Here is a 230686-nt window from a genome sequence, read left to right on the forward strand (position 1 = left end):
TACTCTTCTGGAACTACTTCTTCTGCTATTAATTCTTGCTTCACTTTATCTAAATTAGACGATTGTTTATCCGATTTAGTTAATGCAACAATCATAGGAAGAGATGCTGATTTAACATGACTGATAGCTTCTTTTGTTTGAGGCATAACACCATCGTCTGCAGCTACTACCAATACAACAATATCTGTGGCTTTTGCGCCTCTAGCTCGCATGGCAGCAAATGCCTCATGCCCAGGAGTGTCTAAAAAAGTTATAGAACCAAAAGATGTATTAACATTATAAGCTCCAATATGCTGAGTTATACCACCTGCTTCTGACCCAGCAATATTAGCCTTACGTATATAGTCCAACAAAGACGTTTTACCGTGATCAACATGTCCCATAACTGTTACAACTGGAGCTCGTGGTACAGAATTCTCGTTAGAAATAACATCTGAATCATCTAGAAATGTTTCTGGATCATCTAACTTTGCAGCAATAGCAATATGACCTAATTCTTCCACTACTATCATTGCTGTTTCTTGATCCAACACCTGATTAATAGTTACCATTTGACCAAGCTTCATAAGATGCTTTATTATTTCTCCTGCCTTAAGAGATACTTTATGAGCTAAATCAGCCACAGTAATAGTCTCAGGTATATTAATCTTACGAACAATAAACTCTTGCTGTTGATTTATGTTGTCCTTGTTTAAATTATTTTTGTTGTTTCTAGATGATCTATTAGTTTTTACTCCCGAAACCTTCCACCCATCAACTTCACCTAACAAAGTAGAACGTTTTTCTCTATCTAGATTCTTTTTTCGTGAAACTTCCTCATTCCAACCAGAAGAATTTTCTGATAATTTATTATTTTTTTTAGAAATAGAAGATTTGCTATCTTTTTTAACAGACGAGCTTACCTTCTTATTAAGATTTTTAGTGTTTCCAACAGAATCATTAGATTTTAATACTTTACGTGGACGATTCAACATATCCTGCAAAGCAGCTGCTTCTGCTTCTGAAGATTTTTTCGCAGCTTCTCTACCAATAGTATTTTTTTCAGGTTTTTTATTTGCATTTGTATTTGAACTTGTATTTATTCCATTCTTGTAATTTTTCATATTTGGGGATTTAGAAGAAAGTGCCATCTTATTTGAATTTTGATTAAAAGATTTTAAAATATCATCAGTACTACTGTCAGATTTTTCTAGAAATATACTAGATACACTATTTAAGTCATTATTAATATCGGTTGATTCTATATAATCAACATTTGACTTTAAACTTAAATGGCTATCTAGTATTTGTATACTATTATCATCAACATTTAAATTAACATCAGCAGTGTTTTCTTTTGATAAATCATTTTTCAAATTTGTCAAATTATCAGATGTTGAATTTATATTTATAGGAAGATTAATATCATTATTTTTATCTTCTAATTTATCATTAGAAGATAAGTTAATATTTTTTTTTACAAAGGTACGTTTCTTTAAAACCTCAACCTGAATAGTTCTAGACCTACCCTTAGCATCAGCTTGGTATATTTCGCTTGTTTCTCTTTTTGTTAAAACAATTTTTTTATCATTATTATTAACACCATGAGCTTTACGTAAAGATTCTAATAATTTAATCTTATCATGATCCATAACACAATCTTTAACTGATTTAACACTAACACCAGCTGATTTTAATTGATCTAACAATACATCGGCAGACATATTAAGCTCAATAGCAAACTGAGCCACAGTTGTAATCGACATTAAAATATCTTCCCTGTATAGCTAAAAATAATAAAAAAATAATATATAAGCGAATAACTTTCTGAAATAACACTACTATATATACTATTCAAACCAATGAGCCCTAGCTAACATTATTAAATCACTAGACTTCTCTAAACTTAATCCTGATATTTCGGATAATTCTTCAGAATCTAATTCAGCTAAATCATCCTTTGTAAAAATACCATGTGCTGTTAATTTTGTTAACAACTCCTGATCAACTCCATCGATTTTCAATAAATCAGAGTCTGACTCAATATTTTCTTCTTGAACAAGAGCTTCTGTTAACAAAGCATTTCTAGCACGTGATCTTAGTTTATTTACAAATTCTTCATCAAAATACTTAATTTCCAATAACTCTTGTAAAGGAACATAAGCTATTTCTTCGATACCAGAAAAACCATTATCTACAAGCAAATTAGCTTCATCTGTATTGATACTCAATTTTTTTACAAAATAAGAAACTATCCTTAAACGCTCAGTTTCTTGACGTTTAATACTTTCCTCAGATGTCATTATATTAATTTTCCAACCAGTTAATTCTGAAGCCAATCTAACGTTCTGCCCTTTTACTCCAATAGCTTTGGGCAAATTTTCATCATCAACAACAACATCCATAGAATGATTATTTTCATCAACAACTATAGATTCAACATTAGCCGGAGCCAAAGCCCCAATAACAAATTGAGCTGGATCATTTGACCACAAAACTATATCAATCTGTTCTCCCCCTAACTCATTGCGAACAGCGCTAACTCTTAAACCACGAACACCAACACAGGTACCTATTGGATCTATACGTTTATCATTTGACACTACTGCTATTTTAGCTCTTATACCAGGGTCATGAGCAGCTGCCTTAATTTCTAATAGACCCTGTTCTATTTCAGGAACTTCATTTTCAAATAAATAAATTATAAAATGTGGAGAAACTCTAGACAATATAACTTGTTGACCACGAACATTGCGATCAACTTTAAGAACCATAGCCCTTACCCTATCTCCCATTCTGAGATTCTCTCTAGGAATCATTTCAGATCGAGGTAATCTAGCTTCTATTCTGCCTATATCTACTATAGCATCTCCCTTATCTATTCTTTTAATAGATCCTGAAATGATATTTTCACCACGACTCAAGAAATCATTTAATATTTGTTCTTTTTCAGCATCTCTAATACGTTGAAGAATAGCTTGTTTAGCAACCTGAGCACTTATTCTTCCAAAATCTTCTGGGTCCAATGATTCTTCTATATAATCACCAACACGTATATCAGGATTTGTTTCTCTTGCATCAGATAACATTTCTTGTTTATCAGGATCTTGCAATCCATCCTCATCAGGCACAACTAGCCAGCGACGAACAGCTTCATGCTTACCAGTTTCCTTGCTTATAAAAACCTTAATATCTATATCTTCTTTAAATCTTTTTTTAATAGCATAGGCGAGAGCTTCCTCTAAAGCTCCAAAAATTATTTCGTGAGCAACATTTTTTTCACGCGCCAATGCATCGACCAACATAAGAATTTCACGACTCATTGCCTTTTGCCCTTGAAATCGAGAACTGGATCTAATTTTGCACGATCTACATCATTAAGAACAAAATTAATAATTTGCGGATCATTTTTATCTCCCAAATTATCAACTTTAATTCCAAATTTCATATCATACGAATCTAATCTACTTGTCTCATCATAATTAGATGTTGAAGTTTCTTCTAAAAATAAAATACCACGGAATATTTTTTTATTGTTAAATGCATTATAAAATTTTATCTCTATTCGTTCTCCAACAAAACGCACAAAATCAGATTCTTTTCGCAAAGGTCTATCTATACCTGGTGAACTAACCTCAAGATTTTTATAATCAATATTTTCCACTGCAAAAACATGAGATAAGTGATGAGAGACATTTTCACAATCCTCTATATACACACCACCAATCTTATCAATTATTATACGCAACAGACCTGAAGAAGATCTTTCTATATCAACAAGTTCAATATCTTTTGACAAGACCTGCAAAGCACTCTCTGTAACGGAAAACAAATCAATCATATAAATTAATAGATAAAAAAATTAATATATAACCTTTACAAGATTATAAAAACAATTAAGGCAATATTTGGAGAAATAATTAACAACAAAATACATCATGGAAATTAAAATCTCACTAAGTCAAAGATTTTAACAGACATTTAGATAAAATTATACTATAACTGTCAGTGTATTCAAAAAAATCAGTGAAAATTTCTCTTCTTACTTTTTATAATTCCTAAATTAGATTCATGAGCACTTGGATTAATAGGCTGTTCATCTTCATTGGATACAAAAGAGTGACTGTTCTTTTTACCATAAAAGACTCTAGTTTTTTTTGTGAATTTATCATGTTTGGGTTTAGATAATTTTAAATAATTACTAGAATTGTTTTTAATATAATTTCCCTGACTTTCATTTTTTAAATGATTAACATCTTTATCTACAAGAACTTTCTTATTATCATAATGATGATTATCATTCTTAGTTAAAACTTCTGAAGTATGAAAAATTAACTGATCATCATGGCTTTTATTTTGTTTCTTGTTTTTATATCCCATGTTATGATTAGAACGTTGAGGAGTGTTTTTTATACAAGAATTCTTATTATAAGAAAAATTATTTTTAACATTACTATTGACAATATCATTGTTGGCTTTTAAAAAACCAATCTTCATCATAAGAGCAATTACTACAGATTCATCGAATTCATAATACTTACCACGACGTAAATTACGTGGTAGTGTAACATCATCATATCTTATTCTTATAAGTCTACTAACTGTTATTCCTAAAAATTCAAACATTCTTCTAACTTCTCTGTTTCTTCCTTCTTTTAAAACAACTTTATACCAACGATTTACACCTTCTCCACCTATTGCTTTTAAAGATTCAAAACGAGCAAGCCCATCCTGTAAATTAACACCATCAATAAGAGATTTTTTTTGAGACTCGCTAAGATCACCAATAATTCTAACAGCATATTCACGTTCAAACCCATACTTTGGATGCATAAAATAATTAGCTAGTTCGCCAGAATTAGTGAAAATCAGCAATCCCTCTGTATTTATATCTAGTCTACCTATGGACACCCATCTGCCTGAACCTATTTTGGGTAAATTGGCAAATACATTCTCTCTACCTTGAGGGTCTTTATTGCTTACTATTTCTCCAGATGGTTTATGATACACTAAGATTCTAGGTGTTCTATTTTTACTAATTCTACGAATTAATTTACCATTTAACCTAATTAAGTCATTAGGTTTTACTCTTTGACCAACATGAGCTGGAGCTCCATTAACAGATATTCTACCTGCTATTATAAGATCTTCCATTTCTCTTCTGGACCCAACACCTAGTTCAGCAAGAACTTTATGCAATTTAGGAAAAATATCATCATTATGTGTTGATGAAAGTTTTAACCTATTTTCAATATGATCTGATCTTTCTAAAAAAGAAAGTTCGAAATTATTTTTTTTAATTTTAGAAACCTCAAGATTATTCTGTTTAGATAATAAAAATTTATTTCCAGTTTTTAGATTATTCTGAAAATTAGAATTATCCTGATTACATGATAATTCACTAACATCCCCCCTGCGACGTCTAAAAGGAGTGCGTAATTTACGTAATTTACTTCGTGAACAAGAAAGATTGTCTTTGGACTCAGAAGAATGTTCTAAACAATCATTATGAATCAATGCACTATTTTGTATATTTTTATTATTTGTCACCGAGACAACCCCAAACTATAAAATTTTGGAAGACACAACTGAAGGAAAAAAAATTATAAATAGATCTTATTTTTAATAATAAAGATTTAGATAACTTCAGAGTCAAATAAAAAAAAGAAGAAAAAAACAAATAACATAGAATTATTACGAAATTATTTTAATAGTTTAAATTTTAAAAACAACAACAGTTAACCTATATTAAATAAAAATAAAAAATTTCAATTAACAAACGTAATAACAAATAATCATTATCTGCATTATAGCTTGAAAATATAAAAATATATAATGTTAATTATTATATTATTTAAAACAACTTGCTATCTATAATATTTATGCTATATAGTCTAGTCGTTCGTAATTATATTATTTGTAATAAGCCGGTATAGCTCAGAAGGTAGAGCAGCGCATTCGTAATGCGAAGGTCGGTGGTTCGATTCCTCTTGCCGGCACCATAAATATCAATTTATTCTCTTCTTAAAAAATAAAAGCAAATAAATTATTATTAAATTTAAATAAAAAATATATTTACATGAGGAACTATAAATATACTATAACTACTACATTTCATAAAAAATTCACTCTAAAATTATTAGTTTTTTAGTTACAAAAAAAAAACAATATAGATGTATATTTACACATTAATGGTTCTTTCTTATCTTTCTATTAAAAAATTAAAGATAGTTTTTAAAATTGTAATAGCTAGCATTGAAAAATCAACTGCTTTACAATATCATATTTCATTGCAAAACAGTTATTGGAATTTATCTATGAAACAAAATATTCATCCTCAATATCGTGAAGTAGTATTTCTAGACACACAAACTAGTCATAAATTCATAATTAGATCAACAGTTAATACTAAAGATTCTATTAAATTTGATGGGAAGGATTACCCACTATTTAAATGTGATGTTACATCTAAATCTCACCCGTTTTACACTGGAGCACAAACTAGGATTATTGAAACAGGTAGAGTTGAAAAATTCCGTGCTCGCTTCTCTCATACTCCTGGTTCTAGCAACAAGTAAGACTTATAAAACATAAAACCTTTTAATTAGTAGTAACAATAAATATATTTATTTTAGTTTCTACTAATTAAAATACAATTTTAATTAGTTACAAAAAATATAAAACACCTATTTCCATATAACATGGAACCTGTTTATCCTTACATATTAAAATAAAACCACACAATAATACTGTGTAACAGCTATTATATTCAAATACAATAAGAATTAATGTTGAGTTTGCAAAATTGCTAATTTTACTTCATTACTTCATATATAATTTGAAAATAGATTACACATCTCAAATTTGAAAATCTAAATAAGATTTACTATTGAATTATGTTAAAATAAATTCTTTGGTAATGAAAAATACTTTATATAAAAAACTTCTTTATATAATTCATTTGCAATCAAGCCGTTAATATAAGTTTAGTATGATAATAAAAGAATCAAAAATATTAAAAAATATATTAAATCAATCTTGGCCTATATTAATTAGTCAAATAGCCGGAATATCATATGGCTTACTTGATACAATTATGAGTGGACATACTAGCAAAAAAGATTTAGCAGTTGTTGCTTTATCAACGTCAATATACATTACTATTTTTGTAAGCCTTCTAGGCGTAATCAATTCATTAATACCTATTATTGCTAACAACTATGGTAGAAAAAATTTCCATGAAGTAGGACGATATTGGTCTCAAGGAGTATGGTTATCAATTGCACTTTCTATTTTTGGGTCGATTTTACTATACTATCCAAATGTATGGTTTGTGTTCTTTAAAAATATGGAAAATGAAATCTATGAAAGAGTATCTATATATTTAAAAATATTAATATTTGCATTACCTGCCTCATTGATTTTTCGCACTATTTATAATTTATGTGCAGCATTATCTAAATCTAGAATGATGGTAATTGTAAGTATATTATCTATAATTTTTAAAGCTTTTTTAAATCTAATTCTAATATTTGGCTATAAATTAATACCTGCAATGGGAGCAACTGGAGCAGCAATATCGACAACAATTGTCTCTTGGATTACACTTTCAACTGGGTTTTACATTATTAAGAAAGATAAATTTTATAAAAAATTTAAACTATCTATATACAAACCACAATGGCATAAAATCAAAGAACTACTAAAAATAGGATTACCTATGGGTGGATCTTATCTAGTAGAAGTATTAACCTTTACTTCAATGGCAATATTGATAGCTAATGAAGGTCTAATAGCCATTGGTGGTCACCAAATTATTGCAAACATAGCTGGAGTTTGCTATATATTTCCTATATCACTTGGGATAGCAACATCATCAATAACAGCCCAAGCAATAGGATCAGGAGATTATATAACAGCTAAAAAATCAGGCTCTATAGGATTATGGATAACTATAATATTGTCTTTTATAGTAGCCATTATTATTTACTCAAATACAAATTATATAATGAATATATATACTAATGATGAGGCAATAAAATATACTATATACAACTTAATGATATTATTACCTTTTTTTCATATCGTTGATTCTATCCAATGTTTTAACTCCTACTTGCTAAGAGCTTACAAAATTAGCACACTACCTTTTATTACACAAACAATTGCTCTTGGAGTTATTGGCTTAGGAGGTGGATGGTGGTTTGGATTTGGGAAAGGTATTGAACACTTTAAAACAGTACATTTTATCATAGCTCCAAATTCTTATATTGGAGCTAGCAGCTTATGGATAATGTCTACCATAGGTCTCAGTATATCTTCTTTTTTTCTATATATTTTATATAAGAAACATATCACAAAATTTACATAAAACTAAAAAGATAAAAAATATTTTTTATAATATCTAAGCTCTTCTATTGACTCATGAATATCAGCTAAAGCTTCATGTTTATTTTGCTTAACAAAACCTTTATAAATATTATAATTCCATCTTTTAGCAAGTTCTTTTATTGTACTAATGTCTAAATTTCTATAATGAAAAAATTTCTCTAAAGTAGGCATATACATTCTCATAAAATTACGATCTTGATGGATGGTATTACCGCATAAAGGAGATCTGCCTGGTAATATATACATTTTCAAGAAATTCAGAAGAATTTCTTCAGCAGTTTTTTCTATTAAAGATGAATTTTTTACTTTTTCAACTAACCCACTTTTAGTATGTACAGAAGTATTCCATTTATCCATTGAGTCTAGTAATTTTTTGTCTTGGTGTAAAACTAATACTGGACCTTCAGCAACAATCTCTAAATTAGAATCTGTTACTATAACAGCTATCTCTAGAATTCTCTCCTTATAAAAATCTAAACCACTCATTTCCATATCAACCCAAACTAATCTATCATCATTAAAACTATTCATATAATTTTCCATAGCACACATAAAATGCTAAAATAACATAAATTCAACATAAAAATATTATATCTATTCTAATAAAACATAGATTTATTTCTAATAAATTACATATAAACTAATATATTCTTATTTATAAAACATATGAGTAGTTATATCCTTGGTCGTATTATTGAATCTCATAAACAACAATACATAGTAAAACATGAGAACAATATATATAACTGTTATATAAAAGGTAAAAAAAATCATGCGGCTGTAGGAGACTGGGTTTATATAAATAAAGAAATATATGGCAAAAACTCTATAGAAAAAATACAAGAACGCAAGAATATATTTTATAGATCAGACAATAATAAAAGAAAATATTTAGCTGCTAATATTGATCATATAATAATTATTGTTGCTACTGAACCATCATTTTCTACAGATATTATTGGCAATCTAATATTAGAAGCAATGAGATGTAATATAGATATAACAATTATTCTAAATAAAGATGATATTAAAGAACAAGTGTTATTATCGCTTGATAGAATTAAATCAATTACACCTGAAAATATACCAATAATAAATTTAAGCGCTAAAAACTTAACTAACAAAGAAATTATTTTTAAAATGTATAATTTGTTAATTAACAAGACCAATTTATTAGTTGGACAGAGCGGCATGGGGAAATCAACCATTTTGAACAAATTAGTACCATCCGCACATGCAAATACCCAAGAATACTCTAAATACTTAGGAACAGGAAAGCATACAACAAGCCATGTAAAATTATATGATTTAAATATAGGAAATAGTTTTATTATAGACTCTCCTGGCTTTCAGGAATTTTCTATAAAACATATTAATATCAATGATATTAATAAAGGATTTCCAGAATTTAGTAAATTTATAAAAGAGTGTCAATTTTATAATTGCTCTCATCATCACGAACCAGGATGCGCTATTATAAATGCTGTTTTAAGAGGAGACATTAAGAAAGGCAGATATTCTTTATATAAAAAAATAATAAAAGAATATCAAGCCAATAAAAAATATTTACGTTTATAGTGTAAAACTATATTTTTTTTGAGATAAGTTTTTCTTTAATACGAGCTGATCTACCTGACCTTGAACGTAAGTAATATAACTTAGCTCTACGAACACTACCAAATCTTTTTATTTCTATACTTTCAATCTGAGGAGAATACAACTGAAATGTTCTTTCCACAGATTCACCAGAAGATATTTTACGAACAATAAAAGAAGAATTTAGGCCTCTATTACGTTTCGCTATAACAACACCTTCGTAAATCTGAACTCTTTTTCTAGCACCTTCAACCACGTTTACACTAACAGCAACTGTATCTCCTGGAGAAAACTCCATATTCTTTTTTTCATTATACAAACGTATAATTTCTTCTTTTTCTAAAATAGAAATTAAATTCATAAATACACTCCTAAACCATCATTAGCTCTATACTATTAAAATAAATATTTTATTCTTTCTGAACTCAAGAGCCAGAGGATGACAATATTAAAATATACCACCACATTAGATTATACTTTAAATACAATGAATAAATCTAGAAATATTAAAGAGATTTTATCAATTGGGGCACAATCTTAAAAAGATCACCAACTATCCCATAATCAGCAAAATTAAAAATAGGAGCATCTATATCATTATTAATAGCAACTACTATCTCTGAATTAACCATTCCTGCCACATGCTGAGCAGCACCAGAAATGCCTATAGCAAAATATAATCTAGGAGAAACACTTTTACCAGTTTGTCCAATTTGCAATTCGTTAGAAGCATAACCAGCATCAACAGCAGCACGAGAAGCTCCCAATGCTGCTCCCATTTTATCAGCCAATACTCCTAGTAAATTCTCAAAATTTTCCTTGCTAGCAATAGCACGACCACCTGCCACTATAATTCTAGCTTTTGATAAATCAGGTCTATTACCTAATAAATCATTTCTAGTTATATATTTAGATAACTTGTTACTATCTATGCTTTCGAGTGTTTCAATTACACTAGGAATAATTTTACAATTATCATATTTAGGCAAAAAAGAAGAAGTTCTTATTGTTATAATATTTATGCGATCTTTAACCTCTATAGTACTAATAATACTACCAGCATAATTAGTTCGTATGAATATATTATTAGAAATAACTTTTATTATTTCCGAGATTGGCGCTATATCAAGAATAGCAGCCACTCTCGGAGCTATACTTTTAGAAATTAAAGAATCAGAAAAGATCAAATGAGTATATCTATTTGCAACAGAAGAAATTTGCAAAGAAATATCCTCAGATAGAAAATCTTTAAAACATTCAGCATCAGAAACAAGAACTCTAGATACATGAGGAATAAGAGAAGCCTTCATAACAACATTATCAACTTTATAACCAACTATTAATACATGGATTTCTAATTCAAACTCTAAAGATGCTGAAATAAGATTATATATAGAATCATTAAGCGACTCATTGTCATGATCAGGAATAATTAATATCATATTACTTTAGCTTCATTTCTAAGTTTATTTATAAGTAGATCAACATCATTTAATAAAACAACCTTTTTGTTTTTTTTCAGTTCCTCTACTCTCAATACTTTAAATCTAGGACTTATATCACGACAAATTTCTTCTGCTTTAATATGATCTATATTTTTTTTCTTTGATTTTATTATATTCTGCAAAGAAATGTATCTAGGACTATTAAGAGATAAATCTACTGTAATTACAGTAGGTAATTTAACAGAAATCGTTATATTGCCAGAATCAGCTTCACTTGTCACAAACAATTCTTCATCGACAAACTCTAATTTACTAGCAAATGTTGCCTGAGAATAATTTAAAATACCTGATAAAATTTGCCCTGTTTGTGCTGCATCATTATCTATGGACTGTTTTCCTAAGAATACCATTTGAGGTTCTTCACTTTCCACTATAACTTTCAAAATTTTAGCAATCGCTAAAGGTTGTATATCTATAGTTGATTCGCACCAAATAGCTCTATCAGCACCCATTGCTAAAGAATATTGCAAAATATTCTTACTGCTAATATCACCACAAGAAACAACTATAATTTCAGAAACAATTCCCTGCTCTTTCAATCTAATAGCCTCTTCTAATGCAACTTCATCAAATGGATTAATCGACATTTTAAGATTATCTAACTGAACAGCAGAATTATCAGATTTAACATGTACTTTTATATTATAATCAACAACGCTTTTTACTGCTACTAATACCTTCATTAATAAAATCCTGAATTAATTTAAAATATCAAAGTTTAGCCAAAGATCTAATATGTGCCACAACGCTTCTACTTAAAGAAGAAAAATTGTAACCACCCTCTAACATGCTAACAATTCTACCTTCTGAATATTGCTCAGATAAATCTACTATTTTATCAGTAATCCAAGCATAATCACTTTCTGTAAGAAATAGCTGACCCATGTCATCTTCTCTATGAGCATCAAACCCAGCTGATATTAATATAATTTCAGGTTTATGTTTATGAATTTCTGGAATCCAATATTCAGAAACAATTTCTCTAATTTTAGAAGGTTTACTATAAGCATCAACTGGAATATTACACATATTAGTTTTTTTATAATTAAGCAACTTAGAATAAGGATAAAAAGGATGTTGAAAAAAACTACACATTAACACTCTATCATCATTAAAAAATATCTCTTCTGTTCCATTTCCATGGTGAACATCAAAATCTATAATAGCCAATTTAGATATTTTATATTGCTCAAATGCATACTTGGCAGCTATAGCTATATTATTAAAAAAACAAGATCCCATGGCTTTATTACTACAAGCATGATGCCCAGGAGGACGAACTGAACAAAATACATTTTTTACATAATTACTAAAAACAGCATTCACTCCAAAAATACCAGATCCAGCCGCGTATAAAGCAGAATTAAAAGTATAATGATTCATCATTGTATCATTATCTATAAAATAATATTTACCTTGCTCGGGAATATTAGTAAGTAAACTATTAAAATAATCAGAAGTATGTACTCTTAAAACATCATGTTTCAAAGCCTTAAAAGGATAGCCAGTAGTAATAAAAGGCATCAGGCCACTCATTAACAATTGATCTGATATAACATCTAATCTTCGTGGAGTATCTGGATGAAAAGAACCCATTTCATGTATAAAACTAGTTGGATGAGTAATATACATAGTCTCCATAAATAACCTATTTAAATTCCATTAATTAGCAAAATTAATATTTTATAACTATTATCCTAAAACTATCCTTAAGAATTATTAAACAATAGATAATTATCTAAAATCATATTTTTTTACTTTTGTTATTATTTGTTTTTTTGAAAAAAATGGATGATAAACCTAACAAAAAACCAATAAATATTGATATAAATATAATAAATATTAATGGCACATCACTAATAGTAAAACTTTCATAAAGATTAATACTAACAGGTTGAATATTATTTAGAGATACTATTAACAACAACATAAAGAGAATAAATTTAAAAAATAAATACATCTTATTCTACATTTTTCTGAACTAATAAAGAATTAGAAACACAAAATATAAACTTTGTGTTTCTAATTTCCGCAATGTTAAGCTATCGTATGTATAGAATTATTTTGATACATTAACACGTTCTCTTAATTCCTTACCTGCTCTAAAAACCGGAACCTTTCTATCTGATAAAGATACTACATCACCAGATTTAGGATTACGAGCAGTTCTAGATTTTCTTTGAGAAACTGAAAAACTACCGAATCCGCGAATTTCTACTCTTCTATCTAGAAGAATAGAATCCTCTAATGAAGAAAAGATGGTTCTTATAACACTTTCGATATCCTTTAAAGTGAAATCAGGAAAACGAGCAGCTAACCTATCTATCAAATCCAATCTAGTCACAATAACTAACCATCATTACGTTGTTGATCCAATTTTTCTTTCAATAAAGCACCAAGATTTGTTGTTCCTGATGAAGCACTAGCATCAGACATTCTTTGTATAGTCTCAGCCGCTTCAACATTATCACGTGCTTTAATAGACAATTGAATAGAACGAGATTTTCTATCTATATTTAAAATCATGACTTCAATATTGTCAGAAACTTTTAAAACACTAGTAGCATCCTCAACTTTTCCAGATGATATTTCTGAAGCTCTTAAATAACCCTCAACATCAGAATCCAGAACAACTACAGCGCCTTTAGGCTCAACTGATTTTACAATACCATTAATAGATGATCCTTTATCATGAGACGAAATGAAATTCTGAAATGGATCATTCTCTAATTGTTTAACACCTAAAGAAATACGTTCCTTAGCTGTATCTATTCCTAGAACAATAGCTTCTATTTCATCATTCTTCTTAAGAGAACGTACGATTTCTTCTCCAGTATCAGTCCAAGAAAGATCTGAAAGATGAACTAAACCGTCAATTCCACCAGGCAAACCAACAAAAACACCAAAATCTGTAATAGACTTGATAGCTCCTTTGACTTTATCACCCTTCTTGAAATTTATAGCAAATTCTTCCCATGGATTAACTTTACACTGCTTCATACCTAGAGAAATACGACGACGATCCTCATCTATTTCCAACACCATTATCTCTACTTCATCTCCTAAAGTTACTACTTTACGAGGATCTACATTCTTATTAGTCCAATCCATTTCTGAAACATGAACCAATCCTTCTATTCCAGATTCAACCTCTACAAAAGCACCGTAATCTGTCAAGTTAGTAACCTTACCAAATAATCTAGTTCCATGAGGATAACGACGGGCAAGATCTACCCATGGATCTTCTCCTAACTGTTTAACACCCAAAGAAACTCTATTTTTTTCTTGATCAAACTTCAATACTTTAGCTTCTATTTCTTGACAAACTTGTAATACTTCAGATGGATGTCTAACACGACGCCAAGCCATATCTGTTATATGCAACAAACCATCAACACCACCAAGATCTATAAAAGCACCATAATCTGTAATGTTTTTTACAACTCCCTTGACAACTGCACCTTCATATAAATTATCTAATAATTTTTGGCGCTCTTCACCCATACTTGCTTCAAGAACTTGTCTTCTAGATAAGACTACATTATTTCTCTTTCTATCAAGCTTTATAACTTTAAACTCCATAGTTTTACCTTCATATGGAGTAGTATCCTTAACAGGACGCAAATCAACCAAAGATCCAGGAAGAAAAGCTCTAATACCATTAGTCATTACAGTTAGACCACCTTTAACCTTTCCTGTAATAGTTCCAGTAATTAATTCACCGCTTTCTAAAGCTTGTTCCAATTTTAACCAAGCTGATAGTCTTTTTGCTCTATCTCTTGATAAAATAGTATCACCATAACCATTTTCTAAAGAATCTATGGCTACAGATACAAAATCTCCTTTATTAACTTCTATATTACCCTGATCATCTAAAAACTCTTCTAAAGGAATTAATGCTTCTGACTTAAGACCAGCATTAACAACAACAAAATTATGATCTATTTTTACAACTTCAGCACTAATTACTTCTCCAGACTTCATGTCTTGTTTTTTTAGACTTTCTGCAAACAAATCTGCAAAACTTTCTCCGCTATTAGCGTTCGATGAAAATAATGACATAGGAGTATTAATCCATTTGGTTTAAAAACCACAATACACACCAATAATTAATATTGGTGGAGTTAAAAAACTACCGAATATATAAATATATAATCAGCAGAGCCTATTTTTCCATAAATTCAATATCACATTAACTGTTTCATTATCTGTTATATAAGAATTATCTAAAATATAAGCATCTGAATCAGGAATAAGAGGTGATACTAAACGCTCGGAATCTCTTAAATCTCTCTCAAGTATAGCACATCTGAGGTTGCCCATATTAACAGAGACTTTATCATCTATCAACTGTTTATAACGTCTTTCCACTCTAATATCAATATTTGCTGTTAAAAAAATTTTTAAACTAGCAAAAGGAAAAACTACAGCCCCCATATCTCTACCATCTGCAATTAAACCAGGCGGTTCTAAAAAACTTCTCTGAATATCAAGTAGTGCATGACGAACATCTTTATTAGCAGATATAATAGAAGCAGTATGTCCTACTTCCTCACTTCTAATATCATGACTTACATCTACACCATCAATAAAAATCTTCTTATTAATAAATGAAAATTCTATTTCTCTTGCTATATCTACTATTGAATTAATATCAACCAAAGAAACTTTTCTGAGAATAATATAAAAAGCCAATGATCTATATATAGCACCAGAATCTAAAATTGACCAACCAAGAACATCTGACAACTTTCTAGCAATAGTACCTTTACCAGATGCTGTAGGACCGTCAATGGTTATTACAGGGACATTTTTCTTAATACTCAAAATACACCAATACTATTCATGAAAGATAAAATCATTTTATATAAGCAATCTTATTAAAAACATCAAAATAATCAGGAAATGTTTTATTTATGCAAGAAGGATCCATAATACGAACATCTGTTTTCCCAAAAGATGATAAAGAAAAACACATTGCCATTCTATGATCATTCCATGTGTCTATAGAGACTTGTCTTGGCCAAAGATTATATTCTATTGGATCAATAGATAACCAATCATCACCAGATTCAACCTGAACTCCAAACTTAGAAAGTTCAGTTTTCATAGCTAATATTCTATCAGTTTCTTTTACTCTCCAACTAGCTATATTGCGCAAATAACATTTATTATCAGCATACAAAGCTAAAACAGCTGCTGTCATTGCGGCATCAGGTATTGTATTAAAATCTATATCAAATGCTTTTAATTTTTCTCCATTTTGAACACAAATTCCGCTAGATTCAATTTTATTGCTAAAAATATTAATTTTAGCTCCCATTAATTGCAAAATCTTAGTAAAATTTACATCACCTTGAATACTATCTAAACCTACACCGTTTACAGTTAATGGACCACCAGCAATAGCACCTAATCCCAAAAAATAAGAAGCTGAAGAAGCATCTCCTTCAATAAATATTTCTTTAGGACTCTTATAAAAATCTTTAGAATCTATAAAGAATTTATTATCACTCAATTTCTTTACAGAGACACCAAATTTTTTCATAAGATTTAATGTAATATCTATATAAGGTTTGGAAATTAAATTTCCTTCAACTTCTATAGTCAAAGATTGATTAATCTTCCTAGTAAAAACAGGAGCTGCCATCAGTAAAGAAGTTAAGAATTGACTAGAAACAGAACCTTTTATGGAAACTAAATTTATATTATTTGTTTGAAAAGCTCCGATGCTTACAGGTGGGTAACCTATATCTCCAAGATAATTTATATTACAACCTAACTGTCTTAAAGCATCTACTAAGTCACCAATTGGACGTTCATGCATTCTTTGAATGCCTGATAAATTATAAGTTCCATCCATAAAAGATAAAGCAGCTAATAATGGACGAAAAGCAGTTCCAGCATTACCTAAAAATAAATTTAAATTCCTATTATTTAAATTTCCTTCACTTATAATCTCTACAACATTATCTGATGTATTATTAATCTGAATTCCTAACTTATTTAAGGAATCTATCATAACACTAGTATCATCAGAATTTAATAATCCGTTAATTTTAGTAACACCTGGTGATAAAGCAGCTAATAATAGAACTCTATTGGAAATACTTTTAGACCCAGGAAGCGTTATACTTCCATGGGCCTTGCAATATTTAGGCAAATCTAGATAAGCTATTTTTTCATTCATAAAATTTATTCCTTAAACCAAGCAAGACGAGCAGAAGAAGATTTTTCTAAAATTGTTTGTATAGTTTCTTGATCATCTTTATCTAGAGCTTCCTTAGCTCTTAAAATCATTTCTAAAACTCCATCCAATTCATCATTTATAAATTTTTTGTTTGCAAAAAATATATCTTTCCACATACCAGGAGATCCAGCAGAAATTCTAGTAAAATCTCTAAAACCAGAACCAGCTAGAGATAATTTAAGATCAACGTTATCAGAAGATGCAATATATGACATATACATAAACGATAAGAAATGAGGCAAATGACTAACAGATGCAAAAATACAATCATGATCAGTAGGACTCATGCTAATAACATTAGCTCCACAAGCGACCCAAAAAGAATTAATGATATCAAGATTTTCTTTAGAATTTTCTTTCAATGGAGTAAGAATAACATTTTGCTTATTAAATAAGTCTGGTATAGCTGACTCTGGACCAGCTTTCTCTAAACCAGCTATAGGATGACCAGGAATAAATTGACTAACTCTATCACCCAAAACTGAATAAGCGGCATTAACAATATCCAATTTTGTACTACCTACATCTGTAATAATAGTATTATTCAGAAGATAAGGTTCTATAGAACAAAGAATATCATATGTATAACTAACAGGAGTGGATAAAAATATAAGATTAGATTTCTTAGTTGCGCTCTCAATAGAATCATACTCATCAATTAAACCTAATCTTTTAGCCATTTTTAAATTGTCAATTTTACTATCAATACCTATTATAATACCTTTATATCCAGATTTCTTTAATGCCAAGGCAAAAGATCCGCCTATTAAACCAACACCAACAATTGTTACAACTGAAACATTATGAAAATTAAAACCAGGAGAATTTATAAGCATAAAAATGTTCTATATTAATCTAACAATATCACTCAATGAATCAAAAAATAAAGAATTTTCTAAAGAATTTCCTATACTTATTCTTAACCATCCTGATAAATTATAATTATCAACAGGACGAACAATAATTCCTCTTTTTAATAATTCAAAATTAACTTTATTAGAGTCACCCACGTTAACCAAAATAAAATTACCAAAACTAGGAATATATTTAAAACCTAGAGAGTCAAAAAAATTATAAAATCTTTCTTTCTCCTTTTTGTTTAAATAACAACTCTTATCTAAAAAATCTTGATCTTTTAATGCTTCAATTGCAGCCAATTGCGCAAAACAATTAACATTGAAAGGCTGTCTGACTCTATTAATAAAATTAGCTATATTAGGATTTGAAACAGAAAATCCAACACGTAAGCCTGCAAGACCATAAGCTTTTGAAAAAGTACGAGTTACTATCAAATTAGGATATTTTTCTATCAATGAAAAACTGTTAAACTTATCACACTCATCTAAATATTCTGTATAAGCTTCATCTAATACTACAATCAATTTGCTGCCATAGTTATTATAAACACTATCTAAAAAAACTATAAGATCAGACTTTTTTATAAAAGTACCTGTAGGATTATTAGGATTAGCAATAAAAATTAATCTAGAGTTATCGGTGATAGATTTATAAAATAAATTCAAATCATGCCCATAATTACTCGATGGAACTTCAATATGACTAGCCCCTCTAGCTTGAGTAGCAATTTTATACACAGCAAATGAATATTCTGAATATATGGCAGATGAATTACCATCCAAGAATGTCATAGCAATAAGTTCTAAGATATCATTTGATCCATTACCTAATACTATACTCTCTACAGGAATAGAGTATTTTTCTGATAAAACAAGTTTTAAATCAAACCCATTAGCATCTGGATATCTATATATGATATCCTTTGCCTTAGATAAAGCACTCACAACTCTTTCAGAGACACCAAGAGAGTTTTCATTAGATGCAAGTTTTACTATAGAAGCAGACTCTATACCAAACTCTCTTGCTAATTCATTTATTGGTTTACCTGATTGATATGGAGAAATTTTCTTTATATACTCAGGCAATAATAATTGATTATTAATATCCATAATTTACTCACTGTGCAGGATAAGAACCTAAATTTTTAAAAAATGCTACCTGAGTTTTTATTAACTCTAGAGCTCTTGAAACATTAGTTTCTTTTTGATGTCCAATAATATCAACATAAAAATAATATTCCCACTGTCCAGTTCTAGCTGGTCTAGATTCAAATCTAGTCATAGAAACTTTATGTATAGCAAAAGGTTTTAACATCTCATAAACAGCGCAAGCTTTGTTAGGAACCGCTAAAATCAAACTAGTTTTATCATTACCACTAGGTGATGATTCTATATTACCAATAGCAAGAAAACGAGTTCTATTATTAATATCATCCTGTATATTAGAATATACAGGCCTTAATCCCCAAGATTCAGCGGCAATCATACCTGCTATTGCAGCAAAATCTTCACTTTTAGAAGCGATATGAGCTGCTTCTGAATTACTAGAAGTAGAAACTCTCTCAAGATTAGGATAATGTTTATTTAACCATTCTTGACATTGGGCCAAGGCTTGAGGATGAGCTGTAATTTTTTTAATTCCATTCATATTCCCACTTTTAGTTAACAAACAATGCTTTATAATTAAGGATCTTTCCCCTATTATTTTCAAATTAGAATTAAGAAAAAGATCAAGACTCCTATTAACTGCACCTTCAATTGAGTTTTCTATAGGAACCATGCCTACATCAGCCCTGCCAGACTCAATCGCATGAAACACCTCATCGAAAGATGTACATTGGACATTATTAACTGATCTACCAAAATGTTCAAAAGCAGCTTGTTCAGAAAAAGAACCTTTAGGACCTAAATAAGCTACTTGCATAGAACGTTCCAAATCCCTGCAAGCTGATATTATTTCTTTCCAAACATGTTCTATAGCAGAAGTCTGAAAAGGACCAGTATTAATTCTTTGCAATTTTTCTATAATCTGTGATTCTCTTTCCGGCTTAATAACTGAATCATCAAGATTGACAGAATGTTTTATTTTGCCTATTTCAACTACTATTTCAGACCTTCTATTTAATGTTTCTAAAATCTTCCTATCTAATTCATCTATCAAATTTCTTAAAGGCAATAATTTAGAATATAATTCATCATCCATAAACACGCTCAAATTCTCTCATATAGTTAATCAAAGACTGGACAGCAGACATAGGCATAGAATTATAAATAGAAGCTCTCATTCCTCCTACACTTCTATGCCCATTTAAATTTATAAAACCAGATTCTTCTGCTTCAGATAAAAAAATATCATTTAAACATGCATCATGTAATACGAAGGGAATATTTACCTTAGACCTTACACTAGTTTCAACATTATTATTATAAAAATCAGTAGAGTCTATGTAATTGTAAATAGTTTCTGATTTTTGATAATTTTCTTCAGCTACAGATTGTAATCCTCCTTTAAATTTTAACCATTTAAACATTAAACCAGCAACATAAATAGCAAAAATAGGAGGTGTACTATATAAAGAATTTGTTTTTGCAAGATTTGTATAATTAAAAGAAGAAGGACATATAGAAGAATAAAAACCCAACAAATCTTTTTTTATAATTACTAAGGTCAAACCAGCTATTCCTAAGTTTTTTTGAGCACAAGCAAATATTATTCCAACTTTTTCTATAAACATAGGTCTAGTTAATAAATTAGAAGAAGCATCTACAACTAACTCAGAATCCACAGAGTAATCTAATAAATTCGGCCACTCACAAAATTCAATACCATCTATAGTTTCATTACTGCATAAATACACATAAGACGATACCTTACTAAAATCCCAAGTTTCTAAAGAAGGCATCCATCTACGTGGATTATAAAGATTACCATTTTTACTGTATAAACTATTATTATCAGCAATTACACGAACATTTCCATATTTTTTAGATTCTCGGAAAGATACATCAGACCAATGTCCTGATACTATAAAATCAGCGTTTCTCTTGCTTGTTCTTTCTATAAGATTCATTGGAATAAAAGAATTAGCTGCATGACCACCAGCATGTGAAAATATAACTGCATAATCAGAAGACAAATTCAACAAATCACGCAGGTCTTTCTCTGCTTCATAACAAATATCAGCAAAATAATTGCTGCGATGACTCATCTCTAATACTGATATGCCTTTATTATCCCAACTCATTAACTCAGAAGAAATTTTCTCCAGCACCATTCTAGGCAAGGTTGCAGGACCAGAGGAAAAATTCCAAATTTGAGACATATTATTTAACCATTAACATGATCTTCATCAGATACATCCAAATCAGACTCTATAACTTTTCTAATTTTAGATAGGTAACTACCACTATTAATATTTATTAATGTAACTCCCTGAGTAACTCTACCCATTTTTCTTATTTCAGACACTCGAGTTCTAACTAAAACCCCAGATGTAGTAATCAACATTATTTCATCACTTAGATCAACTAAAACAGCACCGACCACCTTACCATTACGCTTACTGTTTTGTATTGCTATCATACCTTTAGTACTACGATTATGAACAGTATAATGTTTAATAGAAGTTCTTTTACCAAAGCCATTCTCAGTAGCTATTAAAACACTTTTTTCTTCACTGTTTGAAACAAGTAAAGAAACAACACGTTGATTCTTACCTAATACCATACCTCGTACACCACGAGCGCTTCGGCTAACAGAACGAACATCTTTTTCGCTAAATCTTACAGCCTTTCCTGAATCAGAAAACAGCATTATATCATAATCACCATTTGTTAATTCTGCTCCAATTAAATAATCTCCATCATCTAATCCGACAGCTATTATCCCATTTTTTCTTGGATTGGAAAAATCTGATAAAGATGTTTTTTTAACTACACCATTAGCTGTTGCCATAAAAACATATAAATTCTCGCTGAACTCTTTTACGGGAAGAACAACAGTAATCTTTTCATTTTTTGATAATGGAAACATATTAACTATTGGTTTACCTTTGGATCCTCTGGTTCCTTGAGGAACTTCCCATACTTTTAACCAATAAACTCTCCCCAAATCTGAAAAGAAAAGCAAGAAATCATGAGAATTGGCTATAAATAAATGCTCAACCCAATCATTTTCTTTTATAGAAGTAGCTTGCTTCCCATGACCACCCCTTTTCTGCAAGCGGTACTCAGACAATGGTTGACTTTTTAAGTAACCATTATAAGACAAAGTAACTACCATATCAGTTGGTACAATCAAATCTTCTGTATATAATTCAGTAGCATTATGTTCTATATAAGATCTTCGAGGATCAGAATCTTCACTAGAAAATTCTTCTTTTACTTCATTTAACTCATTAACAATAATTTCAGTTATTCGTTCTGATTTGGATAAAATATCTAATAAATCAGCTATTACAGACATTATATCTTTATACTCTTCTATAACTTTATTTTGCTCTAATCCAGTTAAACGCTGCAAACGCATATTCAAAATTTCCTGAGCTTGCCATTCACTAAGTTTATAAAGACCTATGCTATTAATACCAAAAATAGTATTCACATCAGAAGGTCTATATACATCCTTATCTATACCAGAATTCTCGAATCTAACAAGCATGTCTCTTACTAAATCTGATGGCCAATCCCTATTCATCAAATTCTGACGTGCTATCGAAGGACTAGAAGCTGCTTTTATAATTAATATGAAATCATCTATGTTAGCTAATGCTACTGCCAACCCCTCCAGTATATGAGCACGATTTTTAGCTTTATTTAATTTAAATATGGTTCTTCTTGTAATAACTTCTCGACGATGTTCTAAAAAATAACCAATTATTTGTTTTAAATTCAATAACTTTGGTTGCCCTTCTACTAAAGCAACCAAATTCATACCTAAAGTATCTTGTAACTGAGTATTCTTATATAAGTTATTAAGAATTATTTCTGGAGACTCTCCTCTTTTTAGTTCTATAACCAGTCTCATTCCATCTTTATCTGACTCATCTCTTATATCAGATATTCCTTCAATTTTCTTGGAATTAACTAATTCTGCTATTCTTTCTTGAAGAGTTTTTTTATTAACCTGATAAGGAAGCTCATCTACAATAATAGCAGATTTATGATCCTTCTTATAATCCTCAAAATGAGTTTTGGCTCGCATTAAAACTCGCCCACGACCTGTTTTATAACCCTCTCTAACACCAGAAATGCCATAAATTATACCTCCAGTAGGAAAGTCTGGAGCTGGGATAAAATCAATTAACTCATCGATAGTACAATCTGGTTTTGTCAAATAAAACAAACAACCAGAAATAACTTCTCTTAAATTATGAGGTGGAATATTAGTAGCCATACCAACAGCTATTCCAGAACCTCCATTTATTAAAAGATTAGGAATTTTAGAAGGTAGAACTAACGGCTCTTTTTCACTACCATCATAGTTCAGACCAAAATCTACTGTTTCATTTTCAATATCAGATAATAATTCATGAGAAATTTTTGCCAATCTAACTTCTGTATATCGCATAGCAGCAGCACTATCACCATCGATAGAACCAAAATTCCCCTGACCGTCTATTAACATATATCTCATAGAAAAATCTTGGGCCAACCTTACGATAGTATCATAGACAGACTGATCTCCATGTGGATGATATTTACCAATGACATCACCTACAATACGAGCTGATTTTTTATAAGCACGATTCCAATCATTATGTAACTCATGCATTGCAAAAAGAACTCTTCTGTGAACAGGCTTTAAACCATCTCTAACATCCGGTAAGGCACGACCAACAATTACACTCATAGCATAGTCTAAATAGCTACGACGCATTTCCTCTTCCAGAGATACTGGAAGCATTTCCATAGCAAAGGAATCCATAGATACAATCACATTATCCAATTTCTTAATTTATACAAAACGAAACAAATATAATCTCTAACAAAAAAATAATTGATAAAAATTACATTCCACCATATACATTATTAATAATTATATAACTCATTATTAATAATAGATTACTTGTAAAACCATAATATTTAATATTATTGTCTATCTAAAACAACACCCAAATATTTACTAATGTTATAAACGATTAGCTTAACATACTAAAACAACTTAGGATTATTTAAACATGTTATTTTATTATCTTAATTGAGTTTGATTATTAATTTATAGTGTAGAATCCAAAATGTAGTAGAATAAATTATTAATCCTTTAAACAAAAGAGGAGAAACATGAGCGTATCATCTAAATTAGCTATTGCCCTTACATTCACTGCTATTTCAGCAACAAGCAGTGTTTTGGCAAACGAAACAAATCATTTAAAAGGATCTTTCGGACATCCTTTAAAAAATGGAACTAATGAATTAGTATGGCGTCTTAATAATTACAATGAGAATTCAAACAAAATCTCATCAGTTAAAGCACCTATAAGCAAAAATATAATCTCAGAAAGAACTTTTTTTGATTTTGATAAACATAGTCTAAAAGAGTCAAATAATGAACAATTAGATAAAATATTATTAAAATTAAAACAAACAAATTTAGAAAAAATTGTTGCTTACGGTTATACAGACTCCAAAGGAAATCCTAACTACAACAAAAAACTTTCTGGTCTCAGAGCTGAATCAGTAAAAAAATACTTCATTAGCAAAGGAATAGACTCTAAATATATTGTTATAGAGTCGAAAGGTTCTGATAATCCTATCGCAACAAATAATAATGAAGAAGGAAGAGCTCAAAATAGAAGAGTAGAAATTAAAGTATTTGCCAAAAATTAGCGCGCTAATTTATAAAATAGCTTTTTATTTTTATTAAGTAGAAAGCTATTTTTATTCTACTAACTATTAGAAACTTTTATAAAACATGAATTCAAAATTGAAATTATATTAATCGCACAAACATAAAAATAGATATATTTATAAATTATAAATTCCAATTATGAATTATATTCAGCAATATATTAACATTTAAAATTTCATTAAGAATACTTACAATAGAAAATTATATGATATGATAAGAAAAATTATTTAAATTAATAATTTTGGGGCCGAGTTGGTTTCGACGTTGGTCAAAAAGTAGATTGTTGCATGTCGAGCACCAGTAAGCTCGATAAAACACTGGAAAAAATATAAACGCCAACGATACGCGTTTCAAGCTAGCAGCTTAACTCTAGCCGTTGCACTAATCTTTCCTTGGATTAGACAGTAAAAAGTATATTATTTATATGCTAATATCTGTAGCAACGTCATATACAAGGAATCAGTTTGTTTTGCTTTCACTCAAAACAAACCTAATATTATGTGAATCGTTTATATATGGCCTGTTAGTTGGCATGTATATAAATTAAAACAATAAACTAACTAAACATGTAGAAATGACTATGGCAGACTAGCGGACGGGGGTTCGATTCCCCCCGGCTCCACCATTAAGCAATCCATTTTATTTTATCTAATACCTTATGCATATCTGATGGTATAGGACTTGAAAAAGTATATTTATTACCTTTTTCATTAACAAAACTTAGAATTTCTGAATGAAGCATTGGTCGATCACAAATAGATAAAAATTGACCATTGTAAACTGAATCTCCTAATAATGGATGACCTATACTAGAAAGATGCACTCTGATTTGATGAGTGCGACCAGTATCTAAAATACACTTTATTTTGGTAACATTACGTTGACAAGGAGTTAAACCATGTACAATAGATCTAAAATGAGTTACAGCTTCTTTAGGTGATATAACTTTATTTGCTGCGCTCATTTTTATAGGATTATTTATATCTCTACCTATTGTTTTATTAATAGTTCCTTCTTTTAGCAAACTTCCTTGAACTATAGCTATATATTCTCTAGATATAAATCTAAGCTGTAATTGTCTTACTAAATAAATTTGTGATTTTAATGTACGAGCAACAATCATAATACCAGAAGTATTCTTATCTAATCTATGTACTATACCTGCTCTTGGAACTATAAAAAGTTCAGGATATCTATATAAAAGACCATTTAAAAGAGTACCACTCCAATTGCCTGATCCAGGGTGAGTTACTAAACCAGCAGGCTTATTCACTATAAGCCAATCACTATTTTCCTCTAGGACTTCAAAAGCAACATCTTCGGCAGTAAAAGATAATGATTCTGGTAAGGGTTGTTCATAAACAGTAATTACATCGCCATATTTAACATTATGTCGATTCTTTATATAACAACCATTAACAAGAACATTATTATCTATAATCCATTTTTTTATTACCTCTCTAGAATAATCTGGCATTAAAATAGCAAGAGTTTTATCTACCCTACCACTAAAACCCTCAGGAACAATAATTTTTTTAGGATTCATACTAAGTTAGAAAATTTATATTTATAAAATGTAATAAATTGTATAATATAATACTTTTATTTGCATAATCACTGATAACGAATAATTTGATGTTTAATATTTCTCGAAAAAAAATAATTTTTTATATTATTAAATACATATTTATACTATCTTTAACACTTACCATATCCTCATGTACTTACAATAATCATAATAGTATTAACATACTAAATGAATCAGAAGAACTTTTATACAAAGAATTAAAAAAAGAAATTAGCCATAAAAACTGGGAAAAAGCTAAAGCCTTAGGAAAAATAATTAAAAGAAATTATCCATCTGGCAATATATACCAAAACACCCTCATAGATATGATATATATATATTGGCAAGAAGGCTCTATAGAAGATTCTCTAAATAATATAAGAAAATTCCAAGAAAGATATCCAAATCATCCAAAAACAGACTATATTTTGTATCTAAAAGGTAGAATCAATTTCACTCCCACACAATCTTTATTTTCTAAAATAACTAAACAAAAATTGTTTGAAACAGACTCTCAAAAAATGCAAATAGCATATGAATGCTATAAAGAACTTATAAAGAAATTTCCTACAAGCATTTACGCTAAAGAAGCGAAAAAATTAATTCAATATACAATTGATAACATAGCAAGAAACGAACTATATATAGCAAAATATTATTATTACAAAAAAGCATACTTAGCATCTATTAACCGAGCCAACGAAATTGCTCATAATAATAACTATGATAATAAATATAAAAAAGAAGCTATAGAAATAATTACTAAATCACGTAAAAATTTGGGAATAAATCAAGTTATACAATAATAAATTATAATTCTATTAATCCATAGAATTAATAGAATCTCTTAACTCTGATATATGTAATTTATTAGAATAGTCAATCTCCACAGATATTTTATTATTATCTAGTATAGAAATATAATCTGATTCTTTTACTTGTTCATCTCTGATTTTTTTAAAAACCAATTTAATTTTTTCATTAATAAAACAGCATCATCAGCATTTGAAAAAGAATCTTTTATAGTTAATAACTCTTTCCCAGTCGTAGATAGCAAACGAATTCTAAATTTATTCAAATCATCTCTATAACAAATAAGACGAGCTTTTTTCTTGTTTTTAGAGTTGTTAATCTTGCTATCATAATTTATTCCTTTCCCTAGATTATTTTTTTTATAATCTATTAAACTACGTATGCCTATTAAATCTCTAACTTCCTCAATACATTTTTTTGACAAAACACGAGCCTTTTGTGCCCCAAATTGCAAGATTTTTTCTATTAAATCAGGTTGGGTTATTAATTTAGAATATTTCTCACGCATAGGAAAAATTTCATACTCTATTTTCTCGTATAAACTTTTTTTTGCTTCTGACCAAGACATACCAAGAGCTAATTTTTTTCTAAATTCTTCAGATTCTGTTTCATTAGAAAAAGCTTTATATAAAATATATAAATGTGAATTATATGCATCTTTATACTCACCTGGTTCTTTAGAATCAGTTATTATATGCATAATAGATGATTTTAAATCTTTTGCACTTCCTTCAAAAAGAGGTATCGTGTTATTATAACTTTTAGACATTTTACGGCCATCTAAACCAGGCAATGTACCAACTGAACTAGCAACCAAAGCCTCAGGCAAAACAAAAAAATCATTATTATATTTACGATTAAATTTTTGAGCTATATCCCTTGCCATCTCTAAATGTTGAACTTGATCTTTTCCTACAGGGACTTTATTAGCTTTAAACATTAAAATATCAGCAGCCATAAGAATAGGATAAGAAAACAAACCCATACTTACAGTGTCATCTTGATCCAAACCTTTAGATAAATTATTGCTTACACATGCTTTATAAGCATGTGCTCTATTCATCAACCCCTTTGCTGTAGAGCAAGTTAGTATCCATGATAATTCTACTATTTCAGGTATATCTGATTGTCTATAAAAAACAACTCTATCTATATCCAAACCAACAGCTAACCAAGTTGCAGCTATCTCTAACCTAGAACGATATAATTTATTAGGATCATGACATTTTATCAAAGCGTGATAATCTGCTAAGAAAAAAAATGACTCAACATTTGGCTTAACACTAGCTATTATAGCTGGCTTTATAGCACCAGCATAATTCCCTAAATGAGGAGTGCCTGAAGTTGTAATCCCAGTAACAACACGGATATTCATGAAACAATTTATATGAAAATAATATTTATCTTAAAAATGCCTAGTAGAGTAAAAAATAAAAAACTACCTAGCATATAATTATATACTAGGTAGAATATAATTAAAATTTATTTAAAAATTTAATGATCTTTTATCAACTGCTAGCGCCGCCTCTTTTAATGACTCAGAAAGAGTTGGATGAGCATGGCAGATTCTTGCTATATCTTCAGAAGAACCTTTAAATTCCATAATTGTAACAGCCTCTGAAATAAGTTCAGAAGCCATTGGTCCTATAATATGGACTCCTAAAACTTCATCAGTATTTGAATCTGCTATAACTTTTACAAAACCAGTCGTATCCCCTAATGCTCTAGCTCTGCCATTTGCTAAAAATGGGAAAGTACCAACTTTATAAGAATGTCCTTCTTTTTTTAATTCCTGTTCGTTCTTTCCAACCCAAGCTATCTCTGGTGAGGTATATATTACAGAAGGTATAGTATCAAAATTAACATGTCCATGTTGCCCAACTATACGTTCAGCCACTGCAACACCTTCCTCTTCAGCCTTATGTGCTAACATTGGACCTCTTACCACATCACCGATAGCCCAAACATTTGATAAATTTGTTTTACAATGACTATCTACAACGACAAAACCACGATCATCTAATAACAAACCAACAGATGATGAATTCAAACCTTTAGTATGTGGAACTCTACCAATAGAAACTATTAATTTATCTACTAATAAGTCTGTTGTAGATCCTGATTGATCTTTATACTTAACGGTAACAGATTTATCACTTACCTTAACATCAGTAATGCTCACTCCAACTTTGATATTTAAACCTTGTTTTGTAAAAACTTTTAATGCTTCTTTGGAAACTTGAAAGTCTGCTGACATAAGAAATTCCGGCATGGCTTCTAGTATCGTAACATTAGAACCTAATCTACGCCAAACACTTCCCATTTCAAGACCTATTACTCCACCTCCTATAACACCAATAGTTTTAGGAACATCTTTTATATTTAAGGCCCCATCATTAGACAAGACAATCTTTTCATCAAATTTAACACCAGGAAATTCCCTAGGTGAAGAACCAGTAGCTACTATAACATTTTTAGCATGTAAATCTTCTTTCAAAGAAGAAACTTTTATAGACCAACCATTCTCGGTTTTAGCTGAAAAAGAACCTGTTCCATGAAAAAACGACACTTTATTCTTTTTAAAAAGATATAAAATACCATCATTATTCTGTTTTACTATTGAGTTTTTTCTAGAAATTAAATTATTAAGATTTAATGATACATTAGAAACCTCAATTCCATGTTCCTTAAAATGATGATTAGCTTGATCAAAATGTTCAGATGACTGTAACAAAGCTTTAGAAGGAATACAGCCAACATTTGTGCATGTTCCTCCAGGAGCTGGAGTTCCATCAATATTTTTCCACTCATCTATACATGCTACATTTAGCCCAAGTTGAGAAGCACGAATTGCAGCTATGTAGCCTCCTGGACCAGCTCCTATTACTATAAGGTCAAATTGTTTAGACATATCTTTATATTATAATAGAAAATACAAGTTATATAAATTGACTCCTATAAATAGCATTTGTTATATAGGAGTCAACCACCTTAAAAACTTCAACTAGATAAAAAATAACGCTTGTATGTGGTTATCTTAATTTACACATCTAGCAAAAGACTTTGTGGATCTTCTAAAGCCTCTTTAATAGCAACCAAACCTAGAACTGCTTCTCTACCATCAATAATTCTATGATCATAAGATAAAGCTAAATAATTCATAGGACGTATTACTATCTGACCATTCTCCACAACAGCACGATCTTTAGTAGCATGAATACCTAAAATAGCAGATTGTGGTGGATTTATTATTGGAGTTGATAACATGGATCCAAAAACACCACCATTAGAAATAGAAAAAGTACCGCCAATCATCTCTTCTAAACCAAGTTTACCATCAGCTGCCCTTTTACCAAAATCAACAATAGATTTTTCTATATCAGCAATAGATAATTGATCAGCATTCCTAAGTATAGGGACAACAAGACCTCTTGAACTACCAACAGCAATCCCAATATCGAAATAACCATGATAAATAATATCTTTACCATCTATAGATGCATTAATTAGAGGAAATTTTTTTAAGGCAGAAACAGCTGCTTTAACAAAAAAAGACATAAAGCCAAGCTTGACACCATGCTCTTTTTCAAATTTATCCTTGTATTTACGTCTAATATCAATAACAGCTTGCATATTAACTTCATTAAAAGTAGTCAATATAGCATTTTCTTGCTGTGATTGTATTAAACGCTCAGCAATTCTAGCTCTCAAACGACTCATAGGAACACGTTGCTCAGGTCTACCATCTAACGATAATGTAGAAGAAGTTAATGTTTCAACTTTTGGTAAAGATTGTTTTACAGATAATGCATCATTCTTAGTGACTCTACCATCTCTTCCTGTACCTGAAATGGAAGAAGCATCAATACCTTTTTCAGATAAAATCTTTGAAGCAGCAGGTGATGAAACACCTTTCATATCTTTTGAACTAGAACTTTCCGAAGATGATACCGATGATGTTAATACTTCTTTAGATGGTTCAATAACCACAGAAGGTTTAGCACTTGTATCTATTTTAGCAATCAATTCTCCTGAAACAACAGTGCTATTGTCTCCTCTAATAATCTCAACCAAAACACCAGAAGATGGCGCTGGAACTTCTAATACAACTTTATCTGTTTCAATTTCAATTAATATCTCATCTGATTCAACAAAAGAACCAGCATGTTTTTTCCAAGATAACATCGTAGCTTCTGAAATAGATTCAGACAACTGCGGAACAACAACTTCTATAATAGCCATAATGATAAATCCTTTAGTTTATTAAAAGCTCTTCAAGAGTATTCTATTTAGCAAGTATGACCTTAAATTTCTGAGCAAAAGCCTGATCTACTAAAGCTTTTTGTTGCTCTTGATGTTTAGCTAAATAACCAACTGCTGGTGAAGCAGATGCATTGCGTCCAGCATAACCAAGTTTCTGACCATCAATCATATTTTCATACAAATGATGCTGTATATAGTACCAAGGTCCTTGATTTTGTGGTTCATCTTGCACCCATATAATCTCTGTTAAATTAGGATATTTTGATAACTCAAATTCAAATGCCTTATGTGCAAAAGGATACAATTGCTCTACTCTAATAATAGCAACATTATCTATAGATCTATCTCTACGAGCATTAGCCAAATCATAATATACTTTACCTGAACAAACCAATAGCCTTTTAACTGACTTTTGATTGATATTTTTATCCACTTCAGGAATGATAGTTTTAAAAGATCCTTCTGATATGTCTGACAGAGGAGAACTAGCATCTTTATTACGCAATAAAGATTTAGGAGTAAATAAAACCAATGGTTTACGAAAAGGACGAATCATTTGTCTACGTAAAACATGAAAAATCTGAGAAGCATCAGTAGGCTGAACAACTTGCATATTATTATCAGCACACAATTGTAAAAATCTTTCAATTCTAGCAGAAGAATGCTCTGGTCCTTGTCCTTCATACCCGTGAGGTAACATCATAGTTAAACCAGATTGACGACCCCACTTAGACTCTCCGGAAGATATAAATTGATCTATAACTACCTGAGCTCCATTCACAAAATCACCAAACTGAGCTTCCCATATTGTAAGAGTATTAGGTTCAGAACAAGCATATCCATATTCAAACCCTAAAACAGCCTCTTCTGATAGAACAGAATCAATAACTACAAATGGAGCTTGTGTATCTGAAAGATTTTGAAGAGGAATATAAGTTCCATCATCCCATCTTTCTCTATTTTGATCATGCAAGACAGCATGTCTATGAGTAAAAGTTCCTCTACCAGAATCTTGACCTGTGATACGAACACCATATCCAGAAAGAAGCAAACTGGCAAAAGCTAAGTGCTCTCCCATACCATAATCAAGATTAATTTCACCTTGAGACATCTTTCGGCGATCATTTAACAATTTAGCTACTAAAGAATGAGTATTAAATCCATCTGGAACTTTAGTTATTAGCTCACCTATACGTTTTAATTCAGAAATAGGGAGAGCTGTATCTGCATGATCAGTCCATTTAGAATTTAAAAACGGAACCCAATCTATAGCATATTTACTCTTATAATCAGTTAATATAGGCTCTATAGTACGATGACCATCCTCCATAACTTGGCGATAATCTTTTACTAAACTATCAGCTTCTTCAGTTGTTATAACCTGCTGAGCAATCAACTTATCAGCATAAAGTTTACGAGTACCTGGATGCTTTACAATACGTTTATACATTAAAGGTTGAGTTAATGCCGGAGTATCTTGTTCGTTATGTCCAAGTTTACGGAAACAGACAATATCAACAACAACATCACGACCAAACTGCATTCTATAATCTACAGCCAGTCTGGTAGCAAAAACAACAGCTTCTGGGTCGTCACCGTTAACATGAAATACTGGAGCTTCAATCATCTTAACAACATCTGTACAATATATGGTTGATCTAGAATCTCTAGGATCAGATGTTGTAAAACCTATCTGATTATTTATAACAAGATGTATTGTACCACCAGTACCATATCCTCTAGTTTGAGCTAAATTCAAGGTTTCCATAACAACACCTTGACCAGAAAATGCAGAATCACCATGGACAAGAACAGGTAAAACTTGCTTTCCTTTATAATCAGCTCTTCTTTCTTGGCGAGCTCTAGCACTACCTTCAACCACAGGATTTACAATTTCCAAGTGTGAAGGATTGAAAGACAATGACAAATGAACTGGACCACTTCTCGTAGCTAAATCACTGGAAAAACCATTATGGTATTTAACATCACCATCTGCAAGAGACTGGGAATGCTTACCTTCAAACTCAGCAAACAAATCACCAGGCATCTTGCCCATAATATTAACCAGCATGTTTAAACGACCTCTATGAGCCATTCCAACTATAATTTCCTGAACACCTAAATCAGCAGAATGATTTACAACCTCATCCATAGAAGCTATAAAACTTTCTCCACCTTCAAGAGAAAAACGTTTCTGACCAACATACTTGGTATGCAAAAATCTTTCTAAACCTTCTGCTTCAGTCAACTGTTGCAGTATATGACGTTTACTATCAGAATTTATATTTATATCAACTCCATGAGTTGACTCCATACGCTCCTGAATCCATCTTTTAATTGAAGGATCAGAAACATGCATAAACTCAACGCCAATAGAACGACAATAAGTATCTCTTAAAGCTTTTAAAATATCTCGCAAAGTCATAGTACTAGACTTTGTAAAATAAGTATTACTACAAGAATAAACTTGATCTAAATCAGCCTCTGTAAATCCATAAAAAGAAGGCTCTAATTCTTTTATCTCAACACGTTCTTTTCTTTTTAATGGATCTAAATCAGCCCAATGGATACCTAAAGAACGATAAGCAGCTATTAATGATTGAACAAAAACTTGTTTAGAAGCTACAGACAAATCTTGATTTGTAGAAGATTTAGAAACAAATGAATTTGATTTTGCACGCTGTGCAAAAGACTCCACTATAGGAGAATGAATCTGATCTCTTGTTGCTTCACTTCCATCTGTGGCTGGAGAATTTTGCAAATTATCAAAATACTGTCGCCAATGCTCAGCTACAGCACCTGGGTTATCGAGATAAATCTCGTATAATTCTTCTACGTATGGCGCATTCCCGCCAAACAAGTATGATGTGGATAATGATTCTTTATTTGAAGACATAATTCGCTTCACCTTTCCGAGCGTTTCACTCGACACGATGCAGGGGATAAAACCTTCCGCGACACGGACTTCCCGTTCAGCGGATAGCAATGGGCAGAAGGCGTGTACGAAAACCTAAAATTATTAAAAGTTATGATAGTAACATTAGTAACCATGACAACTTATAAACATTATAACTCTTTGCTATAGTATTGTCTTATATAAATACAAAAAAATAAAGCTTAATTTTTATTAATATAAATAAACCTGGTTAATATATAGAATATATAGAAATGTAAATTATAACAATAAGACTAAATTTAAGACTAAATTAATACTTATTAAAAATAACTAATTTCGATAAAAAACCATGAAACAACAATAAAAAGATGACTATTGTTAATAATTATTGAAATATTCATTCATTAAGTGATATCTTAGTTTTTTTACTAATAATATTATATTACAATTAAGATTATCTTTTTAAATCCTAACAACTTACTAAATTAATCATAAAGAACCATGGACGATAATAATTTAAACCAAAGAGCTCTTGATTACCACCAATATCCTACACCAGGAAAGATTTCTGTAACACCAACTAAGGCTTTAGCAAATCAAAACGATCTATCTTTAGCTTACTCTCCTGGTGTTGCTTCTGCTTGTATGGAAATCTTTAAATCTGGTGATATCGCAGCAGACAAGTATACATCTAGATCAAATCTAGTTGGAGTTATAACAAATGGAACAGCAGTGCTTGGTCTAGGAAATATAGGACCGCTAGCATCTAAACCTGTAATGGAAGGAAAAGGATGTTTATTTAAAAAATTTGCTGGAATTGATGTTTTCGATATTGAACTTGCAGAAAATGATCCTGATAAATTAGTTGATATTATATCTGCTTTAGAGCCAACTTTAGGTGGTGTAAATCTTGAGGATATTAAAGCTCCAGAATGCTTTTATATCGAACAAAAACTTAAAGAAAAAATGAAAATTCCTGTTTTCCATGATGATCAACATGGAACAGCTATAATATCATCTGCTGCAATACTCAATGGCCTCAAAGTAGTAGGAAAAGAATTAGGAAATGTAAAAATAGCCTGTTCTGGAGCTGGAGCTGCTGCAATTTCTTGTTTAGATCTTTTAGTAAGATTAGGAGCAAAAGTAGAAAATATACATGTTGTTGATTCTCGTGGTGTAATATGGAAAGGTCGAGATGAAAACATGGAGCCAACTAAACTGAAATATGCAAAAGTAACTAACGCAAGAACTTTATCTGACGTAGTCAAAAATGCTGATGTTTTCCTAGGGTGTTCAACTGCAAAAGTTTTAACTCCTGAAATGGTTAAATCAATGGCAGATAAACCACTAATATTAGCTTTAGCAAACCCAGAACCTGAAATACTTCCTGGACTAGCTAAGGCTGCCAGACCTGACTGCATAATAGCCACAGGAAGATCTGATTACCCAAATCAAGTAAATAACGTTTTGTGTTTTCCGTTTATTTTTAGGGGTGCTTTAGATTCTGGAGCATCAAGAATTACAGAAGAAATGAAAATGGCTACTGTTAAAGCTATATCTGAACTAGCACAAGCAGAACAAAGCGATGAAGTAGCAAATGCCTATGCTGATCAAAATTTATCTTTTGGTCCAGACTATATAATTCCTAAACCATTCGATCCTAGATTAATAGTACATATAGCACCAGCAGTTGCAAAAGCAGCTGAAGAATCAGGTGTGGCTAGAAGACCAATAAAAGATCTTGAGGCTTATAAAAAGAAATTAGCAGCATATGTATATCATTCTGGCCAACTAATGCTGCCTTTATTTGAAAAAGCAAAAAAAGACATTAAAAAAGTAATTTATGCAGATGGAGAAGATGAAAAAGTTTTAAGAGCCTTACAAACAATAATAGATGAAAAACTAGCATCTCCTATTTTAATTGGAAGATCTTCTGTTATAGAAATGAGAATTAAAAAACTTGGACTTCGTATTGATATAAAGAATGATTTAGAAATAGTAAATCCAGAAGATGATGTGAGATTTAAAGACTTATGGACTAGCTATTATAAACTAAAATGTAGAAATGGTATTACCACTACAATTGCAAAGTCGATGATTAGAAAACATAATACTTTAATAGGAGCAATGCTATTAGAAAGAGGTGATGCTGATGCCCTTCTTTGTGGCATTACTAGCAACTACCATAATCAATTAGAATATATAGACGATGTTCTTGGTAGCAAAGAAGAAAAGACTACTTATGCTGCTCTTAATATACTACTATTGCCTAATCAAACTATATTTATAGCTGATACCCAAGTTAACGAAGATCCTAGCGCGCAAGAAATTGCTAATATAGCAATACAAGCAGCGAAAAAAATGGTTAATTTCGGTTTTTCTCCTAAAATAGCTTTATTATCTCACTCTAATTTTGGTAGCCATATTACTAAGTCTTCAAAGAAGATGTCTGAAGCTTTGAAAATTGTTAAGTCACTATCTCCGGAATTAGAAATAGAAGGAGAAATGCATGCTGATGCAGCATTATCAGAAAATATAAGAAATAATGTATTCCCTGATAACAATCTTAAGGGGAATGCTAATCTTCTTATTATGCCTAATTTAGACGCAGGAAATATAGCTCACAATTTACTAAAAACAACTGGTGGAAACGGAATCACCATAGGACCAATATTATTAGGAGCATCTCGCCCAGTACATATACTAACTAATACTTCTACAGTAAGACGTATTATAAATATGACGGTACTATCAGCTATTGAAGCTCAAGAAGAAGGTAAGTTATAGAACTTATCCTTTAAACAAAGAAAATACTAGCATTATACAGAAATCTAATATAATTAGATTTCTGTATATAAGGTATTTTCTTTGTTTTTTACATAGATAAACTTTGCATATAAAATATCAATATGAAAATTTTTGTAATTACTCACATGGTAATAGCCATATCGTGGTTTGCTGGTATATTTTACTTGCCACGTATATATGTAAACATAGCACAACAAAATGATACACATATAAAAAATATTCTTATAGGAATGGCTCAACGTTTACTAAATTTCATGAGAATATTATCTATAGGAACGCTTTTTTCAGGAATAGCAATATATTTATCTCACGATAAAAACATAGATGATCTTAATCATAACTGGATATATATAAAATTAATTGCAGTATTTTTATTATTTATTTATCAATCAATATGTTCTCAGATGCTCTTAAAATTTGAGAAAAACACCAATGTGAAATCTCATAATTTCTATAGAGTTTTTAACGAAATACCTCTTATATTACTCATAATAATAGTGTCCATGGTAATTCTAAAACCATTCTAATCAATGATTATATCTTAGATAAATTTTTAACTATGACAGACAATTATACTAACGAATATAATAATCAATATATTCACAAATTAGACCATAAAAAAATAGATACTGGAAATATTTTTAATGCTTTTGCCGTAGCTCCTTATGGACTAGAAGAAGAATTATTATATGAACTTCAAAGTATTGGATTCAAAAATATTATAGTAGAAAAATCTGGATGTTCATTCCAAGCAAATATGTTAGGAATACAATATGCAAACTTGCACCTAAGAATAGCATCAAGAATATTAATACAACTAAAAGAACAAGAAATCAATACAGAAAAAGATATCTTGGAATTAACATATAATATTAATTGGCAGAAATGGTTTAGCCATAAAGAATCTATAAAAATAAAAACATTTGCAATAAATAGTGATCTAACTAGTCTTCAATATTGTAATTTACTGGTAAAAGATGGAATATGTGATTACTTCAGAGATAAAGAAAATGAAAGACCTAGTGTTAATAAAATTAATCCTGATATCAGAATATACTCTTTCATAAAGAAAAAAAAATTAACTTTATACTTAGACACATCTGGAGAATCTTTATTTAAAAGAGGATGGAGACTTAATAAAGGAGAAACTCCAATAAAAGAAAATTTAGCTTCTGGAATATTATCATTATCAAAATGGGAACCAAATAAAACTTTATTAGACCCATTTTGTGGAAGTGGAACTATTCTGATAGAGGCTTATTGTATAGCTGCATCGATACCTTCAGGAATTAATAGGAAATTTGCTTTTGAGAATTTTAAGACACATGATGTTAATCAATGGAATAATTTAATAAAAGAAAGCAAAGAAAATATAAAAAACAACATTGAAACAGAAATTATTGGATGTGATATAGACAAAAACTCAATAGAATACGCAAAACAAAACTTAGTTAGATCTGGTATAGAAACTAATAAAATAAGATTTATAAATGCTAATGCATGTGATTTGAAAATCAATCATTCTAATGGATTTATAGTAACTAATCCTCCTTATGGAATAAGAACACCTAGCGATGACATATGGTCTTCATGGGCACATAATTTAAAACAAAATTACTTCAACTGGAATGTAAATATTATATCTAGTGATTTACTTTTACCTAAGAAGATGCGTCTAAAGCCTATAAGAAAAATCCCAATATTTAATGGAAAATTAGAATGCCGTCTTTTTAAATTCGAGATAGTAAAAGACAGCTATAGAAAAATAAAAAACACCGTTTGAATGTCCTTTATAGGCCGCTCTTAAACGGCCATATAAAGCTAAGAAATATTGTAGAAGGCATTCATTCCTGGATAAGACACAATACCTGATAACTCTTCGTTAATTCTCAATAATTGATTATATTTAGCTATTCTATCTGATCTTGATAGAGAACCTGTTTTAATTTGCATAGAATTAGTTGCAACTGCAATATCAGCAATAGTAGAATCTTCTGTTTCTCCAGAACGATGTGAAATAACAGAAGTATAACCAGCTCTCTTTGCCATTTCTATAGCAGCAAAAGCTTCTGTGAGAGTACCTATTTGATTTACTTTTATTAAAATAGAATTAGCTATACCTCTTTTAATACCTTCTTTTAAAATTTTAGTGTTAGTAACAAATAAATCATCACCAACTAATTGTATACGATCACCTAACTGATTAGTTAAAATCTCCCAACCATCCCAATCACTTTCAGACATACCATCTTCAATAGAAATTATTGGATATTTATCACATAAGTTACACAAGAAATCAGAAAACTCTTTAGAGTTTAAAATAGTATTATTTTCTGCAGAAAGTGTATATTTACCATCATGATAAAATTCAGAACTAGCACAATCTAAAGCTAAACAAATTTGCTTTCCTGGATCATATCCTGCTTCAGTTATGGCTTTTAGAATTAATTTAATCGCTTCCTCATGACTGCCTACATTAGGCGCAAAACCACCTTCATCTCCCACTGCTATAGACATTCCATTTTTACTAATAATGGTTTTTAGAGTGTGAAATACCTCTGCTCCCCAACGTAAAGCTTCACGAAAATTATTAGCTCCAATTGGCAAAATCATAAATTCTTGTATATCTAAATTATTATTTGCATGAGCCCCTCCATTAATAACATTCATCATTGGAACAGGCATGCTCATTGAAGCACTACCACCTAAATAACGATATAATGGTAACCCAGACTCATCAGCTGATGCATAAGCAACAGCCATACTTACAGCTAGAATAGAATTAGCCCCTAATCTACTCTTATCATCTGTTCCATCTAAATCAATCATAGTTTTATCTATAAAAGATTGTTCATAAGAATCTATACCAATTATTGCTTCAGCAATATCATTATTTATATTTTCAACTGCTTTTAAAACACCTCTACCAAAATACCTATTTGGATCACAATCTCTAAGCTCTATAGCTTCTCTAGTGCCCTTTGATGCTCCAGATGGAACAGATGCCCTACCTACAGAACCGCTTTCCAATATAACATCACATTCAACCGTAGGATTACCACGAGAATCTAGAATTTCTCTGCCAATAATATCAATAATTGCACTCATAATAACACCCTCTAACCAATATACAATTTACAAAAACAATAAAAAATTCAGAAAATAACTTCAAATTTCTAAAAACAAAATTAAACCACCAATAAAACATATTTTTGTGAATTCAAAATACACTATTTGTCAGTTTTATTAGAAATATTCTAGATTAGTAAATCTACATAATTATTTAATTTAACAACCTCATTTTATCTATCAAACAATAAATTTCTTATCTATTACAGATTTTATATAATTGATAAATAAAGGGTGACTATTACGAGGGTTAGAATTAAATTCTGGATGAAACTGAACAGCAACAAACCAGTAATGATTAGGTAACTCTATAATTTCTGCTAAATTTTCCATAGGATTATAGCCACTAAAAACCAAACCACTTTTTTCTAAAATAGGTACATATGAACTATTAATCTCATAACGATGCCTGTGACGTTCATGAGCCTCTGATCCATAAATATCATATGCTTTTGTATTGTTTTTTATTGATATATACTGAGACCCTTTTCGCATTGTTCCACCCATATCGGATGACATATGACTTACTGGAAGTCCATCTTCATTAATCCATTCTTCTACCAAGGCCACAACAGGATAGGAAGTATTTTTATCAAACTCTGTACTATTGGCATTAGAAAGACCTACCACATTACGAGCATACTCTATCACTGCCACTTGCATTCCAAGACAGATCCCTAAAAATGGGATATTATTCTCTCTAGCATATTTAACAGCTAATATTTTACCTTCTATACCTCTATTACCAAACCCACCTGGAACCAAGATAGCGTCAACACTCTTAAGAACATCTAAACCTTTTGATTCGAGATCTTCTGAATCAATATATTTAATATTTATTTTAGAATTAGTATGTATACCAGCATGAGCTAGAGCCTCTATTAAAGATTTATATGACTCTGTAAAATCCACATATTTACCAACCAAACCAAGGTTAATATTATATTTTGGATTTTCCATGGCTTTTATAAGATTACGCCAAATCTCTAAATCAGCAACTCCTGGATTTAAAGACAAAACCTTACAAATAATATTATCAACACCTTGCTCATGCAACATCAAAGGTATTCTATAAATAGAATCTACATTACGAACAGAAATGACAGAATCCATGAAAACATTAGAAAACATTGATATTTTAGATCTCTCTTCTTCTGGAATATCTCTATCAGATCTACACAAAAGTAAATCAGGATGTATGCCAATCTCACGAAGTTTCTGAACAGAGTGCTGAGTAGGTTTTGTTTTTAATTCTCCACCTGGGAAAACAGATGGTACTAATGTCAAATGGACAAAAGCAGATTGATTTTTACCTAACAACAAACTCATTTGTCGTACTGCTTCCAAGAATGGTAATGACTCTATATCTCCTACAGTACCACCTATTTCGACAATCGCAATATCAGCATTACCATCAAAACTCGACTTAACTCCAGAATATATAAACTCTTGTATCTCATTTGTAATATGTGGAATAACTTGTACAGTTTTACCTAAATAATCTCCACGGCGCTCTTTCTTTAAAACAGATTCATATATTCTACCTGTTGTAAAGTTATTTAATTTAGTCATTCTTGTAGATATGAACCTCTCATAATGACCTAAATCCAAATCAGTTTCTGCTCCATCCTCTGTTACAAATACCTCACCATGTTGAAATGGACTCATAGTACCAGGATCAACATTAATATACGGATCCAACTTAAGCATGGTGACATTTAAACCTCTAGACTCTAAAATAGCTGCTAAAGAAGCTGCCGCTATTCCTTTACCAAGTGAAGAGACTACTCCACCAGTTATAAAAACATACTTAGTCATTATATAGCCAACAAAAAACAAGTATAAAATAAGTATATTTAATGTTTTTTTAGAACACTCAATAAAAACAAAAAATACAAGAAATTAAAAACATATATTATACACTAGAGAATACTATCAATGTCCAATCATAAGAAATTAATAAAAATCATAAGTAAAAACACAATCAGAAATAAAAATATCAAAAATATATATAATAATTAAGAATATTATTCTATAAATAAGATATTTCTAGGAAATTTATAATGCATGATAAAGAAGATATTAATTACGATGTATTAATTATAGGTGGTGGACCGTCTGGAATATCAGCAGCCATTCACCTTAAACAACTATCGATAAAAAACAATATAGATATCAATATTTGTGTTATCGAAAAATCACCAGAAATAGGTCGTCATATTATATCAGGAGCAATTTTAGATATAAGAGCACTATCAGAATTAATTCCTAATTGGGAATTAGAAATTAAAGATTTACTTATTCCAGTAAAACAAGAAAATTTCTTTTATTTAACAAATAATCATGAAATAAAAATACCTAACTACCTTCTTCCTATGGGACTTACAAACAAGAATAATTACATAGTAAGATTAGGATATTTAATAAAACGACTAGCAGACAAGGCAGAATTATTAGGCGTTGACATACTGACAGGATATGTAGCAAAAACCATCCTATACAACAAAGAAAATGAAGTTTGTGGAGTATGTACTGGTGATTTTGGCATCAATAGAGACAATAATAAAAAAAGTAATTTCGAACCAGGAGTGAAAATAAATGCAACATACACAATACTAGCCGAAGGTTCTAGAGGTCATTTAGGAAAAGAAATAATTAAGAGATTTAATTTAGATATAGGAAAAAATGCACAAACTTATTCTTTGGGAATTAAAGAAATTTGGGAAATCGATAATAAAAATCACTCTCCTGGTTTAATACAACACACCATAGGATGGCCTCTAAATAGAAAAGCTAGAGGAGGAGGTTTTATATATCATTTAAACAATAATTTAATATCAGTAGGAATAATTATAGATTTAGACTATGAGAATCCATGGATATCACCATTTAATGAATTCCAGAACTACAAATTACACCCTCTAATATCAAAAACTCTTAAAAATAGTAAAAGAATATCCTATGGAGCACGTACTATTACAACAGGTGGTTTATTATCATTACCAAAAACCACTTTCCCTGGAGGTATCCTAATAGGATGTGAGGCTGGGTTTTTAAACTCATCTCGTTTAAAAGGAATTCACTCTTCAATGAAAAGTGGTATGTTATCAGCAGAATCAATCATAGAAAACATAATCTCAAGGGACAAATTACAAAATAAGAAAGAATTAAAATTTGAATATTTATTTAAAAAATCATGGTTATATAAAGAACTTTACTTATCAAGAAATTTCAAGCTATGGAATAAGAAAATAAAATTTATAGGTAATTTAGGTAATTATTTAGAACAAAAAATATTAAAAGAAAATTTTACATACAATATTAAAAATAACATAAATGACCATGATTGTTTAAAAAATGCATACTCTAGCAACTATATACAATACCCCAAACCAGATAATATATTAACTTTTGATAAAGAAACATCAATAATGCTTTCAAATATTCATCATACAAAAGACCAACCAAACCATTTAAAGCTTCATAATAAGAATATACCAATAGAAATAAATTTGAAACAATATGGTGGACCTGAATCTAGATACTGTCCAGCTGGAGTATATAAATACTGTAAAGATAAAAATGATAATTTCAATTTAATAATAGAAGCAGAAAACTGTATTCATTGTAAAACTTGTGATATAAAAGATCCGAAACAAAACATAGAATGGACTCCACCTCAAGGAGGAGAAGGCCCATTGTATAATGGAATGTAATAGCAAAAAGTAACACAAAATAATTTAAACATTATTCTCAAAAAGAAATAGAAATCTTTTCTATTGATGAAATGTTATCTACAGTAGATACATCTTGTGTTATTGATTGACCACTAGCTTTCAAACGCAATAAACGTCTAACAATTTTTCCAGAACGTGTTTTAGGTAAATTCTCTAAAAACACTATATCTTTTGGTTTGGCTATTGGACCAATTTCTTGAGAAACCCAATTTCTTAATTCTTTAGCTATTTCCAGATCTTCATGTTTCTCTGGATATTTGCCTTTTAATACAATAAATGCTACAACAGCTTCGCCTGTAGTAGCATCAGGCCTACCAACAACTGCAGCTTCAGAAACAAGTTTATGAGCTACTAAAGCAGCTTCTATTTCCATAGTACCAAGACGATGTCCGGATACATTTAAAACATCATCTATACGACCTAATATCCAAAAATAATTATCAGAATCTATTTGAGCTCCATCTCCAGCTAAGTAATAACCTTTTAACTCATCAGGGAAATAACTATTTTTAAAACGCTCAGAATCATTCCAAATATTTCTAATCATACCAGGCCAAGGTTTCTTAATTACTAAAAAACCACCCTTACCTGGTGAAACCTCATCACCTAATTCATCTACGACAGATGCCTGTATTCCTGGCAATGGAAAAGAGCAAGAACCAGGTTTTAATGGTGTTACCCCAGGTATTGGAGTTATCATATGACCACCAGTTTCTGTCTGCCACCATGTGTCAACTAAAGAACATTTATTCTTACCTACGTTAGTATAATACCACAACCAAGTTTCAGGACTAATAGGCTCACCAACAGATCCTATTATTCTTAAACTATGAAGATCAAAATTATTAGGATGAACCTCTTTATTAAGATCTGATGATTTCACTAATGATCTTATTGCGGTAGGAGCAGTATAAAAAATAGTTACCTTATGGCTATCAATCATTTCCCAGAAACGCCCAGAATTTGGATATGTTGGTATACCTTCAAATATAACTTGAGTCATTCCAAGAGATAAAGGAGCGTATGCTATATATGAATGTCCTGTAATCCAACCAACATCAGCTGTACACCAAAACACATCAGTAGGATTGGCATTAAAAGTCCAATTCATAGTCATTTTTGCCCACAACAAATAACCAGCAGAGGAATGTTGTATGCCTTTTGGTTTGCCTGTAGAGCCAGATGTATATAAAATAAAAAGAGGATGTTCAGAATTTACAAAGACAGGATCAATATACTCATCTTGATTGCTCTCTAAATCAAACATCCAAATATCACGTGACGAAAACCAATTAATATCTTTATCAGTGCGTTTGTATACAATAACATTCCTAATTTTATTAGATGTGTCTATTGAAAGAGCCTCATCAACAGCATCTTTCAGCGGTATAATTTTTCCACCACGTTTTTGATAATCAGCTGTTATAATTAAAGAAGCATCAATATCTGTAATTCTTTCTTGTAAACTTTTTGAAGAAAAACCACCAAAAACAACAGATATAATTATACCCAGTCTAGCGCATGCCTGCATAGCAATAATAACTTCTATAGACATAGGCATATAAATAATACACTTATCACCAGTTTTGTATCCTAATTTGCTAATACCATTAGCAAATTTACAAACACGCACAAATAATTCACGATAACTTATTTTCTCTATTTGCCCATCATCAGATTCAAAAATTATAGCAACCTTATTAGCATTACCATTTGTTAAATTCACATCAAGGCAATTAACAGAAACATTTAACTCGCCATCTGAAAACCACTTATAAAAAGGAGGATTGGATTCATCTAAGACTTTAGTAAATAATTTATGCCATGTTAAAAAACCTATAGCATACTTCTTCCAAAATTCTTCAGGATCAAGCTTTGATTCTAAACACAATGACTCATAGGCGTGTAAATCTTTTATAAAATAATTATTCTTTTTTATATTATAATCAGGCTGGAAAATTTTATCCCCCAACAAATAAGATTGGATATCTTTAGACATAGTAATGATCCGATTAACAGTTTTTAATTTTTTAAGATAACCTAACAACAATAAATGTAGTTAAATTTTAAATTAATGCCAAAATACCAGATCTAGCTACTTCAACATCTTCTTCTGATTTTGCTCCAGATACTCCAACAGCACCAATAACTTGTCCTTCGAATATAATTGGCAAACCACCAGCTAACATACCTTCCAAGAATGGAGCTGAAAGAAAAGCATAAAAACCAGAATTTATAATATCTTCATATATTTTTGATTCACGTTTACCTATGGCTGATGTTTTTGCTTTTGCTGGAGCAATATAAGCAGATATTGGAGGAGCTCCATCCATACGCAACAAACTTAATAAGTGACCACCATCATCTACAATTGCAATAGTCACCTTTAAAGATTTTTGAATAGCATACTCTTCTGATGCATTTAGAATTTTTTTTATATCAGTAATGTTTAAAACAGGCTTAGTATTCATACTTTTATATACTTTATGAGAATTAATTGAATATATTTATAAACAATGGAAATGATACCAGTATTGTTTCTATAAACAAAATAGATTTGATTGATGTTAAGAGATATTCATATAATAAAAATGTTTTTAAGCTATCTATAGTACAAAACACTAATTAAAAAAACAAAAAACTTTAGATATTTTATTCTGTTATGAAAAAAAATATATTATTGACAATATTTGTTCTAATAAACATTGCTTCTTGCTGTATACATGAAAAACCAACAAGTTTTAAACAAAATTTTCAACAAATAGACCTAAGACAAAAAATAAAAAAAATAAACTCAAATAACAAAAACAAAAGATCTATATTATTTGTTATGGAAGCATTGAAACAATTAAATCGACCTTACAAACATGGAGGACACTCACCACAAACAGGATTTGATTGTAGTGGTTTAATTGTTTATTGTGCTAAAAATTCTTTAAATATCTCAATACCAAGAGTGACAAAAGATATTATCAAACTAGGAAAAAATATAAATCGCAAAAAACTACAACCAGGAGATTTAATATTTTTTCAAATAAATTCAAAGAATCAAATACATGTTGGAATATATTTTATAGACGAATTATTTATTCATGCTCCTACTACTGGTAAAAAAGTAAGAATAGATAACATAAATAATCCTTATTGGAAAAAACATTACAAAACAGCAAAAAGAATTATTTATTAATAATAAATAATTTTTGCTAAAAAAGATTAGAAATCCTTATGTTTTTTCTAATAAATATATTGATTAAAAAAATAATAAATGAGGATAAATTAAAGATTCGTATATATCTAACTGTTCTTTAATAACCAAAGATTGACATAAACCTATCATATTTATATAAAACAAACCAAGTAACATAGATATTAAAATATAATTAAATTTACCATCATATTTAGTACATAAAACACCTAATGATATACCCAAAAAAGCTAAATTTAATGTTGCTATAGGAATAGAAATACGCCATATAATATAAGACCAAGAAACTCTATCTCCATTAGAAAACAATGAACTAGTAGAATATCCTTTTAATACCTTTTTATTAATAAAATTCTCATTTCTAGTTCTCACACTATTTAAATGGTCCAAATATAAAATGCATTTCTCAGAACTAAATGATTTCATGACTAAATTATTAATACTAAAATCATTTCTACTAACATGATTCATCACTATAACCTGTTCATTATCTGATGACGTCGTTAATTCTAAAGATTCTGCTGTTATAATAGTCAATTCATTATCATTTATTAAAAAATTAATAAAAACATTATTAAATGTTTTATTAATCTGATTATTACTATCAGAATAAAATGTTAATTTGTTATTATAATATGGTTCTATAAAATGACCTTTGGAAAGATTATATGAATTAAAATTACGCAAATACGAATCACGACTATTATCTATAATATTAGATGCTATTGGAGATAAGAAAAAAGAAAAAACCAACACAATTATAGATATAGGAAATGAAATCTGGAAAACCGGACTAAACCAATCTTTTAATGATAAACCACTAGAAAACCAAATAATCATCTCTAAATCTTTAAAACAACGCGCTATAGTACTCACAATAGCCATAAATAAAGAAATAGATAAAAGAACTGGTAATGATGTTATAACAGACAGTATCGATATTAGACAAACAACATTTATAGGAAAATTTCTCAAAAAAGAGTCTCCTAAAATCCTTACAACAATTATGCTAAACCAGACCATAACTAGAACAAATAAGACAAGTACAAAACGCTTATAAATTTCACTAATAATTGATTTTTGAAATATTGACATGTGAATATAAAAATAATATATGATAAATTTATTCTTATCTTAAAACTATTACGGAATCATTATGGAATTTTTTATAGAAAAAAAGAAGTTAACCTTTCTACTATAAATGTTGATGTTATAGGATTGGGAGTGTATAGCAATGGAATTCTTAGTCCTTCAACTGAAAAAATTAATAACATAAGTGGTAATTTTTTAAAAAACGTATTAAATGAATTTAAAGCTAAAACAGGAGATTCTATAGTTCTATACAATGTCCCTAATATCAAAGCAAAGAAAATTATTTTAATAGGCCTAGGCGAAACTAATGATCAAACGATTGAAACACATATAAAAGCAGAAGAATCTTTTATTTCAAGTTGTATAAAATTACAAGCCAAAGAATGTATATCTACTCTTACAGAAAACAACATAAAAAATATTGATAATCTTTTGTTAATAAAAAATGCAATAATTGCAGCCAATAATTCCTTATACAAGTATACTTTAACTCTAAAAGATCATAAAGAAATATCAAATATAAAAAAAATAATATTTACAACTCAAATACAAAATGAAAATAGTATTCAAAGAACATTGTTAGAAGCTACAGCAATATCATCTGGAATAAATCTAGCAAAAGAATTAGGAAATTTACCTAGCAATATATGCACCCCAACATATTTAGCAAATGAAGCAATCAAATTAGAAAAAGAATTTAAAAACATAAAAGTTAACGTATTAAATATAGAAGAAGTACAAAAACTAGGCATGAGATCATTTATCTCTGTATCAAAAGGATCTGATGAACCATTAAAATTTATAGAAATAGCACATACTTATAATGGTGTACAAACAGAACCAGAGCAAAAAACAATTGTAATTATTGGTAAAGGTATAACTTTTGATTCTGGAGGAATCTCTCTAAAACCTTCATCTTCTATGGAAGAAATGAAATATGATATGTGCGGAGCCGCAGCCACATTAGGAATAATGAAATCTATAGCGAAATTAAACCTAAAGCAAAAAATTATAGCTTTAATACCTGCTTGCGAAAATATGCCTAGTGGGAAAGCAAACAAACCCGGTGATGTAATAGAAAGTATGTCTGGGAAAACCATAGAAATATTAAATACAGATGCGGAAGGTAGACTTATACTATGTGATGCTTTAACTTATGCAGAAAAAGAAGACCCATATCTAGTAATAGACCTAGCCACATTAACTGGAGCCTGTGTAGTAGCTTTAGGAGATTATAGAACTGCTCTTTTCTCTAATGATGAAAAAATATCTAACCTGTTCAATATGGCCAGTGAAAAAATATTAGATTACGTTTGGAAAATGCCTTTAGATGATCATTATAAAAAACAATTAAAATCTAATTTTGCAGATATTGCTAATACAGGAGGATCATCAGCTGGTTCAATAACAGCCGCTTGTTTCTTATCAGAATTTATTGGAAAATACAAATGGGTTCATTTAGATATAGCTGGAACAGCATGGAACAAAGGAATAATTAAAGGAGCAACTGGTAGACCAGTAGCTCTAGTCAGTCAGTTTTTAATAGATCAAGAAAATGAAAGTTAGTTTTGTTTTTGGAGTAAAAGACAAATTAATAAGTGCATGCCATATAGTCCATAAGAATTTTATGACAAACAAAATAATCTTGATTATTTGTGATGATAATAATATTTCTAAGTTAGATAAATTATTATGGACTTTTAATGATGTTTCTTTCATACCACATAATATTTTAGAATATGAGAAACCAAATAAAACCCCTGTAATTCTTGCAAAGCAAAGCATACTAAGTGTAGAATATATTGACAAAGAGTTTTCTGATAAAATATCATTAGTAATAAATTTATCAAATAATTACACACCTAATTGTGACAAAATCAATCATGTGATAGAAATAGTTTCAGAAGATGAAAAAGATCGCTTAGAAGCTCGTAATAGATGGCGTTTCTATAAACAAATAGGCTATCAAGTAGCTGGGATACCATCAAAAATTTCTATTGCGTGATTTTAAATTCAGAATATAGATAAATTTATGAATTTTAGAAATTATTAGAATTAAAACTATATAAATAATATAACTACTAACTATTAGGAGTTACGTATGAATGATTACCAATACTCTAGATTTGATAACAATGATAATATCGCAATAAAAAGGAAACTATCAGTAAGAAATAAAGTATTAAGAAATACTTATTTTCTCTTAGCTATCTCTTTAATCCCAACTGTATTAGGGGCAACATTTGGAATAGTATCTGGATTAAATTATGGAATGTTATCTAATCCTGGATTATCAGCTATAATTTTTTTTATAGGATCATTTTCCCTAATGTTTTCTATAGAAAAAAATAAAAATAATAGTTTTGGCGTATTATTCTTATTATTATTCACGTTCTTTATGGGTATAATGCTATCAAGATTGCTAGGAATAATAATAGGAATGCATAATGGATCTCAAATAATATCTTTAGCTTTTGGTGGAACAGCTGCTGTTTTTGGCTTCATGAATATAATAGCCTCAACTATAAAAAGAGATTTATCTAATGTAGAAAAGTTTATGTCTATTGGATCTATTGTTTTATTATTTGCTATAGTGGCAAATATGTTTATACAAATGAGCTCACTTACATTAACTATATGTATGCTTTCCATAGTTATATTTTCTTCTTTTATGTTAATAGACATACATCGCATCATTAATAATGGCGAAACAAATTATATATCAGCAACATTAGCGTTATATTTGGACATATATAACGTATTTAGCAATCTTCTCGTTATCTTAGGTTTATTTAATAATAATAGAGATTAATTAAATTCTTAACAAGAATCCTTTAACCGGGTTCTTGTTAATATATAAAGTAACGCAAATCTTTTAAAATTTTCTTAGTATATAAAATCTTACCATATAAATTATTATCTATCCTCTTACTAAGGATTTGTCTAATAATAGGTTCTTGCTGTTTGTTTTCAAAATCTGGTTCTTGTCCATCAATTCCATAGCCTATTTCTTTAAGTAAAAACCACTCAAAACGCCTCAAAATACTAGATACAATAACATTGTTAATATTACACTTGCTTAAACCAAACAAAGCATTATCATATGCATCAAACAAATTAGCATGAGGATCCTCTTTTGGTAAGAAAGATAGTATCAATTCATTTAAATACCAAGATGGCATTAAAAATTCACTAGGCATTGATATTATTTGACTTATTTCAGCTTTAACTAAATTTTTCATTTCAGTATTACCACTCCATGTCAATACTAATGGACTAAATTTAGAAAGCACTGGACGAAGTTGAGAATATGGTCTTTTAGCTCCTTTAGCAACCATACTTAAACAACCAAAATTACGCGAAAAAACCTTAACTATTAAAGAAGTTTCTTTCCACGAAAAACTATGCAATATATAACAAATATCTTCTTTGAAGCGAGAATTCTTATTACTCATAACCTAAATTAGTTAATAAAGATCTATCATTGATCCATTTCTTTTTAACTTTTATATATACTTCTAAATAAATCTTCTTATTTAAAAAATTCTCAATGTCTTGTCTTGATTCAGTTGCAATACGTTTCATCTTTTCTCCCTTATGACCTAAGAGAATTGCTTTATGTGTATTACTTCTTACAAAAACACAAATAGATAAATAACAACTATTATTCTTTTCTTCCCATTTCTCTACAAGAGTAGTACATTCATATGGAATCTCATTACCAGTAAGTCTAAAAATTTTTTCTCTTAGAATCTCTGAAACAAAAAAAGAACTAGATCTATCTGTAAGATAGTCATCATTAAATATTTTATTTCTTATAGGCAAATAAGAAGATATTTCATTTAATAAATAATCTATTTGATTGTTCCTTAACGCACTAATAGGAACAAATGCTTTATAATTATAAATTTTCATTAAATTAGAAATAAAAGGCAATAAAGAATTTTTATCTTTTATTAAATCTATCTTATTCAGTACAAGAATTACTATTTTAGAATCAGGTATTATTTCTAATAATTTAGAATCATCTTCTATCCATTTACCAGCTTCAATAACATGCAATATTATATCTACATCAAGAAGCTCTTGAGAAACTACTCTATTCATCATTCGGTTTAAAGTACTTAGATATTTCAATTGAAACCCTGGAGTATCTATAAAAACAAACTGTCTATTCTCTTGTGTTAATACACCTTTTATTCTATGTCTAGTAGTTTGAGATTTTCTGGAAACGATAGATAACTTCTCTCCTATTAAAGAATTACTTAAGGTTGATTTACCAACATTAGGACGACCAACAATAGCAATAAACCCTGCTCGATAATTATGATTATTCATTTTTAAGAAATTTGAATGTGTTTATTTTTTTAAATTAGTAAAATCTAATTTAAAAAGTAGTTCTAAAGCCTTCTTTGCTGCTGATTGCTCAGCAGAACGTCTTGTTTCCCCAAAAGATTTGGTTTTTATATTTAAATCTGGTATACAACAATCTATTTCAAAAGTTTGGCTATGAGCAAGACCATTAGTGCGCACAATTATATACGAAGGAAGACACATGTGTTTAGATTGCAAGAATTCTTGCAATAAACTTTTAGAATCCTTTCCCATAGTACCTAAATCTAAATTATCTATTAAACTAGAATAATGGTAATCAATTATATTCTTGCAAACATCAAAACCAGAATCTTGGAAAATGGCACCAAATATTGCTTCAATACAATCTGCTAAAATAGAAGGACGGTTAGAACCACCACTTTTTATTTCACCATCTCCTAATCTTAAATATCTTGATATATCTAATTTAATAGCAATTTTTGCTAAAGAATTTTGCTGTACTAAAGAAGCTCTTAATCTAGAAAGACCTCCTTCATCTATATGAGAAAATCTTTCAAACAATATGATCGTTATCGAAGAATTTAGAATTGAATCACCGAGAAATTCTAACCTCTCATTATGATTGGCGCTATAACTACGATGAGTTAGCGCTAATTCCAATAAAGAGATATTATTAAAAGAATATTTTAAACTATTTTCTAGCTTGAAAAATGACATAATAACTAATTTAAAAAGCCTATTCTACTAATCTCGCTAAAATTCATCCATATAAAAAAAGCTTTACCAACAATATTTTTTTCTGGAACAAATCCCCAATATCTACTATCAAAGCTATTATCTCTATTATCACCCATTACAAAATAATAACCAGAAGGAACTTTACAAATTAATCCTATACCATCATTATAATATTTGAAATTATTAAAATTAGGAAAAATATAAGAAGGTTTAAAATTATTAATAACACCATTATAAAATAAAATATCATGTTCTTTATTATTAATAATTTCTTTATATAAAGTTCCTATCAACATAGAATCATAATCATAGTAAATAGATTTCTTTTCATTAACTACCTCTATATCATTTATAATTAATTTTTTATTATAGTAGGTTATAACATCACCAGGTTTCCCTATTATACGTTTTATATAATCAATTCTATATGAAACTGGATCATGGAATACTATTACATCACCTCTTTGGGGATCTTTAAATTTAATTAAGCTATAATCTATAATTGGCAACTTTAAACCATAAGTAAATTTATTTACCAATATAAAATCACCAGACTTTAGAGTTGGTAACATAGATCCGGAAGGTATTCTAAATGGCTCTAAAAAGAAAGATCTTAATAAAAAAACCAATAAAATAACTGGGAAGAAAGTAAAAGCAATATCTACTAACCATGGCCTGTTATTACTAATAACTCTTGAGTGTTTTGATAAAGATTCTGAATCTGAAACATATAATCTATCACGATTCTTACGTAGAAATATTATTTCCAACAAACATATAAATCCAGCAATTAATAATATAGAAAACAAAACAATAGAAAAATATCTACTCATAAATTATTATTTATCTTCCACTTTTAGAATAGCTAAAAAAGCCTCTTGTGGTATTTCCACGCTACCAATATTTTTCATTCTTTTTTTGCCTGTTTTTTGTTTTTCCAATAGCTTTTTTTTCCTACTTATATCCCCACCATAACATTTTGCTAAAACATTCTTTCTTAAAGCTTTCACATTTTCACGTGCTATTATTTCTGAACCTATAGCTGCTTGAATAACAACATCATACATTTGCCTAGGAATAATTTCTCTCATCTTGGAAACAATACCCCTAGCTTTATGTCTTGATGTAGATCTATGAACTATCATTGACAAAGCGTCAATACAATCACCATTGATCATAATATCAACTTTTACAACATCAGCTGCTTTATAATCTAATAATTCGTAATCCATAGAGGCATAACCACGAGAAATAGATTTTAAACGATCAAAAAAATCTAAAACAATTTCAGCAAGAGGAATTTCATAAATTAAATTAACTTGTCTGCCATGATAACTCATATCAAGCTGAATTCCTCTTTTATCATTGCATAATGTCATAACAGGACCGACGTAATTATTAGGTAAAAATAAACTAACTTTTACTATAGGCTCACGAATTTCCATCAATAAATTCATAGTAGGAATACGAGAAGGACTGTCTATTAAATCTACACTACCATCTTTCTTCTGAACTTCATATATAACAGAAGGAGCAGTAGTAATAATATTCATAGCAAATTCTCTTTCTAGTCTTTCTTGGACTATTTCCATATGAAGCAAACCTAAAAAACCACACCTAAAGCCAAAACCCAAAGCTTGAGAAACTTCAGGTTCAAATACCAAAGAAGCATCATTTAATTTAAGTTTTTCTAATGAAACCCGTAAATGTTCATAATCAGAACTTTCAATAGGATATAGTCCTGCAAAAACTTGAGGTTGCACTATCTTAAATCCTGGTAAAGATGTAGAACAAGGAAAATCTGATCTAGTTATTGTATCTCCAACTTTAGCATGCTTCAGATCTTTAATACCAGCAACTACAAATCCTACTTCTCCAGCTGATAAAAATTTTTTTAGTTCAAATTTAGGAGTAAAAATACCTACCTGATCACAAATATAATTTGTTTGTGTGGACATAAATGTAATTTTATCTTTTGGTTTCAAAATACCATTAAATATTCTTACTAAAATTACTACACCTATATAATTATCAAACCAAGAATCTATAATTAATGCTTGCAGTGGATCATCAATACTACCTTTAGGTGAAGGAATTTTATTTACTATCAACTCTAAAATTTCTTCTATTCCTATGCCATTTTTTGCACTAGCTAAAACAACGTTACTAGAATCAATACCAATAAAATCCTCAACTTCTTTTATAACAGTCTCTGGATCAGACTGAGGAAGATCAATTTTATTCAATACAGGTAGAACCTCAACCCCCAAATCAATTGCAGTATAACAATTAGCAACAGTCTGTGCCTCTACTCCCTGAGATGCGTCCACAACAAGCAAAGCACCTTCACATGCAGATAAGGAACGACTAACCTCATAAGAAAAATCAACATGACCAGGAGTATCAATCATATTTAAATTATATATAAATCCATCGTTAGCTTTATACTGCAGAGCAACTGTTTGCGCCTTAATAGTAATACCACGTTCTTTCTCTATATCCATAGAATCAAGAACTTGTTCAGACATTTCTCGGTCCAGAAGAGCACCACACTTCTGTATTAAACGATCAGCTAATGTCGACTTCCCATGATCTATGTGAGCAATAATAGAAAAATTACGTATAAACTTCATAAAAAACAACTAAAATAAAAAATAAAATTAATCAAATCTATATAAATATAAACAAACTTATATTAATCAATCAGATAACTTAATTGGTAACCATTGAGTCTGATCAGCACGTCTCACTAACAACAGAACTATCTTAGATGATCCAATAGAATCTATTATTTTGTTAAAATGATCAGCATTCATTATGTTTTCATCATTAATTGCAATAATGATATCATTAATCCTTAAACCAGCTTTTGCTGATGGGCCTGTAACATTTTTAACTAAAACACCATTAGAAATATGCAAATTAGAACGCATCTCATTAGAAATATCATCAGCATATATGCCTAACTTATTTTTTACAGAACCAATTTCATTTTTACTCAATTTCTTACTATCAGAAACTATCTCCCCAACCTTCAGTTTTAAGTTAAGATATTTCCCCCTTCTTAAAACTTCTACATTTACAACTTTTCCAGGTTTAGTTTGACCAACTATTCTCGGTAAGTCAGACCATTTCTTTATTTCTTCACTATCAAATTTCAATATCACATCGCCGGCTTGAATACCTGCCTTATCTGCAGGACCAGAAAATTCAACATTGCTAATTAATGCTCCCTGTATCTTAGGTAAACCCAATCCATCTGCAACTTGCTTGCTTACTTCAGATATTTGTACTCCTATACGTCCTCTTATTACTCTACCTGAATGTTTTAATGATTTAACTACTCTCATAGCTTCATCTATAGGTATAGAAAGTGATATGCCCATAAAACCACCACTTCTAGAAATAATTTGAGAATTAATACCTATAACCTCACCCATTAAATTCAGAAGAGGACCACCAGAATTTCCAGGATTCACAGCCACATCAGTCTGTATAAATGGTAAATAATCCCCAGTATCACGACCTATAGCACTAATAATTCCAGCAGTAACAGTTGAGTCCAAACCAAATGGAGATCCTATAGCCAATACCCATTGACCTTTCTTTATGCTAGATACATCACCTATTGGAATAGGAATCATATTTTTAGCATTGATTTTTAACAATGCAATATCAGTTCTATCATCACAACCAACTATATCAGCAGAAAATTCTCTACCATCAGCTAGTGTTACAATAATATCCGTAGATTCTGATATTACATGATTATTAGTTAAAATAAATCCATCATCTGATATAAAAAAACCAGATCCTAATCCTTTAGGTATTTTTTCATCTAATTGATGTTGATTATTAGGAGGAATAGAAGGTAAATATGGACCAAAAAACCACCTAAATAACTCATAAGTATCGTTATTACCATTAAGATTAAAATCATTATAACCAATGTTAGTCATAGTACGTATGTTAACTACAGATGAGTCAAGCCCTTCTACAATTTTAACAAAATCTGGTAATACTATTCCAGTTTGATTATTATGATATTGAATATTCTTAGCCTCAATAGAGTAACTATTAATTATAAAAAATAATAGTACAAACAATAGAATAAATATTCTCTTGCGAAATAATAAAACAGTTATGTTATTCATAAAAATCTCCAAGAGAATAAAAATACTATACAGATAATATCAAACATAAATAAATTCTAGAACTATATCTTGCCAATAATTATTGTTCCATTTGTTCCACCAAACCCAAAAGAATTAGACATAGCAAAATTAATATCTAATTCCCTTGCTTCATTAGCGCAATAATCAAGATCACACTCTGGATCTTGATTAAAAATATTCATAGTAGGTGGAGAAATATTTTTATATAAAGCCATAGCACTAAAAACAGCCTCAATTCCACCTGCAGCTCCCAATAAATGACCTGTCATAGATTTAGTAGAATTTACAACTATTTTATAAGAATGATCACCAAATACTGATTTCAAAGCATCTGTCTCATTTTTATCACCTAATAATGTTGACGTCCCATGGGCATTAATATAATTAATGTCATCATAATTAATAGATGCATTCCTTAATGCATTGATCATTCCTCTACTTGGACCATGTTTATCTGGCGCTGTAACATGAAAAGCATCAGAACTCATACCATAACCAATAAGCTCACCATAAATACGAGCATTACGTCTTCTAGCATGCTCATATTCCTCTAAAACTAAAACCCCGGCTCCTTCTCCTAATACAAATCCATCTCTATCAATATCCCATGGTCTAGAAGCAGTTTCTGGAGAATCATTCCGAGTAGACAAAGCTCTCATAGCAGCAAAACCGCCTATTCCTAACGGAGAAACAGTAGACTCAGCACCTCCAGCCAACATAACATCTGCATCTCCATACTCTATCAAACGAGCTGCATCTCCTATACAATGCAATCCAGTAGTACAAGCTGAAACAACAGCATAACTAGGACCTTTAAATCCATATAAAATAGAAACCTGCCCAGAAATTAAATTAATCAAAGAACCAGGAACAAAATAAGGAGAGATTCTTTTAGCACCTCTATTTAAAACATCAATTTGTGTTTCTTCTATTCTATGTAAACCACCTATACCAGAACCTATAACAACACCCACTCTTTCTTCATTTATCTCACTAACATTTATACCACAATCAGACCATGCCTGTTGACTAGCTGCAATACCATAATGAATAAACAAATCCATATGACGAGCATCTTTTAAAGGAATGAACTGCTCAATATGAAAATCTCGCACCTCAGCAGCTATTTGACAAGAAAGACCTGAAGCATCAAATCTAGTTATTTTACCAACTCCTGAAACCCCATTAACAATATTATTCCATGCTGTAGTCAAATCATTACCTACTGGCGAAACAATACCAAGACCAGTTATAACAACACGTCTTTTCAAGCATAACTCCTTATTTAGATAGAAAGATCACAAAAATAGATTTCATAAATTATTGCGAAATCAAAACAAATCGCAGTAATTTATGAATTTCAAAGTATGATAATTTAGAATACTATTGTTTATGACTAAGTATATAATCAACTGCATGTTGTACAGTGCTAATATTCTCAGCTTCTTCATCTGGTATTTCAGTCTCAAACTCATCCTCAAGAGCCATAACTAATTCCACCATATCTAACGAATCAGCTCCTAAATCTTCTACAAATGATGAGCTATCTTTAACATCCGACTCATTAACTCCAAGTTGTTCAGCGACTATCTTTTTGACGCGCTGCTCTATACTATCCATTAATATATCTCCAAATTATAAAAAGCAAGTAACTATTGAAATAAAAACACCCAAATAAACACACAATCAATTATGATATAGTAAAAAATAATTGAATATATTTTATATACCAAACATGAAATTTTACAACAAAAAATTACAGTAATAACAATTATTGCATGTACATACCACCATTTACATGTAAAGTAATACCATTTATATAACTAGCCTTATCACTTGCCAAGAACAAAGCAGAGTAAGCTATATCATCAACATTACCTAATCTACCCATAGGAATCTGTGAAGATAAGTAATCAATATTCTCTTTATTTATACTTCTAGTCATATCAGTATCTATAAATCCTGGAGCTATACAATTAACTGTAATACCCCTACTAGCAAATTCCTTAGCCATAACTCTTGACATAGCTTCTACACCAGCTTTAGATGCAGCATAGTTAGATTGACCAACATTCCCAATTGATCCAATAATAGAAGTAATATTAATAATACGACCCCATCTAGACTTTATCATATAAGGAATTAATCCTCTAGATAACCGAAAAACACTAGTAAGATTAGTATTAATAACATTATCCCAATCAGAATCCTTCATCCTTATAGATAAAGAATCTTTAGTAACTCCAGCATTGTTTATTAGAATATTAGGATATATACCTTCTTTTATTATCTCTTTTATAAAAACACTACAACTATTATCATCCATTAAATTAAGAATCATACCTCTGCCACCAAGAGGATTCAATTCGTTATTTAAAATATCTACCCCTGTCTTTGTAGTGGCCGTTCCTATAACAACAGCCTCTTCCTCCGAAAATCTTGTGGCTATAGCCTTACCTATCCCACGACTAGCTCCAGTAACAAGGACGATTTTACCCTTTAAACCCATATAATCACACCAAAATTAATTTAAATAATTTAAAACATCCTGCAATGAATCTGGATTATTAATAGATTTAGAGAATAAACTAGAATCTATCCTTTTTGTAAGACCAGATAATACTACACCAGGACCACACTCTATAACATTCTTTATACCCATATTAGACATTTCTTTTATGATTTCAATCCAGCGAACAGGATTACAAGACTGACGAGCCAGTGCCTCTCTAATATATGATGGGTCTCTATAAATTTTTACATCAACATTATTAATTACATCTATTTTTGGAGTTCTAATTTCGATATTATCTAAAAAATCTAACAATATTTCATAGACAGGTTTTAATAAAGATGAATGAAAAGGAGCAGAAACAGGTAATATGATAACTTTTTTAGCACCATGTTTTTTTAATTCTTCAGACAATTTAAGCACTGCAGCCTTATTACCAGCTATAACGACTTGATTTGGAGAATTGAAATTAACAACCTCTACCACACTATCATTTGTAGTATTTAACTTACAAATATCTATAATGACATCTACATTTAAACCAATAACAGCAGCCATCAAGCCAACACCAATTGGAATCACCGATTGCATAGCCTCAGCCCTAAATCTAACTAAACGTAATGCATCTGGAAATGATATGGCTTCAGCTGCTACTAGAGCAGTATATTCACCTAAACTATGTCCTGACATAATTGACGGTAATTTACCACCTGCATTACACCAAGCAGAGAAAAAAGCAAATCCAACAGCTAACATTATCGGTTGAGTATTTAATGTAAGATTTAAATTATCAATCGGACCTTCATGAATAATTTTTTTTATATCTTGATTCAGAGTATCTGAAGCTAAAGACATGGTTTCATTAACTATTTTGTTATCAACCCATGAGTTCAACATGCCTATAGATTGAGAACCTTGTCCAGGAAAAACAAATGCAGTTTTCATAAATGTTAAAAAATATTGATAAATTTTAAATAATTACACTCTAAATAGAAATCAATATAGACCCCCAAGTAAAACCACCACCTACTCCCTGCATAAGAACAAGATTATTCATCCTAATGCGGCCATCCTTTCGTGCCTTATCAAATGCAAGAGGAATACTAGCAGCTGAGGTGTTAGCATGATTATCAACTGTAACAATAAGTTTATTACTTGGTATATTTAGTTTCCGTCCTAACATGTTTATTATTCGAATATTAGCTTGGTGAGGAATAAACCAATCAATATTACTTAAAGCTATACCACTTTTATTACAAATCTCAATAGCAGATTTTTCTAAAACATTAACAGCCTTTTTAAACACAGATTGACCATCCATACTAACAAAATGATCGCCTGTGATTATACCTTTTTTATCTACATAACTATTTACTTGAAGAATTTCAGAACAAGTACCATCTGAATGTATATCAGAAGCTATAATAGATCGATCAGATTCTTTAGACTCAGATAAGACAATGGCTCCAGCACCATCACCAAATAACACACAAGTTTTTCTATCATTCCAATCTACAATCCTAGAAAACACTTCAGAACCAATTACTAAAACATTTCTTGCTGATCCAGAACGAATAAAATTATTAGCTATTGTTAATGCATATACAAAACCACTACAAGCAGCTTGAATATCAAAAGCTGCAGCTGAAGTGGCCATTATATTAGACTGAACCAAACAAGCCACACTTGGAAAAATTTTATCAGAAGTAGAAGTAGCCACTATTATTAAATCAATATTAGATGATTTAATCTTAGCATCTAACAAAGCAAGTTTAGCTGCCTCAGTTGCCATATAGCTAGTTGATTCTTCTGAATTTGCTAGATGTCTTTGACGAATACCTGTTCTTTGCACAATCCACTCATCAGAGGTTTCAATACCCCTCAAGAGCAATGTAGACACTAACTCCTCATTAGATACAATTTTTTTAGGCAAAAAAGAACCTGAACCAGCAATTCTAGCATACCTCATTAAAATTCCTACATAATCACATTTATAATTCTTAATTCTTAATTCTTAATTCTCTATTTATTTCATGAACTTTTATTGAAATACGATCTAATAAATTATTAATAACCGCATCACGAGCTCGAGATAAAGCAAAATCAAAAGACACAATATCAGCAGATCCATGACTCTTAAAAACGATACCATTTAAGCCAAGCAATGAGGCTCCGTTATACCGACGATTATCAAGTCTATTTCTTAAAGAATGAATAACTGGCATAGCCAAAACTCCGACAAAAGAAGAAAGCAAATCTTTTTTAAATTCTTCCTTTAAGGTCATAGAAAACATTTTGGCTAACCCTTCTACAGATTTCAGGACAATATTACCAACAAATCCATCACAAACAACAATATCTACCGTGCCCTTAAAAATATCATCACCTTCAACATTTCCATAAAAATTCAAATTACTTGAACTTAAAAGATCAAAAGCGCTTTTAACAATAATATTGCCCTTTATAAGCTCCTCACCTATATTTAATAATCCTACGCTAGGATTATTATTAAAATCAATAGATTGAACTAAAGCAGTCCCCATAACAGCAAACTGCAATAAATTATTAGCAGAACAATCTACATTAGCACCAAGATCTAGTATCGTTGTTGCATTTCCGTTTTGATTAGGTATAGAAGTTGATATAGCAGGTCTTTCTATCCCTTCTAAAGTTTTTAAAAAATATTTTGATATAGCCATCCATGCAGCTGTATTACCAGAGGAAATACATGCATCAGCAAATCCATTCTTTACACTCTGCACAGCAATATGCATAGATGATTTCTTTTTCTTACGTAGAGCAACCTCTATAGAATCACTCATAGTAACTACTTCATCAGCAGGAACTATATTTATCCTATCAAAAGGAACATTATTAATTTTATTTAAAAAGAATTTTATTTCAGACTCTAGTCCAACCAGCAAAAGTGATGTGTCTTTATATCTTTTGGCAAAAGTAATTGAGGCAGGTATTGTTACAGGCAAGCCAACATCACCACCCATACAATCAATAGCTATCTTTATCACAATTTCTAGATATAACTTAAGAATTAATCATTATCTTTAGACTTAAGAACCTTCCGTCCTCTATAAAATCCATTAGGAGTTATATGATGACGCAAATGCATCTCTCCTGTTTTCGAGTCTACTGTAGTAGGTGATAAATCAAGAAAATCATGAGAGCGATGCATGCCTCTCTTTGAAGGTGATTTTTTATTTTGTTGAACTGCCATTATAATAACTCCTACAAAAACAATGATATTTAAAATATTTTTAGCATATTAGCATATTTAATAAATATGAGCGTTATAATTCTAACATCAAAATACTTACATATGAAAATATGGAAACAAAAAGAAATTCTAATATTAAAAATTAAACATGTAATAAAATTTCTCTAAGAAAATTATATTAACTTTTTGTTAACCTTATAATTTATCCTTGCAATAAAAAAATATGAATAATTATATCACCAAGAATCACCATGAATAACAACTGCCATAATATGATTTTAGCATCAAGTTCAAAATATCGTAAAGAACTCTTATCAAGATTAAACATTCCTTTCAGTTGTATATCACCAGATATAGATGAAACCCCTCTACAAAATGAGTCACCAGAAAAAACATCTCTAAGACTTGCCGTCTATAAAGCTAAAGAAGTCCACAAAAATAATCCTAATAAAATAGTAATAGGGTCAGATCAAATAGCAGGATATAGTAATTACCATATAGGAAAACCTGGGAATTTTTCTTGTGCAAAAAAACAATTAGAGTTTATGTCTGGGAAAAATATAGTTTTTTATAGTTCAGTAGCTGTTATAAATGGATCCAACATAAAGAAAGGTCTAACAATTACAAATTGCAAATTCAAAAAACTAGACCACATAACTATAAATAGATATTTAGAAATAGAAAAACCATTCGATGTAGCTGGAAGTTCTAAATCAGAAGGTCTAGGAATAGCTCTACTAGAAAGTATGTATAGTGAAGATCCAACAGCAATATTAGGGATGCCTATGATAAAACTAATAAATATTTTATCAAATTTTGGCATAAATCCACTCAAACAATAACTTTAATATGATTGAAACATTACATTTAATACCTGTCTCCATAGGAAATCAACCACTAGATTTTTGGTTGCCTGAAAAAACAATAACAATCGCCTCAAATATAAAAACATATATAGCAGAAAATGCTAAAACAGCCAGATGTTTTCTACAATCAATAAAAGTTAAACATGCCATAAATGAAGTAGAAATTCATACTTTAAATGAAAAAACCAATATAACAGAAATAAAAAAATGGCTATTGAATTCAAAAGAAAAAAATATGGGGCTGGTATCTGAGGCAGGATGCCCTGCTATAGCTGATCCTGGGGCGATAGTAGTTAGAACAGCTCACGTAATGGGGATATCTGTACGACCATGGGTTGGTCCATCCTCTATAATACTTAGTCTAATGGCAAGTGGATTAAATGGTCAAAACTTTGTTTTTAGAGGATATCCACCTAAACAACCACATGAAAGAAAAACAAAAATTACACTTTGGGAAAAAGAATCAATATTTAATAACCAAACTCAAATAATGATAGAAACTCCTTACCGTAATATTCATCTGTATAACGATTTAATTAACAATCTTAAAAAAAACACTCATCTTTGCATTGCAAGCTTAGTAAACTCGCAAGAAGAACTAATAAAAACTCGCACCATAAAAGAATGGAAAGGTTTAGATGCTCCTAATATAGACAAGAAACCAACAATATTTTTATACTGCGGAAATTACACTTAATAACACGATCAACTACTATTAAGAGTTTCTTCCAAGATCTTCTAAAGAATTTAGTAAGATCTTACAATCATTAGGTAAATCAGATACTAAATCAATAAACTCATTGCTTGATGGATGATTGAATTTTAAATTATATGCATGTAAAAACATCCTTTTAAAATTAAATTGAGAAAAAAAACAAACGTCTTCTTCATAATTACCATATTTACTATCACCAACAATTGGGAACCCACTATGAGATAAATGAACCCTAATTTGATGAGTACGCCCACTACGTATCTCTACTTTTAAAAGGCTATATTCATTATAATAGCCAATCAAATTAACAACACTATGAGCACTTTGACCAGAGTCATCTACAAAAACTCTTCTCTCTCCAGATTTTGTTATATATTTTTTAAGTGGAAGTTTTATATGTTGTCTTTTATTAAGCCATTTACCTTTAACTAGAGCAATATAACTCTTATAACAACGTCCTTCTCTAAATATTTTATGAAGATCTAATAAAACCCCTCTCTTTTTAGCAACAATTAATAATCCAGAGGTGTCCTTATCTAACCTATGAACAAGCTCCAAAAAAGAATTTTGTTTAAAACTTATCCGTAACTGTTCTATCAATCCAAAAGACAAACCACTTCCACCATGAACAGCTAAACCACATGGTTTATCCAAAACAATAAAACCATCATCCTCATAAACAACAGAGAAATCTTTTCTAGGAATAATAATTTTTTCCTTTGATTCTGATACTCTTATGTCTGGTAAAAAAACCAAATCTTTTATTAATAATTTATAGTTAGAATTTGCTTTTTTATTATTAATCTTTATTTTGCCAGTACGAATCATTTTATAAATGTGACTTTTAGGAACACCTTTACAAACTTTAAATAAAAAATTATCTAACCTTTGACCTTCATTATCTTCATTAATGTTTATATTTTTCACAATAGAAATAGCTATGGTTAATAAAGTCTCTTTGCTACAATTAGAAAGAGACATATAATTAAAGAAATTAATCTAAATACAAATAATATATAGAATATTGTGATGTTAAACGAAAATATAATAAAATACACCTACATCATTGAAGTAATAATCAAATTAATGACAATGTTTTTGAATATAGAAATCTTAATTTTTTTATATAAACAATGATCATTGTTTATATAAAAAAATTAACAAATACACATGAAAATAAAACCAAATGACCTAAAAACTTATCTATAAATATATACCGAGAAAGATTAAAATAAAAAAATTAGCATTATTAAACTAAAACAATTAATCATCTAATTAAACAACATAATGCATAATAGTTATATAGATGATATTTAGCATAAATAAAACTGAAAATATTTAATCTTTAAAATATAACAATAGAAAAAGTGGATTAAGTTAGTAGTCAATATTGGCGTTAATGGTTACGGAGAAAATACCACTTATGAAAAGAATGCTATTTAACGCAACACATCACGAAGAGATACGTGTTGCAATTATAGATGGACAAAAATTAGTAGATCTAGATATAGAAACATCTGGAAGAGAACAACGTAAAGGTAATATATATAAAGGATTAGTTACAAGAATAGAACCAGGTCTAGAAGCATGTTTTATAAATTATGGAGAAGATAAACATGGTTTCTTGCCATTTAAAGAAATAGCAAGAAGTTATTTCAAAGAAGGTATAGATTTTAGAAACACAAGAATTCAAGATGCTATAAAAGAAGGACAAGAATTAATAGTCCAAGTTGAAAAAGAAGAAAGAGGCAATAAAGGAGCTGCCCTTACAACTTTTATATCTTTAGCTGGAAGATACTTGGTGTTAATGCCTAACAATCCAAGAGGAGGTGGTGTATCTAGAAGAATAGAAGGCGAAGAGCGTCAGGAATTGAAAGAGATAATAGAAGAATTAGATGTGCCTCATGGAATGAGTATCATTGCTAGAACTGCTGGAATTAGCCGTTCTATAGAAGAACTTCAATGGGATTTGTCTTATCTTTTACAATTATGGAATGCTATAGACCAGGCTTCTAAAGAAAATAATTCACCAGTATTAATTTATTTGGAATCAAGTTTAGTTATAAGAGCAATAAGAGATTATTTTTCACCAGATATTAATGAAATTTTAATTGACAATCAGGAAATCGTTAAACAAGCCATAGCATTTATGAGTGTTGTAATGCCTGATAATGTCCAAAGAGTAAAATTTTATCAAAATGAAATACCATTATTCTCAAGATTCCAAATAGAGCATCAAATAGAAACAGCATATTCTAGAATGATACAATTACCTTCTGGCGGATCAATAATTATAGACCATACTGAAGCTTTAGTAGCTATAGATGTTAATTCTGCTAAATCAACCAGAGGAGCTGATATAGAAGAGACTGCTCTAAGGACAAATTTAGAAGCTGCAGAGGAAGTTGCAAGACAATTAAGATTACGTGATCTTGGTGGACTTTTAGTTATTGATTTTATCGACATGGAAGACACAAAAAACCAAAGAAATCTTGAACAAAAACTTAGGGAAGCTCTCAGAGTTGATAGAGCTCGTGTTCAAATGGGTAAAATATCAAAATTTGGTCTCATTGAACTTTCTAGACAAAGACTACGCCCTGCCCTAAATGAAGGTTCACATATAACTTGTCCTAGATGTACTGGAATTGGAGTAATAAGAGATACTGAATCCTGCTCTTTACAAGTATTACGTCTAATACAGGAAGAGGCTATGAAAGATGGCACTTCAGCTGTATATGCACAAGTTCCTATAGATGTTGCAACCTATCTTTCAAATGAAAAAAGAAATGATATAAATAATATAGAAGCTAGACTAAATATAAAACTTGTTCTAGTTCCAAATAAATATATTGAAACCCCACACTATAATATAGAAAGAGTAAAGAATGATGATTCTAAGTTAGAAGAAACTAGAGTGAGTTTCAATCTAGTAGAAATCCCAAACAACAATCAATCATGGAAAAATTCTTCTGAAAATGAAGAAAAACAAAAACCAGAAGCTCTGGTAAAAGGTAGGACGCCATCAAAACCAGCACCAATTGTATCTAACTTAAAATATAAGAATAAGAAAAATATAGAAAATTCAAAAGTAAACCCTATAAGAACTTTGTTAACAAAAATATTATCTTGGGTTGGTTTTTCTAGTGAAAATAATGATGATATTTATAATAATTTACAAAAGAATAAAAACAATACAATAACACCTATACAAAATTCTTTTAAATCATCCAAATCAGAAAAAAAATATAATATAAAAAATAAAAACCAAAGCAAACTTTTACAAGAAAAACAAAACGAACAAAACATTAGTTTATCTAATACCCAAACTAGTAAAAATACTCATAATTTATTAAATAATATTAAAAATGATAGTAATCAAAAAAATAATGATGCTCTTATTAGCATGCAGAAATCACAAGATGAAAAAAATACATCAACAATTTCCACTCATCAAATAACAAAAAAAGATAAGATTAAAAATAAACGTTCTAACAATAATGAGTTAACCAATGAAAGCATTGCTAATACAGATGAAAACATAATAAAAACAATAGAGATGCCAACTATAAACATATCTGCAAGAGATAATAGTGAAAATGATAAAAAATCAAACTACCGAAGAAGAAACGCGAACTCACATAGAAAAAATCAGAAGGAGCAACATTCATCAAAAACAAGTACAAACTATTTTACAACAAACGAGTTGTCAAATATTAACAATGAAGATTTATCTAACATAACAACAAGAAATGTATTAGAAGATATACATAAAGACGATAGTCAGATAAACTCAAACCATAAAATCTTTAATGATAATTATGATAGTGCTAAAGACAAAAATGATGATACCAAAAATAAAATAACAAAACATAACTCAGTATCTTTAATACAAAATAGTAATATACAAACAAACAATAAAAATAAACTACAATTAATAGAAACTAATTATAAGAAAGAATCTGAAAATAATAATGAAATTATTAATATTGGTAGACCTGATTATAATAAAAATATTAACAAAGTTAACACTAAACAATTAAAGCAAATAGAAACCAAAACATAATAAAAATACGTTACGTTATATATCTATAAGAAGATCTTTCAAAATTTTATAGATATATAACTATTACTAATTCTCTTTCTTATTTAAAATTCTAAGCAAGGAAGAGATAACTTCTTTTAATTTTCTTCTATCAACAACCATATCTACCGCACCTTTATCTAAAAGAAACTCTGATCTTTGAAACCCATTAGGTAGTTTTTCTCTAACAGTCTGCTCAATAACACGAGGACCAGCAAAGCCTATTAATGCCTTTGGTTCAGCTATCACTATATCACCCATAAAAGCAAAACTTGCAGATACTCCACCCATCGTAGGATCAGTTAAAACACTAATAAAAGGTAATTTTGAAGACGACAGACAAGTCAACATAGCATTGGTTTTTACCATTTGCATCAAAGAAAATAAACTTTCTTGCATTCTAGCTCCACCAGATGACGCCACACAAACAAAAGGAATAGAATAATCTATAGAATGCTGAACGGCTAATCTAAACCGCTCACCAACCACAGAACCCATTGATCCACCCATGAAATCAAATTCAAAACATGCTAAAACAACTGGTATTTCATTCATTAATCCTTTAACAACAACAAGGGCATCAGTTTCTTTTGTCTGTTTCATAGCATCGACAAGTCTATCAGAATATTTTTTTTTATCTTTAAATTTTAAAATATCAACCGATCTTATATTTTCACCTAACTCATAACGCCCAACTTCATCTAACATTGAATCAATTCTGAATCTAGAACCTACTCTCATATGATGATCACATTTAGGACATACATGAAGATTAGCTATTAAATCTTCATTATACAAAACAGAATCACAAGAAGCACATTTAAGCCAAATCCCCTGTGGAACACGCCTAACACCATTATCATTAGACTTATTAATGCGCGGAGGTAAAATTTTTTCTAACCAGCTCATATTTATATATAGATAAACAAAAAATTAAAATCAAAACTACACATTATTGCGATTCATAGCATCTTTAATATCTGATATCCACTTACTAGCAGCTGCTATAGAATCAACTTGTTTCTTATCAACAGAAGATTTATTAAAAACGTCTTGTATTATCTCTATAAGTTTACTACCTATTACTACAGCATCAGCACATTTACTAATCTGTTGTGCTGATGCTGCATCTCTAATACCAAAGCCAACACCTACTGGGATTTTTATATGTTTTTTTATTAAGTTGAGCCTATCAGAAACTTCTTCTATATTAATATCTTTAGATCCAGTTACACCTTTCAAAGAAACATAATATACATAACCATTAGCTATACTGGATATTAATTTAATTCTATCTTCACCAGAAGTAGGAGAAAGTAGAAATATCATATTAATGCCATTCTCATTCAGCAACTTAGAAAATTCTTCTGATTCTTCTGGTGGATAATCTACCACAAGAACACCATCAACACCTGCATCTTTAGCAGCCTGAACAAAGTTCTTATGACCCATATTCTCAATCGGATTAGCATAACCCATAAGCACAACAGGAGTAGTATTGTTTTTAGTGCGAAATTCTTTTACATAATTTAGCACCTGTTTTAATCCAACACCATTACGTATAGCTCGTTCAGAAGCCTGCTGTATTACCGGACCATCTGCCATAGGATCAGAGAATGGTATGCCAATTTCTAATATATCAACTCCAGAATTAGCTAAACTATGTAATAAAGGAACTGTAGACTCAACCGAAGGATCACCAGCTGTAATATATGTTATGAGAGCTGACTTATAACCATTATTTACAAGTTTAGAAAAAGCACTATCAATACGATTAATTTTCATATATATATCGCTTATAATAAAATACCAGAACGTTCAGCAACTGTATGCATATCTTTGTCACCACGACCTGAAAGATTCACAAGAATTATATTATCCTTTGGTAAATCAGAAGCTATCTTTACAGCATGAGCAATAGCATGTGCTGACTCTAAAGCTGGCATTATACCCTCAATAAGACAACAATCATGAAAAGCTTTCAAAGCTTCATTATCAGTAATACCAACATATTTTGCTCTTTTAATTTCTTGTAACCAAGCATGCTCAGGACCAACCCCTGGATAATCTAAACCAGCAGATATAGAATGTGTCTCTTTTACTTGACCATTACTATCCTGTATTAAATATGTCCTATTACCATGTAAAATACCTACTTTACCTAAATTCAAAGAAGCAGAGTGAAATTCAGTTTCCATACCAGAACCAGCTGCTTCAACACCTATTAATTGAATGTTCTCGTATGGTATATATGGATGAAAAATACCTATAGCATTAGAACCACCACCAACAGAAGCAACAACATAATCAGGTTGACGACCGGCATATTTTGACATTTGAGATATACATTCATGCCCTATAACTGTTTGAAAATCTCTAACCATACGAGGATATGGATCTGGACCAGCCACTGTGCCAATAATATAAAAAGTATCATCAACATTAGTGACCCAATCTCTCATGGCTTCATTTAAGGCATCTTTTAGTGTACAAGATCCAGAATTAACAGGAATAATCTTTGCTCCAAGTAGTTTCATACGATAAACATTAGAAGCCTGACGTTTGACATCTTCACTACCCATGTATACAACACACTCTACACCATGACGGGCTGCTACAGTAGCACTAGCTACTCCATGTTGACCTGCTCCTGTTTCTGCTATGATACGCTTCTTATTCATTCTTTTGGCTAGCAAAGCTTGACCAATACAATTGTTGATCTTATGAGCACCAGTATGATTTAAATCTTCTCTCTTAAACCATATCTGAGCTCCACCTAAAATCTCTGACCATCGTTTAGCATGATAAATAGGACTAGGTCTTCCGACAAAATGCTTTAGCTCACTATTAAATTCATCTAAAAAAGATAAATCCTTTCTATATTTATCATAATTAGAACGCAACTCATCTAACGCATGCATAAGTGTTTCAGAAACAAATACACCACCATAAGGTCCAAAATGACCTCTATCATCAGGATAATTATAATTTAACAAAAACTTTCTCCACCATCATAATAAAAAACAGCACTAATAATTTCTTAAAATTTACACTTTTATTTTACATGAAGACCCTAAAAAGTGTAAATTAATAATAAACATCCAATAAAAAAACAAAAAATTATTCTTTTCTTGAAACAAACAAAACACCAGATACTCTAGATAATGAATTAATAATTCTTTGAATAACATCTACCCTATTTATTTCAACCGTAAAAATTATATGTGATAATTTGTCCTTACTATAATTACTAATTCCAGTAATATTCAAACGCATTTTAGAAATACTCTCTGATAAATCGCTTAATAAACCATTACGATCACATGCTTCCACTATTATATCTGTCTGATAAAAAAAATCATCTTTACAATCCCAATTAGCATCAACAACACGATCATTATTGCGACTCTTCAATAAAGAAAAACTATAACAATTAGTTCTATGTATTGAAACTCCCCTACCTCTAGTAATAAAACCTGATATAACATCTTGAGGTACTGGTCTACAACAAAGTGCTACCTTGGTTAATAGATTATTAACACCAGAAATTAAAATTCCACTTGTTTCCTTTCTATCTCTATCAACATTTTTTTTTCTATCCTCGATAGGAATATCTATTTTCAATGAATGAACAATATTATCAATTGATTTATTAAAGAAATTTGTTATATTTCTAAGACTAAACTCATCCTTTGCAACAGAAATATATAAATCTTCTGCTTTTATAAAACCTAAAGAATGTGCTAGATGTTCTAAATTAATTGTTTTTTTGCCCACTTTGCTAAGCTCTTTCTCTACTAAGTTTTGACCATAATTAATACGTCTTTGGAGATCAATAGAGTTAAACCACATTCGAACTTTTATTTTGGCACGATTGCTAGCCAAAAACCCTAACTGACTATTAAGCCAATCTCTAGATGGTCCTCCTGACTTAATAGATATTATTTCTACTGTTTGACCAGTATGAAGCTTAGTTTGTAATGGAACTATTTGACCATCTATTCTTGCTCCTCTACAACAATGACCCAATTCTGTATGCAAATGATATGCAAAATCAACAGCTGTAGAATCACAAGGAAGCTCTATAACTTTTGCTTTGGGAGTCATAACATATATTTTTGCATTTCTAATATCAATAGCCTCACTACCCCAAGTTAATAATTGACGCAATACAGACAATTTTTTGTCATAGATAGTTGTTTTCTGTATTATTCCACTATTGTGAGAAGATTCTTTATAGAACCAGTGAGCTGCCAAACCATGTTCTGCAAACTGATGCATTTCATATGTCCTAATTTGGATTTCAAGTAAACTACCATTTGACTCCCTTACTACTGTATGTAAAGACTGATAACCATTAGTTTTTGGACAAGAAATATAATCATTAAATTCTTCTGTTATTGGTTCCCAAATCTCATGTATAACCCCCAATACCTCATAACAATTTTTTATATCATTCACTATTACACGTACTGCACTTAAGTCAGACAAACTAAAAAAATCCATATCCTTAGTTTGCATCTTATTCCATATACTGTATATGTGCTTAGGACGACCACTGACCTCTCCTTTGATTCCAGCCCTAATCAAAGCATAACTAATATCTTTTATATATTTAGAAATAAATAACTCCCTCTCTTCTCTTCTTTTTTCTAATAAAGAAGCAATTTTTTTATATTCATTCGAATATAAGATTCTAAAAGAAAGGTCTTCTATTTCCCATTTGATTTGCCAAACTCCTAATCTATTAGCTAATGGAGAATATAAATCAATAGTTTCTTGAGCAAATTCTTTATAAACATCTTTATGGCTATATGAACACCATCTTAATGTTTGTAACCGAGATGATAGTCTTATGAGAATTATACGCAAGTCAACAGCCATAGCTAATAGCATTTTACGTTTCATCTCTTTCTGGGCATTACTAGCATTAAATTTATAACTCAAACTACGTGTAGCAATTCCAATTTTCGATAGAGATAAAGATCCTTTTATAAGATTAACAATATCAGAACCAAATAAATTGCTCATATACTTGTCTTTCAATAAATTAGATATAACGTTATATGGCAAAGAAGATAATAAAGAAGCTAAACGAGTAGACTTATCCGCATTAATAGCTGTTAAAATATTAACAGTATTAATCCCATGATCAAACAATGATTCTCCGAAACAAGAAATTTCATCTAAAAATAAAGAAGAAACTATTGAAATTACACGCCTAAAATGATCACTATCGATATCTGAAAGATCATTAGTAACATTTTTTAACCAGCTTTCATTCAAAATATTATTTTTATTTTCAATTAAAATGTAACCAGACATGATTTAAAATAGTAAATAATTTAAGTAACATATAAATCATTGTTATATAACATTCGTTATAATATAAGAATCTCTATAAACTAGGTAAATCAAACACTTTTCTTAAATAAGATAAGTATTCAGGATCATCACAAATAATTTTTTCAGGATTGTCAGATACTTTTGCAACAGGTTGCCCATTGCACCTAACCATTTTCATAACTATTTGAAGAGGTCTATATCCTAAATCATTTGTTAGGTTAGTACCTATACCAAAAGTAATTTTACATCGACCAGAAAAATATTTCCTTAATTCAATAGCTTTAGGAAAAGTTAGAGCATCTGAAAAAACCAATGTTTTATTTCTAGGATCAACTCTATTTTTTTGATAATGATCTAAAAGTCTATTACCCCAATTAAATGGATCACCAGAATCATGCCGAGCACCATCAAATAATTTACAAAAATAAGTATCAAAATCTCTTAAAAACGCATCTATACCATATACATCTGACAAAACTATTCCTAAGTCACCTCTATATTCTTTTGCCCAAATATCAAAAGCAAATACCTGAGAATCTCGTAATCTAGGACCTAATGCCTGGCAAGCTTGAAGATACTCATGTCCCATGGTCCCCAATGGAGAAACTTGATATTTCTTAGCTAACATCACATTACTAGTTCCCAAGAAATTTTTCCCCATATCACATTTCATTTTTGAAACAACTTCCTCATGCCATTGTTTTGAGAACCTACGTCTTGTTCCATACTCAGCAACTCTAAAATCACTAAGATTAGAATCTTGCAGAACTAAAGAAATCTTTGATTCCAATCTTCTCCGACCTTCTTCAAAATTTAGATTTTCACTATTATGACGAAAATACACCTCATTAACTATTGCTAAAATAGGAATCTCAAATAAAATAGTATGTAACCATGGACCTTTAACATTAATGTTAATCTCCCCTGTTGTTTCACTATTTTCTATAGTAATACTTTTTTCTGAAAGATAAAAAATCCTTAGGAAATCTATAAAATCACTTTTAATAAACCTCAAGCTACCAAGATAGTCTAATTCATCATCAGTAAATCTTAGTGAACAAAGATTAATTATTTCATCTCTTATTTCATCAATGTAAGGAGTTAAATTAATTCCTGGTGTGCGGCACTTATAGCGATACTCAACATAGGCAGATGGAAAATGATGTAAAACAACCTGCATCATGCTAAATTTATACAAATCAGTATCAAGTAAAGAATTTATTATCATAATCCTAGCGTAGAAAACTTTTCCAAAAAAAGTATAATTGAATGTTCACAGTAACATGTGATCTAGAGTGAAACAAATTATTTATTAGTGCAATTATAATTTACTAATTATATCTTATATAGGAGATGATTCATAATGACACATGTAGTAACAGAGAACTGTATTAATTGTAAATATACAAATTGCGTTGATGTTTGCCCTGTAGATTGTTTTCGTGAAGGTGAGAATTTTTTAGTTATAGATCCTGAAGAATGTATAGATTGTGCTGTTTGCATACCAGAATGTCCTGCAAATGCCATATTTTTTGAAGAGGATTTACCTGACAATCAAAAAATATTCTTATCAATTAATAAAGAATTATCTAAAACTTTTAAAAATATTAACAGATCAAAAAAACCAATGGAAGATTCTGAAAAATGGAATGGTAAATCCAATAAATTACAGCATTTAAAACGTTAAAATAATTATTTAGAATAACATGTATAATCCAACAACAAACAATAACTATACCTGCCAATATATTAAAGATATTAAAACATGGGAAAAGAATAAATTGTTTTCCATTAAAACAACTAAAGATTCTTCATTTCATTTTAAAGCAGGTCAATTTGCTAGAGTAGGTCTATTAAATAAAAAGTATAATGATATTATTTGGAGAGCATATTCTATAGCAAGCTCTCCAAAAGAAACATATCTAGAATTCTACTATACAGTAATAAAAAATGGAGTATTTACAAAACAACTATCAGAGTTAGTAATAGGCAATCAAATTTTAATAGAAAATAAACCATATGGCTTTTTGAGTATAGACCAATTTCTCGCAAATAATTATGATACACATAATAAACTATGGTTAATAGCAACAGGCACTGGACTATCAGCTTATATTTCTATATTAAGGGATAAATTCACATGGGAAAAATTTAAAAAAATATTTCTTGTACACAGTACAAGTTTTTCAAGTGATCTATCATATGGAGAAGAATTAAAAAACATATCCGCAAACAATAAAAATTTTAAATATATTCCCATAACGACAAAAGAAAATTCTAATACCAACCTACAAGAAAGAGTAACAATTGCTTTAGAAAACGGTAAACTAGAAACACTTGCTGGAGAGACGATAGATGCAGAATGTTCTAAAGTAATGTTATGTGGGAATCCACTAATGCTTTCAGATATGCGAAAATTATTAACAAATAGAGGATTCTACACATCCAAACAAAACAAAATAGGTAATTTAGCTCTCGAACGTTATTGGATTTAAATCAAATAAAACTATGAAAAAAAACAGATTATTAGAAATAATAGATGATATTTTACCACAAACACAATGCGGAAAATGTGGTTATAAATCATGCAAACCATACGCTGAAGATCTTTTAAAAGGAATAGCTGAAATAAATCTATGCTCTCCTGGTGGAGATGAAGTCATACTTAAACTTGCAAAAATACTAAAAAAAGAAGTAATACCATTAGACACAACAAAGAAAAAACATGATGGGTATAAATTAGCTATGATAAAAGAAGATGAATGCATAGGATGTACTATATGCATTCAAAAATGTCCAGTAGATGCCATAATTGGCGCCCCCAAGAAAATGCACACTGTATTAAATCAATGGTGCACAGGGTGTGAGCTTTGCATAACACCCTGTCCTGTTGACTGTATAGAAATGATATCGACTAAAAGAAATTGGACAAAAGAAGACTCTAATAATGCTCGTCAAAGATATATAATGAGGCAAGAAAGAATAAAACCAAAATCATCTACAGATATTAATCTAACAGAAGTAATTAATTATAATAATAAAGCTTTAAACGAAAACATACATAATATTCAAAAAGAAGATTTCATTAGAAATATTACATCCAAAGCTAAAGAAAAAAGAAAAAATAATACTATCTTATAAAAATATGGATCATGTGACTATTAGCAATATTTTTGAAAGGTTAAAAAAATCAACCCCTCAACCAAAGACAGAATTGAAATATAATTCTAGTTTTGAATTATTAATAGCTGTAATTCTATCAGCTCAAGCTACAGATAAATCTGTTAATCTCGCAACAAAAGAATTATTCAAAACTTATAAAACACCTGATTCATTTATAAAACTTGGGCTCGTTGGAATAGAAGAACACATAAAAAGCATAGGATTATATCGCACTAAAGCAAAGAATATTCTTAAAACATGCCAAATAATAGAAGAACAATTCTCAGGAGAAATACCAAATAACAGATTAAATTTAGAATCTTTACCTGGAGTTGGAAGAAAAACATCAAATGTTATATTAAATATTATATTCAATCAGCCTACTATAGCAGTTGATACTCATGTTTTTAGAGTATCTAATAGAACAGGAATAGCAACAGGAAATAATGTTATAGAAGTTGAAAAAAAATTACTAAAAAATATACCAAAAAAATACTTAAATAATGCTCATCATTGGCTAATCTTTCTTGGGAGATATACGTGCAAGAAAAGGAAACCAGATTGTAAGAATTGTTTAATAAATGATCTTTGTGATTCTTATAAAAAAGATAAAATTATATAACTATAAAAATACTTATAGTACAATTAAGATTTCTAATCGTGGAAAGACTCATAGTGAACAAAATTATCTTTGATATATTACCATTATCCATATTTTTTATTTCATATACTTATACGAACAATATATATACAGCCACAGAATTTCTCATGGCATCATCTGTTTTACAAGTAGTATTGGTAAAAATAAAAAATAAAAAAATTGATAATAATACTATATTCAGTACATTGCTAATTATAATATTAGGAACAGCTACTGTAATATCTGAGAATGATTTCTTTATCAAATTAAAACCAACAGTAATTTATTGGTTCTTTGGATCCTTTTTGCTAATATCTCGCATTATTTTTAACAAGAATATTCTAAGAACTATGATGCAAGATAAAATAATCCTATCTAATAATATTTGGAACAGACTTAACACTATATGGATATGTTTTTTTATAGCAATGGGATTATTGAATATATTTATTGCTTTTTCTGGATTGTTTAATCAATCATTCTGGGTTAATTTTAAAGTATTTGGTACACTAATCATTTTTGTATTATTTTTAATTGGGCAAATTGTTTTTTTTAAAAAAGAAATTAGATTAAACACAAAAACATAAACAAAAATGATAAACACAACTAAAATAATTAGCATAACAGAGATTATAAAAGACAGACTCTCAATACTGAAACCTTCTATATTATATATAGAAGATTTCTCTGATGATCATAAGAATCATAATCAAGCTGCAAACTCTGGCCATTATAAAATAACAATATCATCTCATGAATTTAATGGCCTATCTAAGGTTAACCAACATAGATTGGTTTATAAATATTTAAATGATCTTATTCCATCTCCTATACATGCAATAATTTTAAACATAAAAAATGATAAATAAATTTAAAAGATTTAAAAGGATAGAAATGAAGAAACTACTAATTCTTACAATGATATTTACATTCGCCAATTTTACTAATGCAAGCACTATAGCATTAGTAAATGACAAACCTATTACTCAGAAAAAGATGGATCAGTTTATTGAGTTACTTGTTAATCAAGGAGCTACTGACTCTGAGCAATTGAGAGAACAAGTAAAACAAGAATTAATTAATAGAGAAATCTTATTACAAGCAGCAGAAAAAGAAGGAATATCTACTCGTAAGGAAGTGCAAACTGAACTAGAATTAGCTAACGAAAGTATTATAGTAAGAGCATTTTTAGCTGACTATTTAAAACAAAATCCTATATCAAATAATCTAATAAAAAACGAGTACGATAAACTAAAAAAGGAACAATCAGGTAAAAAAGAATATAAAATAAAACATATTCTTCTTGATAACGAAAAACAAGCTTCTGATTTAATATCCAAGCTAAATAAAGACAAAACTAAATTTTCTGATATGGCTAAAGAACTATCGAAAGATAATGCCAGCAGCATCAACGGTGGAGATTTAGGTTGGAGTGATACCGATGATTACGTAGAGTCTTTTTCATCTGAAGTAAAATCCTTAACAAAAGGAGCAATATCACAAAAACCAATTAAAACACAATTTGGATGGCATATTATACAATTGGATGATATAAGACAATCTGAGTTTCCTAAACTAGAACAAGTAAACAGTCAAATTGAAGAAATGTTAAAACAAAAAACACTATCCACTCTTCAACAAGAATTACGTTTAAAAGCAAATATTAAATAATATATAAAGTATATAAAAGGCCTATAATTTTTATAAAATTATAGGCCTTTTATTAAATATTAATTCGTTCAACTAAAGACAACAAATCATCTTCATTTATAATCGTCACATTAGCCTCTTTTGCTTTAATTAATTTACTACCTGGATCTTCTCCCGATAATAAATAATTAGTACTTGAAGAAATGGAGTTAACTACTTTTCCTCCATTTTCAATTATATATTTTTTGATATTCTCTCTAGATAAATTTTTTAATTTTCCAGTTATAACGAAAGTTTTACCATCTAATGGTTTTAAATTATTTGACTCAACAACAAAAGATTCTGGTTCTAGCCCTCTATTTTCTAACAGTCTTATCAAATCAATATTTTGAGGCTCAGAAAAGAAAATATTAACTGATGAAGCAACCTTATGCCCTATATCAGGTATAGTCATAAGATCATCTAAACTGCAATTGATAACAGAATCTAAACTGATAAATCTTTTAGCAATAGCAAATGCTGTCATTTCACCAACATGCCTAATACCTAATGCAAATAGAAATTTATCTAATTTAGGATGACGAGATTTTTTTATTGATTCCATCAAATTCGTTGCAGACTTAATTGCAATATTTTCTATTCTCAATAAAAGTTCTATATTTAAATCATATATATCAGCCAATGACCTAACTATATTGCTATCTACAAGTTTATTGATTAAAACATCTCCTAACCCAACTATATTTAAAGCCTTTCTACCAACAGCATGTAATAATCTTTGCTTCAACTGAGCAGAGCAATATAAACCACCAGTACAACGAATAACTGATTCACCATCTATTTTAGATAATTTTGATTTACACACTGGACATAAAGTAGGCATTTTAAAAAAAATTACATCCTGAGAACGTAATTCTAAAACAGGACCTATTATTTCTGGAATCACATCACCTGCTCTTCTAACTCTTACAAAATCACCTATTCTTAAATCCTTACGAATTATTTCATTTTCATTATGCAAAGTAGCACTAGAAATATTAGCACCTCCAACAATAACAGGATTTAAACAAGCAACCGGAGTTATAGCTCCTGTTCTTCCTACTTGTATATTAATATCAGTCAATTGAGTTACAGATTCTTCTGGTGAAAACTTATGTGCCAATGCAAATCTAGGAGCTCTCGAAGAATATCCTATTAAATCTTGGAAATACAAAGAATTGACTTTATAAACAACCCCATCTATATCATAAGGTAATGAATCTCTCAATATATTAATCTCTGAATAATACTCAATCATTTCATTAACATTATTAACCACCCTATGATACTGACTATTAATAGGGAAACCTAAAGAGGAAATCCAATTTAACATAGAACTATGGTAACTACTGTGTAAATCAGTTTGATGATCTGAATTAGAGTATTTTCTTAGATTATCAGTAATACCTGTTATTTCTCCCCAGCCATATGCAAAAAAATTTAATTTACGAGAAGCACTAAGAACTGGATCTAAGCTTCTCAAGCTTCCTGCAGCAGCATTACGTGGATTCATGAAAGTTTTATTACCATTTAATCTCTGATAATCATTTAATCGTTGAAAATCTTTATGATTCATAAAAATTTCACCACGCACTTCTAAAACATCAGGAACTGAATCATGTATAAACAAAGGAATGGATTTAATAGTACGTATATTAGCTGTCACATCCTCTCCTATATAACCATCACCCCTAGTAGAAGCACTCACCAAACAACCTTTCTCATAACGTAAATTAACAGCCAAACCATCTAATTTTAAATCACAGAAATAATCAATATTATCTTCCATATTAATTAATTCATAATTAAATAAAAAACTTTTTAACCTATTATCAAATGAAATAATATTAGTATCTTGAAAAGCATTAGATAAAGATAACATTGGTATAGAGTGTTTTACTTGTTTAAAAGATAATGAAGGCTTAGATCCAACACGCTGAGTAGGTGAGTTATTATTTATTAAACTAGGGTAAGATGACTCTAATTTAACTAACTGATCCATCAAAGAGTCATACTCTAAATCATCAATAGTCGGTGAATCATAAACATAATAAGCTATATTATGTTTATCAATTTCTTTTCTCAATGAAAGAACCTTATTTTTTATAAAATTGAATTCTATATCATTTTTATCTAAAAATTCTTTTGGCACGATAACTACCTGCTTTAAAACCATTCTTTTCTAAAATCTCTAGAATGCTTTGTAATTGATCTTCTATTGATTCTATATAATCTTCTGATAACACCATACCGCTATCGTCAACTATTTTAGCTCCCATACATTCCGAAATTTTTTTTACCAAAGTAAAAAAATTTAAAAACAATCTTTCATCATTAATTGAACGAGGAACATCTAATGTAAAACTAACAATATTATGAATATTTAAAGGCTCATTTAATCCTAAACCATCATCCCTAGATAAGAAAATACAATAATCTTCATTATCCAAAAAAATACTTTCATTCTCAAATCTTATGAAATCAAATTCAGATACAATGTCTATTAACTCATTATACCCAAAAGCATTCTCCATAATTAAATTCAAACTAAAATAAGCATCTATAGAACTACATAACTTATCTAATTGCATCCCTTTACTTAATACAGTTTTATAACTTGGACAAACGAATTCTGAACCAAAAATAGAAGATATACTATCAGAAATATCATAAGCATAGGACCAATCTTCATAACTAATAGGACCATTTCTACTTGCAAGTGCTACTACTATTTTCAATAAAATTATAGAATCATTGTTAGAAATACTAGACTTTATAGTGCCATCTAAAGATTTTAACAAAAACCTCACATTTGTATTTCTTATATTGAGCAATAATTCATATAACTTATTTAAATTATCTCCACAGAGGTGAGGATCAAAAAATATATCTATAGAAAATTCTATTTCTGAATCTACAAATAAATTGTCATTAATATTTATATTGTCAGAATTTATATCATCCTCTGTTACTAGAATTGGATCCACTCGATCAAAAACAGCTGAATTATCATCACCTATTTTTGATTTCAAAATATTAATCCAATCTCTAATTTTATATAAAAATTCAAATTTCATTGTAAAATAAACTTTTGATTAACTATTAAAATAACACGATATAGTTATATTATTATATAAAATAATAAAAATCTAATTTCTAAATACAAATAATATTACCAATAAAATAAATAAAAATTAAAATTATCTAATAACCGTTAATTATTATTTCAATTATAATAAACTCATGAATTTCAATGGCTATAGATTATAAGTTATATTAAATAAAAAGATTATTAAAACAGAATATTTTTTAAAAATTATTAAATAAAGATAAAACTAACTACAATAGAATTTATCGGAAAACTATTCGTAAATTTATATAACATTGTAAAAATTAAACAATCAGAGAGGAATATTGTTGAAAAAAGGATTCTATATTATTATGGCTGCTCAGACTTTTTCTTCTTTAGCAGACAATGCTTTGTTTATATCGGCAATAGCTCTCATTATCGAATTGGATGGTCCATATTGGATGATCCCTATTATGAAATGGTCATTTGCCCTATCATATGTAGTTCTAGCACCTTTTGTGGGTTTATTAGCAGATAAATTCCCCAAAGGACATGTTATGTTTTTTGCTAATTGCATAAAAATGATAGGATGTTTTATGATTATTCTACATCAATGTTTTAGCTCAAATAAAACCATACAAACGTATTTGATTGGTTTGTCTTATGGATTAATAGGCATAGGAGCATCAATATACTCTCCAGCAAAATACGGAATAGTAACTGAAATACTACCAGCCAGAATGTTAATCAAAGGAAATAGTTGGATCGAAGGTCTTACAGTTGTTTCAATAATTTTAGGTACATGTCTTGGTGGATTCTTAATAACTCCTCTAGCATCAAATTTTTTAATAAATCATACCTTTATATCATCACTAACAAGATCACATGCAAATGCAGCAATCTTTGTAATATTATTTATATACCTAATATCAGCAGCATTTAATTTAGCTATAAGAAAGACTAACATTAATTACAATATAAAAAATAATAGTATATTTAGTATTCTTAATAATTTTTATAAAAATTTATCAATAATGTACAATGATAAAATAGGTAGAATATCTATTGCCATTACTACTATATTTTGGGGGGTTAGTGCTAGTTTGCAATTAATAGTCATTGAATGGGGACAGAAACATCTAGGGTATTCTATAGATCAAACATCTATATTAATTGGATTAGTAGCGATAGGAACTGTTATTGGATCAATAATAGTAGCCAAATACGTAAGATTAGCACAAGCATTATCAATATTGCCAGTTGGTATAATAATGGGATTGTTAATATTTATGATGCCTATAGTTAATAGCAAGACTAGCACATACTTATTATTAATAAGCACAGGAATTTTAGCTGGATTCTTTGTAGTCCCTATGAATGCTCTATTGCAACATAGAGGATATAAATTACTATCTGCAGGTAATTCTATAGCTGTTCAGAATTTCAATGAACAGCTAAGCATATTATTGATGATTAGCTTGTACGCAATTCTTGTTTGGTTAAACATAAAAATAAACACAATAATAATAATATACGGCATTGTAGTAACAACACTCATGTCATTTTTCTTCTACTTAACTTCAATTAACAAAAAATCTTATGATAAACTACTACAAAAAACCATAAATGAAGAATAAAACAGAACGATTAGTGTACAGATATAGCCAAACATAAATCATCCCAAGCCAGATGCTTTTCTTCTGGCCTACGCAATAAATATGCAGGATGATAACTTACTATAACTGGAATACGCCTACTATCTTTAGATATAAAATAATGTACTCTTCCTCTTAATTCTCCAATGCTATTCTTATTGCTAAGAATAGCATTGGCAGCTATTTTCCCTAAAACTATAATCTTACTAGGTTTTAATAAATTAATTTGCTCTAATAAGAATGGACGACATTCTTCTACTTCTTCAGTTCTTGGATTCCTATTGCCAGGTGGACGACATTTAACAACATTAGTTATAAAACACTCTGATCTATCAATAATTCCAACAGATCTTAACATTTCATCCAGTAGATTACCTGACTTACCTGCAAAAGGCATCCCTTTTAAATCTTCCTGCTCTCCTGGAGCTTCTCCTATAATCATCCAAGATCCAATAGATGTAGAACCAGAACCAACCACAACATTTTTACGAGAGTTACATAAAGAACATGACTTGCAATTCAATATATTACTCTTCAAAGATTGAGAGAAATCTCCATCATTGTTTTCATTGGATTGATGAACGTTTTTAATTAGTAGATCTTCTTTAATAAAATTAACTATTTCTCTTTTATTTAAACAATTTAAATCTTTATTTGTCAATAAATTTATACCTATTTCTTTCAATAACAAATATTGAGCATCACTGAATAATTTTTTCTTAAAAGGTATATTTAACATAATTAAAAATATTTTTTCATTACAATGGCGTCATCTGTTTTATGATTACTTAAAACATAATAATTTTTTCTAATGCCTATATCAAGAAAGTTATGTTTTCTGTAAAAATTAATAGCTTTTGAATTACTTGATCCTACTTCCACTAATAAACTATTAAGATTATTTTCAGTGGAAATCATAACGCAAGAATTTATTAATTTAGATCCTACTCCCATTCTTTGATTATTACTATTTACTGCTATGCGCAACAAATGACTAATATCTGGAGCAAACATCATTATAAAAAAACCCAATATATAATCTTCGTATTGCATTATATATGAACAATAACCAGAATTAATAGAATCTAAGTAATTAGCATAACTCCATGATGGAATTTGAATTTGAGACTCCAAAAGAAGAATATTTTCTATATCAGAAACCATCATCTTTCTTATTTCAGCTTTAGATAGAAAAGAACTCACTTTAGGATTACCACCTTTATTTAGAAGAAGTTCTTTTGTGGTAAATGCGACTTTATTCCTAATATACAATGGCTCAATATCATATCCATGATAATCTTCTTTCAGAAATAAATCCTTAGCAACATATGATAAGACTAAAGAATCTGGATTTTTAACCATAGAACAATAGAAGAAATTATAAAATTTCTCAGGAATTTTTGGAAGGATATTATATATATCCCACGCATTACCAACTAGTATAAATTTAACATCAATATAATATAATAGCCATTTATTTATATAATAAGATAACCATAAAGATATATCCTCAGCAGATATGAGTATTGGTGATTGTAATATTTGATTAAATCGATGAAACTCAACTAAACAAGAATTTACTAAGTAAGCAGATAAGTAAAGCTCGTTCATTTTTGCATCAGAAGCAGCAATTATAATATAATTACCTTCAATTAAATCTTTTTTGGCTTTGATAGCCATAGAAAAAAGAGAGTCAACTGCTATTATTGGAATATTCAAACTCATACCAATTGCTTTTGAAGTGGCACAAGCCAATCTAATACCTGTAAACTTACCAGGACCTTTCCCAAAAGCTACAATATTCAATTCTTTTTTTTGTATATCTGCTTTTTCTAAAAGATTATCAATAGATGGCAATAAATATTCAGATGGCAATTTATCTTTATCAAACTCTGAAGAGAACGACATTTTAACAAAGCCTTGATTATCAAATGATATTAAAGAAATACTACACTCATCTAATGAAGATTCTATTGCTAATAAATTACTTATTTTTTGATACATGATTTTGATTGTTATATGAGAAGAATAATCTATAAAAAATATTATTATAATTAAAAATGTTAGAATATACTGAAATAGTATTTATAATAAGACCAAATAAGTTATTATTAAATTATTCAATGTTATAACACTATAATATTAGATCCTTTAGTGGTTACTATTCATCTTAATACATAGGAGATATTTATGAAAACAGTTGGTGAAGAACTAGAATCTTTTAAAATAACGGGAGTTAAACCTGGATTTACTCAACATGAAGAAAATGGAGTTTCTGCATTTGAAGAAATTACAGAAAGCTCGTTTCCTGGAAAATGGAAAGTAATATATTTTTATCCTAAAGATTTTACATTTGTATGTCCTACAGAAATAATGGGATTCGATAAGATTTCAAAAGATTTCGAAGATAGAGATGCAATTCTCATGGGTGGATCTGTAGATAATGAATTTGTTAAATTAGCATGGCGCAGAGAACATCCTGGTCTTAGAAAATTAAATCACTATCAATTTGCAGATATAACAGGATCTCTAATTGATCAACTTGGAATAAGAGATAAAAGCGCTGGAGTCGCTCTACGTGCTACATTTATTATAGATCCTGATAATGTCATTCAACATGTATCTGTAAATAATTTGAAAGTTGGACGCAATCCTGAAGAAATCTTAAGATTATTAGATGGATTCCAAACAGAAGAATTATGTCCATGCAATCGCAAGCCAGGTGGAGACACATTGTAAAAATACAGAACTTTGTAGTTTGACGAATTCAAACTATAAACTATCATATAAATGGCATTATAATTTATAATGCCATTTATATTTTTATATTTAATATAAAAACCAACGGATCAATAATATTTAAATGAATTGTTGCCAACATACAACCACTATTCACAATAACACTTAAAAAGTTTAAAAAACTTATACTAAACATCATAATAGTTAACAATTAAATTGTTAGCAATCATACTTTATTTCTATCTGATATATCTCTTTATGAGAATATATAATTATTAAATTATATTTGTAAACTCTAATAACTATCAAGGCAATTCGATATCAATATTGGTGATACATAAAGCAATATGTTGAAAAAGACTACATATATTATATCTACTATCAATATTTAATTTCCATATAGAGTACTAACATAAAAAACATTAATCTTTTTATGCAATTTGTATTCGTTGCTTTGATATAATATACAGCATGTCATAAGAAACATAAGAACGTAAACTAATAATGAATGTTAAGAATCGTGCATATAACCAAAAAAATATTATCTAATATAAATAATTACAAAAAATATTCATATGGTAAACCATATGGATCTGGACTTTCTTTTTTAATAGGTAATATAGAAGAACAAAAACTATATTCACCCATAGTTGTAATTACTAACAATTATTTAGAAGCGCAAAAAATATCTGAAGAAATCAAAATAATATGCCCTGAAAAAAATATAGTTACTATGCCAGAATGGGAAACTTTACCTTATGATTCTTTCTCTCCTAATCAAAGTATAATTTCAGAACGCTTAAAAACATTCTACGAATTGCTAAAAAACAAAATTGATATTTTAACTATATCTATTAATACAGTTATAAATCGTACGATACCACCAGAATTTATTGCTTCTTATAGTTTTGTTTTTAAGAAAAATGATAAGCTTGACGAAAAAGAATTGTTTAATCAACTAAGTATAGCTAATTACAAACATGTTCCTCAAGTTAAAGATTATGGTGAGTTTTGTATACGAGGAGGAATTATAGATATATTCCCTATGGGATCTACAACTGCATATAGATTAGATTTATTAGATGATCTGATTGATTCGATCAGATCATTTGATATAAATACTCAATGTAGTACTGGATATGTTGATGAAATTAAAATATTACCTGGAAAAGAATTTCCATATAATGAAAACTCTATTAGTTATTTTCGTTCAAATTTTAGAGAATATTTTAATGGAGATCCTTCTAAATATGATATATATAAAAACATAAGCAACTCTAACTCCTTTCCTGGAATAGAATATTACTTGCCTTTATTTTTTGAAAAAACAACCACTATTTTTGAATATTTACCTAAAAATTGTTTATTCATAACGTTAGAAAATATTATTTATTCAATAGAACTATTCAATAAAGATGTTTATGATCGTTATAATTTTTTAAAACATGATATAGAAAATCCTATACTTCATCCTGAAAAACTTTTTCTAAAACAGGAAGAATTTCTTGAAAAACTAAAGAATTATAACCATTTGTCTATAAATAAAAAAGAAAACAATGAATTTAAAAAAAATATAGATGTATCAATAAGAAAAGATATACCCAATCCTATTGAACAATTGGGGAAACTACTAAAGCTAAATAATAATAAAACTATAATATGTGTGTATTCAAATAATACTCAAACAACAATTTTAAATATGTTAACAACATACTTATCTTTAGAAATCAAGAGTTATAAATCAATAAAAAATTTTATTGATTCTAAAGAACAAGTAGGGATAACAATAGCTCCCATAAATTATGGTTTTGAATGTATACCACTCAATCTAAATGTAATTACAGAAAATGATTTATACCCAAATAGACGTAATGAATATAAACCTATAAAACAAAAAATTTATAAAAAAAATACAACTCACAACTTCAATGACATCTCAGAACTACAAATCGGAGATCATATTGTTCACTCTCAGTATGGAATAGGTATATATAAAGGGCTTAAAGCAATGAATTTTGGAAAAGATGAAATGGAATTTCTTCATCTCGAATATGCCAAAGATGCTACTTTATATGTCCCTATATCTAATCTCAACTTAATATCTAGATATGTTGGAATAAATTCAGAAGAAATTACTCTACATCAACTAGGTTCAGAATCATGGAGTAAAAAATATAAAAAAGCAGTTCAACAAATACATGATACTGCTGCAGATCTGTTAGAAATTTATTCAAAAAGAGCTATCAGAAAAGGATATAAATTTAATATTTATGAAGAAGATTATAATAAATTTATCGACGATTTTGGTTTTATAGAAACAGCTGATCAAGCAGAAGCTATAAAATCTGTAATTCAAGATATGAGCACAGACAAACCAATGGATAGATTGGTTTGTGGAGATGTAGGTTTTGGAAAAACAGAAGTTGCATTGAGAGCAGCTTTTATAGCAGCTTCAAATAATAAACAAGTAATTATGTTATGCCCTACTACATTATTAGCAGAACAGCACACTCAAACTTTTACAAAACGTTTTTCTAATTGGCCAATTAACATTGCTGAACTATCAAGAATGCGTTCCAGTAAAGAAAATAATCTTACTATTGATAATATAAATAATGGCAATTTAGATATAATTATAGGCACACATAAATTATTATCAAAAGATATTAATTTTAAGAATCTAGGATTAGTTATAATAGATGAGGAACATAGATTTGGTGTTAGACAAAAAGAAATTTTTAAAAATTTAAGACCAGATATTGATTTTCTATCTCTAACAGCAACACCAATACCTCGTACTCTTAGCATGTCTCTAGAAGGTATTAGAGATTTTTCTATTATCACCACACCACCACAAAAGAGATTACCAATTAAAACAATAGTAAACCGTCAAAATAAAAGCATTATTAAAGAAGCCCTAAAAAGAGAAATAAGACGTGGAGGTCAAGTATATTTCCTACATAACGAAATAAATACAATAAATAACAAAAAGATATTATTAGAAGAAATATTTCCAAATATAAGAATAGGTATTGCTCATGGTCAAATGCCAGAAAAAAATCTCGAAAACATTATGAGAGATTTCTGTAACAAGAATTATGATGTGCTTTTATGTACAACAATAATAGAAACTGGTATTGACATACCCAATGCAAATACAATTATTATTAATAGAGCTGATACTTTTGGATTAGCACAACTTCATCAATTAAGAGGTAGAGTTGGTCGTTCTTACCACCAAGCATATGCATATCTACTTACACCAGAAGAAGACTCTATGACAACACAAGCAAAAAGAAGATTAGAAGCAATACAAACTATGGATGATTTAGGATCTGGATTTTATTTGGCACTTCATGACTTGGAAATTAGAGGAACAGGAGAAATTCTAGGGAAATCTCAATCTGGCAATATGCAAGAAATAGGTTATTCTCTATATAATGAGATTTTATCAAGATCAATTTTATCACTAAAAGAAAATGGAAAAGTTAATATAAATAATGACAATAATTTTATATCTTGCGATATTAATCTAAATCTTCCAGCTCTAATACCTACTGACTACTGTTCTGATATACCAACACGACTAACTTTATATAAACGTTTATCACATGCAAAAAATGATGATGATTTATTTATATTAAAAAATGAAATAGAAGATAGATTCGGGAAAATACCCAATCATCTAGAAAACTTAATTATTACACATAGATTAAGGATAATAGCAGAAAAAATACATATAATAAAAATAGTTATAGAAGAATTACAAATAATACTAACTTTAAATAATAACGAAAATATTAATTTAGAAAATATTCTTAAATTAACACAAACAAATAAAAATATAAAAATTCATAAAAACAATAAAATTATAATTAATTCTAATAAAGAATTTAACTTAAAAATTCAAGAGCTTTTTAGAATATTACATTTCTTAAAAGAAAATTGATTTATAACTAAGAACTAATAAAAATAGACAAGCTCATTAATATTTCAGGAAAAATACTAATAATAACAATAATCACACCATTAAAAATTAACACTGCTTTCTGAAACGTAGAATATGCATCTCTTTTATTAATAAAAGGAGAATTATCATTATAATCAAAATATAAAATTTTAATAATTCTAAGATAATAAAAAGCACCAATAACTGATAATATTACCGAATATATAGCAATATATAAATGATTAGAATTTATTAGAACCTGAAAAACTGCAAATTTAGCATAAAAACCGACAAAGGGAGGCAATCCTGCTAAAGATAGCATTGATATAAGAATTAACAAAGAAAGAACTGGTTCCTTTTTATTTAATCCTTTAAAATCATCCAAATTATCACAATCAAAATTAGGATATGATAAATATAACAATATACCAAAAATAAGAAAATTAGTAATAATATAACTTATAATATAAAAAACTGAAGAAGAATATCCTAATAACAATAATCCAGAATCTAAAATTTCTACATTAATCAAACCTAACAATATAAAACCCATATGAGATATTGTAGAGTAGGCTAACATTCTTTTAAAACTCTTCTGCATAATGGCAGCAAGATTACCAATAGTAATAGATAAAAATGCAAATATTATAATAATCAGCTGCCAATCCAAAAATAAATTACTAAAACAATTAAACAAAAGTCTTACTGTTACAACAAAAGCAGCTATTTTAGGGACTGTACTTATAATTAGAGTAATAATAGTAGGTGAACCTTGATAAACATCTGGAACCCACATGTGAAATGGCACTACTCCCAATTTAAAAGCTAATCCAGATATTATAAATATCATTCCAAAAACAATAATTTTTCTTTCATTTGCTTCAGAAATAACTTTAGAAATCTCAACAATATCTAAAGAACTAGTAACTCCATAAATCAAAGAAAATCCATATAACAATATTGCAGAAGCAATAGAACCTAAAATAAAATACTTTAAAGAAGACTCAATTGATTGATAATAATCCTTACGCATGGCAATCATTGCATATAAAGGAAGAGACATTAACTCTAATCCCAAATAAATTGTTATCAAATTCCCAGAAGATACCATAACCATTTGACCAAGTAATGATAACAATGTTAATGAGTAAAATTCCCCACCAGAAGAAATAATATCAAAATCTCTAACATATGATTTACTATATATAAACGAAAAAATAATACTAATATAAAGTAAAATTTTAAAACAATATGATAAATTATCTACTATCAACAAACCATTAAAAGCCTGCCCAAACATAGCCAATTTATATTGGATTACTGATAATAAAGACAATATAAATAAAGTAACAATACTAGATATAAAAGTAACAAAAGTATCTTTTTTAATAATATCTAAAAGTATTATTATTAAAGTTGAAAAAAGCAATACTATTTCAGGAAGGGCAAAAATAAAATTATTGTTCTGTACCATAATATTCATTTCAAAGTTTTGTAATAGATAAGTGTTCTAACAATGTTTTAATAGGTAAGTGAATAATATCTGTAAATATTTTAGGATAAACACCCATAAATAAAACTATTAATGCAAGAGTTGTCAAAATAAAAAACTCTTTTGTATTAACATCTAATAAATCAGAACAAATACTATTCTTTTCAATAACACCAAAAGAAATTCTTTTCACTAACCATAAAGAATAAGAAGCGCTCAGAATTAATGACAAAGAAGCTAAAACAGCTACTATAAATTTATATTGAACTGATCCCATTATTACAAAGAACTCTCCTACAAAACCACTAGTAGCAGGCAATCCAGCATTGGCCATAGAAAAGAACACAAAAAAAGTAACAAACGTTGGCATCCTATTTACTAAACCAGCATAATCAGATATCAATCTAGAATGTGTTCTATCATATAATACTCCTATACAAAAAAACATGGCTGCAGAAACAAAACCATGGGAAATCATTTGAATAATAGCACCCTCTACTCCAGCCTGATTAAATATGAATATTCCTAGAGTAACAAACCCCATATGAGCAATCGAAGAATATGCTACTAACTTCTTCATATCTTTTTGAACTATAGCAACAAAACCTATATAAACAATAGCTATTAATGATAAAGTTACCATCATGCCTGATAGTGATATAGAAGCATCAGGCACTATAGGCAGTGAAAAACGAATTAATCCGTAAGCTCCAAGCTTCAACATAATAGAAGCTAAAATAATAGATCCTGCAGTTGGAGCTTCTACATGCGCATCTGGCAACCAAGTATGAAATGGCCACATAGGAATTTTTACAGCAAAAGCCATCAAAAAAGATAAAAAAATTATCATTTGCTCTATATAGGATAATTTCACATAATGCCAGTCAATAATTTCAAATGAATTAGAAATGTTACTTAGATAAACAAAAGCAACAAACATCAATAAAGACCCTAATAAAGTATACAGAAAGAATTTAAAAGCAGCATAAAAACGATTTGGCCCTCCCCATATACCTATTATCAAATACATAGGAATTAAAGTGGCTTCAAAAAAAACATAAAATAGAATTCCATCTAAAGATGAAAAAACTCCATTAATTAACCCAGATAAAATAAGAAATGCAGCTAAATACTGTGATACTTTAGTAATTTTAGAATCCAAAGAAGAAACTATAACAATGATAGTCATAAAAGAATTTAATATTAAAAACCATAAAGATATTCCATCTATACCTAAATGATAAGTAACATCAAAAGATTTAATCCAAGAATATTTCTCTTCAAATTGAAAAAATATACTTTCCAGTTCAAATAGTGAATAAATAATTAACGTTATTAAAAAGGAACATACAGACCCTAGTAAAGATATAATCTTAGCAAAATTCTGAGAATATCTATCTGCAAATAAAACCATAAGACCAAAAAATATTGGCATAAAAATAGATAGTGAAAGCCAAGGAATATAAATATAGGAAAGCATCGTTATCATCGCATAAACACAAAAAATGTTACCAAAAACACTATACCAATAGTCATTGCAAGAGAATAGTGGTAAATAAATCCTGATTGTATATTTCTACTAATTTTTGAAAAAAAGTAAACACATTTAGCACAACCATTAACTATAAAACCATCAATTAAAACATTATCAATAAAATTCCATAAGAATAATCCAATAGAACGAGCAGATTTAGATATTACTTCATATACATAATCAAAATAATATTTCTCTTCTAAAATTTTATAAAATAGATAAAAGTGTTTCTGTATAAAAAGAATTAAATTATTATTAAATAAACATATGTACCAAGCAATAAAAGCTCCACTTACAGTCAATATGAATGGTATTGATGTAAAAGCATGCATAGTAAAATTGAAACATCCATGCCAATTACTCTCTATTCTATTGATGGCGTTATGTTCACTATTAACTGTAATAACATCATTAAAAAAACCATTAAATAAGAAGTTGTCAGCAAAAACATATCCTAGAAAAATAGATGGAATAGCTAATAACAACAAAGGTATTGTTATAACAAAAGAAGATTCATGAGGAAGATTTTTTACTTCAAATTTACCATCAGATAACTCATTATCTGTTTTTTTATAAGGACCATGAAAAACTAAAAAATACAGTCTAAAAGAATACAAAGAAGTTATAAAAATTCCACTTAACAAAACTATATAAGCAATATTAGAAGCAAAAATATTACTATGTTTAGTTGCTTCTACAATAAGTTCTTTTGAGTAAAAACCTGAAAAAAATGGAGTTCCTACTAAAGACAAAGTTCCTATAAGAAATGTAATCCAAGTTATAGGCATATATTTATATAGTCCACCCATGTTTCGTATGTCTTGATCATGATGCATCCCTAATATTACAGATCCAGCACATAAAAACAATAAAGCTTTAAAAAAAGCATGTGTCATTAAATGAAATACTGCTAATGAATATGAAGAAATTCCTAAAGCAACAGTCATATATCCTAATTGTGATAATGTAGAATAAGCTATAACTCTTTTTATATCATTCTGAATGACACCAAGAATACCCAAAAACAATGCACCTAAAGAACCAACTATGATAATAAAAGATAAAACAAAAGACGAAAACTCAAATAAAATTGAAAACCGTGCAACCATAAAAATACCAGCAGTAACCATTGTAGCAGCGTGTATTAAAGCTGATATAGGAGTAGGACCTTCCATAGAATCAGGAAGCCATGCGTGTAATGGAACTTGAGCTGATTTACCCATAGCTCCTATGAATAAACACAAACATGCTGCTGAAATAAGTGTAATATCAATAGAAAAAAATTTACAATAAAAGAAAGATATACCAACTAAACTATCAACTTGAGAAAATAACTCATGATAATTCATTGTGTTTGTATAAGAGAACAATAAACCTATACCTAATATAAAACCAAAATCTCCAACCCTATTAACTAAAAAAGCTTTCATATTTGCTAAAATAGCAGTAGGTTTATTATACCAAAATCCTATTAGTAGATAAGAAACCAATCCAACAGCTTCCCAACCAAAAAATAATTGCAACATATTGTTAGACATTACTAACATTAACATTGAGAATGTAAATAAAGAAATATAAGAAAAAAAACGCTGATATCCATTGTCATCAGACATATAACCAATAGTATATATATGAACCATCAAAGATACTGATGTTATAATAAGCATCATTATTGATGACAAAGAATCAATTAAAAAACCAATCTCTAACGTAACATCTCCTATGAAACTCCAGGTATATAAATGTGTTTCACAAAAACTATATTCACCACTAATTATTTGGTAGAAGACCCATAAAGACCCAATAAAAGATATAAAAATGCTAGATATTGTAATAGTATGAGATGCACTTTTATTAAAAATAGGCTTTCCCAAAAAACTAGTTCCAAATAATCCAGACAATATAGATCCTAACAAAGGAGTAAAAGCTATAATAAAAAAAATATTAGGATTTGACAAAAAAATATTCATTCTTTACTCTCTATCATCCTTTAAGACTACTAATTTTATCTGAACTTATAGCACCTAAACTTCTAAATAATAGAACTAATAATGCTAACCCTATAGCCACTTCAGCAGCTGCTACTGTCATAATAAAGAACACAAAAACTTGACCTGAAATATCATTAGAAAATCTAGAAAATGATACTAGATTAAAATTCACAGATAAAAGCATTAATTCAATAGACATTAATAGTACTATAAGATTATTCCTATTTATAAAAATACCTACCATTCCAATAGAAAAAATAATAGAACTAAGAATAAGACAATGAGCTAAAGTTAACATCATTTCTCCTCTTCTTTAGAGGAAACTAAATCTTTTTTAATAATGTAATAATTATTCATATTCTTAGGAAATTTAATCATAAGCACTCTATTATTAGGATCAGCCTTTAAAGCCATATTCAAATCATTTGTTTTATTATCTTTTCTAGATCGCAAGGCTAAAACAATAGCAGACATCATTCCTACTAATAGTATAACTGCTCCTAATTCCACAGCCATAATATAATTAGAGTACATAGCTGAACCTATTAAAAAAGAATTAGAAACATCACTATTAATAATAGAGCTATAATTATCACCTTTCCAAGTGGTCCATAATACCATAAATGATTCTGAAACTATAACTAACGCTAAAATAAAAGCAAGAGTAATATTTTTTCCAAGAAATTCATTAGTATATTTAACGTCAATCATCATCACCACAAACAAAAACAATACCATCACTGCGCCAACATAAACTAGAACTAATAATAAAGATAAAAATTCAGCACCTAACAACATCCATATCATGGAAACATTTAGAAAAACAGAAATTAATTGCAAAACAGCCATTACCGGATTATTAGCTGTAATAACAGAAATAGCAGATAAAACGGAAATCACAGACAAAAAGAAGAAAATAAAATCAACGAAACTCATTTCATAACCCTGAAATATTCAACGATAAAAGGAATCTTTAGTTTTTCTATACGAAATATCTGACTCATATTTATCACCAATTGCTAAAAGCATCTCTTTTGTAAAATAAAGATCACCTCTTTTTTCCCCATGGTATTCATAAAAATGAGTTTCAACTATAGAATCTACAGGACAACTTTCCTCACAAAAACCACAAAAAATACATTTTGTTAAATCAATATCATATCTTGTTGTACGACGTGAACCATCATCTCTCTCGTCAGATTCTATACTAATAGCCATTGATGGGCAAATTGCCTCACACAATTTACAAGCTATACAACGTTCTTCTCCATTTGGGTATCTTCTTAAAGCATGCAAACCTCTAAACCTTGGAGATGTAGGTGTTTTTTCATAAGGATAAATCAATGTTGTTTTACTTTTAAAAAAATATTTACCTGTTAAACACATGCCTTTAAAAAACTCAACAAGCATAAGGCTATCTAAAAATATTTTTATAGATTTCATCTTATTCCTCTAATTTCAGAAACTAATACCATATATTCCAAGGACTTTTTACCCAAAAAGCTACTAGTAATAACCAAAAACCAGTTATAGGAATAAATATTTTCCAACCAAGTCTCATTATTTGATCATATCTATATCTTGGGAAAGATGCTCTAAACCAAATAAACAAAGAAACAATAAAAAAAGTTTTTATACCAAGCCAAATCCATCCTGGTACAAGATTGAAAGGAGCAAATCCTAATGGAGAAATCCAACCACCTAAGAAAATTACAGAAGCCATACAAGACAAAAGAATCATATTTGCATATTCAGCAAGAAAAAAAGCGGCAAAGGCAACTCCAGAATATTCAACCATATGACCTGCTACAATCTCAGACTCACCTTCCACAACATCAAATGGATGTCTATTAGTTTCAGCTACAGCTGAAATTATGTAAATAATAAACAAAGGTAATAAAGGCAACCAGTTCCAAGATAAGAATGCAATACCCTTATTAGCAAAAAAACCATTATTCTGAATATTTATAATATCACCAATATTCAAACTTTTAGAAACTAGAACAATTGTTACTAAAATAAAACCAATAGCCAATTCGTAAGATATCATTTGTGCAGATGCTCTTAATGCACCTAACAATGCATATTTTGAGTTAGATGCCCAACCAGCAATAATAGTTCCGTATACACCTACTGATGTTATAGACATAAAATATAAAAGACCAGCATTAATATCTGCAAGAACCATCTCTGGACCAAAAGGAATAACAGCCCAAGCAGCTAAAGCAGGCATAAGAGTAATTACAGGAGCAATTAAAAATAATATCTTGTTAGACTCACTAGGTAATACTATTTCTTTGGTAAGTAACTTTATAACATCAGCAAATGGCTGCAACAAACCATTATAACCAACTCTACTTGGTCCAAGTCTTACATGAAGTGCAGCAATCATTTTTCTTTCCCAATATGTTAGATATGCAACACATAATATTACAGGGAAAACAATAATTAATATTTTTAAAAAAGTATAGAAAATCATTACAAGATTAGCTCCCATAAGATTTGCTAAGTAATTATTCATGGATGAAATTAATTTCAACATTCTAACTTCTCCACATTTAGAAACTCAAAAGAACCGCCCAAAGCAGAGGTACTATCAAAAGTTGCTGATATATACAAACCATTGTCTGGAACTAATTCATCATGGATAGCAGTTAATTTAACACTACCATAATTACTAGAAACCTTAACAACATCACCAGATAATAAGTTTAATTTATTTAAAGTAAATGTATTTAGTCTTAAAGAAGGCAATTCTGAAGCTTTTGTTCTCTGGAGAGAGCAAGAAGCTCTTAATATAGCATCAGAACGATATATAGGGACATCCGCAATTCTTTCAAATAAATTCACATTATCTTCGATTCCTATAAAAGAAATATTGATTCTATTAGAAAGTTTAGTTTTAAAATTAGGAGGTAATGAAACCTCTTTTATTAAATCAGAAGAAGTATAATCAAAACCAGGAAAATTTAATAATCTACCTAATGAACAAAAAATTTTCCAAGCAGGTCTACTAAATCCCAAAGGTTTTACCACACCTTTAAAACTTTGAGACATACCTTGAGAATTTATATATGTTCCCGATGTTTCACTAAAAGGAGATACTGGAAGAATAATATTAGCCCAATTTTTGGCGGTAGAAAAATACGAAGAAAAAGAAACAGAAAATTCAGATTTTTGTATATTTTCTAGAATCTTAGCTCCATTATCCACATCCAAATAAGGATCAGAATGAAGAATCAAATAAGATTTTAATGGTTTATCAAATATTGAGGATTTACATTCCTTCTTTTTAGGGAAAAAACCAGAAATATATCCACCAATACAATTAGCACCGTAAGTCAAAAAACCTAAATCTGATTTAACAATATCAGCAAAATAACCAGCATTAGCTATTAACTTAGAAGAGTTTGGAAGAGATACGGCCATATTTCCTATTAATATAGCTGTTTTTTTATTTTTAACTAAAAATTCTTTAGCAATAACACTTAATAAAGGTTCAAATTCATCCAAATCTAAAAATTCAAATTCCTTTGGAATAGGTTTATTTTCTAATTTTAATAAAATAACAGATAATTTTGCTAAAACTCTATGTATTTTTGAAGGAACAACAGTTAATTGTCCAGCAATATCAATATACTCATCACTTCGATAACTATTAATTAAAAACACCTTGGCTCCAGATTTAGCTGCTTTACGTAATCTATGAGCTAATAATGGATGATCATTTCTAAGTCTTGATCCTACTACCAAGACAACATCTAATTTTTCTATATCTTCAAAAGACATGCCAAGCCAAGGATAACCTTCTATAACATTATCCAGGTTACAATCATTTTTTCTTGTTCTAAAATCTAAATTATCTGAACCCAAATTAGATAATAGCTTAGATAATAAATAGAATTCCTCAACTGTAGAATATTCAGAAGCTATAGCACCTATCTCTTCTGGCCCATATTTATTGCTTATGTTTAATAAATTACTAACAACCTTATCTAAAGCATCATTCCACGATATTTCAACCCAATTGCCATTAACATCCTTAAACAAAGGATGAGACAATCTATCCGAACTATTTAATCCTTCATATGAAAAACGATCTCTATCGCTAATCCAACATTCATTAATAGACTCATTCTCAAAAGGAACAACTCTAGCAACATAATCATCTTTAATTTGCATTGTTAAATTTGTGCCTGTACTATCATGAGGACTTATTGACTTCCTTCTAGATAACTCCCAAGTACGAGCCTTGAATCTAAAAGGTTTTGATGTTAAAGCTCCTACAGGGCACAAATCTATCATATTACCAGAAAGCTCTGATTCTACGTAATTACCTAAAAATGTTGAAATCTCTGATTTTTCACCGCGCCCAAGCATCCCTAATTCCATTACACCTGCAATTTCCTGCCCAAAACGTATACAACGAGTACAATGAATACATCTACTCATTTCCTCAGCAGATATTAAAGGACCTAAGTTTTTATGAAAAACAATTCTTTTTTCCTTCTCTGTGTAACGAGATTTAGTTTTACCATAACCAACAGATAAATCTTGTAATTGACATTCACCACCTTGATCACAAACTGGACAATCCAAAGGATGGTTAATAAGTAAAAATTCTATTACTGAATTTTGTGCCTCTTTAACTTTTTTAGAGTCAGTATATACAACCATACCCTCATTAACTATAGTAGAACAAGCAGGCAAAACCTTAGGAGATTTTTCTACCTCTACTAAACACATACGACAGTTTGCAGCGACTGACAACTTTTTGTGATAACAAAAATGAGGTATAAAACAACCTGTTTGTTTAGTAGCCTGTATAAGATTACTTCCTTTGGGTACTTTTACTTTATTACCATTCACGGTGATTTCAATCATTTGCATTTTCAGACTCTACAAATATTTTTTTACTAAACATGATTTGTTTTCTATATGATAAGAAAACTCATTTTGAAAATGTTTTAAAAAACTTATAACAGGCATTGCTGCTGCATCTCCCAATGCACAAATTGTACGACCCATAATGTTATTGGCTATTGAATTTAATAACTCTAAATCACCAGCATTACCAGAACCATTTTCTATTCTATTTAAAACTCGATAAATCCAACCTGTACCCTCTCTGCAAGGAGTACATTGACCACAACTTTCTTCATAATAAAAATAAGATAATCTTAGTAAAGATTTAACCATACATCTAGTTTCATCAATAACAATAACAGCTCCAGAACCTAACATAGAACCAGCTTTAAATATGGAATCATAATCCATTGTACAATTCATTATAATATCAGCTGGCAAAACAGGTGAACTAGACCCACCTGGAATTACGGCTTTTAACTTATTATTATTACGCATTCCGCCAACCAAATCTAAAATAACACTAAATGGTGTACCTAAAGGCACTTCATAATTACCAGGAAATTTTATATCTCCGCTAATAGAAAAAATTTTTGTCCCACCATTATTGGGTTTTCCTAACTTTAAATATTTATCAGAACCATTTAATATTATCCAAGGAACAGAAGCAAAAGTTTCAGTGTTGTTAATCGTAGTAGGTTTATCATATAGACCAACACTAGCAGGGAAAGGAGGTTTAAATCTAGGTTGACCTTTCTTACCTTCCAATGATTCCAACAATGCAGTTTCTTCACCACATATATAAGCTCCATAACCATGCACTGCATGCAAATCAAAATTAAAATTAGAACCCAATATATTTGATCCTAAAAAACCAGCTAATCTTGCTTCATTTATTGCTTCTTCGAATCGACTATAAACCTCAAAAATTTCACCATGAATATAATTATAACCAATAGTAATATTCATAGCATAAGCAGCTATTATCATGCCCTCTATTACCAAATGAGGATTAAATCTTAATATATCACGATCTTTGAATGTTCCAGGTTCACCTTCATCTGAATTACAAACTAAATATTTCTGACCTTCATATCCACGTGGCATAAAAGTCCATTTCAAACCAGTTGGAAAACCAGCTCCACCTCTACCCCGTAAACATGACATCTTAATTTCTTCTATAACTGCTTCAGGAGTCATATTAGATTCAAGGATTTTTTTTATAGCTTTGTAACCATTTCTTTTTAAATAATCCTCTATTCTCCAATTATTACCATTAATACCGTCAAAAATTAACGGAGAAATATGTCTACCATGGAAACACATGGAATTATTCAAAGTTCCATCTGGCGATGGCTCTAGAGCATTAAATAAAGTATTTTCAGAAAACTCAAATTCCATAGTCTATTCTCCCTTTTCATTTGAGAGAAACTTAATCAAAAAATCTATTTTTTCCTCAGTCATCCTTACACACATTTTATTATTATTAACTAATAAAACAGGAGCATCACCACAAGCACCTAAACACTCACTCTCAACTAAAGTAAATTTCTTGTCCTGAGTAGTCTCATGAAAATCAATACCTAATTTTCTTTTTAAACACAAAGATATTTCAACGCTTCCTCTTAAAGCACAAGAGAGATTAGTGCAAATAGAAATTTTGTTTTTACCAATAGGTTTCGTATTAAACATACTATAAAATGTTGCAACTTCTTGTGCTGCTATAAAAGGCACTCCTATATAATTAGCTACTTCTTTTATAATATCTAAAGATAACCAAGATTTTTCTTCTTGAGCAATAGCCAACGCTGATATTAAAGCGGATCGACGTTCATCCTTAGGAAACTTATCCAGTTCCGAATCTATTCTCTGATATGATTTTTTAGAAAGCAACATATTTTATCTGTCTTCAGTTTAAATAAATTTAAATTTAGATCCTAATACAAATAATTAGCGATCTATTTCTCCAAACACAATATCTTGTGTTCCTATAATAGTAACCACATCAGAAATCATATGGCCTGTTGACATTTCTTCTAAAGACTGCAAATGAGCAAATCCAGGAGCACGAATTTTAACTCTATAAGGTTTATTAGCACCATCTGATAACAAATAAATACCAAACTCACCCTTAGGATGTTCTATTGATGAATAAACTTCACCAACAGGAGCACTAAAACCTTCACTAAAAAACTTAAAGTGATGTATAAGATCCTCCATTCCTGTTTTCATATTTACCCTTTTGGGAGGAGTATACTTACAATTTTCAGTAATAACAACTCCTGGATTTTCACGTAACCATTTCACACATTGACGTATAATCTTATTACTTTCTCTCATTTCAGCTATACGAACCAAATATCTATCGTAGCAATCTCCATTAACACCAACAGGAATATCAAAATCTAAATCTTGGTATATTTCATAAGGTTGATTCTTTCGTAAGTCCCAAACAACACCAGAACCACGCAACATAGGACCAGTAAAACCCAACGCTTTAGCCCTTTCAGGAGAAACTACTCCGACTCCAACTAACCTTTGTTTCCAAATTCTGTTGTTTGTTAAAAGATTTTCATACTCATCTATACACCCAGGAAATCTTTCAGTAAAATCATAAATAAAATCCAACAAAGACCCTGAACGTGCAGCATTCATTCTCTCAAAATCTTTTTTACCATGTATATTTTCAGAAACACTACTATATTGTGGCATAGAGTCAGGCAAGTCTCTATAAACACCTCCAGGTCTATAATAAGCAGCATGCATTCTAGCCCCAGAAACAGCCTCATAACAATCCATTAAATCTTCACGTTCCCGAAAAGCATATAAGAAAACAGCCATCGCACCTACATCTAATGCGTGAGAACCTAATGACATCAAATGATTTAATACCCGTGTAATCTCATCAAACATAACTCTTATATATTGGGCTCTTATAGGAACATCTATTCCTAATAATTTTTCAATTGCCATAACATACGCATGTTCATTACACATCATAGAAACATAATCTAAACGATCCATATAAGGTAAAGCTTGTATATAAGTTTTACTCTCTATTAACTTTTCTGTTGCTCTATGTAACAAACCTATATGAGGATCGGCTCTTTGTACAACCTCTCCATCCAACTCCAAAACCAATCTTAAAACACCATGAGCTGCTGGATGTTGTGGACCGAAATTTAAGGTATAAGTTTTAATATCCATAATAACTATTATAATTATAATCCATATGAACTTTCACGAATAATTCTTGGGGTGATTTCTCTTGTATCAATACTAACATTCTTATATACAACCTTTTTAAGATCTTCATCATAAGTCATCTCTACATGCCCTGACAATGGAAAATCTTTGCGAAATGGATGGCCAACAAACCCATAGTCAGTTATTATTCGCCTTAGATCTGGGTTGTTATTAAATACCACCCCAAATAAATCAAAGGCCTCTCTTTCAAACCATCCAACTCCTGGCCAACATTTTACCAAAGAGTCAATAGCTGGATAATCATTGCTACTTGCCCATGTTCTAACTCGTAGTCTCCAGTTTTTTACGATTGACAATAGATGTATAACAACCGCAAAACGCTTTCCAGAAAAAACTTCATCAACCTCACTAAGACTTGTCTTGCCCCAAGACAAATAATCTACAGCACACAAATCAATACAAGACTCAAAACATAATCTATTATCTGACTTTAAAACATCACAAACATCCAACCAATCATCAGGCATAACTTCTAGTGTCAATTCATTAAAAGCAATATCTAATAAATTCACCTGATAATTTCCTAAAGTCTGACATAGAGTATTTTTTAAAATTTCCAATTGATTCATCTAAATTTAAATCCTTATTTAATAAAGAATATTTACTTTTTCAAAATTTTTTAAAACTACCTTGTAATATTATTATTCGCAGTAATTTTCTTTTGCATTTGAAAAAGACCATAAATCAAAGCTTCAGCAGTAGGAGGACAACCAGGCACATAAACATCAACTGGAACTATACGATCACAACCTCTCACTACTGAATAAGAGTAGTGATAATAACCACCTCCATTAGCACATGACCCCATAGATAAAACCCACCTAGGCTCTGGCATCTGATCATATACTTTTCTTAAAGCTGGAGCCATTTTATTACATAAAGTACCAGCAACGATCATCAAATCAGACTGACGTGGACTTGGTCTAAAAATAATACCAAACTGATCAAGGTCATAACGAGCTGCTCCAGCATGCATCATTTCAACAGCACAACAAGCCAACCCAAAAGTCATTGGCCATATAGAACCAGACTGAGCCCATTTCAGAACCTTATCAGCACTAGTAGTTATAAAACCTTGTTTAAGAATACCTTCTGTAGACATAAATTCAATCTCTGAAAAAAAAACAATATTTTTTATAAGAAACTATTCCCACTCTATAGCACCCTTCTTCCATTCATACACAAAACCAATAACTAAAATAGCTAAAAACACCAAAACAGCAAAAAAACTACTAATACCTAATGAGTCTTGTGCCATAGCCCATGGAAACAAAAACGCAATTTCAAGATCGAATAATATGAACAATATTGCTACCAAATAATAACGTATATCAAACTGCATACGAGCATCACCAAATGATTCAAACCCACATTCATAAGGAGATGTTTTTTCTTGATAAGGAGATCTTTTCCCTAACAAATACCCTAATAGCAATAAAATAAAACCAAGAACTATCGATACCAATATAAAAAAGAACACAGGAAAGTATTGCTCTAAAATCATAACAGTTAATTCCTAATGAAGAAATCTGAAAATAATTTAATATTATAACACTTAGAATAAACTATTACTCTTAAAGAAATATTCTTTTAAAAAATTGAAAGCCACCCTCTACTAAAGACAGGTGGCTTTCAATATTGGAATACACCCAATAAAGCTAAGTATAGTTACGTAACATACCTAAACTACTTGATTATTAGATTTAGAATGAATGACGAACACCAAATCCAACAACCTTACTCTTTGCACTATACAAGAAAGCATAGTCAGAAGCATAAGAACCATAAGCATATAAATTAGTACGCTTAGATAAATTATGTGTATAACCAACACTATAAACATTCATAGCGTCATTATCACCAGTAAGTCTAGCTCCTTTAGGTTTTGCATTTACAGAAACACGTTGCCATGATCCAAAAACGTTATCAGAGTCAGATAATGGAGCACTAACACCAAGAACATAAGAAGTTGAACGGAATCCATCTGCGTATTCTGTAATTAAACGGCTCAATCCTATAAGATCTTTATAACCATCTACATTAAGAGCACCAATCCATCCATCTAAAGTTTTAGCATAAGCTACAGACACCTTTGCAACTTCAAAATCATAAGAACCACCAATTGCATATGATCTTGGACTTACATCAAAATAAGCATCACGCTCTACACGTCTTTTAGAACCATTGATACAATCAAAAGATGCAGCTGCGGTTACTGGACCATTAGAATAACGAATTCCAGTTGTAAAGGCACGATCGTTCTCGTTAGTTCTCCAGTTGGCTGCTTCTTCAGCTGAAAATGCATTGTTTACTGTAATACGTTCAGATTTAGCTGACTTTGTATCCACACTAAAAGAATAACCAACACCAATATCAACACCATTAAAAGAAGGGGTTTGATACATAACCATGTTATCATAGCGAACATTAGCAGTACCAATACTCATTCCCATAGATGATTGTTCAAATCCACCTTTAAATGGATCAATATTATTAAAATACTTACCAGCTATATTAGTTTGACGACCAATATCTACACGACCCCAGGTGTCATTTGCCAAGCCAATAGTAGCCTGTCTTCCAAAGGCTCGGTTTGTCTGCGCAGAATCACCATTTCCTGAATTAAAACCACCCTCTAATACAAACTCGGCGCGCAAACCACTGCCTAATTCCTCAGTACCCTTTAACCCCCAGCGAGAACCACTTTGGGCTCCAGCAACAGGACCAATTCGACTAATCTTATGTTTTACTCGACGAAAATCGCGAACCTCTACAGTGTTTGCACAAACACCTGTATCAACTAATCCATATAAAGTAACAGCCGTTTCTGCCTGGGCAATACCAGCAAAACTGGTAACCAAAGCAGCTGCAAGCAGAGTTTTTTTCATTTAAGAAATCTCCAATAATTTGAGTGACAAGAGCAAAACATACTCAATGCAAAGCCTCTTAACTCCGCAAATGGAAGTTGGAGATATTGCATCAAAATTTAGCTAGACTGACACCAATGACGCACAAAATAAAAGTAAAGTAAGCGTTGTAACAATCATCTTACCATTAATTATTTAACCATTAATCTGCACTATCAATATTTCACTATATTAACAATCAGTCTTTTACTAAATTACTTAACCAGAGAATATTATAATACTCCCATGGTAAAACCCCAATAAAAAACAACAAAAACATAAAAGTGTTACAAACTTACAATAACACAATAAACAAAAAGAAAAAACATTAATAATTAAAAATTAATTACACAAACATTTTATTTAATTAACTTAAAACAATAAAGGTTTAAATTACATTTTTTAAATCAAGCAAATGGTGCCGATGGCGAGACTCGAACTCGCACAGTAATAAAACCACTACCCCCTCAAGATAGCGTGTCTACCAATTCCACCACATCGGCCTTGAACATAAATAACGATGGTAATTGTAACACACAAAAATTAAAACTATATATAGTAAAAATTTTATTATACCATCTTGGTTATTTTGCTAATTATTAGCTATTTAACAGCTATATCAGTTTCAACATTGTTAGGAATAGACGCATCAACACTTTTAACTTCTATATCCATAACACTGGAAACAGGTTGCTGAATAAACATTTTGTTGTTTAAATATGACAATCCAATTGTACTAACAAAGAAAATAATCGCAAACCATTTAGTAGTTCTAGAAAGAAAATTAGCCACTCCAGAAGCTCCAAAAACACTAAAAGCAGAACCACTGGTGCTAAATGAAGAAATATCAGACCCTTTTCCATCTTGCAAAAGAATTAACATAATAATAAAAAAGGCTGAAATAACTTGAATAATTACTACTAATGAATAAAAAGAAATCATTTTTTAAAACCTTAAAATCAACACTTTATAGAAGCAATTGCTAAAAAATCCTCTAGATCCAAGGATGACCTTCCAACTAAAGCTCCATCTATATCAGGCATAGCAAAAAAATCAAATGCATTATCTGGTTTCACACTACCACCATATAATATTTTAATATTATTTACACCTTTACCAATGAATATTTCTCTAATCATAGAATGAATTTTCTGAGCATAATCTGGATTGGCTGGACACCCAGACCCAATAGCCCATATCGGCTCATAAGAAACAATAGCTTTAGAAACTATAGAAGAATCTAACTCTAGAATAGAATTTACCTGTTTTTCAATTATTTGCAATGACTCATTAGATTCGTACTGCTCAAGAGTCTCACCGACACATACTACCGGCACAATATTATTAGATACAGCTGCCTCTATTTTTTTAGACACATCCAAATCTGTCTCTCCATGAAACAGACGCCTTTCAGAGTGACCAACTATTACCCATTTGCAACCAAATTCTCTTAACATTGCACCAGAAACTTCTCCAGTATAAGGACCAGAAGTTCTAAAACTTATATCTTGAGCCCCCCAAGAACATTTACTGTTTTGTAAAAATAACGAAGCCTGGAACAAATATGGATATGGCACACAAACACCCATATCACAATAAAAAGAATCATCTACAGATTTCAAGCCATTGAGCAAATATGCATTATCAAAAAAACTCCCAAACATTTTCCAATTGCCTAAAATAAGACGAGTAGATTTTTTTTTAATCATAAAAATTAACAGCTTCCATAATGTTAAAAATATAAGAACAAGATATTAATCTAGATCTTTAAAATTATTTTACCTATATGCTCTCCAGATTCCATCATCTTATGAGCAGATGAAACCTGATCAAGTGGGAAATAAGCATATGTCACAGGTTTTACAAGTTTTTTTTCTATGAGCGGCCAAACATATTTAATAAGTGATTTGGCTAAATTTGCCTTAAAAGCAACAGATTGAGAACGTAACATTGAACCAGAAATACGTAATCTTTTTTTTAAAATATCAGCACAATTAATAAAACTACGAGACCCACCAAGTAATGCAATTATGGATATAATACCATTCTCTGATAGTATTTTGATATTTCTTTGCAAATAACTACCAGAAACCATATCTAATACCAAATTAACACCATTCATATTTGTCAACTCTAGTATTTTATCTACAAAATCTTCATTTTTATAATTTATACACTTCACGGCACCTAAAGATTCGACAGCAATAACTTTTCTATCAGTCCCTGCAGTAGCATAAACATAATATCCTAGGGCTTTAGCAATTTGAACTGCCATAACACCGATTCCGCTAGATCCACCATGAACTAATAATGAATCACCTACAGATAAATGACCTATACCAAAAACATTACTCCAAACTGTAAAAAGAGATTCTGGCAAACCTGCTGCATCTTCAATGCTAACACTATCAGGAATGATCAAACAATGAGAAATATGAGCTAAGCAATACTCTGAATAACCTCCACCATTAACCAATGCGCAGACTTTATCACCTATATTAAATTCACCAGACGACAGGTCACCATCAATAATCTCTCCGGAAACCTCCAATCCCAATAGGTCTGAAGCTCCATTAGGTGGGTTATATAATCCTTGACGCTGAAAAATATCAGGTCTATTGACACCAGATGCTATTACTTTAATTAAAACCTCTTCTTTTTTAGGTCTTGGGATCGGTCTATTAGCTATACGTAAAACATCAGCTGCACCATAACCATTTATTTCTACAACTTTCACTTGAAAACCTTAAGATAAATAATAAGAAATCCAAAATAAACTTACAGTAAAACTAGCTTACATATTATAAATATATAAGATGTAGTTAAGAAAGCTTGAAAACATAACACCTAAAATAGGTTTATAGTACCTAGAAATTCCAATAAAGAGCACATTAACTTAGTTGGCGGAAGCTCAGGGATTCGAACCCTGGGATCCTCTCGGATCTCTGGTTTTCAAGACCAGTGCAATCGACCACTCTGCCAAACTTCCGTTTTAATTTAATAATAGTTATATACTATTACTATATGTAAATGTTGTAAAGTGTATTTTATATATCTATATCCACACAATAAAAGAAGAAATTTCTTTAGTATAGTAAAAATAAATGATATAATTTACTATTATTGGCAAACAATATATCTACCGCACCTGTGGCGAAATTGGTAGACGCAAGGGACTTAAAATCCCTCGCCGAAAGGCATGCCGGTTCGACTCCGGCCAGGTGCACCATTACACCATATTTGACTTAAGTTTCTTTTAAAACTTTAGCTGATAATCTAAGTCTTCCTTTATCATCAGACTCTATAACTTTAACTTTTATTTTTTGCCCTATTGAAAGAACATCATTAATATTTTGAATTCTAGTACTAGATATTTCTGAAATATGAAGCAGACCATCTCTACCTGGAAATAACTGCACAATAGCACCAAAATCTAAAATACGTAATATTTTTCCCTCATAAACACCACCAACCTCAACATCAGTAGTAAGCTCTACTACCTTTCTTTGAGCTTCTTGCACATTGTCTTTATCAACACCAGAGATTACAACAGTTCCATCTTCTGATATATCTATTTGAGTAGCTGTTTCTTCTGTAATTGAACGTATTGTAGCTCCACCCTTACCAATCACATCTCTAATTTTGTCAGGATTAATTTTTAATGTTAACATTTTTGGAGAATACGAAGACATTTCCAAGCGAGATGAATCTATAGAATTTTGCATTTTATCAAGAATGTATAAACGTCCTTCTTTTGCTTGAGATAAAGCAACATCCATAATATCTTTTGTAATCCCCTGGATTTTAATATCCATTTGCAAAGCAGTGATCCCATCAACTGTTCCTGCAACCTTAAAATCCATATCTCCAAGATGATCTTCATCTCCTAGAATATCAGTTAAAATAGAAAACTTATCATCCTCTAGAATTAATCCCATAGCAACACCTGCAACATGCTTGCCTATAGGAACACCTGCATCCATCATTGCTAATGAACCACCACAAACAGAAGCCATAGACGAAGAACCATTAGATTCTGTTATTTCAGAAACAAGCCTCATTGTATATTGAAAATCTTTGGAATCAGGTAGCATCGGAGTTAATGACCTTCTAGCCAAATAACCATGACCTATTTCTCTTCTTTTAGGAACACCAATACGTCCAACTTCCCCTGTTGCAAAAGGCGGCATATTATAATGAAAAATAAACTTATCTCTATACTCACCAGATAATGAATCTATTATTTGCTCATCATGTTTTGTTCCTAACGTAACAACAACTAAAGCTTGTGTTTCACCCCTAGTAAATAAAGCACTACCATGAGCTCTTGGTAAAACACCAAGACGAATACTAATAGGACGTACAGTTCTTGTATTACGACCATCTATTCTTGGCTCTCCAGATAGAATTTTCCCTCTAACTACCTTAGATTCTATATTAAAAATAATATCATCAAGTACACAATCTGAAATAATTTCATTGTTCTCTATCACCTTACTGCAAACAAACTCCTTAATTCTTATTTTTATTTCTTTCAGTTTTGTTGAGCGCTTTTGTTTCTCTTTAATATTATAAGCTGAAGATATCTCAGAGTAGTAATTATCTGATATTAAATTTACCAAATTACTATCATGACAATTAGGCTCCCAATCCCATTCTGGTTTACCTGCTTCTTTAACTAACTCACAAATATTATCAACAACAACTTGCATCTGATCGTGCCCAAACGCAATAGCTTCTAGCATTAAAGATTCTGATAGTTCTTTAGCAGTAGATTCAACCATTAAAACAGCATCTGATGTTCCTGCTAATACAAGATCTAAATCAGAATGAGATAATTGATTTTTTGTAGGATTTACTATGAATTCCTCTTCTAAATAACCTACTCTTATTGCTCCAATTGGGCCTTTAAAAGGTATTCCTGAAATAGCTAAAGCCGCCGAAGATCCTATCATAGAAATAATATCAGGATCAATTTCAGGATCTACTGATAACACATGAACGACTATCTGAACTTCATTATAAAAACCTTCTGGGAAAAGAGGTCTTAAAGGTCTATCTATTAATCTAGAAGTTAATATTTCTTTTTCAGAAGATTTTCCTTCTCTTTTAAAAAATCCTCCTGGAATCCTTCCAGCTGAATAAGTTTTTTCAATATAATCTACAGTTAAAGGGAAAAAACCTTGGCCACTCTTAGTTTCTTTATTTCCTACAACTGTAGCCAAAACAACTGTATCACCCATAGAAGCAAGAACTGCTCCCGATGCCTGACGAGCAATCTCGCCTGTCTCTAAAACTACATCATGCAAACCATATTTAAATGATTTAATTACTTTCTTAAACACAAAAATATCCTTAAAAAAAAACCGTGGTTATTATGCGAAATAAATTGCGCCAACCACGGTTACAATAACTAACATATAAAAAAATGATAGAACTACTACTTACGCAAATTCAATTTCTCTATTAAACTCTTATAAGAATTAATGTTTCTACTTTTTAAATAATCTAAGAGCTTTCTACGCCTACTAACTAATTTCAAAAGACCTCTACGAGAATGATGATCTTTTAAATGCTTTTTAAAATGACCGGTAAGATCATTAATTCTAGCAGTTAAAATAGCTACTTGCACTTCTGGAGATCCAGTGTCCTTGCCAGAACGTTGGAATTTAGAAACAATACTACCCTTATCTATATCAACAACAGACATATTCAACTTCCTCTAAAACTTGCTTTAAAACTGAGGTGTTTTAAAGTGAAAATAATAAATATAAAAACCAATTATGATTATATACAATTTAATAAGTAAAACAAATATTACTATAATCTATAATTATAAATTCTTATATCGATATTTCTTAATACTAGAAGCTTTACGCCACCTGTACAAAAGAAATCCCCATCCAGACAAACCATATATTACAAACAAACAAAAAAGAACTAACGGAGGATTGCTAGAAATAAAAACAAATACAGCAACTATAAGTAAAATACTCCAAAATGGAACACTTTTACCTAAAGAAATATTTTTACCGCTGTAAAATGGAACATTTATAACCATTGCAATACCAGAATACATTGTAAGAGAGAAAGCAACCCAAGCGACATATCCATCATGAATTGAGATCTTATTATCAACGATCAACCAAACAAAACCTGCAACTAAAGCAGCAGCTGAAGGAGTAGGCAAACCTTGAAAAAACATTTTATCAATATAGTTTATATTAGCATTAAAACGAGCTAATCTTAAAGCAGCTCCAGCCACATAAACAAAAGCAGCAAGCCAACCCCAACGACCAATTTCATGAAGTACAAATTCATAAATCACCAATGCCGGAGCAACTCCAAAAGATGTCATATCAGACAGAGAATCATACTGCTCACCAAAGGAAGATTGAGTATTAGTAATACGAGCTACCCTACCATCCATTCCATCTAAAACCATAGCAACAAAAATAGCAATTGCGGAAATCTCAAAACAATCACTCATTGCTTGGACTATTGCATAGAAACCAGCAAATAAAGATGCTGTAGTAAAAATATTAGGCAACAAATAAATACTACGATGACGATTTTCAAAATCTCGCATAAAAAAATCAAAAAAAAATAATAACAATCTTAAAACAATTAATTTAATAAAATACAGCTCAATATTAAAAGATTGTTCTCAAACAAAAAAACGGTATACGTTTTTAGAAAGTATACCGTTTAATAATGCCTAACTAACAATTAATTAATACTAATTCTTAGTTTTATCTACTAACTTATTAGCTGTAATCCAAGGCATCATAGATCTCAATTCACCACCAACTTTTTCAATTAATGATTCAGAATTAATTCTACGACGGGAAGTTAGTGTAGGTGCACCAGCAACATGCTCCAAAATAAAATTCTTTGCATATTCACCTGTTTGAATATCAGTCAAACATTGACGCATAGCCTTACGAGTTTCTTCTGTAACTACTCTAGGTCCAGTGACATACTCACCAAATTCAGCATTATTAGAAATAGAATAATTCATGTTGGCTATACCACCTTCATAAATAAGATCTACTATCAATTTTAATTCATGCAAACATTCAAAATAAGCCATTTCAGGAGCATAACCAGCTTCAACTAATGTATCAAATCCTGCTTTTATTAATTCAACTGTACCACCACATAACACTGCTTGCTCTCCAAACAAATCAGTCTCTGTTTCTTCTCGGAAAGTTGTTTCTATAATTCCAGCACGACCACCGCCGTTAGCACAAGCATAAGATAAAGCAATATCACGAGCAACGCCAGACTTGTTTTGATAAACAGCAACTAAATGAGGAACACCTCCACCATTTCTATAAGTACCTCTAACTGTATGACCAGGAGCTTTAGGAGCTACCATGATAACATCAATATCTTCACGTGGAACAACTTGTCCATAATGAACATTAAAACCATGTGCAAAGGCTAATACAGCACCACTTTTAATATTACTGTGAACGTCTTTGTTATAAGATGCTGCAATATTTTCATCAGGCAACAACATCATAACAACATCAGCAATCTTAACTGCCTCAGAAACTTCTTTAACTTGCAAACCAGCATTTACAGCCTTATTCCAAGAAGCACCATTCTTTCTTAATCCCACTACAACCTTAACACCTGACTCATGTAAATTCAATGCATGAGCATGACCCTGTGATCCATACCCTATTATTGCAACAGTCTTACCTTTAATTAAAGATAAATCACAATCCTTGTCATAAAAAACTTTCATTCAAAACTCCATTAAATTAAATAAAAATTAGAAGACTACAAAGGCAAAAAACATAAAACAATATAACAATAATTAAACTTTTAATATTCTTTCGCCTCTACCTATACCAGAAACACCAGTACGTACAGTTTCTAAAATGGAACTACGGTCCAACCCATCTATAAAGGCTTGTATTTTACATTGAGTCCCAGTTAATTCAATTGTATACGATTTATAGGTAACATCAATAATATGACCACGAAAAATATCTGCCATACGTTTTATTTCTTCACGTTCCTTACCTGTAGCTCTAACTTTAATCAACAAAAGCTCTCTTTCAATATGAGCCCCATCATCAAAATTTACTAATTTTACAACATCTATTAATCTATTTAAGTGTTTCGTTATCTGCTCTACAATATCATCAGAGCCAATAGTAACTACAGTAAGTCTAGACAAAGTAGGATCTTCTGTAGGAGCTACTGTCAATGACTCAATATTATATCCACGAGCAGAAAATAGTCCAACCACTCTGGAAAGAGCACCTGGCTCATTTTCCATCAAGACAGAAATCACATGTTTCATAGCGATGATCCTATAAGTCCTCAGAACCAAGTAACATTTCAGTTAAACCACGACCAGCTTTTACCATTGGCCAAACATTCTCAGTACGATCAGTAATAAAATCCATAAATACCAAACGATTTTTATGTTTAGAAAAAGCTTCTTTAAGAGCTGGTTCCACATCAGATGGTTTTTCTATACGAATACCAACATGGCCATAAGACTCAGACAATTTAACAAAATCTGGCAAAGATTCCATATAAGATTGAGAATACCTTGATCCATAATCAATTTGCTGCCATTGACGAACCATACCAAGAAAACGATTATTCAAACAAATGATTTTTGGTGTTAAATTATATTGAAAACAAGTCGATAATTCTTGAATATTCATCTGAATTGATGCTTCTCCTGTAACAACAGCAATATCTGCTTTAGGGTTAGCTTTTTGAACACCCATGGCATATGGCAAACCAACACCCATAGTTCCAAGACCCCCAGAATTAATCCATCTTCTTGGCTCACTAAAACCATAGTATTGTGCTGTCCACATTTGATGCTGCCCAACATCTGAAGTTATAAAAGCATTACCATTAGTTATCTTCCACAAAGACTCTATAACATATTGTGGTTTTATGACCTCTTCAGAATTCAGATATCTTTTACAATTTTTTTCTTTCCAAATACCAATTTGATCCCACCATTTTTTCAATGAAGCTTGTTTCACACCACTTAACTTCAACTGTTCTATATTGTCCATTAAATCAACTAAAGAATCATTAACATCACCAACAATAGGAACATCAACTCTTACACGTTTAGAAATTGAGGAAGGATCTATATCTATATGAATTATCTTTCTAGCATTCTGAGAAAAATGCTTTATATTACCTATAACCCTATCATCAAAACGGGTGCCAATAGCTAACATTACATCACAGTGATGCATAGCAAAATTAGCTTCATATGTCCCATGCATTCCTGGCATACCAAGATACTGTTGATCATCAAAAGCGACAGAACCCAATCCCATCAGTGTATTTACACAAGGAGCACCTATAGATCGCAAAAGATCCCTAAGTTTATCTGAAGAATTAGATAAAACTATCCCCCCTCCAGTATAAATTATAGGACGCTCAGCAGCTAACAACATCTGAGCTGCTTTTTTTATTTGACCTTGATGACCCTTAACAACAGGGGAGTAAGATCTCATTACAACTTCGCTTTTAGCTGGAGAATACTTGTGCTTAGCAGCAGAAACATTTTTAGGAATATCAATCAATACTGGACCAGGACGACCTGTTTGAGCTATATAAAAAGCTTTTCTTACTGTTTCAGCTAAATTTTTTACATCTCGAACTAAAAAGTTATGTTTCACACAAGGACGCGTTATTCCAATGGTATCACATTCTTGAAATGCATCCTCGCCAATTGCCTCAGTGGAAACTTGTCCACTTATTATGACCATTGGAATAGAATCCATATAAGCAGTTGCTATACCAGTAACAGCATTTGTAGCACCTGGCCCACTAGTTACTATACAAACACCAATTTTCTTTGAGGATCTAGAATATGCATCAGCAGCATGAACAGCTGCCTGTTCATGTCTAACAAGGATATGTTCAAATTTATCTTGTTTAAAAATTGCATCATATATATATAAAACAGCACCACCTGGGTAACCAAAAACATGTTCCACTCCTTGTTCAGCTAAACAATGAACAAGTATATCTGCACCATTCATTTCCATTATTTTTTTCCTTTCAATTCAAGCCCTTTTTCTCATGATCGCAATAAATTTAAATATAGCAGAATCAGAATAGTTTTAACTCAAAATGATAATGCTTTTAAACTCAAAGAGTTAATCCACAATATCACTATGAAAAACAAAATCCTCTTTCACCATGAGCACAGAACAAACGCCAAAAAGACGAATAAGATCGAAACGAAAGCCTTGGCAACTCACACTTTTGGTGTGGCCAAAAGCAACCATTATATTACCTCATGTAGATGATACAATTGTAGTCATAAAATCTAAAAATTAACATGTTCAATTAAGATAAAAAGCATGCTATGAGAAATTTCACTCTTTACTACGTTTATCATGCCTTTCATTATAAACTACTTATTAAAAATAAGTATTATAAATTTAAAAAAAACAATAACTAATTTGTCTTTTTACTAAAATTCCTGAAAACTAAATTATTATCCGTTGATACCGAGTCATCAAAAATATAGCCATCTAAATTAAATTTCTTTAACATATCTATATTGTCTATTTTGTTTTGTATAACATATCTAGACATAAAACCACGAGCTCGTTTAGCATTAACTCCAATAATTTTCCATTTCTCTTTGACCAAATTCTCAAAAGCACAATGTATAACATTAAATTGCAATAACTTACTATCTATAACCTTAAAATACTCATTTGAAGCTAGGTTTACTATCGAACAAAAAGTATTTTCCTTTTTATAAGAGTTTAAATAATTAACAATATCATTACGCCAGAAATCATATAAATTTCTGTCAGAGTTAACTTCAATTCCAACGCCCATTTCCAATCTATAAGGACTTATCAAATCTAAAGGTCTTAATATGCCATATAAACCACTTAGGATAAAAAAATGTTTTTGTGCCCATTCCAAATCTTCAAGCTCTAATGAGTCAACATCTAAACAATTATAAACACTGCCATTAAACGAGAAAAAAGCTTCTGTTAAATAATTATTGTTTTTAATATCCCAATCTCTATAACGAACATAATTTAACTCTGCTAAATTATTGCTTATCTTCATAAGATGAGATATCTCTCTTATACTTTTTTTCTGCATTTCTTTTATTAAAACCAATGATTTATCTAAGAAGAAAGGCATGGTTGAGTTAACATTTATCTGTTTTTTTGAAACAATTTTTTTTGATGGGGATAATAAAAACAACATATTGTGTAAATTCCATAACTTATAAAACAGTTATAAAAAACTATAAAATTATATTTTATAGATATCAAACATAACAATTAGGTGTATTATATAATTTAAGATATAAGTTTATTATTTAACCTAAAATACTCATCTTACGGAGAGATGACAGAGAGGCCTAATGTACCTGACTCGAAATCAGGAGTACGATTTTGTTGTACCGTGGGTTCGAATCCCACTCTCTCCGCCAAAAATATAACAATATTACTATGGTGTTAGTATACTTTCACCACCCATATAGGCACGCAAAACAACTGGCACAGTAATGCTTCCATCAGAATTCTGATAATTCTCCAAAACAGCAACTAGAGATCTTCCAACAGCCAAACCAGAACCATTAATTGTATGCAAATATTCTACAGAACCATTAGAATTACGAAAACGAGCCTTCATCCTTCTAGCTTGAAAAGACTCACAATTGGATACTGATGATATTTCTCGCCAATTCTGTTGAGATGGCAACCAAACTTCTAAATCATAAGTTTTCGCTGCACAAAAACCCATATCTCCAGAGGATAATAAAACAACTCTATAAGGCAACTCCAATAATTGCAAAACCCTTTCAGCGTGAGATAAAACATCCTCAAGAACATCATAAGAACGCTTAGGTTCCACTATTTGAACCAATTCAACTTTATCAAACTGATGCTGTCTTATAATACCTTTAATATCTCTACCTCCACTACCAGCCTCAGATCTAAAACATGGAGTATGAGCTGTTAACTTAATTGGCAATTCCTCTAATGACACTATACTATCTGAAACACTTCCAATTAAAGTAATTTCTGATGTAGAAATCAAATACTGATCCTCATAATCATCTCCAACAATGGAAGAATCTTGATTACAATGATTAGTATATTTTCTTACAGAAAACATATCTTCCTTAAATTTTGGCAATTGTCCAGTTCCAATTAAAGTAGAACTATTTACTATATAAGGAGTATAACACTCAGTGTAACCATGTTGAGTTACATGTAAATCCAACATAAATTGAGATAAAGCTCTATGTAATCTAGCTACCTTCCCTCTCATAAATGAAAATCTAGAACCTGACATCTTAACACCAGTAGTAAGATCTAGGCCCAATCTTTCCCCCAAAGAAATATGATCTTTATAATCAAAATCCTTTTTAGTAAATTTATTTTCAGGAAAAACATTCTCTGGGTACCAACGCCTAATTTCTATATTTTCCTTATCAGTAAGACCCAAAGGAACAGTAGAATGAGGTAAATTTGGCAAAGACAATAAAATATCATTTATCAGAATTTGATAATTAGAGAGTTCCTTTTCTAGATCTTTGAGTTGACCAGGAATAGACTGAGACTCCAAAATCAATTCATCTGCATCTAAATTTTGCGATTTCAAAAAACCTATTTGCTTAGCTAAAACATTACGTCTAGCTTGTAAAGACTCTGTTTCTTGTTGAATTTTTTTTCGATTGAACTCAACTCTTTCAAATTCATTTACATTAAAATCAAAACCACGAGAAAGTAAACTTTTTGCTACTTTTTGTGGATCACTACGTAAAAAACCAATATCTAACATTGCTTTAATAATAAATAAGTTATAAGTGAATAAATAAATAAAAATTAACTTTTATTTTTTTCCTGTTTATCTAAATTTTTCAAAAAAACCAGCTTTTGTTTTATTTTTGCCTCCAGCCCAAATTCAGTAGGTTTATAAAAAACAGCATCTAATCCATCTGGAAAATATTGTTCTAAAGGAACATACCCCAATGGTTCATTGTGAACATATCTATAATCACGCCCATACCCTAATTTTTTTTCAAACATTGTCGATGCGTTACGTAAGTGTAATGGAACTGGATTACTACCATGTTTTTTCACATATTGCATTGATGACTTATAAGCATTATAAACAGAATTTGACTTTGCCGCACAAGACATATAAACAATAGCATTAGCCAATGCCAACTCACCCTCAGGAGAGCCCAAACGTTCGTATGTATCTGCACAACTCATACTCAAAGCAATAGCACGAGGATCTGCTAATCCTATATCCTCTGTAGCAAATCTTAATAATCTTCTTATTAAATAAGATGGATCGACACCACCATCAATCATTCGTTGAAACCAATATAAAGCAGCATCTGGATTTGAACCTCTCATAGATTTATGTAAAGCACTCATTTGATCATAAAAAGCATCACCTCGCTTATCAAAAACATTTAAGTCTTTTGAAAAATTATTTACAAACCAATTATGATCAATCTCATATACATTAGAAGCAAGAGCATGTTCAAATAAAATATCTAAATAATTGATTAACTTTCTACCATCCCCATCAGAAAAACTTATTAAATTAACACAGACATCTTGGCTTAAATTAATACTCTTTGGCGATAAATCTTTATTCAGGAAATCTAACGCCCTCAGTAATATTTTTTGCAAATCATCAAAATTCAGTGGTTTCATAACATATACTTTAAGCCTTGAAAGCAACGCTGAATTAATTTCAAAAGCAGGATTTTCCGTGGTAGCTCCTACAAAATAAAACAATCCTTCCTCTATATATGGTAAAAAAACATCTTGTTGAGACTTATTAAAACGATGAACTTCATCAACAAATAATACTGTATCTATTCCTTTATTTTTTGATTTTTCAGCATTATAAATAATATCTCTTATCTCTTTTATTCCACTTAACACAGCCGACATAGATACAAATTCAAAACTAGATGAGTCAGATAACAGACGAGCTAATGTGGTTTTTCCAACTCCTGGAGGTCCCCATAAAATCATTGAATGCATTTTATTCTTTTCTATAGCAAGTCTTAAAGGCCTTCCATCGCTAAGCAAATGGTCCTGTCCAACAAAATCCTTTATTTCTTTAGGCCGCAAAAGCTCTGCAAGTGGAACACTCATATTATTCACCATATAAAATATAAAAACACTCTACATGTTTATAATTTCTACATCATCAGGAAGAATTAACTCAAAAAAACTATCTGATAACAAACCATCAAACTCAACATTTAAAAAATCTATTGAAATAACTCTATCAAAAACATCTACCATTGAAATTCTATGAATAAAAGTATCTAAGAGAACTAAATTAATCTCTCTAAAACCCATATCAAAATTTAAAAAATCAGCCGACACTAAGACGCAATTATCCCGTTCTTCATATTTGTTAACTTTCAATATCTTATTTAAATTATGATCAAGAAAAATAAAAGAAAAATAACAACCATCAATTCTTTTGATTATTAATTGATTCAAAGAAATATCGTATTGATTAATACATTCGCCATCATAAACTACAATCTGATCATTTCCAGAAAATAACTCTAGCCTAATCTTATTAGGCCTTTTAATATAAAATTTACCTTTTTGAATAAACTCACTATTATCATTATATTGAGTAGTTTGTATAAAATCACCATGTATACATTTATGATTCTTATATAAATCTATAACTAAAGAATTATTATCTATAGACAAAACATGAAAACTAAAAAAATAGAAAAATATAACTAACCATAAATTTATCTTCTTAAACATCGTCGTTATTCAAAGCAATAAGTATTTCACGATTTCCATTAGAAGACATTTTTGAAACCATACCTTCTTTTTCCATTTGCTCTAACAATCTTGCTGCTCGATTATAACCAATTCTCAAGTGACGCTGGACTAAAGAAATAGAAGCCCTCTTATGTTTTATAACAATTTCACATGCTTTATCATACATTGGATCATCATCATGAGTCTCAATCCCTGTTATGCTATTTATATTTTCAGAACTATCTGAAGATTCACTATCCAATATACCTTCAATATAATTTGCTTCACCTTGTGATTTAAAATGGTCAACAACCCTATGTACCTCATCATCACTAACAAAAGCACCATGTACCCTGACAGGAAAACCAACTCCTGGAGGTAAATATAACATATCACCTTGACCTAATAAATTCTCCGCACCAGATTGATCCAGTATAGTACGAGAATCTATTTTTGATGATACCTGAAAAGCAATTCTTGTCGGAATATTTGCTTTAATTAAACCAGTAATAACATCAACACTTGGACGTTGTGTCGCCAATATCAAATGAATGCCAGCAGCTCTAGCTTTTTGTGCTAAACGAGCTATTAATTCTTCTATCTTTTTTCCAACCACCATCATTAAATCAGCCAATTCATCAATAACCACAACGATTGCTGGCATTCTCTGTAGAAACTCAGGATTATCATCACTAATTGAAAATGGATTTTTAATCATATTATGAGATATAGATGCTTCTATTATTTTTTCATTATAACCTGCCAAGTTACGTACACCCAATTTGCTCATAATCTTATATCTCCTTTCCATTTCACCTACACACCACCTAAGTGCGTTAGAAGCTTTTTTCATATCAGTAACCACATTAGTTAATAAATGTGGTATTCCTTCGTAAATGCTCATCTCAAGCATCTTAGGATCTATTAAAATTAGCCTTATTTGAGAAGGATCAGACTTATATAACAGTGATATAATCATTGCATTAATTCCAACAGATTTACCAGATCCAGTAGTTCCAGCCACCAACAAATGAGGCATCTTAGCTAAATCTGCAATAATTGGATTGCCTGCAATATCTTTACCCAAAGCCATAGTTAGCACAGAACTGCTATTAAGATAAACTTCAGAATTTAAAATCTCAGACAAGTTAACAGATTGACGTTTTTTATTTGGCAGTTCCAAGCCCATAAGATTTTTACCAGGAATTGTCTCTACAACTCGAATACTCGCAACACTAAGGGCACGAGCTAGATCTCTAGCCAAGTTAACAATTTGACTGCCCTTTACACCAATGTCAGGTTCTATTTCATATCTTGTTACAACTGGGCCAGATTCAGCCAAAACAACCTTTACGACAACACCAAAATCAGAAAGTTTTCTTTCTATTAATCTAGATGTTGACTCTATTATTTCTGGAGTCACATAAAATTGATTTTCTTTTGGAGGGTCAAGCAAAGACAAATCTGGATTAATAGTAGTAATTTGATTATCATGTGCTATTGATTCTTTATTATTCTTATCATAGAAACCAATATTATCTTCTTTATTGTCTATTATCTCATCATTAAGATCTGAGTCATTGTCATTAAGATCTGAGTCATTGTCAGAATTTAAATAAAAATTCTCACTGCTAGAATATGAATTATTATCAACATCATTATTACGATTAGAAATATTCATTAATTTTTTTTTATCGAAAGAAGAATCTTTCTTGATAAAAGAAGTCCTATTTGAAGTGTTATCTTTTTTATCTAAAACCTTGCTCTTTATGAAACCATTAATCAAATTTTTAATAACCCTAACAACAAAATTAATCACACTAAAAACCAAACGTCTAATGTAATTACAAAAATTTAACATACAACTAAATAATCTATTCAGCAATGAACCAAAATACTCAAAAAAAGATAGCCAAGAAAAAGAAAAGAATAAACCAACGCCTATAAAAAGCATTGCCAAAAAAATCAGATTAGTAACAATATACCCAAGATAGAAATATAAAAAATCTACCATCATACTGCCAATCAAACAATTTAATGAACAGATGTTAGAAAACCTTATAGGGAGATATTGATAGAAAAAACCTATGTATAATGACTCTATACCTGATGATCCTAACAACACAAAAATAAAACCAATAATTCTTTCTAAATAAATAGAATTCCATATAGAAATATTTTTACTATCATAATTATTTAATCTAGAATCTAAATATCTATAAAAAACAAACACCCAAGAAAACATTAAAAAAATGAACCACCAAGATGAAAATCCTAGAAAAGTTATAAAAAAATCAGATATGTAAAAACCTAACACTCCACCTTTGTTTTGCAATTTAGCATCCAATGAATACCCTTGAAAGTTTAGTCTATCATCAAAATTCCAAGTAACTAAACTTACTGTTACCCATATAGAAATAAGAATAAATAAAATAAAAATAGCTTCACAAGATATAGTAGAAAGCTTTATTGATTGAAAAATATTTTTCAGTTTGTTTCTGAACTTTAAGATATTTTGAAAAATTTTATATTGTTGAGACATACAGAAAATGATAATTTAGTTATTTTAACTTATATAGGTAAAACAATGTCTAAAACTAAACATGTTAAAGTTTTAATAATAGGTTCCGGACCAGCAGGATATACAGCGGCAATATATGCTGCTAGAGCAAATCTTAATCCTTTAATTATTACAGGATTAGATAAAGGCGGTCAATTAATGAATACTCTAGAAGTAGAAAACTGGCCAACAATGTCAAACGGAATTGATGGTCCTAGTCTTATGGATCTATTCTTAAAGCACGCCATTAAGTTTAATGTTAAAGTAATTTCTGACATTATGATAGATGTAGATTTTTCAAAAAGACCTTTTATTGTAAAAACAGAAAGTGGAATTGATTATATTTGCCAAACAGTAATTATAGCAACTGGAGCAACAGCAAAGAAACTAAATATTCCATCTGAGGAAAAATATTCAGGAATTGGCGTGTCATATTGTGCAACATGCGACGGTCCATTTTATAAAAATAAAAATGTATTAATCATTGGCGGAGGAAATACAGCTGTAGAAGATGCTTTATATTTATCTGGATTATGCAAAAAAGTAACACTTATACATCGTCATGATAAATTTAAAGCAGAACCAATTTTAATGGATAAACTTACAAAAAAAATAAACTTGGGATTAATAGAATTAAAAACTTTTTACAAATTAGAGGAAATATTAGGAGATGATGAAAGCATTACATCAGCAAAAATAATAAATATAAAATCAAAAACAAAAGAAATAATAAATATCGAAGGAGTATTCATAGCCATAGGACACGACCCAAACACATCAATTTTTAAAAACAAACTTGCCATGTCTGATGGTTACATCTTAACCAACAAAGTAAATGAGAATTACCAAACAATGACATCAATACCAGGAATATTTGCCGCAGGAGATGTTCAAGATAAAATATACAAACAGGCAATTACAAGCGCTGGAACAGGATGCATGGCTGCATTAGATGCTCAAAGATGGCTAGAAAACAATGAATAAGTTCATTTTTACAAAATTTGAGGATTTTAAAAATAGTTACCACAATAAAAAAAAAGACATTAAAACCACAAGAAATAAAAACTGTAAACAACAAATAAAAAATAATAATTATGATATAATAGAAAACTATATATCTGATGAATTGGACGTATCCACACTACTCTCTGAAGACGGTACGTCTTATATTAACAAAAATTCAGATCCAAACACTGCCAAAAATTTAAAAAACGGCAAATGGCAAGTAAAGGCAAAGCTAGATTTACATGGATTAAGAGTAGACAGCGCAAGAAAAGCATTAAATGACTTTATTCAAGAATGCTACCAACTTGATATGAGATGCGTAATCATAATACATGGGAAAGGTTACGGATCACCCAATGAAATTGGACCAATTCTAAAGAAAAAAGTAAGATCATGGTTAGTACAACTTAAGAATGTCCAAGCTTTTTCAGAACCTACTGAGAAAGATGGGGGCTCAGGGGCGGTAATAATCTTATTAAGACGAAAATTTAAACTATAAATGAAATTTATATATCTATCAATTGCAATCATTACTGAGCTATTAGCAACAATAGCATTAAAAAACTCAATTGGCTTTACTAAACTATGGCCTTCATTATTCACATGCACATTGTATGTCATTTCAACTTATTTCTTATCACTAACTCTACAAGATATACCTGTAGGAATAGCTTATGCAATATGGTGTGGAGTTGGTATAGTTCTAGTATCTATAATAGGATATTTCTACTTTGGACAAGAATTAGATACAGCAGCTATAATAGGAATATCTATGATAGTCCTGGGAGTAATAGTCATGAATGTATTCTCGAAAGTCAGCATGGACTAGATAATTACGTATCAATAACATCATAATTATCTAGTTCCACTTTTATACCTGGATTATTTATATAATAATATCTCCAGATAACAAACTTTGCACAGCTATAAAACAACCTATCATAGCAATTATGAATATGATTAACTCTGAAAATGAGAAAATACTATTGTTATCCTGCTCTCTTCTAGTCATTATAAAAAATACTGTTCCAGGACCATATAAAACAGCTGATAAAAGAAGATATTTAAGACCTCCAGCATATATTAACCAAGAGGCAAATATAGTAGCTAAGAAACCACAAAATAAATCAAAAATTCTTTGTTTCTTCTCTTTGGAGGAATATGACTCACCAGTACAAGCCAATTTCAGACCATATGCCGCTACCAATAAATAAGGTATTAAATTCATAGAACTAGTCAACTCTCTAGCTAAAGTAAAGGCCTCTTTAGCTAACACAGTAACAATAAGAAAGATTTGTATAGTAATATTAGTCATCCATAAGGCGCTAGCAGGGACCTTGTTCTTATTTTCAATACTTAGAAATTTAGGCATTGTTCCAGAAACAGCAGCTGTATATAAAACTTCTGCTGCTAATAAAGACCAAGAAAGGTAAGCACCTAGAACTGCAATCAAAAGACCTATCCCAATAAGAACAGCACCCCAGTCTCCAACAACTGCTTGTAAAACACCAGACATTGATGGATTTCTTAGCATAGCTAATTCAGAACGATCCATAATTCCATAAGAGAGAATTGTTATTAAAACCAACATCAATAAAACACCCAGGAAACCAAGTATTGTAGCTACACCAACATCTTTTCTATTTTTCGCATAACGAGAATAAACACTAGCTCCTTCTATTCCTAGAAACACAAAAACTGTTACTAACATTGTACCCCTAACTTGTTCAAATATACTGTTCCAACTAAATTCGCCACCACCCCAAAAATTATTTGCAAATATATCTGAATTAAATCCAAAAGCAACTAAAACAATAAAAATTAATATTGGGATCATTTTAGAAACAGTAACTATATTATTTATATAATCTGCTTCCTTAATACCACGAAGAATCAAAAAATGGAAAGCCCATAAAACAAGCGAAGACAATAATACAGCTAATAATGTAGTTCCATCTCCTAAAGACGGAAATATAGCTCCCATTGTAGAATTTATTATTATTAAATAAGTAACATTACCCAAACATGTTCCTGCCCAATATCCTAAAGCAGAAGAAAAACCTAAATAATTTCCAAATCCAGCTTGAGCATAAGCATGAACACCAGAATCAAGATTAGGTTTTCTACATGACAAACTCTGAAATACAAATGCTAACATTAACATTCCAAATCCAGATATAGACCAAGCAATTAAAGCTCCGAATGGTCCTGTGACTTGACCAAAATGCTGAGGTAAAGAAAATATACCAGCACCAACCATAGAGCCTACAACCATAGCGGTCAAAGTCATAACAGAAAGTTTCTGATTACCAGAATCACTCATATATACAGCTCCTCTTTTAAATTGTATTTATTATAAATTTTAAAAAAACATTTGTACATATTATGATGAAGATTCTATTAACATACGAGTAGAAAATCTAATTTTTTACTATAATAGATTTATTATGAATAAAAATGATACAATTGCAAAAATGTTTTGGTAATTACCACAATAGCTGTAAAATTCAAAATGACTTAACTATTTGTTTAAAATAAGCTATTTAATTAGACTTTAGTATACAATTTTGTTTTTTATCATAAACATTAATTTTAATATAAAAACTAATAAGTGCTGTGAAATTTTGTTATTATCAAACTAAAAAACAATTTTATGTTTAATCCATCACTAGAACAAGTAAGATTATTCTTTATTGAATCGTGGGAGAAATTTAATAATTCTAGCATCATCTCACCTCTAGAGAATTTAGCTGTCAAAACTATAATAAAACATCCTGAATATCATGAAATATTAAAGAACAAAGAATCAGCAAATATAAATTACAAATTTAAAAATTTTAATCATAACCCATTTCTTCATCTATCTATGCATTTAGCTGTAGCTGAACAAATTAATATAGACCAACCATACGGAATTAAATTGGTCTATATTAAACTAGCAAGCAGAACTAATGAACATCAAGCAATCCATGAAATAATAGAATGCCTAGAAACGGTACTATATGAAAGCCAAATAACAAAAACAGAAATAAACAATTCAAAATATATGGAACTTCTTAAAATAAAATCATCCAATCCAATATAATTGATTCCTTATTAATTAAAAGAACTAAAAAACTCTTTCAATCTGTCAGTCCAAGACTTACTTTTAGGGGAATGGCGATCTCCACTATCTTTTAAAGTTTTCTCAAAATCTCTAAGAAAATTTTTCTGAGGCTCAGTAAGATTCACTGGAGTTTCAACAGTTACATGACAATATAAATCACCATTATAACCTCCTCTCATACTACGCATTCCTTTACCTTTTAACCTAAATGTTTTACCTGATTGTGTTCCCTCAGGAATTACTATTTCAGCCTTGCCATTTAAAGTAGGAACCTGTATCGAACCACCTAAAGCCGCTGTTGTAAAAGGAATGGTTAATTCACAATGTAAGTTATCTGAATCCCTTTGAAAGATTTTGTGTTTCTTTATATGTACCTCTACATATAAATCACCAGACTGACCTCCATTCACACCTGGTTCTCCATTACCATTTAAACGAATTCTCATTCCGTCATCAATGCCAACCGGAATACTTACCTGTAAGGTTTTATTAACACTGACCTTCCCTACACCATTACATGTAGCACAAGGGTTAGGTATTTCTTCACCACTACCATGACAAACATGACATGTTTGTTGAATACTAAAAAAACCTTGTTGAATTCTCAAAGAACCTTTGCCATTGCAGGTAGAGCATTTTTTGGTACTTGATCCAGGTTTAGATTTGCTACCTTTGCATTCTTTACAAGTGTCCCAACCAGGAACATTAATATCAGTCGTAAAACCACTTGCCGCTTGCTCTAGTGTAATATCTAAATTATATTTCAGATCAGACCCGCGAAAACGACTTCTATCACCTCCACCACTAGCAGAGCCACCAAATATCTCACCAAAAATATCACCAAAAGCATCTGCAAAACCACTATTCATACCTTGAGATGAAGAAAAACCTTGCTGGCTTGACCAATCATGACCAAAACGATCATATGAAGATCTTTTCTGAGGATCCCCAAGAACCTCATAAGCCTCTTTTGCTTCTTTAAACTTATCTTCAGATTTCTTATCATCTGGATTTCTATCTGGATGATATTTCATAGCCAATTTACGATAAGCTTTTTTTATTTCATCATCAGAAGCATTTTTTTTTAAACCTAATACTTCATAAAAATCACGTTTTGCCATATTACTACTTTATTAAAAAATATCATTTAAAAACAGCGAACCCATAAATTAGAATGGGTTCGCTTAATAAAGATACTAATCCTTTTTAACTTCTTTGAACTCAGCATCAACAACATTATCATCAGATTGTTTTTCAGAAGAGTTATCATTACCAGATGAGTCATCAGTAGGCTTAGTATCAGCATAAATCTTTTCACCAAGCTTTTGAGAAGCAGCAGAAAGAGCTGTAACTTTAGCATCTATATCTAATTTATCAGTCCCCTTTAATGCCTCTTCCAGATCAACAATTGCTTTTTCAATATTTTCTTTATCAGCAACATCCAATTTACTACCATGCTCAGATAAAGATTTACGAGTAATATGAATCAAACTATCAGCTTGATTTCTAGATATAGCCAACTCTGCAATACGATGATCCTCTTCTGCATTAGCTTCTGCATCTTTAATCATATTCTGAATCTCTTGCTCCGATAACCCAGAATTAGCTTTTATAGTAATTTTCTTTTCTTTACCTGTGCCTTTATCTTTTGCTGAAACATGCAAAATACCATTGGCATCAATATCAAATGTAACCTCTATCTGAGGGATACCACGTGGAGCAGCAGGAATACCTTCTAAATTAAATTCTCCCAAAACTTTATTATGAACAGCTATTTCTCGTTCTCCTTGATACACCTTTATTGTAACAGATGGTTGATTATCATCTGCGGTAGAAAATACCTGAGAAAACCTAGTAGGAATAGTAGTATTCTTTTGAATCATCTTAGTCATAACACCACCAAGAGTTTCAATACCAAGAGAAAGTGGAGTTACATCTAAAAGCAGAACGTCTTTACGTTCACCTGATAGAACGGCTCCTTGTATAGCAGCACCAGCAGCTACAGCCTCATCTGGATTAATATCTTTTCTTGGGTCTTTACCAAAGAACTCCTTAACTTTTTCTTGTACTTTAGGCATACGAGTCATGCCACCCACTAAAATCACATCATCAATATCTGATGCTGATAAACCAGCATCTTTAATTGCAATCTTACATGGCTCAATAGTGCGCAATATCAAACTTTCTACCATGGACTCCAATTTAGATCTAGATATTTTTAGATTTAAATGTTTTGGCCCAGATGAATCAGCTGTAATATAAGGTAAATTTATTTCTGTTTGTTGCGACGAAGATAATTCTATTTTTGCTTTCTCTGCTGCCTCTTTTAAACGTTGCAAAGATAGAACATCTTTTGATAAATCAAGACCTTGTTCTTTTTTGAATTCTTGAATTATATATTCAATGATACATTGATCAAAGTCTTCTCCACCAAGAAAAGTATCTCCATTAGTAGATAAAACCTCAAATTGTTTTTCCCCATCTATCTCTGCAATTTCAATTATAGAAACATCAAATGTGCCTCCTCCAAGATCATATACAGCTATCTTCCTATCACCTTTCTCGGATTTATCAAGACCAAAAGCCAAAGCAGCTGCAGTTGGTTCATTTATAATTCTTTTAACTTCTAAACCTGCTATTCTACCAGCATCTTTAGTAGCCTGCCTCTGACTGTCATTAAAATAAGCTGGAACTGTGATCACAGCATCAGTAACCTCTTCTCCCAAATAGTCTTCTGCTGTCTTTTTCATTTTTCTTAAAATTTCTGCAGACACTTGTGGGGGAGCAATTCTTTTTCCACGCACCTCTATCCATGCATCATTATTCTCTGCTTTAACAATAGAATATGGCATAAGCTCTACATCTTTTTGTACAGCCTGTTCGTCAAATTTCCTACCAATCAAACGCTTGCTTGCATATATGGTATTTTTAGAATTTGTAACTGCCTGTCTTTTTGCAGGAGTTCCAACCAAAACCTCTCCGTCCTCCATATAAGCAACTATAGACGGAGTAGTACGAGCACCCTCTGAATTTTCTATTATTTTAACTTGAGCACCATCCATAATAGCAACACAGCTATTTGTAGTACCAAGATCAATACCAATAGTTTTTCCCATGGCGTCTTTACCTTAAAATAAATATCATTAATGTTATAAACCAATTGTTCCTGAAGACTATTTAGGGATAAAAAAATATTTTTCAAGGTCAATTTTATAAAAAAATATATTTCTAATTGTCATTGGTTTTGTTTGAAGAAGAAACAATAACTAATGCTGGACGCAAAACTCGCTCATAAATCACATAACCTTTTTGAAGTAATTCAGCAATAGTATTAGAAGGATAATCAGACTCTATAGAAGAAATTGCCTGATGCATAGATGGATCAAACTTATCTCCTAAATTAGGATTTATTTCTTTAAGCATGTTATTTTTAAAAACTGAATCGAATTGCTTTAGAGTCATAATAAGACCTTCTGTTAAATGTTCTACAGTCTGATTCTCTTGATTGAGAGCAGCCTCTAAACTATCCTTAACAGGAACAAGACTTTCAGCAAAAGATTCTATTCCAAATTTACGTACTTTAGATATTTCTTCTTGAGATCTTTTTCTTGTGTTCTCCATTTCAGCAGAAATTCTTAGAATCTTATCATTTTGATCTTTTACAATAGTTTCTAATTTTCCTATCTGTCCTAACAAGGAAGTGATTTTTTCTTCTAAAGAAATAGTTGTTTCAGACAATGGAGACTCATTATCAACCTCAGTTAATTCTATATCATTCTTATCTTCAATATTATTTTGTATATCCATATCAATACCTATATCAAAATTATTTGTTAAATATCAGACTATTTATTTAAATATCAGACCACTTATATATATGGGTTCTAATTATATTTTCTAGTCCATTCACCCATTCATCATCATCATTTAAAGATTCTATATAATGAAATTCTCTTCCACCTGATTTAAGAAATAAATCACGATAACCACTATCAACCTCATCCAAAGTCTCTAAACAATCAGAAATAAACCCAGGACAAACAACGTCCAATCTGCCTAAAGATTCTTTCCCAAATTCTTCTATTAAATCTGACGTGCAAGGCTCTAACCATTTAGCATAACCAAATTTACTTTGAAAGCCTAAATGTATATTCTTATTTTCAATATTTAATTTATCTGATAATAAATTAAATGTTTCTATACAATCTTGATAGTAAGGATCACCAAAATCGACAGAGTATTGTGGCAAACCATGAAAACTAACAATTAATTTATCAGGAAATCCTTTTAAATCCCAATGAGAGTGAATTTTATTAACTAATGAGTCTAGATATCCACTAAAAAGATTAAACCTCTTAACAAATCTAAACTCAGGAATATTTCTCATTTTGGATAAATAAGAAGTAGTATACTCAATAATACTTCCAGTAGTACTAGAAGAATATTGAGGAAACAAAGGAAGTATTAAAATTTTCTCACAAGATAGAGCTATAAAATTATCTAAAACTTCTTTTATAGAAGGACTTCCATATCTCATGCAACTTCTTACCATAACATTTATTTTATTTTTTAATAATGATTTTTCTAATTTAATAGCTTGTTTATTAGTATAAACAAATATAGGAGATCCTTCTTCCATCCATATTTTTTTATATAAGCTTATAAGTTTCTTAGGTCTACTTTTTAAAATAAATAAATTTAATATAGGCTTCCAAATAAACGAAGGTAATTCCACTACGCGCCTGTCTGATAGAAAATCAGATAGGTATTTTTTAATATCTAATAATTTTGTAGAAGAAGGAGTACCTAAATTTATTAGCAATACGCCTATAAAGTCACTCGATAAACTTATAGGAGTATCAGTAGCATTATTATCACTACTAATATCACTTATCTTTCTAGGATAGATTTCCATATGTATGACAAGTCTCCAGAAATTATTAGAAAACACCAAAATGTAAACATTACAACAATTAAATATAATATAAAACCAAATTAGATAAAGAGTAATAATATACTAATGCTTCTTTCAATGTATAAAAGTATATATCTAAATAATTTGTTACAATATAAACAAAAGCATAAAATGCGATTTTATAAAAAATGTATTTTGCTATAAATCTACTTACCAATTCATGTTTTAACTAAAAAAAGAGATTTTTATGAATTTTCCAACTATTGCTCTCATTGGAAGATATCAAGATGCAGGACTTGACACACCACTAAAAGCCATAGCTCAAGTTCTCAAGGAAACAGGACGAGAAGTCCTAATAGAATCTATAACGGCATCCAATACAGGATTGCGCGCATATAATAACATCGCAAGCATAGAAGACATAGGAAGAAAAGCTAATTTAGCTATCATAACAGGAGGAGATGGTACAGTATTAAGTGCCGCAAGACATCTAGCTCCTTATGGCGTACCTATACTTGGTATAAACCATGGAAGATTAGGATTTATAACATCTATACCAATGGATGAAACATTCAAAGCAATTATGAGCATAATGGATGGATCCTATATATCGGAAGAAAGAATTCTGCTTGAAGGTAAAGTTTGGCATAAAGGGAAACAAATATACTCAAATACAGCACTTAATGATGTAGTGCTAAATAGGTCTGGCGTAGGAGGAATGATAGAAGTAAAAGTTGAACTAAATGATGTATTTATGTACACACAAAGAGCTGATGGATTGATTATTGCCACACCAACAGGCTCAACAGCTTATGCTTTATCATCAAACGGACCAATATTACATCCAGAATTAAGCGCTATGGTGCTAGTAGCAGTTGCCCCTCAAACACTCTCCAATAGACCTGTAGTAATTCCTTACGATGGAATACTAAAAATGACACTAATAACAGTAGGTAGAACAGAAATAGGCGCAAGTGTACATTTTGACATGCAAACTTTATCTGAGCTATATCCGGGAGATTATATCACAGTACAAAAATCAAAATATAAAGCTAAATTTATTCATCCAGAAGGGTATAGCTTCTTCTCTACATTACGACAAAAACTAAATTGGAACGTTATGCCTATATCATCAGAAATGATTGAATAACTCATCATGTTAAGTAAATTACATATAAAAAACTTTATTATTGTAGAAGAAGCAGAAATTTATTTTTCTAATGGCTTTACAGTATTTTCCGGAGAAACCGGAGCAGGTAAATCAATTCTAATCGATGCGCTATCCTTAGTGCTAGGACATAGAATAAATAAAAATACTTTAATAAATATAAATTCAAATATAGAAATAATAGCTACATTTGAAAACAACAAAGTAGCTTGTAATTGGCTTCATGAAAATCACTTCGATATAAAATCAGAAATCATATTAAAACGAATTATAGATAAAAACTTTCGAAGTAAAACTTTTATTAATGATACTCCTTGTACTATTACCACCCTAAAAAAATTAGGATCAATGTTAATAAAAATTTATGGTCAACATACATATCAAGATCTTTTAAACACTGAATCTCAACGAAATCTTCTGGATAACTATGGAGAACTTAATAAATTACTACAAGAAACTAAAAATTACTGGCAGGAATGGCAATTAATCAAAAAAGAACTCACAAGAACTATAGAACTATCCCAAACACTACAAGAAGAATTAAATATATTGGAGAACCAAGCAAAAGAAATTCAAGCAATTAATTTTTCATTAGATGAGTGGAATAAAATTCAACATGAACATACAAAACTATCTAATATTGAATTTATAGTTAATACATGTAATGTGATACTTAACCATTTAGATGGAGAAAAAATATCAATATATAAATTACTCAATAATTTAACACAGCACACAAAAAATATTATTGAAAAAGATCCTTATTTAAATAACATACATAATGAATTAAATTCAGCACAAATAATCATAAAAGAAAGCATTTATGAATTAAATAATTATCTTAGCAAAATAGAAATTGACTCTCAAAATATTAATTTAATTGAATCTAGACTAAAAGAAATACTAAATCTCTCTAAAAAACTAAAAATATCGCCTTGTGAACTAAACGAAATATATAATTCTATATTAAATAGAATAAGCACAATAAAAAAATCTACAAATTTAAAAGAAATAGAACAAAAAGAACAAGAAATAAGAGAAAAATACTTACAAACTATATGCCAACTATCCATTGCCAGAAAACAAAAAGCCTATATCCTTGGCACTGAAGTTACAAAAATAATGAAAAATCTTTCTATGGAAAATACTAGATTTAATATAGAAATTACCGACTCTAATAATACATCTCATGGAAAAGACCATATTGAATTTTTAATTTCTCACCAAGGATCTCCTTCTAAAGGAATTGCAAAAATAGCATCAGGAGGAGAATTGTCACGTATATACTTAGCAATATCTGTAGTTACTAATCATAATTCTAATATACCAACTCTAATATTTGACGAAGTAGACAATGGAGTAAGCGGAGCTGCAGCAGAGACAATAGGAAAATTATTACAACAATTAGGTAATAATAATCAAGTTCTATGTATCACTCATCTACCACAAGTAGCAATATATGGAAATTCACATTTCCTAGTTAGTAAATATCAAAATAACCTATTAACTTTATCAAAAATTGAGTTTCTATCACATTCTCTTAGAGTAAAAGAAATAGCTAGAATGTTAGGAGGAATTAAAATTACAACAACAACACTTAACCATGCAAAAGAAATGCTTCATAACGCAAAATTATGAAACAATATCTTCATAATTTATAAATTATTACACCTATATTAAACATAGTAAATTTCTAAACATGAAATACAATAATATAAAAAACATTATACTAGTAACAATTATTCTTACAGTTAATGGTTGCTGTTATAAAAACATAAATTTTCCATATGTTCCTGAAATAAATCAAGGAAATTGCATTAATCTTGAACAACAAAAAATGTTGAAAATAGGAATGAGCAAAAAACAAGCCTTACAAATATTAGGAACACCTGCTGTTAAAGATAACAACACTAACATTGATAAGTGGGAATATATTCATTATTCTAATTATTATAACAACAGGCAAGAAACAAAAATATTTACTTTATGCTTTAAAGATGGGAAATTAATAAATTTTTCTGGCGATGATTTCCCCCAACAACAAGAATATACTGTAAACATAACAAAAAAGTTAGATGTAACTACAGAATAAAACAACAAACAAATTAATTAACAACGATTATTTAAGGAGTGAATATGCGTATAGCTATAACTGGATCTAGCGGAAAAATGGGTCAGGCTTTAATCAAAGCATCTATTCAAAACAAATCTATAGAGTTAGTTGCTGCCCTAGATAGAACAGACAGCGCCCTAATAGGACAAGATGCTGGTGCTTTCCTAGGATATAAAACTGGAATCATATTGACAGACAATTTAGATGAAATAAAAAAGGCAGACTGTTTAATAGATTTTACAAGACCAGAAGGAACATTGAAGCATTTACAATTCTGTCTAAAACATAATACCCATATTGTAATAGGATCAACTGGCTTTAATACAGATGAATTATCTATTATTAAAAAAGCCTCTGAAAACATAGCTATAGTACATTCTTCTAATATGAGCATAGGAGTTAATGTAACATTCAAACTAATAGAAATGGCAGCTAAAATGTTAAATAATGGCTATGATGCGGAAATATTTGAAGCTCATCATAAAGATAAGATAGACAGCCCTTCAGGAACATCTATAACAATGGGAGAAACAATATCATCTGCATGGAATGTTTCTCTTTCTGAAGTAGCTACTTGGAACCGCCATGGAAACATAGGAGCTCGCAAACCAGGTACAATAGGATTCTCAGTTTTAAGAGGTGGCGATATAGTGGGCGATCATTCTGTATATTTCTGTGGAACTGGGGAACGTATAGAAATAACACACAGAGCCAGTAGTAGAGATGGTTATGCTAACGGAGCTATACACGCCTCAATTTTTCTAAAAAACAAGAAAAATGGCTATTATAATATGAGAGACGTTCTTAATTTAAATCAACAAATCTAAAAATCACTATAAATTATAATAACGAAGGCTCTATATCCAAATAAATACTTGTTTTATTAAACACATCATTCTGAATTGATTTGGCTAAATATAAAACATGTGATGAATTAGCATTGCTATTATTAACTAAAATCAATGCTTGATTCTTATGAACGGATACAGGGCCTATTGACTTACCTTTCCAGCCACAAACAGAAATTAACCAACCAGCTGAGATTTTATATTTATTATCAGGAATATCCCAAAAAACAACATTTGAGAAATCTCTTTTTAAATTTTCTAGAATATCTAAGTTAACTATTGGGTTCTTAAAAAAACTACCAACATTCCCAATATTAGCTGGATCAGGAATTTTTTCTCTGCGAATCTCACAAATAACATTAAAAACATCTCTCGGAGTAACGTTATCAACATTAATTCTTTCTACTAAACCAGGGTAAGTTAATACTGGCTTCCATTTTTTTTCTAAAGAAAATCTCACAGAAACTATAAAATAATTATTTTTAGATTTGTTTTTAAAAATACTATTTCTATATGAAAATTCGCATTCATCCGAGTAAAGCTCAAGAAAAATATTATTTTTAGGATCCCAAACTACGACACTATAACAATATTTTGAAAACTCAACGCCATAAGCCCCTATATTCTGCACTGGAGCACCTCCAACTGTACCTGGGATTAAAGCTAAATTCTCAAGACCATACCATCCATTAACAAGACAAAAATCTACTAATTCATGCCAAGATTCACCTGACCCAACTTCTATCAAAACACTATCATCACTATCATACAGAACAGATATTCCAAAAAAATTTAATTTCACTATCAAAGAATTAATAACATTATGAGATAAAATAACATTACTACCACCTCCTATAATAAAAACATTAGGATATTTATTATAATTATGAAAAACAAACTCTAAATCTTTAACTTTGCTTATTGTTAAAAAATTGTTTGTGTGTATGTCTATTCCAAAAGTATTAAAACTTTTAAGATTTTGATAACAAGGTTTCAATTAGAAAGACTCTAAAATATAAAATAACAGATAAAAAATAATAAATTATTATTTAAGTTAATTAACATGCTACATATTAGCATGTTAATTAAATATAATCTTTGCAAAAAAAAATATATTAGTTATAATAATTAACATTGTTACCTATTATTAAAAATAGATACATTAATGTTAAAGCCTAAGCCTTTTGACAACATTATGTACATTGCTAGAAAATGCGGGAATAGCTCAGTTGGTAGAGCGCAACCTTGCCAAGGTTGAGGTCGCGAGTTCGAGACTCGTTTCCCGCTCCATTTTACCTGTTAATTATTTTTTTGTTAGAACTGGCGCAATGGCAGAGTGGTCATGCAGCGGATTGCAAATCCGTTTACGGCGGTTCAATTCCGTCTTGCGCCTCCAACATTTAGCAAATAATTTTGTTTAGTTCTCTTGTTCTTTCTTTGCAAAATTTAAAATCTATTTATCCCCCCCCTTAAGCTTAATATGTCTATTATTTTTAATACATACCCTTTAGTAAAAAAAATATTATTCCAATTTAATCCTGAAACAGCTCATCATATAACTCTATTTTCCTTAAAACAGCTATATAAATATAGGTTTACTAGAAAGTTAACGCACTATTCAGCGTATCTTCCTACTAAAATAATGGGCCTGGATATTGCTAATCCTATAGGTTTAGCTGCAGGATTAGATAAAAATGGTATATGTATAGATCCACTAGGTAATCTTGGCTTTGGCTTCATTGAAATAGGAACAGTAACTCCTTATCCACAAGCAGGCAATAAAAAACCACGTCTTTTCAGAATTCCTGAAAAAGAAGCTTTAATAAACAGAATGGGTTTCAATAACCTAGGAATAAGCGAAGTAATAAAAAATATAGAAAAAAGCACATGGCAAAAAACAAATGGAGTTTTAGGAGTTAATATAGGAAAAAATTTAGATACATCTATAGATGACGCTATCAGTGATTATAACATCTGCCTTGAACATGTTTACAATTATGCTGACTATATAACTATAAATATCTCATCTCCTAATACCAAAAATCTTAGAAGTTTACAAAACAAAGAACACTTGGATTTATTTTTAAGAAAAATCAAAGAAAAACATCTTCAATTAGCAGATTTAAATGCCAAATATGTTCCTATAGCATTAAAAATCTCACCAGATCTTACAACAGAAGAAATAAATACCATTTGTGATTTTATTTTAAAAAATAAAATAGATGGGATCATAGCCACTAATACTACAATTTCAAGAGATATGATCAAAAATCTTAAAATTTCAAAAGAAAATGGTGGATTATCAGGAAGTCCATTGCACGAACTTTCTTTACAAGTTATAAAAAAACTAAAATCATTAGTAGGTAACGAAATAACAATTATAGGTTCTGGAGGAATAATAACGCCAGCACAAGCTAGAGAAACAATGTTAGCAGGAGCAAACGCATTACAATTATACACAGGACTTATATATAAAGGACCTAACATTATAAAAGAATGTATAAAAACTATTAACTCAGTAACAAGTTAATATATCAAACTTATGGCCTATGTATGATACTAACACCTGATAAAAAAATTGAACTATTAAAAAATAACGACAATAGTTTTCTAATAGCATGTCTTTGTGCAGAATGGTGTGGTATTTGTCGTGAATACAAATCTAAATTTCATGAACTGTCTGAAAAAATGACCGAACATTATTTTTATTGGATTGATGTAGAAGAAAACATAGACTTAATAAACGATGAAGATATAACAGACTTTCCAACTATTTTAATACAGAATAGAAGAAAAATATTTTTCCTAGGTCCAGTAAATACAAATATAAATCGCTTAATAAAGATTATCGGAAATATAAATTTGAATGACCAAAACATATCAACAAACATTCCCAATATATGGGAAAAATTAGAAAAAAATTAGATTGACAATCTAATCTCTTCCTGTACCACCTAATAAAATAGCTATTTTCTTTTCATTTCTTCTATTCTTATAATTTGCAGGTAATACAACTCTATTTTTAGAAACTCTTTTAGGTTCTAATAATGGATCTATATCTAACAAAATTGAACTTTTAAGACTATTTTTATCAAAAGAATCATCATAATTTGAGAAACTAGGCATGTTTAATTTTAAACGTGGAATCTTGCTTCCTGTAAATTTTTCTATATTTAATAAACATGTCTCTTCTTCATATGAACATAATGATATTGCTGAACCTTTATTATTTGCCCTTCCGGTTCTACCAATTCTATGAACATAATCCTCAGGGTTGAAAGGAACATCAAAATTTATAACATATGAAACGCCAACTACGTCAAGACCTCTTGCCGCAACATCTGTTGCTACTAAGACATTTAAACTACCGTTGCGAAAATTCTCTAAAGCTATTGTTCTATCAATTTGATTTTTATCCCCATGTATCGAATCACATTTAATATTTTTTGAAAACAAAAAACTTGATAATTTTATAGTTGCTAGTTTGGTATTAGTAAAAATTATTACAGACTCCAATGGTTTCGATTGAAGAATAAACAGAATAGCTAATAACTTATTTTGATTAGGAACCATATAAGAAATTTGCTCAACAGTATCAGCAATAGAATTAGGCACGGTAACATCTATCTCAACAGGATTATTCAAATAAGACAAACCTATCTTACGTATAGAATTACTAAATGTAGCTGAGAACAAAAGAATCTGTTTATATTTAGGCAAAGCATTTACTATTTTATCAACGTCAGGCATAAAACCCATATCTAACATTCTATCAGCCTCATCAAGAACCAATATAGATATATTCTGAGTATGTAAACTACCTTGCTCCATATGAGCTATCAGTCTTCCAGGAGTAGCAACAAGAATCTCCGAACCTAATCTTAATTTATCTTCTTGAGAGTTATGATCTGTACCTCCGAACAATACTAAACTACGTAAATTAGTATTCTTACTATATATTTTAATGCTTTCATACACTTGACTAGCTAACTCACGTGTGGGTACTAATATTAAAGACCGCAATAAATGACGCGCAGGAGACGAGCTAGGATTAGCAAATGGTAGTAATCTATTGATAATAGGCACAACAAAAGCAGCTGTTTTACCAGTGCCTGTTTGCGCTGCTCCTATAACATCCCTTCCTTCTAGGATTAATGGTATAGATTTCTCTTGAATTGGTGTTGGTTTAGTATGCCCAATAGAAATTATTGTATCCAATAAAATCTTGTTTAGACCAAAATCACTAAACGAGAAAGTAGAATCATCTTTCTCTATTTCTTTGCGCAAATTAAAATCATTTACATTATTCATCAAAATAATTATTCATATTAAAAGTCACTATTGTTACATATTTATCATTTATAATAAAATGTAGCTTGATAAATAAAAACACTAGAACATAACTATTTTGCCTAAAAATATAATATTTATATTGCAATGAAGTTAATATATTCAAAGCGTAAGTTAGTTCTTATAACCAATATACATCCTAAAACATCAGTCGAATCATAATACAAAAAATAGCAAAATGAAAACGAAAATATTACAAAACAACACAGAAAACATAAATCACCACACTAAATCTACTATACATTGTCCATCTTATAAAGAAGAAATATGGAATATGCACCCAAGAATAATTCTAGATATAGGAAATCAAGAAACAGTCAAATGTCCTTATTGCGGTAAAAAATACACAAGAAACGATATTTAATAACTTTATGTTAATGCAAAAAGGTGTATTTAAGAGATTATTTATACTTAACGCTGTTAAACAGTAAAAAATATTTTGCGGTCAAAAAAATATTTATTCGTATTAAAATATAAAAACAATAATCAAATCAATTTTATAAAGAATTTATAAAAAATATTATATGATTATATAAGAAACGATGTAATGATAAACACAATTAACAACTGCAACATACTATTTTAATAGTATGTTGCTAAGTAAATAATCACCATTTAATTATAAAAAACAACAAATTACAAAAAACATGAACCATGTTAAAAAAGCTATTTTCCCAGTAGGAGGAATGGGAAGTAGACTACTACCAGCAACAAAAACACTTCCTAAAGAAATACTTCCTATTATCAACAAACCTATAATCCAATATGCTGTGGAAGAAGCTCTGAAATCTGACATAACAGAGTTAATATTTATAACTGGTAGACATAAAAGACCTATTGAAGATCATTTTGATACAGCTCCAGAGTTAGAGCTATATCTTTTAAACAAAAAAAAATTTGACCTGTTAAATGCAATAAAAAGCATTGTTCCAAAAAAAACTAGCTGTATATTCATCAGACAACCAGGTCCTTTAGGACTTGGTCATGCAATTTTAAGTGCTGAACCAGTAATAAAAAACGAAAAATTTGCAGTAATATTACCAGATGATTTAATAGATGCAGATACTCCAACAATAAAACAACTAATTAATATATCTAATAAAGTTGACTCTAGCGTAATAGCTGTTGAAGATGTTTTATTAGAAGATATACAAAAATATGGAATCATCACACAAGAAAATGAATATAAAAATCAGAAAATCTCAAAAATTATTAACATAATAGAAAAACCTTGTATAAAAACAGCTCCTTCTAATACTGCTGTAGTTGGTAGATATATTTTAGAACCACATATATTTAAACATTTACAAAAAACACTTCCAGGATTAAACAACGAGATACAACTAACTGATGGAATTTCATCTCTCATGAAAGAGAAAAATATTTTTGCATATAGATATGATGGTATTAGATTTGATTGTGGTAACAAAACAGGAATGTTTAATGCAAACATATATTTTGGTAAAAAATATCACGGACTTGTTCCTATAAAGAACGAAAAATAATTCCTTAAACACAAATCAAAGAATTTTTATGTTAAATAAAGACCTAATAAAAACATCGCACTATATCAACAAATGCATACAACGTAGAAAAGAATTATTAAAAAAAGTTCAACAAATGGGTGGTGGAATTATAATTATTCCAACATCCCAGAAATGCTATAGGAACGCTCATAATGAGCACCAATACAGACATAATAGTAATTTTTATTATTTAACAGGATTTATTGAATCTGATTCATGTTTAATATTAACAACTGACAGAACAGGTAATTCATCCTCGCTGTTCTGCAAATCTAGGGATCCAAGAAAAGAAATGTGGGATGGAGAAATACTAGGACCTTCTAGGGCTAAAGAAATATTCAATTTTGAAACAACATACCCCATAGAAGAATTTGAAAAAATTATTCCTAGTTTAATAAAAGACCATGATTCTATATACATAGAAATTCCTAGATACATAAAACTAGACCATGAAATATTTGAATTGTTAAACAAAGAATTAGCTAAAAATAATAATAAAATTAAACATATACATGATATTTCAAATTTCATAAATGAAATGAGATCCATAAAAGACAATACAGAAATACAAACCATGAAAATGGCAGCACAAATTTCCGCAAATGCTCATTTGGAAATTCTAAGAAGTTGTAAAGTTGGGATGTATGAATATGAATTAGAAGCTCAACTATTATATGAATTTAAAAAACATGGGGCTCACTCCCCTGCTTACAACAACATCGTAGCATCTGGAAAAAACTCTTGTATACTGCACTATACATCTAACAATAAAATAATAAACAACAGCGATCTTGTTTTAATAGACGCTGCATGTGAATTTAATAGTTACGCCTCTGATATAACTAGAACATTCCCTGCAAATGGCAAGTACTCCTCTACTCAATTAGCATTATATGAAATAGTACTCGCAGCACAAAAAGCAGCAATTAATTCTTGCAAAATAAAGAAAAATTTTAATGATCCACATAAAAAAGCAGTAGAAGTTTTAACTCAAGGATTATTAGATGAAAGAATTTTAATTGGCAATAAAGATGAAATTATAGAAAAAAAGATATATACAAAATTCTATCCACACAGTACAAGCCATTGGATTGGATTGGATGTTCATGATGTTGGCTCTTATCATTCAGGTCAAAACAACGGTGATAACAAACAATGGAAAGAATTACAAGAAGGAATGTTATTAACGATAGAGCCTGGTCTATATATAAAACCATCAAGTGACGTTCCAGAACATTTTTGGAATATTGGTATCAGAATTGAAGATACTATACTTATTAAAGAAAAAAATTGTGAAATAATTACTAGAAATGTGCCTGTTGCAGCTGATAAAATAGAAGAAGTTATGCGTGGTTAGAAAAACAACTTTAATTTTAATAATAAATCACTAATTACCATATCCATAACAAATTATATTAATTAATATGTTAAAAATGATATATGCTATATGATTAAATGTAAATCGATAAAAATTTAAAACTTTTATAAAAAATGAATAAAGAAGATGTTTTTGAAGAATGTATAAGGGTAAGTCTATCAAGATATTTAAATGATTTAGGAGACTCTGAACCTCATGATATGCTAAAAATGGTTATGTTGTGCGTTGAAAAGCCTGTTATAGAAGTTGCTTTAGAGAAAACTGGAAATAATCAATCAAAAGCTTCTGAAATACTTGGTATAACTAGAAGCACTCTAAGAAAAAAACTTCTAGCTCACAATATATTACAAAATTAATAACCTATTTATAATGATTACTATTATGAAAATTGAAACTGCCTTACTTTCTGTGTCAAATAAAAATGGTATTGTTGAATTTGCTAAATCTTTAATTTTAAGAAATGTTCGACTGCTTTCCACCGGAGGCACAGCTAAACTTCTAAAAGAAGCAGGATTAGACGTAATAGAAGTTTCTGAATACACATCATTTCCAGAGATGCTTGATGGCAGAGTAAAGACTCTACATCCTAAAATTCATGCCGGAATACTTGCAAAAAGAGACAACCAACAACACCTTGATATCATCAAAAAACATGGTATAAACACAATAGATTTACTTGTTGTGAATCTATATCCTTTCCATGAAACAATCTCAAAAGATAATTGTTCCTTTTCTGATGCAATTGAAAACATTGACATAGGAGGACCTGCTATGTTGAGATCAGCCGCTAAGAATCACGGTAATGCAATAGGTGGTGTAACTGTAGTAACTGATCCTGAAGACTATTCTAGAGTACTAGAAGAAATAGATCTCATAGGGAATACATCATACCAACTAAGGTTAGAACTAGCCAAAAAAGTATTTGCACATACAGCATTATATGATGGCATTATTAGCAACTACCTTAGCAGCATAATAGAAAAGGAACCTGATCCACAATCATCTCCTAAAATGCAAAAATGGCCAGATGTTATCAATATCCAAACAAAAAAACATCAAGCTTTAAGATATGGGGAAAATCCACATCAAACAGCTTCATTTTATGTAGATGAAATAAAAAATAATGGTTTATTAGGAAATTATAAGCAGATACAAGGAAAGGAATTATCTTTCAATAATATAGCAGATGCTGATGCAGCCTGGGAATGTGTACGTAGTTTTACAGACTGTACTGCTTGTGTAATAGTAAAACATGCAAATCCTTGCGGTGTTGCTATAGGACAAGATACACTAGAAGCATATTCAAAGGCTTTTCAAACAGACCCTACTTCGGCTTTTGGTGGAATAATTGCCTTTAATAATCCTATTGATGGTAAAACTGCAAAAACAATAATAAACAATCAATTTTTAGAATTGTTAATAGCCCCCTCTTATGATGAAGAAGCTTTGAAATTTTTATCAGAAAAACCAAATATCAGAGTATTGGAAATACCAATTGGGGTAACTGATAATTCTTTTGATGTTAAAAGAATAGGTGGTGGGTGGCTCATGCAATCAACAGATGATCTGATTGCTAATATGGATAAGATGCGCATTGTTACGAAAAGACAACCATCTGAACAAGAAATGAAAGACATGATGTTTGCATGGAAAGTTGCAAAATTTGTTAAATCAAATGCAATTGTTTTTGCTATAAATGGAATGACTTTAGGTGTTGGCGCAGGACAAATGAGCCGTATAGACTCAGCAAGAATTGCATCAATAAAAGCAGATAACGCCGGTCTAAGCTTAAAAAACTCTGTTGCTGCATCTGATGCCTTCTTCCCTTTTAGAGATGGTTTAGATGTGATAGTACAATCAGGCATATCTTGTGTAATTCAACCAGGAGGAAGCCTAAAGGACAATGATGTAATAGAAGCTGCAAACGAACATAATATAGTTATGGTAATGACAGGAATTAGACATTTCAGACATTAAAATAATGAGGATATTAGGAATAGATCCAGGTTTAAGAAAAACTGGCTTCGGAGTTATTGAAACACAAGGTACTAATATAGTTTATATTACTAGTGGAACAATAGTAGTACCTGTGAACATAGCAATGTCTGAGAGATTAAAAGTTATTTTTGATAATATTCATCAAGTTATAAATGATACAAAGCCCTCTGTAGCATCAATAGAAATTATTTTTATGAATACTAATCCATCTACAACTTTATTGCTTGGTCAAGCAAGAGGTGCTGCTTTTTGCTCAATAGCTCATAACAACTTACCAGCATATGAATATACTGCTCTTCAAATCAAAAAATCTATAGTTGGAACAGGAAGAGCTGTAAAAAAACAAATGCAAATTATGGTACAACACTTATTATCATTAAATGGCATGCCGTCAGCAGACTCAGCAGATGCTCTTGCTTGCGCTATTTGTCATGCTCATGTTAATCCACTACAAAATAAAATTTCTACATTAAAGAATTCTTTAACTCTTCCCAGCAATAGAAAACTTAAGAATGGCAGAATAATCATGTGAAAATCTTTATAATAATAGTGAAATTGATTTGGTTTACTTAACTTCTTTTATGTTTATATGATAGAAAGACTTTCTGGCATTATACTAGACAAATGGACTAATAGTATCTGTTTAGATGTAAATGGATTGGGTTATGAGGTAGAAGTTCCTACAAATATCATTCAGGATCTACCTGAGATTGGAGAAAAAATTGTATTGTATACACATCTTTTAATAAGAGAGGATGCTCATATATTATTCGGATTTAATAACACTAAAGAAAGAACTTTCTTTAGGTTGCTCATGAAAATAAATGGTGTTGGAGCAAGAACATCTTTGTCAATATTATCTAACATGACAATCGATGAATTAATATCAGTTATTACAAATCAGAATTCATCTGCCTTAACTAAAATTCCAGGAATTGGACAGAAAACAGCAGAACGCTTAATATTGGAAATGAAAGACAAAATAAAATCTACCTGTACTGATAATATAAGCGTCTATGGTAAAAAATCAGATATAATAGAAGCTCTAGTGTCATTGGGTTATTCATCAAGAGAGGTTTTACCTATAATGAATCTTATCTCAAACAATTTAAATATTCAAGATGCTATAAAACAAGCTCTTAAACTTTTAAATGCTAGAAAATAAAATTTACTAGAATCAATTAAGTATTCTTTAACGTAATACACTATAATCTGGAAAGACATAAAAATGGCCATTAAATCTGACCATCTAGAATCAAACTCTCATAGAAATATTCTTACACCAAAAAAATCTAATATAGAAGAAAAAGTAGAAAAAGCTCTAAGGCCTAAAACTTTACTAGAATATATCGGACAGAAAAATACTTGTGAGCAATTAAAAATTTTTATACAAGCAGCACGCCAAAGAAGTGAAGCTTTGGATCATGTGCTATTATTTGGCCCTCCTGGACTAGGTAAAACTACAATGGCTCACATAATAGCCCATGAAATGGGGGCTAATCTAAGACAAACTTCAGGACCAATATTAGAAAAACCTGGTGACTTAGCAGCAATACTAACAAACATGGAAAAGAATGATGTTCTTTTTATAGATGAGATACATAGGCTATCTTCTGTAGTTGAAGAAATTCTATACCCTGCTTTAGAAGATTTTCAAATCGATATTTTAATAGGAGAAGGGCCTGCTGCTAGGAGTGTTAAATTAGATCTTCAACCATTTACATTAATAGGAGCAACTACTCGTGCAGGAATGCTTACTAATCCTCTAAGAGATCGTTTCGGAATTGTTTCCCGTCTAGAGTTTTATAATCCTACAGAACTAGCTAAAATTATTTTACGAAGTTCAAAGTTACTAAAAACCAATATTACTTCTGAAGGAGCCAATGAAATAGCCAACAGATCACGTGGCACACCAAGAATAGCCAACAGATTATTACGAAGAGTTAGAGATTATGCTGAAGTGAAATCAACAGGAAATATAAATAACGAAATAGCTAATGAAGCATTAACTATGTTAGAAGTAGATCCACATGGCCTTGATTTAATGGATAGAAAATTATTAGAAGCCATTGTATATAGATTTGACGGAGGACCAGTAGGAATAGATAGTATAGCAGCAGCCATAGGAGAAGAAAAAGATACTATAGAGGATGTGATTGAACCATATCTAATTCAACATGGCTATATTCAAAGAACACCACGAGGAAGAGTAGCAACCTCTACCACAATTAATCATATTGGAGCAGACTGTATGAATAACCGTCTTAATCAGAAAAATATACCTCTATAAGAAACTAACTCTCTGAATTAATATTTAAGAACAACTTAAAAATTAATATAAAAAATTTTCTGAATCAAATAAATATCAAATCATCTATAATTACTAATAATAAACAAATAATATATTAAAAATATGAATACCTCTTCAATTCATCTAAATCAACAAAACTTTCTCACTCATATAATAGATGAAGATATTCAAAGTAAATGTCTAGAAAATAGATTATGGTCAGGAACACCAGGTGATGCTAAATTTCAAGAATTAAAAGGGAAAATAGATTTGGCAAAAATCAGAACTAGGTTTCCTCCAGAACCAAATGGATATCTACATATAGGACATGCTAAAAGCATATGTATAAATTTTGGATTAGCAAAAAAATACAACGGCGTATGTCATCTTAGATTTGATGATACAAACCCAGAAAAAGAAGATCAAGAATATGTAGATTCCATTACACAAGCAATAAAATGGTTAGGATTTAACCTAGTTGAGAATAATAAAGAAAACCTGTACTTCGCTAGTGACTATTTTGAATATATGTATGAATTTGCAGAGTCTTTAATAATATCAGAGAACGCTTATATCGATGAACAATCATCAGAAATGATAAAACAAAACAGAGGGACATTAACAGAACCAGGAATTGACTCTCCATACAGAGATCGACCTTCTGAAGAATCTCTTAAAATATTTAGAGAAATGAGAGACGGAAAATATCCAGATGGTCTTTTTGTATTAAGAGCAAAAATAAACATGAAATCTCCTAATATAAATATGCGAGATCCAGTGATGTATAGAATCAAACATGTTTTTCATCATAGAACTGGAAATAAATGGTGCATTTACCCGATGTATAATTGGGCTCATCCCATAGAAGATGCCTTAGAAGGTATAACTCATAGTATTTGCACTTTAGAATTCGAAGATTTAAAACCTCTTTACGATTGGTTTCTTAATAAATTAAGAGACTTAGGAAAACTAAGAAATCCACTACCAAAACAATATGAATTCTCTAGATTAAATCTAAGTCATATAGTTACGAGCAAAAGAAAACTATTCAAACTCGTTAAAGAGAGTATTGTCGATGGATGGGATGATCCAAGAATGCCAACCTTACTTGGATTAAAACGAAGAGGATATACTCCCAACTCCATTCGTTTATTTTGTGATAGAACATCTATATCAAAGTCTGACTCCACTATAGATTATAGTCTTTTAGAACAATCATTACGCGATGACCTAGACCCTATTGCTCCAAGAGCTATAGGAATTTTAGACCCTATAAAATTGACAATAACAAACTATCCTGATGATAAAAAAGAAATATGTTATGCTCCAACAAACCCTCATAATAAAGAAATGGGAATGCGTGAATTAATATTGGAAAAAGAAATATGGATAGAAAGAAGTGATTTTCAAGAAGAAGCAATCAAAAACTATTTTCGTCTATTCCCAGGAAATTTAGTTCGATTAAAATATGCCTATATAATAAAATGTACAGGATATCTAAAAAATTCCAATGGTGATATTACTAACGTATACGCAGAATATATACCAGAAACAAAAAGTGGAACTCCAGGATCAAATAGCGTAAAAGTTAAAGGAACTATAACTTGGTTAGCAATAACACAAGCTGAGAAAGTACTTGTAAATTTATATGATCGTTTATTCACTGATTCGTCTCCAGACTCAGGAAATAAAAATTTTCTAGATTACATAAACCCAGATTCAAAAAAAACAATTACTGCTTTTTTGGAACCTAATACCATCAAACAAAATAATACAAAATGGCAATTTGAAAGATTAGGATATTTTGCTTTAGATGATAAATTCAGCAATAAAAATAATAATGTTGTAATAAATAGAATCGTAACCTTAAAAAATTCATGGTCTTTATAACAAAATGACAAGAACAACACCTTCAATTGATTTTAAAAGTACCACTATTAATTTTTATGCTCCAAAACTGGTGTTACATACAGCCAATAAAAATGATATATGTTTCGATATAAATAAACATATGGAAATTTCTAGTCATTTCTTTAAAAATGATTATATTGTTATAGATGCTCAACAAATAAATGAAAAAATAGATTGGAATTCAATAATAGAAATATTAGAAAAATATCACATAAAAATAATAGGTGTAACTACTAATATTAACAATCGTGAAAGTGCAATAGAATGTGGTTTGTTACCACTAGATACTCTAATAAACAAAAGTACAAAGAAAGATAATCACATTGAAAATAATTCTATTGAAAACAAATTACCATCAATGTTAATTGATAAACCATTAAGATCTGGACAAAAAATATATGCAAATAAATCAGATCTAATTATTATTGGCATGGTTAGTCAAGGAGCAGAGATTATAGCAGATGGTAATATCCATGTGTATGGACCATTACGCGGTAAAGCTATGGCTGGAGCGCAAGGAAATACAGAAGCTAGAATTTTTACAACACAACTAGATGCACAATTATTAGCCATTGCTGGAGTATATAGAATTATAGATACAAACCTAAAAAATGATATATGTAATAAACCAGCTTTAGTAAAATTACTGAATGATAAATTAATAATAGATAAAATATAAATATTCACTATAATAAACTCAGAAGATTATTAACGTACTGTATAATCAAATTTAATTAAAGCATAAAAGTATTGAAGAAATCTATAATATGTTAATGTAATAACATTATAATTTATATAATAGGAATTGAATTTATTATTAACGATTTTTAAGTTTTTCTTTTATACAATAAAATATATTAAGTGAATACTTTTAACATAATAAGGATATTTACGTCGTGACGCGAGTTGTTGTGGTAACTTCTGGAAAGGGAGGCGTGGGTAAAACCACTAGCAGTGCTAGTTTTTCTGCTGGCTTGGCTTTGCGCGGCTATAAAACAGTTGTAATAGACTTTGATGTTGGATTGCGTAATCTCGACTTAATCATGGGCTGCGAAAGAAGAGTTGTATATGATTTTATAAACGTTGTTCAAGGAGATGCTAATTTAAAACAAGCTCTTATAAAAGATAAAAATACAGATAATCTATTTGTACTTCCAGCATCTCAAACTCGTGATAAAGATGCACTAACCCTATCCGGTGTAGAAAAAGTACTTGAAGATTTAAAAGGAATGGGCTTCGAATATATTGTTTGTGATTCCCCAGCAGGAATAGAAACAGGAGCGCTAATGGCTGCTTATTACGCAGATGATGCTATCGTTGTAACAAATCCAGAGATATCTTCAGTAAGAGACTCTGATAGGATTCTTGGGATTCTTGCATCAAAATCTAAACGCGCAATAGACGGAGTTGAGCCTATAAAAGAATATCTATTAATAACAAGATATAATCCTAAAAGAGTGCTAAATGGAGAAATGCTTTCTATATCAGATATAGAAGATATACTTCGTATCAATTTAATAGGAGTTGTCCCAGAATCAGAATCTGTATTACATGCATCTAATCAAGGATTGCCTGCAATATATTTTAAAGATACAACGGTGTCTATAGCTTATACAGATATAGTTTCTAGGTATCTAGGTGAATCTATTCCCATGAAATTTACAGAGTATGAAAAACCAAGTTTAATTAAACGACTCTTTGGAGGTAAATAGAACATGTCCTTTTTGTCGTTTTTCTTAGGAGAAAGAAAAAAAACTGCATCTGTTGCTAAAGAAAGACTTCAAATAATTCTTGCACACGAACGCTCAAATAAAAACTCTCCAGATTATTTGCAAAAATTACAACGAGAATTACTAGATGTTTTATCAAAATATGTTGTAATTAATCCTGATGATATTAAAGTAAATATAGAAAGTCATGGATCATTAGATGTGCTTGAAGTAAAAATAGAAATGCAACAAAAAAATTAATAACTATTATTCTTATAAAGACTAAGGATTAGCTACCTTAACAATTCATAGCCAAATCCTTAGTCTTGACTTATCTTAAGGATTTAAATTTTAATCTTTTAGGAATCACATTTCCATCAATCATCTTCTTATTATGTTCATATTCACTATAATTACCATCAAAAAATACAACTTTTGAATCTCCTTCAAAAGATATAATATGAGTAGCTACTCTATCTAGAAACCATCTATCGTGACTAATAACTAATACACTACCAGCAAATTCCAACAAAGCATCTTCCAATGCTCTTAATGTTTCAACATCTAAATCATTTGAAGGCTCATCCAATAATAAAACATTTGAACCATTAATTAAAGTCTTAGCGAGATGTAATCTACCCCTTTCCCCTCCTGACAAATTACCAACAATCTTGTTTTGATCAGTCCCTTTAAAATTAAATCTACTTAAATAGGCTCTAGAAGACATAAGGAATTTACCAACATTAATATGATCTGATCCGTTAGATATAAATTCAAAAACAGTCTTTTCCGAAGATAAAGACTCTCTAGTTTGATCAACATAAGCTATACTAACGGTTTTACCAATTACGATGCTACCTTCATCATTCTTTTCCTTACCTACAATCATCCTAAATAATGTAGATTTACCGGCACCATTAGGACCTATTATTCCAACAATAGCTCCTTGTGGAACATTAAAACTAAGATTATCAATTAATAACCGTTCTCCATATGATTTGCTAACACCTCTAAATTCTATAACTTCATTACCAAGCCTATCTGACACAGGAATAAAAATCTCCTGTGTTTCATTTCTTTTTTGATATTCATAAGAAGATAATTCCTCAAAACGTTTTAATCGTGCTTTGGACTTACTCTGACGAGCTTTAGATCCTTGTGAAACCCATTCTAACTCTTTCTTTATTGTTCTTTGTCTAGCTGTTTCAGTACTTTCTTCACTAGCCAAACGGATCTCTTTTTGCTTAAGCCATGAACTATAATTACCTTCCCATGGAATGCCATATCCTCTATCTAACTCTAAAATCCAATCTGCAACATTATCTAAAAAATATCTATCATGGGTAACAGCAACTACAGTCCCATTAAATTTATGAAGAAATTGCTCTAACCACTCAACACTTTCAGCATCTAAATGATTAGTAGGTTCATCTAATAGCAACATATCAGGCTTAGATAACAACATTCTACATAAAGCAACCCGCCTTTTCTCTCCTCCAGATAAATCACACACCAAAGAATCCCAAGGAGGGATACGTAATGCATCAGCAGCGATATCGATTTGAATTTCTAAATCATCAAAACCACTAGAAGCAGATGCAGAAATAATAGACTCTAACTCTGCTTGCTTACTAGCCAATTTATCAAAATCAGCATCTGGCTCTGCATAAGCAGCATAAACTAGCTCTAATTGTTTTTTTGCCAAAAATATATCACCAAGACCATCTTCTATAACTTCTCTAACTGTCATATTTGAATCAAGAAGTGGCTCCTGTGAAAGATATCCTATCTTAAGTCCTGGCATTGGTACTGCTTCCCCATCTATATCTTTATCAATACCTGCCATTATTTTTAATAAAGTAGATTTACCTGAACCATTTAATCCTAATACTCCTATTTTTGCTCCAGGAAAAAATGATAATGATATATCTCGAAGAATATACTTTTTAGATAAAACTAATTTACTAACTCGATTCATCGTATATACGTATTTAGCCATGTATATTACTATTGGTTATATTGAAAACAATTCAAATAAAATATTAATATGTATTGTATTTTAAGAATTAATTTCAATTAGAAATTTCTAAAAAATAAATTATAAAATAAAAAGTACATGCTAAACAAAGCATGTACTAATACAAAACAATTTACACTTAAAAGATAAAAATTATATATGCTCTAATAACTAAGCACGTTTAATTTTTTCTAGCATTTTAAAAACGCTTTTTGGTAAATTTACAAATAATCTCTTGTAAATCTTCCCAAGACAACGACGCTCTAAAGTATTACGTCTTACACGTTTACGTTCTGCCATAAAATACCCCTAAAAATAAGAATTAATTGCAATAACACACATTACATTATATCTAATTTATCATATAAATTATTTATTTAAGAATCATGCTAAATAAATTTGTTATTAATTGATACAATTGAACTAAAACAATAATCATGAAAATATAAATGGGAAAAACATGATTTCTAAAATCAAAATTATTGGTGCAAATCAAAATAATCTTAAAAATATAGATCTTACAATTAACACAAATGAATTTTTAGTTATTACTGGAGTGTCTGGATCTGGTAAAAGTTCTTTAGCAATAGAAACATTATATTCTGAAGGACAGAATAAATATCTAGAAACTTTCTCAACATACGCTAGGCAAATTATAAGTTCTATAGACAAACCATCAATAAATAAGATTGAAGGAATATTACCAGCAATATTGATTAACCAAAAAAACCCAATAAGGAATCGTCATAGTACTGTTGGCACAATAACAGAAATAAATGATTATTTAAAATTAGTTTTTGCTAATTGTGCAGAACTATACTGTAATAATTGTAAATCCATTGTAAAAAAGACTACTCCTGAATCTATTTTTCAAGATATTAAATATAAAACAAAAAAAATAGATAAACCAAGAATCATTATAGCATTTGATTTTTTAACATCCACTAGTATAAAAGAAGATATTTTAAAATATTTAGCTAGTAAAGGATATTTAAATATTTATAAAGAAGAGTTAATAAATAAAAATGATGAAAATAGCCCTATCTTGTTAAGAATAATACAAGATAGATTAATTTTATCTGATGACAATAAAAATAGATTTTTAGAAGCAGTTACTATGGCTCTAACAATGGGAAATGGTTTTGCTAACGTTCAGCTAATCAATGACAACAATATAGATACAAATGTATGGAAGTATAGTAATTTGTTATATTGTACTAACTGTAATATAAAATACAGTGAACTTAACACAGGAATCTTTTCTTTTACCTCTCCTCTGGGTGCATGTGACTCATGTAGTGGATTTGGAAATGAAATTATTATAGACATGGATAAAGTTATCCCAGATGATAATAAATCAATATTGTCTGGAGCAATAAAGCCGTGGCAAACTGAATATTTTAAAATCTATCAAAAAGAACTAGAAAAAAATGCGATATTAAATTCGATCTCATTAACAACCCCTTGGAAAGATCTAAAAGATTCTGCAAAAGAGTTGATCATAAATGGAGATTGTCATTGGCCTGGTATAAAAGGTTTCTTTCAGAATTTAGAAACTAAATCCTATAAAATGCATATCCGCATATTACTTTCAAAATATAGAAAATATGTAACATGCTCAAAATGTAATGGAAGTAGATTTAAGAATAATTCTTTGCTATGGCATATAAATCCAAATAATTCTAATCCAAAAAACAACTACGATGACAATCTAAAACTAGATAATAAAAAAATTAACATCAAAGATGTCTTAGGAATGCCTCTAAGAGAACTATTAGTTTTATTAAAAAAAATCAAAGACAACTCTATCATTAATAAGAACTATTCTCCTTTAAAAGAAATTATTAACAGAGTCGAATTTCTAAATAATATTGGATTAGACTATCTAACTTTAGATCGATATAGCAAAACTTTATCTGGAGGTGAACTACAAAGAATTAACCTGACTATAGCACTAGGATCATCATTAATAAATACTTTATTTGTAATAGATGAACCATCTAATGGACTACACGATAGTGAAATAAATAAAGTAATAGAGTCAATAAAAAAACTACGTGATATGGGTAATTGTGTTCTAGTTATTGAACACAATCATAAAATGATTTTATCATCAGATAGAATCATAGAAATGGGACCAAAATCTGGATCAGATGGAGGTCAAATAATATTTGATGGTACTCCCCTTCAATTCATCTCAGCTAATACTATAACAAGCAATCACATAAAACAAATAAATCAAAAAAGAACTATAAAAGAGTTTGATAATAATAAAATTAGCATTATAGACGGAATGGCTAACAATTTAAAAAAAATAAATTTAGAAATACCTATAAATAAATTAATTTCTGTTACTGGCGTTTCTGGTTCAGGTAAAAGCTCTCTAGTTAGAGACATTATTTATAATTCACTAGTATCTAATAAAGAAAACCCAGAAAAAAAACTAAAAAATGTCAAAGGAATTAATGGAGCCGAAAAAATAGAAAATGTTTTTTTCTTGGACAATGAAAACCCAATAAAAAGCTATCGCTCTATAATCGCAAGTTATATAGGAATATATGACAGAATAAGAAATATTTTTGCAAAGAATTCATTGTCAATAGAAAGAAATTACAAACCAAATTTCTTCAGTCTAAATAGTGGACAAGGTAGATGTCCTGAGTGCAATGGAAAAGGTTTTGAAAAAATAGATATGTTATTTATTCCAGATGTTTATATCAAATGTAAAGAATGTGATGGTAGATATTTTCGTGATGAAATATTAGATATAAAAGTTGGAGATAAAAATAACAAATACTCTATTGATCAAATTTTAAATCTTAATATACAAGAAGTAATAAAAGTATTTAGTGATTCAGAAATTTGTAATAGTCTAAAATCTCTTATTGAACTAGGATTAGATTACTTAAGATTAGGAAATCCTATAGCAACCATGTCCAATGGAGAAATCAAAAGATTAAAATTAGCTAAATATCTAATAGAACTTAAATCAAAAAAAACCTTTGCTCAAAACTCGCTTATCATAATAGACGAACCAACTAGCGGATTACATATAAATGAAATACAACTATTAATTGAGTCATTACAAAACTTAGTAAATCAAGGAAATACCGTAATAGCAGTAGAGCATAATCTAGAATTTATTAGTGCGTCTGACTGGATATATGATCTAGGACCTAAAGGAGGAAAAAATGGTGGTAAGATAATAGGATACGGAACTCCAGAAGATATTAAAAAAAATAAAAGCTCATATACTGGGAAGTCATTAAACTTATATTTTGAAAATCCTATTGATTTTATAACTAAAGAACAAAATAACATAAATGAAGAATTTTCTTTAAAAGATCACAACTCAATAAAAATATTTAATGCATATGAAAACAACTTAAATAACATTGATCTAGAAATACCTTTAAATGAATTCGTTGTTATTACTGGAGTATCAGGGTCAGGTAAATCTACTCTTGCCTTCAATATATTATTTCATGAAGGACAACGTAGATATTTAATGACTATGAATAGTTATGCTAGATCCGTTACAAACACAATAAAAAAAGCAGATGTAAGTAAAATCATCAATTTACCACCAACAGCCTCCATATCTCAACACTTAAATAATGGAAATAATAAATCTACTGTCGGAACAATTTCAGAAGTACATAACTTTTTAAGATTGTTATACACAAAACTAGGAACTCAATATTGTTATAAATGCAACAATCATATATTTACAACAAACAAAAATCAAATTGTTGCTAGGATATTTAAAGAACTCAAAGGTCTAAATGCAATATTTATGATGCCAATAAGAGTACAAGAAAAATCTACTTTGCTAAATATAATTAGAGAACAAAATATACCTTACATAAATATAAAAAATAATTTAATAGCAACAAATAAAATTAATTTTGAAGAAATTAGTTTAGAAAAAATAATATATATTCCTGTAAAAGAAGAAAAAATAATAGAACACAATGAATTCAAAATACATAGTATTGTAGAAGAAATAGTAACTGATAGCGAAGGATTTATTAAAATTATAGAAAAACCTATAAACCCACAAAAAATCAAAGAACAGAATATTCTTAAAGAACTGTTTTTCTCAACTAAAAATTCATGTTTAAATTGTAAAATTAATTTTCCTCCCATAGACTCAAAATTGTTCTCATACAATTCTTCACAAGGATGGTGTGAATATTGCAATGGATCTGGCTTAATAAAAAATTTAAAAAAAGAGAAACAATATAAATCATCAGATGATTACATTACATGTAATCATTGTCTTGGCAAGAAACTGAATAAAACAACACTATCTATATTATGGGAAAATCATAATATAGACGACTTAACATCTATGTCTATAGATGATTTAATATCATTTTTTAATAACATAAAATTAAACTCAAAAGAATTACAAATATCAAACAATATAATAAAAGAAATACTGAATAGATTAACTTTTATGCAAAGGGTTGGAATCGGTTATCTTAACCTCAATAGACCAGAAATAAGTTTATCAGGAGGAGAATCACAAAGAGTTCATCTGGCATCGCAAATTGGATCAGAGTCCCAAGGAATATGCTATATATTAGATGAACCTACTATAGGACTTCATCCATATGATAATAAATCATTGATTGAGTCTATATTAAAACTAAAAAACAACGGTAATACTGTAATAGTAGTTGAACACGATACAGAAATTATTAGAAATGCATCCCATATAATAGAAATTGGCCCAGGAGCAGGATCACGTGGTGGAAAAATTGTTGCTCAAGGAAATATAGAAGAATTACTAAGAAATACCAATTCTATAACTGCAAAATATTTAACAAATATAAAAAGAATACCATCAGAAAAAATAAAATTAGATAAAAATAAAATATTAGAAGTTAAAAATGCTAAATTACATAATTTAGATAATATTAATGTACATTTTCAAATGGGTTTGTTAAATGTAGTTACTGGATTATCAGGATCAGGAAAATCAACTCTAGTACAAGATGTTTTATTAAAAAATCTTAAATCTAAAGAACAAAACAATGAGTCTGAATGGGTTAATTGTAAATATATTAAAGGATTTAAAGAGATCAATAAAACATTATTAGTAGATCAAAATCCAATAGGTAAAAATTCTCGTTCATGTCCAGGAACATTTGTAGGTTTTTGGGATGAAATTCGCAATATTTTTGCCAGTACCAATGAATCAAAAATTAAAGGATGGACATCTTCAAGATTCTCTTTTAACTCCAAAGAAGGTCAATGTAAAGAATGCAATGGTTTAGGAATTAAAACAACAGAAATTAGCTTTATGGTAAATTCAGAAATCATATGTGAAAGTTGCAATGGCACACGATTCAACACAGAAACAAGAACCATAGAATTCTTAGGAAAAAATATCGGCGATGTGTTAAATATGGAAGTTGATGAAGCTTTAGAAATATTTAAAAATTTTCCAAAAATTCACCGACCACTAAAAGCAATGCAAGAAATAGGACTAGGATACTTACCAATAGGACAAAGATCATCTAATTTATCTGGAGGAGAGGCTCAAAGAATAAAAATAGTAACAGAGTTATCTAAAATAAAACATAATTTTAGTAACAATCAACACAATCTCTATATTCTAGACGAACCTACTATTGGATTATCTTCTTATGACGTTCAAAAACTTATTTATGTTTTGCGTCAATTAATTCAATTAAACAATTCAATAATAGTAATAGAACACAATATAGATTTTATATTAAACTCAGACTGGATTATAGATATGGGGCCAGGAGGAGGATCCAAAGGAGGATCAATTATATTTCAAGGTTTAGTCCCTGATTTAATAAACTCAAATATACAATCATATACAAAAAATGCTATTCTCGATTTTATATAAAACAACTATACACTTTTCTTTATATTCATAACTATATTATTTAATGCTAAATTTGCTGCTGCAAAGCCCATAGATGCTGTACATGTAACTAAAGAACCATAACCAGCACAAGCAAGTCCGCCACTAAAATTAGCATTACAAATGTTTGGATATATTGTTGGCTGGGCAAACCATAAAGCACACAATCCAATTTTAGGTTTTCTTTTGTTTTTGTTTTTGTTCAGATAATACTGAAAGTCAAAACTTTTACGTATTTTGCTACGTAACTTAGATAAAAGAGCATCATGTGTTGCTAAAGAAATATCTCCTGACTTCAAAGAAAAAAAATCTGTTTTTCCTCCTGCTCCTCCGCAAATAAACAATGGATAATCATTTATTTTAGAAAACAAAGAAATTGCTAATTTAGCATGAATCTGATCTATACAATCAATAATTACACTATATTTATCAGTTAGAATCTCATTAATATTATCTTGCGAAATAAAATCATCCTTACATATTACATTGCAAGAAGGATTGATCTCTGCTATGCGATCAGCCATTGAAGTAATTTTTGATTTGCCAATAGTTGAAGTCATCGCGTGAATCTGCCTATTTATATTTGATTCTGATATATGATCCAAATCAACTATAGTTATAGTTCCAATTCCACTTCTAGCTAAAGACTCAACCACCCATGAACCAACTCCACCAATACCTATAACAGCAACGTGAGATTCTTTAAATAAGTTAAGCGCATCTTCTCCATAAAGTTTAGATACCCCATGAAATCTTCTCTCTAAGTTAACAATCATTTCTATTTTTATAACTAGTAACATAATAATTGCTAAATAATACATATAGATACAAAAATAGTAAATTTAATTGTTATTTAAAATAAATATTTTACTAAATATACCCTTAAGTTAAGAGTAAAATATAATGCATTATTATACATTATGATATATTTATGTAATATACACCTCTTATACAAACAAAATCATGTTAAAAATATCAAACTTACGTCAAAATTATTGCAAGAATAGCCTCTTAGAAAATGATTTACTTCAATCACCCTTTGATCAATTTAATAAATGGCTTTCAGATGCCTTAGAGAATAAAGTTTATGAACCTAATGCAATGACTCTAAGTACTGTAGATAAAGACATGCAACCATCTTCTAGAATATTACTCTTAAAAAGCTTTGATAATGATGGCTTTGTGTTTTATACAAACTATAAATCTCGCAAAGGAATTGATTTAGAAAACAATTCTAAAGCTTGTTTATTATTCTTCTGGCCAACTTTAGAAAGACAAGTTAGAATAGAAGGTTATGTAAACAAAACATCTACAATAGAATCTGATGAATATTATAGAAGTAGACCTTTAGAATCACGTATTGGAGCCTGGGCTTCAATACAAAGTCAAATCATTAATGATCGCTCAGATTTTAAAACAAAAGAAAAGTATTACAAACAAAAATTCGGAGAAAATCCACCAAGGCCAAGTTATTGGGGTGGATATAGATTAACCCCCAAAGTATTTGAGTTTTGGCAAGGTAGACCATCACGATTACATGATAGAATCATTTACAGACTACAAAATGAATCTACTAATTGGCAAATTAGCCGTTTATCACCATAAAAAGTATCACATCAATTATCATGCTGGTTAATTTCCCAACAGATCAACAAACATTACGTAAATCCTTAGGAATGTTTTCTACAGGTGTGGCTATAGTAACGACAAATGATTCTCATAATAAAGCATTTGGGTTAACAATTAACTCATTTAGTTCATTATCATTAGACCCTCCTTTTATAATATGGAATATATCTATTAAATCAACATTAAAAGACATATTCCAAAATTCTAAAAACTATGTTGTCCATATATTGACTAAACATCATACTAACATTGCAAACATTTTTGCGAAAAAAGACATCTTAGCAAGATTCAATGGAATAGATACTAAATTATCCCCAAGTGGTACTATTATGATAGAAAAAAATTTTATGGCCTGGTTCGATTGCTACAATTATAAGCAGTACGAAGAAGGTGATCATATTATAATGATAGGTAGAATAGAACATCTATACTACGACAATAATAATAGCCCTTTAATATTTTGCAAAGGGACATTTCATGAAACAAATATTTAGAAATTTAATTTAATTAAACATTTTATTTTATTAAGTACAGATAAATAAAAAATGAATATTATAATTTCCAGTAATAGCATTTACCTTCCTGATGTGAATCGTACTAATGATCTAGCAAAAATACTATTCTCATCAATTTTTAGTAAATCTGAACCTAGTACCTTACATATTAATTTAAAAGGTGATATTGGAACAGGTAAAACCACTTTTGCTAGATCATTCTTACAAAACATGGGAATAAAGGATAGAATTAAAAGTCCAAGTTATTCACTTTTAGAATCTTATAAAGCTTTAAATTTAAATATCTATCATTTTGATTTTTATAGAATAGATGACCCAATTGAATTTATAAATCTTGGGTTTAAGGATATTCTAAAAGAAAAAGCTTTATTTTTCATCGAATGGCCAGAAAAAGTAGAGAAATACCTTCCTATCCCTGATTTGGAATTGTCTTTTCAATGCTATAAAACAGGTAGAATTGTTGAAATATTAGCAAAAACAAATCAAGGAACACGATGGTCACAAACAATACTAGGACAAAAACAAAATCTCTAATAAAATATATACTGAAATATTGTTTTATTATTATAAATATAATATTAATTCCATCATTTGCCAATAACACATCAAATACTTATAATAAAATCATTTCTATCAGAAACTGGCCTTCTGAAGAATACTCCAGGATAATTATAGAGTCTACAAAAAATTTACATAATAAAAGTTTGATTTTAGAAAGCCAAGATCAATTAGTAATAGAATTTGAAAATATAATTTTAGATTCTGTTTTTAAAAAATTCATTGATAATTTTAAAAACAATGATAAATTTATAAAAAAAATAAGAATAGAACAAAAACCCACAAATTCTATAAGAATAGTATTTGATTTAAAAGAATCAATAACTTCCCAAATCTTTTCTTTAGAACCAATAGCAAACTACAAATATAGAACATTTATTGATTTACATCCAAAAACTATAAATGACCCTATATTAACGATGGTTCGCAATCAAAAAAATGATACTAATAATGAATTAGATAATATTATTCATAATATTATCAGAGCTAAAAAAAATTCTAAAGAAAATAAATATTGCATTAACGAATCTATTCTAGACAAAAAGTTTACTATCGTTATTGATCCTGGACATGGAGGAGAAGATTCTGGTGCAGTTGGAAAAAATGGCTTAATGGAAAAAAATGTTACTTTATCTATAGCTAACAAACTAAAAAAAATATTAGACAATCAAAAAATTTTTTCGACGTATTTAACTAGAGATGGTGATTATTTTGTACCACTAGACTTAAGAATACAAAAAGCTAGAATACTAAATGCAGATCTTTTAATATCTATCCATGCTGATGCATGGATAGATATTAAGGCCAATGGCGCGTCCGTATTTGCATTGTCAAATAATGGAGCTTCAAGCACTCAAGCAAAATGGCTTGCAAACAGAGCAAATCAATCAGATCTATTAGGTGGAATTGATTTAAAACACCAAAACAAAAATATAGCTAAAGTTCTTTTGGAATTATCAACAACAACTCAAATAAAGAGTTCTATAAGAATAGGTTCAATAGTTCTGAAGGAACTCAAACAAATTAGCAAATTACATAAAGATAATGTAGGGCAAGCTGAATTTGCTATATTAAAAGCCCCTGACATACCTTCAATTCTAATAGAAACAGCCTTTATAAGTAACCCCAAAGAGGAAATTCTTTTAAAAGAAGAAAAACATCAAAAGAAGATCGCAATTGCAATAGCAAAATCTATACATACATATTTTGACATTAATGATTATAATAGAGTCAAAGATTATTATAAAAATATAGAACTATTATAATTAAGAACCGAATATATTAAATTAATTTATGTTTAACCATAATAGACCGATAATTCAACTATCAGATTTACTAATTAATCAAATAGCAGCTGGTGAAGTAATTGAAAGACCTTCTTCAATAATAAAAGAGCTTTTAGAAAATTCTATTGACGCAGAATCAAAGTCAATAAATATTCATTTGGAAGGTGGCGGCATAAAACAAATTACAATAATAGATGATGGGTGCGGAATATCAAAAAACGATTTGTTAATGTCCATAACTAGACATGCCACAAGTAAAATTTATACATTAGAAGAATTAAACACATCATTGTCTTTAGGATTTAGAGGAGAAGCCTTGGCATCAATAGGTTCAATTTCAGATCTAACTATAATATCACGCACAAAAACAGATCAAAATGCATGGAAAATAAATTACAAAGAAAAAACCATACTACCATCATCTGGTGTGCCAGGAACTACTGTAAAAGTACAACAAATATTTGACAATATACCGGCACGAAGAAAATTTTTAAAATCAGAGAGCACAGAATGGACTCACTGTTTATCAACAATAGAAAAAATAGCAATAGCACACCCAAACATATCATTTAAAATATTACATAATAAAAAACTCCAACGACAATGGAATTGTTCTAATACAGAAACTAGAATAAAAGAAATACTAGGTAAGAAAATTACAGAGAATCTAATTAATCTAGATTCACATAATGAAATAATAAAAATTAATGGTACTATATTTGAATCCTTTGGGAATAAATTAAGAACAGAAGATCAATACCTCTATGTGAACAATAGATTTATACATGATCGCATGATTAATCATGCGATCAAATCAGCATGCTCAGATATATCACATACAAGCAGTAAATTTTCTTTTGTTTTATTTATACACATAGACCCCAAATTAATAGATATAAACATACATCCAAAAAAGAATGAGGTAAAATTTCGCGATAATAATGCTGTTTATAATTTTATAAAACAATCTATACAACAAGCTATTTCAAAAACAAGCATTGTTGCTAAAATTAGTCAGTTAAAAGATTTACCTGTAATAAATCATACTAATAACAAGTTAATTGTAGAGCAAGAATCTTTTAAATTAGACCATAATATAGAAATAGATCAAAATAACCCTTATGACAAAACAAGAACAAATCAAGATCATTCTTATAACAATCAAAATAAACACACATACTCTCTTGGTATAGCAATTGCTCAGTTACATGGTATATATATACTAGCAGAGAATAATAATGGACTTATAATAGTAGATGCTCACGCTGCTCATGAACGTATAACTTATGAAAATCTCAAGAATAATTTTCTTAAAAAAAATATTCAGATTCAGAATCTTATAGAGCCAATAATTTTAAACGCCAAAGAAGAATTCATAAATATAACAACTGAATATAACAAAGAGTTCCTAAACATAGGATTTGGCATTAAAGTTGTTTCTAAAACTCAATTGGCTATATATCAAATACCTTCTATAATAAAAATTGAGAATATTGAAGAGTTATTATTAAATATAATAAATGATATAAAAATGATAGGAAATTCTTTTTCTACAACTGAAAATATTTATAAAATTCTATCGACGATTGCTTGTTACAACTCTATAAGAGCAAACAGAAAATTAAATATTACTGAAATGAATTCTTTATTAAGGCAAATGGAACAAACTGATAAGTCAAGCTATTGTAACCATGGAAGACCAACATGGATACATCTCAATATAAAAACAAATAGATAAATTATTTATGAGAGGACAAATAATCATCTACACCAAACATCGACAAGTTATATCCTTAGTAGGACCAACCGCTTCTGGTAAAAGTCTTGCTGCCATGGAAGTTTCTAAAGAATGGCCTATAGAAATTATTAATATGGACTCAGCAACTATTTACAAAGGCATGGATATAGGCACAGCAAAACCATCTATAGAAGATCAATTAAGTACTAAACATTATTTACTAGATATAATAGATCCATCTGAATCGTATTCAGTTGCAAGTTTTTGTTCAGATACTAAATCGCTATTAAAGAAAATTTTGAATAATAATAAAATACCAATCATAGTTGGTGGAACAATGATGTATTATAAGATGTTAAAAGAAAACATAAATATACTACCACCTTCAAATAAAATATTACGCAACATAATAAATGAAAAAGCTCTAAATAAAGGATGGTTGTATCTTTATGACTATCTCAATAAAATAGACCCCTATACTGCAAATCGCATAAGCAAAAACGATAAACAACGCATTCAAAGAGCATTAGAAGTTTTTTTTATTACAGGTAAAACACTATCTAGTTTGATTTCAGAAGAAAAAAATGAATCAAATGATGAAAAATTCCAATTCGTAACAATTAGTTTAGAACCATCAGAACGTTCTTTATTACATAAAAGAATCAATGATCGTTTTAATTGCATGATAGATAGAGGTTTCTTAGAAGAAATACGCAACTTATATGAACGTCATGATCTAAATACAAACATGCCATCCATGAGATGTGTCGGTTATAGACAATTATGGGAATATTTAGATGGAAAATCTTTATTAGAAGAAGCCATAAACAAAAGCATAATCGCAACTAGACAATTAGCAAAAAAACAAATGACTTGGCTCAGAGCTGAGCCAAGTAGATATATCATAGATTGCGCAAATAAAGATTTTATTGATAAAACCAAGTGTCATATTAACATGATACTCAACAACAAATATTAGCAATTTTACAAAACACTAAACCACATAAGTGGAAGTCATATCATGATCTTTATTTACAATCTCCCCTATTCTATGAACATTTTCACCCATAGATGAGAACTCTTTCATTATAAGATCAGCATCACTAGCAGGAACTATAACTACCATCCCTATACCACAATTGAAAACTCTATACATCTCATTATCTTCTACGTTACCATTTTCTTGCAACCAATTAAATAAGCTTGGCATTTTCCAAGAGTTCTTATATAACTTCGCTGCTAAATTAGAGTTTAATACTCTAGGTATATTATCCAATAACCCACCACCAGTTATATGAGCCAATCCCTTAATACTACTACCAAATTTATTTATAACAGACAAAACAGATTTTGCATATATCTTAGTTGGAGCCAATACCACATCACCAAAAGCTTTACCATAAAAGTCTTGATCAGGTTTATAATTAGTCCTCTCTATAATCTTTCTAATCAAAGAATAACCATTAGAATGAGCTCCACTCGATTCTAAACCTAGAACTACATCTCCTACATTGATATATTTTCCATTGATTATAGATGATTTCTCAACTATACCAACAGCAAATCCAGCAAGATCATACTCACCAATAGGATACATGCCTGGCATCTCAGCTGTTTCTCCTCCAATCAAAGAGCATCCTGAGATCTCACACCCTTTTGATATTCCTGATATAACGTCAGATGCTATACCAACAGATAACTTTCCACAAGCAAAATAATCTAAGAAAAATAAAGGTTCAGCACCTTGTACCAAAATATCATTCACACTCATAGCCACCAAATCTATACCAACTGTATTATGCGTGTTCCAATCAAAAGCCAAACGCAATTTTGTTCCTACACCATCAGTACCAGAAACCAAAACTGGATTATTATATTTTTTTGATATCTCAAATAAAGCACCAAAACCACCTATTCCAGTTAAAACTTCAGGTCGCATAGTTTTAGCTGCTAACGGTTTAATCTTTTCAACTAATGCCTCACCAGCATCTATATCAACACCAGCATCTCTATAACTTAAAGAAGTATATTTTAAATTAGACATATTTAACTTTATATATAAGAACCCACATTCAACTAGAATAATCATAAAAATAAGATTCTAGTCACCAAGAGCATAAAATACATTCTATAATTAACATGATTAAAATAATATTATTTTTTAAAAACATACTAAAAATAGATTTTCACAAAGTATCATATATACTTTACCATATACTTTAATAGTCATTATTTGTTATTTAATAATAAATATAATTTTGTTTATAAATATGAGCCTCCAACAGCTTGTTCTAAATATATCACCAGATCATGAACCGTCATTGGCAAATTACATTACAGGTAAAAATGCCGAAGCCTTATATGCTGCTCAAGTTCTAACAAAAGGAAGAGCTTTATATCTATGGGGACCTAAAGGATCAGGTAAAAGTCATATTTTAAGATCGTTAACAAGAAATAAAAAAACTAAATATCTTAACTCTACTAATTGTGATGAAATTCTAAATTTAGCAATTAACAATGAAATGGATTTCCCAACAACCATAGCAATGGATGACGTACATTTATTAAATAATGAACAACAATCTGGACTATTTAGTCTGTATAATAGGTGGCGAGAATTATCGAACACTAAAAAAGCCTTTGCTTTAATCTTATCAGGTAATAATCCTCCTATGCTAATGAATTTACGCGAAGATTTAAGAACTCGTTTAGGATGGGATTTATCATTTCGCCTAGAACCTCTATCAGACCATGACAAACTAAATGCACTTAAATTATTAGCAAATAATTTAGGAGCATCAAATATAGATAATGTTATAGAATGGATGCTAAAATATCATGACCGTGATATAACATCACTTACAAATTTATTAGTATCTTTAGATAAGTATTCTATAGCAAATAAACGACCTATTACTATAAGACTACTCAGGACAATGTTAAAAGAATCGGATTAAATTATGCATAATAATCTTGCCTTATTTGACTTAGACCATACGCTATTGCCTATAGATAGTGATTATCAATGGACTATGTTTTTAGCAAACAACGGTAGAACAGGTAAAAACCCAGAAGAAGCTATCCAACAAAACAATGATTTAATGAATAAATATAATCAAGGTGAACTTTCTGCTAAAGAATCTGTAAAGTTTATGTTGGGTTTATTAAAACCTCATACTCCTTTTGAATTATCTAAATGGCATGAAGAATTTATGATGGAAATTATTCGACCATCAATTACAGAAGAAGCTATAAGTTTGGTAAAAACACATCTAGAACAGGGAGATTTATGTGCAATAGTAACAGCAACAAATAATTTTGTCACAGAACCAATAGCAAGAGCTTTCGGTATAAAAAAATTAATAGCAACTGAAGCAGAATATGTAAATGGTAAATACACAGGAAACGTTATTGGCATACCTAGTTTTAAAGAAGGTAAAATTACACGAGTAAATCAATGGTTATCAAGTATAGGATATGATATTAATAGTTTTACAAAATCATATTTTTATAGTGACTCTATAAATGATTTACCTTTATTAGAGAAGGTTACAGACCCTGTAGCTACAAATCCTAGTAATAATCTAAGATCTATTGCAAAAAATAGAAACTGGAAAATTATAGATATTTTTAAAAACCTAAAAGACAATAAATCTTAATGTTTACTAAAGCTGTTAAAAGAATATGCTCTTTTTTTGATAAATCTAGTCCTAGAATAATAAAAAAAAATAAGCATAACATATGTATAGATACTATATCTCCTAATGCCATAAAAATATGCAGAACCCTAAACAAAGAAGGATTTAGCGCATATATAGTTGGAGGTGCTATTCGTGATTTAATGACTGGCATCAAACCAAAAGATTTTGATATAGCAACTAATGCCAAACCTGAACAAGTAAAAGCCTTATTTAGAAGAGCCTATATAATAGGGAAACGCTTTAAGATTGTACATGTTAAATTTGGTCAAGAACTAATAGAAATATCAACTTTTAGATCATCTTCGCTAGAAAAAGATGAACATGGTAGAATTTTGAAAGACAATTCTTTTGGAACACAAGAAGAAGACGTAGCAAGACGAGATTTTACAATAAACTCTTTATACTACAATCCTATTAATGAAGAAATAATAGATTTTTATAACGGAATAAAAGATTTAAGAAATAGGAATGTAAAAATAATTGGAAATCCAGAAGAGAGATATAGAGAAGATCCTGTAAGAATGCTAAGAGCAGTTAGATTTGCCTCAAAAATCAACGGGACAATAGAGGAACAATCTAGTAACGGAATAAATAAACTTAAAGACTTAATAAAAAATGTTCCTCAAGCAAGACTGTTTGATGAAACAATTAAAATTCTTACTTGTGGCAATGCTCTTGATTGTTTAAAAAAACTAAACTCGAAGAAATTATTAGATAACTTACTACCATCATTACCCAAAACATTAGAAGATCAATCCTCTATATCCTTCTTAGGACTAGCTCTTTCTAATACAGATAGTAGAATATCAAAAGACAAAAACATAAGCCCAAGTTTCTTATTAGCAGTAATATTATGGAACCCTATTAAGATACTTTACAAAAAACTTCTTGAAGAAGAAAATAATCCATTCATAGCAATGATGAAAGCATCAGAGAATATACTAGAAGAACAAGATAATATTCTCAAAATATATAAAAAAATCACAATAGATGCTAGAGATATTTGGCTTATGCAAATAAAATTTGAATCAAAAAACATAAAGAATGCCTACAAATTAATTGAACATGCTAAATTTAAAGCAGCTTATGATTTTTTACAAATAAGATATTTGTCCAAAGAATTTGATAACAAACCTATGGTTCAATGGTGGAATGATTTTTATATTTCTGATGAAACCACAAGAAAAACGATGATAAAAGAAAAACAAAAACGATATAGAAAAAAATCAAAAAACTCAGAAAAAACGTGATACATAGTTGTTTTATAATTTGCAACTCATAATAAAGTGAAAATGGATAATGTAAAAACCTATATCAGTTTGGGATCTAATCAAGGTAATAGTCTAAAAAACATAGAAGAAGTTATTAAATATTTAAAAAATGTATTTATAAGAACTAACTGTAAAACATCAAGAATATATTTAACCGAGCCTATAAATGCTGATGGACCATATTTTGTTAATGCTGTAATGCAAATATATTTAAACATGGAACCATTTGCTTTACTAAAAAAAATTCAAGAAACGGAAAATATCTTTGGAAGAATAAGATCTTATAAAAATGCTCCAAGAACAATGGATATAGATATACTGTTATATGGTCAAAAAATAATACAACATCAAAATTTGATAATTCCTCATCCTAGAATGCATGAAAGACTGTTTGTTCTAAAACCTTTACAAGATATAGATATGTATTTGGAAATACCAAACCATGGTAAAATTAATTTATTGATAGATAAGATCAATAACCAGAAAATTAGTGTGATCAAGTGAATAGTCTAGTTTAGATAGCACATAACAACGTCAAACCTTATAAAAATTAAGATAAATACAAATAAAAATGCTTACTTTTCAACAAATTATCTTTAACTTACAAAAATATTGGCATAAACAAGGATGTATTATTCTTCAACCATACGATATGGAAATAGGAGCAGGAACATCTCATACAGCAACCTTTCTAAGAGCTATTGGACCAGAACCTTGGAGAGCATCCTATGTTCAACCATCTAGGAGACCCAAAGATGGCAGATATGGTAAGAATCCTAATAGATTACAACAATATTATCAATTTCAAGTAATACTAAAACCATCACCATTTGATATTATAGACCTATACATAGAATCTTTAAAAGAACTAGGAATTAATCCATTAGAACATGATATTCGTTTCATAGAAGACAATTGGGAGAATCCTACATTAGGAGCTTGGGGTTTAGGGTGGGAAGTTTGGTTAAATGGTATGGAAATAACTCAATTTACCTATTTTCAACAAATAGGAGGATTAGATTGCAATCCAACTACTGGAGAAATTACTTATGGTCTAGAAAGACTAGCCATGTATTTACAAAATATAGATAATGTATACGATATTGTTTGGGCAAAAAATCATAAAGATTCTAATATTTTATATGGTGATATACACCTTCAGAATGAAGTAGAACAATCTAAGTTTAATTTTGAATATGCATCAGTTGATATGTTATTTAGACATTTCAATGATTATGAGAATGAAGCAAATAAGCTAATAAAACTACTTCTTCCTATACCTGCATATGAAAGAACACTTAAAGCAGCCCATATATTTAATTTGTTAGATGCTCGTAATTCTATAAGCGTCACAGAAAGAGCCTCATATATATCAAGAATTAGAAATCTATCTAAATCTATAGCACAAATATATTATTTAACAAGAGAAAATTTAAATTTTCCATTGTTATCAAAGTAAAGTTATTTTACGGAATATCAATAAATGAGCACACAGCCATTAACAATAGAATTAATAACTGAAGAACTACCTCCTAAAAAATTAAATGATATTGAAAATTCTTTTAAGAATTCTATATACTTATTTCTAAAAAATAATAAGGTGTTGACTGAAGATACTATAATACAAAGCTACTCGACTCCTAGAAGACTGGCAGTATCTTTTTCTAAAGTTCTAAATAAATCCCCTGATATAAAAAAAGAAGAACGCCTTATGCCTAAAACAATAGGCATAGAAGAGAATGGCAAACCAACCCAAACTTTACTAAAAAAACTAAAAGCAAAAGGCTTAGAAAATAACTATCAAAATAAATTAAAAATTTTGTTGGATGGGAGACAAGAATTTTTGATAATAGAAAATGAAATCCCTGGTAAAACAATAGAAGATATTTTACAAGAAGCAATAACCAACACAGTGCATTTACTATCTAGTCATTATCAATCTATGAGATATCAAACACAAGATGAAGTTAGCACTGTAAAATTTATCAGACCAGCTAGAAATCTATTTGTTTTATTCGGAACTAAAGTCATAAATATAAATGCACTAGGTTTAAATGCAACAAATAAAACTATTGGACATAGATTTATTAAAAACATCCCACTAGAAATAGACCGTGCCCATAATTACGAAAATTTCTTAGAAGAAAACGGATTTGTAATTCCATCTTATACAAAAAGAAAAACATATATTCTAAAAGAACTTGAAGCTAAAGCAAATGAAGAAAATACTACCTTAGGAAATAATACAGATCTAGAAAATCTTTTAAATGAAGTAACTGCCACAGTAGAATATCCAAAAATATATATAGGAAGTTTTAATAAAAGCTTTTTAGAACTACCTACTGAATGCTTAATATTAACGATGAGATTACATCAAAGATATTTCCCTTTGTTTGATAAAGTGACAAACAAATTAACAAATAAATTTCTAATAGTTAGCAATACTAATACAAATAACTGTGACAACATTGTCAAAGGCAATCAGAAGGTTATTCACCCAAGATTAGCTGATGCTAAATTTTTCTATGATAAAGATATTCAAATACCTCTAATCGATAGAGTTACAAAACTCAAAAATGTTATTTACCATAATAAAATAGGTTCTCAATTAGATAGAGTATATCGATTAAAATCTATATCTACATACATTGCAAATATAATAAAAATTGATCCTAAAATGCCTAATCGTGCTGCAGAATTATCAAAAGCAGATTTAGAGTCTCTAATGGTAAATGAATTTCCAGAACTTCAAGGAATAATTGGCTCATATTATGCACAAATACAAGGGGAAAATTCTACTGTTGTAGCCGCAATAAGAGATCAATATAAAAATAAATTTGAAACAATAGTATCTGAAGAAAATATTATTTCAGCTATCTTGTTTATAGCTGAGAGAATAGAAAATTTGATAGGAATGTTTAGCATAAAAATATATCCTACTGGAGAAAGCGATCAATTTGGACTTCGTAGAGCAGCACTGGGAATAATAAGCGCTTTTGAACAAATGGAGAAAGGGAATATATTTAAAAATAAGAATAATACAGAATATCTTTCCATATCAGAATTATCAAATATGACATTTTCTCTATTTGAAAATAATAACTTAGATAGCTCTACCCCAGAAAAAGTTATCATTTTTATATATGAACGCTATAAGAATCAACTAATAAAAAATTTTGAAAGAGATACTATAGAAGCTGTCTTATCGAAAAAACCTCCTTTACATCAAATATTACCTATAATTACATCTATAAATGATTTTAAAAAAACATCCTATTTTACAGACTTAATATCAATTAATAAAAGAATAAATAATTTTCTAAAAAAATCTCCAGAGCAGCTAACTGATCTAAATCATCAACTACTAGAGAATGAATCTGAACGTCTTCTTGTAATAGAAATTCTAAAAATAGAAAATGATTTAGCAGAATTACTAAAATTAGGTGAGTTTAAGAAATATTTAATTTTAGTCTCTTCATTAACAAAACATATTGAGATATTCTTTGAGGAAAACGTAGTCATGGATAATAATGAACTTATCCGCAATAATAGACTGAACATATTATCAAATATAAAATCTATTATAAATAATTTTGTAGATATTTCTTATTTGGCAACCTAAGTAAGAAATATTAATTTATCTCTTTGTAATACTTAAAAATTAAAGTAATACTATATTGATCGACAAATATAAAAAATATCCTTGCATATAATTATATTATTAATACAAACATATCATAAAAATGAATAAAACTACTAATTACATAAGATCATGTATATATTTGATATTTCTAATAATCACAGTCATTCCTTATTCGCTTATAAGTCTCTCTACTATACTACTTTCTTTAAACACTCGTTATAAAATAATATCTTTTTGGCCTAAAATAGCCCTGTGGGGACTAAAAACTATTTGTTTAGTAAAGTGGGATATAAAAGGCTTTGATAATCTACCCAAGAAACCAATTATTATTTTCTCAAATCATCAATCTGCATGGGAAACACTATTCTTTATATCACAATTACCTAAAAAAACTTGTTTTGTTTATAAAAAAGAATTACACAACATACCTTTCTTTGGATGGGGACTATATTTACTTAACATGATAGCAATTGACCGCTCAAATGGAAAAAATGCTATCAAGAAAATACTAGAAATAGGGAGAAAAAAAATAAAAGAAGACTACTATATAGTAGTCTTTCCCGAAGGAACAAGATCCACACCAAAAAATATTAATAGATTTAAAATAGGAGGAGCTTTATTTGCAGCCAATAGCAAAATTAACATTATTCCTATAGCTCACAATGCCGGTAATTTCTGGCAAAAAGACAGTTTCATTATAAAACCAGGAACGATTCAAATGTCTATAGGTCCAATTATAAATACAGAACATCTAAAATCAAATGAAATAAATAACATAGCCTTCAATTGGATAAAAAAAGAATTAGAAAAATTAAATTCATAATACATTACACTGCATTATGCTATTTTACTGAACCATGACAATGCTTAAATTTTCTACCACTTCCACAATAACAAGGCTCATTACGCTTTATCTTTCCTACAGGAACATTATTATTATCTGCTCGATCTAATAATTTATTATAATTATTAAAATCTATAAATAATAGATTCTTCATAACATCCTTTCGAATGTTTAATAACATAATAGCAAAATGTTCAAAAGCTTCTTTCCTATATTCTTGTTTAGGATTTTTTTGAGCATATCCACGTAAGTGAATCCCCTGCCTCAAAATATCTAAGAAAGATATATGATCTCTCCAATGGTAATCTATAGCTTGCAAAAAAATCATTCTTTCTATAACAAAGCAATCTAAGCTTTCTTGTTTGTCTATTTTCAGGTTGTATAATTCTAAAAGTGTATTAACTATAACATCTAATAATTGATCTATATCTTCAATTAAATTTATATTTTCTTTATACAAACTAACCAAATTTAAATTTATATAAATCTCATTTTTTAATATATTTTGAATATTTAATAGATTTTCTTGCTCAGAAAAACTATCAGTTTCTATCAATGGCTTAAAACTATAAATCACTTCTTTAAATACAGACTCAATAAGATCAGTAAAAGATAATTTAGATAGAATTTCATTTCTTTGAGAGTATATTATACGACGTTGCTCATTAGAAACATCATCGTACTCTAATAATTGTTTTCTTATGTCAAAATTACGACTTTCAACCTTTCGTTGAGCATTTTCTATAGCCCTATCTACAATTCCTGCTTTAATTGGCTCTCCATGAGGTAATTTTAAATGATCCATTACCGTTTTCAATTTATCACCAGCAAAAATTCTCATCAAAGAATCTTCTAATGACAAATAAAAACAAGAAGAACCAGGATCACCCTGTCTACCAGCCCTACCTCTTAATTGATTATCTATTCTCCTAGATTCATGTCTTTCGGTTCCTATTATATGTAAACCTCCAGAATCTTTAACCTTTTTATTTAAATTTTTCCAATCATACTTCAATTTATCAATAATAATTTTCTTGGATTTGTTATCTAAATTAATATCTAATTTTTCAATTTGTTTATCTAAATTACCACCCAATAAAATATCAGTACCTCTACCTGCCATATTAGTAGCTATTGTTATACAAAATGGCTTACCTGCTTCTGCAATAATATCCGCCTCTCTTTCATGTTGCTTAGCATTTAATATATTGTGAGATAAATTATGTTTTCTCAACATTTCAGATAAAATCTCTGAGTTCTCTATACTAGTAGTACCAATAAGTACAGGTTGGCCTTTATCATGACATGATATTATATCTTTTATAATAGAATCATATTTTTCCTGATTGGTTCTATATATATGATCATTATAGTCTTTACGAACTAACGGTTTATTAGTAGGAATAACTACTGTTTCTAAACCATATATTTCTTGAAACTCATAAGCTTCAGTAGCAGCTGTCCCTGTCATACCAGCTAATTTCTCATACATTCTAAAATAATTCTGGAATGTTATTGATGCCATGGTATGATTCTCACCTTTAATAAGAACACCCTCTTTAGCCTCTATTGCCTGATGCAAACCGTCTGACCATCGTCGTCCACTCATTAATCGACCAGTAAATTCATCTACTATTACTATTTCATTATCTCGCACAACATAATGATGATCTTTATGAAAAAGATTCCATGCTCTTAAAGATGCCATAACATAATTTATCAAATGTATATTATTGCTATCATACAAAGACTCAATACTATTTAATAAACCTTTATTTTTTAAAATTCTTTCAATATTCTCATGTCCAGATTCTGACAAATAAATTTGCTGATTTTTTTCATCTATCCAAAAATCTCCTTCTGGCTCATTACCTTCTCTATCTGGTTCTGACCTCATACGTTTTAAAAGATTGACTATTAGATTAATTCTTTCATATAAATCATTATGCTCTTCAGAAGGACCAGAAATTATTAGTGGAGTACGAGCTTCATCAATTAATATAGAATCAACCTCGTCAACAATAGCATAACTTAGTAACCTCTGACGTTTGTCATGTAAATTAAACTCCATGTTATCTCTTAAATAATCAAACCCAAATTCATTATTAGTGCCATAAGTTATATCAGAGTTATATGCATTAATCTTTTCTTCTGAAGATTGGTCAGAAACAACAACCCCTATAGATAAATCTAAAAAATTATATAATTTACCCATCCACTCTGCATCTCTACGAGCAAGATAATCATTTACAGTTACTACATGAACACCTTTACCTGCTATTGCATTTAAATATACAGCTAGTGTTGCTGTAAGAGTTTTCCCTTCTCCTGTACGCATCTCTGCAATTTTTCCGTTATGTAAGGCTATACCACCTAACAGCTGAACATCAAAATGACGCATGTTATAAACACGCCTACTTGCCTCTCTAACAACAGCAAAAGCCTCAGGTAACAAATCATCTAAGGATATACCTTTATCATATTTCTCACGAAACTCTTTGGTCTTGGCTTTAATTTCTTCGTTGGTAAAACCTTTAAACTTAGCTTCTAAATCATTAATTCTATTCACTAAATGATAGTATTTTTTTAAAATTCTATCATTACGAGTACCAAAAAATTTTTTAAATAAAAAGAATACATCCATAGCTAAACTTTAAAACCTCGTTATAAAGATGTAAAATAAACTGTATATTACATATTACAAAAAATCATTTCAATTTTTTAGTTATAAATCAAAATAAATTTATATTATTTTTTACAAAGTCAAATCACATAAATTATTGAATAAATTAATTATTATTTAAAATTCTATTTATAGATTAAAATGAATACAAACTATAAAAACAAAACAAAAAATACAACACTAGAAAAACTAGTTATAAAATGGCTTGATTTAAATAATACAACACATAATATATTAGCAATGGCACAAAACAATATAAAAATAGAACATGCCATATCCAATATGCTTCCTAAAAACCTAGAACTATCTTACAAAACAATCAAATTAGACAATGGAATATTATCAATAGCTGTACCTAACTCAGCACATGCTACAAGAATACGCCATTTCTCGGTAGAAATTATTAAAAAATTTAAAGAACTATATAACCTGGACATTAAGTCATTAAATACAAAAATATATAGTGAGATTTTTAATACTCAGAAAAACATAGAAAAAGATTACAAGAAGTCTTTCCTAGATAATTACAGCATTGAAAATTTCAAAAAATTAAACAAAAAAATCAAAGATGGACCTCTAAAAGAGGCGATTTTAAGACTTATAGAAAGAAATAGACAATAAAAAAATTAACAATTTTTGTTATCCGACTAAATTGATATCACTATTCCTCATAGGATATTACCTCCCAGGAATCTTTGCTATCTAATAAAGACATAATTAACTTGTTATTAAGAGAATGTCCTGACTTATGAGCAACATATCGTGCTAACAAAGGACCACCTAATAAATATAAATCACCTATTGCATCTAGTGCTTTATGTCTAACAAATTCATCTTCATAACGTAAACCTTCTATATTCAGAATCTTAGAATCATCCATAACTATTACATTATCAAGACTAGCACCTTTTACTAAACCTATAGAACGTAAATTCTCAACTTCCTGCATAAATCCAAATGTTCTTGCTCTAGAAATATCGTGTATATATGATTTTTGGAAAAGATCAATTTCTATATAATCAGATGTTGATCTAATAACAGGATGGTCGAAAGCAATTGAAAAATTTACAATAAAACTACTACATGGTTCAAGCCTTGCATATTTTCTATTTATACCATAACCTTCACCAACTTCGATAGACTTTAGAATCTTTATAAATTTTTTTGATTGATTTTGCTCTACAATACCAGCTGATTTTAATAAACATATAAAAACAGCTGCACTCCCATCCATTATTGGAACTTCTTCTCCATTTAAATCTATATGAATATTATCTATACCAAGACCATATAAAGCAGACATTACATGCTCAACTGTAGAAACCCGTATGCTGTTATTCTGTAATACCGTAGCGAAACGCGTATCTACCACATAACTAGCATATGCTGGCAAATCCATTATAGGAATACAATCAACTCTATGGAATATAATTCCATTATTAACTTCTGCTGGACGGAATGTAATATTCACTTTTTTACCTGAATGTAAACCTATCCCAGTAGCACTAACAGATTTTTTTATACTACGTTGTTTAAGCATAGAATAACCTTATTTAAGAAATAATAAATTAAATAAACTTAGTCTGTCTTCTTTCTTAAAAAAGCAGGTATATCAAAATCTTCTTTAGCTAAATTTTGTTTGTTAGCACTAATAGAAGTTTTGACTCTAGGATTGCGCATTACAGATGGTGTGTGTCCTTTAAATTGATAAATATTCTTGGAATTATCGTTGGTAGAACCTACTTTATCATCTAACACATCAGTTTTATTATCTAATACTAACCCTGTAGCAACAACTGTTACCCTAAGATCATCTCCCATAGAATCATCATAAGCATTTCCAAAAATCACAGTAGCATCTTCTGAGGCGTAACTTCTTACTATTTCCATAATTTCGCGAGTTTCTCTCATTTTTAATGATCTACTAGATGTAATATTTACTAATAATCCTCTTGCTCCATTTAAATCAATTCCTTCTAATAAAGGACATGCAATAGCTTGCTCAGCTGCTATTTTAGCTCTATCAATACCTGAAGCTGTTGCTGTTCCCATCATTGCTTGACCATGCTCACCCATAATTGTACGAACATCTTCAAAATCAACATTTACATTGCCTTCTACGTTAATAATCTCTGCTATGCCAGAACAAGCATTATGTAAAACACTATCAGCTGATTTAAAACAATCTTCTTGTGTCGCTTCCTCATCCATAAACTTATAAAGATTTTCATTAAGAATTACAATAAGAGAATGAACATGTTTAGATAATTCCAATATTCCTTCTTCTGCTAAACGTAAACGTTTACTTCCTTCAAACAAAAAAGGTTTTGTAACAATTCCTACTGTTAATATACCCAATTCTTTAGCTATTTCTGCAACAATAGGGCTTGCTCCAGTTCCAGTTCCACCTCCCATACCTGCAGTAATAAATACCATATGACTTCCAGTTAAAGCAGATCTAATCTCTTCTTTAGCTGTTTCTGCATGTGCCTTACCTTGCTCAGGTTTTGCTCCTGCTCCTAAACCAGTATTACCAAGACGTATTTGGACAGGTGCATTTGTAGCGGCTAAAGCTTGAGAATCAGTATTAGCGCATATGAAATCAACACCCTTTACTCCACTATTAATCATATGAGCAACTGCATTACCACCAGCACCACCAACACCTATAACCTTTATAATAGTTCCTTTAGAACTATTATCTAAAATTTCAAACCTCATATTACCCTCTCAAAACCATTTTTCATTAAGAATCCATAATATATTGAAAGATACCAATTTAGAATTCTATTAATAATTAAGAACTCTTATAACATAATATTTTTTATAATAAAATAGAGAATCCTGTTATTAAATAAACATTGAACCTATATCTTACAAGAAGCTCCTGATAAAATCTTCAAACATAAATCAGAATAATCAACCCCAATTTCTCTGGCTGAAATAGGAACTAAAGAGTGTGAAGTCATGCCTGGAGATGTATTAATTTCTAATAACCAAGGTTTATCATATTCATCTAAAAGTATATCAATACGAGCCCAACCTCTACATTCAATTATCTTATAAGCATCTTTAGATATTTTAATAATATCATTTGTTATCTCTTTAGATAAATTAGCAGGGCATAAATATTTTGTTTCTTCCGAAAAATATTTATGTTCATAATCATAACTATGATTAGGAGTTATGATTTCTATTATGGGTAAAACTTCAATATCATTATTATTTTCAATAATAGATACGGTTAATTCTCGACCAACAATATACTTCTCAGCAAAAACTTCATTATCAAAAAGCACAGCCTTCTTATATGCTTCATCTATATCATCATAAGAATTAGCTACCTTAATTCCAAGGGTTGATCCTCCATGCACTGGCTTTATAATTAGAGGAAATCCCAAAATATCTAAATCACACTTAGAATTATTATTCTTATCTAATTTAAAAAACATAGGAGTAGGCAATCCTCCTTGCATCCATAACTTCTTAGTTATGACTTTATTCATAGCAATACTAGAGGCCATGTGGCCGCTTCCTGTATATGGAATATTCAGCAATTCTAGAACACCTTGTATAGAACCATCCTCTCCATATTTACCATGTAAAGCAATAAAAACAACATCAAATTTTTCTTTAACTAAATCTGGTACAGTATTCTCTCCTGTATCAAATAAATAAACATCCAAACCTCTACTTTTTAAAGCATTATATATATTTTGACCTGATAGCAAAGAGATTTCCCTTTCAGAAGATTGACCTCCACACAATATTCCAACCTTACCAAAAGAAACAGTCATACAAAATCTCCTATAGCATAAGCAACTTTACTAATAGACCCAGCTCCCATAACAATTACTAAATCATTAGCTCTAACAAAATTAACAATAGCAAGTGGCAAATCAGAAATATCTTCTATAAATATAGGTTCTACTTTACCTGCAACTCTCACAGCTCTAGATAAAGCTCTCCCATCCGCAGCAACTAAATAATCTTCTCCTGCACTATATACTTCAGTCAAAATTAAAACATCTACTGTTCCTAAAACACGTACAAAATCTTCAAAACAATCTCTAGTTCTAGTATACCTATGAGGCTGAAAAACAAGAACCAAACGACTATCTGGTCTTGCCCCTCTTGCTGCTAAAACTGTAGCTGCCATTTCTACTGGATGATGTCCATAATCATCAATAACCTCAAAAAAACCTCCACCATTCATTTCAAGAACTGGGAACTTACCTACATAAGTAAATCTTCTACCTACACCATGAAATATATTGAGACTATCTACAATAACATCATCAGATATCCCTATCTCTGTTGCAACAGCAATTGCAGCTAAAGCATTCTGTACATTATGTAACCCTGGTAAATTTAACTTTATACTTAAAGTAGATAATATTTTTTTATCAATGTTATATCTTCTAACATCAAATTCCATCGACATATCTACTGCTCTTATATTATAAGCATGTATATGCGATTCACTATTAAGGCCATATGTAACAACAGGACGAGATATAAAAGGCATAACATCACAAATAATATTACTATCTATACAAACAATGGCATTCCCATAAAAAGGTAACCTATGTATAAAATTTATAAATGATTGTTTTAGCTTTTCTATATCATGATCATATGTACTCATATGATCAGAATCAATATTTGTAACAACAGCCATAATTGGCAATAAATTTAAAAATGAACCATCAGATTCATCAGCCTCTACTACTATATACTCTCCCTGTCCTAAACAAGCATTAGTTCCTACAGAATTTAATTTCCCTCCTATTACATAGGTTGGATCTAGCCCACCAAACTCTAAGATACTTGCTATTAAACTAGTAGTGGTAGTTTTCCCATGTGTCCCTGCTATTGCTATTCCTTTCTTAAATCTCATAAGCTCAGCTAGCATAACAGCTCGAGGAACAATTGGAATATTTATAAGCTTAGCTGCTACAATTTCAGGATTCGAGTCATCAATAGCTGATGACACTACAATTACTGTAGAACCATATATATTTTTTGCTTCATGACCAATATATACCTTAATACCCAAAGATTTTAAACGATCAATAGCAACTGAACATTTTATGTCAGAGCCACTTACAACATATCCTAAATTTAGCATAACCTCTGCTATGCCACTCATTCCAGAACCACCAATACCTACAAAATGTATATGTTTAATTCTCTCTTTCATTTCTAAAGACTTCTTAATGAATCACAAATGTCAGCAATCTTATTTCCAGAATCTCTTCTAGAAAAAGAATATGCTCTAATAGCCATGTCTCTTAATTTAGAACGATCTAGATCTAACAACCATCTTGCTAACAATTCTGGTGTTAAATCTTCTTGTCGTTTTAACCATGCAGCATTAGAATTACTTAAAATCTCTGCATTTTTTAACTGATGATTCTTAATAGATTTAGGAAAAGGAATTAATAAAGAAGCAACCCCAATCGCGGTAATTTCCGAAATGGTTATAGCTCCCGAGCGACATATAACTAAATCAGCTTCAGATAAGACCGTAACCATATCTTCTATAAATTCTAAACAATTTGCTCTAACATCAAAATTCTTATACAATTTTTCAAGTCGTTCTAAATTATTTCTTCCACACTGATGAGTAACAATAGGACGACTCTCATCAGGCATCAAAGAAAGAGCAGCAGGTAATAAACAATTAAGATCACCTGAACCTAAACTGCCTCCCAATATTAATAAATTTAATTTTTTATTATCACGAACGCTATATCTCAAAGAAGGACCTGGAACTTCAAAAAATCTTTCCCTAACAGGATTTCCAATAAAGCTAACATTTAAAGGTTTAGTAATAGGATAACCACTTAACATTTGATAGGCAAATCTATATAAAAAATTATTAGCTCTTCCAACAATAGCATTTTGTTCATGTATAACTATAGGAATTCTTTTTATAAAAGCTACTAAGCAAGCAGGAATTGTTACATGACCGCCCATTCCTATAACAACTATTGGTTTTTTAGTAGAGATAATCTTCCAAGATAAAATCATAGATCTTATCAATCTAAATGGGAAAGTTAATAAAGTAATAATTTTCTTATTTGGTATGCCATTAAAATTTATAGAACTAAATTCTAATCCATGAGCAGGAACAATATGACCCTCCATTCTATTATGATTACCTAACCATAATATTTCCCAACCTCTTTTGCGTAAAATATCAGCAACAACTAAACCAGGCATAATATGACCAGCAGTTCCTCCAGCTATTATAATGGCCAAATTCTTATCCATATAAAAAACTCCCCAAATACTACTTATTTACTGCTTTTATATATTGATCAATTGCAAATTAAATTTTATTAAGAAGCATAACTTCCTTAGCAAAAATCTTTCCTCTATGATCATAATCTTTAAACATATCAAGACTAGAACAAGCTGGAGATAAAAGTACAATATCTCCTGGAGTTGCAATCTGAAAAGATTTTAAAACTGCTTCTTCCATACTATCAACAAAAAAACATGGAATATTTGTATCTTTAATAATTTCAAAAATATCGAATTTAGAACTTCCAAGTAATATAATTGATTTTGTATATTCAACTATTGCATCTCGAAGTTGTGAAAAATCCTGCCCTTTACCTAAACCACCAGCAATTAAAATAGCTTTTTTATTACAACAACTTCTTAGTGCTGCTATAGTAGCACTAATATTAGTTGCCTTACTGTCATCTATATACTTCACTCCATTTACTTCCGAAATAAACTCTATTCTATGATGTTCACCTCTATAATGGCATAATACATCTATAATTTTTTCTGTAATGGGAGTTATGAAACTAATCAATTGCAAAGCAGCTAATACGTTAGCATAATTATGATCTCCTTTAATTTTTAAAAGATCTGCTTTTAACAAATAAACTAAAGAATTATCATAAAAATAACTATCAGCATCATTAATAAGATTCAAATTGTCAGTTTCTAATTTATATAAAACCAACCATTTATTTCCACCATATAAAACCATACCAAAACAACCAGATTTAGATGGTTTATCTATTCCAAAACTATAAATATCATCTTTTAATCTTTTTGATTTTTCTACAATTTTAGGATCATTCCTATTTATTAAAGATGTTTTTGTGAAATTTATTATACTAATTTTAGAATCCCAATAAGATTCTATATCACCATGCCAATCTATATGATCAAAATCTAAATTTAAAACTACTGAAACTTCTATTTTCAACGATTTCACATTGAACAATTGAAAACTAGATAGCTCAACAACCCATACATCAGGAAGTTTATTAGCTTTTAATAAATCCATAAGTACAGTAATGACAGGAGGACCAATATTCCCTGCTTTACAAACAGATACTCCAATATTATGCAAAATATAATGGCACAATGATGTTACTGTAGTTTTACCATTAGTACCTGTAATAGCAATAATTCTGGGACAATAATTAATATCTTTATATAAGTCATCTAAAATTCTAGAAAACAATTCAATATCATTGATAATCTCTATGTTCTTCTTTTTAGCCGAAAATAGAAGATTCTTCGCTAAATTACTATTAGGATAAATACCTGGACTTAAAATCACCTGAGAAACACCACATAACCAATCTGAATTAAAATCATCTCCACAACCCAAATGATAAGACACAGAGCTTTTAGCAAAAAAAGAACTTGATTCTAGTTTGTTAACTGATTTCTGAGGATAATGAGAATCAACAATTACTATACTTATACCCTTATACAAATACCATAAAGCGACTGATAGTCCAGACTCACCCAAACCTACTATCATCATCAATTCATTATTTTTTTTCATTTTGCTATTAAAGAAGATAGAGCTATTAAAATTAAAATTATATTTACAATCCAAAACCGTACTACTACATGAGTTTCCTTACAGCCATGAACTTCGAAATGATGATGCAAAGGAGTCATTTTAAATATTCTTTTCCCCTCACCATACTTTCTCTTAGTATAACGAAACCAACTTACCTGCAAAATCACCGAAATTGTTTCTAAAACAAAAATACCACCCATTATAATCAAAGTTATTTCTTGATTTATAATAATTGCTATAGAACCTAAAGTAGCACCTAAAGACAATGATCCAACATCACCCATAAAAATCTGGGCTGGATACGAATTAAACCAAAGAAAAGATAATCCAGAACCCAGTATTGCAGCACAAAACACAACCAGTTCTGAGGAACCTTCAATATAAGGAACAAATAAATAACTAGAAAAATCTACTCTTCCTTCAATATAAGCAAAAATAGCTAAGGCTCCTGCCACCATAGATATAGGGAAAATTGCAAGACCATCTAAACCATCAGTAAGATTAACTGCATTACTGGTACCTACTATTACAAATGACGATAAAGCAATGAAACTTATAATACCCAAATGAAAACTATAGTCTTTTAAAAATGGAATCAATAATTCAAAATCATGATAATAAAAACTATCAACATTATGAATATCAACATTAGATAATATAATAGCTATAATCAAAGAAAAAAATATAGCTAATAAAAACTGACATAAGATTTTCAATTTAGCACTTATACCCTCTGGATTATTATAAACAACCTTATTGTAATCATCGACAAAACCAATAAGACCAAAGGAAAGCATTATTGACATAACTATCCATATAAAAGAATTTCTTAAATCACTCCATAAAAGAATATTACTAACTATAGTTAGTAATATAATTACACCTCCCATTGTAGGTGTACCTTCTTTATAAACATGAGATTCCGGTCCATATAAACGAATAGCTTGTTTAAAACGTAATTCTCTTAATTTGTTAATTATAAATGGAGAAATTAAAATGCCTAATATAAAAGAAACAAAGAACGTTAACATTGCTCTAAAACAAACATTTTCAAGAAAATTAAAATACCCCAACAAATGTAAAATCTCAATAATCATTTATATCCTACTATTCTTTATTATATGTATCAAAATAAGAAACTATACGCTCCATTTTCATAAAACGTGAGCCTTTAATTAAGATACTAGCAGGACCTGACATTTTATGTATTAACATGATAATTTCATCTATATTCTTACAAATAAAACATCTACCTTCAAAGCATTTAGCCATAACAGAACTAAATTTCCCTATTGTCACTAGAATATCAATCCCACAATCATATGCATATTTTGCAATTTCATAATGCATAGCATCACCATTAATTCCAATTTCCCCCATTTCTCCAAAAACCAAAACTTGTGGTTTAGGTAAATTTTTTAAAACATCTATTGCTGCTAATGCAGAATCAGGATTAGAGTTATAAGTATCATCTATTAATATTCTATCTTTATCTAAATAATTAAAATACATTCTTCCTTTTATAGAATGAAATGAAGAAATATAACTAACAGCTTTAAGCAAAGGAACACCTAAAGCTAAAGCAGCAGAAATAGCAGCCAATGCATTTCTCAAATTGTGCAATCCTGGAACATTTAAAACAAGTTTTACTTCAATCCCTAAATATACTAGGGTACATGTTGTTTTATCTATGAAAGATAGAATATCTTTAGCATATAAATTACATCTCTTAGTAAAACCAAAAAGAAAAACTTTCTTGTTTTTAGATAAATCTTCCCAAATATGAGAATAGGAATCATCACCAGGATATATAATGACTCCATCTTCTGATACAAAATTAATAATACTACCATTCTCATAGGCAACAGATTCTACATCTTTCATAAACTCTTGATGTTCCCTTTGAGCATTAGTAATGACTATAATATTTGGCTTAACTAATTCTGATAAATGTTTTATTTCACCTGGATGATTCATTCCAAGCTCAAAAACAGCAACTTTATGCTCTTTTCTTAATCTTAAAATACTTAAAGGTACACCAATATCATTATTTAAATTACCCTTTGTTGATAAACAAAAACTCTTACCAAAAAAAGAAGTTAATATAACTGATATCATCTCTTTAGTAGTAGTCTTCCCATTACTACCAACCACAGATATAACAGATGGATTATATTTTCTTCGCCAAGAAAAAGCCACATCATTCAAAGCATTCTTAGTATCATTAACAATAACTTGGGGTATTATACTTTTCAAACAATTATTAGAAACTACTGCTGCACAAGCTCCTTTAAGATATGCAGAATCTAAATAATTATGACCATCAAAATTAGCACCTTTTAAAGCAAAGAAAATATCTCCCTTGTTTAAGGTACGAGTATCAATAGAAACACCAGAAACATATGGCAAAGACATTGCAAGACTAGCCCACTGATAATCATCAAAGAATATCTTTTTATTATTAAATTCCTGATATGTTTCATGACCTTTACCTGCTATAACAACTATATCATTAATATTAGATTGCCATATTGCATGCATAATAGCATTAGATCTATTAATAATTACATCTATACTAGCCATACTATCATTATCAATTTTTTCTAACATTTGACTAACAATATGATATGGATCCTCATTACGAGGATTATCACTAGTAATAATAATTTTATCTGCTAGTTTTATTGATATAAGAGTCATTTCTGATCTCTTACCTACATCTCTATTACCTCCACAACCAAAAACACAAATCAATTTTCCCTTTCTAATTATAGCCAAATCTCTCAAAGAAGATAAAATCTTACTCAAAGCATCTGGTGTATGTGCATAATCTACAATTACATAAGGATAATTAATTTCTTTGTTTTTTATGAATGGCAATACTTTCTCTAATCTACCTTTTACCCCTTTTAATAATTTAATTAATTTAATAATTTCTAAACTTCTTATATCTAAAGCTTTAAGAACAGAGACTACCAATAAAACATTATAAATATTATAAAAACCTAAACAATTAATTTCTAATTCAAATTTATGACCTAAAATACATAATTTAAAATTATAACCATTCGCATTTTGATCTATATCATAAGCAAATATATCTGCATTAACATTAGGATTTACACTAAAAACAAATTGAACACCAGACTTATTATTTTCTACTAATCTCTTACCTGCATTATCATCTATGTTAATTATGACTTTTTCTACAGAAGAAAGATTAAACAGTTTGCTTTTTGATTTTTCATAATTATCTATATTTAAGTGATAATCCAAATGATCTCTAGTTAAATTAGTAAAACAAGCTATCTTAATAATCAGACCATTCAAACGACCTTGTTCTATGCCTATGGATGATGCTTCTATAGCTATAAATTGCACACCATTTAAATACATTTCTGAAACTATCCAATGCATAGTTATAACATCAGGAGTAGTAAGACCTCTATAAATAACATCTCCATTAGGAATTATGGCTCCCATTGTTCCTATAGTTCCACATTTCTTACCAGAGTTATTTAAAGAATTAGCTATCCATTGAACACAAGTAGTTTTCCCATTAGTCCCAGTTACAGCAATTATAGTAATCTTTTCAGATAAATACCCATACCATTTTGCAGCTAACGAGCCTATTATTTCCTTTAAATCAACAACTACGACATATTCAATGTTCTTTTTTAAATTTATTAATGATTTAATATCATTATCTATTAAAACAACAGAAGCTCCATTATTAATAGCATCATCTATGTAATCCAATACATTACATCTATTCTGATCACCAATAAAAACAAAAACATCTCCTGGTAAAACTCTTCTCGAATCAGAAACCAATTTAGATTTACTGTTAGCAACATAACTTTTTAATAAATCAAATAAGCTATTAACATTATATTTGAATGCAGTTTCTGCTTTGCGCATAAATTAATCTACCTCTTGCTATAAATCAATACTATAAAATTATTAGTAAGATTTCTGGGATACTCTTAAAACAGCAGAACGAGATCTAGGATTTTCATTAATCTCTTCTTTACTAGGGAAAATCCTTAAAACTGAACGCATTGAAGGCTCAGGTATGTCCTTTGCATAAATAGGTAAGTCTATATAGACATTTTGCTTCAATAAGTCAGAATTAATTGATTTTTTTACAATTCTATCTTCAAGAGAATGAAAGCTTATGACAGATAATACTCCAGCAGGATTTAGCAAGTCTATTGATGACTTTAAACATTTAGATAAATCTAGTAATTCATTATTAATATGAATACGCAAAGCCTGAAAACTACGTGTTGCTGGATGTTTACATTTTTCACGGATTGGTATGGCTTTTGATATACATTCGGATAATTCAAAAGTAGAAGTAAAAGGTTTTTTATCTCTATATGCAATTATTGCTTTTGCTATTTGCAAAGCAAATCTTTCTTCCCCATAATTAGACAAAACATCTTTAATTTCATTAAGACTAGCTTTTTGTATCCAATCAGAAACAGTTATACCCTTAGTATTATCCATACGCATATCTAAAGGACCATCTCGCATAAAAGAAAAACCTCTTTCTCCTCTTTCAATTTGAGGAGATGAAATACCAAGATCTAACATTATTCCATCAACATAATTAACATTTCGTGAATATAATTCTTCCTTAATACAAGCAAAACTATTATGAATAACATTCACCCTATTATCTTGTTTTGCTAAATCATTAGCTACTACTATTGCCTCAGGATCTTTATCAAAAACAAACACCATAGAGTCACTATCTAAAAAACTCAATAACTCCTTAGTATGACCACCTCTTCCAAATGTTCCATCTACAAAAATACCATTAAAAGAACCTTTCTGTTTTATCAAAGAATATTTTTCTAACAAATTAGTATTTTTTTTTATAGATTTTCTAAATAATAAAGAGGATATAGTTTGCTTTAATAAAACAGGTTTATGGTTCATAATTGATAGTTTTTAAAACCGAAATAAATATATGAATTTATATTACAAATAAGAATTGAGATATAGATACAAACTATCTATATCTCAAAAAAAGAAACAGTCATAATTTACAATTAAATAAAAAAACAGAGTAAATCTATAGGCTGGATTCTGTTATCTTGTTAAAAATAACAAGATGGTGATCATTCATCTGCACAAATTTTCGCAAATTTGTTGTAGCCATCTACCCGTATACTCAAGCGGACCGCTCTTCATGATATAATATCAAGCGCATACCTATTTGATGTTGCTCCGGATAAAGGTTGCCGCGTTTCACCTTGCAATATAAGCAAATATATAAATAATTTTTGCATAGCTTGCAAACTCGTCTCTGTGGCCCTATTTCTTAATCACATAAAATATAATTTTACTAATTAGACGGTCGTTAGCCGCTATCCTGTCCTTTGGAGTCCAGACCTTCCTCGAAAATGTATAAATCCGCGATCACCCAATTTACTCTAATTCATATTTTAATATGAATTTAAATTAATATAAAACATTTTATTATATAAAATAGATTTTTAAAATTATTATGGCCACAAACAATCTAATAACACTTACTAATGCATCTTTATCACATGGAAATCTTAATATTCTAAATGATACTAATTTAACTATAAAAAACAATGATCGTATTGGGTTAATTGGAAGAAACGGTTCGGGGAAATCTTCTTTATTAAATATCATATATGGGCAAATTGAGTTAGACAAAGGATCTATAAACAAAAGAAAAAATACTAGCATCTCATTTGTCGAACAAGAACCAAAAATTAAAAACAATCTAACAATACTAGATGCTATATATAATGAAGAGTTCATAGATAACAAAAAACTAGCCAAAACCCAGAAAATAATAGAAGATTTAGAACTAGATAAAAATATTACTATTAACAATCTCTCAAAAGGAACTTATAGAAAAGTAGCTTTAGCAAGAGCCATAATAAGTGATCCAGACATATTAATATTAGATGAACCAACAAATCACTTGGATATTAAAGGAATAGAGTATCTAGAAGAATTACTTTCTAATTGGAAAAAATCAATAATTTTGGTAACTCATGATCGTTATTTATTAGACAAAGTTACAAATAAAATTGTGGAGCTATATAAAGGAAATTTATTACAGTTCCCTGGTAATTTCTCTAAATGGCAAATATATAAAAACCAGTTTCTGATTGCTGAAAGTGAAGAAGATAAAAGATTTAATAATTTTTTATCTCAAGAAGAAATATGGATAAGGAAAGGAGTACAAGCTAGAAGGAAACGAAATGAAGGAAGAGTTAAGAGATTAGAAGAACTCAGACAACAAAGAGAAGAAAAAACAAGAACTATAGATAAAATAAAGGTGCCAATTAATGAGACTGATATATCTGGTAAAATAGTTACAAAGATAGAATCAATAAGCAAAAGTTATAATGGAATAAAAATTATAGATAACTTTTCCACATGCATAATGAGAAAAGATAAAGTTGGAATTATTGGTCCAAATGGGGCAGGTAAAACAACATTATTAAATCTTATATTGCAAAATGATAATGTTGATTCTGGTAAAGTGTATAGTGGCACAAACACAATAATTGGATATTATGACCAACAAAGAATAAATTTGAACGAAGACAAGACCATCTTAGAAAATATAAACACAAATGGTGATTGGATATCATCTGGGACATCCCAAAAACATGTTATAAAATACCTGGAAGATTTTTTATTCCACCAAACAGTAATAAATACGCCTGTAAAAATCTTATCAGGAGGAGAAAAGGCTAGATTGTCATTAGCAATTTTATTTTCAAAACCAACAAATGTTCTCGTCTTAGATGAACCAACCAATGATCTTGACATAGAAACAGTAGAGATTCTAGAAGAAAAATTACACGAATATAACGGGACTATCTTAATAGTTAGTCATGATCGTTATTTTTTAAATAATATAGTAACTCAAACAATATTATTTGAAGGAAACGGCAAATGGACTAATATAGCTGGCACATTAGAAAAAAATGAATATATATACTACAAAAAACCAAAAAAACATAAACAAGGAAATACAAAAGAAATTACCAATAAAGTCATTAATAAATTACAAACAAAAAAATTACAACCATGGGAGATAAAAGAATTAAATAACATGCCCACAGAAATTACTAATCTAGAAGAAATTCAAAATAATTTAACTCTTAAACTAAGTAATGAAAAAATATATAACAAAACTAATGAAACAGCGCTACAAAAAATAAATGAAGAACTACAAAAAGTATCGAAGGAATTAGATGAGAAATATCAAAGATGGTCTGCTCTTGAAAAGAAAAATCAATAAATTAAAATAAATTAAAATAAATTAAAATAAATTAAAATAAATTAAAATAAATTAAAATAAATTAAAATAAATTAAAATAAATTAAAATAAATTAAAATAAATTAAAATAAATTAAAATAAATTAAAATAAATTAAAATAAATTAAAATAAATTAAAATAAATTAAAATAAATTAAAATAAATTAAAATAAATTAAAATAAATTAAAATAAATTAAAATCAAATACGGCTACGTAGAGCCATTTTAAAATTTTACCAGCAGATAATGGGATGATTTTAATATCATTACTTGTTAATTCATTAGGAACAATATTATCCTCTTTATATAAAGTTAATAATTCTTTGTTCCTTGGTAAATTATAAAAATCAGGACCGTTAAAACTTGCAAATAATTCTAAATTATCTAATCTACCAACACTATCAAATATAGAAGCATATAACGACATAGCATGACTTGCATTATAACAACCTGCACAAGAACAAGCATTTTCTTTAAAACTCTTATCATGAGGAGCACTATCTGTTCCTAGAAAAAACTTTTTATTTCCACTTGTTGCGGCATTCAATAATGCTATTCTATCTTCTTCTTTTTTTAAAATAGGCAAACAATACAAATGAGGGTTTAATCCACCAAAAAAAATATCATTTCTATTGTAAATTAAGTGTTGTGGTGTAATTGTTGCTGCTATTGGACTATTATCATCATCAAGGACAAAATCCACACCTTCTTTAGTTAGAAATATGCTCAAAATACTATTTTTAAACTTGGAAATCTTTCTTAAAATGACCATAACCCGATCAATAAAAACCCTCTCTCTATCAAAAATATCAACTCTTCTATCTGAAACTTCTGAATGTACTAACAATGGCATACCAACTTTTTGTAAGTTTTCCAATAATTCACTACAATTACCTAATAAATCAACAACACCATGCTGAGAATTTGTAGTTGAAGAAGCTGGATAAAGTTTAAATGCAAAAACAACACCAGATTTTTTTGCTCTTAAAACTTCTTCAGATGGTGTACTATCTTGAAGGTATATGGTCATTAGAGGTTCAAAAATATTACCAACTTCTATTCTATTTTCTGATTTTAGTTTTTCTATAGAATTTAATATTCTTTCTCTATAAGCAATCGCCATTTCAGTTGTTATAACAGGAATTTGTAAATTAGGCATAACAACAGCTCTCGCAAATTGCTTTACAGTATCCAAAACAACGACATCTAACATTTGTGAATCTCTTAGATGTACATGCCAGTCATCTGGTTTAGTAATTGTAAATTTATCAATCATTTCATATATCTAAAAAATAAATACTAATTATTATAAGGAGATAGATCATCCAACAAACATAAAAAACCACTAGACAAACGATACATTACCCAAGTAATTGTAATTATAATTCCAAGATAACCTATATAAATATATGACAAAACAAGATTAATCATTAATAAAATTATAGACACCCAAAAAGTGTATAATAACCATTCAAAATGTTCAAAATATATTGTTCCAACAACATCTTTTTTTCTAGAATATATAATAACAACAGAAGCTAGTGTCATTGGCCAGAAAAAACCAGAAGTCATAAAACCAACTGAAAAAAAAGCATATATTATCTTGGTTAGCAATTTATAATTTGAAAAAAAAATTTGAAGAGTCTTTATCAAAAGAATTCATAACATTATATCCTCTAAGAATCAAATAGAACTAAGAAGAGTCTATTACTAATAGACATACAGCACAAGAAAAAAATCTTTTAAAGATAGCAGGTTTAATAGAATATAATATTGATTTTTTATAGATTTATATAGAGAGAATCCCCTACAAATAATAATCTGTAGGGGATTATATAAGAGCCTGACGATAACCTACTTTCACAGACGAGATGTCTAATATCATCGGCGCAAAGGCGTTTAACTGTCCTGTTCGGGATGGGAAGGAGTGGGTCCACCTTGCTATAGTCATCAGGCATAACCTGTATTATATTTGATCATCATAAAATAAACAAATATAAAATAATCATAGAAGAAACACTCAAAAATACTTTTTCAGAATCTTAAAAACATGAACAGCTTAATAACATACACTCAGATTAATAACCTGTAGAGTTATAGGATCAAGCCTCACGGGCAATTAGTATCGGTTAGCTTAATACATTACTGTACTTACACATCCGACCTATCAACGTCCTGGTCTTGAACGACCCTTTAGGGGGATCTAGTCCCCGGGATACCTTATCTTCAGACGAGTTTCCCGCTTAGATGCCTTCAGCGGTTATCTCTTCCGTACGTAGCTACCCGGCTATGCCATTGGCATGACAACCGGTACACCAGAGGTACGTCCACTCCGGTCCTCTCGTACTAGGAGCAGGCTCTGTCAAGTATCCAACGCCCACGGCAGATAGGGACCAAACTGTCTCACGACGTTTTAAACCCAGCTCACGTACCTCTTTAAATGGCGAACAGCCATACCCTTGGGACCGACTACAGCCCCAGGATGAGATGAGCCGACATCGAGGTGCCAAACACCGCCGTCGATATGAACTCTTGGGCGGTATCAGCCTGTTATCCCCAGAGTACCTTTTATCCGTTGAGCGATGGCCCTTCCATTCAGAACCACCGGATCACTATGTCCTGCTTTCGCATCTGTTCGACGTGTCAGTCTCACAGTTAAGCACGCTTATGCCATTGCACTAAAAGCACGATTTCCGACCGTACCTAGCGTACCTTAGAACTCCTCCGTTACTCTTTAGGAGGAGACCGCCCCAGTCAAACTGCCCACCATGCACTGTCCCAAATCCGGATAACGGATCAAGGTTAGAATCGTAAAGAATCCAGGGTGGTATTTCAAGGATGGCTCCACATAACCTAGCAGTCATGCTTCAAAGCCTCCCACCTATCCTACACAAGATTATTCACAATCCAATGCAAAGCTACAGTAAAGGTTCATGGGGTCTTTCCGTCTAGCCGCGGGTAGATTGCATCATCACAAACATTTCAACTTCGCTGAGTCTCAGGAGGAGACAGTGTGGCCATCGTTACGCCATTCGTGCAGGTCGGAACTTACCCGACAAGGAATTTCGCTACCTTAGGACCGTTATAGTTACGGCCGCCGTTTACCGGGGCTTCGATCAAGAGCTTGCACCCCATCACTTAACCTTCCGGCACCGGGCAGGCGTCACACCCTATACGTCGACTTTCGTCTTTGCAGAGTGCTATGTTTTTAATAAACAGTCGCAGCCACCGATTATCTGCGGCCTCTTCATGCTATAAGCGCGAGCTCATCACACTAATGAGGCATACCTTCTCCCGAAGTTACGGTATCAATTTGCCGAGTTCCTTCTCCTGAGTTCTCTCAAGCGCCTTAGAATATTCATCCCGTCCACCTGTGTCGGTTTGCGGTACGGTCTTGTACAGCTGAAGCTTAGAGGCTTTTCTTGGAACCACTTCCAATCACTTCACGAAATATATTCGCTCGTGCCGCACCCTCGAATAATGTGACCGGATTTTCCTAATCACCTTCTATAATGCAGCAACAGGGATTTCCAACACCCTGATGATTTTCCACAATTCGTCCCCCCATCGCACTGTACAATGGTGCTGGAATATTAACCAGCTTCCCATCAGCTACGCATCTCTGCCTCGCCTTAGGGGCCGACTCACCCTGCGCCGATGAACGTTGCGCAGGAAACCTTGGACTTACGGCGAGGAGGCTTTTCACCTCCTTTATCGCTACTCATGTCAGCATTCGCACTTCTGATACCTCCAGCAGCCCTTACAGGCCACCTTCGCAGGCTTACAGAACGCTCTCCTACCGCGTGTATAAAACACGCCCGCAGCTTCGGTTTATCGCTTAGCCCCGTTACATCTTCCGCGCAGGACGACTCGATCAGTGAGCTATTACGCTTTCTTTAAAGGATGGCTGCTTCTAAGCCAACCTCCTGACTGTCTATGCCTTCCCACTTCGTTTACCACTTAGCGATAATTTGGGACCTTAGCTGGCGGTCTGGGTTGTTTCCCTTTCGAGTCCGGACGTTAGCACCCGGTGCTCTGTCTCCCACGCTGTACTTGTACGTATTCGGAGTTTGCCATAGTTTGGTAAGTCGCCATGACCCCCTAGCTATAACAGTGCTCTACCCCATACAGTAATACGTGAGGCACTACCTAAATAGTTTTCGGAGAGAACCAGCTATTTCCAGATTTGTTTGGCCTTTCACCCCTATCCACAGCTCATCCCCTAATTTTTCAACATTAGTGGGTTCGGTCCTCCAGCACGTGTTACCGTGCCTTCAACCTGGCCATGGATAGATCATCTGGTTTCGGGTCTACACCCAGCGACTATGTCGCCCTATTCGGACTCGCTTTCGCTACGCCTCCCCTATTTGGTTAAGCTTGCCACTGAATGTAAGTCGCTGACCCATTATACAAAAGGTACGCAGTCACGGAATAAATCCGCTCCTACTGTTTGTATGCATACGGTTTCAGGATCTATTTCACTCCCCTCCCGGGGTTCTTTTCGCCTTTCCCTCACGGTACTGGTTCACTATCGGTCGATCACGAGTATTTAGCCTTGGAGGATGGTCCCCCCATATTCAAACAGGATTTCACGTGTCCCGCCCTACTTTTCTTACGCTTAGTTCCACATCAAAGATTTCGTCTACAGGGCTATCACCTACTATGGCAGAGATTTCCATCTCTTTCGACTATCAATAACGCTAAAACGTAAAGGCTGATCCGATTTCGCTCGCCACTACTTTCGGAATCTCGGTTGATTTCTTTTCCTCGAGTTACTTAGATGTTTCAGTTCACCCGGTTCGCTTCTACTGATCTATGTATTCAATCAGAGATACTCCAATAAGGAGTGGGTTTCCCCATTCGGACATCTGCGGATCGAAGCTTGTTTTCCAGCTCCCCGCAGCTTTTCGCAGGATACTACGTCCTTCATCGCCTGTGATCGCCAAGGCATCCACCATATGCACTTAGTCACTTGATCCTATAACACTAAAGGCTATAAAAATATTGACATATGTTTGTGCTGTTCATAAGTATTCCAAAGATTTTACTCTTTAAAATATAATGCAATCAAAACCCTAATACTATAGTTACAAAAAACAACTATAGTTAATATTTCGTTGCGTCTCTTCTAGATTTTTAAAGAACAATTAGCTTATAAAGCTTAATTTTTAAGCTTAAAATAAGCCTAAAAATTAAACTCTAACTTGATTTTGGTGGAGGTGAACGGGATCGAACCGATGACCTCCTGCTTGCAAAGCAGGCGCTCTCCCAACTGAGCTACACCCCCAATTTATTAAAGGTCTTGCTCAAAGAAATGGTGGGTCTGGTTGGACTTGAACCAACGACCCCCGCCTTATCAAGACGGTGCTCTAACCAGCTGAGCTACAGACCCATACATATATTAAATTAGCACCTTAAAGCACAAATTACAATGGAGAATCTGTTGCAAATCCTGTTTACTACCAATCTCAGCTAAATAACAACCGATAATTGTGAGCACTTAATACATAGCTTTAGCTCTTAAAGGAGGTGATCCAGCCGCACCTTCCGATACGGCTACCTTGTTACGACTTCACCCCAGTCATGAATCCTACCGTGGTAATCGCCCTCCTTACGGTTAGGCTAACTACTTCTGGTAAAACCCACTCCCATGGTGTGACGGGCGGTGTGTACAAGACCCGAGAACGTATTCACCGCGACATTCTGATCCGCGATTACTAGCGATTCCGACTTCACGTAGTCGAGTTGCAGACTACGATCCGGACTACGATCGGGTTTGTGGGATTAGCTCCCCCTCGCGGGTTGGCAACCCTCTGTCCCGACCATTGTATGACGTGTGAAGCCCTACCCATAAGGGCCATGAGGACTTGACGTCATCCCCACCTTCCTCCGGTTTGTCACCGGCAGTCTCATTAGAGTGCCCTTTCGTAGCAACTAATGACAAGGGTTGCGCTCGTTGCGGGACTTAACCCAACATCTCACGACACGAGCTGACGACAGCCATGCAGCACCTGTGTTCTAGTTCTTTTGCAAGCACTCCCAAATCTCTTCGGGATTCTAGACATGTCAAGGGTAGGTAAGGTTTTTCGCGTTGCATCGAATTAATCCACATCATCCACCGCTTGTGCGGGTCCCCGTCAATTCCTTTGAGTTTTAATCTTGCGACCGTACTCCCCAGGCGGTCAACTTCACGCGTTAGCTGCGCTACTAAGATCCGAAGACCCCAACAGCTAGTTGACATCGTTTAGGGCGTGGACTACCAGGGTATCTAATCCTGTTTGCTCCCCACGCTTTCGTGCATGAGCGTCAGTGTTACCCCAGGAGGCTGCCTTCGCCATTGGTGTTCCTCCGCATATCTACGCATTTCACTGCTACATGCGGAATTCTACCTCCCTCTGGTACACTCTAGTTCGGTAGTCAAAAATGCAGTTCCAAGGTTAAGCCCTGGGATTTCACATCTTTCTTTCCGAACCGCCTGCGCACTCTTTACGCCCAGTAATTCCGATTAACGCTTGCACCCTACGTATTACCGCGGCTGCTGGCACGTAGTTAGCCGGTGCTTATTCTGCAGGTACCGTCATTCACATTAGGTATTAACTAATGCTGTTTCTTCCCTGCCAAAAGTGCTTTACAACCCTAAGGCCTTCATCGCACACGCGGAATGGCTGGATCAGGGTTTCCCCCATTGTCCAAAATTCCCCACTGCTGCCTCCCGTAGGAGTCTGGGCCGTGTCTCAGTCCCAGTGTGGCTGGTCGTCCTCTCAGACCAGCTACGGATCGTCGCCTTGGTGAGCCATTACCTCACCAACTAGCTAATCCGATATCGGCCGATCCAATAGTGCGAGGTCCTAAGATCCCCCGCTTTCCCCCTTAGGGCGTATGCGGTATTAGCTACGCTTTCGCGTAGTTATCCCCCGCTACTGGGCACGTTCCGATACATTACTCACCCGTCCGCCACTCGCCACCAAACCGAAGTTCGTGCTGCCGTTCGACTTGCATGTGTAAAGCATTCCGCTAGCGTTCAATCTGAGCCAGGATCAAACTCTTCAGTTTAATCTCTAGTTATTACGTAAATTCAATAAATTGAAAAATACGTCGCTACTCAAAAAAATAAACGAGTTTTTAGACATAATCTAAAAAATTATTTTTTTAATGAGTACTTGTGTTTTTTAGCCTGACATATAAAATATGTCTCAAAACTAGCATCAAGTACTCACAATTATCGGTTGTTCAGTTGTTAAAGAGCTCAATCACAAACAATTATTTGCGAAGGAAGAAGTGATTATCTTCTATAAATTGATCACTGTCAAGAAATATTTTGAAATTATTATTTGCTTCTTTTGTTTTCTTTTCGTAACTTATTCATGTTTATTATTAACAATAAAACCATTAGGAGAAATTATAAATATAAACATAAATCCAATAGCTATTAATATACTAGGTTTCCCTATTTATTGGTATGGAATAATGTATCTAGTAGGTTTTTTTTGTGTTTATTGGCTAAGTTTAATTAAAATATCACACTCAAAGAAAACATACATCACAAAAGATAAGATAGAAAATCTTTTATACTGGGGCATGTTAGGAGCCATTATAGGCGGAAGATTAGGTTATGTTGTTATATATAGACCAGATTACTTCTCACGTCACTTGATTGAGATTTTATATATTAGAAATGGAGGCATGTCATTTCATGGCGGATTAATTGGCGTATTAATATCAATTTACACCTATGCAAAAATACAAAAAATACCTTTTTTAGAACTAACCGATTTTATAGCTCCATCTATACCTGTTGCATTAGCAGCAGGCAGGATCGGAAACTTTATAAATGGAGAATTATGGGGATACCAAACTAAATTACCGTGGGGAATAATTTTTCACAATGATGTTGAACAAATACCAAGACACCCTTCTCAAATATACGAATTCCTCCTAGAGGGAGTATTACTTTTTATAATCATGCAAGTCTTCTCCAATAAAAAGACACGCCCCAAGGGACAAGTTAGCGCAATGTTTCTAATTTTCTACGGACTAACAAGATTTTTTGCTGAGTTCTGGAGAGAACCAGACTATTTTATAATAAACACAACACAACTACTTACTCTTGGGCAAACGTTATCTATACCAATGATTGTATTAGGAATAGCTATACTGTTAACCAATAGATAAATTATTTTTTTAAAATAGATTCTATTCTTAAACTAATAGAATCTATTTTCTCTCTAATTTCGCCTATGGAAACTCCTTCTATTATCGACGATTTATCTGATATTTTTGTACCCATTAACTCACCAGCAATTTGCAAAGCAACCATAACAGCTACTCTCTCATTTGTATAAGATTTTGATTTTTCTTGTATTTGAGAGGCTAGATCATTAACATAAGAGACCGCAGAGATTAAATTATCTTTCTCAGACTCAGAACAAACAAGAGAGTAATCTCTGCCCAAAATAGAAACATCAATTTGCTTCATTAGCTTCATCCTTTTTAGCAGGATAATCACACGTTGGTAAAATATGCATTAAATCCTCTAGTTGACTCAAACCCTCTAAAAGAGTCTTCCTTAAATTATCATTAACTAGCTCTAACGAGGCTATTGCTTTTTGTTGATAAATATTTTTATCTAACATATCGCTCTCTTTCTTGCTCCAAAAAGATGACTGCTCATCTAACTTTTTGGTAAAGTTTTCTTCTACTTTCTTTATGTCAATCTGAAGAACAGCAACAAGACTCTCTAATTTATGATATTTTGACTTTAATAAAGACAACTCAGACTCTTTCTCAGCAAAGACTTTTTTTAGAAATTCCAACTCATCTTCAGCATACTTCTTGCCAGATTGCAATGAAATATTCTCAGAAGCCAAATTGATAAATTGTTTAGTTAATCTATCCACCAAACAGGAAAGTTTCTCTATATTTTGCAACATATTAAAGGACATCTAATTTATGTTTAATTAAAAAATACAACATTATAAAAAATTACACTCAAAATAAAATATAAGAGAGCTCTTTCAAAGCGCTATTATAAACATTTCTTTTGAATTCTATAACCATATTTAAAGAATCCCAATACTCGCCCCATTTCCATGCATCAAACTCAGGACTTGACGTAGAACACAAACAAAAATCACTATCATTACCAATCAAACGTAATAAAAACCATATTTGTTTCTGCCCTTTATAAAAATTACGACATTCTTTTCGAATAAATTTTATAGGAACGTTGTAATGCAACCACTCTCTAGTCCTTCCTATAATTTTAACATGTTTAGGCTTTAAACCAACCTCTTCATGCAATTCTCTATACATAGCCTCTTCTAATGTTTCTCCTTGTTTTACACCACCTTGAGGCAATTGCCATGAATTTTCTCTTGATCTTTTACCCCAAAAAATCTCATTTTTACTATTCGCTATAACGATACCAACATTAGAACGATAACCTTCACTATCCAACATGATAATAGTCTACCTAATTAAATTTAGTACAATTAATATATAGAATATTATAAACATTTAATTAATTACATAAAACATGCACGCATCTAAATATCATTTATATACCTTGAAAGAAACACCTGCAGAAGCAGAAATTATCAGCCATCAATTAATGCTAAGAGCTGGAATGATAAGAAAATTAGCTGGAGGAATTTACAATCTGATGCCTCTAGGAATGAGGGTTTTACAAAAAATAGAAAAAATAGTCAGAGACGAGATGAACAATTCTGGCGCTCTGGAAATACTTATGCCAATTGTGCAACCAGCTGAATTATGGCAAGAGTCTGGAAGACTGGAAAAATACGGCCCAGAATTACTTAGAATAAGAGACAGGCATGATAGATGTTTTATTCTTCAGCCAACCTCTGAAGAAGTAGTGTCTGATATAGCAAGAAATGAAATACATAGCCATAAACAACTTCCGGTATTATTTTACCATATACAGACAAAATTCCGAGATGAAGTACGACCAAGATTCGGAATGCTAAGAAGCAGAGAATTTATAATGAAAGATGCTTATTCTTTTGACAAAAATGAAGAAGATGCATTAAAAAGTTATCAATCTATGTTTGATGCATATTCAAAAATTTTCGAAAAAATATCTCTAAAATTTTGTGCAGTATTAGCTGACACAGGATCTATTGGAGGATCCTACAGTAATGAATTTCATGTTTTAGCGGATAAAGGAGAAGATCTTATAGCATATGATAAGAATTCAACTTATGCTTCTAATCTAGAATTAGCAGAAGCTCCTTGTTTAATTAAAAATAGAGAAAATCCAAAAGAAACAATGGAGATAACATATACTCCCAACACTACAACCTGTGAAAAAGTAGCAGAATTACTTAATACCTCTATCACAAACACAATAAAATCAATTGTACTTTTTTCTGAAAACAAGAATCACTCTCCAATATATTTATTACTAATTAGAGGTGATCATTCGTTAAATGAAATTAAAACCAGGAAAATAAGTGGACTAGAAAATTATCGTTTTGCTACTCAAGAAGAAATAATGGAATATTTTGGATGCAAACCAGGTTATTTAGGACCAATTAATATATTAAAACCAGTTAATATCATAGTCGATAAAACAGTTATGAATATGAGTGACTTTATTTGCGGAGCAAATAAAGAAAATTACCACTATAAAGGAGTAAACTGGGGTGTAAATATAAAAGAACCTGATATTGTTCTTGATATTAGAAATGTAGTAGAAGGAGACCCCTTGCCTAACGGAACTGGAACTTTTTCTATACAAAGAGGGATTGAAGTTGGTCATATATTCTTTCTAGGAACTAAATATTCCAAAGATTTAAATGCCTGTTTTTTAAACGATGACGGGAAGTATCTCCCATTGCAAATGGGTTGTTATGGAATAGGAATAACTCGCATAATGGCTGCTGCTATAGAACAAAATAATGATCAATATGGTATTATATGGCCAAAATCCATAGCTCCTTTTGAAGTGGTTATTTGCCCAATCAATTGGAAAAATGAACAAGTCAAACATATATCTATGGAAATTTATAAATCCTTAAAAACAAAAAATATTGATGTTATTCTAGATGATCGAAATAATAGACCTGGCGTGATGTTTTCTGAATGGGATCTAATAGGAATTCCATTAAAAATAGTTATTGGACCAAAGGATTTAGAAAATAATCTTATAGAAATAAAAACAAGAAAAGATCACAATTGCTCTGTGAAAACACCTATAAATCTAGCAACACAAGAAATCATAAGAATATTAGAACAATTATAATAAACAAATAAAAAAAACACAACCAATAAATATTAAACTACAACTTAAGTAAGGATTATAAATGTCTTTGATTTCAATGTGCTCGAATCTTGGCATAATTACAAAAATGGTATTTCTATATCAATTTATAATTTCTATTATTTCTATAAAAATAATAATTAAACATACAAAAAATATAAAGAATAATCATATGCTCGATGATAATTTTAAAAAACAATTTTGGTCCGGAGCAAACCTAATAAATTTACAGAAGAAAAATCAAAATAATAGAAACGTTAAAGCACCATTAGCCAAAATATTTGAAGCTGGAATGATTGAGTTTACAAAAACAAATCTCTCAAATAACAATGCACCAAAAAATTCTGAGAGAGCCATGAAGTCTATGGTAGATAATGAGATCAAAGTTTTAAATAAATTACCAAGAATTCTATATTTACTAATAAGTAGTAGTTACTACGTTGGAATGTTAGGAGTACTTTATAAATCATTAGGAATAGCAATACCTTATATGACATCAGTTACTATTGATGTTTTTATAGACAATATCTTAGAAAGCATATTATTGATTATTATTACTATAATATTCACATTCCCGTTTGAAATAGCATATAAACACATTAATGATATGATCTATGACTATTTAAGAGAATTTAATATATTTATAAAAGAATTTATAAATATATTAGAAAGACAAAAAAATAACTAATAGATCCAGTAGAAAATTGCTATAGACTATTTTTATGAACCAAATCAAAAAATGTATTGTTATCTAAAAAATATTTGCTCTTCTATACTGGAATATAAAGGTAAAAAAATACCTAAAACACATGGATTATAAAAAATGAAAAATTCAAATCAAAATAAACTGTTTATAAGAAACACTTTTCTATACAACGAAAGGAAATAATAAAACATGATTGGTTTTTTATCACAATCTGACAAAAACAACAAAGTTATAAAATATAGCAAAAAATTAATATTGATAATGCTTTTATATTTTTACATTCTATTCTTAGCATTTAAAATGCTAAGAATAGAAAATTATGATATAAAAAACCAAGAAAACAATCATCAAAATAGTTTTAATATCACAAAAAGTATAATAGTAAAACCCAATAGAAATTTCATTTTCAGCGAAAGTGATAAAATTTTTTTAAAACAATGCATTCTACCTGGTATTGTATACCCAAAATTACCACGCCAACAATTAGAAAGCAGCCCAACAGTAGAATTCTTAGCAAGTATAAATGAAAAAGGTGAAATCGATAGTCTATCTTTATTGAAGTCATCTAAAAATCATTGCTTAGACAAAGCTATTGAAATTGGTATTCTAAGATGTGAAAGCTTCCCAAAATTAAATAAAATTAATCAATCTTATAAAATTCACATTATTTATAAAATATATGAAGAATAAAAATCAAATCAATAATTCAACATGGAAAAATATAATATTAACATTAATATTAATTACACTTATATCCTTTTCTATTATAAAACCAGATATCGCAATATTCATACCAAATGCTACAGCCATGACTTTGCAAAAATATGAACTAACAATTTGTGAAATTGATAATAACACTACTGAAGGAGAAAAAATTGTTAAATCGATAAAAGAAGACTTGCTAACTAGCGATAAATTTAATGTAAATAGCGTAAAAAATGTCAATAAAAACAAGAGTATTTATAATTTTATAACTAGAGCTAACAAGAATAACCATTTAGCTCTTATTAAAGTAAACTATCAAGAAAATGATTTGTATGAAATAGAATTCTCTCTTGAAGAAACATCTCCAAATGTTAAATTAGATAATGTCTCCTTCTCTGGGTCTCTAGAAGACATGATGGTTATATCTCATCTTATTTCAGATAGGATATATCACACTATTACTGGCAAACGTGGCATATTTAGCACTAAACTAGCCTACATAGCTAAAAAAAATGATATTTTTGAACTACAAATATCTGACTATAATGGGCAGAATTCACAAACAGCCTTAAGATCTTCTGAGCCAATCATATCTCCACAATGGTCACCAGACGGAACCAAAATCGCTTATGTGAGTTTTGAATCAGGCAGACCAATTATTTACATACATGATTTGTTTAATACACAAAGAATAATATTAGCTGATCATAAAGGTAGCAATAGTGCTCCTTCTTGGTCACCAGATGGAACAAAAATAGCTCTATCAATGACTAAAACGGGCTTATCACAAATATACATGCTAGACTTAAAAGACAAAAATTTTAGAAGAATCATACAATCATCTGCTTGTGATACAGAACCTTCATTCTCACCAGATGGTCAATATATAGTTTTTACTAGCGATAGAAGTGGTAGCCAACAAATATATTTAACTGATATATATGGACAAAAAGTTAGAAGATTAACCTTCAATAGCATATATAATGGTTCTCCAAAATTTTCAACTGATGGTAAAAAAATTGTATACGTAAAGAATGTAAACAATAAATTCCAAATATGTAGTATTGATTTATCTTCTGGAGAAGAGTCTATGATTACCCATGGAGAGAATGATCAGAATCCATGCCTATCTCCGAATGGAGAATATATTATATACTCTCATATATCAAAAAATAATTTTCGCTCACTGTCTCAAATATCTTTAGAAAATCATCAAACAAAAAATATTAAAGAAAATATAGATTATGAAATTTTTGATCCATCATGGGGCCCAATAATCAATGAAAAATAAAATATTCTCCTACTTAAGAATTTTTTCTATTTTATGCAAATATAATAAATTGCTACCCATAATGCTTTTATGTTTAACGTCAATAATATCATCATGTTCTCTCGATATAGAAAAAACTCTATTTAAAAAAAATACTAATAAAGAAACTAAAACACTTTCTGTTTTTTTTGAGGCTAATAGTTATAATGTGCCTGATATATATATAAAAAGAATAGAAGAATTTGCAATGTTTATTGCAAATAACAGTCACTTAAAAGTTAGGATAATAGGGAATACTGACGACAAAGGATCTTCAGAATATAATATAGCACTAGGACAGCGTAGAGCGAATGTTATCTATAGAATAATAAAAATTCTTGGAGCAAATGAGGAACAAATTGAAATTATTAGTTTGGGGAAAGAAAAACCTATTTATAACGATTTAATACAAGACAAAAATGAATTGGCAAAAAATCGTCGAGTAGATATTATATGCAGTAGAACATAATCAAAAAACTTTACTACCATAGAAAATGAAATTAATACATATTATTTCTGTCATATTATTAATGATGTCATACAACGTATTTGCTAAAAACAATATCACGCAAGAGCAAATTGAAAATATAAAAAAAATAAATCTTGAACTATCTAATAGAATTACTTTTCTAGAAGAAGAAGTATCAAAACTACTAGATAAAATTGATTACATTTCAAATGATCATAAAAACTGGAACATTAATTCTAACTCTACAAATAATTTTTTAGAAAAAAAAAACCTTGATAATCTAGAACAGAAATACGCAGAAGCATTAGGATTATTTAGAAATCAAAAATATAATGAAGCCGCTGAATATTTTTCTATGATTTTAGAAAAATCTAGAAATATTAATTTTATTAGTAATGTGAATTTTTATTATGGAATATGCAAATATAAAACAGATAATTTTCAAGAATCTATAGAAATACTCTCTAAATTCATAGAAAACATAAATACTGAAAAAATTCCAGAAGCACTTTTAATTATTGCAGATAATCAAATAGCTATGAACAATAGATTAGAGGCAATAGAAACCTTACAATCAATTACAAAAAACTATAAACATTCAGAGTTTGCCATAAAAGCAAAACAAAAGATAAGAATGCTAAAATGAAAATTGTTAAGTGTTAAATAATATGATTAAAGAATTAAAAATTAATAACTATTGCTTTTACTATACACAAAAAGGTACAGGACAGCCTCTATTATTAATACACGGATCTTTATGTGACATAAGATATTGGAAAAAACAAATTGACTTTTTAAGTCAATACTTCTCAGTATACGCTCTAAGTTTAAGACACTATTGGCCAAATAATTTTAATCTTAACAATGGTTCTTTTTCAATAAAACAACATTCTGATGACGTAGTATTATTTATCGAACATCTTATAAAATCTCCTGTTCATTTATTGGGTCATTCAAGAGGGGGAGCAGTTTCTTTAAAAGTTGCTATAAATAAACCTTGTATGATAAAAAGCCTTATATTAGCTGATCCTGGAGGTTTTATTATTGATAATTATCCTTCTAATAATAGAGATGAGTTCCGTATTATAGCTGCTGAATTAATAGCAAATAATAAACTAGAAGAAGGTTTAGAATTATTTATCAATAAAGTTAGTGGAAATCAAACTTGGGAGAAAATGGTTAGTTGGTTTAAGAATATGGTTTATGACAATGCGGATACATTACTTGGGCAATCAAAAGAAGAAATATTACTATTTAGCAAAGAAAAGATCTCAAATATGTTCATGCCCTCACTATTAATTGGAGGAGCTATAAGCCCTGATCCATACCCCAAAATACTGGACAAATTACAACATTTTTTACCAAAAAATGAAAGAGTAACTATCCATAGATCTTCTCATGGAATGAATATAGGGAATCCAAAAACATTTAATGAAAAAGTACATTCTTTTATACTAAAGAAAGCTTAGAATATACCAAACTAATATCTTAAAAATAATTTCTTTTATCTAAACTAACTTTTGGAAAATCTACAATAAATTGTCAATAATAACTAACAATAAGATATTTAATAATATTTGCTATTATATTATTACTTAAATAAAATAACTCAAATATAATTCTTGTTACTCATATTAGCTATATCGTATACATTTATTTACTTTATAAGTAAATAATATAAACTAATCAATATAATTTTTACTATCTAGGATTTAATCTTATAAGATTTAAAATCTTAGATTAAATAAAACATAGGGATAAAACAATAAAACATATAATTAACTAATAAGTATCTAAGTAAAATTTAATAGTGTGAAGTTATAGTTTACTGTATGGATATTTACTTATTTGTTAAAAAAGTTTAAAAATATCAAAACCAAGGCAAAAAGAGATAATACTATATGAAAAATAATATTTTTATCAAAATGTTGAACTTGTTTATCACTTTCATTTTTAATGGCAAAAAATGCTTATCTCCAATGAGATTTTCTACTTTTTTAAATATGCCATAAGATAATAAAGGCTCACATGATTTCGCTTTCGTTAACACAATCACTACTTGCCTGCTGTCTTGTTTTGCTTGGTGGGCGCTATTTAACAAGCAACATTAGGATTTTAGCTAAGTATAGCGTTCCTGATCCTATTGTTGGAGGACTTGTTTTTGCTGCACTAACCCATGCTTTATCTGCATGGGGTGGGATACAAATATATCTTGACACTGCTACTAAACCAACATTTTTATTAATGTTCTTTGGATGCGTAGGTTTAACTGCCAATTTAAAACTATTAACAACAGGTGGCTCTAAGTTAATAGCCTTACTAATTGTATTAGTTCCATTTCTAATATTACAAAACATTGTTGGATTGGCGTTGGCTAGTTTATTAGATATGCATCCTTTAATGGGATTAATAGGAGGAACAATAACATTAGTTGGTGGGCATGGTACAGGAGCTGCTTATGCTGCTAGATTTGCAGACATAAATAATATTCAAAACATCACAGCATTAGCAATGACATCTGCAACTATAGGGTTAGTATTTGGTGGTGTGTTAGGAGGACCTGTATCTGAATGGTTGATAAAACATCATAAAATAATAACACCAGTACAAAAAGGTGAAAGAACAAAAACTGATGGAGAAGTAGGATCAAATAATAATATTAATCAACAAATTACACCAGCTGAATTTATAACATCATTATGCGTTGCTTTAATTACATTAGTCGGGGGAACTTATCTTTCCAAACTTGTTGGCAGCGCATCTGTTAGTTTACCTAACTTTTTATGGTGTCTAGCTCTAGGTATTATTCTAAGAAATCTAGGACCAATTGTAGGCCTTAAATTAAATGATAGGGCAACTGACATATTAGGAACAGTTATGTTATCTCTATTTTTGGGTTTAACAATGATGACCCTAGATTTAGCTAGCGCAGCAAGATTAGCTGGTCCTTTAGCTTTCATATTAGTAATTCAATCAGTAGTATGCGCTTTGTATTGCTGCTTAGTTGTTTTTAAAGCTTTAGAAAAAGATTATGAGGCAGCTGTTATGTCAGGGGCATTTTGTGGAATAGGTTTAGGAACAACTGCTACTGCAATAGCTAATATGCAAGCAATTACTGGAAGGCATGGTAGTGCTCCACAATCCTTTATTGTTATACCATTAACGGGTGCTTTCTTAGTAGATATTATTAATGTAATCATTCTAACCACCCTAATATCTCTACCTTTCGTAGGGGGAGTATAATGGAACTAATAAAACGAATAATATTAATACTAATGTGTTTTTTTCTTGCTGCTTGCGAAAGAAAACCTAACTCAGAGGAATTAAGTCTAGCTTTAGAAAAAAAACTTAAAGATACATTTGGCTCAAATGTGTTTAAAGTGGTAAAACTCAATAGAATGGGTAGTGCTATAGATAGTACTGCCCCATCTAATGAAAATAGAAGAGTGGTTTATTACGATGTCATATTAGAGACAAATAAAAATATAGATCTAGGAGCATGGGATCAACCTGGAGCGGCAGCCTTAGTTACTTTAATGGGAGCTGGGCCTCGTAGCATCATTGGAGTAAATTCCAGTGGTAATAAATCTGGTGATAAGATTACAGCACATGCAAGTGCTATATATCGTAAATCTGGCAATAATTGGGAAAGAGTATCTTCAGCCGGATATTCATCAGAAGATGCAATGTTTCTAGGAATACATAAACCTGCTACAGAAAGACTTTTAAGTACTTTAAATACAATAACTACATCAATACCATATACCTCATCCAAAACAGCACAAAAAGTTGTTCAACAGGAACTAGAACGTTCAGTAACAAGGATAAATGGTAGGTTAGCTAGACTCCAAGATGGATATCCATTTGCTGGAGGCCCTAATAAAGGAGAATATTTGGTATTTGCACAATCTTTAGCAGATGTCACACAAAGGCAACAAGTAAAAATGATACCTTTGGTAACAAGTGGAAGTACTGAAAACATAGATTTACTAAGAAGTGGTAATGCAACTATAGGGTTAGCACCTGCTAATATAGCATTAATGGCATATAATGGGACAGGACCATTTGAAGGTTATGGACCATTTACAGAACTGAGAACGTTGGGAAGTCTTTATCCAGAATTGGCACATATTATTGTTAGACAAGAATCTGATATTAAGAAAGTAGCTGACCTTAGAGGTAAAAAAATCTCCCTTGGCCCAGCTGGCTCCGGAGGAAGAGCTACTATGGAGCAAATATTAGCAGCTCATGGTTTACGTGCCCATAAGGACTATAAAGTAATTGATTCTATATTTACAGCATCTCTACAACAACTTGACAAAGAAGAAATAGATGCTGTAACACAAATAATAGGAGTACCAGCCAGTCCATTGAGGGCTGCCATGTCTCAATCTAACCTTAGGATTCTTCCTTTAGAACCTTTATCTGTAAAAAAATTGATACAAAATAATCCATCCTTACTATCTTTAAACATAGCAGGAGGGACTTACTCAAATCAAAATAAAAAAATTCCAACTGTAGGAACAGCAGCTTTAATGTTAACAACATCAGAACTTACTAAAGCAGAAGCTGAAAATATTGCTAATGCAATTTACAATGCTGGTCAATATCTTTTAGCTGCAGGATCTGCACAAGGAGCTCAAGTTTCTGTCACAACATCAAAAATTTGCCTTACAGTACCTATACATACAGGAGCAGATGAAGCATTAAGAAAAATAGCTCATACAGCTCTACCTAGAGCTGTGTTACCTAGGAAAATACAAAAACAACCACTGAATAATATGGACATTAGCAATTGAATTTATTAGATCATTTACAAATACTTCTGATAACAAAAACAAAGTATTGTCAATGATCTAATCTTCTTCCAATAAATGCCATAAAATTGGCTCTGAAGTATTTTTCTTCATGTCTAATAAATACTGATGATGATCATTTATCTCATCTTTTGTTGCTTTTATTATAGGACAATGATAATGATGTGAATCTTTTACTAATTTATTAGAATGAGTCTTTTTCTTATAATTATTTTCAACAATAGTAAATTCTTCTTGTCCTCTAGTCATAGCCAACCAGACATGTGATAACAGTTTCGAATCCAATAAAGCACCATGAAATTTTCGTTCTAAATTTGATACTCCGTAGTAATCACATAGAGCATCTAGAGAATTACGTTTACCTGGACGTAATTCTCTAGCAAGAGACAATGAATCAATAATTTTATCGCAATACTGATCTAAATTGCCTAAATTTAACTTGCCCAACTCATAATTCAGAAATTTAACATCAAAGGACGCATTATGAGCTATAATCTCTGCTCCTTTAATAAAAGCTAGAAACTTATCCACTATATCTCTGAATTTTGGTTTGTCAGACAAAAAATCATTAGTCAAACCATGAATAGCTAATGCCCCAGGATCTATTTCTCTATCAGGATTGACATATAAATGTAAGTCCACTCCAGTAATACTACGATTACTTAATTCAACACACCCTATCTCTATAATACGATGTCCTTTTGATACATCCAATCCAGTAGTTTCAAGATCAAATACAACCTGTCTCATAAATAATTTCTCTAATTAATTGAAAACTAAACATCTTTAGATCTTACACTTTCCACACCAAGATTAGCTAACTCATCAGCAATATTATTACCATAGTTTGATGAATGCCCCTTTATCCAATTCCAACTAATATTATAAAAATTAACAAGAGCATGTAAAATTTCCCATAAATCTTTATTTTTAACCATACCTCCACTAGAAGTTCGCCAACCACGTTTTTTCCAATTATCAATCCATTTTGTAATACCATTCATCACATACTGAGAATCAGTATACAATTTCACATTATTATACTCATAATAATTTATTGATTTTAAGGCGTTAATAACTGCTAACAATTCCATACGATTATTAGTCGTATTATTCTCTCCTCCATAAAATTTATCTTCGCTACCATCAGGCCATCTCAGAAATACTCCCCACCCTCCTATACCAGGATTACCCTTACACGCCCCGTCTGTCCAGAGCTCTACATAAAAATTAGTATTTACCATTTAATCCTAAAAACATTTAATATAAAATTAAAATTATCGATATATTACAAAATTATATAACAATCACCAAAGTCTTATGAAATATAACAATATACTAAAGATTTATTAGTATATTGTTATAATGTTGAGTTACTCTAACCTATTACAATTAATACACTCGTGATGATAGTATTAATATTTGCTAAAATTAAATATTATAGGAAAAATAATCTTGATAGATAACTTTGTGAATACATATTTTCAACAAAATGGTATATTACCCATAAAATCTTTCAATGATAATTATATATGGACTATTATAAAAAATGATAAAATTGTTGTTGTTGATCCTGGAGATCACAAACCAATATTAAATTTTATAAACAAACATTCACTAACACTTTTAGCTATCCTAGTAACTCATCACCATAACGATCATGTTAACGGAATTGAAAAATTGTGTGAATTGAATAATATACCTGTATATGCATCAAATAAAACACCCTTATCATTATGTAATACATACCTAAAAGAAGATGATGTCATACTTATACCAGAACTTGATATAAATCTAAAAGTAATTAATACACCTGGCCATACAAATGACCATATTTCTTTTTATGGTCAAACTGTTAATAGCAATAGAGTTCTATTCTGTGGTGACACTCTATTCTCAGGAGGATGTGGTCGTATATTTGAAGGTACTTATAAACAAATGTTTCAATCTTTAAAAAAACTAAGTAACTTACCTTTAAATACATTGGTGTTTAGCTCACATGAGTACACTATAAACAATTTAGTTTGGGCAATGACTGTAGATAATAATAATATTAATATAAAACAATACTATAAACATGCTAAATTACTTAGAAAATATGAATATCCAACATTACCTTCATCAATAAACAAAGAACTATCTATTAATCCATTTCTAAGAACTAATTGCATGGAAATTATTAATTCAACTTCTGCACATGCTAAGGTAAGATTAAAATCAGAACTAGATGTTTTTATAGAATTAAGAAAATGGAAAAATGCACATTAAAAATTTTTTAATATTACATATAAAAGTTTGTTTGTTATTCATTTGTGTTCTAATAACTGGCTGCACAGTACTTGCTCGCCCTCAAATAAGCACATTAAAAAACATCATTAAAACTAATAAATCTAACCATACAAATGATACATGGCATATAATTAGAAAAGGATTCAATATTCCAAATATAGACACTCATCTATCAAAAAAATGGACTCAATATTACAAAGAGCATCCTGAATCTATAAAACGCATAGCTGAAAGGTCTACTAAATATCTATATTTCGTTGTAAACGAAATTAATCTTAGATCTTTACCAACAGAACTTGCTCTGATCCCATTTATTGAAAGTGCTTATAATCCTGCAGCAATATCAAAAAATAAAGCTTCAGGACTTTGGCAATTTGTACCAAGAACAGCAAAGCATTTCAATTTAAAACAAGACTGGTGGTTAGATGAGAGAAGAGATCCTATTATATCAACTTATGCAGCACTAGATTATTTAGAAAAACTATATAAAAGACAAGGAGATTGGCATCTTGCCTTAGCTTCATACAATTGTGGAGAATCAGTTGTACAAAAAGCAATAGAAAGAAATAAAAAAGCTAATATGCCTACAGATTATATCCACCTACAACTTCCTAAAGAAACGTTAAATTATATTCCGAAACTACAAGCCATAAAAAATATTATTAAAAATCCTAATAAATATTCTATTGAATTACCAAAAATAGAAAATAAACCATATTTCCAAGCGGTAAAAAAAAATAAAGATATAGATATGGATATAGCCGCTAAATTAGCAGGTATATCACTCGAAGAGTTTAAAGCACTAAATCCATCTTATAATAGACCAATTATCTGCTCTCATCACTCACAAAGCATAATCCTACCAACAAAAAATATTGATAAATTTCATACAAATTTAAAATCATTTGACAAAAATCTAAGTAATTGGAGAGTATATAAATCTAAAAATGGTGAAGCATTTACATCTATTGCTAGAAGATTCGGCATCTCAGAAAAAACCTTAAAAAGAAACAATGATATTAGAGATACACAGAAAATAGCCTCTGGACAATTATTGTTAATACCATTAAACAAAGCTAAAGATTATATTATACTTCCTGGCGATACATTATCTAAAATAGCTAAAGATCATAATACTACTGTATCAGAAATACGTTCTATGAATAATCTAAAGAATAATACTATTAAACATGGAAAAAAAATAAAAATACCATCTATTCAATAATTAATGGAGAATAAGAATGACACTTCTTAAAAATAAAAAAATTCTAATCACAGGGGTGATTTCGAACCGTTCTATTGCTTTTGGCATTGCTAAATCATGCAAAGAACAAGGAGCTATTCTAGCCTTAACATATGCAAATGAGAAGTTGAAAGATAGAGTTCTAGAACTATCAGAAGAACTAAACTGCAATATATGCTTGAAATGCGATGTTAATAGCGATGATTCTATAGAAAATCTAAAAAATGAAATATCAAACTATTGGCATAATATAGATGGTTTTGTCCACTCAATAGCTTTTGCTAATAAAGATGCTATTTCTGATAAATTCCTAGATGGAATGAATAGAGAGAATTTCCGTATTGCACATGAAGTATCATCTTATAGCTTACCTGCCTTGGTAAAGGCCTTATTGCCACTAATGCATAGTAAAACCTCTATTGTAACATTAAGTTATATTGGTTCCACAAGATATGTCCCCAACTATAATATGATGGGCCTTGCAAAAGCATCATTAGAATCAAGTATTAAATACATAGCTAATGACCTTGGTTCTCAAGGAATAAGAGCTAATGTAATATCGTCTGGCCCTATAAAAACTTTAGCTGCTAGTGGAATAAAAGATTTTTCAAAAATACTAAAACATGTAGAAAATAATGCCCCACTAAAACGTAATGTTACTATTACAGATGTAGGTAACGCTGCAGTATTCTTATTATCAGATCTATCTTCTGGTATAACAGGAGAGATACTAAATGTAGATGCTGGATTTTCTAATGTAGTAGGTATTTCTTAAAAAAATACCATTATATAAATTTGCAAAAATACTTTATTGTCAAAATAAACATTTTTATCCTATAAAAAATATTTATAACCTTTTAGGGAAAAGATCTATGTCTGATGAAAAATCATGTTCTATTTTTTCTTATTTTGAACATTTGATAAACCCATTCAAAAAATCACCAGACATCACCCCTCCAAATAAAGTGCATTTATTTTTTTATCACTATTTGAAACAGATAAAAAACATATTAATCATTTTATTAATAATAGGATTAGGAGTATCTTTTGCAGAAATAGCATTGTTTAAATATGTTGCAGATATTATAGATTTAGCACAATCAACACCACCAGAAAAAATATTTACTATTCATTATAAGAAATTGATACTTATGTTATTAGTAATATTAATTTTCCGTCCAATCATATTTGGGTTACATGATTTGTTAATTCAACAAACTATAACATCTAATATGGCTGCTTTAATAAGATGGCAAAATCACAAACACGTCCTTAAACAAAGCATAAACTTTTTCTATAATGATTTTTCAGGCAGAATTTCAAATAGGATAATACAAACAGGAGGAGCACTAAGAGATTCAGCTATACAAGCCATAGAGGCAGTATGGCATGTTGTCGTTTATACTTGTAGTGCAATATTTATTTTCCTAAAAACTGATTGGTACTTAATATGTCCATTGTTTATGTGGATAGTTATGTATGTATTCTTCCTAAAACACTATATCCCATTAATACAAAAACGATCTACTATCTCATCTGAAGCAAGATCCAAACTAATGGGATTAATAGTAGATACTTACTCCAATATTATAACAATTAAATTGTTTTCACATTCTAAACAAGAGGAAGAATATGCTAAAAAAACCATGACTGAACAAATAAAAAAGCATCAGTTAGCATTACGATTAATTACTGAAATGGATGCTGCATTAACAACGATTAACGGCCTATTAATCGTTTCCATAGCAGCAATATCTCTATGGTTATGGAGTAAAAACACAATCTCTCTTGGAGCAATAAGCTTGGCCATAAGCTTGGCTATAAGAATAAACAATATGTCTAGTTGGCTTATGTGGGTTATAAAAAGCATTTTTGAAAACATAGGAATAGTACAAGACAGTATTGAAACAATTTCTAAACCAATACAAGTTGAAGATAATGACCCATTAAATAAGTTAAAAATAACTAATGGTTCTATAAAATTTGATTCAGTATCATTTAAATATGATGACGATAAACCTACTATTATTTCAGATTTAAATTTATATATTTCCCCAAAAGAAAAAATAGGTATAGTTGGAACATCAGGTGCTGGTAAATCAACATTAATACATATATTACTTAGACTATATGATTTAAAAAAAGGTAATATATATATAGACAATCAAGATATATCACAAGTTACACAGGATAGTTTAAGATCTCAAATAAGTGTAGTCACTCAAGAAGTTTCTTTATTACATAGATCAATAAGAGACAATTTAATTTGTGGAGCTCCAAATGCAACAGAGACCCAAATACAAGATGTAATACAAAAAACAAAACTAGAATTTATTCATAAAATAACAGATTCCAATGGATTTAATGGTCTTAATGCTTATGTTGGTGAAAGAGGAATTAAACTTTCCGGAGGACAAAGACAAAGAATTGCTATAGCAAGAGCATTATTAAAAAATGCACCAATATTGTTACTAGATGAAGCAACTTCTGCCCTGGATTCTGAAACAGAGAATATTATACAAAAAAATCTGGAAAATATGATGGAAGGTAAAACAGTTATAACCATTGCTCATAGATTATCTACTATAATTAAAATGGACAGGTTAGTTATAATGGATAAAGGGCGTATTATTGATATTGGAACACATGTAGAGTTGATTGCCAAAAAAGGTTTATATAAAAAACTTTGGGAAACCCAACTTGGTAACTTTATAGTATGATAACAAATTTTGATATGGCGGACAGAGGGGGATTCGAACCCCCGATACGCTATAAACGTATACACGCTTTCCAGGCGTGCGCCTTAAACCACTCGGCCATCTGTCCTAAATATTAAAATAATTTGAAATTATAACACAATTATTAAATTTTATTTATTTAAATTTAAATTAACACTCATAATTCTATCAATATAACGAGAAATAGAATCAACTTCAATATTCACAAAATCATTTTTCTTTAAATTATGTAATGTTGTAGACATCTGAGTATATGGTATAACATTAATGCTAATTCTGGAATAAATATCAATATCGATTACATTATTAATAGTTAAACTAACTCCGTTAATTGTTATTGATCCTTTATAACATAAAAATCTAGAAAAATTTACAGGTATATCTATTATCAATTCTTTGGACTCAGAACATGGTTTATAATCATATACTTGACCTATACAATCTACATGACCATAAACAAAATGACCTCCCAATCTATCTCCTATTTTTAGGGATCGTTCAAGATTGACTTCACCTTTAGAAGATAATCCTACTGTACATTTCAAACTTTCTTGAGAAACATTGACATAAAAACCATTATACTCTATCTGAGATACGGTCATGCAAGCTCCTTGAATAGCTATAGACTCGCCAACAACAATACTACTAATATCTAAATTACTAACCTGTATAAATAATTTGAGATCAGAAAGATTTACTTCACTTCTTTCCATATTAGAAAAATTGTCTATTTTTGATATAAAACCTATATCTTCAACTATGCCTGTAAACATCTTTAAAACCTACTATAAAAGCAAAACATTTAAATAAAACTTGCCTTAATTTTATCCCAACTACTATCTGTATATAATCTTAACCTAATATCTTTATCTATAATTAGAGACTCAAGAATCGAAAAAGAAAACGATTCTTTCAAGTTATCTATAATTGGTAATTTAACTATGGAATTAGCATCACCAATTAAGATTGGAGCAACATAAATTAGAAACTCATCTATAGCATGAGTAATTAACAATCTGCCATTTAATCCAGGACCAGCTTCCACATGAATCTCATTAATATTATTTTGATGAAACCAGCTCATAACAATATTTAAATCCATTAAATTATCAGGTCTATTTAAACTATCTATTAAAACAACCTCTCCATTCTTATCAGATATAATATTCTCTTTTTCTTTGTTGGAAATAGCAGTAAAAATAACAACCCTAGATCCATCAAAAATATTTGAATTAGGATCAATAACAAAATTATCATCTACAATGGCCTTAATAGGCTGTTTACTAGTAGGAAAATATCTTACTGTTAAAGAAGGATTGTCATGTATAACTGTTCCTATTCCTGTCAAAATAGCTCCACTACGTGCTCGCCAATAATGACCATCCTTACGTGAGTTATTACATGTTATCCATTTAGATTGTTTATTATATAAAGAACTTTTACCATCTAATGATGAAGCAATCTTTGTTCTAACCCATGAACGAGATATTAACATTCTAGAAAAGAAGCCAATATTTAACCATAATGCCTCATCTCTACAGACACCAACATCAACTATTATTCCTGACAATCTTAATTGATTAACACTTTTCCCACTAACAATAGGGTTGGGATCTAAAACAGCTATTACTACTCTTAATGGCTGGATATCGAGTATAGATTTAAGACAAGGTGGTGTTTTCCCATAATGACAACAAGGCTCTAATGTTACATATATAGTAGAACCTGCTAAAACATAACCTTTACTTAACGCATCTTTTATCGCTACAACTTCTGCGTGATTTCCACCATAAGATTCAGTAGAACCTCTACCTATACAATAGGTATCTTTTACTATTATGCATCCCACACTTGGATTTGGGGCACAACATACTGAGTCACGCGCTAAATCTAAAGCTTGACCCATCCAAAAATCATCTGTACAGCCGTTCAATTTTAGCATAAATAAGATTTTTCAATTTAAGGCAAATAGTTAATATTTAACCTACCTCTTTTATTAAATATATAAATTCATCTATATTTTTAAAACTTTTATAAACAGAAACAAATCTCACATAAGCAACTTTATCCAAGGTTTTTAATTCTCTCATAACCAATTCTCCAATATAATCAGTAGCAATATCACGCAAGCCTGTAGATAATATTGTTTTCTCAATATTAAATATTGACTTTTCTAAATCAGAATGTTTGACTGATCGTTTGCGCAAAGCTACCAACATACTTCTGCGGATCTTATTTACATCATAATCACATCTAGAACCATTTTTCTTAATCACAAAAGGGAATAATAGCTCTACTTTCTCATAAGTAGTAAATCTCTTATCGCATAAAAGACAGCGTCTTCTTCTCCGAATGGAATCCTTATCATCTGAAACACGACTATCTATAACCTGCGTTTCAAACTGTCCACAAAATGGGCACTTCATTCAAATTAAACTCTATATTGAACTAAAATTAGATAAACATAAAACTAAAATATAATCAAAAAGATGGCTATGAAAACAGCCATCTCGTAAATCATAATAATCAGTTTTTATAAACAGGTAGTCTAGATGTTAACTCATGAACTTTCTTGCGTATATTTAAAATATTTGTTTCATCATAAGGATTACCTAAAACATCAGCAATTAAATTTGCAGTTAACTCAATATCAGACTCTATAAATCCTCTAGTAGTAGCAGCAGCAGTCCCTAATCTAATACCACTAGTTATAAATGGACTCTCAGGATCATTAGGTATAGAATTTTTATTAACGGTAATATGGGCTTTACCAAGAGAATTCTCTGCATCCTTACCATTTATTCCTATAGATCTTAAGTCAACTAACATCATATGACTTTCTGTTTTATTAGAAACAATTCTTAACCCTCTTTTTACAAGAGTATCAGCCATAACTTTAGCATTACTAAGAACCTGATTAGCATAACGCTTAAAATCTGGATCTAAAGCTTCTTTAAATGCAACTGCCTTACCTGCAATAACATGCATTAATGGCCCACCTTGTATTCCAGGAAAAATAGCTGAGTTTATAACTCTCTCATACTCAGACTTCATCATTATTACTCCACCTCTCGGGCCACGAAGTGATTTATGGGTAGTAGAAGTAACAAAATCAGCATGAGGGAAAGCATTTGGATATACTCCAGCTGCTATCAAACCAGCATAATGAGCTATATCCGCCATCAATAACGCCCCATGATTATGGGCTATTTTTGCTAAACGCTCAAAATCAATCTGTAAAGAATAAGCAGAAGCACCAGCAACTATAAGTTTTGGCTTATGAGTTTTTGCTAAAACTTCAATATTATTATAATCTATAACTTCATTCTCATCTAAACCATAAGGAATGAAATTATATATTTTACCTGAAGAGTTAACAGATGAACCATGAGTTAAATGCCCACCTTCAGCCAAACTCATACCAAGAACAGTATCACCTGGTTTCAATACAGCATTATAAACACCTTGATTAGCTTGAGATCCTGAGTTTGGTTGAACATTAGCTGCCTCTGCTCCAAAAAGCTTCTTCAATCTATCAATAGCTAAACGTTCAACTATATCCACATACTCACAACCACCATAATAACGCTTACCAGCATATCCTTCTGCATATTTGTTTGTCAAACATGAACCCTGAGCCTCCATTACTGCCTTACTAGTATAATTCTCTGATGCAATAAGTTCTATATGCTGTTCCTGACGAATAGTCTCCTTTTGAATAGCATCCCAAATATCTGGATCAACTTGGCTGATAGTACGATTATTTTCAAGCATTATAGCTCCTGTTTTCAACTGCTAATAAGAATAACAACTAATATTCAAAGGCATCAAAATATTTATTTAATTAATATGATAAATTTAGCCACACAATAAAGTTAATTTTAATCACCATGTAACAAACTAGACAAATATTTATAATGAATCAACCTAAGCGTATTTTAACAAACTTACGCTTTCCTACCTGAATAATATAAACACCTTTTCCTAACAACAAAGACTTGTCTTCTATCCTGTCTCCATTAACCTTTACTCCTTTTTGTTCTATATAACGCTGAGCTTCAGAGTTAGAAGAAGCAAGCCCAGACATACACATTAACTTTAATATTCCTAAAGGAGCAGCCCCTAAAACTAATTCCTCTATATTCTGAGGAATTAGACCATTACGAAACTTGTTATCAAAATCAACTTCAGCCTGCAATGCTTCTTTAGGCGAGTGAAAACGAGAGACAATTTCTTTAGCTAAAGAAATCTTAACTTCTTTAGGATTCAATCCATCTGAAACATTTTTCTTCAATATCTCTACATCTTCCATAGAACGCAAAGAAATAAGTTCAAAATAATTCCACATAAGATCATCAGAAATTGACATTATTTTACCAAACATAGATTCTGAAGATTCATTTATAGCTATGAAGTTATTTTTGGATTTGGACATTTTTGATACTCCATCAGTACCTATTAACAATGGCATTGTTAATATGCATTGTGGTGATTGTCCATACTCCTTTTGTAATTCTCTACCAATTAATAAATTAAATTTCTGATCTGTTCCACCTAATTCTAAGTCTGACTCTAGAACAACTGAATCATATCCCTGTATCAAAGGATATAAAAACTCATGCAATGCTATAGGAATACCTTTCTGATATCTTTTAGTAAAATCATCTCTTTCTAACATTCTTGCCATTGTGTAACATGATGCTAATTTAATTAGTCCTCTAGATCCTAACAAATTACACCATTCTGAGTTATATCTAACTTCTGTTTTAGCTTCATCTAATATTAAAACCGCTTGTTTATAATAAGTTCTAGCATTTTCCTCTATTTGCTCTAAACTTAATGGTGGGCGAGTTACATTACGACCACTTGGATCTCCAATACTGGCTGTAAAATCACCTATCAAAAATACAACAGTGTGGCCTAAGTCCTGTAGCTGTCTTAATTTATTAAGAACTACTGTATGACCTAAATGTATATCAGGAGCTGTTGGATCTAAACCAAGTTTTATACGAAGAGGAATACCTCTAGAGCGACTTTTTGATAATTTTATAATAAAATCACTTTCTATTAGTAACTCATCACAACCATGCTTTATAATACTAAGATCAGATGATATTTCTGGATTTATATAAGATTCTTGACAGGACATAACTAAAGCTATAATTTTAATCGTAAGTGAATATGGGAATATTTTTCAAAATTTAAATCTAATAATACTATTAAAATTTTAATATTTATTTTAATAATAAAAATACAATAATTATTATTCTCTGTGATTATAAACTATTATCTTAAATCAAGCATGAGAAAGCTTTATTATAATCTCATATATAAAATTGGTAAGCAAATTCACTTTTCTATGATACGAAAAACAATATAATTAACAACATGATTAATTTCTTTTTACGAAAAAGTATTCTAACTATAGCTACAATAATAGCGATTAGCACAACATTAGGAATGGTTAGATATCATCAAGCAAATAAAATACAAAATCTTCCTCCATTGAGAATTATCAAAGGAGAAGAGAATCTAAATCAGTATAGTCATAAGATATTAGAAACTAATGATCATATACAACCATATATCAACGAAACAACCGTAAGAAATGGAGATACTTTAAGTATTATTTTAAAGAGACTGAAGGTTAGTAATTCTAAAGAAATTTTGAAATTTTTATCTGCAAATAAAAACGCAAAAAATATGTTGAGATTGTTATCAGGGAAACCAATACTAGCAGCAACTGATTCTCTAGGAAATTTAATATGGTTAAAATATTTACATATTCCAAGCTCTGAGCAAAAAGGACAGATTGTATCTAAATACATACTATTAGCTCGTGATAAAAATAATATATATACAGTAACAGAAAAGACAGAATCTTCAAAAAAACAGATAAGAGTTGCTTTCGGCAATATAAACACCTCTCTATTTGAAGCAACTGAATATAACGGCATACCCAATTTTATTGCTGTACAAATGGCTGATATATTAAAAAATAAAGTAGATTTTTTGCGAGGGTTAAGAAGTGGAGATCACTTCATAGTTATATATGAAATTCAAACATTAAATGGATATCTTTTAGGATCAGGAAAAGTTTTAGCTATGGAATTTAAAAATCATGATAAATTGTATAATGCTGTTTGGTTTGACAATAATGGAAAAGATAAAGGATCTTATTATGATTTTGAAGGAAACAACCTGCAAAATGCATTTCTTCGTAACGCTGTAAAATTTAGCAGAATAAGCTCAACATTTGGTAGACGTTTACATCCAATAAACAAAACTTGGGTTGATCATAAAGGAGTGGATTATGTAGCTCCTGCTGGAACTCCTATATATGCGACAGCAGATGGAATTGTTGATTTTGTAGGCTGGCAGAATGGCTATGGTAAAGTTACTATTTTAAAACATGATAATAAATATTCCACTTTATATGCTCATCAAAGTCGTATCGATCCTAAAATTCTAAAAGGCAAAAAAGTATACCAAGGACAGCTTTTAGGATATGTAGGATCTACTGGATGGGCAACAGGACCTCATCTTCATTATGAACTACGTATTAATAACAAACCAGTGAATCCACTATCTGTAGATTTACCTACATCAAAAAAAATAGAACAAACCAATATTGAAAACTTTAAAAAGAAGATTGCTTTTTACCAAACGCAAATTAATTTCCTAGCTAAATTTAACAATGAAACCATTAAAATAGCATTTAACAACTAGATTGAAAATGAAGAACCACAACCACATGTAGTGCTAGCATTTGGATTGCGAATAACGAATTGTGCTCCCTCAATATCTTCCTTATAATCTATTTCAGCTCCTTTTAAATATTGAAAACTCATTTCATCTACAATTAATTTAATATTTTCTTTATTAAAAACAATGTCATCTTCATTAATATCCTCATCAAAAGCAAAACCATATTGAAAACCAGAACACCCACCACCCTGCACAAAAATCCTTAATTTTAAATTAGGATTCCCTTCTTCTGTCAAAAGATTCTTTACCTTTAAAACAGCTGAGTCTGTAAATACCAATTCAATTTCTGATGATTCAGATTTATCAACATTTAACACATTCACACCCCACCCCTATAAAATCTCTTTAAAACTTACTAATTTATGAATAAAATATTTTTACGGTAATATAGCAACATGCTCCAAGCCAATTACTTCTGAAAAACCAAATATTAAATTCATATTCTGTACTGCTTGACCAGCAGCGCCTTTTACTAAATTATCCTGAGCAACTAATATAACTAAATCTTCATCATTGATTCTATTAACACTAATGCGAATAGTGTTAGACCCTCTTACAGACCTAGTATCTGGGAAATTACCTGATGGCATAACATCAACAAAATACTCATCCTTATAACGATCTTCAAATATTTTTTGAAAATCAATATCACGATATTTTGGTAGAATCTTAGTATAAATAGTAGAAAACATGCCTCTTATCATAGGAACCAAATGTGGAACGAAAATAAGATTAATTTTCTTACCTGACATAATCTCTAATTGTGAGACGATCTCTGGATGATGCCTATGACCAGAAACACCATATGCTCTAAAATTATCTGCTGACTCAGCAAACAAAGAGGAAGACTCTAATTTTTTACCAGCTCCTGATATTCCAGACTTACAATCAGCAATAATTCTATTCAGATCAATAAAAATCTGTTCAGATTGCAATAATGGAGCTAAACCAAGCAACACTGTCGTAGGATAACAACCAGGATTACCTACAACATTAACATTAAGTAGTTTAGAGCGATTTATTTCAACTAAACCATATTCTGACATAGCTAAAATTTCTGGACATGCATGAGGAATTTTATACCATTCCTCAAACACATCTACATTTTTTAAACGAAAATCTGCTGCCAAATCAATAACTTTAACCCCATGATTTATTAGATTATAAGCTTGAGACATAGCAACTCCATGTGGAGTAGCAAAAAACACAACATCACATTTCGTTAAATCACCATCTTCAGGAGAAGAGAATTTTAAATTAATATGTTTGCGTAGATTTGGGTATAATTGATCAACAGCAATACCTGATTCTTTACGAGAAGTAATAACAGATATTTCAACAAGTGGATGTCTTACTAAGATTCTTAATAACTCTACTCCGGTATAACCAGTTCCACCAACTATTCCTACCTTGATTTTTCTAAGTAATGATTTGTTCATATGAAATAATAAATAAATATTAATAATAATAAAAAATATACCATAAGAACTAAATATTAAAAAACACTAAATAAAAATGGCCGTTAAAAATAACGACCATTTCAGAAATTAATTAACGTTTACTAAATTGCTTCTTTCGTCTTGCTTTTCGTAAGCCAACCTTCTTGCGCTCTACTTCTCGAGCATCACGAGTTACAAATCCAGATTTCGATAGAACTGGTTTAAGCTCACTATCATAATCTATCAAAGCTCTAGTAATACCATGACGTATTGCTCCAGCCTGTCCTGTTTCTCCGCCACCACTAACATTGATTTTAATATCAAAGAAATCTAAATAACCAGTTTGATTAAGAGGTTGTCTTACAATCATCCTGCCTGTTTCTCTAGCAAAGAACTCATCCAAACACTTACCATTGATGATGATGTTCCCTGTTCCTTTTTTCATAAAAACACGAGCTACCGAAGTTTTACGCCTTCCTGTTCCATAATTCCAATCACCAATCATGCTCTTTTCCCTTGAAGTGCTAAAATCTTAGGTTGCTGAGCAGAATGAGGATGATTCTCGCCAGCATAAATTTTAAGTTTCTTTATCATAGCATAACCTAAAGGTCCTTTAGGAAGCATACCTTTAACAGCCTTCTGAATAGCTCTTCCTGGAAATCTTTTTTGCATTTTCTCAAAATTAGTTTGACGTATGCCACCAGGATAAGTTGTATGTCTAAAATAATTTTTATTACTAGACTTATTACCAGTAACAACGATATCTGAGGCATTAACAATGATTATAAAATCACCCACATCAACATGTGGTGTAAATTCAGGCTTATGTTTTCCACGCAAAATATGTGCGACTTCGCTGGCCACACGACCTAAAATCTTTCCTTTTGCATCGACCACAAACCAATTCCGCACTACTTCATGCGGTTTAGCTACAAAGGTCTTCATGTTTATTCCTAATAAATAACTACAAATATGTCTAGGTATTATTAATAACCAGTACACATAATCAAAAATCGTTATCGATTTTCACATAAAAAAAATACATTTGCAATAAATGTTGCAATCGTAATATTATAAACCAATAAATATATTAGTGTTATTTATTTATAATACTATGACCCAGCAATATACATATCTTCTATTAAAATAGACCCGGTTGTTTTATTCCCTCTTGTGATTACGTCAGAACCTATAGCAACTATCTTATTAAACATATCAAACAAATTACCAGCTATAGTAATTTCTTGTACTGGATATTGTATTATTCCATTTTCAACCCAATATCCAAACACCCCTCTAGAATAATCACCAGTAACATAATTAATTCCTTGCCCTATTAACTCTGTGACTAACAGTCCTCGATGCATTTTTTTTAGCATATAATCAAGATTATCTTCACTATGAGTATTTTTAGAACTCATAATTAAATTATGAGATCCTCCTGCATTCCCTGTAGTCTGCATACCTAACTTCCTAGATGTATATGTAGAAAGCAGGTACCCTCTAATTACACCTTCAGATACAATTTCACGCTTTTTTGTTTTCACCCCTTCAGCATCAAAAGAAGAACTACCTATAGCTCCATATATGTGTGGGTCATCTATAACATCTATATAACTAGGGAAAACATTCTTGCCCAAGGAGTCAACTAAAAAACTAGATTTTCTATAAAGATTATTACCATTAATGGCCTGGGCTAAAGATCCAACTAAACCAAGAGCAACTGGAGATTCAAACAAAACAGGATATTTACCAGTAGGTATTCTCCTTGCCGATAAACGAGATACAGACCTCTCAGCTGCTATCCTGCCCACTAATAAAGGATCTAGTAATTTCATTGGATTACAATCATGTGTACTCCAGTAATCTCTTTGCATTATCCCATTGCTTTCACTAGCTATAGGCACTACTGACAAAGAATAACTAGAGTATAAACAATCTCCAATAAAACCGAGAGTATTCCCTATTAAGGAATAATTTTCCCCACAATTAATAAAAGAACCATCCGTATTAGTAATTCTACTATCGACATTTAAAGCTGCTGATTCAGCTATCTTAGCTATCTCTACTATTTCGTCTGTGGATTTATCCCATTCATGATAAATTCCATAATCAATAATTTCTCTAGGAAATAAATGTGGATCTGGAAGACCAGATGCAACATCAACAGCTGTATGTTTAGCTATATGCCAAGCAGATTCTGCTGTTCTACGCAATGCTTCTTCAGAAAAATCAGATGTAGATGCTGAACCACTTTTTTGACCGTCAAAAACGACCAAATCTAATGAACTATTATGAGCATGCTCAATAGTATCAATATCATTCTTTCTTACAGAAACTGATAAGCCTTTACTCTCAGAAATAGAGACAAACGCGCTACT

The 230686-nt window shown here is 30.2% G+C and carries 200 protein-coding genes, 10 tRNA genes, 3 rRNA genes and 2 other RNA genes (2 of these 215 only partly in view); 86 read left to right on the top strand and 129 right to left on the bottom strand.

Annotated features, from left to right (window positions below; genetic code table 11):
• From infB to CDSE_RS02185, 4 genes are all read right to left on the bottom strand, one after another.
• Positions 1–1745, bottom strand: partial view of a translation initiation factor IF-2 gene (infB, locus tag CDSE_RS02170; RefSeq protein WP_015396373.1) — the 5' portion only. Its footprint begins 1102 nt before the window's first position; the window shows 1745 of its 2847 coding nt (coding positions 1–1745); it begins with the start codon at positions 1743–1745; the stop codon falls past the left edge of the window.
• Positions 1746–1829: 84 nt separating this feature from the next.
• Positions 1830–3302 (bottom strand): transcription termination factor NusA, encoded by a 1473-nt coding sequence (nusA, locus tag CDSE_RS02175; RefSeq protein ID WP_015396374.1) that lies wholly within the window; start codon positions 3300–3302, stop codon positions 1830–1832.
• A complete protein-coding gene (gene rimP, locus CDSE_RS02180) occupies positions 3299–3820 on the bottom strand; it encodes a ribosome maturation factor RimP (protein WP_015396375.1) in 522 nt (173 codons plus the stop codon). Before rimP ends, nusA begins: the two co-directional genes overlap by 4 nt.
• A gap of 182 nt (positions 3821–4002) precedes the next feature.
• Positions 4003–5529: a pseudouridine synthase gene (locus tag CDSE_RS02185; RefSeq protein WP_015396376.1), complete on the bottom strand. Its 1527-nt coding sequence runs from the start codon at positions 5527–5529 to the stop codon at positions 4003–4005.
• A gap of 376 nt (positions 5530–5905) precedes the next feature.
• Here CDSE_RS02185 and CDSE_RS02190 point away from each other — a divergent pair.
• The 3 genes from CDSE_RS02190 (at position 5906) to CDSE_RS02200 (ending at position 8350) form a co-directional block, all read left to right on the top strand.
• Positions 5906–5981 (top strand) — tRNA-Thr (locus tag CDSE_RS02190).
• Positions 5982–6296: 315 nt separating this feature from the next.
• On the top strand, positions 6297–6557 hold the full coding sequence (locus CDSE_RS02195; protein ID WP_015396377.1) for a type B 50S ribosomal protein L31: 261 nt from the start codon (positions 6297–6299) through the stop codon (positions 6555–6557).
• 413 nt (positions 6558–6970) lie between these two features.
• The gene (locus tag CDSE_RS02200) at positions 6971–8350 is read left to right on the top strand and encodes an MATE family efflux transporter (RefSeq protein WP_015396378.1); all 1380 of its coding nucleotides are present in this window, start codon (positions 6971–6973) and stop codon (positions 8348–8350) included.
• Between the two features lie 2 nt (positions 8351–8352).
• On the opposite strand, the gene orn is transcribed toward CDSE_RS02200, so the two are convergent.
• Positions 8353–8901 (bottom strand): oligoribonuclease, encoded by a 549-nt coding sequence (gene orn / locus CDSE_RS02205; protein ID WP_041186216.1) that lies wholly within the window; start codon positions 8899–8901, stop codon positions 8353–8355.
• A gap of 135 nt (positions 8902–9036) precedes the next feature.
• Between orn and rsgA the strand changes: the two genes are divergently transcribed.
• Entirely contained in the window at positions 9037–9948 is a 912-nt protein-coding gene (gene rsgA, locus CDSE_RS02210; RefSeq protein WP_015396380.1) for a ribosome small subunit-dependent GTPase A, read from the top strand.
• A 7-nt stretch (positions 9949–9955) separates the two neighbouring features.
• Here the strand turns inward: rsgA and rplS are convergent, their stop codons facing one another.
• The 14 genes from rplS to gyrA form a co-directional block, all read right to left on the bottom strand.
• On the bottom strand, positions 9956–10327 hold the full coding sequence (gene rplS, locus CDSE_RS02215) for a 50S ribosomal protein L19 (protein ID WP_015396381.1): 372 nt from the start codon (positions 10325–10327) through the stop codon (positions 9956–9958).
• A 145-nt stretch (positions 10328–10472) separates the two neighbouring features.
• Positions 10473–11408, bottom strand: a complete 936-nt coding sequence (locus CDSE_RS02220) for an electron transfer flavoprotein subunit alpha/FixB family protein (protein ID WP_015396382.1) — start codon at positions 11406–11408, stop codon at positions 10473–10475.
• Positions 11405–12154, bottom strand: coding sequence for an electron transfer flavoprotein subunit beta/FixA family protein (locus tag CDSE_RS02225; RefSeq protein ID WP_015396383.1), 750 nt, complete (start codon positions 12152–12154; stop codon positions 11405–11407). The genes CDSE_RS02220 and CDSE_RS02225 overlap by 4 nt, the downstream gene beginning before the upstream one ends.
• A 28-nt stretch (positions 12155–12182) precedes the next feature.
• Positions 12183–13112 carry a histone deacetylase family protein gene (locus tag CDSE_RS02230; protein WP_015396384.1) on the bottom strand — a complete coding sequence of 310 codons (930 nt, stop codon included), beginning with the start codon at positions 13110–13112 and terminating at the stop codon, positions 12183–12185.
• Positions 13113–13215: 103 nt separating this feature from the next.
• Positions 13216–13431 (bottom strand): lipopolysaccharide assembly protein LapA domain-containing protein, encoded by a 216-nt coding sequence (locus CDSE_RS04020; RefSeq protein WP_083873544.1) that lies wholly within the window; start codon positions 13429–13431, stop codon positions 13216–13218.
• 99 nt (positions 13432–13530) lie between these two features.
• The gene (locus CDSE_RS02240; RefSeq protein ID WP_015396385.1) at positions 13531–13815 is read right to left on the bottom strand and encodes an HU family DNA-binding protein; all 285 of its coding nucleotides are present in this window, start codon (positions 13813–13815) and stop codon (positions 13531–13533) included.
• A 5-nt stretch (positions 13816–13820) separates the two neighbouring features.
• Positions 13821–15533 carry a 30S ribosomal protein S1 gene (gene rpsA / locus CDSE_RS02245; protein ID WP_015396386.1) on the bottom strand — a complete coding sequence of 571 codons (1713 nt, stop codon included), beginning with the start codon at positions 15531–15533 and terminating at the stop codon, positions 13821–13823.
• Between the two features lie 93 nt (positions 15534–15626).
• On the bottom strand, positions 15627–16298 hold the full coding sequence (cmk, locus tag CDSE_RS02250; RefSeq protein WP_015396387.1) for a (d)CMP kinase: 672 nt from the start codon (positions 16296–16298) through the stop codon (positions 15627–15629).
• 31 nt (positions 16299–16329) lie between these two features.
• Positions 16330–17661: a 3-phosphoshikimate 1-carboxyvinyltransferase gene (aroA, locus tag CDSE_RS02255; RefSeq protein ID WP_015396388.1), complete on the bottom strand. Its 1332-nt coding sequence runs from the start codon at positions 17659–17661 to the stop codon at positions 16330–16332.
• A gap of 5 nt (positions 17662–17666) precedes the next feature.
• A complete protein-coding gene (locus CDSE_RS02260) occupies positions 17667–18557 on the bottom strand; it encodes a prephenate dehydrogenase (RefSeq protein WP_015396389.1) in 891 nt (296 codons plus the stop codon).
• 9 nt (positions 18558–18566) lie between these two features.
• Positions 18567–19688 (bottom strand): histidinol-phosphate transaminase, encoded by a 1122-nt coding sequence (hisC, locus tag CDSE_RS02265; protein ID WP_015396390.1) that lies wholly within the window; start codon positions 19686–19688, stop codon positions 18567–18569.
• Positions 19689–19695: 7 nt separating this feature from the next.
• The gene (gene pheA, locus CDSE_RS02270; RefSeq protein WP_015396391.1) at positions 19696–20781 is read right to left on the bottom strand and encodes a prephenate dehydratase; all 1086 of its coding nucleotides are present in this window, start codon (positions 20779–20781) and stop codon (positions 19696–19698) included.
• Positions 20774–21901: a 3-phosphoserine/phosphohydroxythreonine transaminase gene (gene serC / locus CDSE_RS02275; protein ID WP_015396392.1), complete on the bottom strand. Its 1128-nt coding sequence runs from the start codon at positions 21899–21901 to the stop codon at positions 20774–20776. The genes pheA and serC overlap by 8 nt, the downstream gene beginning before the upstream one ends.
• Before the next feature lie 5 nt (positions 21902–21906).
• A complete protein-coding gene (gyrA, locus tag CDSE_RS02280) occupies positions 21907–24504 on the bottom strand; it encodes a DNA gyrase subunit A (RefSeq protein ID WP_015396393.1) in 2598 nt (865 codons plus the stop codon).
• Positions 24505–24860: 356 nt separating this feature from the next.
• Between gyrA and CDSE_RS02285 the strand changes: the two genes are divergently transcribed.
• Together CDSE_RS02285 and ssrA are read left to right on the top strand one after the other, a co-directional pair.
• Complete coding sequence (locus CDSE_RS02285) at positions 24861–25406, top strand: OmpA family protein (protein ID WP_015396394.1); 546 nt, start codon at positions 24861–24863, stop codon at positions 25404–25406.
• A 265-nt stretch (positions 25407–25671) separates the two neighbouring features.
• Positions 25672–26053: a transfer-messenger RNA gene (gene ssrA / locus CDSE_RS03965) on the top strand.
• On the opposite strand, the gene CDSE_RS02290 is transcribed toward ssrA, so the two are convergent.
• Positions 26054–26974, bottom strand: coding sequence for an RluA family pseudouridine synthase (locus CDSE_RS02290; protein WP_015396395.1), 921 nt, complete (start codon positions 26972–26974; stop codon positions 26054–26056).
• A gap of 89 nt (positions 26975–27063) precedes the next feature.
• Between CDSE_RS02290 and CDSE_RS02295 the strand changes: the two genes are divergently transcribed.
• Complete coding sequence (locus CDSE_RS02295) at positions 27064–27801, top strand: outer membrane protein assembly factor BamD (RefSeq protein WP_015396396.1); 738 nt, start codon at positions 27064–27066, stop codon at positions 27799–27801.
• A gap of 15 nt (positions 27802–27816) precedes the next feature.
• On the opposite strand, the gene CDSE_RS03995 is transcribed toward CDSE_RS02295, so the two are convergent.
• The 5 genes from CDSE_RS03995 to CDSE_RS02315 all read right to left on the bottom strand — a co-directional run bounded on the left by CDSE_RS03995 (position 27817) and on the right by CDSE_RS02315 (position 34967).
• On the bottom strand, positions 27817–27963 hold the full coding sequence (locus tag CDSE_RS03995) for a hypothetical protein (RefSeq protein WP_158364178.1): 147 nt from the start codon (positions 27961–27963) through the stop codon (positions 27817–27819).
• The gene (trpS, locus tag CDSE_RS02300; protein ID WP_015396397.1) at positions 27930–29183 is read right to left on the bottom strand and encodes a tryptophan--tRNA ligase; all 1254 of its coding nucleotides are present in this window, start codon (positions 29181–29183) and stop codon (positions 27930–27932) included. Before trpS ends, CDSE_RS03995 begins: the two co-directional genes overlap by 34 nt.
• 111 nt (positions 29184–29294) lie before the next feature.
• The gene (gene lpdA, locus CDSE_RS02305; protein WP_015396398.1) at positions 29295–30719 is read right to left on the bottom strand and encodes a dihydrolipoyl dehydrogenase; all 1425 of its coding nucleotides are present in this window, start codon (positions 30717–30719) and stop codon (positions 29295–29297) included.
• A gap of 131 nt (positions 30720–30850) precedes the next feature.
• Entirely contained in the window at positions 30851–32050 is a 1200-nt protein-coding gene (gene odhB / locus CDSE_RS02310) for a 2-oxoglutarate dehydrogenase complex dihydrolipoyllysine-residue succinyltransferase (protein WP_015396399.1), read from the bottom strand.
• Positions 32051–32093: 43 nt separating this feature from the next.
• On the bottom strand, positions 32094–34967 hold the full coding sequence (locus CDSE_RS02315) for a 2-oxoglutarate dehydrogenase E1 component (protein WP_015396400.1): 2874 nt from the start codon (positions 34965–34967) through the stop codon (positions 32094–32096).
• Between the two features lie 501 nt (positions 34968–35468).
• Here CDSE_RS02315 and CDSE_RS02320 point away from each other — a divergent pair.
• The 3 genes from CDSE_RS02320 (at position 35469) to CDSE_RS02330 (ending at position 39558) form a co-directional block, all read left to right on the top strand.
• Positions 35469–37754, top strand: coding sequence for an NADP-dependent malic enzyme (locus CDSE_RS02320; protein ID WP_015396401.1), 2286 nt, complete (start codon positions 35469–35471; stop codon positions 37752–37754).
• Between the two features lie 122 nt (positions 37755–37876).
• A complete protein-coding gene (locus CDSE_RS02325) occupies positions 37877–38302 on the top strand; it encodes a CopD family protein (RefSeq protein WP_015396402.1) in 426 nt (141 codons plus the stop codon).
• 32 nt (positions 38303–38334) lie between these two features.
• Entirely contained in the window at positions 38335–39558 is a 1224-nt protein-coding gene (locus CDSE_RS02330) for a THUMP domain-containing class I SAM-dependent RNA methyltransferase (protein WP_015396403.1), read from the top strand.
• A gap of 38 nt (positions 39559–39596) precedes the next feature.
• Here CDSE_RS02330 and eno read toward each other — a convergent pair whose 3' ends face one another.
• Both eno and pyrG read right to left on the bottom strand, forming a co-directional pair.
• Positions 39597–40883 (bottom strand): phosphopyruvate hydratase, encoded by a 1287-nt coding sequence (gene eno, locus CDSE_RS02335; protein WP_015396404.1) that lies wholly within the window; start codon positions 40881–40883, stop codon positions 39597–39599.
• A 201-nt stretch (positions 40884–41084) separates the two neighbouring features.
• Complete coding sequence (gene pyrG / locus CDSE_RS02340) at positions 41085–42722, bottom strand: CTP synthase (RefSeq protein WP_015396405.1); 1638 nt, start codon at positions 42720–42722, stop codon at positions 41085–41087.
• A 245-nt stretch (positions 42723–42967) separates the two neighbouring features.
• On the opposite strand from pyrG, the gene CDSE_RS02345 reads away from it, so the two are divergent.
• Entirely contained in the window at positions 42968–44620 is a 1653-nt protein-coding gene (locus CDSE_RS02345) for an electron transfer flavoprotein-ubiquinone oxidoreductase (RefSeq protein ID WP_015396406.1), read from the top strand.
• Positions 44621–44657: 37 nt separating this feature from the next.
• Here the strand turns inward: CDSE_RS02345 and acs are convergent, their stop codons facing one another.
• Positions 44658–46640, bottom strand: a complete 1983-nt coding sequence (acs, locus tag CDSE_RS02350; RefSeq protein ID WP_015396407.1) for an acetate--CoA ligase — start codon at positions 46638–46640, stop codon at positions 44658–44660.
• 67 nt (positions 46641–46707) lie between these two features.
• Positions 46708–47112: a GlcG/HbpS family heme-binding protein gene (locus tag CDSE_RS02355; RefSeq protein WP_015396408.1), complete on the bottom strand. Its 405-nt coding sequence runs from the start codon at positions 47110–47112 to the stop codon at positions 46708–46710.
• 26 nt (positions 47113–47138) lie between these two features.
• Between CDSE_RS02355 and CDSE_RS04010 the strand changes: the two genes are divergently transcribed.
• On the top strand, positions 47139–47270 hold the full coding sequence (locus CDSE_RS04010) for a hypothetical protein (RefSeq protein ID WP_268741916.1): 132 nt from the start codon (positions 47139–47141) through the stop codon (positions 47268–47270).
• A 33-nt stretch (positions 47271–47303) separates the two neighbouring features.
• Complete coding sequence (locus CDSE_RS02360) at positions 47304–47828, top strand: C40 family peptidase (RefSeq protein ID WP_015396409.1); 525 nt, start codon at positions 47304–47306, stop codon at positions 47826–47828.
• Between the two features lie 63 nt (positions 47829–47891).
• Here the strand turns inward: CDSE_RS02360 and CDSE_RS02365 are convergent, their stop codons facing one another.
• Positions 47892–48941, bottom strand: coding sequence for an LptF/LptG family permease (locus tag CDSE_RS02365; protein ID WP_015396410.1), 1050 nt, complete (start codon positions 48939–48941; stop codon positions 47892–47894).
• Here CDSE_RS02365 and CDSE_RS02370 point away from each other — a divergent pair, their 5' ends adjacent.
• The 3 genes from CDSE_RS02370 to CDSE_RS02380 all read left to right on the top strand — a co-directional run bounded on the left by CDSE_RS02370 (position 48942) and on the right by CDSE_RS02380 (position 51750).
• The gene (locus tag CDSE_RS02370; RefSeq protein ID WP_015396411.1) at positions 48942–50504 is read left to right on the top strand and encodes a leucyl aminopeptidase; all 1563 of its coding nucleotides are present in this window, start codon (positions 48942–48944) and stop codon (positions 50502–50504) included.
• Entirely contained in the window at positions 50494–50943 is a 450-nt protein-coding gene (locus CDSE_RS02375) for a DNA polymerase III subunit chi (protein WP_015396412.1), read from the top strand. Before CDSE_RS02370 ends, CDSE_RS02375 begins: the two co-directional genes overlap by 11 nt.
• A gap of 96 nt (positions 50944–51039) precedes the next feature.
• Complete coding sequence (locus CDSE_RS02380) at positions 51040–51750, top strand: Bax inhibitor-1 family protein (RefSeq protein WP_015396413.1); 711 nt, start codon at positions 51040–51042, stop codon at positions 51748–51750.
• Positions 51751–51787: 37 nt separating this feature from the next.
• Here CDSE_RS02380 and recO read toward each other — a convergent pair whose 3' ends face one another.
• From recO to rpmF, 13 genes are all read right to left on the bottom strand, one after another.
• Positions 51788–52393, bottom strand: coding sequence for a DNA repair protein RecO (recO, locus tag CDSE_RS02385; protein ID WP_015396414.1), 606 nt, complete (start codon positions 52391–52393; stop codon positions 51788–51790).
• Complete coding sequence (gene era, locus CDSE_RS02390) at positions 52386–53276, bottom strand: GTPase Era (RefSeq protein WP_015396415.1); 891 nt, start codon at positions 53274–53276, stop codon at positions 52386–52388. Before era ends, recO begins: the two co-directional genes overlap by 8 nt.
• 21 nt (positions 53277–53297) lie before the next feature.
• Complete coding sequence (gene rnc, locus CDSE_RS02395; protein WP_015396416.1) at positions 53298–53990, bottom strand: ribonuclease III; 693 nt, start codon at positions 53988–53990, stop codon at positions 53298–53300.
• A 5-nt stretch (positions 53991–53995) separates the two neighbouring features.
• Positions 53996–54844 carry a signal peptidase I gene (gene lepB, locus CDSE_RS02400; RefSeq protein WP_015396417.1) on the bottom strand — a complete coding sequence of 283 codons (849 nt, stop codon included), beginning with the start codon at positions 54842–54844 and terminating at the stop codon, positions 53996–53998.
• A 6-nt stretch (positions 54845–54850) separates the two neighbouring features.
• The gene (gene lepA / locus CDSE_RS02405; RefSeq protein ID WP_015396418.1) at positions 54851–56644 is read right to left on the bottom strand and encodes a translation elongation factor 4; all 1794 of its coding nucleotides are present in this window, start codon (positions 56642–56644) and stop codon (positions 54851–54853) included.
• A gap of 66 nt (positions 56645–56710) precedes the next feature.
• A complete protein-coding gene (locus CDSE_RS02410) occupies positions 56711–58165 on the bottom strand; it encodes a Do family serine endopeptidase (RefSeq protein ID WP_015396419.1) in 1455 nt (484 codons plus the stop codon).
• Positions 58166–58227: 62 nt separating this feature from the next.
• The gene (gene fabF / locus CDSE_RS02415; protein WP_015396420.1) at positions 58228–59457 is read right to left on the bottom strand and encodes a beta-ketoacyl-ACP synthase II; all 1230 of its coding nucleotides are present in this window, start codon (positions 59455–59457) and stop codon (positions 58228–58230) included.
• 112 nt (positions 59458–59569) lie between these two features.
• Positions 59570–59806 (bottom strand): acyl carrier protein, encoded by a 237-nt coding sequence (acpP, locus tag CDSE_RS02420; RefSeq protein WP_015396421.1) that lies wholly within the window; start codon positions 59804–59806, stop codon positions 59570–59572.
• A gap of 151 nt (positions 59807–59957) precedes the next feature.
• Positions 59958–60695 carry a 3-oxoacyl-ACP reductase FabG gene (gene fabG, locus CDSE_RS02425; RefSeq protein WP_015396422.1) on the bottom strand — a complete coding sequence of 246 codons (738 nt, stop codon included), beginning with the start codon at positions 60693–60695 and terminating at the stop codon, positions 59958–59960.
• Positions 60696–60710: 15 nt separating this feature from the next.
• Entirely contained in the window at positions 60711–61643 is a 933-nt protein-coding gene (gene fabD / locus CDSE_RS02430) for an ACP S-malonyltransferase (RefSeq protein WP_015396423.1), read from the bottom strand.
• Positions 61644–61683: 40 nt separating this feature from the next.
• Positions 61684–62667 (bottom strand): beta-ketoacyl-ACP synthase III, encoded by a 984-nt coding sequence (locus CDSE_RS02435; protein WP_015396424.1) that lies wholly within the window; start codon positions 62665–62667, stop codon positions 61684–61686.
• Between the two features lie 31 nt (positions 62668–62698).
• Positions 62699–63724 carry a phosphate acyltransferase PlsX gene (gene plsX / locus CDSE_RS02440; protein WP_015396425.1) on the bottom strand — a complete coding sequence of 342 codons (1026 nt, stop codon included), beginning with the start codon at positions 63722–63724 and terminating at the stop codon, positions 62699–62701.
• Positions 63725–63747: 23 nt separating this feature from the next.
• Complete coding sequence (gene rpmF, locus CDSE_RS02445) at positions 63748–63930, bottom strand: 50S ribosomal protein L32 (RefSeq protein ID WP_015396426.1); 183 nt, start codon at positions 63928–63930, stop codon at positions 63748–63750.
• A gap of 251 nt (positions 63931–64181) precedes the next feature.
• On the opposite strand from rpmF, the gene CDSE_RS02450 reads away from it, so the two are divergent.
• Both CDSE_RS02450 and CDSE_RS02455 read left to right on the top strand, forming a co-directional pair.
• On the top strand, positions 64182–64772 hold the full coding sequence (locus CDSE_RS02450; protein ID WP_015396427.1) for a Maf family nucleotide pyrophosphatase: 591 nt from the start codon (positions 64182–64184) through the stop codon (positions 64770–64772).
• Between the two features lie 7 nt (positions 64773–64779).
• The gene (locus CDSE_RS02455; protein WP_015396428.1) at positions 64780–65493 is read left to right on the top strand and encodes an SAM-dependent methyltransferase; all 714 of its coding nucleotides are present in this window, start codon (positions 64780–64782) and stop codon (positions 65491–65493) included.
• Between the two features lie 18 nt (positions 65494–65511).
• Here the strand turns inward: CDSE_RS02455 and CDSE_RS02460 are convergent, their stop codons facing one another.
• Complete coding sequence (locus tag CDSE_RS02460; protein WP_015396429.1) at positions 65512–66492, bottom strand: RluA family pseudouridine synthase; 981 nt, start codon at positions 66490–66492, stop codon at positions 65512–65514.
• Between the two features lie 442 nt (positions 66493–66934).
• Here CDSE_RS02460 and CDSE_RS02465 point away from each other — a divergent pair, with 442 nt between their 5' ends.
• Complete coding sequence (locus CDSE_RS02465; protein ID WP_015396430.1) at positions 66935–69574, top strand: Rne/Rng family ribonuclease; 2640 nt, start codon at positions 66935–66937, stop codon at positions 69572–69574.
• A gap of 66 nt (positions 69575–69640) precedes the next feature.
• Here CDSE_RS02465 and accD read toward each other — a convergent pair whose 3' ends face one another.
• The 5 genes from accD to pncB form a co-directional block, all read right to left on the bottom strand.
• Positions 69641–70501, bottom strand: a complete 861-nt coding sequence (accD, locus tag CDSE_RS02470; RefSeq protein WP_015396431.1) for an acetyl-CoA carboxylase, carboxyltransferase subunit beta — start codon at positions 70499–70501, stop codon at positions 69641–69643.
• A gap of 36 nt (positions 70502–70537) precedes the next feature.
• Positions 70538–71377: a tryptophan synthase subunit alpha gene (gene trpA / locus CDSE_RS02475; protein WP_015396432.1), complete on the bottom strand. Its 840-nt coding sequence runs from the start codon at positions 71375–71377 to the stop codon at positions 70538–70540.
• A gap of 11 nt (positions 71378–71388) precedes the next feature.
• Positions 71389–72588: a tryptophan synthase subunit beta gene (gene trpB / locus CDSE_RS02480; RefSeq protein WP_015396433.1), complete on the bottom strand. Its 1200-nt coding sequence runs from the start codon at positions 72586–72588 to the stop codon at positions 71389–71391.
• Between the two features lie 124 nt (positions 72589–72712).
• On the bottom strand, positions 72713–74917 hold the full coding sequence (locus tag CDSE_RS02485) for a RelA/SpoT family protein (protein WP_015396434.1): 2205 nt from the start codon (positions 74915–74917) through the stop codon (positions 72713–72715).
• Between the two features lie 73 nt (positions 74918–74990).
• Positions 74991–76166, bottom strand: coding sequence for a nicotinate phosphoribosyltransferase (gene pncB, locus CDSE_RS02490; RefSeq protein ID WP_015396435.1), 1176 nt, complete (start codon positions 76164–76166; stop codon positions 74991–74993).
• A 135-nt stretch (positions 76167–76301) separates the two neighbouring features.
• Between pncB and fdxA the strand changes: the two genes are divergently transcribed.
• The 7 genes from fdxA to CDSE_RS02525 are packed head-to-tail and all read left to right on the top strand — an operon-like array spanning position 76302 to position 80411.
• Positions 76302–76625, top strand: coding sequence for a ferredoxin FdxA (fdxA, locus tag CDSE_RS02495; protein WP_015396436.1), 324 nt, complete (start codon positions 76302–76304; stop codon positions 76623–76625).
• 19 nt (positions 76626–76644) lie between these two features.
• On the top strand, positions 76645–77433 hold the full coding sequence (locus CDSE_RS02500; protein ID WP_015396437.1) for a ferredoxin--NADP reductase: 789 nt from the start codon (positions 76645–76647) through the stop codon (positions 77431–77433).
• 13 nt (positions 77434–77446) lie between these two features.
• A complete protein-coding gene (locus tag CDSE_RS02505) occupies positions 77447–78079 on the top strand; it encodes an RnfABCDGE type electron transport complex subunit B (protein WP_015396438.1) in 633 nt (210 codons plus the stop codon).
• A gap of 4 nt (positions 78080–78083) precedes the next feature.
• Complete coding sequence (gene nth, locus CDSE_RS02510) at positions 78084–78722, top strand: endonuclease III (RefSeq protein WP_015396439.1); 639 nt, start codon at positions 78084–78086, stop codon at positions 78720–78722.
• A gap of 53 nt (positions 78723–78775) precedes the next feature.
• Complete coding sequence (locus tag CDSE_RS02515) at positions 78776–79327, top strand: inner membrane-spanning protein YciB (RefSeq protein WP_041186219.1); 552 nt, start codon at positions 78776–78778, stop codon at positions 79325–79327.
• Positions 79328–79333: 6 nt separating this feature from the next.
• Positions 79334–79609: a BolA family protein gene (locus CDSE_RS02520; RefSeq protein ID WP_015396441.1), complete on the top strand. Its 276-nt coding sequence runs from the start codon at positions 79334–79336 to the stop codon at positions 79607–79609.
• Between the two features lie 25 nt (positions 79610–79634).
• Positions 79635–80411: a peptidylprolyl isomerase gene (locus CDSE_RS02525; RefSeq protein ID WP_015396442.1), complete on the top strand. Its 777-nt coding sequence runs from the start codon at positions 79635–79637 to the stop codon at positions 80409–80411.
• A gap of 52 nt (positions 80412–80463) precedes the next feature.
• Here the strand turns inward: CDSE_RS02525 and ligA are convergent, their stop codons facing one another.
• Positions 80464–82605 carry an NAD-dependent DNA ligase LigA gene (gene ligA / locus CDSE_RS02530; RefSeq protein ID WP_015396443.1) on the bottom strand — a complete coding sequence of 714 codons (2142 nt, stop codon included), beginning with the start codon at positions 82603–82605 and terminating at the stop codon, positions 80464–80466.
• Positions 82559–83506, bottom strand: coding sequence for a cell division protein ZipA C-terminal FtsZ-binding domain-containing protein (locus CDSE_RS02535; RefSeq protein WP_015396444.1), 948 nt, complete (start codon positions 83504–83506; stop codon positions 82559–82561). Before CDSE_RS02535 ends, ligA begins: the two co-directional genes overlap by 47 nt.
• A gap of 340 nt (positions 83507–83846) precedes the next feature.
• On the opposite strand from CDSE_RS02535, the gene lplT reads away from it, so the two are divergent.
• The gene (gene lplT / locus CDSE_RS02540; protein ID WP_015396445.1) at positions 83847–85136 is read left to right on the top strand and encodes a lysophospholipid transporter LplT; all 1290 of its coding nucleotides are present in this window, start codon (positions 83847–83849) and stop codon (positions 85134–85136) included.
• Between the two features lie 10 nt (positions 85137–85146).
• Here the strand turns inward: lplT and CDSE_RS02545 are convergent, their stop codons facing one another.
• Positions 85147–85893, bottom strand: coding sequence for a uracil-DNA glycosylase (locus CDSE_RS02545; protein WP_015396446.1), 747 nt, complete (start codon positions 85891–85893; stop codon positions 85147–85149).
• A 2-nt stretch (positions 85894–85895) separates the two neighbouring features.
• Positions 85896–87158 (bottom strand): bifunctional tRNA (adenosine(37)-N6)-threonylcarbamoyltransferase complex dimerization subunit type 1 TsaB/ribosomal protein alanine acetyltransferase RimI, encoded by a 1263-nt coding sequence (locus CDSE_RS02550; protein WP_015396447.1) that lies wholly within the window; start codon positions 87156–87158, stop codon positions 85896–85898.
• 186 nt (positions 87159–87344) lie between these two features.
• On the opposite strand from CDSE_RS02550, the gene CDSE_RS02555 reads away from it, so the two are divergent.
• Both CDSE_RS02555 and mfd read left to right on the top strand, forming a co-directional pair.
• Complete coding sequence (locus tag CDSE_RS02555; protein ID WP_015396448.1) at positions 87345–87893, top strand: peroxiredoxin; 549 nt, start codon at positions 87345–87347, stop codon at positions 87891–87893.
• A 520-nt stretch (positions 87894–88413) separates the two neighbouring features.
• A complete protein-coding gene (gene mfd / locus CDSE_RS02560; protein WP_235043903.1) occupies positions 88414–91842 on the top strand; it encodes a transcription-repair coupling factor in 3429 nt (1142 codons plus the stop codon).
• Between the two features lie 7 nt (positions 91843–91849).
• Here the strand turns inward: mfd and nuoN are convergent, their stop codons facing one another.
• The 20 genes from nuoN to CDSE_RS02660 form a co-directional block, all read right to left on the bottom strand.
• Positions 91850–93325, bottom strand: coding sequence for an NADH-quinone oxidoreductase subunit NuoN (gene nuoN / locus CDSE_RS02565; RefSeq protein WP_015396450.1), 1476 nt, complete (start codon positions 93323–93325; stop codon positions 91850–91852).
• 1 nt (position 93326) lies between these two features.
• Positions 93327–94814 (bottom strand): complex I subunit 4 family protein, encoded by a 1488-nt coding sequence (locus CDSE_RS02570; RefSeq protein WP_015396451.1) that lies wholly within the window; start codon positions 94812–94814, stop codon positions 93327–93329.
• Positions 94815–94819: 5 nt separating this feature from the next.
• Complete coding sequence (nuoL, locus tag CDSE_RS02575) at positions 94820–96838, bottom strand: NADH-quinone oxidoreductase subunit L (protein ID WP_015396452.1); 2019 nt, start codon at positions 96836–96838, stop codon at positions 94820–94822.
• 13 nt (positions 96839–96851) lie between these two features.
• Positions 96852–97160 carry an NADH-quinone oxidoreductase subunit NuoK gene (nuoK, locus tag CDSE_RS02580; protein ID WP_200858820.1) on the bottom strand — a complete coding sequence of 103 codons (309 nt, stop codon included), beginning with the start codon at positions 97158–97160 and terminating at the stop codon, positions 96852–96854.
• Positions 97157–97795 carry an NADH-quinone oxidoreductase subunit J gene (locus tag CDSE_RS02585; RefSeq protein ID WP_015396454.1) on the bottom strand — a complete coding sequence of 213 codons (639 nt, stop codon included), beginning with the start codon at positions 97793–97795 and terminating at the stop codon, positions 97157–97159. Before CDSE_RS02585 ends, nuoK begins: the two co-directional genes overlap by 4 nt.
• An 18-nt stretch (positions 97796–97813) precedes the next feature.
• Positions 97814–98302: an NADH-quinone oxidoreductase subunit NuoI gene (gene nuoI, locus CDSE_RS02590; protein WP_015396455.1), complete on the bottom strand. Its 489-nt coding sequence runs from the start codon at positions 98300–98302 to the stop codon at positions 97814–97816.
• Between the two features lie 22 nt (positions 98303–98324).
• Entirely contained in the window at positions 98325–99380 is a 1056-nt protein-coding gene (gene nuoH / locus CDSE_RS02595; protein ID WP_015396456.1) for an NADH-quinone oxidoreductase subunit NuoH, read from the bottom strand.
• A gap of 14 nt (positions 99381–99394) precedes the next feature.
• Positions 99395–101743, bottom strand: a complete 2349-nt coding sequence (gene nuoG, locus CDSE_RS02600) for an NADH-quinone oxidoreductase subunit NuoG (protein WP_041186268.1) — start codon at positions 101741–101743, stop codon at positions 99395–99397.
• A 15-nt stretch (positions 101744–101758) separates the two neighbouring features.
• Complete coding sequence (gene nuoF, locus CDSE_RS02605) at positions 101759–103126, bottom strand: NADH-quinone oxidoreductase subunit NuoF (protein ID WP_015396458.1); 1368 nt, start codon at positions 103124–103126, stop codon at positions 101759–101761.
• A gap of 3 nt (positions 103127–103129) precedes the next feature.
• A complete protein-coding gene (gene nuoE / locus CDSE_RS02610; RefSeq protein WP_015396459.1) occupies positions 103130–103621 on the bottom strand; it encodes an NADH-quinone oxidoreductase subunit NuoE in 492 nt (163 codons plus the stop codon).
• Positions 103622–103675: 54 nt separating this feature from the next.
• On the bottom strand, positions 103676–104935 hold the full coding sequence (locus CDSE_RS02615; RefSeq protein ID WP_041186222.1) for an NADH-quinone oxidoreductase subunit D: 1260 nt from the start codon (positions 104933–104935) through the stop codon (positions 103676–103678).
• Between the two features lie 11 nt (positions 104936–104946).
• Complete coding sequence (locus CDSE_RS02620) at positions 104947–105561, bottom strand: NADH-quinone oxidoreductase subunit C (protein ID WP_015396461.1); 615 nt, start codon at positions 105559–105561, stop codon at positions 104947–104949.
• Between the two features lie 56 nt (positions 105562–105617).
• On the bottom strand, positions 105618–106094 hold the full coding sequence (locus CDSE_RS02625) for a NuoB/complex I 20 kDa subunit family protein (protein WP_015396462.1): 477 nt from the start codon (positions 106092–106094) through the stop codon (positions 105618–105620).
• A gap of 42 nt (positions 106095–106136) precedes the next feature.
• Positions 106137–106496: an NADH-quinone oxidoreductase subunit A gene (gene ndhC / locus CDSE_RS02630; protein ID WP_015396463.1), complete on the bottom strand. Its 360-nt coding sequence runs from the start codon at positions 106494–106496 to the stop codon at positions 106137–106139.
• A gap of 199 nt (positions 106497–106695) precedes the next feature.
• Positions 106696–107880 (bottom strand): porin, encoded by a 1185-nt coding sequence (locus tag CDSE_RS02635; protein ID WP_015396464.1) that lies wholly within the window; start codon positions 107878–107880, stop codon positions 106696–106698.
• A gap of 434 nt (positions 107881–108314) precedes the next feature.
• A tRNA-Leu gene (locus CDSE_RS02640) sits at positions 108315–108401 on the bottom strand.
• Positions 108402–108501: 100 nt separating this feature from the next.
• Positions 108502–108840, bottom strand: coding sequence for a preprotein translocase subunit SecG (secG, locus tag CDSE_RS02645; protein WP_015396465.1), 339 nt, complete (start codon positions 108838–108840; stop codon positions 108502–108504).
• A 17-nt stretch (positions 108841–108857) separates the two neighbouring features.
• Positions 108858–109607: a triose-phosphate isomerase gene (gene tpiA / locus CDSE_RS02650; protein WP_015396466.1), complete on the bottom strand. Its 750-nt coding sequence runs from the start codon at positions 109605–109607 to the stop codon at positions 108858–108860.
• A 50-nt stretch (positions 109608–109657) separates the two neighbouring features.
• The gene (locus tag CDSE_RS02655; RefSeq protein ID WP_015396467.1) at positions 109658–110635 is read right to left on the bottom strand and encodes an NAD(P)H-quinone oxidoreductase; all 978 of its coding nucleotides are present in this window, start codon (positions 110633–110635) and stop codon (positions 109658–109660) included.
• 164 nt (positions 110636–110799) lie between these two features.
• Positions 110800–110887: transfer RNA gene (locus CDSE_RS02660), tRNA-Ser, on the bottom strand.
• Positions 110888–111042: 155 nt separating this feature from the next.
• Here CDSE_RS02660 and CDSE_RS02665 point away from each other — a divergent pair.
• Positions 111043–111127: transfer RNA gene (locus CDSE_RS02665), tRNA-Leu, on the top strand.
• Between the two features lie 16 nt (positions 111128–111143).
• Here CDSE_RS02665 and pnp read toward each other — a convergent pair.
• The 7 genes from pnp to yaaA form a co-directional block, all read right to left on the bottom strand.
• Entirely contained in the window at positions 111144–113243 is a 2100-nt protein-coding gene (gene pnp, locus CDSE_RS02670) for a polyribonucleotide nucleotidyltransferase (RefSeq protein ID WP_015396468.1), read from the bottom strand.
• Between the two features lie 95 nt (positions 113244–113338).
• A complete protein-coding gene (gene rpsO, locus CDSE_RS02675) occupies positions 113339–113608 on the bottom strand; it encodes a 30S ribosomal protein S15 (RefSeq protein ID WP_015396469.1) in 270 nt (89 codons plus the stop codon).
• A gap of 123 nt (positions 113609–113731) precedes the next feature.
• A complete protein-coding gene (pssA, locus tag CDSE_RS02680; protein ID WP_015396470.1) occupies positions 113732–114487 on the bottom strand; it encodes a CDP-diacylglycerol--serine O-phosphatidyltransferase in 756 nt (251 codons plus the stop codon).
• Between the two features lie 150 nt (positions 114488–114637).
• Positions 114638–115654: a ketol-acid reductoisomerase gene (gene ilvC / locus CDSE_RS02685; RefSeq protein ID WP_015396471.1), complete on the bottom strand. Its 1017-nt coding sequence runs from the start codon at positions 115652–115654 to the stop codon at positions 114638–114640.
• Between the two features lie 72 nt (positions 115655–115726).
• Positions 115727–116218 (bottom strand): acetolactate synthase small subunit, encoded by a 492-nt coding sequence (ilvN, locus tag CDSE_RS02690; RefSeq protein WP_015396472.1) that lies wholly within the window; start codon positions 116216–116218, stop codon positions 115727–115729.
• 10 nt (positions 116219–116228) lie between these two features.
• A complete protein-coding gene (ilvB, locus tag CDSE_RS02695) occupies positions 116229–117947 on the bottom strand; it encodes a biosynthetic-type acetolactate synthase large subunit (protein ID WP_015396473.1) in 1719 nt (572 codons plus the stop codon).
• 415 nt (positions 117948–118362) lie between these two features.
• Positions 118363–119139 carry a peroxide stress protein YaaA gene (yaaA, locus tag CDSE_RS02700; RefSeq protein ID WP_015396474.1) on the bottom strand — a complete coding sequence of 259 codons (777 nt, stop codon included), beginning with the start codon at positions 119137–119139 and terminating at the stop codon, positions 118363–118365.
• A gap of 138 nt (positions 119140–119277) precedes the next feature.
• On the opposite strand from yaaA, the gene CDSE_RS02705 reads away from it, so the two are divergent.
• Positions 119278–119368 (top strand) — tRNA-Ser (locus CDSE_RS02705).
• Positions 119369–119385: 17 nt separating this feature from the next.
• On the opposite strand, the gene serS is transcribed toward CDSE_RS02705, so the two are convergent.
• The 4 genes from serS to CDSE_RS02725 are packed head-to-tail and all read right to left on the bottom strand — an operon-like array spanning position 119386 to position 125247.
• Positions 119386–120726 carry a serine--tRNA ligase gene (serS, locus tag CDSE_RS02710; protein ID WP_015396475.1) on the bottom strand — a complete coding sequence of 447 codons (1341 nt, stop codon included), beginning with the start codon at positions 120724–120726 and terminating at the stop codon, positions 119386–119388.
• Between the two features lie 44 nt (positions 120727–120770).
• Positions 120771–122066 (bottom strand): replication-associated recombination protein A, encoded by a 1296-nt coding sequence (locus tag CDSE_RS02715; RefSeq protein ID WP_235043904.1) that lies wholly within the window; start codon positions 122064–122066, stop codon positions 120771–120773.
• 30 nt (positions 122067–122096) lie between these two features.
• Positions 122097–122705: a LolA family protein gene (locus CDSE_RS02720; protein ID WP_041186223.1), complete on the bottom strand. Its 609-nt coding sequence runs from the start codon at positions 122703–122705 to the stop codon at positions 122097–122099.
• On the bottom strand, positions 122698–125247 hold the full coding sequence (locus CDSE_RS02725) for a DNA translocase FtsK (protein ID WP_015396478.1): 2550 nt from the start codon (positions 125245–125247) through the stop codon (positions 122698–122700). The genes CDSE_RS02720 and CDSE_RS02725 overlap by 8 nt, the downstream gene beginning before the upstream one ends.
• A gap of 45 nt (positions 125248–125292) precedes the next feature.
• On the opposite strand from CDSE_RS02725, the gene trxB reads away from it, so the two are divergent.
• The 3 genes from trxB to CDSE_RS02740 are packed head-to-tail and all read left to right on the top strand — an operon-like array spanning position 125293 to position 127099.
• Complete coding sequence (gene trxB / locus CDSE_RS02730) at positions 125293–126249, top strand: thioredoxin-disulfide reductase (protein ID WP_015396479.1); 957 nt, start codon at positions 125293–125295, stop codon at positions 126247–126249.
• Positions 126242–126769, top strand: a complete 528-nt coding sequence (locus tag CDSE_RS02735) for a Smr/MutS family protein (protein ID WP_015396480.1) — start codon at positions 126242–126244, stop codon at positions 126767–126769. The genes trxB and CDSE_RS02735 overlap by 8 nt, the downstream gene beginning before the upstream one ends.
• Positions 126770–127099 carry a DMT family transporter gene (locus tag CDSE_RS02740; protein ID WP_015396481.1) on the top strand — a complete coding sequence of 110 codons (330 nt, stop codon included), beginning with the start codon at positions 126770–126772 and terminating at the stop codon, positions 127097–127099.
• Between the two features lie 57 nt (positions 127100–127156).
• On the opposite strand, the gene CDSE_RS02745 is transcribed toward CDSE_RS02740, so the two are convergent.
• Positions 127157–128593 (bottom strand): basic amino acid/polyamine antiporter, encoded by a 1437-nt coding sequence (locus CDSE_RS02745; RefSeq protein ID WP_015396482.1) that lies wholly within the window; start codon positions 128591–128593, stop codon positions 127157–127159.
• A 330-nt stretch (positions 128594–128923) separates the two neighbouring features.
• Here CDSE_RS02745 and CDSE_RS02750 point away from each other — a divergent pair, with 330 nt between their 5' ends.
• The gene (locus CDSE_RS02750; protein ID WP_015396483.1) at positions 128924–129355 is read left to right on the top strand and encodes a DUF1841 family protein; all 432 of its coding nucleotides are present in this window, start codon (positions 128924–128926) and stop codon (positions 129353–129355) included.
• 11 nt (positions 129356–129366) lie between these two features.
• Here the strand turns inward: CDSE_RS02750 and dnaJ are convergent, their stop codons facing one another.
• From dnaJ to hemH, 4 genes are all read right to left on the bottom strand, one after another.
• Positions 129367–130497, bottom strand: coding sequence for a molecular chaperone DnaJ (dnaJ, locus tag CDSE_RS02755; protein WP_015396484.1), 1131 nt, complete (start codon positions 130495–130497; stop codon positions 129367–129369).
• 75 nt (positions 130498–130572) lie between these two features.
• Positions 130573–132492, bottom strand: a complete 1920-nt coding sequence (gene dnaK, locus CDSE_RS02760) for a molecular chaperone DnaK (RefSeq protein WP_015396485.1) — start codon at positions 132490–132492, stop codon at positions 130573–130575.
• A gap of 112 nt (positions 132493–132604) precedes the next feature.
• Entirely contained in the window at positions 132605–133183 is a 579-nt protein-coding gene (grpE, locus tag CDSE_RS02765; protein WP_015396486.1) for a nucleotide exchange factor GrpE, read from the bottom strand.
• A 46-nt stretch (positions 133184–133229) separates the two neighbouring features.
• On the bottom strand, positions 133230–134291 hold the full coding sequence (gene hemH / locus CDSE_RS02770; protein ID WP_015396487.1) for a ferrochelatase: 1062 nt from the start codon (positions 134289–134291) through the stop codon (positions 133230–133232).
• A 247-nt stretch (positions 134292–134538) separates the two neighbouring features.
• Here hemH and CDSE_RS02775 point away from each other — a divergent pair, with 247 nt between their 5' ends.
• The 4 genes from CDSE_RS02775 to dapB all read left to right on the top strand — a co-directional run bounded on the left by CDSE_RS02775 (position 134539) and on the right by dapB (position 138399).
• On the top strand, positions 134539–135441 hold the full coding sequence (locus CDSE_RS02775; protein WP_015396488.1) for an NAD kinase: 903 nt from the start codon (positions 134539–134541) through the stop codon (positions 135439–135441).
• Positions 135442–135447: 6 nt separating this feature from the next.
• The gene (gene recN / locus CDSE_RS02780) at positions 135448–137097 is read left to right on the top strand and encodes a DNA repair protein RecN (protein ID WP_015396489.1); all 1650 of its coding nucleotides are present in this window, start codon (positions 135448–135450) and stop codon (positions 137095–137097) included.
• A 61-nt stretch (positions 137098–137158) separates the two neighbouring features.
• On the top strand, positions 137159–137551 hold the full coding sequence (locus tag CDSE_RS02785; RefSeq protein WP_015396490.1) for an outer membrane protein assembly factor BamE: 393 nt from the start codon (positions 137159–137161) through the stop codon (positions 137549–137551).
• Positions 137552–137595: 44 nt separating this feature from the next.
• Entirely contained in the window at positions 137596–138399 is an 804-nt protein-coding gene (gene dapB, locus CDSE_RS02790; protein ID WP_015396491.1) for a 4-hydroxy-tetrahydrodipicolinate reductase, read from the top strand.
• A gap of 13 nt (positions 138400–138412) precedes the next feature.
• On the opposite strand, the gene murB is transcribed toward dapB, so the two are convergent.
• Complete coding sequence (murB, locus tag CDSE_RS02795; RefSeq protein ID WP_015396492.1) at positions 138413–139417, bottom strand: UDP-N-acetylmuramate dehydrogenase; 1005 nt, start codon at positions 139415–139417, stop codon at positions 138413–138415.
• Between the two features lie 217 nt (positions 139418–139634).
• Here murB and CDSE_RS02800 point away from each other — a divergent pair.
• The 4 genes from CDSE_RS02800 to CDSE_RS02815 all read left to right on the top strand — a co-directional run bounded on the left by CDSE_RS02800 (position 139635) and on the right by CDSE_RS02815 (position 141345).
• Positions 139635–139710 (top strand) — tRNA-Gly (locus tag CDSE_RS02800).
• Positions 139711–139742: 32 nt separating this feature from the next.
• Positions 139743–139816: transfer RNA gene (locus CDSE_RS02805), tRNA-Cys, on the top strand.
• Positions 139817–139900: 84 nt separating this feature from the next.
• Positions 139901–140950: a quinone-dependent dihydroorotate dehydrogenase gene (locus tag CDSE_RS02810; RefSeq protein WP_015396493.1), complete on the top strand. Its 1050-nt coding sequence runs from the start codon at positions 139901–139903 to the stop codon at positions 140948–140950.
• A 23-nt stretch (positions 140951–140973) separates the two neighbouring features.
• The gene (locus CDSE_RS02815) at positions 140974–141345 is read left to right on the top strand and encodes a thioredoxin family protein (RefSeq protein ID WP_015396494.1); all 372 of its coding nucleotides are present in this window, start codon (positions 140974–140976) and stop codon (positions 141343–141345) included.
• Positions 141346–141354: 9 nt separating this feature from the next.
• On the opposite strand, the gene CDSE_RS02820 is transcribed toward CDSE_RS02815, so the two are convergent.
• Positions 141355–142731 carry a DEAD/DEAH box helicase gene (locus CDSE_RS02820; protein WP_015396495.1) on the bottom strand — a complete coding sequence of 459 codons (1377 nt, stop codon included), beginning with the start codon at positions 142729–142731 and terminating at the stop codon, positions 141355–141357.
• A gap of 217 nt (positions 142732–142948) precedes the next feature.
• Here CDSE_RS02820 and CDSE_RS03970 point away from each other — a divergent pair, with 217 nt between their 5' ends.
• From CDSE_RS03970 to minE, 12 genes are all read left to right on the top strand, one after another.
• The gene (locus CDSE_RS03970; RefSeq protein ID WP_015396496.1) at positions 142949–143134 is read left to right on the top strand and encodes a zinc-finger domain-containing protein; all 186 of its coding nucleotides are present in this window, start codon (positions 142949–142951) and stop codon (positions 143132–143134) included.
• Positions 143135–143417: 283 nt separating this feature from the next.
• Complete coding sequence (gene galU / locus CDSE_RS02825) at positions 143418–144275, top strand: UTP--glucose-1-phosphate uridylyltransferase GalU (RefSeq protein ID WP_015396497.1); 858 nt, start codon at positions 143418–143420, stop codon at positions 144273–144275.
• A gap of 28 nt (positions 144276–144303) precedes the next feature.
• On the top strand, positions 144304–145653 hold the full coding sequence (locus CDSE_RS02830) for an aminopeptidase P N-terminal domain-containing protein (RefSeq protein WP_015396498.1): 1350 nt from the start codon (positions 144304–144306) through the stop codon (positions 145651–145653).
• A gap of 134 nt (positions 145654–145787) precedes the next feature.
• Positions 145788–146030 carry a helix-turn-helix domain-containing protein gene (locus CDSE_RS02835; RefSeq protein WP_015396499.1) on the top strand — a complete coding sequence of 81 codons (243 nt, stop codon included), beginning with the start codon at positions 145788–145790 and terminating at the stop codon, positions 146028–146030.
• Between the two features lie 25 nt (positions 146031–146055).
• Positions 146056–147651, top strand: coding sequence for a bifunctional phosphoribosylaminoimidazolecarboxamide formyltransferase/IMP cyclohydrolase (purH, locus tag CDSE_RS02840; protein WP_015396500.1), 1596 nt, complete (start codon positions 146056–146058; stop codon positions 147649–147651).
• A gap of 4 nt (positions 147652–147655) precedes the next feature.
• Positions 147656–148204 (top strand): crossover junction endodeoxyribonuclease RuvC, encoded by a 549-nt coding sequence (gene ruvC, locus CDSE_RS02845; protein ID WP_015396501.1) that lies wholly within the window; start codon positions 147656–147658, stop codon positions 148202–148204.
• Between the two features lie 57 nt (positions 148205–148261).
• A complete protein-coding gene (gene ruvA / locus CDSE_RS02850; RefSeq protein ID WP_015396502.1) occupies positions 148262–148837 on the top strand; it encodes a Holliday junction branch migration protein RuvA in 576 nt (191 codons plus the stop codon).
• A gap of 63 nt (positions 148838–148900) precedes the next feature.
• The gene (gene ruvB / locus CDSE_RS02855) at positions 148901–149962 is read left to right on the top strand and encodes a Holliday junction branch migration DNA helicase RuvB (protein WP_015396503.1); all 1062 of its coding nucleotides are present in this window, start codon (positions 148901–148903) and stop codon (positions 149960–149962) included.
• A gap of 123 nt (positions 149963–150085) precedes the next feature.
• Entirely contained in the window at positions 150086–151852 is a 1767-nt protein-coding gene (locus tag CDSE_RS02860; RefSeq protein WP_015396504.1) for a glutamine--tRNA ligase/YqeY domain fusion protein, read from the top strand.
• A gap of 4 nt (positions 151853–151856) precedes the next feature.
• On the top strand, positions 151857–152552 hold the full coding sequence (gene minC / locus CDSE_RS02865; RefSeq protein WP_015396505.1) for a septum site-determining protein MinC: 696 nt from the start codon (positions 151857–151859) through the stop codon (positions 152550–152552).
• Between the two features lie 217 nt (positions 152553–152769).
• Positions 152770–153585, top strand: coding sequence for a septum site-determining protein MinD (gene minD, locus CDSE_RS02870; protein ID WP_041186224.1), 816 nt, complete (start codon positions 152770–152772; stop codon positions 153583–153585).
• 3 nt (positions 153586–153588) lie between these two features.
• Positions 153589–153843, top strand: a complete 255-nt coding sequence (minE, locus tag CDSE_RS02875; protein WP_015396507.1) for a cell division topological specificity factor MinE — start codon at positions 153589–153591, stop codon at positions 153841–153843.
• Between the two features lie 70 nt (positions 153844–153913).
• Here minE and ettA read toward each other — a convergent pair whose 3' ends face one another.
• Complete coding sequence (gene ettA, locus CDSE_RS02880) at positions 153914–155581, bottom strand: energy-dependent translational throttle protein EttA (protein ID WP_041186225.1); 1668 nt, start codon at positions 155579–155581, stop codon at positions 153914–153916.
• A gap of 189 nt (positions 155582–155770) precedes the next feature.
• Entirely contained in the window at positions 155771–155899 is a 129-nt protein-coding gene (locus tag CDSE_RS04015; RefSeq protein WP_015396509.1) for a hypothetical protein, read from the bottom strand.
• A gap of 160 nt (positions 155900–156059) precedes the next feature.
• Between CDSE_RS04015 and uvrA the strand changes: the two genes are divergently transcribed.
• A complete protein-coding gene (uvrA, locus tag CDSE_RS02885; protein WP_015396510.1) occupies positions 156060–161486 on the top strand; it encodes an excinuclease ABC subunit UvrA in 5427 nt (1808 codons plus the stop codon).
• Positions 161487–161491: 5 nt separating this feature from the next.
• Here the strand turns inward: uvrA and CDSE_RS02890 are convergent, their stop codons facing one another.
• Positions 161492–162304 (bottom strand): tRNA threonylcarbamoyladenosine dehydratase, encoded by an 813-nt coding sequence (locus CDSE_RS02890; RefSeq protein ID WP_015396511.1) that lies wholly within the window; start codon positions 162302–162304, stop codon positions 161492–161494.
• Between the two features lie 163 nt (positions 162305–162467).
• Between CDSE_RS02890 and pdxH the strand changes: the two genes are divergently transcribed.
• The 6 genes from pdxH to miaA are packed head-to-tail and all read left to right on the top strand — an operon-like array spanning position 162468 to position 168209.
• The gene (gene pdxH / locus CDSE_RS02895; protein ID WP_015396512.1) at positions 162468–163109 is read left to right on the top strand and encodes a pyridoxamine 5'-phosphate oxidase; all 642 of its coding nucleotides are present in this window, start codon (positions 162468–162470) and stop codon (positions 163107–163109) included.
• 20 nt (positions 163110–163129) lie between these two features.
• On the top strand, positions 163130–163627 hold the full coding sequence (locus CDSE_RS02900; RefSeq protein ID WP_015396513.1) for a flavin reductase family protein: 498 nt from the start codon (positions 163130–163132) through the stop codon (positions 163625–163627).
• Between the two features lie 51 nt (positions 163628–163678).
• On the top strand, positions 163679–164182 hold the full coding sequence (gene tsaE / locus CDSE_RS02905) for a tRNA (adenosine(37)-N6)-threonylcarbamoyltransferase complex ATPase subunit type 1 TsaE (protein ID WP_015396514.1): 504 nt from the start codon (positions 163679–163681) through the stop codon (positions 164180–164182).
• Positions 164143–165471, top strand: coding sequence for an N-acetylmuramoyl-L-alanine amidase (locus CDSE_RS02910; protein WP_015396515.1), 1329 nt, complete (start codon positions 164143–164145; stop codon positions 165469–165471). Before tsaE ends, CDSE_RS02910 begins: the two co-directional genes overlap by 40 nt.
• A gap of 28 nt (positions 165472–165499) precedes the next feature.
• Complete coding sequence (gene mutL / locus CDSE_RS02915) at positions 165500–167230, top strand: DNA mismatch repair endonuclease MutL (protein ID WP_015396516.1); 1731 nt, start codon at positions 165500–165502, stop codon at positions 167228–167230.
• 7 nt (positions 167231–167237) lie between these two features.
• Positions 167238–168209 carry a tRNA (adenosine(37)-N6)-dimethylallyltransferase MiaA gene (gene miaA, locus CDSE_RS04000; RefSeq protein WP_015396517.1) on the top strand — a complete coding sequence of 324 codons (972 nt, stop codon included), beginning with the start codon at positions 167238–167240 and terminating at the stop codon, positions 168207–168209.
• Between the two features lie 15 nt (positions 168210–168224).
• Here miaA and purM read toward each other — a convergent pair whose 3' ends face one another.
• A complete protein-coding gene (gene purM, locus CDSE_RS02925; RefSeq protein WP_015396518.1) occupies positions 168225–169274 on the bottom strand; it encodes a phosphoribosylformylglycinamidine cyclo-ligase in 1050 nt (349 codons plus the stop codon).
• Between the two features lie 226 nt (positions 169275–169500).
• On the opposite strand from purM, the gene hda reads away from it, so the two are divergent.
• The 7 genes from hda to CDSE_RS02960 all read left to right on the top strand — a co-directional run bounded on the left by hda (position 169501) and on the right by CDSE_RS02960 (position 176668).
• On the top strand, positions 169501–170187 hold the full coding sequence (gene hda / locus CDSE_RS02930; protein ID WP_015396519.1) for a DnaA regulatory inactivator Hda: 687 nt from the start codon (positions 169501–169503) through the stop codon (positions 170185–170187).
• Between the two features lie 3 nt (positions 170188–170190).
• On the top strand, positions 170191–170889 hold the full coding sequence (locus tag CDSE_RS02935) for an HAD family hydrolase (protein WP_015396520.1): 699 nt from the start codon (positions 170191–170193) through the stop codon (positions 170887–170889).
• Positions 170889–172181, top strand: coding sequence for a polynucleotide adenylyltransferase PcnB (pcnB, locus tag CDSE_RS02940; protein WP_015396521.1), 1293 nt, complete (start codon positions 170889–170891; stop codon positions 172179–172181). Before CDSE_RS02935 ends, pcnB begins: the two co-directional genes overlap by 1 nt.
• Before the next feature lie 42 nt (positions 172182–172223).
• A complete protein-coding gene (folK, locus tag CDSE_RS02945; protein ID WP_015396522.1) occupies positions 172224–172706 on the top strand; it encodes a 2-amino-4-hydroxy-6-hydroxymethyldihydropteridine diphosphokinase in 483 nt (160 codons plus the stop codon).
• A 67-nt stretch (positions 172707–172773) separates the two neighbouring features.
• Complete coding sequence (gene glyQ, locus CDSE_RS02950; protein WP_015396523.1) at positions 172774–173661, top strand: glycine--tRNA ligase subunit alpha; 888 nt, start codon at positions 172774–172776, stop codon at positions 173659–173661.
• 24 nt (positions 173662–173685) lie between these two features.
• The gene (gene glyS, locus CDSE_RS02955; RefSeq protein WP_015396524.1) at positions 173686–175824 is read left to right on the top strand and encodes a glycine--tRNA ligase subunit beta; all 2139 of its coding nucleotides are present in this window, start codon (positions 173686–173688) and stop codon (positions 175822–175824) included.
• Positions 175825–175945: 121 nt separating this feature from the next.
• Positions 175946–176668, top strand: a complete 723-nt coding sequence (locus CDSE_RS02960) for a lysophospholipid acyltransferase family protein (RefSeq protein WP_015396525.1) — start codon at positions 175946–175948, stop codon at positions 176666–176668.
• 19 nt (positions 176669–176687) lie between these two features.
• Here the strand turns inward: CDSE_RS02960 and secA are convergent, their stop codons facing one another.
• On the bottom strand, positions 176688–179333 hold the full coding sequence (gene secA, locus CDSE_RS02965; RefSeq protein WP_015396526.1) for a preprotein translocase subunit SecA: 2646 nt from the start codon (positions 179331–179333) through the stop codon (positions 176688–176690).
• A gap of 180 nt (positions 179334–179513) precedes the next feature.
• Here secA and CDSE_RS02970 point away from each other — a divergent pair, with 180 nt between their 5' ends.
• Positions 179514–179993 carry a DciA family protein gene (locus CDSE_RS02970; RefSeq protein ID WP_015396527.1) on the top strand — a complete coding sequence of 160 codons (480 nt, stop codon included), beginning with the start codon at positions 179514–179516 and terminating at the stop codon, positions 179991–179993.
• A gap of 40 nt (positions 179994–180033) precedes the next feature.
• Here the strand turns inward: CDSE_RS02970 and lpxC are convergent, their stop codons facing one another.
• The 10 genes from lpxC to rnpB form a co-directional block, all read right to left on the bottom strand.
• Positions 180034–180912, bottom strand: a complete 879-nt coding sequence (gene lpxC, locus CDSE_RS02975; protein WP_015396528.1) for a UDP-3-O-acyl-N-acetylglucosamine deacetylase — start codon at positions 180910–180912, stop codon at positions 180034–180036.
• 38 nt (positions 180913–180950) lie between these two features.
• The gene (gene ftsZ / locus CDSE_RS02980) at positions 180951–182093 is read right to left on the bottom strand and encodes a cell division protein FtsZ (RefSeq protein ID WP_015396529.1); all 1143 of its coding nucleotides are present in this window, start codon (positions 182091–182093) and stop codon (positions 180951–180953) included.
• A gap of 146 nt (positions 182094–182239) precedes the next feature.
• Positions 182240–183169, bottom strand: a complete 930-nt coding sequence (locus CDSE_RS02985; RefSeq protein ID WP_015396530.1) for a D-alanine--D-alanine ligase — start codon at positions 183167–183169, stop codon at positions 182240–182242.
• Positions 183166–184575, bottom strand: a complete 1410-nt coding sequence (gene murC / locus CDSE_RS02990; protein ID WP_015396531.1) for a UDP-N-acetylmuramate--L-alanine ligase — start codon at positions 184573–184575, stop codon at positions 183166–183168. Before murC ends, CDSE_RS02985 begins: the two co-directional genes overlap by 4 nt.
• Positions 184576–184577: 2 nt before the next feature.
• Positions 184578–185651, bottom strand: a complete 1074-nt coding sequence (gene murG, locus CDSE_RS02995) for an undecaprenyldiphospho-muramoylpentapeptide beta-N-acetylglucosaminyltransferase (protein WP_015396532.1) — start codon at positions 185649–185651, stop codon at positions 184578–184580.
• Positions 185652–185709: 58 nt separating this feature from the next.
• Positions 185710–187197 (bottom strand): UDP-N-acetylmuramoyl-L-alanine--D-glutamate ligase, encoded by a 1488-nt coding sequence (gene murD, locus CDSE_RS03000; RefSeq protein WP_015396533.1) that lies wholly within the window; start codon positions 187195–187197, stop codon positions 185710–185712.
• Positions 187194–188315 carry a phospho-N-acetylmuramoyl-pentapeptide-transferase gene (mraY, locus tag CDSE_RS03005; RefSeq protein WP_015396534.1) on the bottom strand — a complete coding sequence of 374 codons (1122 nt, stop codon included), beginning with the start codon at positions 188313–188315 and terminating at the stop codon, positions 187194–187196. The genes murD and mraY overlap by 4 nt, the downstream gene beginning before the upstream one ends.
• 10 nt (positions 188316–188325) lie before the next feature.
• Complete coding sequence (locus CDSE_RS03010) at positions 188326–191139, bottom strand: UDP-N-acetylmuramoyl-L-alanyl-D-glutamate--2,6-diaminopimelate ligase (protein ID WP_015396535.1); 2814 nt, start codon at positions 191137–191139, stop codon at positions 188326–188328.
• A gap of 42 nt (positions 191140–191181) precedes the next feature.
• Positions 191182–192165: a 16S rRNA (cytosine(1402)-N(4))-methyltransferase RsmH gene (rsmH, locus tag CDSE_RS03015; RefSeq protein WP_015396536.1), complete on the bottom strand. Its 984-nt coding sequence runs from the start codon at positions 192163–192165 to the stop codon at positions 191182–191184.
• 123 nt (positions 192166–192288) lie between these two features.
• Positions 192289–192664, bottom strand: an RNA gene (rnpB, locus tag CDSE_RS03975) — RNase P RNA component class A.
• A gap of 72 nt (positions 192665–192736) precedes the next feature.
• Here rnpB and CDSE_RS03020 point away from each other — a divergent pair.
• Complete coding sequence (locus CDSE_RS03020) at positions 192737–194524, top strand: ABC-F family ATP-binding cassette domain-containing protein (protein WP_015396537.1); 1788 nt, start codon at positions 192737–192739, stop codon at positions 194522–194524.
• Positions 194525–194725: 201 nt separating this feature from the next.
• On the opposite strand, the gene pyrC is transcribed toward CDSE_RS03020, so the two are convergent.
• From pyrC to CDSE_RS03055, 7 genes are all read right to left on the bottom strand, one after another.
• Positions 194726–195817, bottom strand: a complete 1092-nt coding sequence (pyrC, locus tag CDSE_RS03025) for a dihydroorotase (RefSeq protein ID WP_015396538.1) — start codon at positions 195815–195817, stop codon at positions 194726–194728.
• A gap of 23 nt (positions 195818–195840) precedes the next feature.
• Positions 195841–196155 carry a hypothetical protein gene (locus CDSE_RS03030; RefSeq protein ID WP_235043905.1) on the bottom strand — a complete coding sequence of 105 codons (315 nt, stop codon included), beginning with the start codon at positions 196153–196155 and terminating at the stop codon, positions 195841–195843.
• Between the two features lie 227 nt (positions 196156–196382).
• A 5S ribosomal RNA gene (rrf, locus tag CDSE_RS03035) occupies positions 196383–196496 on the bottom strand.
• 143 nt (positions 196497–196639) lie between these two features.
• Positions 196640–199519 (bottom strand): 23S ribosomal RNA (locus tag CDSE_RS03040).
• A gap of 233 nt (positions 199520–199752) precedes the next feature.
• Positions 199753–199828: transfer RNA gene (locus tag CDSE_RS03045), tRNA-Ala, on the bottom strand.
• Between the two features lie 28 nt (positions 199829–199856).
• Positions 199857–199933, bottom strand: a tRNA-Ile gene (locus CDSE_RS03050).
• A gap of 130 nt (positions 199934–200063) precedes the next feature.
• Positions 200064–201594: ribosomal RNA gene (locus CDSE_RS03055) — 16S ribosomal RNA — on the bottom strand.
• Together the 16S, 23S and 5S rRNA genes with 2 tRNA genes alongside form the textbook arrangement of a ribosomal RNA operon.
• A gap of 225 nt (positions 201595–201819) precedes the next feature.
• Here CDSE_RS03055 and lgt point away from each other — a divergent pair.
• The gene (gene lgt / locus CDSE_RS03060) at positions 201820–202713 is read left to right on the top strand and encodes a prolipoprotein diacylglyceryl transferase (protein ID WP_235043906.1); all 894 of its coding nucleotides are present in this window, start codon (positions 201820–201822) and stop codon (positions 202711–202713) included.
• Between the two features lies 1 nt (position 202714).
• On the opposite strand, the gene CDSE_RS03065 is transcribed toward lgt, so the two are convergent.
• Genes CDSE_RS03065 through CDSE_RS03075 form a run of 3 tightly spaced genes read right to left on the bottom strand, consistent with a single transcriptional unit; the run spans position 202715 to position 204000 of the window.
• Positions 202715–203017, bottom strand: coding sequence for a cell division protein ZapA (locus CDSE_RS03065; protein ID WP_015396541.1), 303 nt, complete (start codon positions 203015–203017; stop codon positions 202715–202717).
• Entirely contained in the window at positions 203004–203471 is a 468-nt protein-coding gene (locus tag CDSE_RS03070) for a hypothetical protein (protein ID WP_015396542.1), read from the bottom strand. Before CDSE_RS03070 ends, CDSE_RS03065 begins: the two co-directional genes overlap by 14 nt.
• A gap of 58 nt (positions 203472–203529) precedes the next feature.
• Complete coding sequence (locus tag CDSE_RS03075; RefSeq protein WP_015396543.1) at positions 203530–204000, bottom strand: RNA pyrophosphohydrolase; 471 nt, start codon at positions 203998–204000, stop codon at positions 203530–203532.
• Positions 204001–204076: 76 nt separating this feature from the next.
• Here CDSE_RS03075 and CDSE_RS03080 point away from each other — a divergent pair, with 76 nt between their 5' ends.
• The 9 genes from CDSE_RS03080 to CDSE_RS03120 all read left to right on the top strand — a co-directional run bounded on the left by CDSE_RS03080 (position 204077) and on the right by CDSE_RS03120 (position 213810).
• Entirely contained in the window at positions 204077–205804 is a 1728-nt protein-coding gene (locus tag CDSE_RS03080; RefSeq protein WP_015396544.1) for a proline--tRNA ligase, read from the top strand.
• A gap of 190 nt (positions 205805–205994) precedes the next feature.
• On the top strand, positions 205995–206510 hold the full coding sequence (locus CDSE_RS03085) for a hypothetical protein (RefSeq protein ID WP_148283576.1): 516 nt from the start codon (positions 205995–205997) through the stop codon (positions 206508–206510).
• A gap of 207 nt (positions 206511–206717) precedes the next feature.
• Complete coding sequence (locus CDSE_RS03090; RefSeq protein ID WP_015396546.1) at positions 206718–207218, top strand: TonB C-terminal domain-containing protein; 501 nt, start codon at positions 206718–206720, stop codon at positions 207216–207218.
• A complete protein-coding gene (tolB, locus tag CDSE_RS03095) occupies positions 207208–208524 on the top strand; it encodes a Tol-Pal system beta propeller repeat protein TolB (protein WP_015396547.1) in 1317 nt (438 codons plus the stop codon). Before CDSE_RS03090 ends, tolB begins: the two co-directional genes overlap by 11 nt.
• Entirely contained in the window at positions 208514–209011 is a 498-nt protein-coding gene (locus CDSE_RS03100; RefSeq protein ID WP_041186226.1) for an OmpA family protein, read from the top strand. The genes tolB and CDSE_RS03100 overlap by 11 nt, the downstream gene beginning before the upstream one ends.
• 25 nt (positions 209012–209036) lie before the next feature.
• Positions 209037–209657, top strand: coding sequence for a tetratricopeptide repeat protein (locus CDSE_RS03105; RefSeq protein WP_015396549.1), 621 nt, complete (start codon positions 209037–209039; stop codon positions 209655–209657).
• 22 nt (positions 209658–209679) lie between these two features.
• Positions 209680–210480: an alpha/beta fold hydrolase gene (locus CDSE_RS03110; protein ID WP_015396550.1), complete on the top strand. Its 801-nt coding sequence runs from the start codon at positions 209680–209682 to the stop codon at positions 210478–210480.
• A gap of 559 nt (positions 210481–211039) precedes the next feature.
• Positions 211040–212254, top strand: coding sequence for a sodium/glutamate symporter (gene gltS, locus CDSE_RS03115; protein WP_015396551.1), 1215 nt, complete (start codon positions 211040–211042; stop codon positions 212252–212254).
• Positions 212254–213810 (top strand): TAXI family TRAP transporter solute-binding subunit, encoded by a 1557-nt coding sequence (locus CDSE_RS03120; RefSeq protein WP_015396552.1) that lies wholly within the window; start codon positions 212254–212256, stop codon positions 213808–213810. The genes gltS and CDSE_RS03120 overlap by 1 nt, the downstream gene beginning before the upstream one ends.
• Before the next feature lie 57 nt (positions 213811–213867).
• Here the strand turns inward: CDSE_RS03120 and dnaQ are convergent, their stop codons facing one another.
• Both dnaQ and rnhA read right to left on the bottom strand, forming a co-directional pair.
• The gene (gene dnaQ, locus CDSE_RS03125; protein ID WP_015396553.1) at positions 213868–214578 is read right to left on the bottom strand and encodes a DNA polymerase III subunit epsilon; all 711 of its coding nucleotides are present in this window, start codon (positions 214576–214578) and stop codon (positions 213868–213870) included.
• 26 nt (positions 214579–214604) lie between these two features.
• Positions 214605–215072, bottom strand: coding sequence for a ribonuclease HI (rnhA, locus tag CDSE_RS03130; protein WP_015396554.1), 468 nt, complete (start codon positions 215070–215072; stop codon positions 214605–214607).
• A 226-nt stretch (positions 215073–215298) separates the two neighbouring features.
• On the opposite strand from rnhA, the gene gloB reads away from it, so the two are divergent.
• From gloB to CDSE_RS03150, 4 genes are all read left to right on the top strand, one after another.
• Positions 215299–216096 (top strand): hydroxyacylglutathione hydrolase, encoded by a 798-nt coding sequence (gene gloB, locus CDSE_RS03135; RefSeq protein ID WP_041186281.1) that lies wholly within the window; start codon positions 215299–215301, stop codon positions 216094–216096.
• Complete coding sequence (locus CDSE_RS03140) at positions 216086–217342, top strand: transglycosylase SLT domain-containing protein (protein WP_015396556.1); 1257 nt, start codon at positions 216086–216088, stop codon at positions 217340–217342. Before gloB ends, CDSE_RS03140 begins: the two co-directional genes overlap by 11 nt.
• A 16-nt stretch (positions 217343–217358) precedes the next feature.
• Positions 217359–218135, top strand: coding sequence for an enoyl-ACP reductase FabI (locus CDSE_RS03145; RefSeq protein WP_015396557.1), 777 nt, complete (start codon positions 217359–217361; stop codon positions 218133–218135).
• Positions 218136–218232: 97 nt separating this feature from the next.
• On the top strand, positions 218233–220080 hold the full coding sequence (locus tag CDSE_RS03150; RefSeq protein ID WP_015396558.1) for an ABC transporter ATP-binding protein: 1848 nt from the start codon (positions 218233–218235) through the stop codon (positions 220078–220080).
• Between the two features lie 15 nt (positions 220081–220095).
• Here the strand turns inward: CDSE_RS03150 and CDSE_RS03155 are convergent.
• The 6 genes from CDSE_RS03155 to tyrS form a co-directional block, all read right to left on the bottom strand.
• Positions 220096–220186 (bottom strand) — tRNA-Ser (locus tag CDSE_RS03155).
• 43 nt (positions 220187–220229) lie between these two features.
• The gene (locus tag CDSE_RS03160; RefSeq protein ID WP_015396559.1) at positions 220230–220871 is read right to left on the bottom strand and encodes a riboflavin synthase; all 642 of its coding nucleotides are present in this window, start codon (positions 220869–220871) and stop codon (positions 220230–220232) included.
• A gap of 29 nt (positions 220872–220900) precedes the next feature.
• Positions 220901–222040, bottom strand: a complete 1140-nt coding sequence (ribD, locus tag CDSE_RS03165; protein ID WP_041186227.1) for a bifunctional diaminohydroxyphosphoribosylaminopyrimidine deaminase/5-amino-6-(5-phosphoribosylamino)uracil reductase RibD — start codon at positions 222038–222040, stop codon at positions 220901–220903.
• Positions 222041–222077: 37 nt separating this feature from the next.
• Positions 222078–222524, bottom strand: a complete 447-nt coding sequence (gene nrdR, locus CDSE_RS03170) for a transcriptional regulator NrdR (RefSeq protein WP_015396561.1) — start codon at positions 222522–222524, stop codon at positions 222078–222080.
• Positions 222525–222624: 100 nt separating this feature from the next.
• Positions 222625–223872, bottom strand: a complete 1248-nt coding sequence (gene glyA / locus CDSE_RS03175) for a serine hydroxymethyltransferase (protein WP_015396562.1) — start codon at positions 223870–223872, stop codon at positions 222625–222627.
• Positions 223873–224020: 148 nt separating this feature from the next.
• Positions 224021–225247: a tyrosine--tRNA ligase gene (gene tyrS / locus CDSE_RS03180; protein ID WP_015396563.1), complete on the bottom strand. Its 1227-nt coding sequence runs from the start codon at positions 225245–225247 to the stop codon at positions 224021–224023.
• A 239-nt stretch (positions 225248–225486) separates the two neighbouring features.
• Here tyrS and CDSE_RS03185 point away from each other — a divergent pair, with 239 nt between their 5' ends.
• Entirely contained in the window at positions 225487–226827 is a 1341-nt protein-coding gene (locus CDSE_RS03185) for a M23 family metallopeptidase (RefSeq protein WP_015396564.1), read from the top strand.
• Here CDSE_RS03185 and erpA read toward each other — a convergent pair.
• From erpA to pmbA, 5 genes are all read right to left on the bottom strand, one after another.
• Positions 226824–227183 (bottom strand): iron-sulfur cluster insertion protein ErpA, encoded by a 360-nt coding sequence (gene erpA / locus CDSE_RS03190; RefSeq protein ID WP_015396565.1) that lies wholly within the window; start codon positions 227181–227183, stop codon positions 226824–226826. The genes CDSE_RS03185 and erpA overlap by 4 nt on opposite strands.
• Positions 227184–227243: 60 nt before the next feature.
• Complete coding sequence (gene argC, locus CDSE_RS03195) at positions 227244–228305, bottom strand: N-acetyl-gamma-glutamyl-phosphate reductase (protein ID WP_015396566.1); 1062 nt, start codon at positions 228303–228305, stop codon at positions 227244–227246.
• Positions 228306–228417: 112 nt separating this feature from the next.
• Entirely contained in the window at positions 228418–228810 is a 393-nt protein-coding gene (rpsI, locus tag CDSE_RS03200) for a 30S ribosomal protein S9 (protein ID WP_015396567.1), read from the bottom strand.
• On the bottom strand, positions 228807–229250 hold the full coding sequence (gene rplM, locus CDSE_RS03205; RefSeq protein WP_015396568.1) for a 50S ribosomal protein L13: 444 nt from the start codon (positions 229248–229250) through the stop codon (positions 228807–228809). The genes rpsI and rplM overlap by 4 nt, the downstream gene beginning before the upstream one ends.
• 167 nt (positions 229251–229417) lie before the next feature.
• A protein-coding gene (pmbA, locus tag CDSE_RS03210) for a metalloprotease PmbA (RefSeq protein WP_015396569.1) crosses the window boundary here: on the bottom strand, positions 229418–230686 show its 3' portion. The gene runs 99 nt beyond the window's last position; 1269 of the gene's 1368 nt are visible here — the last part of the coding sequence; the start codon falls outside the window, past its right edge; its stop codon occupies positions 229418–229420.

Source organism: Candidatus Kinetoplastibacterium desouzaii TCC079E (assembly GCF_000340795.1).
In the GTDB taxonomy this organism is placed as follows: domain Bacteria; phylum Pseudomonadota; class Gammaproteobacteria; order Burkholderiales; family Burkholderiaceae_B; genus Kinetoplastidibacterium; species Kinetoplastidibacterium desouzai.

Excerpts from the sequence above, each read along its gene's own strand:
- nusA (WP_015396374.1), bottom strand. The coding sequence starts at position 3,302 with ATGAGTCGTGAAATTCTTATGTTGGTCGATGCATTGGCGCGTGAAAAA.
- rimP (WP_015396375.1), bottom strand. The coding sequence starts at position 3,820 with ATGATTGATTTGTTTTCCGTTACAGAGAGTGCTTTGCAGGTCTTGTCA.
- CDSE_RS02195 (WP_015396377.1), top strand. The coding sequence starts at position 6,297 with ATGAAACAAAATATTCATCCTCAATATCGTGAAGTAGTATTTCTAGAC.
- CDSE_RS02200 (WP_015396378.1), top strand. The coding sequence starts at position 6,971 with ATGATAATAAAAGAATCAAAAATATTAAAAAATATATTAAATCAATCT.
- orn (WP_041186216.1), bottom strand. The coding sequence starts at position 8,901 with ATGAATAGTTTTAATGATGATAGATTAGTTTGGGTTGATATGGAAATG.
- rsgA (WP_015396380.1), top strand. The coding sequence starts at position 9,037 with ATGAGTAGTTATATCCTTGGTCGTATTATTGAATCTCATAAACAACAA.
- rplS (WP_015396381.1), bottom strand. The coding sequence starts at position 10,327 with ATGAATTTAATTTCTATTTTAGAAAAAGAAGAAATTATACGTTTGTAT.
- CDSE_RS02220 (WP_015396382.1), bottom strand. The coding sequence starts at position 11,408 with ATGATATTAATTATTCCTGATCATGACAATGAGTCGCTTAATGATTCT.
- CDSE_RS02225 (WP_015396383.1), bottom strand. The coding sequence starts at position 12,154 with ATGAAGGTATTAGTAGCAGTAAAAAGCGTTGTTGATTATAATATAAAA.
- CDSE_RS02230 (WP_015396384.1), bottom strand. The coding sequence starts at position 13,112 with ATGGAGACTATGTATATTACTCATCCAACTAGTTTTATACATGAAATG.
- CDSE_RS04020 (WP_083873544.1), bottom strand. The coding sequence starts at position 13,431 with ATGTATTTATTTTTTAAATTTATTCTCTTTATGTTGTTGTTAATAGTA.
- rpsA (WP_015396386.1), bottom strand. The coding sequence starts at position 15,533 with ATGTCATTATTTTCATCGAACGCTAATAGCGGAGAAAGTTTTGCAGAT.
- aroA (WP_015396388.1), bottom strand. The coding sequence starts at position 17,661 with ATGAATGAAAAAATAGCTTATCTAGATTTGCCTAAATATTGCAAGGCC.
- CDSE_RS02260 (WP_015396389.1), bottom strand. The coding sequence starts at position 18,557 with ATGCTTATAAATTCTCCTGGTTTTAATTTTCATAATGTTTCAGTTGTA.
- hisC (WP_015396390.1), bottom strand. The coding sequence starts at position 19,688 with ATGGATATTAATAATCAATTATTATTGCCTGAGTATATAAAGAAAATT.
- pheA (WP_015396391.1), bottom strand. The coding sequence starts at position 20,781 with ATGGATGATGAATTATATTCTAAATTATTGCCTTTAAGAAATTTGATA.
- serC (WP_015396392.1), bottom strand. The coding sequence starts at position 21,901 with ATGTCTCAAATTTGGAATTTTTCCTCTGGTCCTGCAACCTTGCCTAGA.
- gyrA (WP_015396393.1), bottom strand. The coding sequence starts at position 24,504 with ATGGATTCCTTTGCTATGGAAATGCTTCCAGTATCTCTGGAAGAGGAA.
- CDSE_RS02285 (WP_015396394.1), top strand. The coding sequence starts at position 24,861 with ATGAGCGTATCATCTAAATTAGCTATTGCCCTTACATTCACTGCTATT.
- CDSE_RS02290 (WP_015396395.1), bottom strand. The coding sequence starts at position 26,974 with ATGAATCCTAAAAAAATTATTGTTCCTGAGGGTTTTAGTGGTAGGGTA.
- CDSE_RS02295 (WP_015396396.1), top strand. The coding sequence starts at position 27,064 with ATGTTTAATATTTCTCGAAAAAAAATAATTTTTTATATTATTAAATAC.
- trpS (WP_015396397.1), bottom strand. The coding sequence starts at position 29,183 with ATGAATATCCGTGTTGTTACTGGGATTACAACTTCAGGCACTCCTCAT.
- lpdA (WP_015396398.1), bottom strand. The coding sequence starts at position 30,719 with ATGTCTAAACAATTTGACCTTATAGTAATAGGAGCTGGTCCAGGAGGC.
- odhB (WP_015396399.1), bottom strand. The coding sequence starts at position 32,050 with ATGGCTATTATAGAAGTTGTTGTTCCGCAGTTGTCTGAATCTATTTCA.
- CDSE_RS02315 (WP_015396400.1), bottom strand. The coding sequence starts at position 34,967 with ATGTCTTCAAATAAAGAATCATTATCCACATCATACTTGTTTGGCGGG.
- CDSE_RS02320 (WP_015396401.1), top strand. The coding sequence starts at position 35,469 with ATGGACGATAATAATTTAAACCAAAGAGCTCTTGATTACCACCAATAT.
- CDSE_RS02325 (WP_015396402.1), top strand. The coding sequence starts at position 37,877 with ATGAAAATTTTTGTAATTACTCACATGGTAATAGCCATATCGTGGTTT.
- CDSE_RS02330 (WP_015396403.1), top strand. The coding sequence starts at position 38,335 with ATGACAGACAATTATACTAACGAATATAATAATCAATATATTCACAAA.
- eno (WP_015396404.1), bottom strand. The coding sequence starts at position 40,883 with ATGAGTGCAATTATTGATATTATTGGCAGAGAAATTCTAGATTCTCGT.
- pyrG (WP_015396405.1), bottom strand. The coding sequence starts at position 42,722 with ATGACTAAGTATGTTTTTATAACTGGTGGAGTAGTCTCTTCACTTGGT.
- CDSE_RS02345 (WP_015396406.1), top strand. The coding sequence starts at position 42,968 with ATGCATGATAAAGAAGATATTAATTACGATGTATTAATTATAGGTGGT.
- acs (WP_015396407.1), bottom strand. The coding sequence starts at position 46,640 with ATGTCTAAAGATATCCAATCTTATTTGTTGGGGGATAAAATTTTCCAG.
- CDSE_RS02355 (WP_015396408.1), bottom strand. The coding sequence starts at position 47,112 with ATGAATACTAAGCCTGTTTTAAACATTACTGATATAAAAAAAATTCTA.
- CDSE_RS02360 (WP_015396409.1), top strand. The coding sequence starts at position 47,304 with ATGAAAAAAAATATATTATTGACAATATTTGTTCTAATAAACATTGCT.
- CDSE_RS02365 (WP_015396410.1), bottom strand. The coding sequence starts at position 48,941 with ATGTCAATATTTCAAAAATCAATTATTAGTGAAATTTATAAGCGTTTT.
- CDSE_RS02375 (WP_015396412.1), top strand. The coding sequence starts at position 50,494 with ATGAAAGTTAGTTTTGTTTTTGGAGTAAAAGACAAATTAATAAGTGCA.
- CDSE_RS02380 (WP_015396413.1), top strand. The coding sequence starts at position 51,040 with ATGAATGATTACCAATACTCTAGATTTGATAACAATGATAATATCGCA.
- recO (WP_015396414.1), bottom strand. The coding sequence starts at position 52,393 with ATGAGTAATAAGAATTCTCGCTTCAAAGAAGATATTTGTTATATATTG.
- era (WP_015396415.1), bottom strand. The coding sequence starts at position 53,276 with ATGAATAATCATAATTATCGAGCAGGGTTTATTGCTATTGTTGGTCGT.
- rnc (WP_015396416.1), bottom strand. The coding sequence starts at position 53,990 with ATGTCATTTTTCAAGCTAGAAAATAGTTTAAAATATTCTTTTAATAAT.
- lepB (WP_015396417.1), bottom strand. The coding sequence starts at position 54,844 with ATGAGTAGATATTTTTCTATTGTTTTGTTTTCTATATTATTAATTGCT.
- lepA (WP_015396418.1), bottom strand. The coding sequence starts at position 56,644 with ATGAAGTTTATACGTAATTTTTCTATTATTGCTCACATAGATCATGGG.
- CDSE_RS02410 (WP_015396419.1), bottom strand. The coding sequence starts at position 58,165 with ATGAATAACATAACTGTTTTATTATTTCGCAAGAGAATATTTATTCTA.
- acpP (WP_015396421.1), bottom strand. The coding sequence starts at position 59,806 with ATGGATAGTATAGAGCAGCGCGTCAAAAAGATAGTCGCTGAACAACTT.
- fabG (WP_015396422.1), bottom strand. The coding sequence starts at position 60,695 with ATGGGTTTAAAGGGTAAAATCGTCCTTGTTACTGGAGCTAGTCGTGGG.
- fabD (WP_015396423.1), bottom strand. The coding sequence starts at position 61,643 with ATGAAAACTGCATTTGTTTTTCCTGGACAAGGTTCTCAATCTATAGGC.
- CDSE_RS02435 (WP_015396424.1), bottom strand. The coding sequence starts at position 62,667 with ATGAGGTATGCTAGAATTGCTGGTTCAGGTTCTTTTTTGCCTAAAAAA.
- rpmF (WP_015396426.1), bottom strand. The coding sequence starts at position 63,930 with ATGGCAGTTCAACAAAATAAAAAATCACCTTCAAAGAGAGGCATGCAT.
- CDSE_RS02450 (WP_015396427.1), top strand. The coding sequence starts at position 64,182 with ATGAATAACAACTGCCATAATATGATTTTAGCATCAAGTTCAAAATAT.
- CDSE_RS02455 (WP_015396428.1), top strand. The coding sequence starts at position 64,780 with ATGATTGAAACATTACATTTAATACCTGTCTCCATAGGAAATCAACCA.
- CDSE_RS02460 (WP_015396429.1), bottom strand. The coding sequence starts at position 66,492 with ATGTCTCTTTCTAATTGTAGCAAAGAGACTTTATTAACCATAGCTATT.
- CDSE_RS02465 (WP_015396430.1), top strand. The coding sequence starts at position 66,935 with ATGAAAAGAATGCTATTTAACGCAACACATCACGAAGAGATACGTGTT.
- accD (WP_015396431.1), bottom strand. The coding sequence starts at position 70,501 with ATGAGCTGGTTAGAAAAAATTTTACCTCCGCGCATTAATAAGTCTAAT.
- trpA (WP_015396432.1), bottom strand. The coding sequence starts at position 71,377 with ATGAAAATTAATCGTATTGATAGTGCTTTTTCTAAACTTGTAAATAAT.
- CDSE_RS02485 (WP_015396434.1), bottom strand. The coding sequence starts at position 74,917 with ATGTCTGGTTACATTTTAATTGAAAATAAAAATAATATTTTGAATGAA.
- pncB (WP_015396435.1), bottom strand. The coding sequence starts at position 76,166 with ATGATAATAAATTCTTTACTTGATACTGATTTGTATAAATTTAGCATG.
- fdxA (WP_015396436.1), top strand. The coding sequence starts at position 76,302 with ATGACACATGTAGTAACAGAGAACTGTATTAATTGTAAATATACAAAT.
- CDSE_RS02500 (WP_015396437.1), top strand. The coding sequence starts at position 76,645 with ATGTATAATCCAACAACAAACAATAACTATACCTGCCAATATATTAAA.
- CDSE_RS02505 (WP_015396438.1), top strand. The coding sequence starts at position 77,447 with ATGAAAAAAAACAGATTATTAGAAATAATAGATGATATTTTACCACAA.
- nth (WP_015396439.1), top strand. The coding sequence starts at position 78,084 with ATGGATCATGTGACTATTAGCAATATTTTTGAAAGGTTAAAAAAATCA.
- CDSE_RS02520 (WP_015396441.1), top strand. The coding sequence starts at position 79,334 with ATGATAAACACAACTAAAATAATTAGCATAACAGAGATTATAAAAGAC.
- CDSE_RS02525 (WP_015396442.1), top strand. The coding sequence starts at position 79,635 with ATGAAGAAACTACTAATTCTTACAATGATATTTACATTCGCCAATTTT.
- ligA (WP_015396443.1), bottom strand. The coding sequence starts at position 82,605 with ATGGTTTTAAAGCAGGTAGTTATCGTGCCAAAAGAATTTTTAGATAAA.
- CDSE_RS02535 (WP_015396444.1), bottom strand. The coding sequence starts at position 83,506 with ATGAAATTTGAATTTTTATATAAAATTAGAGATTGGATTAATATTTTG.
- CDSE_RS02545 (WP_015396446.1), bottom strand. The coding sequence starts at position 85,893 with ATGTTAAATATACCTTTTAAGAAAAAATTATTCAGTGATGCTCAATAT.
- CDSE_RS02550 (WP_015396447.1), bottom strand. The coding sequence starts at position 87,158 with ATGTATCAAAAAATAAGTAATTTATTAGCAATAGAATCTTCATTAGAT.
- CDSE_RS02555 (WP_015396448.1), top strand. The coding sequence starts at position 87,345 with ATGAAAACAGTTGGTGAAGAACTAGAATCTTTTAAAATAACGGGAGTT.
- nuoN (WP_015396450.1), bottom strand. The coding sequence starts at position 93,325 with ATGAATATTATGGTACAGAACAATAATTTTATTTTTGCCCTTCCTGAA.
- CDSE_RS02570 (WP_015396451.1), bottom strand. The coding sequence starts at position 94,814 with ATGCTTTCCTATATTTATATTCCTTGGCTTTCACTATCTATTTTTATG.
- nuoL (WP_015396452.1), bottom strand. The coding sequence starts at position 96,838 with ATGAATATTTTTTTGTCAAATCCTAATATTTTTTTTATTATAGCTTTT.
- nuoK (WP_200858820.1), bottom strand. The coding sequence starts at position 97,160 with ATGATGTTAACTTTAGCTCATTGTCTTATTCTTAGTTCTATTATTTTT.
- CDSE_RS02585 (WP_015396454.1), bottom strand. The coding sequence starts at position 97,795 with ATGAGTTTCGTTGATTTTATTTTCTTCTTTTTGTCTGTGATTTCCGTT.
- nuoI (WP_015396455.1), bottom strand. The coding sequence starts at position 98,302 with ATGAAATCTATAAAAATATTTTTAGATAGCCTTATGCTTGTTGAGTTT.
- nuoH (WP_015396456.1), bottom strand. The coding sequence starts at position 99,380 with ATGAATAATTACTTAGCAAATCTTATGGGAGCTAATCTTGTAATGATT.
- nuoG (WP_041186268.1), bottom strand. The coding sequence starts at position 101,743 with ATGATTGAAATCACCGTGAATGGTAATAAAGTAAAAGTACCCAAAGGA.
- nuoF (WP_015396458.1), bottom strand. The coding sequence starts at position 103,126 with ATGGAATTTGAGTTTTCTGAAAATACTTTATTTAATGCTCTAGAGCCA.
- nuoE (WP_015396459.1), bottom strand. The coding sequence starts at position 103,621 with ATGTTGCTTTCTAAAAAATCATATCAGAGAATAGATTCGGAACTGGAT.
- CDSE_RS02620 (WP_015396461.1), bottom strand. The coding sequence starts at position 105,561 with ATGAATCAATTGGAAATTTTAAAAAATACTCTATGTCAGACTTTAGGA.
- CDSE_RS02625 (WP_015396462.1), bottom strand. The coding sequence starts at position 106,094 with ATGTCTACAGAAGGTATTCTTAAACAAGGTTTTATAACTACTAGTGCT.
- ndhC (WP_015396463.1), bottom strand. The coding sequence starts at position 106,496 with ATGATTTTAGAGCAATACTTTCCTGTGTTCTTTTTTATATTGGTATCG.
- CDSE_RS02635 (WP_015396464.1), bottom strand. The coding sequence starts at position 107,880 with ATGAAAAAAACTCTGCTTGCAGCTGCTTTGGTTACCAGTTTTGCTGGT.
- secG (WP_015396465.1), bottom strand. The coding sequence starts at position 108,840 with ATGATTTCTTTTTATTCATTAGTAGTAATTATTCAAGTTATTTCAGCC.
- tpiA (WP_015396466.1), bottom strand. The coding sequence starts at position 109,607 with ATGATTAAAAAAAAATCTACTCGTCTTATTTTAGGCAATTGGAAAATG.
- rpsO (WP_015396469.1), bottom strand. The coding sequence starts at position 113,608 with ATGTCTGTTGTTGATATAGATAAGGGTAGTATTGTTTCTAAATTCCAA.
- pssA (WP_015396470.1), bottom strand. The coding sequence starts at position 114,487 with ATGCGAGATTTTGAAAATCGTCATCGTAGTATTTATTTGTTGCCTAAT.
- ilvC (WP_015396471.1), bottom strand. The coding sequence starts at position 115,654 with ATGAAAGTTTTTTATGACAAGGATTGTGATTTATCTTTAATTAAAGGT.
- ilvN (WP_015396472.1), bottom strand. The coding sequence starts at position 116,218 with ATGAAACATGTGATTTCTGTCTTGATGGAAAATGAGCCAGGTGCTCTT.
- ilvB (WP_015396473.1), bottom strand. The coding sequence starts at position 117,947 with ATGGAAATGAATGGTGCAGATATACTTGTTCATTGTTTAGCTGAACAA.
- yaaA (WP_015396474.1), bottom strand. The coding sequence starts at position 119,139 with ATGTTGTTTTTATTATCCCCATCAAAAAAAATTGTTTCAAAAAAACAG.
- serS (WP_015396475.1), bottom strand. The coding sequence starts at position 120,726 with ATGTTAGATATTGGTTTTTTACGTAGTGATCCACAAAAAGTAGCAAAA.
- CDSE_RS02715 (WP_235043904.1), bottom strand. The coding sequence starts at position 122,066 with ATGAGTGTTCCACTTGCAGAGCTTTTGCGGCCTAAAGAAATAAAGGAT.
- CDSE_RS02720 (WP_041186223.1), bottom strand. The coding sequence starts at position 122,705 with ATGTTTAAGAAGATAAATTTATGGTTAGTTATATTTTTCTATTTTTTT.
- CDSE_RS02725 (WP_015396478.1), bottom strand. The coding sequence starts at position 125,247 with ATGTCTCAACAATATAAAATTTTTCAAAATATCTTAAAGTTCAGAAAC.
- trxB (WP_015396479.1), top strand. The coding sequence starts at position 125,293 with ATGTCTAAAACTAAACATGTTAAAGTTTTAATAATAGGTTCCGGACCA.
- CDSE_RS02735 (WP_015396480.1), top strand. The coding sequence starts at position 126,242 with ATGAATAAGTTCATTTTTACAAAATTTGAGGATTTTAAAAATAGTTAC.
- CDSE_RS02740 (WP_015396481.1), top strand. The coding sequence starts at position 126,770 with ATGAAATTTATATATCTATCAATTGCAATCATTACTGAGCTATTAGCA.
- CDSE_RS02745 (WP_015396482.1), bottom strand. The coding sequence starts at position 128,593 with ATGAGTGATTCTGGTAATCAGAAACTTTCTGTTATGACTTTGACCGCT.
- CDSE_RS02750 (WP_015396483.1), top strand. The coding sequence starts at position 128,924 with ATGTTTAATCCATCACTAGAACAAGTAAGATTATTCTTTATTGAATCG.
- dnaJ (WP_015396484.1), bottom strand. The coding sequence starts at position 130,497 with ATGGCAAAACGTGATTTTTATGAAGTATTAGGTTTAAAAAAAAATGCT.
- dnaK (WP_015396485.1), bottom strand. The coding sequence starts at position 132,492 with ATGGGAAAAACTATTGGTATTGATCTTGGTACTACAAATAGCTGTGTT.
- grpE (WP_015396486.1), bottom strand. The coding sequence starts at position 133,183 with ATGGATATACAAAATAATATTGAAGATAAGAATGATATAGAATTAACT.
- hemH (WP_015396487.1), bottom strand. The coding sequence starts at position 134,291 with ATGGAAATCTATCCTAGAAAGATAAGTGATATTAGTAGTGATAATAAT.
- CDSE_RS02775 (WP_015396488.1), top strand. The coding sequence starts at position 134,539 with ATGAATTTTCCAACTATTGCTCTCATTGGAAGATATCAAGATGCAGGA.
- recN (WP_015396489.1), top strand. The coding sequence starts at position 135,448 with ATGTTAAGTAAATTACATATAAAAAACTTTATTATTGTAGAAGAAGCA.
- CDSE_RS02785 (WP_015396490.1), top strand. The coding sequence starts at position 137,159 with ATGAAATACAATAATATAAAAAACATTATACTAGTAACAATTATTCTT.
- dapB (WP_015396491.1), top strand. The coding sequence starts at position 137,596 with ATGCGTATAGCTATAACTGGATCTAGCGGAAAAATGGGTCAGGCTTTA.
- CDSE_RS02810 (WP_015396493.1), top strand. The coding sequence starts at position 139,901 with ATGTCTATTATTTTTAATACATACCCTTTAGTAAAAAAAATATTATTC.
- CDSE_RS02815 (WP_015396494.1), top strand. The coding sequence starts at position 140,974 with ATGATACTAACACCTGATAAAAAAATTGAACTATTAAAAAATAACGAC.
- CDSE_RS02820 (WP_015396495.1), bottom strand. The coding sequence starts at position 142,731 with ATGAATAATGTAAATGATTTTAATTTGCGCAAAGAAATAGAGAAAGAT.
- CDSE_RS03970 (WP_015396496.1), top strand. The coding sequence starts at position 142,949 with ATGAAAACGAAAATATTACAAAACAACACAGAAAACATAAATCACCAC.
- galU (WP_015396497.1), top strand. The coding sequence starts at position 143,418 with ATGAACCATGTTAAAAAAGCTATTTTCCCAGTAGGAGGAATGGGAAGT.
- CDSE_RS02830 (WP_015396498.1), top strand. The coding sequence starts at position 144,304 with ATGTTAAATAAAGACCTAATAAAAACATCGCACTATATCAACAAATGC.
- CDSE_RS02835 (WP_015396499.1), top strand. The coding sequence starts at position 145,788 with ATGAATAAAGAAGATGTTTTTGAAGAATGTATAAGGGTAAGTCTATCA.
- purH (WP_015396500.1), top strand. The coding sequence starts at position 146,056 with ATGAAAATTGAAACTGCCTTACTTTCTGTGTCAAATAAAAATGGTATT.
- ruvC (WP_015396501.1), top strand. The coding sequence starts at position 147,656 with ATGAGGATATTAGGAATAGATCCAGGTTTAAGAAAAACTGGCTTCGGA.
- ruvA (WP_015396502.1), top strand. The coding sequence starts at position 148,262 with ATGATAGAAAGACTTTCTGGCATTATACTAGACAAATGGACTAATAGT.
- ruvB (WP_015396503.1), top strand. The coding sequence starts at position 148,901 with ATGGCCATTAAATCTGACCATCTAGAATCAAACTCTCATAGAAATATT.
- CDSE_RS02860 (WP_015396504.1), top strand. The coding sequence starts at position 150,086 with ATGAATACCTCTTCAATTCATCTAAATCAACAAAACTTTCTCACTCAT.
- minC (WP_015396505.1), top strand. The coding sequence starts at position 151,857 with ATGACAAGAACAACACCTTCAATTGATTTTAAAAGTACCACTATTAAT.
- minE (WP_015396507.1), top strand. The coding sequence starts at position 153,589 with ATGTCCTTTTTGTCGTTTTTCTTAGGAGAAAGAAAAAAAACTGCATCT.
- ettA (WP_041186225.1), bottom strand. The coding sequence starts at position 155,581 with ATGGCTAAATACGTATATACGATGAATCGAGTTAGTAAATTAGTTTTA.
- CDSE_RS04015 (WP_015396509.1), bottom strand. The coding sequence starts at position 155,899 with ATGGCAGAACGTAAACGTGTAAGACGTAATACTTTAGAGCGTCGTTGT.
- uvrA (WP_015396510.1), top strand. The coding sequence starts at position 156,060 with ATGATTTCTAAAATCAAAATTATTGGTGCAAATCAAAATAATCTTAAA.
- CDSE_RS02890 (WP_015396511.1), bottom strand. The coding sequence starts at position 162,304 with ATGTTACTAGTTATAAAAATAGAAATGATTGTTAACTTAGAGAGAAGA.
- pdxH (WP_015396512.1), top strand. The coding sequence starts at position 162,468 with ATGTTAAAAATATCAAACTTACGTCAAAATTATTGCAAGAATAGCCTC.
- CDSE_RS02900 (WP_015396513.1), top strand. The coding sequence starts at position 163,130 with ATGCTGGTTAATTTCCCAACAGATCAACAAACATTACGTAAATCCTTA.
- tsaE (WP_015396514.1), top strand. The coding sequence starts at position 163,679 with ATGAATATTATAATTTCCAGTAATAGCATTTACCTTCCTGATGTGAAT.
- CDSE_RS02910 (WP_015396515.1), top strand. The coding sequence starts at position 164,143 with ATGGTCACAAACAATACTAGGACAAAAACAAAATCTCTAATAAAATAT.
- mutL (WP_015396516.1), top strand. The coding sequence starts at position 165,500 with ATGTTTAACCATAATAGACCGATAATTCAACTATCAGATTTACTAATT.
- miaA (WP_015396517.1), top strand. The coding sequence starts at position 167,238 with ATGAGAGGACAAATAATCATCTACACCAAACATCGACAAGTTATATCC.
- purM (WP_015396518.1), bottom strand. The coding sequence starts at position 169,274 with ATGTCTAATTTAAAATATACTTCTTTAAGTTATAGAGATGCTGGTGTT.
- hda (WP_015396519.1), top strand. The coding sequence starts at position 169,501 with ATGAGCCTCCAACAGCTTGTTCTAAATATATCACCAGATCATGAACCG.
- CDSE_RS02935 (WP_015396520.1), top strand. The coding sequence starts at position 170,191 with ATGCATAATAATCTTGCCTTATTTGACTTAGACCATACGCTATTGCCT.
- pcnB (WP_015396521.1), top strand. The coding sequence starts at position 170,889 with ATGTTTACTAAAGCTGTTAAAAGAATATGCTCTTTTTTTGATAAATCT.
- folK (WP_015396522.1), top strand. The coding sequence starts at position 172,224 with ATGGATAATGTAAAAACCTATATCAGTTTGGGATCTAATCAAGGTAAT.
- glyQ (WP_015396523.1), top strand. The coding sequence starts at position 172,774 with ATGCTTACTTTTCAACAAATTATCTTTAACTTACAAAAATATTGGCAT.
- glyS (WP_015396524.1), top strand. The coding sequence starts at position 173,686 with ATGAGCACACAGCCATTAACAATAGAATTAATAACTGAAGAACTACCT.
- CDSE_RS02960 (WP_015396525.1), top strand. The coding sequence starts at position 175,946 with ATGAATAAAACTACTAATTACATAAGATCATGTATATATTTGATATTT.
- secA (WP_015396526.1), bottom strand. The coding sequence starts at position 179,333 with ATGGATGTATTCTTTTTATTTAAAAAATTTTTTGGTACTCGTAATGAT.
- CDSE_RS02970 (WP_015396527.1), top strand. The coding sequence starts at position 179,514 with ATGAATACAAACTATAAAAACAAAACAAAAAATACAACACTAGAAAAA.
- lpxC (WP_015396528.1), bottom strand. The coding sequence starts at position 180,912 with ATGCTTAAACAACGTAGTATAAAAAAATCTGTTAGTGCTACTGGGATA.
- ftsZ (WP_015396529.1), bottom strand. The coding sequence starts at position 182,093 with ATGAGGTTTGAAATTTTAGATAATAGTTCTAAAGGAACTATTATAAAG.
- CDSE_RS02985 (WP_015396530.1), bottom strand. The coding sequence starts at position 183,169 with ATGACTGTTTCTTTTGGTAAGGTTGGAATATTGTGTGGAGGTCAATCT.
- murC (WP_015396531.1), bottom strand. The coding sequence starts at position 184,575 with ATGAAAGAGAGAATTAAACATATACATTTTGTAGGTATTGGTGGTTCT.
- murG (WP_015396532.1), bottom strand. The coding sequence starts at position 185,651 with ATGGATAAGAATTTGGCCATTATAATAGCTGGAGGAACTGCTGGTCAT.
- murD (WP_015396533.1), bottom strand. The coding sequence starts at position 187,197 with ATGAAAAAAAATAATGAATTGATGATGATAGTAGGTTTGGGTGAGTCT.
- mraY (WP_015396534.1), bottom strand. The coding sequence starts at position 188,315 with ATGATTATTGAGATTTTACATTTGTTGGGGTATTTTAATTTTCTTGAA.
- CDSE_RS03010 (WP_015396535.1), bottom strand. The coding sequence starts at position 191,139 with ATGCGCAAAGCAGAAACTGCATTCAAATATAATGTTAATAGCTTATTT.
- rsmH (WP_015396536.1), bottom strand. The coding sequence starts at position 192,165 with ATGAACCATAAACCTGTTTTATTAAAGCAAACTATATCCTCTTTATTA.
- CDSE_RS03020 (WP_015396537.1), top strand. The coding sequence starts at position 192,737 with ATGGCCACAAACAATCTAATAACACTTACTAATGCATCTTTATCACAT.
- pyrC (WP_015396538.1), bottom strand. The coding sequence starts at position 195,817 with ATGATTGATAAATTTACAATTACTAAACCAGATGACTGGCATGTACAT.
- CDSE_RS03065 (WP_015396541.1), bottom strand. The coding sequence starts at position 203,017 with ATGAAGCAAATTGATGTTTCTATTTTGGGCAGAGATTACTCTCTTGTT.
- CDSE_RS03070 (WP_015396542.1), bottom strand. The coding sequence starts at position 203,471 with ATGTTGCAAAATATAGAGAAACTTTCCTGTTTGGTGGATAGATTAACT.
- CDSE_RS03075 (WP_015396543.1), bottom strand. The coding sequence starts at position 204,000 with ATGTTGGATAGTGAAGGTTATCGTTCTAATGTTGGTATCGTTATAGCG.
- CDSE_RS03080 (WP_015396544.1), top strand. The coding sequence starts at position 204,077 with ATGCACGCATCTAAATATCATTTATATACCTTGAAAGAAACACCTGCA.
- CDSE_RS03085 (WP_148283576.1), top strand. The coding sequence starts at position 205,995 with ATGCTCGATGATAATTTTAAAAAACAATTTTGGTCCGGAGCAAACCTA.
- CDSE_RS03090 (WP_015396546.1), top strand. The coding sequence starts at position 206,718 with ATGATTGGTTTTTTATCACAATCTGACAAAAACAACAAAGTTATAAAA.
- tolB (WP_015396547.1), top strand. The coding sequence starts at position 207,208 with ATGAAGAATAAAAATCAAATCAATAATTCAACATGGAAAAATATAATA.
- CDSE_RS03100 (WP_041186226.1), top strand. The coding sequence starts at position 208,514 with ATGAAAAATAAAATATTCTCCTACTTAAGAATTTTTTCTATTTTATGC.
- CDSE_RS03105 (WP_015396549.1), top strand. The coding sequence starts at position 209,037 with ATGAAATTAATACATATTATTTCTGTCATATTATTAATGATGTCATAC.
- CDSE_RS03110 (WP_015396550.1), top strand. The coding sequence starts at position 209,680 with ATGATTAAAGAATTAAAAATTAATAACTATTGCTTTTACTATACACAA.
- gltS (WP_015396551.1), top strand. The coding sequence starts at position 211,040 with ATGATTTCGCTTTCGTTAACACAATCACTACTTGCCTGCTGTCTTGTT.
- CDSE_RS03120 (WP_015396552.1), top strand. The coding sequence starts at position 212,254 with ATGGAACTAATAAAACGAATAATATTAATACTAATGTGTTTTTTTCTT.
- dnaQ (WP_015396553.1), bottom strand. The coding sequence starts at position 214,578 with ATGAGACAGGTTGTATTTGATCTTGAAACTACTGGATTGGATGTATCA.
- rnhA (WP_015396554.1), bottom strand. The coding sequence starts at position 215,072 with ATGGTAAATACTAATTTTTATGTAGAGCTCTGGACAGACGGGGCGTGT.
- CDSE_RS03140 (WP_015396556.1), top strand. The coding sequence starts at position 216,086 with ATGCACATTAAAAATTTTTTAATATTACATATAAAAGTTTGTTTGTTA.
- CDSE_RS03145 (WP_015396557.1), top strand. The coding sequence starts at position 217,359 with ATGACACTTCTTAAAAATAAAAAAATTCTAATCACAGGGGTGATTTCG.
- CDSE_RS03150 (WP_015396558.1), top strand. The coding sequence starts at position 218,233 with ATGTCTGATGAAAAATCATGTTCTATTTTTTCTTATTTTGAACATTTG.
- CDSE_RS03160 (WP_015396559.1), bottom strand. The coding sequence starts at position 220,871 with ATGTTTACAGGCATAGTTGAAGATATAGGTTTTATATCAAAAATAGAC.
- ribD (WP_041186227.1), bottom strand. The coding sequence starts at position 222,040 with ATGCTAAAATTGAACGGCTGTACAGATGATTTTTGGATGGGTCAAGCT.
- nrdR (WP_015396561.1), bottom strand. The coding sequence starts at position 222,524 with ATGAAGTGCCCATTTTGTGGACAGTTTGAAACGCAGGTTATAGATAGT.
- glyA (WP_015396562.1), bottom strand. The coding sequence starts at position 223,872 with ATGCTTGAAAATAATCGTACTATCAGCCAAGTTGATCCAGATATTTGG.
- tyrS (WP_015396563.1), bottom strand. The coding sequence starts at position 225,247 with ATGTCCTGTCAAGAATCTTATATAAATCCAGAAATATCATCTGATCTT.
- CDSE_RS03185 (WP_015396564.1), top strand. The coding sequence starts at position 225,487 with ATGATTAATTTCTTTTTACGAAAAAGTATTCTAACTATAGCTACAATA.
- argC (WP_015396566.1), bottom strand. The coding sequence starts at position 228,305 with ATGAACAAATCATTACTTAGAAAAATCAAGGTAGGAATAGTTGGTGGA.
- rpsI (WP_015396567.1), bottom strand. The coding sequence starts at position 228,810 with ATGATTGGTGATTGGAATTATGGAACAGGAAGGCGTAAAACTTCGGTA.
- rplM (WP_015396568.1), bottom strand. The coding sequence starts at position 229,250 with ATGAAGACCTTTGTAGCTAAACCGCATGAAGTAGTGCGGAATTGGTTT.